The 230,686-nt window shown below is 58.9% G+C and carries 192 protein-coding genes, 5 pseudogenes and 1 riboswitch (2 of these 198 running past the window's edge); of the genes and pseudogenes, 104 read left to right on the forward strand and 93 right to left on the reverse strand.

Annotated elements, in window-relative coordinates:
- The 5 genes from JQ848_RS11055 to JQ848_RS11075 all read left to right on the forward strand — a co-directional run.
- A protein-coding gene (locus tag JQ848_RS11055) for a response regulator (protein WP_160627498.1) crosses the window boundary here: on the forward strand, positions 1-1,283 show its final stretch. Its footprint begins 2,215 nt before the window's first position; 1,283 of the gene's 3,498 nt are visible here — the last part of the coding sequence; its start codon lies beyond the left edge, outside the window; it ends in the stop codon at positions 1,281-1,283.
- Positions 1,284-2,108, forward strand: a complete 825-nt coding sequence (locus JQ848_RS11060) for a CheR family methyltransferase (RefSeq protein WP_003445169.1) — start codon at positions 1,284-1,286, stop codon at positions 2,106-2,108.
- Complete coding sequence (locus JQ848_RS11065) at positions 2,105-2,710, forward strand: chemotaxis protein CheB (RefSeq protein WP_029612660.1); 606 nt, start codon at positions 2,105-2,107, stop codon at positions 2,708-2,710. The genes JQ848_RS11060 and JQ848_RS11065 overlap by 4 nt, the downstream gene beginning before the upstream one ends.
- A complete protein-coding gene (locus JQ848_RS11070) occupies positions 2,707-3,888 on the forward strand; it encodes a hybrid sensor histidine kinase/response regulator (RefSeq protein WP_029612658.1) in 1,182 nt (393 codons plus the stop codon). The genes JQ848_RS11065 and JQ848_RS11070 overlap by 4 nt, the downstream gene beginning before the upstream one ends.
- Positions 3,889-3,966: 78 nt before the next feature.
- Positions 3,967-4,344, forward strand: coding sequence for a response regulator (locus tag JQ848_RS11075; protein ID WP_003445176.1), 378 nt, complete (start codon positions 3,967-3,969; stop codon positions 4,342-4,344).
- An 81-nt stretch (positions 4,345-4,425) separates the two neighbouring features.
- Here JQ848_RS11075 and JQ848_RS11080 read toward each other — a convergent pair whose 3' ends face one another.
- The 5 genes from JQ848_RS11080 to JQ848_RS11100 all read right to left on the reverse strand — a co-directional run bounded on the left by JQ848_RS11080 (position 4,426) and on the right by JQ848_RS11100 (position 14,014).
- A complete protein-coding gene (locus JQ848_RS11080) occupies positions 4,426-5,481 on the reverse strand; it encodes a tetratricopeptide repeat protein (RefSeq protein ID WP_010656613.1) in 1,056 nt (351 codons plus the stop codon).
- Positions 5,482-5,720: 239 nt separating this feature from the next.
- Complete coding sequence (locus tag JQ848_RS11085; protein WP_202210682.1) at positions 5,721-7,130, reverse strand: efflux transporter outer membrane subunit; 1,410 nt, start codon at positions 7,128-7,130, stop codon at positions 5,721-5,723.
- Positions 7,127-10,306 carry an efflux RND transporter permease subunit gene (locus JQ848_RS11090; protein WP_003445180.1) on the reverse strand — a complete coding sequence of 1,060 codons (3,180 nt, stop codon included), beginning with the start codon at positions 10,304-10,306 and terminating at the stop codon, positions 7,127-7,129. Before JQ848_RS11090 ends, JQ848_RS11085 begins: the two co-directional genes overlap by 4 nt.
- Before the next feature lie 15 nt (positions 10,307-10,321).
- A complete protein-coding gene (gene mexE / locus JQ848_RS11095) occupies positions 10,322-11,566 on the reverse strand; it encodes a multidrug efflux RND transporter periplasmic adaptor subunit MexE (protein WP_202210683.1) in 1,245 nt (414 codons plus the stop codon).
- A gap of 255 nt (positions 11,567-11,821) precedes the next feature.
- Positions 11,822-14,014 (reverse strand): TonB-dependent siderophore receptor, encoded by a 2,193-nt coding sequence (locus JQ848_RS11100; RefSeq protein ID WP_202210684.1) that lies wholly within the window; start codon positions 14,012-14,014, stop codon positions 11,822-11,824.
- A gap of 127 nt (positions 14,015-14,141) precedes the next feature.
- Between JQ848_RS11100 and JQ848_RS11105 the strand changes: the two genes are divergently transcribed.
- The 3 genes from JQ848_RS11105 to JQ848_RS11115 all read left to right on the forward strand — a co-directional run bounded on the left by JQ848_RS11105 (position 14,142) and on the right by JQ848_RS11115 (position 18,941).
- Positions 14,142-15,161, forward strand: a complete 1,020-nt coding sequence (locus JQ848_RS11105) for an alpha/beta fold hydrolase (protein WP_161718575.1) — start codon at positions 14,142-14,144, stop codon at positions 15,159-15,161.
- 568 nt (positions 15,162-15,729) lie between these two features.
- Positions 15,730-17,871: a bifunctional mannitol-1-phosphate dehydrogenase/phosphatase gene (gene mtlD / locus JQ848_RS11110; RefSeq protein ID WP_127195604.1), complete on the forward strand. Its 2,142-nt coding sequence runs from the start codon at positions 15,730-15,732 to the stop codon at positions 17,869-17,871.
- Between the two features lie 62 nt (positions 17,872-17,933).
- Entirely contained in the window at positions 17,934-18,941 is a 1,008-nt protein-coding gene (locus tag JQ848_RS11115; protein WP_010656608.1) for an Ldh family oxidoreductase, read from the forward strand.
- Positions 18,942-19,385: 444 nt separating this feature from the next.
- On the opposite strand, the gene abaF is transcribed toward JQ848_RS11115, so the two are convergent.
- The 13 genes from abaF to JQ848_RS11180 form a co-directional block, all read right to left on the reverse strand.
- Positions 19,386-20,780 (reverse strand): fosfomycin efflux MFS transporter AbaF, encoded by a 1,395-nt coding sequence (abaF, locus tag JQ848_RS11120; RefSeq protein ID WP_003445191.1) that lies wholly within the window; start codon positions 20,778-20,780, stop codon positions 19,386-19,388.
- A 68-nt stretch (positions 20,781-20,848) separates the two neighbouring features.
- Positions 20,849-21,766, reverse strand: coding sequence for a dihydrodipicolinate synthase family protein (locus JQ848_RS11125; protein WP_003445196.1), 918 nt, complete (start codon positions 21,764-21,766; stop codon positions 20,849-20,851).
- Between the two features lie 133 nt (positions 21,767-21,899).
- Complete coding sequence (locus tag JQ848_RS11130; protein ID WP_010656606.1) at positions 21,900-22,928, reverse strand: trans-3-hydroxy-L-proline dehydratase; 1,029 nt, start codon at positions 22,926-22,928, stop codon at positions 21,900-21,902.
- Positions 22,929-22,937: 9 nt separating this feature from the next.
- A complete protein-coding gene (locus tag JQ848_RS11135; RefSeq protein WP_003445202.1) occupies positions 22,938-23,660 on the reverse strand; it encodes an amino acid ABC transporter ATP-binding protein in 723 nt (240 codons plus the stop codon).
- Positions 23,653-24,303, reverse strand: coding sequence for an amino acid ABC transporter permease (locus JQ848_RS11140; protein ID WP_202210685.1), 651 nt, complete (start codon positions 24,301-24,303; stop codon positions 23,653-23,655). The genes JQ848_RS11135 and JQ848_RS11140 overlap by 8 nt, the downstream gene beginning before the upstream one ends.
- A 10-nt stretch (positions 24,304-24,313) precedes the next feature.
- Entirely contained in the window at positions 24,314-24,979 is a 666-nt protein-coding gene (locus JQ848_RS11145; protein ID WP_003445208.1) for an amino acid ABC transporter permease, read from the reverse strand.
- Positions 24,972-26,744, reverse strand: a complete 1,773-nt coding sequence (gene lhpI / locus JQ848_RS11150) for a cis-3-hydroxy-L-proline dehydratase (protein ID WP_202210686.1) — start codon at positions 26,742-26,744, stop codon at positions 24,972-24,974. Before lhpI ends, JQ848_RS11145 begins: the two co-directional genes overlap by 8 nt.
- An 11-nt stretch (positions 26,745-26,755) precedes the next feature.
- On the reverse strand, positions 26,756-27,574 hold the full coding sequence (locus tag JQ848_RS11155) for an ABC transporter substrate-binding protein (protein ID WP_003445213.1): 819 nt from the start codon (positions 27,572-27,574) through the stop codon (positions 26,756-26,758).
- Between the two features lie 418 nt (positions 27,575-27,992).
- A complete protein-coding gene (locus JQ848_RS11160; RefSeq protein WP_202210687.1) occupies positions 27,993-33,062 on the reverse strand; it encodes an RHS repeat-associated core domain-containing protein in 5,070 nt (1,689 codons plus the stop codon).
- Between the two features lie 83 nt (positions 33,063-33,145).
- Complete coding sequence (locus JQ848_RS11165; protein ID WP_127195600.1) at positions 33,146-34,129, reverse strand: hypothetical protein; 984 nt, start codon at positions 34,127-34,129, stop codon at positions 33,146-33,148.
- A 694-nt stretch (positions 34,130-34,823) separates the two neighbouring features.
- Positions 34,824-35,495: a GntR family transcriptional regulator gene (locus JQ848_RS11170; RefSeq protein WP_235972458.1), complete on the reverse strand. Its 672-nt coding sequence runs from the start codon at positions 35,493-35,495 to the stop codon at positions 34,824-34,826.
- 159 nt (positions 35,496-35,654) lie between these two features.
- Complete coding sequence (locus tag JQ848_RS11175; RefSeq protein ID WP_010656600.1) at positions 35,655-36,074, reverse strand: hypothetical protein; 420 nt, start codon at positions 36,072-36,074, stop codon at positions 35,655-35,657.
- Positions 36,075-36,265: 191 nt separating this feature from the next.
- Positions 36,266-37,531 (reverse strand): MFS transporter, encoded by a 1,266-nt coding sequence (locus JQ848_RS11180; RefSeq protein WP_202210688.1) that lies wholly within the window; start codon positions 37,529-37,531, stop codon positions 36,266-36,268.
- A gap of 116 nt (positions 37,532-37,647) precedes the next feature.
- Between JQ848_RS11180 and JQ848_RS11185 the strand changes: the two genes are divergently transcribed.
- The gene (locus tag JQ848_RS11185; RefSeq protein WP_202210689.1) at positions 37,648-38,094 is read left to right on the forward strand and encodes a winged helix-turn-helix transcriptional regulator; all 447 of its coding nucleotides are present in this window, start codon (positions 37,648-37,650) and stop codon (positions 38,092-38,094) included.
- 33 nt (positions 38,095-38,127) lie between these two features.
- On the opposite strand, the gene JQ848_RS11190 is transcribed toward JQ848_RS11185, so the two are convergent.
- The gene (locus tag JQ848_RS11190; protein WP_160627517.1) at positions 38,128-38,628 is read right to left on the reverse strand and encodes a GNAT family N-acetyltransferase; all 501 of its coding nucleotides are present in this window, start codon (positions 38,626-38,628) and stop codon (positions 38,128-38,130) included.
- A gap of 94 nt (positions 38,629-38,722) precedes the next feature.
- A complete protein-coding gene (locus tag JQ848_RS11195; protein WP_003445237.1) occupies positions 38,723-39,364 on the reverse strand; it encodes a TetR/AcrR family transcriptional regulator in 642 nt (213 codons plus the stop codon).
- Between the two features lie 190 nt (positions 39,365-39,554).
- Here JQ848_RS11195 and JQ848_RS11200 point away from each other — a divergent pair, with 190 nt between their 5' ends.
- The 7 genes from JQ848_RS11200 (at position 39,555) to JQ848_RS11230 (ending at position 49,075) form a co-directional block, all read left to right on the forward strand.
- Positions 39,555-41,342 carry an ABC transporter ATP-binding protein gene (locus JQ848_RS11200; protein WP_202210690.1) on the forward strand — a complete coding sequence of 596 codons (1,788 nt, stop codon included), beginning with the start codon at positions 39,555-39,557 and terminating at the stop codon, positions 41,340-41,342.
- Entirely contained in the window at positions 41,336-43,102 is a 1,767-nt protein-coding gene (locus JQ848_RS11205) for an ABC transporter ATP-binding protein (RefSeq protein ID WP_127195592.1), read from the forward strand. The genes JQ848_RS11200 and JQ848_RS11205 overlap by 7 nt, the downstream gene beginning before the upstream one ends.
- Positions 43,102-44,043, forward strand: a complete 942-nt coding sequence (locus tag JQ848_RS11210) for an ABC transporter permease (protein WP_003445243.1) — start codon at positions 43,102-43,104, stop codon at positions 44,041-44,043. The genes JQ848_RS11205 and JQ848_RS11210 overlap by 1 nt, the downstream gene beginning before the upstream one ends.
- Positions 44,043-44,990: an iron chelate uptake ABC transporter family permease subunit gene (locus tag JQ848_RS11215; protein ID WP_003445246.1), complete on the forward strand. Its 948-nt coding sequence runs from the start codon at positions 44,043-44,045 to the stop codon at positions 44,988-44,990. Before JQ848_RS11210 ends, JQ848_RS11215 begins: the two co-directional genes overlap by 1 nt.
- Positions 44,987-45,748: an iron ABC transporter ATP-binding protein gene (locus JQ848_RS11220; protein WP_010656592.1), complete on the forward strand. Its 762-nt coding sequence runs from the start codon at positions 44,987-44,989 to the stop codon at positions 45,746-45,748. Before JQ848_RS11215 ends, JQ848_RS11220 begins: the two co-directional genes overlap by 4 nt.
- Before the next feature lie 11 nt (positions 45,749-45,759).
- Positions 45,760-46,743: a siderophore ABC transporter substrate-binding protein gene (locus tag JQ848_RS11225; RefSeq protein ID WP_003445250.1), complete on the forward strand. Its 984-nt coding sequence runs from the start codon at positions 45,760-45,762 to the stop codon at positions 46,741-46,743.
- 115 nt (positions 46,744-46,858) lie between these two features.
- Positions 46,859-49,075 (forward strand): TonB-dependent receptor, encoded by a 2,217-nt coding sequence (locus JQ848_RS11230; protein WP_202210691.1) that lies wholly within the window; start codon positions 46,859-46,861, stop codon positions 49,073-49,075.
- A gap of 109 nt (positions 49,076-49,184) precedes the next feature.
- Here the strand turns inward: JQ848_RS11230 and JQ848_RS11235 are convergent, their stop codons facing one another.
- Positions 49,185-50,063, reverse strand: coding sequence for a LysR family transcriptional regulator (locus JQ848_RS11235; protein ID WP_003445252.1), 879 nt, complete (start codon positions 50,061-50,063; stop codon positions 49,185-49,187).
- Between the two features lie 131 nt (positions 50,064-50,194).
- Between JQ848_RS11235 and JQ848_RS11240 the strand changes: the two genes are divergently transcribed.
- From JQ848_RS11240 to JQ848_RS11280, 9 genes are all read left to right on the forward strand, one after another.
- A complete protein-coding gene (locus JQ848_RS11240; protein ID WP_202210692.1) occupies positions 50,195-51,061 on the forward strand; it encodes an alpha/beta hydrolase family protein in 867 nt (288 codons plus the stop codon).
- A gap of 126 nt (positions 51,062-51,187) precedes the next feature.
- Positions 51,188-52,756, forward strand: a complete 1,569-nt coding sequence (locus JQ848_RS11245) for an ABC transporter substrate-binding protein (protein WP_003445254.1) — start codon at positions 51,188-51,190, stop codon at positions 52,754-52,756.
- A gap of 11 nt (positions 52,757-52,767) precedes the next feature.
- Positions 52,768-53,709 (forward strand): ABC transporter permease, encoded by a 942-nt coding sequence (locus tag JQ848_RS11250; protein ID WP_003445255.1) that lies wholly within the window; start codon positions 52,768-52,770, stop codon positions 53,707-53,709.
- Positions 53,706-54,575, forward strand: a complete 870-nt coding sequence (locus JQ848_RS11255) for an ABC transporter permease (protein WP_003445257.1) — start codon at positions 53,706-53,708, stop codon at positions 54,573-54,575. The genes JQ848_RS11250 and JQ848_RS11255 overlap by 4 nt, the downstream gene beginning before the upstream one ends.
- A 2-nt stretch (positions 54,576-54,577) precedes the next feature.
- Positions 54,578-56,209 (forward strand): ABC transporter ATP-binding protein, encoded by a 1,632-nt coding sequence (locus JQ848_RS11260; RefSeq protein WP_202210693.1) that lies wholly within the window; start codon positions 54,578-54,580, stop codon positions 56,207-56,209.
- Between the two features lie 130 nt (positions 56,210-56,339).
- Positions 56,340-57,620 (forward strand): OprD family porin, encoded by a 1,281-nt coding sequence (locus tag JQ848_RS11265; RefSeq protein ID WP_010656587.1) that lies wholly within the window; start codon positions 56,340-56,342, stop codon positions 57,618-57,620.
- Positions 57,621-57,686: 66 nt separating this feature from the next.
- A complete protein-coding gene (locus JQ848_RS11270) occupies positions 57,687-59,204 on the forward strand; it encodes a serine hydrolase domain-containing protein (protein WP_160627539.1) in 1,518 nt (505 codons plus the stop codon).
- Complete coding sequence (aptA, locus tag JQ848_RS11275; RefSeq protein WP_010656585.1) at positions 59,201-60,526, forward strand: omega-aminotransferase AptA; 1,326 nt, start codon at positions 59,201-59,203, stop codon at positions 60,524-60,526. The genes JQ848_RS11270 and aptA overlap by 4 nt, the downstream gene beginning before the upstream one ends.
- Positions 60,527-60,540: 14 nt before the next feature.
- On the forward strand, positions 60,541-61,959 hold the full coding sequence (locus JQ848_RS11280; protein WP_202210694.1) for an aldehyde dehydrogenase family protein: 1,419 nt from the start codon (positions 60,541-60,543) through the stop codon (positions 61,957-61,959).
- A gap of 12 nt (positions 61,960-61,971) precedes the next feature.
- Here the strand turns inward: JQ848_RS11280 and JQ848_RS11285 are convergent, their stop codons facing one another.
- From JQ848_RS11285 to JQ848_RS11295, 3 genes are all read right to left on the reverse strand, one after another.
- Positions 61,972-63,156 (reverse strand): MFS transporter, encoded by a 1,185-nt coding sequence (locus JQ848_RS11285; RefSeq protein WP_202210695.1) that lies wholly within the window; start codon positions 63,154-63,156, stop codon positions 61,972-61,974.
- Positions 63,157-63,612: 456 nt separating this feature from the next.
- Positions 63,613-64,551, reverse strand: a complete 939-nt coding sequence (locus JQ848_RS11290) for a LysR family transcriptional regulator (protein ID WP_202210696.1) — start codon at positions 64,549-64,551, stop codon at positions 63,613-63,615.
- A 439-nt stretch (positions 64,552-64,990) separates the two neighbouring features.
- Positions 64,991-65,905: a LysR family transcriptional regulator gene (locus JQ848_RS11295; protein ID WP_003445313.1), complete on the reverse strand. Its 915-nt coding sequence runs from the start codon at positions 65,903-65,905 to the stop codon at positions 64,991-64,993.
- A gap of 242 nt (positions 65,906-66,147) precedes the next feature.
- On the opposite strand from JQ848_RS11295, the gene JQ848_RS11300 reads away from it, so the two are divergent.
- From JQ848_RS11300 to JQ848_RS11320, 5 genes are all read left to right on the forward strand, one after another.
- Positions 66,148-67,170 carry a zinc-dependent alcohol dehydrogenase family protein gene (locus JQ848_RS11300; protein ID WP_127195441.1) on the forward strand — a complete coding sequence of 341 codons (1,023 nt, stop codon included), beginning with the start codon at positions 66,148-66,150 and terminating at the stop codon, positions 67,168-67,170.
- 984 nt (positions 67,171-68,154) lie between these two features.
- Positions 68,155-69,804 carry a VRR-NUC domain-containing protein gene (locus tag JQ848_RS11305; RefSeq protein WP_127195440.1) on the forward strand — a complete coding sequence of 550 codons (1,650 nt, stop codon included), beginning with the start codon at positions 68,155-68,157 and terminating at the stop codon, positions 69,802-69,804.
- Positions 69,801-72,053: an ATP-dependent DNA helicase gene (locus JQ848_RS11310; protein ID WP_202211284.1), complete on the forward strand. Its 2,253-nt coding sequence runs from the start codon at positions 69,801-69,803 to the stop codon at positions 72,051-72,053. The genes JQ848_RS11305 and JQ848_RS11310 overlap by 4 nt, the downstream gene beginning before the upstream one ends.
- 73 nt (positions 72,054-72,126) lie before the next feature.
- On the forward strand, positions 72,127-72,516 hold the full coding sequence (locus tag JQ848_RS11315) for a RidA family protein (RefSeq protein WP_003445324.1): 390 nt from the start codon (positions 72,127-72,129) through the stop codon (positions 72,514-72,516).
- Between the two features lie 46 nt (positions 72,517-72,562).
- Positions 72,563-73,774, forward strand: coding sequence for an amino acid deaminase (locus JQ848_RS11320; RefSeq protein WP_003445325.1), 1,212 nt, complete (start codon positions 72,563-72,565; stop codon positions 73,772-73,774).
- 101 nt (positions 73,775-73,875) lie between these two features.
- Here the strand turns inward: JQ848_RS11320 and JQ848_RS11325 are convergent, their stop codons facing one another.
- Both JQ848_RS11325 and JQ848_RS11330 read right to left on the reverse strand, forming a co-directional pair.
- The gene (locus JQ848_RS11325) at positions 73,876-74,151 is read right to left on the reverse strand and encodes a peptidylprolyl isomerase (protein WP_003445327.1); all 276 of its coding nucleotides are present in this window, start codon (positions 74,149-74,151) and stop codon (positions 73,876-73,878) included.
- A 69-nt stretch (positions 74,152-74,220) separates the two neighbouring features.
- Positions 74,221-75,519: pseudogene (locus JQ848_RS11330) on the reverse strand (ATP-binding protein); the annotation flags it as partial.
- Positions 75,520-75,761: 242 nt separating this feature from the next.
- Here JQ848_RS11330 and JQ848_RS11335 point away from each other — a divergent pair.
- On the forward strand, positions 75,762-77,063 hold the full coding sequence (locus JQ848_RS11335) for an OprD family porin (protein WP_202210698.1): 1,302 nt from the start codon (positions 75,762-75,764) through the stop codon (positions 77,061-77,063).
- A gap of 574 nt (positions 77,064-77,637) precedes the next feature.
- Here the strand turns inward: JQ848_RS11335 and JQ848_RS11340 are convergent.
- The 8 genes from JQ848_RS11340 to JQ848_RS11375 form a co-directional block, all read right to left on the reverse strand.
- Positions 77,638-78,573, reverse strand: a complete 936-nt coding sequence (locus JQ848_RS11340; protein WP_127195635.1) for a carbohydrate kinase family protein — start codon at positions 78,571-78,573, stop codon at positions 77,638-77,640.
- Between the two features lie 5 nt (positions 78,574-78,578).
- Positions 78,579-80,060 carry a xylulokinase gene (gene xylB / locus JQ848_RS11345; protein WP_202210699.1) on the reverse strand — a complete coding sequence of 494 codons (1,482 nt, stop codon included), beginning with the start codon at positions 80,058-80,060 and terminating at the stop codon, positions 78,579-78,581.
- A gap of 197 nt (positions 80,061-80,257) precedes the next feature.
- Complete coding sequence (locus JQ848_RS11350; RefSeq protein ID WP_127195437.1) at positions 80,258-81,733, reverse strand: mannitol dehydrogenase family protein; 1,476 nt, start codon at positions 81,731-81,733, stop codon at positions 80,258-80,260.
- Positions 81,734-81,753: 20 nt separating this feature from the next.
- A complete protein-coding gene (locus JQ848_RS11355) occupies positions 81,754-82,857 on the reverse strand; it encodes an ABC transporter ATP-binding protein (RefSeq protein WP_010656545.1) in 1,104 nt (367 codons plus the stop codon).
- A gap of 22 nt (positions 82,858-82,879) precedes the next feature.
- Positions 82,880-83,713, reverse strand: coding sequence for a carbohydrate ABC transporter permease (locus JQ848_RS11360; protein WP_202210700.1), 834 nt, complete (start codon positions 83,711-83,713; stop codon positions 82,880-82,882).
- Positions 83,714-83,720: 7 nt separating this feature from the next.
- Complete coding sequence (locus tag JQ848_RS11365; RefSeq protein WP_003445367.1) at positions 83,721-84,647, reverse strand: carbohydrate ABC transporter permease; 927 nt, start codon at positions 84,645-84,647, stop codon at positions 83,721-83,723.
- A 130-nt stretch (positions 84,648-84,777) separates the two neighbouring features.
- Entirely contained in the window at positions 84,778-86,088 is a 1,311-nt protein-coding gene (locus JQ848_RS11370; RefSeq protein ID WP_003445369.1) for an ABC transporter substrate-binding protein, read from the reverse strand.
- A gap of 140 nt (positions 86,089-86,228) precedes the next feature.
- A complete protein-coding gene (locus JQ848_RS11375) occupies positions 86,229-87,164 on the reverse strand; it encodes an AraC family transcriptional regulator (protein WP_050949476.1) in 936 nt (311 codons plus the stop codon).
- Positions 87,165-87,266: 102 nt separating this feature from the next.
- On the opposite strand from JQ848_RS11375, the gene cobF reads away from it, so the two are divergent.
- A complete protein-coding gene (gene cobF, locus JQ848_RS11380) occupies positions 87,267-88,025 on the forward strand; it encodes a precorrin-6A synthase (deacetylating) (RefSeq protein WP_202210701.1) in 759 nt (252 codons plus the stop codon).
- A 243-nt stretch (positions 88,026-88,268) separates the two neighbouring features.
- Here the strand turns inward: cobF and JQ848_RS11385 are convergent, their stop codons facing one another.
- Positions 88,269-89,567, reverse strand: coding sequence for a glycosyltransferase (locus JQ848_RS11385; RefSeq protein ID WP_202210702.1), 1,299 nt, complete (start codon positions 89,565-89,567; stop codon positions 88,269-88,271).
- Between the two features lie 184 nt (positions 89,568-89,751).
- A riboswitch (cobalamin riboswitch) is annotated at positions 89,752-89,950 on the forward strand.
- A gap of 93 nt (positions 89,951-90,043) precedes the next feature.
- Between JQ848_RS11385 and cobW the strand changes: the two genes are divergently transcribed.
- The 4 genes from cobW (at position 90,044) to JQ848_RS11405 (ending at position 96,654) form a co-directional block, all read left to right on the forward strand.
- Positions 90,044-91,114 carry a cobalamin biosynthesis protein CobW gene (cobW, locus tag JQ848_RS11390; protein WP_003445375.1) on the forward strand — a complete coding sequence of 357 codons (1,071 nt, stop codon included), beginning with the start codon at positions 90,044-90,046 and terminating at the stop codon, positions 91,112-91,114.
- Positions 91,115-91,117: 3 nt separating this feature from the next.
- A complete protein-coding gene (gene cobN / locus JQ848_RS11395) occupies positions 91,118-94,888 on the forward strand; it encodes a cobaltochelatase subunit CobN (protein WP_202210703.1) in 3,771 nt (1,256 codons plus the stop codon).
- 93 nt (positions 94,889-94,981) lie between these two features.
- A complete protein-coding gene (locus tag JQ848_RS11400) occupies positions 94,982-95,989 on the forward strand; it encodes an ATP-binding protein (protein ID WP_003445379.1) in 1,008 nt (335 codons plus the stop codon).
- On the forward strand, positions 95,914-96,654 hold the full coding sequence (locus JQ848_RS11405) for a vWA domain-containing protein (protein ID WP_235972460.1): 741 nt from the start codon (positions 95,914-95,916) through the stop codon (positions 96,652-96,654). The genes JQ848_RS11400 and JQ848_RS11405 overlap by 76 nt, the downstream gene beginning before the upstream one ends.
- A gap of 62 nt (positions 96,655-96,716) precedes the next feature.
- Here the strand turns inward: JQ848_RS11405 and JQ848_RS11410 are convergent, their stop codons facing one another.
- Positions 96,717-96,983, reverse strand: a complete 267-nt coding sequence (locus JQ848_RS11410; RefSeq protein WP_003445381.1) for a hypothetical protein — start codon at positions 96,981-96,983, stop codon at positions 96,717-96,719.
- Between the two features lie 347 nt (positions 96,984-97,330).
- On the opposite strand from JQ848_RS11410, the gene JQ848_RS11415 reads away from it, so the two are divergent.
- Positions 97,331-98,656: a sigma-54 dependent transcriptional regulator gene (locus JQ848_RS11415; RefSeq protein ID WP_202210704.1), complete on the forward strand. Its 1,326-nt coding sequence runs from the start codon at positions 97,331-97,333 to the stop codon at positions 98,654-98,656.
- 72 nt (positions 98,657-98,728) lie between these two features.
- Here the strand turns inward: JQ848_RS11415 and JQ848_RS11420 are convergent, their stop codons facing one another.
- The 22 genes from JQ848_RS11420 to JQ848_RS11525 form a co-directional block, all read right to left on the reverse strand.
- Complete coding sequence (locus tag JQ848_RS11420; protein WP_003445383.1) at positions 98,729-100,012, reverse strand: transporter; 1,284 nt, start codon at positions 100,010-100,012, stop codon at positions 98,729-98,731.
- A 45-nt stretch (positions 100,013-100,057) separates the two neighbouring features.
- Entirely contained in the window at positions 100,058-100,798 is a 741-nt protein-coding gene (locus JQ848_RS11425; RefSeq protein ID WP_202210705.1) for a hypothetical protein, read from the reverse strand.
- Between the two features lie 45 nt (positions 100,799-100,843).
- Positions 100,844-101,524 carry a C39 family peptidase gene (locus tag JQ848_RS11430; RefSeq protein ID WP_003445386.1) on the reverse strand — a complete coding sequence of 227 codons (681 nt, stop codon included), beginning with the start codon at positions 101,522-101,524 and terminating at the stop codon, positions 100,844-100,846.
- Between the two features lie 63 nt (positions 101,525-101,587).
- Complete coding sequence (locus JQ848_RS11435; RefSeq protein WP_202210706.1) at positions 101,588-102,574, reverse strand: heme utilization protein; 987 nt, start codon at positions 102,572-102,574, stop codon at positions 101,588-101,590.
- A gap of 70 nt (positions 102,575-102,644) precedes the next feature.
- Positions 102,645-103,217, reverse strand: coding sequence for an adhesin (locus JQ848_RS11440; RefSeq protein WP_202210707.1), 573 nt, complete (start codon positions 103,215-103,217; stop codon positions 102,645-102,647).
- A 4-nt stretch (positions 103,218-103,221) separates the two neighbouring features.
- The gene (locus JQ848_RS11445) at positions 103,222-103,662 is read right to left on the reverse strand and encodes a hypothetical protein (RefSeq protein WP_003445389.1); all 441 of its coding nucleotides are present in this window, start codon (positions 103,660-103,662) and stop codon (positions 103,222-103,224) included.
- Between the two features lie 594 nt (positions 103,663-104,256).
- A complete protein-coding gene (locus JQ848_RS11450; protein ID WP_003445392.1) occupies positions 104,257-104,724 on the reverse strand; it encodes a tail fiber domain-containing protein in 468 nt (155 codons plus the stop codon).
- Between the two features lie 123 nt (positions 104,725-104,847).
- Positions 104,848-105,372: an AAA family ATPase gene (locus tag JQ848_RS11455; protein WP_003445394.1), complete on the reverse strand. Its 525-nt coding sequence runs from the start codon at positions 105,370-105,372 to the stop codon at positions 104,848-104,850.
- Positions 105,369-105,932, reverse strand: coding sequence for a nicotinamide riboside transporter PnuC (pnuC, locus tag JQ848_RS11460; RefSeq protein WP_003445396.1), 564 nt, complete (start codon positions 105,930-105,932; stop codon positions 105,369-105,371). Before pnuC ends, JQ848_RS11455 begins: the two co-directional genes overlap by 4 nt.
- 144 nt (positions 105,933-106,076) lie before the next feature.
- Positions 106,077-107,684, reverse strand: coding sequence for an ArnT family glycosyltransferase (locus JQ848_RS11465; protein WP_202210708.1), 1,608 nt, complete (start codon positions 107,682-107,684; stop codon positions 106,077-106,079).
- Positions 107,685-107,759: 75 nt separating this feature from the next.
- On the reverse strand, positions 107,760-109,124 hold the full coding sequence (locus JQ848_RS11470) for a UDP-glucose dehydrogenase family protein (RefSeq protein ID WP_003445400.1): 1,365 nt from the start codon (positions 109,122-109,124) through the stop codon (positions 107,760-107,762).
- Positions 109,121-109,528, reverse strand: coding sequence for a 4-amino-4-deoxy-L-arabinose-phosphoundecaprenol flippase subunit ArnF (gene arnF, locus JQ848_RS11475; RefSeq protein ID WP_003445402.1), 408 nt, complete (start codon positions 109,526-109,528; stop codon positions 109,121-109,123). Before arnF ends, JQ848_RS11470 begins: the two co-directional genes overlap by 4 nt.
- Positions 109,525-109,869: a 4-amino-4-deoxy-L-arabinose-phosphoundecaprenol flippase subunit ArnE gene (gene arnE, locus JQ848_RS11480; RefSeq protein ID WP_003445404.1), complete on the reverse strand. Its 345-nt coding sequence runs from the start codon at positions 109,867-109,869 to the stop codon at positions 109,525-109,527. The genes arnF and arnE overlap by 4 nt, the downstream gene beginning before the upstream one ends.
- Positions 109,866-111,515 carry a lipid IV(A) 4-amino-4-deoxy-L-arabinosyltransferase gene (gene arnT, locus JQ848_RS11485; RefSeq protein WP_010656535.1) on the reverse strand — a complete coding sequence of 550 codons (1,650 nt, stop codon included), beginning with the start codon at positions 111,513-111,515 and terminating at the stop codon, positions 109,866-109,868. The genes arnE and arnT overlap by 4 nt, the downstream gene beginning before the upstream one ends.
- Positions 111,512-112,396 (reverse strand): 4-deoxy-4-formamido-L-arabinose-phosphoundecaprenol deformylase, encoded by an 885-nt coding sequence (gene arnD, locus JQ848_RS11490; RefSeq protein WP_003445409.1) that lies wholly within the window; start codon positions 112,394-112,396, stop codon positions 111,512-111,514. The genes arnT and arnD overlap by 4 nt, the downstream gene beginning before the upstream one ends.
- Positions 112,396-114,387 carry a bifunctional UDP-4-amino-4-deoxy-L-arabinose formyltransferase/UDP-glucuronic acid oxidase ArnA gene (arnA, locus tag JQ848_RS11495; protein WP_029612633.1) on the reverse strand — a complete coding sequence of 664 codons (1,992 nt, stop codon included), beginning with the start codon at positions 114,385-114,387 and terminating at the stop codon, positions 112,396-112,398. Before arnA ends, arnD begins: the two co-directional genes overlap by 1 nt.
- On the reverse strand, positions 114,384-115,397 hold the full coding sequence (gene arnC / locus JQ848_RS11500) for an undecaprenyl-phosphate 4-deoxy-4-formamido-L-arabinose transferase (protein WP_003445413.1): 1,014 nt from the start codon (positions 115,395-115,397) through the stop codon (positions 114,384-114,386). The genes arnA and arnC overlap by 4 nt, the downstream gene beginning before the upstream one ends.
- A gap of 460 nt (positions 115,398-115,857) precedes the next feature.
- Positions 115,858-116,682 carry an iron uptake system protein EfeO gene (gene efeO, locus JQ848_RS11505; RefSeq protein WP_202210709.1) on the reverse strand — a complete coding sequence of 275 codons (825 nt, stop codon included), beginning with the start codon at positions 116,680-116,682 and terminating at the stop codon, positions 115,858-115,860.
- Positions 116,683-116,714: 32 nt separating this feature from the next.
- On the reverse strand, positions 116,715-118,034 hold the full coding sequence (gene efeB, locus JQ848_RS11510; RefSeq protein ID WP_202210710.1) for an iron uptake transporter deferrochelatase/peroxidase subunit: 1,320 nt from the start codon (positions 118,032-118,034) through the stop codon (positions 116,715-116,717).
- A gap of 26 nt (positions 118,035-118,060) precedes the next feature.
- Positions 118,061-119,245, reverse strand: a complete 1,185-nt coding sequence (gene efeO / locus JQ848_RS11515; protein WP_202210711.1) for an iron uptake system protein EfeO — start codon at positions 119,243-119,245, stop codon at positions 118,061-118,063.
- 8 nt (positions 119,246-119,253) lie between these two features.
- Complete coding sequence (efeU, locus tag JQ848_RS11520; protein ID WP_003445418.1) at positions 119,254-120,096, reverse strand: iron uptake transporter permease EfeU; 843 nt, start codon at positions 120,094-120,096, stop codon at positions 119,254-119,256.
- Between the two features lie 231 nt (positions 120,097-120,327).
- The gene (locus tag JQ848_RS11525) at positions 120,328-121,326 is read right to left on the reverse strand and encodes a DNA-binding protein (RefSeq protein ID WP_127195420.1); all 999 of its coding nucleotides are present in this window, start codon (positions 121,324-121,326) and stop codon (positions 120,328-120,330) included.
- 178 nt (positions 121,327-121,504) lie between these two features.
- Here JQ848_RS11525 and JQ848_RS11530 point away from each other — a divergent pair, with 178 nt between their 5' ends.
- The 3 genes from JQ848_RS11530 to ahpF all read left to right on the forward strand — a co-directional run bounded on the left by JQ848_RS11530 (position 121,505) and on the right by ahpF (position 124,856).
- Positions 121,505-122,443, forward strand: a complete 939-nt coding sequence (locus JQ848_RS11530) for a site-specific integrase (RefSeq protein ID WP_003445420.1) — start codon at positions 121,505-121,507, stop codon at positions 122,441-122,443.
- Between the two features lie 167 nt (positions 122,444-122,610).
- Positions 122,611-123,174 (forward strand): alkyl hydroperoxide reductase subunit C, encoded by a 564-nt coding sequence (gene ahpC, locus JQ848_RS11535; protein ID WP_003445433.1) that lies wholly within the window; start codon positions 122,611-122,613, stop codon positions 123,172-123,174.
- A 128-nt stretch (positions 123,175-123,302) separates the two neighbouring features.
- Entirely contained in the window at positions 123,303-124,856 is a 1,554-nt protein-coding gene (gene ahpF, locus JQ848_RS11540; RefSeq protein WP_003445435.1) for an alkyl hydroperoxide reductase subunit F, read from the forward strand.
- Between the two features lie 54 nt (positions 124,857-124,910).
- Here ahpF and gloA read toward each other — a convergent pair whose 3' ends face one another.
- From gloA to JQ848_RS11555, 3 genes are all read right to left on the reverse strand, one after another.
- Positions 124,911-125,432, reverse strand: a complete 522-nt coding sequence (gene gloA, locus JQ848_RS11545) for a lactoylglutathione lyase (protein ID WP_003445437.1) — start codon at positions 125,430-125,432, stop codon at positions 124,911-124,913.
- 425 nt (positions 125,433-125,857) lie between these two features.
- Complete coding sequence (locus JQ848_RS11550) at positions 125,858-126,217, reverse strand: histone-like nucleoid-structuring protein, MvaT/MvaU family (protein ID WP_003445439.1); 360 nt, start codon at positions 126,215-126,217, stop codon at positions 125,858-125,860.
- A gap of 251 nt (positions 126,218-126,468) precedes the next feature.
- Positions 126,469-128,019, reverse strand: coding sequence for an EAL domain-containing protein (locus tag JQ848_RS11555; protein ID WP_003445441.1), 1,551 nt, complete (start codon positions 128,017-128,019; stop codon positions 126,469-126,471).
- Between the two features lie 298 nt (positions 128,020-128,317).
- On the opposite strand from JQ848_RS11555, the gene hppD reads away from it, so the two are divergent.
- Complete coding sequence (hppD, locus tag JQ848_RS11560; RefSeq protein WP_003445442.1) at positions 128,318-129,394, forward strand: 4-hydroxyphenylpyruvate dioxygenase; 1,077 nt, start codon at positions 128,318-128,320, stop codon at positions 129,392-129,394.
- A 102-nt stretch (positions 129,395-129,496) separates the two neighbouring features.
- Here hppD and JQ848_RS11565 read toward each other — a convergent pair whose 3' ends face one another.
- Genes JQ848_RS11565 through JQ848_RS11575 form a run of 3 tightly spaced genes read right to left on the reverse strand, consistent with a single transcriptional unit; the run spans position 129,497 to position 134,450 of the window.
- On the reverse strand, positions 129,497-130,135 hold the full coding sequence (locus JQ848_RS11565) for a DUF1345 domain-containing protein (protein ID WP_003445443.1): 639 nt from the start codon (positions 130,133-130,135) through the stop codon (positions 129,497-129,499).
- A gap of 56 nt (positions 130,136-130,191) precedes the next feature.
- Complete coding sequence (locus JQ848_RS11570; protein WP_202210712.1) at positions 130,192-133,293, reverse strand: efflux RND transporter permease subunit; 3,102 nt, start codon at positions 133,291-133,293, stop codon at positions 130,192-130,194.
- A gap of 2 nt (positions 133,294-133,295) precedes the next feature.
- Entirely contained in the window at positions 133,296-134,450 is a 1,155-nt protein-coding gene (locus JQ848_RS11575) for an efflux RND transporter periplasmic adaptor subunit (protein WP_202210713.1), read from the reverse strand.
- Between the two features lie 178 nt (positions 134,451-134,628).
- On the opposite strand from JQ848_RS11575, the gene JQ848_RS11580 reads away from it, so the two are divergent.
- Both JQ848_RS11580 and JQ848_RS11585 read left to right on the forward strand, forming a co-directional pair.
- Positions 134,629-135,330: a response regulator transcription factor gene (locus JQ848_RS11580; RefSeq protein ID WP_003445448.1), complete on the forward strand. Its 702-nt coding sequence runs from the start codon at positions 134,629-134,631 to the stop codon at positions 135,328-135,330.
- Between the two features lie 4 nt (positions 135,331-135,334).
- Positions 135,335-136,630 carry an ATP-binding protein gene (locus JQ848_RS11585; RefSeq protein ID WP_003445451.1) on the forward strand — a complete coding sequence of 432 codons (1,296 nt, stop codon included), beginning with the start codon at positions 135,335-135,337 and terminating at the stop codon, positions 136,628-136,630.
- Between the two features lie 6 nt (positions 136,631-136,636).
- Here the strand turns inward: JQ848_RS11585 and rarD (JQ848_RS11590) are convergent, their stop codons facing one another.
- The 3 genes from rarD (JQ848_RS11590) to JQ848_RS11600 form a co-directional block, all read right to left on the reverse strand.
- Positions 136,637-137,518: an EamA family transporter RarD gene (gene rarD, locus JQ848_RS11590; protein WP_003445453.1), complete on the reverse strand. Its 882-nt coding sequence runs from the start codon at positions 137,516-137,518 to the stop codon at positions 136,637-136,639.
- 281 nt (positions 137,519-137,799) lie between these two features.
- Complete coding sequence (gene rarD, locus JQ848_RS11595) at positions 137,800-138,684, reverse strand: EamA family transporter RarD (protein ID WP_127195417.1); 885 nt, start codon at positions 138,682-138,684, stop codon at positions 137,800-137,802.
- A gap of 132 nt (positions 138,685-138,816) precedes the next feature.
- Entirely contained in the window at positions 138,817-140,130 is a 1,314-nt protein-coding gene (locus tag JQ848_RS11600) for an MFS transporter (protein WP_202210714.1), read from the reverse strand.
- 158 nt (positions 140,131-140,288) lie between these two features.
- Here JQ848_RS11600 and JQ848_RS11605 point away from each other — a divergent pair, with 158 nt between their 5' ends.
- The 5 genes from JQ848_RS11605 to JQ848_RS11625 all read left to right on the forward strand — a co-directional run bounded on the left by JQ848_RS11605 (position 140,289) and on the right by JQ848_RS11625 (position 145,992).
- On the forward strand, positions 140,289-141,389 hold the full coding sequence (locus tag JQ848_RS11605; RefSeq protein ID WP_003445464.1) for a sugar diacid recognition domain-containing protein: 1,101 nt from the start codon (positions 140,289-140,291) through the stop codon (positions 141,387-141,389).
- Between the two features lie 118 nt (positions 141,390-141,507).
- Positions 141,508-142,650 carry a glycerate kinase gene (locus tag JQ848_RS11610; RefSeq protein ID WP_202210715.1) on the forward strand — a complete coding sequence of 381 codons (1,143 nt, stop codon included), beginning with the start codon at positions 141,508-141,510 and terminating at the stop codon, positions 142,648-142,650.
- 266 nt (positions 142,651-142,916) lie between these two features.
- Positions 142,917-144,260 (forward strand): CDP-diacylglycerol--serine O-phosphatidyltransferase, encoded by a 1,344-nt coding sequence (gene pssA, locus JQ848_RS11615; RefSeq protein ID WP_127195415.1) that lies wholly within the window; start codon positions 142,917-142,919, stop codon positions 144,258-144,260.
- A 626-nt stretch (positions 144,261-144,886) separates the two neighbouring features.
- Complete coding sequence (locus tag JQ848_RS11620; protein WP_003445473.1) at positions 144,887-145,492, forward strand: SCO family protein; 606 nt, start codon at positions 144,887-144,889, stop codon at positions 145,490-145,492.
- 29 nt (positions 145,493-145,521) lie between these two features.
- The gene (locus JQ848_RS11625; RefSeq protein ID WP_202210716.1) at positions 145,522-145,992 is read left to right on the forward strand and encodes a copper chaperone PCu(A)C; all 471 of its coding nucleotides are present in this window, start codon (positions 145,522-145,524) and stop codon (positions 145,990-145,992) included.
- A gap of 171 nt (positions 145,993-146,163) precedes the next feature.
- Here the strand turns inward: JQ848_RS11625 and JQ848_RS11630 are convergent, their stop codons facing one another.
- The 4 genes from JQ848_RS11630 to JQ848_RS11645 all read right to left on the reverse strand — a co-directional run bounded on the left by JQ848_RS11630 (position 146,164) and on the right by JQ848_RS11645 (position 150,099).
- Entirely contained in the window at positions 146,164-147,483 is a 1,320-nt protein-coding gene (locus tag JQ848_RS11630) for an OprD family porin (protein ID WP_202211286.1), read from the reverse strand.
- A gap of 23 nt (positions 147,484-147,506) precedes the next feature.
- A complete protein-coding gene (locus tag JQ848_RS11635) occupies positions 147,507-147,947 on the reverse strand; it encodes a pseudoazurin (RefSeq protein WP_003445478.1) in 441 nt (146 codons plus the stop codon).
- A gap of 99 nt (positions 147,948-148,046) precedes the next feature.
- A complete protein-coding gene (locus JQ848_RS11640) occupies positions 148,047-149,210 on the reverse strand; it encodes an acetyltransferase domain-containing protein (RefSeq protein ID WP_202210717.1) in 1,164 nt (387 codons plus the stop codon).
- A gap of 115 nt (positions 149,211-149,325) precedes the next feature.
- A complete protein-coding gene (locus JQ848_RS11645; RefSeq protein ID WP_010656522.1) occupies positions 149,326-150,099 on the reverse strand; it encodes an SDR family NAD(P)-dependent oxidoreductase in 774 nt (257 codons plus the stop codon).
- A 146-nt stretch (positions 150,100-150,245) separates the two neighbouring features.
- Here JQ848_RS11645 and JQ848_RS11650 point away from each other — a divergent pair, with 146 nt between their 5' ends.
- The 5 genes and pseudogenes from JQ848_RS11650 to JQ848_RS11670 all read left to right on the forward strand — a co-directional run bounded on the left by JQ848_RS11650 (position 150,246) and on the right by JQ848_RS11670 (position 154,726).
- On the forward strand, positions 150,246-151,121 hold the full coding sequence (locus JQ848_RS11650; RefSeq protein WP_161718651.1) for a LysR substrate-binding domain-containing protein: 876 nt from the start codon (positions 150,246-150,248) through the stop codon (positions 151,119-151,121).
- A 116-nt stretch (positions 151,122-151,237) separates the two neighbouring features.
- Positions 151,238-152,263, forward strand: coding sequence for a DNA topoisomerase IB (locus JQ848_RS11655; protein ID WP_202210718.1), 1,026 nt, complete (start codon positions 151,238-151,240; stop codon positions 152,261-152,263).
- A gap of 76 nt (positions 152,264-152,339) precedes the next feature.
- Positions 152,340-152,918: pseudogene (locus JQ848_RS11660) on the forward strand (DNA polymerase ligase N-terminal domain-containing protein); the annotation flags it as partial.
- Positions 152,919-153,013: 95 nt separating this feature from the next.
- Complete coding sequence (locus JQ848_RS11665; protein ID WP_003445489.1) at positions 153,014-153,349, forward strand: RcnB family protein; 336 nt, start codon at positions 153,014-153,016, stop codon at positions 153,347-153,349.
- Between the two features lie 141 nt (positions 153,350-153,490).
- On the forward strand, positions 153,491-154,726 hold the full coding sequence (locus JQ848_RS11670; RefSeq protein ID WP_010656518.1) for a M20/M25/M40 family metallo-hydrolase: 1,236 nt from the start codon (positions 153,491-153,493) through the stop codon (positions 154,724-154,726).
- A gap of 94 nt (positions 154,727-154,820) precedes the next feature.
- Here JQ848_RS11670 and JQ848_RS11675 read toward each other — a convergent pair whose 3' ends face one another.
- The 4 genes from JQ848_RS11675 to JQ848_RS11690 all read right to left on the reverse strand — a co-directional run bounded on the left by JQ848_RS11675 (position 154,821) and on the right by JQ848_RS11690 (position 158,128).
- Positions 154,821-155,321: a PaaI family thioesterase gene (locus JQ848_RS11675; RefSeq protein ID WP_010656517.1), complete on the reverse strand. Its 501-nt coding sequence runs from the start codon at positions 155,319-155,321 to the stop codon at positions 154,821-154,823.
- 204 nt (positions 155,322-155,525) lie between these two features.
- Positions 155,526-156,707: an acetyl-CoA C-acetyltransferase gene (locus tag JQ848_RS11680; protein WP_127195408.1), complete on the reverse strand. Its 1,182-nt coding sequence runs from the start codon at positions 156,705-156,707 to the stop codon at positions 155,526-155,528.
- A gap of 25 nt (positions 156,708-156,732) precedes the next feature.
- The gene (locus JQ848_RS11685) at positions 156,733-157,392 is read right to left on the reverse strand and encodes a CoA transferase subunit B (RefSeq protein WP_202210720.1); all 660 of its coding nucleotides are present in this window, start codon (positions 157,390-157,392) and stop codon (positions 156,733-156,735) included.
- A 37-nt stretch (positions 157,393-157,429) separates the two neighbouring features.
- Complete coding sequence (locus JQ848_RS11690; protein WP_003445501.1) at positions 157,430-158,128, reverse strand: CoA transferase subunit A; 699 nt, start codon at positions 158,126-158,128, stop codon at positions 157,430-157,432.
- Between the two features lie 134 nt (positions 158,129-158,262).
- On the opposite strand from JQ848_RS11690, the gene JQ848_RS11695 reads away from it, so the two are divergent.
- The 9 genes from JQ848_RS11695 to JQ848_RS11735 all read left to right on the forward strand — a co-directional run bounded on the left by JQ848_RS11695 (position 158,263) and on the right by JQ848_RS11735 (position 166,982).
- Positions 158,263-159,162 carry a LysR family transcriptional regulator gene (locus JQ848_RS11695; RefSeq protein ID WP_003445503.1) on the forward strand — a complete coding sequence of 300 codons (900 nt, stop codon included), beginning with the start codon at positions 158,263-158,265 and terminating at the stop codon, positions 159,160-159,162.
- 383 nt (positions 159,163-159,545) lie between these two features.
- Positions 159,546-160,205: a DUF1120 domain-containing protein gene (locus tag JQ848_RS11700; protein ID WP_161718658.1), complete on the forward strand. Its 660-nt coding sequence runs from the start codon at positions 159,546-159,548 to the stop codon at positions 160,203-160,205.
- Positions 160,206-160,673: 468 nt separating this feature from the next.
- Positions 160,674-161,327 carry a DUF1120 domain-containing protein gene (locus tag JQ848_RS11705; RefSeq protein ID WP_161718660.1) on the forward strand — a complete coding sequence of 218 codons (654 nt, stop codon included), beginning with the start codon at positions 160,674-160,676 and terminating at the stop codon, positions 161,325-161,327.
- Between the two features lie 163 nt (positions 161,328-161,490).
- Positions 161,491-162,147 carry a DUF1120 domain-containing protein gene (locus JQ848_RS11710; RefSeq protein ID WP_161718662.1) on the forward strand — a complete coding sequence of 219 codons (657 nt, stop codon included), beginning with the start codon at positions 161,491-161,493 and terminating at the stop codon, positions 162,145-162,147.
- A 301-nt stretch (positions 162,148-162,448) separates the two neighbouring features.
- On the forward strand, positions 162,449-163,129 hold the full coding sequence (locus JQ848_RS11715; RefSeq protein WP_160627623.1) for a fimbria/pilus chaperone family protein: 681 nt from the start codon (positions 162,449-162,451) through the stop codon (positions 163,127-163,129).
- A gap of 33 nt (positions 163,130-163,162) precedes the next feature.
- On the forward strand, positions 163,163-165,733 hold the full coding sequence (locus JQ848_RS11720; protein WP_202210721.1) for a fimbria/pilus outer membrane usher protein: 2,571 nt from the start codon (positions 163,163-163,165) through the stop codon (positions 165,731-165,733).
- Positions 165,734-166,024, forward strand: coding sequence for a DUF1120 domain-containing protein (locus tag JQ848_RS11725; RefSeq protein ID WP_202210722.1), 291 nt, complete (start codon positions 165,734-165,736; stop codon positions 166,022-166,024).
- 12 nt (positions 166,025-166,036) lie between these two features.
- The gene (locus tag JQ848_RS11730) at positions 166,037-166,294 is read left to right on the forward strand and encodes a hypothetical protein (protein ID WP_202210723.1); all 258 of its coding nucleotides are present in this window, start codon (positions 166,037-166,039) and stop codon (positions 166,292-166,294) included.
- Positions 166,295-166,346: 52 nt separating this feature from the next.
- Entirely contained in the window at positions 166,347-166,982 is a 636-nt protein-coding gene (locus JQ848_RS11735) for a DUF1120 domain-containing protein (protein WP_161718664.1), read from the forward strand.
- Positions 166,983-167,062: 80 nt separating this feature from the next.
- Here JQ848_RS11735 and JQ848_RS11740 read toward each other — a convergent pair whose 3' ends face one another.
- The 4 genes from JQ848_RS11740 to JQ848_RS11755 all read right to left on the reverse strand — a co-directional run bounded on the left by JQ848_RS11740 (position 167,063) and on the right by JQ848_RS11755 (position 171,730).
- A complete protein-coding gene (locus JQ848_RS11740; RefSeq protein ID WP_003445517.1) occupies positions 167,063-167,932 on the reverse strand; it encodes an isocitrate lyase/PEP mutase family protein in 870 nt (289 codons plus the stop codon).
- A 293-nt stretch (positions 167,933-168,225) separates the two neighbouring features.
- Entirely contained in the window at positions 168,226-168,681 is a 456-nt protein-coding gene (locus tag JQ848_RS11745) for a MaoC family dehydratase (protein WP_003445520.1), read from the reverse strand.
- Positions 168,678-170,315: an AMP-binding protein gene (locus tag JQ848_RS11750; protein ID WP_160627630.1), complete on the reverse strand. Its 1,638-nt coding sequence runs from the start codon at positions 170,313-170,315 to the stop codon at positions 168,678-168,680. Before JQ848_RS11750 ends, JQ848_RS11745 begins: the two co-directional genes overlap by 4 nt.
- A gap of 29 nt (positions 170,316-170,344) precedes the next feature.
- A complete protein-coding gene (locus tag JQ848_RS11755) occupies positions 170,345-171,730 on the reverse strand; it encodes a GntP family permease (protein ID WP_003445524.1) in 1,386 nt (461 codons plus the stop codon).
- Between the two features lie 384 nt (positions 171,731-172,114).
- Here JQ848_RS11755 and JQ848_RS11760 point away from each other — a divergent pair, with 384 nt between their 5' ends.
- The 3 genes from JQ848_RS11760 (at position 172,115) to JQ848_RS11770 (ending at position 174,148) form a co-directional block, all read left to right on the forward strand.
- Positions 172,115-172,780 carry a c-type cytochrome gene (locus JQ848_RS11760; RefSeq protein WP_003445527.1) on the forward strand — a complete coding sequence of 222 codons (666 nt, stop codon included), beginning with the start codon at positions 172,115-172,117 and terminating at the stop codon, positions 172,778-172,780.
- Positions 172,777-173,760: a c-type cytochrome gene (locus JQ848_RS11765; RefSeq protein WP_161718668.1), complete on the forward strand. Its 984-nt coding sequence runs from the start codon at positions 172,777-172,779 to the stop codon at positions 173,758-173,760. Before JQ848_RS11760 ends, JQ848_RS11765 begins: the two co-directional genes overlap by 4 nt.
- Positions 173,761-173,929: 169 nt before the next feature.
- Positions 173,930-174,148: a hypothetical protein gene (locus JQ848_RS11770; RefSeq protein ID WP_161718670.1), complete on the forward strand. Its 219-nt coding sequence runs from the start codon at positions 173,930-173,932 to the stop codon at positions 174,146-174,148.
- Between the two features lie 97 nt (positions 174,149-174,245).
- Here JQ848_RS11770 and JQ848_RS11775 read toward each other — a convergent pair whose 3' ends face one another.
- The gene (locus tag JQ848_RS11775) at positions 174,246-174,806 is read right to left on the reverse strand and encodes a hypothetical protein (protein ID WP_202210724.1); all 561 of its coding nucleotides are present in this window, start codon (positions 174,804-174,806) and stop codon (positions 174,246-174,248) included.
- Positions 174,807-175,402: 596 nt separating this feature from the next.
- On the opposite strand from JQ848_RS11775, the gene JQ848_RS11780 reads away from it, so the two are divergent.
- Genes JQ848_RS11780 through JQ848_RS11790 form a run of 3 tightly spaced genes read left to right on the forward strand, consistent with a single transcriptional unit; the run spans position 175,403 to position 178,484 of the window.
- Positions 175,403-176,224, forward strand: coding sequence for an ABC transporter substrate-binding protein (locus JQ848_RS11780; protein ID WP_161718675.1), 822 nt, complete (start codon positions 175,403-175,405; stop codon positions 176,222-176,224).
- Positions 176,221-177,066 (forward strand): amino acid ABC transporter permease, encoded by an 846-nt coding sequence (locus JQ848_RS11785; protein WP_127195398.1) that lies wholly within the window; start codon positions 176,221-176,223, stop codon positions 177,064-177,066. The genes JQ848_RS11780 and JQ848_RS11785 overlap by 4 nt, the downstream gene beginning before the upstream one ends.
- A gap of 38 nt (positions 177,067-177,104) precedes the next feature.
- Positions 177,105-178,484, forward strand: a complete 1,380-nt coding sequence (locus JQ848_RS11790; RefSeq protein WP_202210725.1) for an LLM class flavin-dependent oxidoreductase — start codon at positions 177,105-177,107, stop codon at positions 178,482-178,484.
- Between the two features lie 176 nt (positions 178,485-178,660).
- Here JQ848_RS11790 and JQ848_RS11795 read toward each other — a convergent pair whose 3' ends face one another.
- Positions 178,661-179,356 (reverse strand): DUF3313 domain-containing protein, encoded by a 696-nt coding sequence (locus JQ848_RS11795; protein WP_050949475.1) that lies wholly within the window; start codon positions 179,354-179,356, stop codon positions 178,661-178,663.
- 50 nt (positions 179,357-179,406) lie between these two features.
- Positions 179,407-179,691, reverse strand: a complete 285-nt coding sequence (locus JQ848_RS11800; protein WP_010656504.1) for a hypothetical protein — start codon at positions 179,689-179,691, stop codon at positions 179,407-179,409.
- Positions 179,692-179,855: 164 nt separating this feature from the next.
- On the opposite strand from JQ848_RS11800, the gene JQ848_RS11805 reads away from it, so the two are divergent.
- From JQ848_RS11805 to JQ848_RS11845, 9 genes are all read left to right on the forward strand, one after another.
- Positions 179,856-180,566 carry a response regulator gene (locus tag JQ848_RS11805; RefSeq protein ID WP_202210726.1) on the forward strand — a complete coding sequence of 237 codons (711 nt, stop codon included), beginning with the start codon at positions 179,856-179,858 and terminating at the stop codon, positions 180,564-180,566.
- Positions 180,566-181,930: an ATP-binding protein gene (locus JQ848_RS11810; RefSeq protein ID WP_003445543.1), complete on the forward strand. Its 1,365-nt coding sequence runs from the start codon at positions 180,566-180,568 to the stop codon at positions 181,928-181,930. Before JQ848_RS11805 ends, JQ848_RS11810 begins: the two co-directional genes overlap by 1 nt.
- A gap of 181 nt (positions 181,931-182,111) precedes the next feature.
- Positions 182,112-183,092 (forward strand): quinone oxidoreductase family protein, encoded by a 981-nt coding sequence (locus tag JQ848_RS11815; RefSeq protein WP_161718681.1) that lies wholly within the window; start codon positions 182,112-182,114, stop codon positions 183,090-183,092.
- Between the two features lie 14 nt (positions 183,093-183,106).
- Positions 183,107-183,955 (forward strand): TauD/TfdA dioxygenase family protein, encoded by an 849-nt coding sequence (locus JQ848_RS11820; RefSeq protein WP_003445545.1) that lies wholly within the window; start codon positions 183,107-183,109, stop codon positions 183,953-183,955.
- A gap of 77 nt (positions 183,956-184,032) precedes the next feature.
- Positions 184,033-185,085, forward strand: coding sequence for a beta-keto acid cleavage family enzyme (locus JQ848_RS11825; RefSeq protein WP_202210727.1), 1,053 nt, complete (start codon positions 184,033-184,035; stop codon positions 185,083-185,085).
- 113 nt (positions 185,086-185,198) lie between these two features.
- A complete protein-coding gene (locus JQ848_RS11830) occupies positions 185,199-186,530 on the forward strand; it encodes an MFS transporter (protein ID WP_003445548.1) in 1,332 nt (443 codons plus the stop codon).
- Entirely contained in the window at positions 186,527-187,189 is a 663-nt protein-coding gene (locus JQ848_RS11835; RefSeq protein WP_202210728.1) for a DsbA family oxidoreductase, read from the forward strand. The genes JQ848_RS11830 and JQ848_RS11835 overlap by 4 nt, the downstream gene beginning before the upstream one ends.
- Entirely contained in the window at positions 187,186-187,509 is a 324-nt protein-coding gene (locus JQ848_RS11840; RefSeq protein WP_202210729.1) for a Rieske (2Fe-2S) protein, read from the forward strand. The genes JQ848_RS11835 and JQ848_RS11840 overlap by 4 nt, the downstream gene beginning before the upstream one ends.
- Positions 187,506-188,516: a YeiH family protein gene (locus JQ848_RS11845; RefSeq protein ID WP_003445553.1), complete on the forward strand. Its 1,011-nt coding sequence runs from the start codon at positions 187,506-187,508 to the stop codon at positions 188,514-188,516. The genes JQ848_RS11840 and JQ848_RS11845 overlap by 4 nt, the downstream gene beginning before the upstream one ends.
- Before the next feature lie 100 nt (positions 188,517-188,616).
- Here JQ848_RS11845 and JQ848_RS11850 read toward each other — a convergent pair whose 3' ends face one another.
- A complete protein-coding gene (locus tag JQ848_RS11850; RefSeq protein WP_003445555.1) occupies positions 188,617-189,636 on the reverse strand; it encodes an AraC family transcriptional regulator in 1,020 nt (339 codons plus the stop codon).
- Positions 189,637-189,890: 254 nt separating this feature from the next.
- Between JQ848_RS11850 and JQ848_RS11855 the strand changes: the two genes are divergently transcribed.
- From JQ848_RS11855 to JQ848_RS11885, 7 genes are all read left to right on the forward strand, one after another.
- The gene (locus JQ848_RS11855; RefSeq protein ID WP_010656499.1) at positions 189,891-190,445 is read left to right on the forward strand and encodes an RBBP9/YdeN family alpha/beta hydrolase; all 555 of its coding nucleotides are present in this window, start codon (positions 189,891-189,893) and stop codon (positions 190,443-190,445) included.
- A gap of 108 nt (positions 190,446-190,553) precedes the next feature.
- Positions 190,554-192,431, forward strand: coding sequence for a DUF1302 domain-containing protein (locus JQ848_RS11860; RefSeq protein ID WP_003445558.1), 1,878 nt, complete (start codon positions 190,554-190,556; stop codon positions 192,429-192,431).
- 39 nt (positions 192,432-192,470) lie between these two features.
- Positions 192,471-193,829: a DUF1329 domain-containing protein gene (locus tag JQ848_RS11865; RefSeq protein ID WP_003445560.1), complete on the forward strand. Its 1,359-nt coding sequence runs from the start codon at positions 192,471-192,473 to the stop codon at positions 193,827-193,829.
- A 141-nt stretch (positions 193,830-193,970) separates the two neighbouring features.
- Positions 193,971-195,044 (forward strand): WD40/YVTN/BNR-like repeat-containing protein, encoded by a 1,074-nt coding sequence (locus tag JQ848_RS11870; protein ID WP_161718689.1) that lies wholly within the window; start codon positions 193,971-193,973, stop codon positions 195,042-195,044.
- Positions 195,045-195,075: 31 nt separating this feature from the next.
- The gene (locus JQ848_RS11875) at positions 195,076-197,610 is read left to right on the forward strand and encodes an efflux RND transporter permease subunit (protein ID WP_202210730.1); all 2,535 of its coding nucleotides are present in this window, start codon (positions 195,076-195,078) and stop codon (positions 197,608-197,610) included.
- 7 nt (positions 197,611-197,617) lie between these two features.
- Complete coding sequence (locus JQ848_RS11880) at positions 197,618-199,396, forward strand: acyl-CoA dehydrogenase C-terminal domain-containing protein (protein WP_161718691.1); 1,779 nt, start codon at positions 197,618-197,620, stop codon at positions 199,394-199,396.
- Positions 199,397-199,430: 34 nt separating this feature from the next.
- Entirely contained in the window at positions 199,431-201,074 is a 1,644-nt protein-coding gene (locus JQ848_RS11885; protein WP_010656494.1) for a fatty acid--CoA ligase, read from the forward strand.
- Between the two features lie 104 nt (positions 201,075-201,178).
- Here the strand turns inward: JQ848_RS11885 and JQ848_RS11890 are convergent, their stop codons facing one another.
- From JQ848_RS11890 to JQ848_RS11905, 4 genes are read right to left on the reverse strand one after another with little or no spacing between them, the layout of a single operon-like run.
- Complete coding sequence (locus tag JQ848_RS11890; RefSeq protein WP_202210731.1) at positions 201,179-203,290, reverse strand: 3-hydroxyacyl-CoA dehydrogenase NAD-binding domain-containing protein; 2,112 nt, start codon at positions 203,288-203,290, stop codon at positions 201,179-201,181.
- Complete coding sequence (locus tag JQ848_RS11895) at positions 203,287-204,366, reverse strand: NAD(P)-dependent alcohol dehydrogenase (RefSeq protein WP_003445571.1); 1,080 nt, start codon at positions 204,364-204,366, stop codon at positions 203,287-203,289. Before JQ848_RS11895 ends, JQ848_RS11890 begins: the two co-directional genes overlap by 4 nt.
- A 59-nt stretch (positions 204,367-204,425) precedes the next feature.
- Complete coding sequence (locus JQ848_RS11900) at positions 204,426-205,883, reverse strand: acyl-CoA reductase (RefSeq protein ID WP_161718695.1); 1,458 nt, start codon at positions 205,881-205,883, stop codon at positions 204,426-204,428.
- Between the two features lie 4 nt (positions 205,884-205,887).
- On the reverse strand, positions 205,888-207,327 hold the full coding sequence (locus JQ848_RS11905; protein ID WP_161718697.1) for a phenylacetate--CoA ligase family protein: 1,440 nt from the start codon (positions 207,325-207,327) through the stop codon (positions 205,888-205,890).
- A gap of 331 nt (positions 207,328-207,658) precedes the next feature.
- Between JQ848_RS11905 and JQ848_RS11910 the strand changes: the two genes are divergently transcribed.
- The 5 genes from JQ848_RS11910 to JQ848_RS11930 all read left to right on the forward strand — a co-directional run bounded on the left by JQ848_RS11910 (position 207,659) and on the right by JQ848_RS11930 (position 211,954).
- Positions 207,659-208,810, forward strand: coding sequence for an iron-containing alcohol dehydrogenase (locus JQ848_RS11910; protein ID WP_202210732.1), 1,152 nt, complete (start codon positions 207,659-207,661; stop codon positions 208,808-208,810).
- Positions 208,807-209,244 carry an acyl-CoA thioesterase gene (locus JQ848_RS11915; protein WP_202210733.1) on the forward strand — a complete coding sequence of 146 codons (438 nt, stop codon included), beginning with the start codon at positions 208,807-208,809 and terminating at the stop codon, positions 209,242-209,244. The genes JQ848_RS11910 and JQ848_RS11915 overlap by 4 nt, the downstream gene beginning before the upstream one ends.
- 77 nt (positions 209,245-209,321) lie before the next feature.
- On the forward strand, positions 209,322-209,990 hold the full coding sequence (locus tag JQ848_RS11920; protein ID WP_202210734.1) for a TetR/AcrR family transcriptional regulator: 669 nt from the start codon (positions 209,322-209,324) through the stop codon (positions 209,988-209,990).
- A 166-nt stretch (positions 209,991-210,156) separates the two neighbouring features.
- On the forward strand, positions 210,157-211,167 hold the full coding sequence (locus tag JQ848_RS11925) for an aldo/keto reductase (RefSeq protein ID WP_202210735.1): 1,011 nt from the start codon (positions 210,157-210,159) through the stop codon (positions 211,165-211,167).
- 160 nt (positions 211,168-211,327) lie between these two features.
- On the forward strand, positions 211,328-211,954 hold the full coding sequence (locus tag JQ848_RS11930; protein WP_202210736.1) for a dTMP kinase: 627 nt from the start codon (positions 211,328-211,330) through the stop codon (positions 211,952-211,954).
- A 27-nt stretch (positions 211,955-211,981) separates the two neighbouring features.
- On the opposite strand, the gene cuyB is transcribed toward JQ848_RS11930, so the two are convergent.
- Together cuyB and JQ848_RS11940 are read right to left on the reverse strand one after the other, a co-directional pair.
- Positions 211,982-213,481 carry a cysteate racemase gene (cuyB, locus tag JQ848_RS11935; RefSeq protein WP_127195385.1) on the reverse strand — a complete coding sequence of 500 codons (1,500 nt, stop codon included), beginning with the start codon at positions 213,479-213,481 and terminating at the stop codon, positions 211,982-211,984.
- On the reverse strand, positions 213,478-214,797 hold the full coding sequence (locus JQ848_RS11940) for a dicarboxylate/amino acid:cation symporter (RefSeq protein WP_202210737.1): 1,320 nt from the start codon (positions 214,795-214,797) through the stop codon (positions 213,478-213,480). The genes cuyB and JQ848_RS11940 overlap by 4 nt, the downstream gene beginning before the upstream one ends.
- Positions 214,798-215,026: 229 nt before the next feature.
- Here JQ848_RS11940 and JQ848_RS11945 point away from each other — a divergent pair, with 229 nt between their 5' ends.
- From JQ848_RS11945 to JQ848_RS22740, 7 genes and pseudogenes are all read left to right on the forward strand, one after another.
- Entirely contained in the window at positions 215,027-215,947 is a 921-nt protein-coding gene (locus tag JQ848_RS11945) for a LysR substrate-binding domain-containing protein (protein ID WP_010656484.1), read from the forward strand.
- Positions 215,948-216,062: 115 nt separating this feature from the next.
- Positions 216,063-216,662: an MliC family protein gene (locus tag JQ848_RS11950; RefSeq protein WP_202210738.1), complete on the forward strand. Its 600-nt coding sequence runs from the start codon at positions 216,063-216,065 to the stop codon at positions 216,660-216,662.
- Between the two features lie 308 nt (positions 216,663-216,970).
- A complete protein-coding gene (locus JQ848_RS11955) occupies positions 216,971-217,339 on the forward strand; it encodes a hypothetical protein (protein WP_003445609.1) in 369 nt (122 codons plus the stop codon).
- A 122-nt stretch (positions 217,340-217,461) separates the two neighbouring features.
- Complete coding sequence (locus JQ848_RS11960; protein WP_003445611.1) at positions 217,462-218,409, forward strand: 5'-nucleotidase; 948 nt, start codon at positions 217,462-217,464, stop codon at positions 218,407-218,409.
- A 467-nt stretch (positions 218,410-218,876) separates the two neighbouring features.
- A pseudogene (locus JQ848_RS22975) lies at positions 218,877-218,989 on the forward strand (IS3 family transposase); the annotation flags it as partial.
- 184 nt (positions 218,990-219,173) lie between these two features.
- Entirely contained in the window at positions 219,174-221,081 is a 1,908-nt protein-coding gene (locus tag JQ848_RS11965) for a nuclease-related domain-containing DEAD/DEAH box helicase (RefSeq protein WP_202210739.1), read from the forward strand.
- Between the two features lie 283 nt (positions 221,082-221,364).
- Positions 221,365-221,532 (forward strand): annotated as a pseudogene (locus JQ848_RS22740) (LysR substrate-binding domain-containing protein); the annotation flags it as partial.
- A gap of 65 nt (positions 221,533-221,597) precedes the next feature.
- On the opposite strand, the gene JQ848_RS11970 reads toward JQ848_RS22740, so the two are convergent.
- A complete protein-coding gene (locus JQ848_RS11970) occupies positions 221,598-222,476 on the reverse strand; it encodes a LysR family transcriptional regulator (protein ID WP_202210740.1) in 879 nt (292 codons plus the stop codon).
- Positions 222,477-222,630: 154 nt separating this feature from the next.
- On the opposite strand from JQ848_RS11970, the gene JQ848_RS11975 reads away from it, so the two are divergent.
- From JQ848_RS11975 to JQ848_RS12000, 6 genes are all read left to right on the forward strand, one after another.
- Complete coding sequence (locus tag JQ848_RS11975; RefSeq protein WP_202211288.1) at positions 222,631-223,056, forward strand: VOC family protein; 426 nt, start codon at positions 222,631-222,633, stop codon at positions 223,054-223,056.
- Between the two features lie 261 nt (positions 223,057-223,317).
- Entirely contained in the window at positions 223,318-223,899 is a 582-nt protein-coding gene (locus JQ848_RS11980) for a TetR/AcrR family transcriptional regulator (protein ID WP_003445622.1), read from the forward strand.
- 55 nt (positions 223,900-223,954) lie between these two features.
- Entirely contained in the window at positions 223,955-225,061 is a 1,107-nt protein-coding gene (locus JQ848_RS11985; protein WP_202210741.1) for an alkene reductase, read from the forward strand.
- A gap of 79 nt (positions 225,062-225,140) precedes the next feature.
- A complete protein-coding gene (locus JQ848_RS11990; protein WP_202210742.1) occupies positions 225,141-225,884 on the forward strand; it encodes an SDR family oxidoreductase in 744 nt (247 codons plus the stop codon).
- Between the two features lie 68 nt (positions 225,885-225,952).
- A complete protein-coding gene (locus tag JQ848_RS11995; protein ID WP_202210743.1) occupies positions 225,953-226,333 on the forward strand; it encodes a nuclear transport factor 2 family protein in 381 nt (126 codons plus the stop codon).
- Between the two features lie 58 nt (positions 226,334-226,391).
- On the forward strand, positions 226,392-226,778 hold the full coding sequence (locus JQ848_RS12000; protein WP_003445627.1) for a nuclear transport factor 2 family protein: 387 nt from the start codon (positions 226,392-226,394) through the stop codon (positions 226,776-226,778).
- Positions 226,779-227,151: 373 nt separating this feature from the next.
- On the opposite strand, the gene JQ848_RS12005 is transcribed toward JQ848_RS12000, so the two are convergent.
- From JQ848_RS12005 to JQ848_RS23075, 3 genes and pseudogenes are all read right to left on the reverse strand, one after another.
- Positions 227,152-228,302 (reverse strand): IS3 family transposase gene (locus JQ848_RS12005; RefSeq protein ID WP_088500423.1). Its coding sequence is split into 2 segments (ribosomal slippage): positions 227,152-228,068 and positions 228,068-228,302, totalling 1,152 coding nucleotides; the frame shifts between segments, so codons are not numbered across the junction.
- Positions 228,303-228,361: 59 nt separating this feature from the next.
- Positions 228,362-228,583, reverse strand: coding sequence for a hypothetical protein (locus JQ848_RS22745; RefSeq protein ID WP_235972463.1), 222 nt, complete (start codon positions 228,581-228,583; stop codon positions 228,362-228,364).
- 75 nt (positions 228,584-228,658) lie between these two features.
- Positions 228,659-228,712 (reverse strand): annotated as a pseudogene (locus JQ848_RS23075) (hypothetical protein); the annotation flags it as partial.
- A gap of 620 nt (positions 228,713-229,332) precedes the next feature.
- Between JQ848_RS23075 and JQ848_RS12015 the strand changes: the two are divergent.
- On the forward strand, positions 229,333-229,716 hold the full coding sequence (locus tag JQ848_RS12015) for a hypothetical protein (protein WP_010657010.1): 384 nt from the start codon (positions 229,333-229,335) through the stop codon (positions 229,714-229,716).
- Between the two features lie 265 nt (positions 229,717-229,981).
- A protein-coding gene (locus JQ848_RS12020; RefSeq protein ID WP_010657011.1) for a hypothetical protein crosses the window boundary here: on the forward strand, positions 229,982-230,686 show its 5' portion. 69 nt of this gene lie beyond the right edge of the window; only the first 705 of its 774 coding nucleotides appear in the window; it begins with the start codon at positions 229,982-229,984; its stop codon lies beyond the right edge, outside the window.

The following is a 230,686-nucleotide window of genomic DNA, read 5'->3' on the forward strand; positions in this document are numbered from 1 at the left end:
TGGTTGCTGTCGTACCCAAGCCAGCAGCGCCCGCGGCTATTGTTGCGCCCCTGCACATCCCGCGGTTCATGGATGACCGGGAAAAAGGTCCCTTTACCGGACGTTGTATCCTGGTGATCGAAGATGAGCCTAACTTTGCCGGTATCCTCTTCGATCTGGCGCATGAATTGGGGTATCACTGCCTGGTGGCCCACGGCGCAGATGAAGGCTTCAGCCTGGCGACACAATTTATTCCTGATGCGATTCTGCTGGATATGCGCCTGCCTGATCATTCCGGGCTGACGGTGCTGCAGCGCCTGAAGGCGCTGGCGCCGACCCGGCATATCCCGGTTCACGTCATATCCGTGGAAGATCGGGTCGAAGCTGCGATGCACATGGGCGCCGTGGGCTATGCGGTCAAGCCGACCAGCCGCGAAGAGCTCAAAAACGTATTCGCGCGCCTGGAAGCCAAGCTTACGCAGAAGGTGAAAAAGGTTCTGCTGGTGGAAGATGATGATTTGCAGCGCCACAGCATTGCCCGCCTGATCGGCGACGATGACATCGAAATCACCGCCGTAGGCTTCGCCCATGAGGCGCTTGAACTGCTGCGCAGCAACATCTATGACTGCATGATCATCGACCTCAAATTACCGGACATGCTGGGCAACGACCTGCTCAAGCGCATGTCTACCGAGGACATCTGCTCGTTCCCGCCGGTCATCGTCTATACCGGGCGCAACCTGACCCGGGATGAAGAGGCAGAGCTGCGCAAGTATTCCCGCTCGATCATCATCAAGGGCGCGCGTTCGCCGGAGCGTTTGCTCGATGAAGTGACATTGTTTTTGCACAAAGTTGAATCGCAGTTGTCCCATGAGCGGCAAAGCATGCTCAAGACCGCCCGTAGCCGCGACAGGGTGTTCGAAGGGCGCAAGATTTTGCTGGTGGATGACGATGTGCGCAACATCTTCGCCCTGACCAGTGCCCTTGAGCATAAGGGCGCTATCGTGGTCATTGGCCGTAATGGCCGTGAAGCCATCGAGCGTCTTAACGAGACCGATGATATCGATCTGGTATTGATGGACGTGATGATGCCGGAGATGGACGGCTACGAAGCCACCGTAGAAATTCGCAAGGACCCGCGCTGGCGCAAGCTGCCGATCATTGCAGTGACGGCCAAGGCAATGAAAGACGATCAGGATCGGTGCCTGCAGGCAGGCTCCAATGATTACCTGGCCAAACCTATTGATCTGGACCGACTCTTTTCGTTGATCCGTGTCTGGCTACCGAAAATGGAACGACTCTAAGTGCCACAAACGCAACGAAACGACGACATAGAGTTACGCCTTCTGATCGAAGCGATCTATCTCAAATACAGCTATGACTTCCGCGACTACTCCGGCGCGTCCATCAAGCGCCGGGTACATCATGCGTTGCGTCAGTTCGAATGCAAGACCATATCGGCCCTGCAGGAACGGGTACTGCATGACCCGACGGCCTTTATGCAGTTGCTGCAGTTCCTGACCATTCCGGTGAGCGAGATGTTTCGCGACCCGGAGCACTTTCTGGCCATTCGCCAGGAAGTGGTGCCGGTGCTCAAGACCTACCCCTCACTGAAAATCTGGATTGCAGGTTGCAGTACCGGAGAAGAGGTTTACTCGATGGCCATCTTGCTGCGTGAAGAGGGCCTGCTGGATCGCACCATCATCTACGCCACCGATATCAATCCGCGCTCCCTGGAAAAGGCCCGACAAGGGATTTTCTCGTTGGAGAACGTTCGCGCCTATACCCAGAATTACCAAAAATCCGGGGGGCAGCGTTCGTTTGCCGAGTACTACACTGCCGCCTACGACTATGCGATTTTTGACAAGACACTGCGTGAAAACGTGACATTTGCCGATCACAGCCTGGCGACCGACAGCGTATTTTCCGAAACCCATTTGATTTCGTGTCGCAACGTACTGATCTACTTTAATAAGAATCTTCAAAACAGAGCATTCGGATTGTTTCATGAGTCGCTGTGCCACCGTGGTTTCCTGATGTTGGGCAGCAAGGAAACCCTGGATTTTTCGGACTACAGCAAACAGTTTGCGCCCCTGCTCAAACAAGAACGGATCTACCGCAAGCTATGAATGACATAACCGTAGCGTCTTCGCCCTTGAGACCTGTGGATGCCGTGGTAGTCGGGGCATCGGCCGGGGGTGTTGAAGCCTTGTTGGCTATTTTTGAAGGCTTGGGCCCCGACTTCGGCCTGCCCATCATTGTGGTCCTGCACTTGCCCGATGCCCACCGTAGCCAGCTGGCCGAGGTGTTTGCCCGGCGTCTGGCGCTCAGGGTCAAGGAAGCGACCGACAAGGAACCGATCAGCCCGGGAACCGTGTATTTCGCGGCTCCCGGCTATCACCTGTCGGTGGAGGGCGACTATAGCTTCTCGTTCAGCCAGGAGGCGCGGGTGCATTACTCGCGGCCGGCGATCGATTACCTGTTTGAGTCGGCGGCCGATGCGTATCAACACCGGCTGGCCGCCATCTTACTGACGGGTGCCAATCAGGACGGCGCTCAGGGGCTGTACACCGTCAAACAGCGCGGCGGCGTGACCATTGTCCAGGACCCGCAAGAGGCCCTGGTTGCGACCATGCCCCAAGCGGCACTGGACCGGATAAAACCTGACTACATCCTCCCTTTGCGCGGCATCGGCCGTTTGCTATGCGAGCTGGAACGAATCGAATGCTGAAAAGTGATATTCAAGCCAAGTTGCTGATCGTTGATGATCTGCCGGAAAATTTGCTGGCGCTGGAAGCGTTGATCAAAGGCGAGGATCGCACCGTCTACAAAGCGTTGTCTGCGGACGAAGCATTGTCATTGTTGCTGCAGCATGAATTCGCCATCGCCATTCTGGATGTGCAAATGCCCGGCATGAACGGTTTTGAACTGGCCGAGTTGATGCGCGGTACGGAGAAAACCAAAAGTATCCCGATCGTCTTTGTCAGTGCCGCCGGGCGCGAGATGAACTACGCCTTCAAGGGCTATGAAAGCGGGGCCGTGGACTTTTTGCACAAACCGCTGGATATCCATGCGGTGAAGAGCAAGGTCAATGTGTTTGTCGACCTTTATCGCCAGCGCAAGGCGGTCAAGCAGCAGGTCGAAGCCCTTGAGCAAAGCCGCCGCGAGCAGGAAGTATTGCTGGCACAGTTGCAACTGACCCAGGTCGAGCTCGAACATGCAGTGCGCATGCGCGACGACTTCATGTCGATTGTCTCCCATGAGGTACGCACGCCGCTTAACGGGCTGATCCTGGAAACCCAGCTGCGCAAGATGCACCTGGCCCGCGACAACGCGTCAGCCTTTACGCTGGACAAGATGAAGGCCATGGTCGAGCGCGATGAGCGTCAGATCCAGAGCCTGATCCGGCTCATCGAGGACATGCTTGATGTGTCGCGCATCCGCACCGGAAAACTGTCGATCCGGCCGTCAGAATTTGATTTGTCAGCCGCGGTGGGCAATTTGCTGGAGAGCTTTGCTGCGCAAATCAGCGCGGCGGGTTCGAGCGTCAACTACAGGTCAGAGCAGCCGGTGGTCGGGCAGTGGGACGAATTCAGAATTGAACAGGTGGTCTCCAATTTACTGACCAATGCCCTGCGTTATGGGGCCAAAAAACCGATTGATGTATCTGTGTATACCCGCAGTGCCTGGGCCGTGATCGAAGTCAGTGACCAGGGCATTGGCATCAGCGAAGAAAACCAGCAGCGGATTTTCCACCAGTTTGAGCGCATAGCCGGCAGTCACGTGGTTACCGGCCTTGGCTTGGGGCTGTACATCTCGGAGCAGATCGTTGCCGCCCACGACGGGCAAATCTCGGTTCACAGTGCATTGGGTGAAGGTGCCACGTTCAGGGTTTGTCTGCCTCTGTAACAAAAGACTTGAATTAGCCGCAACCTATGGCGTGGCCTGCGGTCGAAATTGCAGCAATTGCCCGGAATAAGGTTTCCCATGAGTGAAGATGCGCAAGATGTAGTTCTGATTGTCGAAGACGATCCCTCGATCCTGATGGTTCTCAGCGCCTACCTGTCCGGTGAAGGTTATAGAGTGCTGCAGGCTGAAAACGGCGAGCAGGCGTTCGAGATTCTGGCGAGCAAACCGCATCTGGACCTGATGGTGACTGATTTTCGTCTGCCCGGTGGTATATCGGGGGTTCAGATTGCCGAGCCAGCCCTCAAGCTGCGGCCGGACCTCAAGGTCATTTTTATCAGTGGTTACCCGGCAGAAATCCGCGACACCGGTAGCCCGATCACCCTGACGGCGCCGATCCTGGCCAAGCCGTTCGACCTCGACACCCTGCAGGAACAGATCCAGAAACTGCTGGCCTGACTGTAGGAGCGAGCTTGCCTGGCGAGCGGTTAAAAGCTCGCGAGCAAGCTCGTTCCTACAGGTACAGACAGGCAAAGGGGGTCAAAGCCCCTGCTGCAGCGCCGGGTCATCCGGGTTCAACTGTTCCATCTGCGCCAGCAGTACCTGAACGTTCTGGATTTGCCCGGACTCTTTCCAGTAGCGAATCAACAGCACGCGCGCCTTGCGATTGGCCGGCTGGCGTTGCAACAGCTCCTCAAGCTGGCGTTGCGCGGCTTCCAGTTGATCAAGATCGTGCAGGGCAATCGCCAGTTTGTAACGGTAATCACTGTTATCAGGCTCCAGCTCTACGGCTTTGGCCAGACCCAGCAGGGCGTATTCAGTCTGCCCGTGGTTAAGCAGCCAGATACCCAGCGCATGCTGCAAATAAGCAGACTCGGGATGCTCCTCCAGCTGCCTGGCCAGCAATTCACGCGCCCGGTCGGTTTGCCCGCGCTTATCCAGCAACTCCACCTGAGCAACCACGGCCTTGAGATTTTCCGGGTCCAGGGCGGTGACTTTTTCCAGAGCGGCCTGGGCTTCATCCAGCTGACCTTCATGCAGATACAGACGGGCGAGCTGGCCCTGGGCCTGGGGATCGTCGGGGCGGGTTTTGAGATCGCGTTCGTATTCGTCGATTACCTGCTGCAAGGGGGCGAAATACAGGCCTTGCTCATCAGGAGACAAGCCCAGCAGTGCACTGGCGGCGGTAAAGCGTACGCTTTGTTCGGGATCATCCAGCAACGGCCCCAGCAATAGCGTGCGCTGGGCGTTGGGCACCAGCCCGGCAATGCTCTGGATCGCCGCCTGACGGACCAGCGGTGAAGGGTGCAGCAAGTCGGCGTCCGCCAGTTTCAGTGCCTGGGGGCTGGGGTAGTTGGGTAATTCTGCATGCAGGCTGGCACGGCGGATGTCCGACAGGTCGGTGCGGGCCAATTGCTGATAGAGCACCCGGGCCGCACCGGGTTGACCGTTGTGCGCCTGGGCAAGGGCAACCGAATAACTGCTGCTTGTAGAAGGCGCTTTTGTGGCTGGCGCGGGGCGCATCCAATACCAGAGACCGGCTGCGATAAGCGCTGACAGAAGACTGATAGCGAGGTAACGGCGAGGCTGGGTCATGCAATATCCAGAAACAGGCGTGCGGTTGAGGGACAAGATTGGGACAGTAGCCGGTTGGAGTCAAACCCTGATCCGGCAAGCCGCGCTGGCGCTACGCTGCAGATCGCAGCCCCGGGCAGCGACTACGAAGTCGCGAACAGTAAAAACCAGAACCAAAAAAAGCCCCGTGACCGAATGACCACGGGGCTAAAAATGGCTGGATGCGACCAACCAAAGGAGCTCTTGAAACTGCTGTTAAATCAATCGGCGCTGGCGACGGTCTCTGCTTGCCAGCCGCCGCCCAGGGCTTTGTAAATGGCCACTACACCGCGATACAACTCAACCTCGGCCTGGGCCTGGCTGTCTTCGGCCGCCAGACGCTCGCGCTGGGCATCGAGCAACACCAGAAAGTCCACCGTCCCTTCGCGATAACGTATCGCCGCCAGGTCGGCCGCCGCGCGGCTGGACTCGCTTTGGCGAATCAGCGAAACCAGGCGCTGCTGACGTTTGCCATAGTCGCTGAAGGCATTCTCTGACTCTTCCAGCGCCAGCAGCACTTGCTGCTCGTAACTGGCCAGTGCGCCATCGGCCTCAGCGTCGGCCCCGCGCAGACGTGCCCGCACGCTGCCCAGATCAAACGCCGGCCAGGTGATGCGCGGGCCCAGTGCCCAGGCATTGGCTGCCGCCGAACCGATCTGCGAACCACGCCCGGCGGTGAAACCGAGGAAACCGCTGAGGCTGACCCGAGGGAACAAATCAGCCTTGGCCACGCCGATCCGGGCAGTGGCCGCCGCCAGCTTGCGCTCGGCACTCATGATGTCGGGCCGACGCTGCAGCAGGTCGCCGGGGTTGCCGATATTCAGCGCCTTGGCAATGGCCGGCAGCTGCTTGGGCCCCAGGTCCACACTCAATTGCTCAGGCCGCTGGCCCAGCAAGGTGGCGATACGGTTGCGCTCGCGCACCTGCTCGGCCTGCAGTTGCGGCACGCTGGCCTCAACTGCGGCCAGACGCGCATCAGCCCGCATCACGTCCAGTTCATCACCGACCCCGGCATCACGCAGGCTTTGGGTGATGGCTTTGGAGTCTTGCTGGTTTTTCAGGTTGTCCAGGGCGATCCGCTCACGCAGTTGCGCGCCGCGCAGTTCACCGTAGGCATCCACCAGCTCGGCAATCATGGTCACTTGCAGTTGATACAAGTCCGCCGCTGCGGCCTGTTCGTCGGCGTCACTGGCTTCCAGTTCGCGTTGGATACGGCCAAACAGGTCGATCTCCCAGGCCATGTCCAGCCCCAGGTCATACCGCTCACTGTTGACCCGTTTTTCGGTCTGGCCAGGTATCTGGCCTTTGCCCACATCGCTGCTGGCGCGGCTGGTAATGGTCGGCATGGCGTCATTGCTGACGTCATCGCGAATGGCCCGGGCCGCGCGCAGGCGGGCAAAAGCCACGCGCAGCTCGCGGTTACCGTTGAGCGACTGCGTCACCAACTGGTTGAGGGTCGGATCGTCGAATTGCTGCCACCAGATGCCTTCATAATGGGCCCGGTCAAACCCCTTGAGGTTGTCGGCACTGATCTGTGCCGGCTCAGTGACCGGGGTTTTGTAGTCCGGGCCTACGGCGCAGGCACTCAAGGCCAGCACCAGCAGACTTGGCATAAAGACTTTCAGGCTCATTGTTGCGACTCCAGCTTGAGGTGCCTGGCCGCCTTGCGCGCTTCACTGCGCTCCACATAGCGGCGGATCAATACATAAAACACCGGCGTCAGCAGCAGGCCGAAGAAGGTCACACCCAACATCCCGGAGAACACCGCGACACCCATGGCGTGGCGCATTTCAGCACCGGCACCGCTGGAGAACACCAGTGGCACCACACCCATGATGAAGGCGAAGGAGGTCATCAGGATCGGCCGCAACCGCAGACGGCAGGCTTCCAGTACCGCATCCAGCGGGCTCATGCCTTCTTCCTGCTTGTCCTTGGCAAACTCGACAATCAGAATCGCGTTCTTGCACGCCAGACCCACCAGTACGATCAATCCGATCTGGGTGAAGATGTTGTTGTCACCCCCCGAAGCAATCACCCCGGTAATGGCCGACAACAGGGTCATGGGCACGATCAGGATCACCGCCAGCGGCAGGCTCCAGCTTTCGTACTGGGCCGCGAGTACCAGGAACGCCAGCAATACGCAGAGCGGGAACACGAACAGCGCTGTGTTACCGGACAGAATCTGCTGGTAGGTCAGGTCGGTCCATTCGTAGGTCATGCCGTTGGGCAGTTCTTCCTTGAGCAGTTTCTCGATGGCTTTTTCGGCCTGGCCGGAGCTGTAGCCGGGTGCCGCGGCACCGTTGATTTCAGCGGTGATAAAGCCGTTGTAGTGCATCACCCGATCCGGGCCCGAGGTGTCGCTGACCTTGATAAAGGTGGCCAGCGGGATCATCTCGCCCTTGTTGTTACGCACTTTCAACTGACCGATCTGATCCGGCTCCAGGCGGAACTGCTGCTCGGCCTGAACGTTGACCTGATAAGTACGACCGAAACGGTTGAAGTCGTTGGCATACAGCGAGCCCAGGTAGATCTGCAGGGTATCGAAGATGTCGCTGACGGCCACGCCGTGGGTCTTGGCTTTTTCCCGGTCGATGGCGGCATCGACCTGTGGCACGTTCACCGTGTAGCTGGTGAACAGCCCGGCCAGTTCCGGCACGTTGTGGCTTTTGTTGATGATGTTCATGGTTTCTTTGTACAGCTCGTCATAGCCCAGGTTGCCCCGGTCTTCGATTTGCAGGCGGAAACCACCGATGGTGCCCAGGCCCTGTACCGGCGGCGGCGGGAAGATCGCCATATAGGCTTCTTCAATGCCGCTGAACTTGCCGTTCAGTGCACCGGCAATGGCACCGGCAGACATGCTCGGGTCTTTGCGTTCGTTGAACGGTTTAAGGGTTACGAAGACGATGCCGGCATTGGGGCTGTTGGTGAAACCGTTGATCGACAGGCCCGGGAACGCCACTGCGCTTTCTACCCCGGGCTGTTTCAGGGCCAGGTCGGACATGCGTTTGATCACGTCTTCGGTGCGGTCCAGGCTCGCCGCATCCGGCAGTTGGGCGAAGGCCACCAGGTATTGCTTGTCCTGGCCGGGGACGAACCCGGTCGGGGTGTTGGAGAAACCGAAGAAGGTCAGCACCATCAACCCGGCGTACAGGATCAGGGCAATGCCACTGCTGCGGATCACCCGTGCCACGGTACCGACATAGGTATGGCTGGCACGGTCAAAGAAGCGGTTGAACGGGCGGAACAGCCAGCCGCCGAACAGCGTGTCGAGCACTCTGGAGAAGCGGTCTTTCGGCGCGTCGTGGCTCTTGAGCAATACCGCGGCAAGGGCTGGCGACAGGGTCAACGAGTTGAAGGCCGAGATCACCGTCGAAATCGCGATGGTCAGGGCGAACTGCTTGTAGAACTGCCCGGTCAGCCCGGAGATAAAGGCGGCCGGGATAAACACCGCACACAGCACCAGTGCAGTGGCGATGATGGGCCCGGTCACTTCACGCATGGCGCGCTTGGTGGCTTCCACCGGGGTCAGCCCCAGGCCGATATTTCGCTCGACGTTCTCCACCACCACAATCGCATCGTCGACCACGATCCCGATCGCCAGCACCAGTCCGAACAGCGACAGGGCGTTGAGTGAGAAGCCGAACATGTGCATCACGGCAAAGGTACCGATCAGCGATACCGGCACCGCTACCAGCGGAATGATCGACGCCCGCCAGGTCTGCAGGAACAGGATCACCACCAGCACCACCAGAATCAGCGCTTCGAACAGGGTGTGAACCACCGCCTCGATGGAGCCGCGAACAAAGATCGTCGGGTCATAAACGATGCTGAAGTCCATGCCTTGCGGGAAGTTCTTCTTCAGCTCGGCCATCTTGGCCCGAACTTCATTGGAAATATCGATGGCGTTGGAACCCGGACGCTGGAAAATCGGGATCGCCACCGCCGGTTGATTGTTCAGCAGGGAGCGCAGGGCGTATTGGCTTGAGCCCAGTTCAACCCGGGCAATGTCCTTGAGACGAGTGATTTCACCGTCATCGCCAGCGCGAATGATGATGTTCTCGAACTCTTCTTCGGACACCAGACGGCCTTGGGTATTGACCGACAGCTGGAAGCTGGTGGCATTCGGGGCAGGGGGGGCACCCAGGGCGCCGGCAGCCACCTGACGGTTTTGCTCGCGGATCGCGTTGACCACATCGGTGGCCGTCAGATTGCGCGAAGCGGTCTTGTTCGGATCGAGCCACACCCGCAACGAGTAATCGCCCATGCCGAACAACTGCACGTCGCCAACCCCGCCGAGGCGGGCCAGTTCATCCTTGATGTTGAGGATGGCGTAGTTGGACAGGTACAGCATGTCGTAGCGCTGGTCCGGCGAGGTCAAGTGCACAACCATGGTCAGGTCGGGCGAAGCCTTGTCCACCGTGATCCCGATGCGTGTCACTTCTTCGGGAAGCTTGGGCTCGGTACGGGTCACACGGTTCTGCACCTGCACCTGAGCGTTGTCCAGGTCGGTACCCAGGGCAAAGGTGATGGTCAGGGTGATCTTGCCGTCAGCGGTGGACTGAGACGACATGTAGAGCATGTTCTCGACACCGGTAATCGCCTGTTCCAGCGGCGCGGCGACGGTTTCACCTATCACTTTGGGGTTGGCCCCGGGGAAGTTGGCCCGTACCACAACGGTCGGCGGCACCACTTCGGGGTATTCACTGATGGGCAACTGGAACAGCGAAATGCTGCCCGCAATCAGGATCAGCAAGGAAAGCACGGCGGCGAAAATCGGCCGCTGTATGAAGAACTGGGAAAAATTCATCGGAGTTATCGTCCCTTAACCGCGAGGAGTCGCGACGCTGGCCAGCTTCGGCGCGCCATTGGCGGGCTTGGCTGGGGGCAGGTTGCTGGCTTCCAGGGCTTGTCGTTGTTGTGCCAGTGCGGCGAGGGTCTGTTCGCTGGCCATCGGAATCACTTCAGGGGTGACCGGTGAACCCGGGCGCACCCGTTGCAGGCCCTTGACGATGATGGTGTCGCCCTTGTTCAGGCCGCTGCGAACAATGCGCAGGCCTTCGATTTTCGGTCCCAGGTCAACGGAGCGGTACGTAGTGTTATTGGCGCCGTCCATGACCAGCACGAATTTCTTGCCCAGGTCGGTACCGACGGCTTCGTCATTGATCAACACCGCTTCGTAGGTGCCGCTGCCCACCAGTTTGAGGCGCGCATACAGGCCCGGGGTGAAGCTGCCGTCGGCGTTATCGAACACGGCACGGCCGCGGATGGTGCCGGTCTTCGGGTTGACCTGGTTGTCGACGAAGTTCATCTGGCCCAGGTGCGGGTTGCCGTCTTCGTTGGACAGGCCCAGGTAAACCGGGGTGCTCTGACCGCGCTGGCCCTGGCGGGCAAGTTGCGCGTATTTGAGGAATACCCGTTCGTCAGCGTCGAAGTAGGCATACACCTTGTCGGTGGAGACCACACTGGTCAGCGGCGTGACATCAGCGGTGACGATGTTGCCCGCAGTGATTTCGGCACGGCTGACCCGGCCACTGATTGGCGAAGTCACACGGGTGAAGCTGAGGTTGAGTTTGGCCAGGTCCAGTTGTGCCTGAATGGCCGAGACCCCGGCGCGGGCGGCCTGGGAGGCGGTGGTGCGCGAGTCGGCCAGTTCTGCGGAAATCGCATTGCTCTGGCGCAGGCGTTCGCCGCGCTGGGCTTCGTTGTCGGTACGGGTGGCGTTGGCGCGGGCCTGTTGCACCTCGGCTTCAAGACGACGCACTTCGGCCTGGAACGGACGCGGATCGATCTGGAACAACAGGTCGCCCTTTTTCACCAGGGCGCCCTCAGTGAAGGCGACCTGATCAATCTGGCCCGACACCCGTGGACGAATTTCAACGGTCTGCGGAGCTTCAAGGCGCCCGGTGAACTCGTCCCATTCATTGACCGGCTGTTCCAGCACTTTGGCCACACTGACTTTGGCAGCGGGAGCAGGAGCAGTCGCTTGTGGAGTTTTGCCGCATGCGCTCATCACCACGATGGCCAGGGCCGCGAGTGGGAAGCGCAAATGTTTAAGTGACTGTTCCATGGGGGGAGTCCGCCAATCTATTGAGATGGGCGGATAATGCTGGCGCGAGGGCCGGGGAACGAATCGAACCCAGCGAAGATCAATATCATTCAGAATGATACAAAGCCCGGCCAAGCCCTCTAGCTTGCGCCTTTTGTTAGGGAGCTATCAATTAAATTCTTCGTCATGGGCCTGAACCATCTGTAGGAGCGAGCTCTCAAAAATGCCAGCGAAGAGCTCGCGAGCAGGCTCGCTCCTACAGGTGCGGTCAATGCTTCAGAAGTTGATCGAAGCACTCAGGCGGGCGGTCAGCGGCGCGCCCTGGAATACATAGTTGTCGCCCATGTACTCACCCACATCGCGCCAGTAGCGCTTGTCGAACAGGTTGTCGACGGTGAGCCGGAACACGGTGTCATAACCCTCGATACGGGTGCTGTAGCGGCTGCCGATATTGAAGATGGCGTAACTGCCAGCCTGCACACCGCCCTGTTGGCTGGCGTATTTTTTGCCGCTGTATTGCATCCCGCCGAGCAGGGCCAGGCCATCGACCCAGGGCAGGGCGTAATCACCATAAAGACTGGCGCGCAGGGTCGGCACGTTGATGGTTTGATGGCCTTCATACTCGGGCGTACCGCTGCCTGTCACCCGGGCGCGGATCGCCGTCACACTGGCCGATACCTGCAAGCGCTCACTGGCCCAACCGTTGGCCGCCAGCTCCAGGCCGGTATTTTTCTGTTCGCCCGGCTGCACATAGGTGAATGCACCCGCAGTGGCGTCGGGGCGGGCATATTGGTAGTCCTGACGGATCTGGAACAGCGTCGCGCTCAGGCTGATACGCCGCCAGTCGTACTTGACCCCTGCTTCAATCTGTCGTGACAGGGTGGGGGCGAGGGTTTCAAAAGCATTGCTGGCAAACCAGGGCGCCGTGCCACCCAGGGCCAGGCCCTTGCTGTAACGGGTATACAGCGACAGGTTCGGCACGGGTTTGTAGATCAGTGCGGCCTGGGGCAGGAATTCATAGCGCCGGGTATGGCGGCTGGTGTCGCCCTGGTCGTCGAAGGTGCGTTCGTCCAGCAGCACTTCACGGCCACCGAGCACGGTCTGCCATTGCTGGTTAAAACTGATCCGGTCGTTGAAGAACAGCCCGTACTGGCGGCTGTCCAGACGTCGATAGCTGTCCTCGACCGGCCCGTCATAGCGCGCAAAGTTCTCGGGTTCACTGTCGATATTGCCGCTGCCGATCATCTCGTTGATCAGCTCGCGCTGATCCACCACACGGCGGAACGCGCTGCTGCCCACTGTCAGTTCATGGCCGATGCCGCCGGTATCAAACACACCGCTGAGTGCTGCCTGCACTTCATCATTGCGCCGGGTGTCGTCGGGGCTGCGGAAGTCATAGATATCGTAATTGCCTTCTGGGCTGAAGTAGTTGGGTACTGCGCTGCCGGCACAACTGGCGGCGCCATAACAACCCCAGGCAAATGAACTGTAATCATCGATCACCACTTTGCTGCGTGAGGCGCTCAGGCTGCCTTTCCAGTTATCGGTGAAGCGGTACTCAAAGTTGCCGTTGATGTTCAGCGAATCAATGGTTACAGGTTTGGAGCCGCTCTGGTGAGCCAGCAGCTTTTTCGGTGAAGCGTGGTGCGGCAGTTCGGTGCCGCCGAGCAATTGATAGCCCGGCACCGAGCGCTGCTCCTTGTTTTGGTACTCCACATCCAGTTGCAGCAGGGCGTCGGGACTGATGTTCCAGTCGAAAGCCACAGCGGCGAAATCACGCTGGCCATTGGCATGTTCGACGTAGGAGTGGATGTCCTCATGGGCGAAATTGGCACGCAGTCCGAACTGCTGCTCGCTGCCGAACCAGCCCCCCACATCGGTGGCCAGATAACCACTGCCGCGATCATCGGTGGAGACCGTGACGGAGCGTACATCCGCGGCACGCTTGGTCACGTAATTGACTACGCCACCTGGCTCGGACACGCCGCTTTGCAGGCCGGACAGACCCTTGAGCAATTCCACCTGCTGCTTGTTTTCCAGGCCGACGTTTTGCTCGCCGGTGATGGTGCGGCCATTGATCTTGTAGCTGCTGGCCGAATTCAACGAGAAGCCGCGGACCACGAAATTCTGGTAATAACCAATGGGCGCATAGCTTTCACCCACCGAAGCGTCGTTGCTCAATACATCGCTGAGCAGGCGGGCTTGTTGATCCTTGATCAGCGCGTCGGTAAAGACTGAAATCGCCGCCGGGGTATCCAGCAGGGGTGCCGCTTCGAAACCGCCGACCCAGGCGCTGTCGGCCTGATAGCCGGCGTTGTCTTCAGCGGTCACGGCGGTCGCCGGCAACTCGGTATTGGCGCCGTGGGCCACCGGCACTGCGCTGGACAGTAACAGGCCAAGGGTCAGCAGGTTGAGCGTGAACCGCGGGGCGGACTCTCCCTGGTTGAAAGTCCGGTGAAGCCTGTTCATGCAAAACTCCTGAATGATGGGCGGCCTTGAGTGCAGGGCCTGTTCACAGGCGCGCCATCATACAGACGCTACTTAACCTTGGGTTAATGGTGCAATGTGAGGCTCCGGTCTTTTTGAGGAATTGCGCATGCCATTTTTTCTACGCTCATGCCTGGTACTGGCCTGCAGCTTGCCCTTGCAGGCGCTGGCGGCGCCTTCCGCTTCCGCCCCGGTTTATGGCGAGCAACTGCAAGGCTTCGAGTACCCGTACCCGCTGCATCACTTCAACTTTGATTCCCAGGGCCAGACCCTGCAGATGGGCTACATGGACGTTGCCCCCACGGGGCCTGCCAATGGCCATACGGCGGTGCTGCTGCACGGCAAAAACTTCTGCGCAGCCACCTGGGGCGACAGCATCAAGGCCCTGAGCGCGGCGGGTTACCGGGTCGTGGCGCCGGACCAGATCGGTTTTTGCACCTCGAGCAAACCGGCCAGTTATCAATACAGCTTTCAGCAATTGTCGGCTAATACCCATGCCTTGCTCGACAGCCTCGGGGTGGACAAGGCCAGCATCATCGGCCACTCCACCGGCGGCATGCTGGGTACCCGCTATGCACTGCAGTACGCCCCGCAAACCGAGCAGCTGGTGCTGGTCAATCCGATCGGTCTGGAGGACTGGAAAGCCCTCGGCGTGCCATGGCGCAGTGTTGACCAGTGGTACGCACGGGAACTGAAACTCAGTGCCGAAGGTATTCGCCAGTACGAGCAAAGTACCTATTACGCCGGGCACTGGAAGCCCGAGTACGACCGTTGGGTGGACATGCTGGCGGGTCTGAACAAGGGGCCGGGGCACAAACGGGTGGCGTGGAACTCGGCGTTGATCTACGACATGATTTTCACCCAGCCGGTGTTTTACGAACTGCCGGACCTCAAGGTGCCAACCCTGTTATTGATCGGCGATGCTGACACCACCGCCATCGGCAGTGATATTGCTTCAGCGCAAGTGAAGGCCAGAATCGGTGACTACAAAGTGCTGGGCAAACAGGCGGCCAAACTGATTCCCGGGGCCAGGCTGATTGAATTCCCGGGCATGGGCCACGCCCCGCAAATGGAAGACCCGGCGGCCTTCAACAAGGTGCTGGTGGAGCAGTTGAACCTCCAGGGTTGACCCCAAACCCGGAGCTGTGCCAAAGGCTCGCAGCCTTAGTGCCTGGTTAGCGACTGCCCATGATCAAACGAGGATCAAATCAGGATCAAGCGAGTGATCAATCCAGGATCACTCCTTGATTTAGAGCCTCCAAGTGCGTTATAGCTAAAAGGGTATCCAATCGTATTACAGGAAATTACAGCTCCCTATGGATGGAATCACACGTATCAATCGCCAGTCCGGCTCACATTACGCATCCCTGATTGCGCAGTGTGGGCCTCACGTCAAAGGCTGCATTCTTGCAGCGACAGGGTTTGTCTCCCGCCTCTATGCACTCTTGATTCCACCCCGTTGTTTGCCCGCCAGCTGTGCTGACTGGCGCCACTGCTACGTCCCCCCTCCAGATTTTTTCTGATCGCCAGCCGACCCGGCGTGTTTGCATCCGTTTTTAACGGTATGCGCTGTTGCCCGGCATTTTTATCTGATCCCCTCACTTTCTGACCCGACATCCCTGGCACCAGCCAGCTGCAGGTCACGACAGCGTTTGGTTACCCATGACCAGGCGCCGCGCTACAAGGACTCACGAGCCATGATTTATTTCCAGGGTAAAAGAATTTTCAGTGCCATCTTCGATATGGACGGCACCATGTTTGACACCGAACGCCTGCGCTTCAAGACCCTCAAACAGGCCGCGCTCGAGATTTACGGCACGCCATTGAGCGAAGAAACCCTGATCGGTTCTCTGGGCCTGAGTGCCCGCAAGGCCGAAGCGCTGGCCAAGGCCAATCATGGTGAAGATTTCCCTTACGCTGCGGTCCGCCAGCGCGCCGATGAACTTGAACTGGCCCATGTGCGTAACCATGGCGTGCCGATCAAGGACGGTTTGCTCGAAGTGCTCGAGCGCTTGCGCAAGTATGGCCTGACCATGGCAGTGGCTACCTCGAGCCGCCGCGCCATCGCCGAGGAATACCTGATCAATGCCAACGTACTGAAGTACTTCGACGTCACCGTTTGCGGCGATGAAGTGGAGCAGGGCAAGCCCCACCCCGAGATTTTCCTCAAGGCCGCCAGTGCCCTCAATTGCCTGCCGGGCCACTGCCTGATGCTCGAAGACTCCGAGAACGGCCTGTTGTCGGCGATTCGTGCCGAAGGGCAGCCGATCCTGATCGAAGACATCAAGCCTCCGGCAGCCGAAGTGAAGGCCGGTGCGCTGAAGGCGTACCAGAACATGCACGGTTTTCTGGGCGACCTCAACCAATGCATGCCGGATCTGGGCACCCCCGAACTGAACGAGAGTTTCCCCCAGGCCCTCAATCAATTCAGTGTCGGCATCCACGGTTTCGGGGCCATGGGCGGTGGCTACCTGACGCAGATTTTCTCCCACTGGGATGGCTACACCCGGCCTTGCGAGATTATCGCGGCCACCCGTTCGCGGATGCTGCGCGACACCATCCAGGCCTTTGGCCGCTTCAGCGTGCGCTATGGTGCGACCTCGTTCGACCAGACCATTGAAAACCTCAGAATGATCGACATGGATGACGCCCAAGAGGTGATCCGCATGTACGACGAAGCTGAAATAGTCGGGCTGAGCCTGCCGGAAACCGCGATCCGCAAACAGGCGGACGTCATTGCCAGGGGTTTGATCCGGCGCTTTGAGCGACGCGGGCGTGAGTTGACGATTCTGATTGTGTTGAACAAGGTCGGCGGCGCGGACTTTGTCCGCCGCCATGTGCGAGCCCAGCTCGAACTGCTGGTTGCACCGCACCTGTGCCAGAAAATTCTGGATAACACCCACTTTGCAGAAACCGTGGTCAGTCGCATTGTCTCCAAGCTGTCCAACGAGTCGCTGGTGCGCCAGTTGCGTATCAAGTCGAAAATCTTCCAGAACAGCCTGACTGACGACACCGTCGTACCCACGGCAAGCCCGAAAACCCCGGTGCCGGAATACGAACGCCTGATCAGCCGCTTTCGGCCATTTGCCCAGTCCAGCAATGCACTGAGCCAGTTGCATTTGATCCTGTTCAACAGCGAGTCGGACATGCCGTTGTATGCCGAACGCTGCAGTAACCTGCTGGAGCGTCTGCGCCAGGTCAGGACAGTTGACGACATCACCCAGACCCAGGTGATGAAAAACCTGTTGTGGAACGGGCCCCACGCCATCATTGCCTGGTACGCCAGCCGCCTGGGCTATTCGTGGTTGGGGCAGGCCATGGGCGACCCGCGGGTCAGTGCTCTGGCCGAGCGCTTGATTCGTCAGGAAGTGGGCCCGGCCCTGGTGGCCGAATACCCGCACATGGCGCAAGCTGTCGAGAGTTTCTCGAACACATTTCTCGCGCGCTGCAACACCTCGTTCAAGGACCCCTGTACCCGCGTCGGCCGTGATCCGCTGCGTAAACTGCAGCGCAACGAGCGGATTTTCCGCAGCATCGATCTGGCCAAGAAACATGGCATCGACTGCAGCGCCCTGGAGTTTGGCAGCGCCCTGGCGCTTCATTACGCGCTGCGTTCCACAGACAGCAAGGATCAGGAAAGCCAGTTGATGCGCACCCTGTATCAAGACAGCGGCAGTGTCGAGACGGTGCTGACCTACAGTGCAAATTACAACGGCCGACCGTATCCGGGGCTGGATCCGGTCAAGGACGCTGAACTGATCGAGGCCATCTCCGGGCATTTCCGGAGCCTGGCGGCCATGGAACCGGACTGTGCTGAATTCGTCATGGCCCGGGCCTAAAGCAATCAAGCGCGCAACGCCTTGAATGGGCCAGTCTGGTGGGTCTGTTCAAGGAGATGATCATGATCCGACTGTCCCTGGTCCAAGCCAAAGAGCTGGCCGAATCCATCCTGTTGCATAACGGTTTCAATCCGGCCCATGCCCGCGCAGTGAGTGACACGGTACTTGCCGGGGAGCGCGATGGTTGCGCTTCCCACGGCCTGTATCGGGTGCTGGGCTGTGTCAATTCACTGCGTGCGGGCAAGGTCTCGGCCGATGCCGAACCCCGGGTGATCGACCAGGCACCTTCCATTGTTCGGGTGGATGCAGCGGGCGGTTTTTCCCAGCTGGCGTTTCAGGCGGGTTTGCCGTTACTGCAAGAGAAGACCCGGGCCAACGGGATTGCCGCACTGGCGATCAATCGTTGTGTGCATTTTTCCGCATTGTGGGTGGAGATCGAACAATTGACCGCTGCCGGTCTGGTGGCGCTGGCCTGTAACCCGAGCCATGCCTGGGTTGCGCCGGCGGGCGGGAGCCAGCCGGTATTCGGCACCAACCCGATTGCCTTCGGCTGGCCACGTGCGGGCAAGGATCCGTTTGTATTCGACTTCGCCACCAGCGCCATCGCCCGTGGCGATATCGAGTTGCACCGGCGGGCAGGCAAGGCAATTCCCGAGGGCTGGGGGGTTGATGCCCATGGCCAGTCCAGCACTGATGCCAATGTGGTACTGGACTCGGGAGCGATGCTCACGTTTGGCGGGCACAAGGGCTCGGCGCTGGCGGCGATGGTGGAACTGATCGCCGGGCCCTTGATCGGTGACCTGACCAGTGCCGAGTCACTGGCCTGGGACGCGGGGAGCAAGTCGTCGCCGTACCATGGTGAATTGATCATCGCATTCGATCCGCAGCGTTTTCTGGGGGCCGCCACCGAGCAGCATCTGGCCCGGGCCGAGGTGTTGTTCGAAAGTATCGAAGGGCAGGGAGCACGATTGCCGTCGCAGCGCCGTTATGAAGCCCGGGCGCGCAGCCTGGTGGAAGGGGTACAGATTCCCGAAGCCCTGTACCACGACCTGCTGGCGCTGAAATCCTGAGCCATCACTCCTAACGAGCTCGTCTTCTGCAGGAACGAGCTTGTCTGCAGGAGCGAGCTTGTCTGTAGGAGCGAGCTTGCCTCGCGAGCTTTTTGTCATTGCGATGAAAAGCTCGCGAGACAAGCTCGCTCCTACAGTTCAACGGTTCAACGGTTCAACGGTTTCAACGCTGTACTTCAGGCCAGTGAGTCTCCACGACGGGCTGTGGTCTGTGCATTGCCATCCAGCGCGGATATGCGCGCCGCCGATTCCGCATCCACCTGATGCAGCGACTTGCCCAATCAACCCAAACGAGCTCGTCTTCTGCAGGAGCGAGCTTGTCTGTAGGAGCGAGCTTGCCTCGCGAGCTTTTTGTCATTGCGATGAAAAGCTCGCGAGACAAGCTCGCTCCTACAGTTCAGGGTTTCAAATGTTTCAGGATTTCAAAGGTTTCACCGCCGTACTTCAGGCCAGTGAGTCTCCACGACGGGCTGTGGTCTGTGCATTGCCATCCAGCGCGGATATGCGCGCGGCCGATTCCGCATCCACTTGATGCAGCGACTTGCCCCGGGTTTCACGGGTCAGGCCCACAGCCACAATCGAGATCAGCGCCGCTCCCACCAGGTACCAGGCGATCGGCGTCGAGCTGTGGTACTTGTTGAGCAGGGTAATCGCGATCAGCGGTGCCAGTGAACCGGCGAAAATCGGCGCCACCTGATAGCACAGCGAAAGCGCGGTATAGCGCACATGGGTCGGGAACATCTCGGCCATCAACGCCGAATAGGGGGCATAGGTCATCGACTCTATCGCCAGGCCCAATGTGATGGCCGCCATGATCAGCCAGTTATTGCCGGTGTCCATCATCGGAAATCCGACAAAGCCCCAGAACCCGGTGAGCACCGCTCCGACCAGATACACCGGTTTACGTCCCACCAAGTCAGACAGGTAACCCATCAGCGGGATCATGAAAAAGTGCAGCAGGTGCGCGCCGAACATCAAAAACAGAATCTCGGAGGTGTCCTTGTGCACCACCAGCTTGAGGTAGGTGATCGAGAAGGTCACGACGGTGTAGTACAGAATGTTTTCTGCAAACCGCGCACCGATACCCACCAGCACGGAGCGCCAGTGGTGACGCAGCACTTCAATCACTCCGAGTTCCTGCTGTTTGTTTTGGGCCTGACGGGCCTGGGCTTCCTTGAAGATGGGCGCATCGTCGACGCTGGTACGAATCCAGTAGCCGATCAGCACCACCACCGCCGAGAACCAGAAGGCTACACGCCAGCCCCAGGAGAGGAATTGCTCCTCCGAAAGCGTGGTCGACAACAGCAGCAACGCCACGGTAGCCACCAGGTTGCCGGCGGGAACTCCGGCTTGCGGCCAACTGGCCCAAAAGCCCCGGCGGTTATCCGGGCAGTGCTCTGAAACCAGCAGAATGGCGCCGCCCCATTCCCCGCCAAAGGCGAAGCCCTGGATCAGCCGCAGCAACACCAGCAGCACCGGTGCGGCGTAGCCAATGGTATCGAAGCCGGGCAGGCAGCCCATCAGGAAGGTGGTGATGCCGACCACCACCAGGCTCAGTTGCAACAGGCGTTTGCGGCCGAACTTGTCACCATAGTGACCGAATACCAGGCCGCCGATCGGCCGGGCGAGAAAGCCCACTGCATACAGGGCAAAGGCCGCGATGATACCGTCGATCGGGCTGTCGGTCTGGCGGAAAAACAACTGGCCGAAGACCAGTGCCGAGGCGGTGCCATACAGAAAAAATTCATACCATTCGGCGACGGTACCGGCCATGGCTGCGGCCACGACACGTTTGAGTCCCGCAGGGCTGGTGGTTGCGTGAGAGGATTGAGTGGACATGCTGGCACTTCCTGTAGGTGCGCTAAAACGGGCAGCCGGGCGGGCAGTCAGAGCCCCCCGGCAATCACTTAAAGACCGACGTCCGGCAGATGCGGACGGTTGGCCAGGGCCTTGGCCATAATCTGTTCCACATACTCGCGATCAGCCTGTGGCAGGGCCAGACGCGGCGGGCGGGTCAGCGCACTGCCGCGCCCGGCAATCGCTTCGCACAGCTTGATGCACTGCACCAGATCGGCACGGGCATCCAGGTGCAGAATCGGCATCAGCCACTCATAGATCGGCATGGCTTCGGCAAAGCGTCCGGCCTTGGCCAGGCGGAAAATCGTCTCGCCTTCCTTGGGGAACACGTTGGACATCCCCGAGACCCAGCCTTCAGCCCCCACGGCAAGGCTTTCCAGTACCACGTCATCAAGACCGGCGAACAACACAAAGCGGTCGCCCACCTGATTGCGGATGTCGATAAAACGACGGGTGTCGCCGGACGAGTCCTTGAAGCACACCACGTTGTCGCAGTCGGACAGGGAGATAAGAATTTCCGGGGTCACGTCGTTTTTGTAGATGGGCGGGTTGTTGTACACCATCAGCGGAATGTCGGCGTTTTTGGCCACGTAGCGATAATGCTCGGCGGTTTCGAACGGCTTGGAACCGTAGACCAGGGCCGGCATCAACATCACACCGTCAACGCCGACCTTGCGCACCGCGTTGGCCACTTTGGCGGCTTGCACGCTTGTGAACTCGGCAACGCCACAGATAACCGGCACCCGACCGCCGGAGGCGGCCACTGCAACCTCGGTCACGGCGATTTTTTCTTCGGCGCTCAGCGAGGTGTTTTCCCCCACCGAGCCGCACACCACCAGACCAGATACGCCGTCACGGATGACGTTGGAAATCACCTGGTGGGTCTTGTCCAGGTTGATTGTGAAGTCATCGTTGAATTGAGTGGTTACCGCTGGAAAGACACCACTCCAGTTTATGGGTTTGCTCATTGTCTGTTGCCTCTGCTGTTGTAATTGTATTTCGTATACGATTTAAAGCGTCGGTACTTTTCTCTCTGCAGGCGCTCGCTCGGGAGCTGTGCTGTGAAAAGCTTGCGCCTACAGAAGGGTTACCGGGGGAGGGTCAGGCGCCTGGCCAGGTATCGGACAGACGATAGCCCTGTGGCCAAGGGTCGCTCGGGTCCAGCAGATGCTGGTGGGTGCCGGTAATCCAGGCCCGCCCGGAAATGCACGGATAGATCGCTGCACGCCCGGCGACTTCGGTCATGGAGTCGATACGGCAATGAAATTCGGAACCTATGAGCGAGCGCCCGATAAAACGCTCCCCGACCTGCAACAGTCCTTTGGCCTGCAATACCGCCATGCGTGCAGAGCACCCGGTGCCGCAGGGCGAACGGTCGATCTTGCCGGGACGGATGACCACGGCGTTGGCGCCAGTGGCGATGCCTTGCTCGTACACCACAGGTGCGGCGATCTGGCAAAAAGAAATATGCGACCAGTCAGGGTTCAGCGGGTGCACGAAGCCCAATTGCTCATTGGCCGCATGGGTGATTTTCAGCCCCACCGCCACCAGCTCTGCCGCTTCGTCCGGGGTGATGGAGAAGCCCAGCTCCCGGGCATCGGCGATGACAAAACTGTCGCCACCATAGGCGGTGTCGACCTTGATCGAACCCAGCCCCGGAACTTCGATCCAGGCATCCAGCCGGTCGGCGAAGGAGGGCACGTTTTTGATTTCGACCCGCTCAACCTTGCCGTCGCGGCAATCGGCCACGGCTTCGATCAGCCCGCCCGGGGCTTCGAGTATCAGCCTGGTCTGGGGTTCGGTCATGGGCAAAATGCCGCTGTCGAGCAACACCGTGGACACGCAGATCGAGTTGGAGCCCGACATCGGCGGGGTGTCGGCAGGCTCCATGATAATCCAGGCCATTTGCGCCCGCGGGTCTTTGGCCGGGACCAGCAGATTGACGTGGCGGAACACCCCGCCGCGGGGCTCATTGAGGACAAAATTGCGCAGTGTCTGATCCTGGGCGATCCAGCGTGACTGTTCCCACACCGTGGCACCGGGTGGCGGCGCGACGCCGCCGACAATCACGTCCCCGACCTCGCCCTCGGCGTGACAGCTGACCACATGAATGACTTTGGATGAGCGCATGGTTTTCTCCTATTTCACAGATTTGAGGAATGCTGCAGTTTCAGGATGCAGGGGGTTGCCGATGACTTGATCGGGGGAGCCGATCTCGTGCACCAGGCCATTGCGAAAGAACGCCACTCGGTCGGAGACATCACGGGCAAAGCGGATTTCGTGAGTCACCAGGACCATGGTCATGCCGTCTTCGGCCAGCATGCGCATGGTGTCCAGCACCTCGCCCACCAGTTGCGGATCGAGGGCCGAGGTCGCTTCGTCGAACAACATATAGTCCGGCGACATGGCCAGGGCGCGGGCGATGGCCATGCGCTGCTGCTGGCCGCCGGACAGTTTGCCGGGGAAGGTCTTGAGCTTGTCGCCAAGGCCGACATGGGTCAGTTGTTGCACCGCCAGGGCTTCGGCTTCAGCCTTGCTTTTACCCAGTACCTTGCGCGGGGCCAGCATCACATTCTCCAGCACGGTCAGATGCGGGAAGGCGTTCCATTGCTGGAACACGATGCCGATTTTTTGCCGCAGCCGGTTGAGGTCGGTGGCCTTGTCGTGCACCTCGATCCCGTCTACGCGAATATGGCCTTTCTGGATCGGTTCCAGGCCGTTGATGCACATCAACAGGGTCGACTTGCCGGAGCCGGAGCCGCCGATTATCGAAACCACTTCGCCCTTGTTGACCGTCAGGCTGACGCCCTTGACCACTTCCAGATCGCCGAAGGATTTGTAGACGTTGTCGATCTCAATCATTTTCTTGCCACCTTCTTTCCACACGAGCGCCAAGGCGGGCGACCACCAGGCTCATGACGTAATAGATAAGCCCCGCGATGCACAACACCAGCATCGGTTCCTGGATACGGGTAACGATGGTTTGCGAGGCGCGCAGCAGTTCAACGATGCCGATCCACATCACCAGCGCGGTGTCTTTCATCACGCTGAGTACCAGATTGAGCCAGCCGGGAAACGCTACCCGCATGGCGATCGGCAGCACGATGTAGCGCAGGTCCTGCAGGTAACTCAGCCCCAGCGAGCGGCTGGCCCGGCGCGTGGTGAAGGGCACCGCCAGGACGCCGCTGCGCACGATTTCGGTGAAGTACGCAGCGGCGTATACCCCCAGCACAATGCAGCCGACGCTGAAGGCACTGATGTTCAGGCCGATGATGCTCTTGAGCGAGTTGAACAATACGAACTGGATCAGCAATGGCACGCTGCGAAACACGTCCAGGACCCAGGCCAGCGGCAGGCTGGCCCTTGGCAACATGGCCCGCAACAGGCCGAAGAGCAGCCCGGCGAGGGTGCCCAGCAGGATCGCCCAGGCGGTCAGTTGCAAGGTGACCCAGGCGCCCTCCAGCAAAAATAAAAAGTCATTCCAGGTAAAGCTGGTGGAAAACATGCTCACGTCCTCAGTAACGGAACAGACGCCAGGCCATCAGCCGGGCTACCGCAACGATCGCCTTGGCAATCAGGTAATACAGCACCGCAGCAATGGCGAAGTATTCGAAGGTGCGAAAGGTTTTGACGTTGTAGTCCTGGGTGACGCCGGTGAGGTCGTTGTTCAATCCGACGATGACCCCCAGCGAGGTCATCAGCACCGCCCACACCATCTGGTTGGTCAGCGGGTAGAACACGATGCGCAACAGCTGCGGGACCACGATCATGCGGTAGGTCTGGAAGGCACTCATGCCCAGCGAGCGCGCAGCCCGCACCTGGGTTTCGGGCACGGCCTTGAGACCGCCGCGAAAGTTTTCGGCCAGGTAACCGGCATTGTTGAAAGTGATCCCGGCCAGCAGCGCGATCCATGAGCTGACATGCAGGCCGAGGGAGCCGAGCCCGAAGTACAGGACATAGATCTGGAACAGCGACGGAGTGTTGCGGGCGATGGAGACCCAGCCGTTGCCGATGCCGCGCAACAGCGGGTTTTTGGTTTCGCGCATGACCGTCAGCGCGAGGGCGATCAACACCCCGAAGATCATCGACAGTGCTGCGGTCTCAAAGGTCACCAGGGCCCCGGCCAGCATGTCCGGCAAGGCGCGCAGGGCTGAGCGCCATTGAAAGGTGTAATCAAACATGGGCGGGTATCTCCTGTGAGGCCGCCGCTGGCAGCCATTGCGGCAGACCGCCGTCGGCCCTGGCGCTGCAGGCGGCATTCACGCATTCGGCGAGGCTGGCGAAGTGCACCTTGCGCCCCACCAGTCCCGGTGCGTAGTGGGCGTACTTGGCTGAATTGGTCATCAGGGTGGTGGCCGCGCAGGGAATCACCGGTTCACCCAGCATGCACCAGCAGGTATCGCTGATCAGGGTCGCGCCGAAGCCTTCGATCACCGCGATATGCCCGGCTGCGCGGGCCTGCTCCAGCACCGCGCGGCCACAGGTGATGACCACGGCTACCTCGGGGTGTTTGTGCCGCCCCTGGCACAGGCCGGCCAGACGCGCGAACTCGCTGAGGGAGAAGTGCGGATTGCCCAGGGACACCACGTCCACCCCGGGGTCACTGGCACTGTTGAGTTCGTGCCAGCTGTGCAACAGGTCCGTCAGGCTGATGGTGACCACCGGCACCGGGCCATCCAGTACCTGTGCCGGGTCGAGGGCCTCGGGTGTGACCCCGGCGATATGGAACAGCGGGGCGGCGCTGGTGGTGGCAAAGGCCGCACCGAACGCCTTGAGATCGTCCAGATCCGGCTGCCTGTCTTCCAGCCCGAGGATCAAGGGAATACGGCTGCCGGCCAGGGCGCCGATGTGGTAGCCCAGCAGCGGGTAGAAGGCATCGTCCAGCTCGCCCAGGGCGGGCAGCTCGACTTGCAGCCGGGCTTTGCGCTGATCCTCCAAGTGGCAGCCAATCAAGGGCGCGCGGCCGGTGAGGGCGATGCAAATGTCCAGATAATCGGGGTATTTAAGGGTGCGCGCGCCTAGCACGCTGTTGGCGTAGACCACTGCGTTGGATTCGGCCCAGACGATCTGTTCGCCGACCTTGGGTGCGCTGTCCAGCAGATAGGGGGCGCAGGTAAAACTCAATTGTGCGCCCATGGCCATATAGGCATCGCCCAGGGCACTGGCGGGCACACCCAGAGCCGGGTCGACCCCCAGTTCGCGCCAGCGGCGCTGGTCGACAGAGATTGAGTTGAGGGTAGTGGGCACCCGTACTTTGGCGCCCCATTCCACCAGTTGTCGGGCAAAGCGCAGACTGGCAGGCCCGGTATAAATGCAGCCGTCGATATGCGCCTGGCTAATGTCCAGCAGCTGTTCAGCGCCCTGTAGCTGTGCCATGCGCAGCACAATCTGCATGGCCACCTGAGCGGCCTTGCCATGCTCACCGTCGAGCAGGGCGCGGTCGTGTCGGGTCAGCTCGATCGAGCAGACCGGTTCCTGGTGTTGTGCCTCGTTGAGCGGTGGCGACCAGCCATCGTCCGGCGGAGCATCGAACAGGCTGACCCGGTCTCCCTCGACCCGGGCAAATGCCCCGGCGCGCAAGCGGGCGAAGGCCTCGTTGCCGATGCACAGCACCGGCAGGGAGCGTTCGAACAGGGTCTGCGCCACCAGCACGCCAAGGGTCAGAATCTCATCGGCCTCGGCCAGCACCAGTGCCGCGGGGGCGTGGCCATTGCTGATCAGCTCCATCAGCACACTGCTGCCGGTACAGGAGCCGCGACCACTGGGAATCGCCAGTATCTGCCCGCCCAGGTGCTCGCCGCTGAGGGGGTGGTGACGGTCAATCACCTCCCCGGTGAACGGCTCGACCCCGCCCCAGAAGCTCAGCCCCACATCAGCGAACAACAATGGGCCCTGGGCCGCGCCGCTGATCAGACTGCGGCCGTTGAGAGAAGTGATCCTCGACATGCTGGCCGACCTCAGTAGTACACGTCAGGTACGGTCAGGTTCGCCGGCGGGATCTCGGTGCCGACCCATTTCACCCACAGCTCCTTGTAACGCCCGGTGCGCACTTGCTGGTTGACGAACAGGTTGAGGTAGTTGAGCAGGCCGTACTCGTTGCGCTTGGCCCCCAGGGACACGTAATCGACCACGTAGGGTGCGTTACCCGCGACTTTCAGATTTTTGTATTTGCCTGACTTGAGGGTGGCGGCGGCCACAGTGTTAGTGACCACAGTGGCTTCGATATGGCCCTGGGCAACGGCCAGCAGGGTGTCGTTCTGCGACTGGTAGGCCCGGAACGAGCCGCTGCCCCAGCTTTTCACGTCTTTTTCCAGGGCAATGGCTTCATAGGTGCCACTGGTATTGCCCAGGGCCTTGCCCTTGAGGTCGGCGAAACTGTTGATCCCGGTGTCGTCGCGGGTCAGCACCACCATCTGGAAGGCAAAGTAAGGAATGCTCAGGCCGACGGTTTTAGCCCGCTCCAGGGTGTCGGAGGTAGAGGCCACGATGATGTCGGCGCGCCCGGAGACCAGCGCCGGAATCCGGTCCGGAAACGGGGTTTCGACAATTTCGGCATCCACGCCCAGCACTTTCGCCAGATCGTTGCAGTAGTCCACGTCAAAGCCCACCGGCTTGTTGGCTTCATCCCGGGAGCCCATGGGCGGGAAGTCCAGGGTTACGGCGCAGCGCAGTTTGCCCGAGCCAATAATGTCGTCGAGTTTGTCGGCCTGGGCGGTGGCGATGAAGGAACTACTGATAACAGCGCTGAGAGCTACGGCAAATACGGGGTTTTTCATGGACGCCTCGCAAGTGTAGGAATGCTGTTGAATAATGGATTATGGATTTCGTATACGATATTTATTTAGCAATTCGTGTGCCGATTTTTCCTGGGTGCCACAATTAAGTGCCGCGTCCGGTTTTTGATGGCGTGCGTGATTGCACTGGGCAGTGGTGCAGGGCGTGTGGGGTGGGAGGGGTGTTACAGAAGGGAGCAACAGTGGGGGGATTGCCCCATAAAGGAACACCTGCCGCCTGATGGCACGGGCTTTTGCCTTGTATCCGGCAAAAGCCCGTGGATGTCCGTCAGACGAAGTGCTGCAAACCATCTGTGGGAGCCTGGCTAGCCGGCAAGGTTTCGCTCGGGCTTTTTCTGTGGGAGCTGGCTAGCCAGCGATTGCTTGTGTCTGACCTGTTCAATGTGCACTGCACATGGGGTTATTCCAGTCGGATCGAGCGCAGCGCCGCCTCCCATTCCCGCTGTTGTGCCTGGGCATTTCTGACCCGCAGCAGATTCTTGTATTGAATGCTGCTCTGGATGTCAGGAACTGCGGCGTATCCATTATTTGAGATATGACTGATATGAGTGGTTGCGAAAGGTGAAATACCTGCCTCGGGGATTTGCTCCGGCAACACACCATTAGTCCTGCCCAGCCATGTCTCTTGTACGTAGTTGACGTAGGCTCGATTGGCTTCCTGGGGGGCGCTGTGGAGAGTGGGTAGCTGCCCCTGGATTGCGTGCGTATTTCTTTGCACCGATGCGCGCATAGTGCTGGATGTCTGTGACAACGAGACCAGGTCCGAGCCAGGCAAGCGGCCGATGATATTTTGCATCACCAGGTCCGGCATTTCGTTCAGACGTACGCCTGTCAACTCCTGGGGCATATCAAAGTGCTGTCGGACATATCGCAAGTCATCCGCAGTTAACGCATGACGAGCCTCTTGACCCAGTCGTGGACTTGCACTGGCTCCTCCTTGAAATGCTCGGTTACCCCCGGGAACGCCCCCTGCATGCTGCAATTTATGCTGCCAGCTGCCCACGAACTTGCCGGCACTTTTAACCCCCTTGGCCGCAGCCCCGGCCATCGACGGAGCCGCCGAAGCCAGGCCCGTTGCCATGCCCACCCAGCCCAGAATCCGCCCGGCGTTTTCATTGCCGCTGGCCAGCAAGGCTATCGAGGCCACGTCCGCCGCCAGCGACACCACGCTCAGGGTCGCGGTGGTGACTGCTGTTACATAGCTGGCGGTCAGCGCCGCAGTGGGCGCTGCCAACGCACCCAGGGAGGCCACGGTGCCGATCACGGCCAGGGCGATGCCGGCCGCCGGCAACAGCCAGTCCAGCCACGAATGGCCCGATGGATCGATGCGGTTGACCGGATCCCCGGCGCAATAGGCATAGCCATTGAGCCCGCCTTCGCCGAAGGGGCTGAGGCTGTCACGGCTGTGGAAACGCATCAGCACCGGGTTATAGATGCGGTAATCACCCAGGAAGTACCAGCCGCTGTCCTGTTCGCGCAAGGCGCCGGCGTAGCCGAGGCTGCCAATGCCCGGTGCGCTCGCGCCGTAGGCACTGTAGACGGGGGTGTGGATAGCGTCCTGGGCTTCTGTGGTCACTGAACCTTGGGCGTCGGTGCCCAGCAGCATGACTTCGCGCACTGCCGATGCCAGTCGACTTTCTGCCACGGGAACAGCGCCGGCCCGTACCCAGCGGGTTTGAGTGTCTTCACCCAGCTCGCAGCTGAGCTGGCCGCCGGTGTGGTAGCGCCAGCGCGGGCCGCGCAGATCCTCGGTTTTGATGATGTTGCCCGCCGGGCCGTAGTGCCAGCGGCGTTCGCCGGTAGGCAGAGTTACCCCGATCAGTCGGCCCAGGGCATCGTAGTGCAGCGGATTGCCCCGTTCATCCTTCAGTAGATTGCCCAGCGCGTCGTACTCCAGGGTTACCGGTGCCGGGTAATCGGCGCGACTGTGGTTGACGCTGAGTAACTGGGTAAGGTCGGCGGGGTTATAGGTAAATGTACTGATATTGCTGGCGCTGGCGTCGGCAAACACCGTTTCCAGACGCAGGACGTTGTCGAGGGCGTCGTACTGAAAATGCTGCTCGCGGTAAGGGTGGCCGTGGGCATCCTTCGGTAAGTCATGACCGCTCAGACGATGGGTAATCATCCGTGCGCGGTTGTCGTAGTCGAAGCTTTCACCGCGCACCAGTGTGCCGTCACGGGTCAGTTCGCGCCGGGTCAGCTTGCCGTCTTTGCGCCATTGCTGGGTTTGCACTTCTACATGCTGTGCATTCGGCGTTCGGGTAGAGGTTTCTCGACGGGCCGGACGGCCCAGGCTGTCGTAGCCCAGGGTTACGGTCATGTCCCGCGAGCCATCGTTTGATAGGGTTCGCTGCTGGTGAATCCGCGAGGCCGCATCGTAGGTCACGCTGACCGTGACGTCAGGGCCTTGCTGTTGAATCAAGCGACCCAATTCGTCGTACTGGCAGCGCTGTTCTGCACCGTCGGCATCGGTCAGACGCGTCACTGTGCCCGCCGGGGTGGTGCTTTGTTGTTGCGAGCGCGGCTGATCGCCTTGCCAGGCGTAGTCGGCTTTGTTCAGTTGGCCGGACGGTGACCAGTGATCTTTTTGCAGACCCAGATTGCCTTGGGCTTCCAGCAAACGGCCACTTAACGGATCGTATTTATTGAATACGCTGATCCCGGGCGCTTGCAGCGACAGCAACGCGCCGCCCAGTTCCGGTTGGTGTTCACTCTGCACCCGGGTACCGTCGGGCAGAACCTGGGTATGGGCGTGGATTTCTCCTTCGGCATATTCCCATTCAGAGACACTCTGCCCGACCTTTTCCCATACCAGTCGGCCCAGGCCATCGTATTTACGCTCGCCCAGCAGGACTTCATTAGTGCCCAAAGACGGATGAGTGATCGAGACCGTGGCCGGCAATTCACCATCGTGCCCTTCGGCATAGGTGCGCTTGATGACACTGCCGTCGGGCAGGGTGGTGGACAGCAGTCGGTCAAGGACATCCCACTGCTGTCGGGTCTCCAGGCCCATGGCATCGGACTGGCTGATGCAGCGGCCAAGGCCGTCATAGCTCCAGCTCAGTTCGTGCTGAAGTACGCCATCGGCGCAATAGAGTTGTTCTTTAAGGGGGCGTCCATCGAGGCTATGGCTGGTCACGGTTTTGGCCCCGGCCACGCCCTTGGCGTCGGTCTGCCAGCGGGTTCCGGTCAGGGCTACCGGGTCGGCCAGGGTGTGCTGGGTGATACCGTCTGCGCCGGTTTCAGTCAGCACATTGCCCCAGTCATCAAAGGTGCGTTCAGTGGTCAGGATCAGGGCAGGAACGTCTTCGTTACCCGGGTCGTAGCTGGTTTCACGGAACACCCGGCCCAGCACGTCATATTCGGCGGTCCAGGCGGTATAGGTCTCACCGCTGTCGGTCTGTTTTTCCCGGCGGATTTCCCTGGCCATACCATCGAGCCAGACAGTTTCCTTACGTCCGGAAGCGCCGATTCGGGTCTGGCAGCGCTGGTTCGCTGACAACGAATAGACCCAGTTGACCTTGGCCTCGAAGGCTGAATCCGGAGCCGCGACTTCCTGAGTTACACGGCCCAGGGGATCGTGGGCAAAGGCCAGGCGCGTCAGCTCATCGGTCTGCTCGGTGACCATCAGGCCGGAGTACAGATCCTGCGACGATTGCGCAACAGTTGACTGGCCATCGTGACCTGTAATGGTGACCTTTTCCTGCAGGACTGCGCGCTCAAGTGCGCGGGCGTTTGGGGCTTGGGTCAGGCTGTAGCTGTAAACCCGGGTAGTGCTTTTACCCTCTACCGTCTGGGTTTCGCTGAGCATGCGAGCGTGATGGGGCGAGGTCGGATCGTTAATGAAATTTTGCGTCGAGCGGCCCAGTTCGGTGGACTGATTGCCCTCAACCAGCAACAAACGTTCTTCACTGCTCTGGACAAAAGTCGGCAATGCAAACCCGGGAGCATCCCCACGCACGGGCAGGGATTGATAGCGATATCGGGTCTGCTTGACCGACCCTTCAGTGCCGGGTGGCGGGCTGACCGTACGACTTTTCAGACGGGTGATGCGGCCCAGTGGGTCGGCCGGGCAGTTGTCGGTCTCGCCGCTCACCGGGTAGTACTCGGACTCTTCAACGGCCCCCAATGCATTGCGGTGCCACACCGGGTTGCCCAGCTCGTCGTAGCGGGTTTCTTCTTCGGTAACAAGTTCTCGCAGCACCCGTTGGCCATCCAGCTGCGCCTTGCGGGTAATGACCTTGTGCGGGAACTGGAAGTAAGGCAGTTGCCGGGCAATGGGCAGCCAGGGCTCGTCGTAATAGGTGGTCTCGGTTTCCTGCAGGGTCTGGCCCTGCAAGGTGCGTTCACGGGTCAGCAGGTGGAAACGGTTAAAGGTGCGGCTGATGGTTTGCAGGGGGGTGCCCCTGGCATCCATCAGGGTTTCGGTGGAGCCATAAAGGAAATCCCCGGCACCGGTCAGGTGGTAGAGGTTGTCTTCGCGATTACGCCACTGACGCACTGCCGGCCAGCCAAAATAGTTGTTGCTGCCATACAGTCCATAGTCATAGCGAACCAGTTGCACCGGCTGGCCGTCCCCCGGGTCCTTGCGGGTCTGACTGACCACCGGCATCCGCGCAAACGGCGCCCCTGCAGGCAGGTTGAGGCCGTTGGCCTCGCTGTAAGTCACTTCCTCGGTGCTGCCGGTGGGCTGGGTGCATTTGTTCAGCAGCAACAGACCTGAATCACTGCGGGTGTATTCAAACTGCCAGCCATTATCGGGCAGGCCGTCCACCGTCACCCGGCGCAACTGCCCGGAGACCCGGTGAAAAGACATCACCACCTGTGCGGGGGTATCCGGCTGTAAGGTCAGATGGGTTGTCACGCCCTCGTAGGCCAGAGCCAGCACAGTGCGGCCTTGGGCATCACTGACTTTTTGCAGGTACGCCGCGTTGCCAACTGAACGCCAGTCAAAATTCAGGGCGCTGCCGTCGGCACCCACCAGGGTGCTGACCACCCACAGGCTGGCATGCCCCGGCAACGGCGCGAGTCGTTCACAAGTGCCGTCGTTATGCCGGACCCACATTTCCTGACGCTGAACGGTCACTGCGATTACCGGCAAACGCACATCCGGGAAACGCATGCTCTGGCCGACAATCTCACCGCGAAAGCGCTCGCCGGAATTGAGTTGCAGTTGCTGGCTGGCTCCATCCCAGGAAGTGGTGCCGAGCATCCAGCCCAGACCAAAGCCCTGATCGGCAGTCATCAACGGGCTATGGCTCAGGCGCAACTGGCTGATGGGCCCGCGCAAATCGTTGGCGGCGCCGGTGGGCAGGGTTATCGAGGCAGAGAACGCACCGGTGCGCGGATCGACGCCTGCACTAATGCTGCTCATAAAGTTGTAGGCACCGGAATACAGGTCACCGGCGTTGAGCAGGCTGACGGCGGATTTGATCTGGGGGGTGGAAATTTTGTTAGAAGGGTCGATCACTATGGCTATCTCTTGTTATTGGCAACTTACAAGAAGGAGCTGAAAAAGCCCCATCCAGAAAGGTGGGGCCTTTTCAGTGCTTATCAGGCCAGCGTCAATTCCAGACGCTCACGGTCCTTGGGGTCGAAACGCAGGGTCAAGTGGTGCTCATTGCCATAAACATCCACCAGACTCATATCGCACGGGCCGCGAAAGCCGCCCTGGGATTGTTTGATGTCAACCCGGCCACAGAGCACCAGGCTGCCCTTGTCCCGAACGGCAGCCGGTAGGGTCGGCAACGGGATCACACTTTGCGGGAGCGCGGAGTTCCACTGAACCTGGGTCTTGCCTGGCTCGACATAGCCGACAAAGCTGCTCATCTGGTCATCGGGCAGATTGCTCTCCCACATGATCATGCCCTTGGGCAGCATGCTCATACTCTTGAGTGCAATGGTCTGGCTCGGGGCCGTTTGCAGGGTCAATGTGCAACGGCGATTGAAAATCCCGGCTTTCAAATGCATGGAGGGCAGGTCAAAAAACTCGGAGAGGATGAAGTTATCCTGTGAATAGCGGGGCGGACGATGAACCGTGATATTGGCATCCGGTTTATCGTGGCTGGTCCCACGATCCGGCGTGCCGTCCTCGTACCAGCTCGAGCCATTGGAGCAGAAACGCCGACCATTATCGCCCGTCACCATAAAGGCCAGTCCGATGGTCTGCCCGGCAGCGGCCAAAGACTGACACGACACATAAAACTCAAAGTATTCAAAGCCGGCCTTTGGCCCGATCGAAGCCTTGATCTGGGTGTTGGGAAAGTACTCATAACCTTTGTACCGAGAGGAGGCAGACCAGCCCAGGGAATCGAATTCATCAAAGGGAAGTACCTGGTTGGCATTGCGGTACATAACAATCCGCAGATTGTCTTTTTCACTCTGGGTCAGGCCAACTTCAGCACCACGACCATCCAGTGCCTTGACGCCCAAAGTTACCTTTACCTGTTGCAGGCCATTGGCGTAGATATGTGGCGTGGTGTCGGTGTGCACCTCCATATCATTGATATACCAGTACGGGTCCATATAAGTAGTCATGCTTTATATTCCTGATAAGTGCACCTGACGCGCAGGCGCTATTGAATAAAGCAGCGTCCTCGAAAGAGGGCGCGCTCCAGGGGGCAAGTTATGGCGGTTAAAGCCTGTGTGTTTGTAAATGGGTAGAACCGTCAGAACGCTGTACGGACAGTGTTTACAGTGAGTAGTCCGGGCGTTTGACAGACGGTGCCAGCCATTAAAACCCCTCTTTAACTGGAGATAAGCAAGGGGGTAAACGGCGTTAAAACAAACCAGTAAGCCTCGTCATCTATTGCTGTTAGATGCGGTCTAAAAAATAAGCGCTATTGTTCGATGGAACAATCTGCGGGGGATGTAAGTCGGGGCTTTACAATAAAGTCACTGGAATGGCGAGTTGCCTGTACACCCCCACACCTTGTTCGCACTCGGTACGTGCGCTCTTGATAACAAGAGTTGAAGTGGACGGTAGGGCAGAGACTGCCGAAATCACCGATAGCGACGATGACTTGTATGAAACAGGTTGCTGCACCCGGGTTTATGCCAGTCAGGCGTGCCGTTGGGTCATGCAGTCGTGATGCTTGCCGGGGCGCAGATTGCGCAGGGCGCGCAATTGCCGGTCATGGAGGGGCCAGGCCGGTTCAGCCGGGTGAATCCGGGGGAGGTCTTAAGCGGGCACCCTGCGCCAATGAGCAGGTCGGTACAGGGCTGTTGCCGGTCAGTGGCTTTGCGGCAGGTGCTCGAACAGGGTCTTGCAGACCCCGGCAATGTGCTCGTCCAGCAGTTTGACCGCCAGTTCCACGTCACCGCCGCGGCAGGCCTCGATGATTTCCCGGTGCTCATGATCGGCGCGGTCCTTGCCCGCCGACAGGCTCATCTGCATGCGCAGGTAACGCTCCAGCTTGTCGTTGACCGAGCGCACCATGCTGATCAGGAAGGGCCGTTGCGCCGGTTCGTAGAGGCAGGCATGCAACTCCCAGTTGAGCTCGGCCCAGCGGCCAACATCGTCCTCGCCAACAAACTCCTGACAAATCAGCTCGGCGCGGGCGAAGGTGGCTTCGGTCATGTTGGGGATGGCCAGGCGCAGCAACTTGTCTTCCAGAAGCATGCGCACCTCGAACATCTGTGCCAGTTCTGCATCGGAAATACGCGTGACCATGGCCCCGCGATTGCGCTGGAACATCACCAGGCCTTCGGCTTCGAGACGCTTGAGGGCTTCGCGTACCGGGATTTTGCTGACGTTGAACTGGCGGGCAATATCGTCCTGGCGAATCGGTTCATCTTCAGCGAAATGCCCGGCGACAATAGCGTCACGCAGATGCAGGGTGATGATTTCCGAAGTGGAAGGCGAATTGCCCAGGTCGGGGACATTGAGTTTAGGGTGGGCCACGGTGGTCATCGTTTTCTGGAGAAGCAGATATGGTATACGAATTTGCCTGAGCACTCGCTGTGCCGATGGTCGGCTCAGGGGCTTTTAGCCGATTGCAGGGAGCTCTGCGGCACGGGTGCCAGCCGGGCAGGGCGCCCGATGGCGCAACCTTGCTGCCTTTCATTCGTCCACCGGGTACAGGGTGATGGACAGGTCAATCCCCCAAACCTGCATTCGGGCCAGGGTCTGCAGGGATAGCTGATGAGAAAGACTGCCGGGTGCAATCGCGCTGCGATAACCGATATCCAGGGTCTTTCTGGAACATGCCTGCCACAGGGCGTGGCATTGCGGGTCAAGCTGCTCGATGGCGCTGAGCAAGGCATCGATACTTTGTTCCGGAGTTCCGTAGCTCCCCTCAGGGGCAAAGGCTTCAAACCTGGCGTGATAGCCAAGCGGATCCATGTAGCCCACATGTAAACAGCAGATTGGCGCAGTCGTAATGTGCGCAGGGGCCAGGGCTTGTGCGAGTAAAGTCAGGTCGATCGGGGCAATGAGTTCCAGATCGGTATTGAGGTATTGCACGGTTTGTTGATTATCCATATACCCAGGGCTCACTGGTTGGTAAGTGACAGGCAGCGAACCGAAGATACGCGGATTGGTCGAGCGCAATCCGGCAAGAATATTTCAAGAAACAACAGTGGCATGTTTAACCGCTGGTAACCCCTGGACCAGCACAGGCGCCTTTTAGCCATGGATATTCTGAGTCTGTCAGCAGCGCCTGATCGCTGCGATCAGTTGGAGGGTGCCGCCGATGTACCCTCAGCACATGCCCGCGAACCTGGCATTTGTCGCAGTGTGCCGGCCCAGAACCCCAGGGCCAGCACACTGACGGCGGCGCCCAGCAGGCACACGCCCGACCAGCCGGACGTGGCATAAACCGAGGTTGATGCGAGCGCTCCCAGGCCGCTGCCTGTTGCGTAAAACAGCATGTAGCAGCCCACCACCCGGCTATGGGAGTCGGGGTGCGCACTGAAGATCATGCTTTGATTGGTGACATGAATGGCCTGGGCGCCAAGATCCAGAAGCACGACGCCGACTATCAGCCACAGCATCGAACTGCTGGTGAACCACAGTGCCAGCCAGGCCATGATTAACAGCCCCAGAGCCAGGCCGGTGGTCCACTGGCCCAGCCCTTTATCGGCCCAGGCCCCGGCTCTCGCGGCAGCGAGTGCGCCCACCACGCCGACCAGGCCGAAGGTGCCGATAGTGGTGTGCGAAAAGGAATAAGGCGGGCTGATCAGGAGAAACACCAGCGCACTCCAGAAAATGCTCAGCACGGCAAACATCAGCAAGGCGAGCATGCCGCGCACTTGCAGCACCCGGTCCTGCCTGAGCAGGGTAAACATCGACAGCACCAGCCTTGGATAGGGTATGGGCGCCGCAGCCGGTTGCTGTGGTGGAAGGACACGCCACAGAATCAACCCCAGGGCCAGCATCACCAGCGACGAGCCCAGGTACACCCAGCGCCAGCCACCCAGGTCCGAGATCAGTCCGGCGGCCAGACGTGACAGCAACAGGCCGATGACAACCCCGCCCTGCACGGTACCCACCACCCGGCCACGCTCTTGCGGCAAACAGGCGGTGGCTGCATAGGCGATCAGGCCCTGGGTCATGGCGGTACCCAGCAGACCGATGGCCAGCATGCCGGAGAGCATCATTGCCGGGGAGCGGGTGAGGCCGACGCAGACCAGACCGGCGATCAGTACCGCCAGTTGGGCGAGCATCAAGCGGCGGCGATCCAGTTGATCGCCCAGTGGCACGATCAGCAGCAATGCCAGCACGCTGCCGATCTGCGTCGCAGTGATCACGGCACCGACCCTGGCATGACTGATCGCAAAGTCGGTGGCCAGTTGATCCAGCAGCGGTTGGGCATAATAAACATTGGCCACGCTCAGCCCGCTGGCACAGGCGAATAACCCGACCAGCGCCCGCGGCATGCGCCTGCCGGTGGTCGCTGGCGCTGCTGGATCGGGCCGGGAAACTTGATCAATGGCCATGGACGGATCTCCGCTGAATGTAGTTTCAAATTAAGACTGGTTTGATTCTAGGGTAACGAGTCTTAAAATGAAACTTGTTGCACGGAGAAAACCCGAAACTGTACGGAGCAGCCTGTATGACCAAGCATCAAATGAGCCAGGCCACCACGTGCCCGGTTGCCCGCTCTGTGGAGGTAATCGCAGATCGCTGGGCGTTGTTGATTGTGCGTGACGCCTTTGACGGCGTAAGGCGCTTTGGCGATTTCCAGCAGGGTCTGGGGGTGGCGCGCAGCGTCTTGGCCAACCGCCTCAAGAGCCTGGTCGAGGCCGGTATTTTTCAAGTGCAACCGGCTTCTGACGGCACCTCGTATCAGGAATACGTGCTTACCCCGCAAGGTCAAAGCCTGTTCCCGGTGGTGGTGGCGTTAAGGCAATGGGGCGAGCGCTACCTGTTCGGGCCGCACGAAGCGCATTCGCAACTGGTGGACACGGCCACCGGGCAGCCCTTGCCTTTGATGCAGCCCGTAGCAGTCGATGGACGGGCGATCGCGCCTGAACAAGCCCGGGTCAATAACGTTGTGTGAGTCATGGCGGCTGGCGGGTGACCTGCACCGCGCCTAGCCGATATAAGAAAAAACCGCGTACTCAAAACCGTTGAACTCGAATGAGGCGACTTTTTTCATGCCCATTTTCAAATGCGCCCGCAGCGACGGCTGGTTGTCATTGCGGATGAAAAGAATCCCCTCGCGCCCGGGTTCAAGGCGCCGCAGTTCAGCGAACATTATTTGCGCCAGGCCCTTGCCGCGTTCCTCTTCCCCGACACAGACCGGACCATATACATAGGCATCGGGCGTGCCGTGATAGGCGCTGAACATAGCCTTTACAACGGGGATGTCCGCGTTCACTTCCCGGGAGGAGGTTAACAGGAAGCCGGTGACGCGCCCGTCACGGCGGGCAACGATCAGTGGCATGTCCTGCATCATTTTTGCCAGGCGCTCCGCTGACAGACTTGCCGCCAGTGCTCCGCCCCGTGCTGTCTGATTGGCAGCCTGAAGTTCGAGAATGCCGTGCATATCGGCGATGTCGGCTCTGCTTACACCGGTGTCATGTCCGCTCATACCGATATCCCTGTGGGTTGAAGTGGCGGGGCGCTGTGTAGTGTTGCGCATCAGGCTAGCAGGTCAGGAAACCGTGCAAGCCCTGGAACCCGGCCTATGACCGGGGCTGGACGATCAGGCAATCACCGTGAGCGTCTTGTTCAAGCAAAACCAGCGCTCCGACGATGAGTGCGTGCATGCCCTGGGCCAGCTCGGCCTCCATCTCGGCTTCTTCCGCTGCACGTTCAGCCTCTTCGGCCCCCCGGCCGGTAACCGAGTACACGGTGTCGGCCACGGCAATACCGTGGAAGGCCACCGTCGCCAGCAACCAGCGCGCGTGTTGCTTTGAAATGCCATAGACCTGAGCGATATGGCTCTGATGCTCTTCGATCTTGGCGAGCATCGGTTGTGTCGCGGCCAGCCTGCGGATGACGTAAGGCGTCAGCCCGGGGTGGGCCTTGACGAACACCCGCACCGAGGTGGCAAACACAATCATGTATTCCTTCAAGCCGCTACGCCGCTCAGCGTCGGCCCGGGGGATCTGCCAGCGGGTGAAGATCTCCTCGGCGACCATGCTTTTGAGTGCATCCAGGTTGGCAACGTGCTTGTAGAGCGCCATATGGCTGATCCCCAATGCGGCAGCAACGCCGACAAAGGTAATGCTCGGCAAGCCGATCTCAATGCCTGCTTCGACAATACGTTCCCGGGTGATGGTGCGGGGACGCCCGCGGGTAGCAGGTGGTTGTGGCGCTGTCATGACGGATCCTTGAACGGTGGTGACAGTCTTGTAGCTGTCTTGCCAGCATTTCGCAAATTAGTTTATAGTCATGCAACTAATTAAGTTTCTGATTCAGGAGGCCGTTTCATGTGATCAAGCGCTCCTTACATTCCCCCCAAGGCAGGCGTGAACCATCCCTCTCTTCTGAATTTCCGGACATTTGAACTCTATGGACACTCATGACACGGCCCCGGCCAAAACCAGGGTGCGCGGCCCGATCAGCCAGATACTGCATCCTGTGCGTGGACGCCTGATCGTTGCCGGCCTGCTCGCGGCAGCGGGCGCGATGCTCACGCTGGTGCCGCTGGCCGGTATCGCCCATATCGGCAAAATGGCGTTGTCTGATAACGGGCTTGAGCCGGCACAGGTGTGGTGGGCGCTGATTGCAGGAGTGGCCAGCCTGTGCGCCGGGATGCTGCTGATATCCGGCGCAGAATTGCTCGCCCACCTGGCGGACAACCGCATTACCCATCACCTGCGCCGGGCGCTTGTGCAGCGACTCAGCAGCGTGCCCCTGGGCTGGTTCACCAGTCGGGCGTCGGGCGAGGTCAAGCAGGCGATGCAGGACGACATCAGCACATTGCACAGCCTTACCGCGCATTTCTTCACGACATCGGGGCGTGCGGCCGGCGCGGTTCTGATCTCGCTGATCTACCTGTTCACCATGGACTGGCGCATGGCCATTGTCTCGATCCTGCCGTTCCCCGGATTCTTCCTGTTTTTTGCCCGGGCGATGAAGGCCAGCCAGACCAACATGCAGGCGTTCACCGCCGGTATGGGGCGCATCGATAACTCGGTGGTCGAGTTCGTCAACGGCATCGCGGTGGTCAAGTCATTCAGTACCGGTACCAGGGCACACAGCAGCTACCGCGAAGCAATTGATGCCTTCGCCCTGGCCTTTATCGGATTCACCCGGCCTCTGGTGGCTCCGATGGCCAATGCCAACGCAATGATTGCCCCGGTTACGGTTCTCGGCGTAGTGCTGGTGTCCGGTACGGTGTTCGTGGGCCTGGGCTGGATCGCGGCGCCGGATGTGCTGCCGTTTGCCTTGGTGACGCCGGGGCTGTGCGGGCCGCTGCTGTTGCTGCACTACATCACCCATGACCTTAACCACGCAGCCGGTGCTGCCCGGCGTGTTCAGGCCCTGCTGGATACCCCCGTGCTGGAGCAACCGGCCCCCGGCCTGCAGCAGTCGCCAAAGGGAAACGAGATCCGCTTCGAAGGTGTCAGCTACGGCTATGACAGCGCACGCCAGGTCCTGGCCGATGTCAGCTTCACGCTCAAGCCCGGCACCACCACAGCCATCGTCGGGCGCTCGGGCTCCGGCAAGTCGACCCTGGCGCGGCTGCTGCTGCGCTTCTTCGACCCCACGCAAGGGCGCATCACTCTGGGCGGGGTGGATCTGCGCGAGATTGAAACCTGCAACCTCTACCGGCATATCGGTTTTGTCTTGCAGGAGGTGCGCCTGATCCATGCCAGCGTGCGCGACAACATTGCGCTGGGCAGACCATCGGCCAGCCAGCAACAGATCGAGGACGCCGCGCGCATCGCCAACATCCACCAGCGCATTCTGGATTTACCCCGCGGCTATGACTCGGTGATCGGTGAGGATGCACAGTTTTCCGGCGGCGAGCAGCAGCGTGTGAGCATCGCCCGCGCCGTGCTGCTCGATCCCCCCGTTCTGGTGCTCGACGAACCCACGGCAGCAGCCGACGCTGAAAGCGAAGTCGCAATCCAGGAAGCGTTGTCGCGCTTTGCCCGCGGCCGAACCCTGCTGGTCATTGCCCACCGGCTCGACAGCATCATGCTTGCCGACCAGATCATCGTGCTCGACAACGGCATTGTTCATGAACAGGGCCGCCATGAAGAACTGCTCGCAGGCAAGGGGCTCTATGCCCACTTGTGGGCGCAGGGTGGCTATTCACAATCTGCAGATCTGGCGGTGTCGTCATGCTGAATCCCCTTGTTCAACTACTGGATAAAGATGCGCCGGTCTTGCACCGCTACGTCTGGATGGCAGTGTTATATGGCCTGCTAAGCGGCTTGACCCTCACCACGCTGGTGCCGGTGCTGGATCACTTGCTGGCCGGGGATGTGCGAGGGGCTGCGCTGTGGCTCGGCCTGATGCTGGCCGGCGTGGCCATTTGCTGGGCGTGGCGGCTCCAGCTGGACAGGGCGGGGGTGGCAGTCGGCGTGGCCATACTGCAGGGGGCGCGGCAGCGCATCGGCGAGCATGTCGCGCGCCTGCCCGTGGGCTGGTTTACTGCGCAAAACACCAGTCGCCTCGGGCATGTGATTACCCAGGGCATGATGGCGGTAGCTCAGTTGCCGGCGCATGTATTAACCCCAGTGATCAGCGGCGCCGTGACGCCGCTGGTGGTTGTGGTCGCACTATTTTTACTGCACTGGTCGCTGGGCCTGATTGCGTTGCTCGGCCTGCCGGTTCTGTGCGTGGCATTGTGGTTGACCGCTCGCCTGGGACAACGCGCCGACCGTACCTACCAGCACCATTTTGCCGACGCCAGCCAGCGCATGGTCGAGTTTGCCCAGGCCCAGTCGGTACTGCGCGCCTTCAATGGCGAGGGCGCCAGTACGCAACTTCTGGAACAGGCCCTTGACCAGCAGCGCCGCTCCGGCATGCGCCTGATCTATCAGTCCACTCTTTCGGTGGTGCTCAACGCCTGGGTGGTGCAGGCCGTTTTCGCGGCCCTGCTGATCGCCGCAGCCCTGTGGCTCAACGCGAATCAGGACATCGCACAGCAAAGCGGTACGGTGATTGCGGTGGTTGTCGCGTTGTTATTGACCAGCCGCTTCATCGATCCGCTGCTGGAGGTGGCCAGCTATGCCGAGATCCTGCGGGGGGCGTACGGCCAGCTTGCAGAGGTGCAAAGCATTTTCGCGGTCGAGCCCTTGCCGGAGCCGGATCAGCCATTGGCCCCGGCGGACAATTCTGTCGAGTTTCGCCAGGTGAGCCTGCGTTATGCCCATGATCAGCCGGATGTGCTGAGTGGCATCAGCCTGCGCATCGAGCCCGGCAGCATGACCGCATTGGTGGGCGCTTCGGGCTCTGGCAAGACTACCCTGGTACGTTTGATCGCGCGGTTCTTCGATGCAACCCAGGGCAGCGTACTGATCGGTGGCGTGGACGTGCGACAGATGTCCAGTTCACAACTGTCCGCCCGGATCAGTCAGATTTTCCAGGACACCTATCTGTTTCAGGGCAGCATTGCCGACAACATCCGCATCGGCAGTCCGGCTGCCAGTTTTGGTGAAATCCTCGACGCTGCACAGCAGGCCGGTCTGGGTGACCTTATCGAACGTTTGCCCCTGGGCATCGACACACCGGTCGGCGAGGGCGGTGCAAGGCTGTCGGGTGGCGAACGCCAGCGCATCACCATTGCCCGTGCGCTGATCAAGAATGCGCCCATTCTGCTGGTGGACGAGGCCACCGCCGCCCTGGATGCGCAGAATCAGTCAGTAATTGCCCGGACGCTCTCCAGTCTGCGCGGTCGACACACGGTGGTGGTGATTGCCCACCAGCTATCTACGGTGTCGATGGCAGACCAGATTGTGGTGCTCGACAAAGGCCAACTGGTTGAGCAGGGCACGCCTGCGGCATTGCGCGCCAGTGGCGGGCGTTATGCGCATTTTCTGGAACAGCGTCGGGCTGCCAGAGGCTGGCGGATCGCCGTGCCGTCCAACAGCGAGCAAGCCTGATGACCGCACGCTGGCTATGGTGGTTTGCCATCTTGTGCGGGGCGTCACTGCTGGTCGGGGCTCGACAGCTGGAGTGGGGGCAGTTGTTGTCGTTGTCGGGCGATGCCTGGCTGACACTGACGGCCAGCCGCCTGCCACGCCTGGCGGCGCTGGTGCTGACGGGGGTTGGCCTGGCTGTGTGCGGGGTGATCCTGCAGCACATTGTGCGTAACAAGTTCGTCGAACCCGGTACCACGGGCGGGCTGGACGCGGCCAGGCTCGGTATCCTGATGTCGCTGGTGCTCGCCCCTGGCGCGGGTGCCCCGGCCCGAATGCTGTTCGCGTTGCTGTTGAGCTTCGCCGCGGGTCTGATTTTTGTCCTGATCATACGGCGCATCCAGTTCAAGGGCTCGGTACTGGTTCCGGTCATCGGCCTGATGTATGGCGGCGTGCTGAGCGCCATTGCCGAGTTCTACGCCTATCGCAACAACATCATGCAAAGCATGCAGGGCTGGCTGCTGGGGGACTTTTCCCGGGTCGTGCAGGGCAGTTACGAAATCATCTACCTGATCTTGCCGATTGTCGGGTTGACCTACCTGTATGCCCGGCGTTTCACCCTGTTGGGCATGGGGGAGGGCATGGCCACGAGTCTGGGTCTCAACTATCTGGCCTGGGTGGCGCTGGGCTTGCTGCTGGTGGCCGTCACCGTATCGGCCACTGTCATCACTGTCGGTTCGATCCCCTTTGTCGGGCTGGTCATTCCCAATCTGGTGGCGCTGCGTTATGGCGACAACCTCAGGCGCACGCTGCCCATCGTTGCGCTGGGCGGCGCGTGCCTGCTGCTGGTCTGCGACATCCTCGGGCGGCTGCTGATCTACCCGTTCGAGGTGCCTATCGGCCTGACCGCGGGCAGCGTGGGCGGGGTGCTGTTCCTCGCGTTGATCATCCGGAGGTACAGATGATGCGCCTGCAACCCCGGCACGCGGTATGGATTGTGGTGGTGACGCTGGCACTCATCTTCGTGTTCCTGCACTCGGGCCTGGACTTTGACTACGTGATCCCCAAGCGGATCGCGCGGCTGACGGCCATGCTGATCGGCGGAGCAGCTATTGCCTGGTCGTCGATCACATTCCAGACCCTTACCGGCAACCGGATACTGACGCCGGCGATCATGGGCTATGAGGCTGTCTACTTGCTGTGGCAGGCCTTGCTGATTCTATTTATGGGCAGCGCCAGCCTGGTGCTGCTCGGGGTCAACGGCAACTTTGTGCTCTCGGTGCTGCTGATGCTCGGCTATTCGTGGGGCATCCATCGCTGGTTGTTCCGCGATGGCAAGAGCAACGTGTATTTCCTGCTGCTGGTGGGGTTTGTACTGACCCTGTTGATCAGCACCTTTACCCAGTTTGTCCAGCTCAAGGTCAGCCCTGGCGAGTTCTCGATCCTGCAGGGCTTCAGCCAGGCCTCTTTCAACCGGGCCCAACCCTTGCAGTTGCTCTTTTCGGGACTGCTGGTGGGGGCGGTTTGCCTGCTGGGACGCAAGACCTTGCCGACCCTCGATGTGCTTTCTCTGGGACGCGACCAGGCCGTTTCTCTGGGGGTCGACTATCGGCGCAATGTACGCCTGCATCTCGCGCTGATCGCGATCCTGGTCGCTGTGTCCACCAGCCTGCTCGGGCCCACGGCTTTTATGGGGGTGTTCGTGGCGAACATCACCTACGCCCTGGCACGCACCTTCAGGCACCGCGTCACGCTGCCCCTGGGGGGCGCGATAGCCACCGGCATGTTCATCACCGCGCAACTGCTGGTCGAGCATGTTTTCAACTACAAAACCACCGTCGGCATTCTGGTCAATCTGGTCTGCGGCGGCTATTTCCTGGTGCTGATGGTTCGTACCCGAGGAGCCCCATGATCACTGTCCACGACATCCACAAGGCCTATGGCGCCAAGGCCGTACTGAAGGGCGTAGATGCCTGTTTTCCGGCCCGGAGCCTGACTTCGCTTATTGGCCCGAATGGCGCTGGCAAGACCACGCTGCTGCTGATGATCGCGCGGCTGACGGCGCCTGGCCGTGGTGAAGTGCGCATCGAGGGCCGCCCGGTTGCAGGCATTGATATAGGTGAATACGCCAGGCGGGTTGCGACCCTGCGTCAGGCGCCGGACTTCAATCTGCGCCTGACGGTGGAGGAGCTGGTCGCGTTCGGGCGCTTTCCCTACAGCCGTGGTGCGTTGACCCGCGAAGACCAGCGGGTGATCGACGAGGCCATTGCGTTCCTGTCCCTGGAACCCCTGCGCCATGCCTACCTCGACGAACTCAGCGGCGGGCAACGGCAAATGGCCTTTCTGGCGATGACCATCGCCCAGCAGACGGACTATCTGTTGCTGGATGAGCCGCTGAACAACCTCGATATCAAGCACGCCGTGCAGATCATGCGTGCGCTGCGCCGCCTGTGCGATGAGCAAGGGCGCACCGTCATTCTGGTGGTGCATGACATCAATTTTGCCGCCAGCTATTCCGACCACATCGTTGCGATGAAGGAGGGTGCGGTGTATTGCGCCGGCAGCGTTGCCGAGGTGATTACCGAGGCGCGTCTGGGTGAACTCTACGGTCTGGCTTTCGATATCACACAGGGTCAGCGCGGGCGCCTGTGCAACTACTTCAACCCATAAAGAGATCCCCCATGTCCAGCCATCACACACACCGCAGGTGGGCGTCGGCCTTGCTGATCGCCGTGACTGCCGCACTCTGTGCATGTAATGAAAAGTCCGCCCAAGCGCCATCCCCACAATCATCAGCGGCGGCTTACACCCCTGTCACAGTGCAACACCAACTGGGCACGACCCGGATCGACCATGCGCCACAACGGGTGGTCGCCCTGGACATGAACGAGGTCGATTTTCTCGACCAGTTGGGGGTACCTGTGGCGGCGATGCCGAAGGATTTCGTCCCGCATTTTCTTGCCCGCTACAAGGATGCAGCGAGCGTCGAGGACGTGGGCTCGATCGTGCAGCCCAATTTGGAACGCGTTCATGGCGCCCGGCCTGATCTGATACTGATTACATCGCTGCAGGCCAATCGCTTTGAGGAATTGAGCGAGATGGCCCCGACCCTTCATTTCGATGTCGACTATCGCGATAGCCAGGCGCGCCACATCGACGTCATCAGGGAGCACCTGATGACGTTGGGAGACGTCTTCGCCCGGCAGGCGCTCGCCCGCCAGAAGGTCAACGAACTGGACACCCGGGTCGAGGAGGTCAGGCGTATCACTGCGGGGCGCCCCGACAAAGCATTGGTGGTTTTGCACAACAATGGCGCCTTCAACTCCTTCGGCGTGCAGTCGCGCTACGGCTTCATCTTCAGTGCCCTGGGGGTGAAGCCGGCCGGCCCGAATGCGGAAACCGGCCTGCATGGCCAGCCGATTTCCAGCGAATTCATCCTGCAGGCCAACCCCGACATCATCTTCGTCGTCGACCGCACGGCAGTGATGGAGCGTCGACCGGTGATGGATGCCCGAAGCATGGATAACCCGCTGCTGCGCCAGACCAAGGCCTGGAAAAACGGGCGGGTGATCTTTGTCGATGCCCAGGCCTGGTACGTGACCGGGGCCAGTCCGACCTCACTGAAATTGATTATCGACGACGTCGAAAAGGGCTATCAGCGCTAAAGGGTGCCAGGCCGTAGCCGCTTGCGTCTTTGATAGTTATCGATTCTCATTAAAACCATTCTTTAGATTCGGATTCAACACAGCAAATACCTTCTCAATTGAACGGAGTCATAGCGTGCGTAAACGCCACTTTCAAACCCGCATTGCGCCACCACGCGCAGTCTTTGCCTTGAATCGCACTGCCGCCGCCGTACAGGGTGTACTACTGGGCCTGACCCTGGCCGCAACCGGCTTGCCGGCTTATGCCCAGAGCACGACCAGTGAAGAAGAGGGTGTCTCCACGCTGCCCGCCACCCTGGTGGAGGGCGAAATGCTATTGCCTTCCGGGCTGCCGCCCACCTATGCCGGCGGGCAGGTGGCGTACGGCAGCCGTGTCGGCCTGCTGGGTAACAAGGACTTCATGGAAACGCCGTTCAGCACCGTCAGCTACACGGAGAAGTACATCGCCGACCGTCAGGCGCAAAACATCACTCAGGTGATTGCTGCCACTGATCCTTCAGTGTTCAGCAACGGCCTGACCGGCACCTTCAGTGAGAACTACTCCATCCGTGGCTTCGCCAGTGACATCAGCGACGTGACCATCGGTGGTTTGTATGGCGTCGCGCCGTACTACCGGATTTCGCCGGAAATGTACGAGCGCATCGAGGTGCTCAAAGGCCCGTCTGCACTGCTTAATGGCATGCCGCCCGGCGGCTCGGTAGGCGGCAGCGTCAACCTGGTACCCAAGCGTGCTGGCGATGAACCGTTGACGCGGCTGACCGGCACCTACATGTCGGATGCCCAGTTTGGCGGGCATCTGGATGTGGGCCGGCGGTTTGGCGAGGACCAGCAGTTCGGCATCCGTTTCAACGGTGTTTACCGTGATGGCGACGGAGCGATCAATCACCAGGAGCAGAAGGCCGAACTGACGTCGCTGGGCCTGGACTGGCGCGGCGAGCGTGCTCGCCTCTCCGCCGACCTGTATGAAAGTGAAGACCGTATTCGCGGGCAGAACCGGGGGATCAACCTGGCCTCCGGCGTGGCAGTGCCCAAACCGCCCAAGGCCGACACTCTGCTGAACCCCGACTGGGCGTATGTGCAGACTAAAGACCGGGGGGCGATAGTGCGCGGTGAGTACGACCTGACTGACAGCCTGATGGCTTATGCGGCCTACGGCGCCAGCAGGACCCGCTACACCTACAGCGGCACGATGCTGGCCACTGTGTTTAACGATGCGGGCGACTTCAGGACCAGCATGGGCCAGTTGAAAATGGAACTCGAGAAGACCTCGGGGGAGGTTGGCTTGAAGGGCCACTTCCAGACGGCGGCCATCAAGCATCAATGGTCCTTGAATGCCACGCATTACGGCGATACCCAAAAGGACTTCGGGCGCCGCACGGTGCCGGGTGCAGACTGGGTGACCAATATCTACAACCCGGTCTGGGGCCCGGCTGCGCCCACCGATTTTCCCTACATTGCCCATAACGAAAGCCGTCTGACCAGCTACGGCGTGGCGGATACGCTGTCGGTTCTGGAGGAACAGGTGCAACTGACCCTTGGCGTGCGCCGTCAGCAAGTGCTCACCGACAGTTTCAGTGTGACTACCGGGGCGCGCACAGACCGTTATGACGAAGAGGCCACCACGCCTGCGGCGGCGTTGCTGGTCAAACTCAGCGAGCATGTGTCTTTGTATGCCAACTACATCGAAGGCCTGAGCCAGGGGGCGACCGCACCGATGACGGCCGCGAATGCGGGAGATGTATTCGCGCCCTACAAGTCCAAGCAAAAAGAGGTCGGGCTCAAGGTCGATCTCGGTGACTTCACCCACACCCTCAGCCTGTATGAAATCAAGCGTCCCGGCAGCTATCTGGACCCGAACAGCAATATCTTTTCGTTTGGTGGCGAACAGCGTAACCGGGGTGTCGAGTGGGGATTCTTCGGCTCACCGCTGGACAATGTGCGCCTGATGGGGGGCGTGGCTCATGTGGACCCGAAAATCACCAAGACCGAGGGCGGCGTCAACCAGGGCAAGACGGCCACCGGCTTGCCCAAGCTGCAAGGAAAGCTGGGCGTGGAATGGGACACACCGGTACTCGACGGTTTAACCCTGACCGCCAATGCGACATCAGTGTCAAAGCAGTACATCAGCGATGACAACACGCAATCGATACCTGGCTATACGATCTTTGACCTGGGCACACACTATGCCACCCGCGTAGCCAGTCGCCCGGTGACGTTGCGCGCCAGTGTCACCAACCTGACCGACAAGGCCTACTGGGGCACGCCGTTGTTGTCCAGCCTGGGCCTGGGGGCGCCACGTACCTTTGAGCTCTCCGCGTCGGTGGACTTCTAACTGACAGGCGGAGCAAAACCTCTGGCGGCATCCGCCGCCAGAGTCCGCTTCAACAGCGATCGGACTCGAGCCCGATACGCCTGACGCTACCGGCAAAGCTGCAAAAAGCTCACTTCGCCACCGCCTGCATCAGCAACTTGCGAATCTCCCCGGTAATCGCACTTTTGGTGCCTTGCTCCAATATCCCCACCCGGCGTACCGCCAGGTCCCCCGGCAACGGCAGCACCCGCAGGCAAGGGTCTTTGTCCCAGTCAAAGTTCTTCAGCAACGGCACGATTGCCACACCGACTTGCTGGCGAACCAGGTCAGCGATGCCAATGATCGAGTTGAGTTCCAGAATCTCCAACGGCTCGATGGATTCGCTCTTGATGATCGACTGCACTTTGCGGCCCACTGCCGTGGACCTGTCGTAGCGAATAAACGGCTGGGTTCTGAGCAGTTCCACGGCGTCGTTGATGCCGGCGGTTTGTGTAGCGTTGGCAAGCATGACGATGGGTTCGTTGTAGAGCAGGGTCCAGCTCAAGCCATCGAAATTCTGCCGCGCGGTTTCGATCAGCAAGGCGGCGTCGAGCTTGGCGGCATGCACCAGGTTGACCACTTCATCGGAGCGGGCGGTCATCAGGTTGACCGATATCCGCGGGTGCAGCTTTTTCAGTTGCACCAGGCAATTGGCGAGCAGGCCCATACCGGAGGTAATGCCGCCAATGGACACTTCGCCCTCCATGGCCAGACCGTCAGGGGCTTCGGCGATCATCTGCTCGTAGTCCTCCAGCAAGCGCTTGGCTTTGGGCAGCAGCAACACGCCATCGCGGCTCAACTTGATCTGTCGCTGGCTGCGGTCGAACAACGGCCGGCGCATCTCTTCTTCGAGGGCACGCATTTGCTGGCCAACGGCGGCGTTGGTGAGGGCCACGCGGTCGGCGGCGGCAGCGAAGCTGCCGTACTCGGCGACGGCGATAAACGTCTTGAAAAAACGCATGTTGCTCATGGGCAGACCTGTAGCGAGGGCAGGGGGTTGATAGTAAAGATAATGTTTACTATTGATAAAGTTAAATTAGTTTTTCTTTTTATAGCCGCCGAACAATACTCAAGTCCGAACTGATTCGGCGAACTTTCCCCATGAGCAATCCTGATAACAACACCCTCGACGCGGCCTTGCGCGCTGCCAAAAACGTCTATCACCTCGGTGCAACCACGGTTTACTCGCACCAGCAGGACAGCCGTTTTGCCTACACCCTGTATGTGCCCGAGGCCATCGAAGACCGCACCCGGCCGGTTGACCTGGTGGTCTCGCTGCACGGTTCTACCCGGGCGATGGAAATCTACCGCAATGGCTTCGCGGAATTTGGTCGCTGGAACGATTGCGTGATTCTGTCGCCGCTGTTCCCGGTCGGCGTGTTGGGTGACGACAATGGGGACGGTTACAAGCAGATGGTCGAAGGCGATATTCGCTACGACAAGGTCTTGCTCGACATGATCGCCAGCGTCGGCAAACGTTACGGTCGCCGCTTTGAGACCTTCGCCCTGTTCGGTTATTCCGGCGGCGGGCAATTCAGCCATCGCTTCTGCTATCTGCACCCCGAAAAACTCTGGGCGGCATCTATTGGCGCGCCGGGTTCTGTCACCTTGCTGGATGCCGACCAGGACTGGTGGGTCGGGGTGCGGGACTTCGCCGCGCGCTTCGGTAAACCGCTGAACCTGCAAGCCTTGCAGCAACTGCCGGTGCACATGGTGGTGGGCGATTCCGACCTTGAAACCTGGGAGATCACCCACCGCGAAGGCGGCAAACACTACATGGCCGGCGCCAACTCCGCCGGACGTACTCGTCCGGAACGCCTGGCGGCCTTGAAGCAAAGTTTTGAAGCCGCCGGGGTGCAGGTGCATTTCGACCTGCTACCCAATGTGGCCCACCAGGGCATCAAGGCCATGCCGGCTGCCCAGGATTTTTTCGCCAGGGTCTTGCGCCACAAGCGCAGCCTTGGCTGATACAACGCTGGTAGCTGCACTCAGAACAGACCGTATAACAATAATCAAGGATTCACTCATTCTGATGCCGGTCCTGCCTTGGCCCTCGCCACCGACCGGAATATTTCTTCAAGGAGTCTTTCTCCCGTGAACAGTTACGTAAAGACGGCGCTGGCCGTCGCAATGTCGGCGTGCACAGTGTCCATGGCCGTCGCGCAAGACAAGGTCATCAGTGTTGGCCTCAATGGTGATATCCGCAGCACCGACCCGGGCGTCAACCGCGACGACAATACCGACGCGGTGATGATGCATATCGTCGAAGGGCTGGTGGCGTATCGTGAAGACACCAGCATCGCGCCACTGCTTGCCAGTGCGGTGGACATATCGCCGGACGGCCTGCGCTACACCTTTACCCTGCGTGACGGGGTGCACTTTCAAAATGGCCAGTTGTTGACGGCCCGGGATGTGCAATGGACCTGGCAACGCTATCTGGACCCCAAGACCCAGTGGCGCTGCCTGGCGGAGTTCGATGGCCGCGGGGCGGCGAAAATTGTCGATGTGGCCACTCCCGACCCGAAAACCGTGGTGTTCCAACTGGACCAGGCCAACGGCTTGTTCCTAGCGGCAATGGCCCGCCCGGATTGCGCCGGCAGCGGCATTGTGCACCCGGACTCCCTGGCCGCAGATGGCAGTTGGCGCGCACCCATTGGCACCGGGCCGTTCAGTCTGGGCAAATGGCAGAAAGGCCAGTACGTCGAGCTGGATCGCTTCAAGGACTACAGCCCCCGTGCCGAGGCCGAGGCGGACGGTTACACCGGCAACAAGCAGGCGTTTGTCGACAAGGTGCGTTTCGAGGTGATCCCCGATTCGGCGTCGGCCAAGGCCGCGTTACTGTCGGGTGGCGTGGACCTGCTGCCGGATGTAACGGCAATGGACGCAGCACAGCTCAAGCAGGTCAAGAACCTGCAGATACAGGTCAGCCCGATCATGACCATCAGCGGCCTGCTGTTCCAGACCAATGACCCGCTGCTCAAGGACGTGCGTATTCGTCGAGCGGTGGCGCTGTCCCTGGATTACGCGCAGATGGTTGCGGCGTTGTCCGATGGTTTGTCGGTGGTCAACAACTCGGTAATCCCCACCGCCAGTCCCTATTACGACGCCACCGCCCACCAGGGTTACACCTACAACCTCGACGAGGCCCGGCGCCTGTTGAAAGAGGCGGGTTATGGCGGTGAAAAAATCCGCATGCTGGTCAATAAACGCTACCCGCAGATGTTCGACATGGGCTTGCTCAGCCAGGCCATGGCCCAGGCGGCGGGGCTGAATATCGAGATGGAGACGCTGGAGTGGGGCACGCAACTGGAGCGCTACCAGACCGGCAGCTACCAGATGATGTCGTTTTCATATTCCGGGCGCTTTGATGCTGCGCAAAGCTATGAGTCTGTCATCGGCGACAAGCAAAAGGAGCCGCGCAAAGTGTGGGACAACCCCCAGGCCCTGGCGATATTGCGCGACGCCCAGCGTGAGGTCGACCCCGCCAAACGCCAGCCACTGTTCGACAAGCTGCACAGCATGATGCTCACGGATGTGCCGCTGGTGGTCATCTACAACGGTACAGCCATCGGCGCCATGGGCAAGCGCGTTGAAGGTTACCGCTCCTGGCCCGTTGCCAAGCCGCGCCTGTGGGGCGTGAAGCTGGCCGACACTTCCAAGTAAGGCGTAGAGCTATGTTTCGATTCATATTGCACAGGCTCGGCATGGCAGTGCCGACCCTGTTGCTGATCTCGGTGATTGTATTTGCCTTGATCCGCCTGATTCCCGGCGACCCGGCATTGCTGATGCTCGGCGACATGGCCGACCCGCAAAGCCTGGCCGACATGCGCAGCAGCCTGGGTCTGGATCACTCGGTGGTGAGCCAGTACCTGATCTGGATCAAGTCGGTGCTCAGTGGTGATCTCGGGGTGTCCATCAGCAGCCGCCAGCCAGTGCTGGAGTTGCTGGTCGAGCGTTTCAGTGTCAGCGCCACGGTGGTGCTGGTTTCGGTGTTACTGGCAACCTTGCTCGCGGTGCCGGTGGGCTTGCTCGCGGCCTGGAAGCAAAACAGCGTGATGGACCTGGGCCTGGTGGCAACTGCGACCCTGCTGCTGTCGGTGCCCAGTTTCTGGCTGGGATTGCTGCTGCTGTATGTCTTCGGCATTCAGTTGGGCTGGCTGCCGGTGATCGGTTACGTCGGCTTCGCCAGCGACCCGCTGAAGGCTGTGACCTATGTGGTGCTGCCGATCATCACCCTGACCCTGGTGGAGTTCGGTGCCATTGCGCGGATGGCACGGGCCAGCACCATTGAAGTGCTACGCCTGGAGTATATCGCCCATGCCCGGGCCAAGGGCTTGTCCGAGAGTGCGGTGTTGTGGAGGCACGCCTTGCGTAATGCCTTTGCGCCGACCTGGACGCTGATCGGTCTGATTCTCGGCAATCTGCTGGGCGGCATTGCGGTACTGGAGACGGTGTTCACCTTGCCGGGGATCGGCCGGCTGATGGTGGATGCGATCTTCTCCCGCGACTATCCGGTGCTGCAGGGCTGCCTGCTGCTGATCACTTGCATCTACGTGTTGGTCAACCTGTTGGTGGATCTGCTGTATCCGTTGTTCGATCCAAGGGTGAAGCTATGAACCTCAAGACTCTTTCCTTGCCGGCAGAACCGGCTTGCCAGCCCCGGCGGCCCTGGCGTTACCCGCCGCTGAATGCATTGATCGGCGGCACCTTGCTCGCGGCATTGGTGGCACTGGCTCTGCTGGGTGTGGTGTGGACCCCGTACGACCCGCTGAAACTGGATCTGTTGTCGCGCCTGCAGCCGCCGAGCGCAGCGCATTGGCTGGGCACCGACGAATTCGGCCGTGATGTGTTCAGCCGCTTGATCATTGGTGCGCGTACCAGCCTGTGGATCAGCCTGCTTTCGGTAGCTGTAGCGGTTATCTGCGGCACGCTGATCGGCATGCTCGCCGGTTACCTGCGGGGCTGGACAGACCGCGTGCTGATGATGCTCAACGATGCGTTGCTGGCATTTCCCGGCATTCTCATGGCCCTGGGCATCATGGCGATCGTCGGTGCCAGCCAGTACGGCATCGTGCTTGCCTTGGGCATCGCCTACACCCCCTCAGTGGTGCGCGTGGTGCGTGGCAGCGTGCTGTCGTTACGTGAACTGGAATTTATCGAGGCCTCGCGGGTGATCGGCAACTCGGAGCTGTACACCATGTTCCGGCACATCACCCCCAATTGTCTGGCGCCATTGTGTGTGCTGGCCACCAGCATGTTCGGCTGGGCCTTGCTCTCGGAGAGTGCGCTGAGCTTCCTTGGCCTCGGGGTGCCACCACCCGCTGCCACCTGGGGCAGCATGCTGTCGGCAAGCCGCACCTATATTTCCAGTGCGCCATGGCTGGGGATCTTCCCGGGCATCTTTATCAGCCTGACCTTGTTGGCTATCAATCTGTTCGGCGATGCCTTGCGTGATCGTCTCGACCCGCGCATGAGGACATGAGCATGAGCGCTCCAGTTACGTTACTGGCTGTTGAAAATCTACAGATTCGGGTCGGTGCAGACGGTCCGCTGGCCGTCGATGACTTCAGCTTCAACATGGCTCCCGGCGAGATCGTTGCGCTGGTGGGCGAGTCGGGCAGCGGCAAGACCATGGCCGCCCGCGCGGTCATTGGCTTGCTGCCGACGCCGATGCAGGTGTGCGGCGGGCGCATCACCTTTCAGGGCGAAGCGCTCAATACCGCTGATCCCAAGGGCATGCGCCAGGTACGGGGGGCACGGATCGGCATGGTATTCCAGGAACCCATGGTGTCGCTCAACCCGGCTCTGACCATAGGCCGGCAGATGAGTGAGGCGCTCAAGTTGCACACCACCCTGGACGCAGCCGCGATCCGCGAGCGCTGTATCGCGATGCTGCAACGTATCGGCATCAAGGACGCCGAGAAATGCCTGGCGTCCTACCCGCACCAGTTTTCCGGCGGCATGCGCCAACGCATCATGCTCGCGTCGGTGATGTTGTTGCGCCCGGCACTGCTGATCGCCGACGAGCCCACCACCGCGCTGGATTGCCTGGCACAGCTGGACGTGATCGAGCTGATGCTGGAACTGACCCGCGAGCAAGGCACCGCGATTCTGTTTATCAGCCACGACCTGTCCCTGGTGGCACGTTATGCCCACAAGGTGGTGGTGATGCGCTCGGGCAAAGCCGTGGAGCAGGGCCGTATCGAAGACATCCTGTTTGCGCCCCGGGCCGACTACACCCGCCAGTTACTGGAGGCGTTGCCGCGCCGTGGCAAGCTGGTACCACTACCGGCCTCAGACAGCGCGCTGTTGCAGGTTCGCGATGTGTGTATCGAACATCCCGGCCCCCGCAGTTTCTGGGGCCGTAGCGTGCCAAAGCGCGTGGTGCATTCGGTGAACCTGAGCATCGCCCCGGGGGAGACCCTGGCGCTGGTCGGTGGCAGCGGTTCGGGCAAGACCACCCTGGGACGTGCGGTGGTCGGGCTGGTCACGCCCTGCGCCGGGGCGATCATGTTTCAAGGCGTGGATATCCTCAAGGCCGCCAACCGCGCGCATCGTCTGCAATGCCAGATGATTTTCCAGGACCCGTATTCATCCCTTGACCCGCGCATGACCGTCGGCCAGATCATCGCCGAGCCGCTGCGCCATGAGCCGGGGCTGAACTCTGCGCAAAAACGTCAGCGGGTCACCGATACCCTGGTGGACGTGGGCTTGCCCGAGCAGTTCCGTGAGCGCTTTGCCCATCAACTCTCCGGTGGGCAACGTCAGCGCGTGGCGATTGGCCGGGCGCTGGTCAGGCGGCCAAAACTGGTCATTGCCGATGAGCCGATTTCGGCGCTGGACATGACCATCCAGAAGCAGATCCTCGAACTGTTCGAGCGCTTGCAGCGCCAATATGGATTTGCCTGCCTGTTTATCTCCCACGACCTCTCGGCGGTGGAGCGCATCGCCCATCGCGTGGCGGTGATGAACCAGGGCGAGGTGGTTGAAATTGGCTCGCGGGACAGTATTTTCGACACCCCGCAACACCCCTATACCCGTCGGCTCCTCGCGGCGGCCAGCCCCCTGGAGAAACGTGCGGATGGCAGTTATCGCCTTCGCGCCAGTGTGATTTAGCGACTGCAGCACCCCAGGCCATGGCGTAGAACCCCAACCCTTCGCAAATCGATGATTTGCGAAGCGGGCGAAGCCATGGCCGAAGAAAACAAAAATAACCTTACTCAACCTGTCTGCCAGGAACCTACACATGAAGAACCGCATCAACCAAGTCGTTACCAGTGCCGGGGTCGTGGGCGCCAGTTTCATGCCCGTGTTTGCTCAGGCCGACTTCGTTTCCGACAGCAAAGCTGCACTTGAACTGAAGAACTATTACTTCAACCGCGACTACCGCGAATCCAGCGGGCAGAACAAGCGCGAGGAGTGGGCACAGGGATTTATCCTGAACCTTGAGTCGGGCTTCACCGAGGGCACCGTCGGTTTTGGTCTGGATGCAGTCGGCATGCTGGGCGTAAAGCTTGATTCCAGCCCGGACAATTCAGGCACAGGGCTGCTGGCGCGCTCGAGCGTGGCCGAGCCGGGCTCCCCCAGCTATGCCCGCCGCGCCCATGACAACTACTCCAAGCTCGGTATCACCGGCAAGGCGCGCCTGGCCCAAAGCGAGCTGCGGGTGGGCTACATGGTGCCCGACCTGCCGACCCTGCAGCCGAACCTCAGCCGTCTGTTCCCGCAGAGTTTCAGTGGTACGGCGCTGACCTCCAAAGACATCGACAACCTGACGTTGAGCGTGGGCCAGCTGGATCAGGTCAAGCAACGGGACTCGACTCACTACGAGGACATGGGGCTTACCAGCCAGTACGGCGCCTACAAAAGCAGCGCCAGGAGCGACGAGTTTCGCTACGCCGGCGGCGACTACAAGCTGACGCCGACCACCCTGGTCACCTACCAGTTTGCGCAACTGGAGAGCCTGTACCGACAGCATTACCTGGGTTTGAAAAACAGCTTCAAGTGGGGCCCCGGTACCTTCAAGACCGACATCCGTTACTTCAGTGCCAGTGAAGACGGCTCGGCGCTTGCCGGCAAAGTGGATAACCGTGCGTTGAGTACCCGGGTGGGCTACGGCCTCAATGGCCACAACCTCAGCGGCGGCTACCAGCAGCAGTACGGTGCGACACCCTTCACCTATGTTGACGGCAGCAACACCTACCTGTTCACCGAGTACCAACTGGCCAACTTCTCCCAGACCAACGAACGGGTGTGGCATGCCCGCTATGACTATGACTTTGCCGTACTGGGCGTACCGGGCCTGTTGTTCTCCACACGTTATGCCAAGGGCTTTGACGCCAAGGTCATCGGCTTCAACGGCGAAGGGCGCGAATGGGAGCGTGATTTAAGCCTGGGCTATGTGGTGCAGAGCGGCACCTTCAAGAACGTGTCGCTGCGTTGGCAGAACGCCAGCGCCACCAGCAACTTTGCCCGCGACACCAATGAGAATCGAGTGATCCTGGGTTACAGCCTGGCGCTCTGGTAGCGGTATCGGCGTGCGCCAGGGTGAGCCTGGCGCACGCCCAAGCAGTGGAATGAGGGGATAGATCAGATGACGAGTTTGCCGTTGCGGCGGGCATTGCCCGGCCAACAACGCGTGTCGGCGCGTGGCGTGAGTGATTTCATCGATGCGGTGAACGCTGCGGGCCTGGAGTTGCACAGTTTCATGCTGTATCGCGACGGCGCAGTGGTGGCCGAAGCGTTTTGGGCGCCTTACCGTGCAGACCGGCTGCACGTTCAACATTCGGCAACCAAGAGCTGGGTGTCCATGGCCATCGGGCTGTTGGTGGATGACGGCGTGCTGTCGCTGGACGCCAAAGTAGTGGATTTTTTTCCCGGCCAATGCCCGACCCCCATCAGCCAACACCTGGCGGCCATGACCGTGCGCGATTTGCTGACCATGCGCACCGGCCATCGTCAGGGGATTTCCGGCGGGGCCTGGCGCGGGCGCAGTGAAAGCTGGGTCAGATTGTTCCTCAATGAGCCGGTCGAAGACCCGCCAGGACAGCGCTTCATCTACAGCAGCGCGTCGAGTTTCATGCTCTCGGCCATTGTCAGTGTCGTTAGCGGCCAGACCGCCTTTGAACTGTGCAACGCACGTATCTTCGAGCCCATGGGCATGGGTCGTATCGAGTGGGATCTGGCGCCTGGCGGTTACAACACCGGCGGTAACGGCTTGAGTTGCAGTACCGAGGATTTGCTCAAGTTCGGTGTACTGCACTTGCAGCAAGGAAGCTGGGAAGGGCAGCAACTGCTGTCCCGCGAGTGGGTGGCCGAGGCCACGCGCGGGCATGTCGAGGATGTGTGGATGGGCGCCTTCGATGGCAAGCGCTACCTGGGCCGCGACGAGTCCGGCGCCGCCGGTATCACTCGTCGCGAGGGGTACGGCTATCAGTGGTGGATGACCCTGCACGGTGGCTATTACGCCTCCGGGGTATTTGGCCAGCAGTGCATTGTGTTGCCACAGCAGAACGCGGTGATTGCATTTACTGCCGGGCTGCCATTGGGCGAACGGCGTTTGCACAGCCTGCTCTGGGAGCATCTGTTGCCTGCGCTGGACGGGCCGGCCGACAGCGCGGCTGACCCGCAGCTGGCGGCACTCTTGGCCCGCCAGCAGCGGCCGTCTCTGTCCGGTGCATCGACTTCGTCGCGCCAGGCCGGGTTCAGCGGCACATTCGAGATGCAGGCCAATGAAGATCAGGTCAGCCAGGTGCGCCTGGTGTTCGGTGATGGCTACTGCGACTTCTACCTCACCGACCCCCGCGGCAGCCACTGCATCCGCGCCGGGTTTACCGACGCCATCGAAAGCCGGACCAGCATGACCGGCCACTATCTGCATCACCAATACCAGCCGGACATGACCCCGGTGGTGGCGCAAGCGGTCTGGACCGCAGACGGGGCGCTGAGCATGAGCTGGCAATTTGTCGAAACGGCATTTTGTGACCGCGTCACCTGCCGGCTTGAGCACGGCACCTTGTCTGTGGACCGCAGCGTCAATGTTAACGCAGGTCCGTTACAGCGCCCGACGCTGACTGGCCATCCCGCAACAGTATTTCAGGAGTCACCATGAACGATTTTTGCAAACAGCCAGAGACTGCCAGCGGCGCGTTCTGGGCGCCGTTTACCCCGATGCGCCAGTTCCAGCAACAACCGATGATGTTCACCAGCGCCGAGGGTATGTACTACACCACCAGCGATGGCCGCCGTGTGCTGGATGCAATGGCCGGGCTGTGGTGTGTGAATGCCGGGCATGGCCAGGCAAAAATTGTCGAAGCCATTCGCGAGGCCGCGGGGCGCCTGGACTTTGTCTCGTCATTCAAGATGAGTCACCCCCACGCCCTGGAGATGGCCGAGCGCCTGATCGAAATCAGCCCCGCAGGTATGGAGCACGTGTTCTTCACCAACTCGGGTTCCGAAGCCGTAGACACCGCGTTGAAGATCGCCCGTGGCTATCACCAGGCCCGGGGCGAAAGCCGCCGCACCAAGTTTATCGGGCGTGCCAAGGGCTACCACGGTATGGGTTTCGGTGGTCTTTCGGTGTCGGGTATCGGCCGCCAGAAGCGTGACTTTGGGCCTTTGCTGGGGGAGGTGTCACACCTACCGCTGCCCTACGACGCGGGCATGCGTTTCAGCGCGGGGCTCGCGCAACAGGGCGAGAGTTACGCTGATGCACTGACTCAGTTGCTGGATATCCAGGATCCGAGCACCGTGGCCGCTGTCATCGTCGAACCGGTAACAGGCTCGGGCGGCGTCTATCCACCGCCCCAGGGCTATTTGCAGCGCTTGCGCGAGATCTGCACCCGCCACGGTGTGCTGCTGATATTCGATGAAGTGATTACCGGCTTCGGCCGCGTAGGTGCCAGCTTTGCCGCCCAGGCTTTCGGCGTGACGCCGGACCTGATCACCACGGCCAAAGGTCTGACCAACGGCGCCGTACCTATGGGGGGCGTGCTGGTCAGCGGTGCGGTGTACGAAGCATTCATGGCCGGGCCGGCGAACGTCATCGAGCTGATGCACGGCTACACCTATTCGGCGCATCCGCTGGCGTGTGCGGCCGGGCTGGCGACCATCGAGGTGCACCGCGAATTGGGCATCAACGAGCACGTTAACGCGGTCAGCGGCCTCTGGCAGTCTGCTGCGCTGGCGCTGCAGGGCGTTGGCCCGGTACTGGATGTACGCGCCATCGGCTTGCTCTGCGCCGTCGAACTTGAGCCACGCCCCGGTGCCGCCGGCGCACGCGGCAGCGAGGTTGCGCAGTGGTGCTTTGAACAGGGCGTGCTGGTACGCGGCTCGGGCGACACCATCGTGATCTCGCCGCCGCTGGTGATCAGCCCGCAGGAGATTGCCCAGGTGTTTGACACCTTGGCGGGTGCTTTGAATCAGGTGGCCTGAGGGGCGTCGACAACATGTCCGATCTGTTTGAGTTCTATATTGACGGCGCCTGGGTCAAACCCCACGGCGAAAGCGTCGAAACGGTGGTGAACCCGTCCACCGAACAGGTGATCGCGCGCATCATCCTGGGTAACGGGCAGGATGTGGACCGTGCAGTCCGCGCGGCCCGCCAGGCGTTTCCTGGATTCGCCGGCAGTTCCCTTGAAGCGCGCATGGAACTGCTGCACAGCATCATCGAAGCCTACAAGCGCCACAGCGAGGCTTTAATCGAAGCGGTGCACCTGGAGATGGGCGCGCCGCTGTCCCTGGCGCGCAATGCCCATGTGCCGGCGGGCCTGGGCCATCTGGTGCAGGCGCTGGAGGTGTTGCGCGGATACCGTTTCGAACGTCGCCTGGGCACTTCACTGGTGGTGCGAGAGCCAATCGGCGTGTGTGCACTGATCACGCCCTGGAACTGGCCGCTCAACCAGCTCACCTGCAAGCTCGCGCCTGCTCTGGCGGTGGGCTGCACCCTGGTACTCAAACCGAGTGAGCGCGCGCCGTTGTCGGCGCATATCCTCGCTCAGGTACTGCATGAGGCTGGCGTGCCCAAAGGCGTATTCAACCTGGTCCACGGCGACGGCCCTGGGGTGGGAGCCGCACTGGCCCGCCATGTTGACGTGGATATGGTGTCCTTTACCGGCTCGACCCGCGCCGGTATCGCTGTGGCCAAAATGGCCGCCGATACGGTCAAACGTGTGTCCCAGGAGCTGGGCGGCAAATCCGCGAATATCCTGCTCGACGATGCCGACCTGCCGAGTGCGGTGCGCCACGGCGTGCTGGGCTGTATCCGCAACAGCGGCCAGTCGTGCAATGCACCGACGCGCTTGCTGGTGCCTCGTGTGCAGCAACAGGCGGTGATTGATATCGCCCGGCAAGTGCTGGCGCAGGTGTGCTTTGACGACAGTAACCCGGCCACGGCCATAGGCCCGGTGGCCAACGTCATGCAGTTTGAGCGGGTACAGGCCATGATTGCGCAGGCCATTGGCGAGGGGTCGCGGTTAATTGCCGGGGGGGCGGGGCGACCGCCAGGGATTGAGCGCGGCTACTATGTGCAGCCGACGATATTTGCCGACGTCACCCCGGACATGCTGGTGGCCCGTGAAGAAATCTTCGGCCCGGTGCTGGCGATCATGCCGTACGACAGCGAAGCCGAGGCCATCGCCATCGCAAACGACAGCCCCTATGGATTGTCGGGTTACGTCACTTCGGCAAGCCTGGAGCGCAGTCGCAAGGTTGCCCGCCAACTGCGCACCGGCATGGTCCACCTCAACGGTGCACGGGCCGACCAGGCCGCGCCTTTTGGTGGCTACAAACAGTCGGGTAACGGCCGTGAGTGGGGTGAGTCGGGGTTTGACGAATACCTGGAGAGCAAGTCGCTGTTCGGGTATTAGCTGCAGGTCAGGTCAGACCGCGTGTCCATCGGCAGTTGGAGGCCTGCTTTTCATTTGCAGGGCAAGTGCGCCGATGGCCACACCTGCTGCAGCGGCGCCCGCAATGGGGATATAGGCGAGCCCGAAATGGGTAATCACCCAGCCTGCACCTATGCCTCCCAACGCCGTTCCGAGGTTGAAGGACGCAATATTAAGCCCTGAAGCCACTGCACTGGACTGCGGAGTGTAGTGGTGTGCCAGGCGCAGCATGCGCAGGGTCGACATGGTCACTATGGCAAAGAACACCACTCCCAATAGCCCCACCAGCGTTAACGTGGCGATCATCGAATCGCCCCAGAGGTACAACCCCGACAGATTAAGCATCAATGCCGTCAACCCGCCGAGCAAACATCGATCGGCGTCGAAGGTATCCACGAGATAGCCCCCCAGCAAATTGCCGAGAATGGAGCAGATACCGAACACCAGCATCGCCAGGCTCAGAACCTGCGGCGGGACACGGGTGATGTCCAGCAGGAACGGCGATACGAAGGTAAAGAATGAAAAAGTCGCCACGCTCACCAGCATCGCGATCGTGGCAGCCCCCAACAGTTCAGGGTGCAACAGGGCCGCGAGGCTTTGTTTCAGGTCTGTGGTGCGGGGACTTGCGCAACGGGGTTGCTGGCGCATCAGCAGCACCAGGCCCAGGGTGCTGATCAGGCCCAGGCCGCCGATGGCCAGGAACACCATGCGCCATGACCAGTAGCTGCCGAAGAAGGTGCCCAGAGGCACGCCAAAGGCGATTGAAAGGGTCAGGCCCATCCATACCAGTGATAGCGCTCGCCCTGCGCGCACCGGGTCGACCAGTTTGACCGCCGCGTTGGAGGCCACGGCCATGAATACCCCATGCGCGAGGCCGATGATGAAACGCACGCCATGCAAGGTCAGTACATCGGGCGCCAGACTGATGGCCACGCTGCCGGCGGCAAGCACGCCGAGGGTCAGCAACAAGACGGTTTTGTCGCGCCAGTTGGCCAACAGGGCCGTGATGATCGGTGCGCCGATGGCGGCGCCCAAGGCATAGGCGGCGATGGCAGAGCCAACTTGGGAGATGGACTCATGCAAGTCCATCGAGATCGCCGACACCAGGCCGGCAACAACGAATTCGGACAGGCCGAAGGTAAAAGTACAGAGCGAAAAAATGTAGATGACGGCTGGCATAAAAACTCGGTTGTGGGGGAGGGGCGCAACCCGTTGTTGCAAAAGTGGGGGGGATAGTGCGGCGCCAAGAGTGAGATGAGAAATACTTTAAAAGTCTCTGTTTAATACTATTGGCGGGGCTTGGTTGCTTTTTGATGGCGCGAGTATTGATCCGCGGTGAATGGCTGGTTTAGTTGTGATGTTCGGCGGGTTGGCGTATCACGGGGCGGCACGATCCTGAATAACAGGTCGATTACTCAAGTATCGGTTTTTCTCGCTGACAGCTGCAGGCGCTTGCCAATAGACGTGAAAGTAATTTGCTTTATCGGTCGGCTCGCCAATGTTCGCTGGAGCTTTTTAACGGGGGGCAAGTGAATCTCGGTTCATAACCATTATCTGCACCGTTGATGACGGCCGGGCCGCCAGGTTATTGATCCCGCGCACTGGCGTCGCGAGCTTGAACAGCCTGCTGGCACTCTAACTGACCCGGGCGGCCAGCATCCCCTCGACCCGGGGACCGGCGTTGAAGTCGAGCATGGAAATGAAGCTGTCCATCAACGGTGATTGGTTGTCGGTGTTCCAGCTCATATACAGGCCGATGGCCGGGTTGGGGGAGGCGGTCACGGAGTTGATCCGGCGGAACAGGACCTTGTCGCGCATGATTGAGCCGGCAATCGACTCAGGCACCAGGGCAACCCCGAAACCGCAGGCCACCAAGCCGATCAAGGTCTGGATCTGCGCAGCCTCCTGCACCACCCTGGGGTAAAAACCGGCGGCTTCACACAAGGCGATCAACTGACTGTGATAGCCGATGCCCAGGGCTTGGGGGGTGAATACGAAGTCTTCCCCGGCGAAATCCCTCAAGTCGATCCGACCTTCCTTCGCCTTCGGGTGATCGGCGGGCAGCGCCATCACGATCTCTTCGTCCAGCAGCAGGCGTGACTCGACGTTTTGCGCCGAGATCGGCAACTTGCGCATGAAGGCAATATCCGCTTCTCCCGACACAATGGCCCTGGCCTGGCTGGAAGAAGGCATCTCCTTGATGATCAACTGGACTTTGGGGTAGGACTCGCGGAACTGGCGCAAGGTACTGAGCAGTGACTCGTAGTAGGCGATCGACAACGCAGTCACCGTGAGTTTGCCGGCAATGCCCTGGGACACCTGGCGGGCGTGCTCGATGCCCAGCTCCAGCTCCTTCAACGTGCTGTAGGCAGTGTTCAGGAATGCATCGCCAGCCGGGGTCAGCTTGACCCCGCGTTTATTGCGCGTGAACAGACTGAACCCCAGTTTGTCTTCCAGCCGGTTGATGGCCTGGCTCAACGGGGGCTGGGCCATATGCAGGCGAATGGCCGCCTTGTTGAAATTCAGCTCTTCAGCCACGGCGATGAATTGGCGTAGCAGGCGGGTTTCGATCATTTCTTCTGTTCCTTCATTGAACTGATCTGTGGGCTGGGTGCGGCAATGGTAGCGGTAAACAGGCGCTCGACTAAGGCATAAACATCGCCAAGTTGTAGGTTTGATCCAAAAACGTGCAAGCGCTGTCGAGCAGGCCTGAATGCCGTGGGCACGTTTGCGTATGGGCCTTGGGATAAATAATCGTCAGGGGATCATTTGGATTGAACATCAGCTTGATAGGCCGCATGTATCAACTTGCGTCGCCGTTAGTATTAAACAATGTGCATATACATTGTCAGGCTGAGGCAGCACTCAAGAGCAAACCGATATCTTGATTAACAACGCCGGTCGGGTCGGTTATCAAGCAATTGAAGAGGCCGACCCAACAACTGGAAGTGAATGGAGCTCCATGGTTGGTGGAAAGGCATAAATGATCAGATAACAGTCTGTCCGACGACACCTACAGACTCTCGGGGTCGCCAAAGAACATCTGAATTCGCGAGCGCAACCAGCGCTCCCCGGGGTCGTTGTCCTGGGCGCCGCGCCATGCCATGTGCAGTTCAAAGGCCGGGGTGTCCAGCGGCGGGTCTTCGGCGCGAACGCCGCCGGCGGCGGTCAGGGCTTCGGCGGTGTAATCCGGCACGGTGGCGATGATGTCGGTGCCGGCGAGCAGGGTACTCAGGCCGTTGAACTGCGGTACGGCCAGCACGACGTGGCGCTTGCGGCCCATTTTTTCCAGCTCGGTGTCCATAAAGCCGCTGAGGTCGCCGGCAAATGAAACCAGGGCATGGGGCCGGGCACAGAAGTCATCCAGGCTTAACGGGCCGGGCACTGTGTCGGCGCGCAACAGTTTGGGCTTGCTGCGGCGCAATACCTTGCGCTTGGCATTGGCCGGCAGGTCGCTGGTATAGCTGACACCCACGGAAATTTCACCGGAGGCCAGCAGCGGCGGCATCAGGATGTAGTTGACCCGGCGCACCACCAGCACGATCCCCGGCGCTTCTGCCCGCAAGCGCTTGAGCAGCATAGGCAGCAGCGCAAATTCCACATCATCTGACAGGCCAATCCGGAATACCGAGGTGCTGGTGGCCGGGTTGAACTCCGAGGCGCGGCTCACGGCCGTGGATATTGAATCCAGGGCCGGAGACAGCAGGGCAAAAATCTCGATCGCCCGGGCCGTAGGCTCCATGCTGCGCCCGGTGCGCACAAACAAAGGGTCGTCGAACAGGTTGCGCAGGCGTGAAAGTGCCGCACTGATTGCCGGTTGCCCCAGAAACAGTTTCTCGGCGGCGCGGGTCACACTGCGCTCATGCATCAGGGTTTCGAAGACGATCAGCAAATTCAGATCGACGCGACGCAAGTCGTTACGGTTCATCTGGCAGGCTTCACAGGCGGTTCAACGGTGAGGTAGGTAACGGATCTTACTGGCAAAACTCGTAAATCGACACACGGTAGATTGGCTTTCTGCGTTTTTACTGGCCGCAGTGCTGTTTGCCAGCGGACAAAATGCCTGCGGATCAATGTCAGGCATGTCGACTATTAATGCTGTCTGTTAGTCTTGCGCACAAAGCCCGGATAAAGTCCGTGGCATTAGCGATTAATTAGGCGAGGTTTGTAATGTCGCGCACGATCCGTTTTCACAAGTTTGGCCCGGCCGAGGTACTCACGTGCGAAGAGCACGAGGTCGCTGCGCCTGCGGCCGGGGAAGTGCAGGTGCGTGTCCAGGCTATTGGTATCAGCTGGTATGACGTGCTCTGGCGGCAGAACCTGGCCCCGAGCCAGGCCCGCTTGCCTGCAGGTATCGGCCATGAGATGGCCGGTATTGTCACTGCCGTAGGTGCCGGTGTGGAGGATCTGGCGGTGGGTGACAAGGTCGCCAGCTTTCCCGGCCAGAGTGCCAACGACTATCCCACCTATGGCGAGCTGATCGTGATGCCGCGTTCGGCCCTCACTCGCTACCCGGATGTCCTGACCCCGGTTGAGGCCAGTGTGCATTACACGCCTTTGCTGATCGCCTACTTTGCCTATGTCGATCTGGCGCGGGTCAAGCCCGGCCAGACCGTGCTGATCACCGATGCCAGCCACTGCGCAGGGCCTTCGTTCGTGCAACTGGGCAAGGCGTTGGGGGTCAAGGTCATTGCGGCGACCCGGGATGCTGCAGAGCGTGAAGGTTTGCTGGCTCTGGGTGCAGACAAGGTCATAGTCACCGAGGAGCAGGACTTGCTGATGCAAATCAACAAGATCACTGACAACAAAGGGGTCGACGTTGTACTTGACGGCCTTGGCGGCCCGCAGATGTCGGTGCTGGGTGATGTGCTGGCCCCCCGGGGCAGTCTGGTGCTGTATGGCCTGCAGGGCGGCAACAACACCCCGTTCCCGGCCTGTGCGGCGTTCCAGAAGAACATCCAGTTCTTTGTTCACTGTATCGGTAACTTCACCGGCAAGCCGGAGCTGGGCATTGCCCAGGATGAAGAAGCCATGCAACGGGCGCTGCGCGAGATCAACCAGTTGACCGCCGACCGGGTGCTGTTGCCACTGGAAGTGCGGGTGTTCCCCTTTGAAGAGTTCGTAGAGGCCCATCGCTACATGGACGATTGCCCGTGCCGTGGGCGGGTCGCCTTGCAACTGACCGACGCCTGAAACTGCCAACGCCCCCCAGTGCAAGGCTAAGGGGCGTTGATTTCACCCCGTGGTCTGCATCGCTGGCAAGCCAGACTCCCTCAAGGAGAATTGACCGGGTTGATTCTGTAGGAGCGGGCTTGCCCGCGATGCGGGGTCAGACGCAGCACCCCGTGGTCAGCATCGCTGGCAAGCCAGACTCCCACAAGGAGAATTGACCGGGTTGAGTCTGCAGGAGCGGGCTTGCCCGCGGTACGGGATCGGACGCAGCACCCGGTGGTCAGCATCGCTGGCAAGCCAGACTCCCACAGGGAGAATCGACCGGGTTGAGTCTGTAGGAGCGGGCTTGCCCGCGATGCGGGGTCAGACGCAGCACCCGGTGGTCAGCATCGCTGGCAAGCCAGACTCCCACAGGGAGAGTTGACCGGGTTGAGTCTGTAGGAGCGGGCTTGCCCGCGATGCGGGATCGGACGCAGCACCCGGTGATCGGCATCGCTGGCAAGCCAGACCCCCACAGGGAGAATCGACCGGGTTGAGTCTGCAGGAGCAGGCTTGCCCGCGGTGCGGGGTCGGACGCAGCACCCCGTGGTCTGCATCGCTGGCAAGCCAGACTCCCACAGGGAGAATTGACCGGGTTGAGTCTGCAGGAGCGGGCTTGCCCGCGATGGGGGGGCGGACGCAGCACCCCGTGATCGGCATCGCTGGCAAGTCAGACTCCCACAGGGAGAATTGACCGGGTTGACTCTGTAGGAGCGGGCTTGCCCGCGATGCGGGGTCAGACGCAGCACAAGGTGGTCAGCATCGCTGGCAAGTCAGACCCCCACTGGGAGAATCGACCAGGTTGAATCTGTAGGAGCGGGCTTGCCCGCGATGCGGGATCGGACGGCGCCCACTGATTTTTCATTAACAACCCGCACCACTCATCCAATAGGGTTTGCCAGAGCACCGGGCAAACTGATATCTGTACGCATATCCAGTATTCGACACCAGTGGTTTGTCCTGCCCGTGATTTCCGATCCTCTTGAAGATCCGCTTTATTACCTGAAGAATTTCCAGCACGTGCTCGGCTGGATCGCGACCCGCTACAGCGATGTCCTCAGTACCGAAGAGCAGCAATTCATCGCCGGTTTTGCCCTGTTGCCCAATGCCTCCCAGGCGCTCTGGGTGCGCATGATCATGCGCAAGGGGCAGCACTTTCGCGCAAGCAAGCTCGACTACCCGGAAATCGGTGATTGCGCGCAGGCGGCTGCGCCTCTGCTGGCTCTGGGCTGGCTGGATGACCAGGCGCCCCTGGCCCTGGCCGAGGTGTTTGAAGTGCTGACCAAGCCGGAAATCCAGGCACGGTTCAGCGCCCATCTCACCCGGCCCAAGGGTAAAAAAACCGATTGGCTGCAGGACCTGGCCGGCGACTTTCCGCAAATACAGAGCCTGTGCGCATGGCACCCCACGCTGCAAGAACCCCTTTACAGCCTCGGCAACCGGGCGCTGGGGGATCGCCTGCGGCTGATGTTCTTTGGCAATCTCAGTCAGGGCTGGTCAGATCTGGTGTTGGCCGATCTGGGTCTGTTCACCTACGAAAAGGTTGATATCAGCCCCGAGTCACGGGCCTTGCGCTGCCGGGCCGATATTGACGGTTATCTGCATCTTTATGCCTGTCGCGAACAGTTTGAAAGTGCTGGCGATGTGAGTGCCGTGCTGCCAGCGGTGCTGGACTACGTGGCAGATAACCCCTGGCTGCAACGACGCAGGGCGCGCTTGCTGTTCCAGTTCGGCCAGCACCACGAACGGGCAGGGGAGCTGGCCCGGGCACTGGAGGTTTACCAGCACTGCGGGCACCCCGAGGCGCGCCTGCGCATGATCCGGGTACTTGAATTGCTGGAGCAATACCCGCAGGCCATGACTCTGGCAGACGCTGCGCAAGGTGCGCCGTTCAACGACGCCGAGCATCAGCAATTGCAGCGCATGCTCCCGCGGCTGCGACGCAAGCTCGGACTGCCGGCGCTGGTGCGAACCAAACCCAGCCCCCCTGAACGGTTGGACCTGAGCCTGGAGCGCCTTGAGGCAACCTCGGTCGAGTTCATGGTGGTGGCACATCTGCACACGCCGGACGAGCCCGTGCATTACGTTGAAAACACCTTGATCAACGGACTTTTTGGCCTGTTGTGCTGGCCGGCCATTTTTGCACCGCTGCCCGGGGCATTTTTTCACCCGTACCAAAGCGGCCCGGCTGATTTGCTGGAGCAAGACTTCTACCTGCGCCGGGCCGAGCTGTTCGAAGCCTGTCTGGCGCAGCTGGACAGTGGCCAGTACCTGAAGACTGTCCGCGATGCATATAGCGCCAAGTTCGGTGTGCAATCACCCTTTGTGGCCTGGAACTATCTGAGCGAGGCGCTGCTGGAAGACGCACTGACCTGCCTGCCGCCCGCCCACTTGAAGGTCTGGTTCCTGCGCCTGCTGCAGGACATCAAGGCCAACCGCTCGGGCATGCCGGACTTGATCCAGTTTTGCCCGGCGCAAAAAACCTACCGCATGATCGAGGTCAAAGGCCCGGGTGACCGTTTGCAGGACAACCAGCTGCGCTGGCTGGACCTGTGCGAGCAACATCAAATGCCCGTCACCGTCTGTTACGTGCAATGGCAGGCCCCGGGCCCTTGAACTATCGGGTGGCAGTCCGTGCCCTGTGCGAGTTCACGGCCAAGGTCGGCGATCTGGACTTGCGCTTCACCCCGTCACCCACGGCCCAGCAGGGAATTGCCGGGCATCGCACCGTCGCTTCCCGACGCAGTGCCGGGTACCAGGCCGAGTTGAGCCTGGAGGGGCAGTTCGGCGCATTGACCGTACGCGGCAGGGCGGACGGCTATGACCCGTCGGGCAATGTGCTGGAGGAAGTCAAAACCTATCGCGGCGATTTCACGGCGATACCGGCCAATCACCGTCAATTGCACTGGGCCCAGTGCCGGGTTTACGGCTGGTTGCTCTGTCAGAGCCTGCAGTTGCCCGAGGTCAATCTGGCACTGGTGTATTTCGATATCGTCAGCGAGCAGGAAACCCGGCTCCAGGAAACCTGGAGCGCCGAGCGGCTGCAGGACTTTTTCAATCAGCAATGCAGGTTGTTTTTGACCTGGGCCGATCAGGAAATGGCCCATCGTGAAGCGCGGGATGCGGCGGCCCGCAGCCTGGCGTTCCCTCATCCACAGTTTCGTACCGGGCAAAGGGCTCTGGCCGAAGCGGTGTACAAGACCGCCAGCGGCGGGCGCTGCCTGATGGCCCAGGCGCCCACCGGCATTGGTAAAACCATCGGTACGCTATTCCCCTTGGTCAAGGCCATGCCGGCCCGGGAACTGGACAAATTGCTGTTTCTGACGGCCAAGACCCCCGGGCGCAAGCTGGCTCTGGATGCCGCTCAGGTGCTTTATCCGCGAGCTGCCAACCCGGCGCTACGGGTTTTGGAACTGGTGGCCCGGGACAAGGCCTGTGAATACCCGCAGAACGCCTGCAATGGTGAATCCTGCCCGTTGGCCAAGGGTTTTTATGACCGCTTGCCGGCAGCGCGGCTGGCGGCTGTCGCACAGTCGCCGCTGGACCAGCAGACCCTGCGCGAGGTGGCCCTGGCCCATCAGGTCTGCCCGTATTACCTGAGCCAGGAAATGGCACGCTGGGCCGACCTGATCATTGCCGATTACAACTACTACTTCGATTTCACGGCCTTGCTTTATGGCCTGGCCCAGGCCAACCAGTGGCGGGTCGCGACCCTGGTGGACGAGGCGCACAACCTGGTGGAGCGCGGGCGCCAGATGTACAGCGCCAGTCTGCACCAGCAAACCCTCAATAGCGTGCGCCAGGATGCCCCGCCAGCGCTGGACAAGGTATTCAAGCGCCTCAATCGGGAATGGAATGCCCTGCACAAAGACCAGCCAGGGCCTTATCAGGTGTACGGGCAATTGCCGGCTAAATGGCTCAATGCCTTGTCCGGCTGCATCACCGCCATTGGCGACTACCTTAACGATCACCCCCAGGGGCTGAGTGGAAAACTGCAAGGCTTCTACTTTGAAGCCCTGCAATTCAACCGGGTGGCGGAGTTGTTTGATGCACATTTCCTGTTCGACGTGAGCCTGGTTGAAGGCGGCAAAAAACGCCTGTCACAACTCAACCTGCGCAATATTGTGCCGGCGCTCTTTATCGGCCCGCGACTGGCCAGTGCGCAGAGCAATGTGCTGTTTTCCGCCACCCTCAGCCCGCGGACCTATTACACCCACTTGTTGGGGCTGCCCACTGATGCGGTGTGGATCGATGTGGAATCGCCGTTTCAGGCCCGGCAACTGGCGGTACAGGTAGTCAGCCGGATATCCACCCGCTTTGTGCATCGCCAGGCCTCGCTGGAGCCCATCGTGGAGCTGATCTGCGGGCAATTCACCCGGCGCCCCGGCAACTATCTGGCCTTTTTCAGCAGCTTTGATTACCTGCAACAGGTGGCCGGCTTGCTCGCCGAGCGCTATCCGCACATTGCCCAGTGGTCCCAGGCTCGGGGCATGGATGAAGCAGCGCGCCAGGGGTTTCTCGATCAATTCACGCTCTCGGGGCAGGGCATTGGCTTTGCGGTGCTGGGCGGGGCGTTTGGCGAAGGCATCGATTTACCCGGTGCACGGTTGATCGGTGCCTTTGTCGCGACCCTGGGGCTGGCGCAGTTGAACCCGGTCAACGAGCAGATCAAGCAGCGCATGGGTGCCCTGTTCGGTGCCGGGTATGACTACACCTACCTGTATCCGGGGGTGCAAAAAGTGGTGCAGGCGGCAGGGCGGGTGATTCGCACCCAGGATGATCAGGGCACGTTGTTTCTGATTGATGACCGGTTTGCCGAGCCCAAGGTGCAACAGCTGTTCCCGCGCTGGTGGCAGTTGGGTTGAGAGCGCAACCTTGTGGCACACTGCTGAGCCTGTGGTGCATGACGCGCCTTGTCCAAGCAGTGGAGTTTTATCGATGAGCATCAAACGTTTCGGTACCGGCGCAGTAGGCGCAGGTGGTCAGCCTTTACCTTTCGCCCGCGCTGTTGAAGCCGATGGCTGGCTGCATGTGTCGGGTCAGGTGGCCATGGAAAACGGTGAAATCATCAACGGCGGCATCGTTGAACAGACCCACAAGACCATGCAAAACCTGATCGCGATTCTTGAAGAAGCCGGCTATGGCCTTGAAGACGTGGTCCGCGCTGGCGTGTGGCTGCAGGACCCGCGGGACTTCTGGAGTTTCAACAAGGTGTTTGCCTCGTATTTCAAAAGCGAACACGCCCCGGCCCGCGCCTGTGTCCAGGCGATGATGATGGTGGATTGCCGGGTCGAAATCGACTGCATCGCCTACAAGGCCAAGCGCTAAACCCTGGCTCGCTAACAATATAAAATGTGAGGAGTCGAGTGTGTCGATGACGTTGAACAATGCCCAAGTACTCAAAGGTGCTGCCAACCCCGCCGACCATCTGGTGCGTGATGTCAGTTTGCCGGCGCTGGTGATTCACCGGGCTGCACTGGAACACAATATTCGCTGGATGCAGGACTTCGTCAGCCGCAGCGGCGCAGAGCTGGCGCCCCACGGCAAGACCAGCATGACCCCGGCATTGTTTCGCCGCCAGCTGGCGCAAGGCGCCTGGGGTATAACCCTGGCCAGTGCAGTGCAGACCTGCACGGCCTATGCCGGGGGTGTGCGCCGGGTACTGATGGCCAATCAATTGGTCGGCCGCGCCAATATGGCGTTGATCGCCGGTTTGCAACAAGACCCGGCCTTCGAATTTCATTGCATGGTTGATCACCCGGATAACGTCCAGGCGCTGGGGGCTTTTTTTGCCGAGCGTGGTCAGCGTCTGAACGTGATGATCGAATACGGTGTGGTGGGCGGCCGTTGTGGCTGTCGTACCGAGCAAGAAGTGCGGGCCCTGGCTGCTGCGATCAAGGCACAACCGGCCCTGGCGCTGACCGGCATCGAAGGCTACGAAGGGGTGATCCACGGCGAGCAGGCGGTCAGCGGGATTCGCGCGTTTGCCGCTTCCCTGGTACGCCTGGCCCTTGAACTGCAACGTGACGGCGCCTTTGCGCTGGACAAGCCGATCGTCACGGCCTCGGGCTCTGCCTGGTATGACCTGATTGCCGAAGGTTTCGCCGCCGAGGCGGCCAGCGGGCGTTTTCTGAGCATTCTGCGCCCCGGCAGTTATGTGGTGCACGATCACGGGATCTACAAAGACGCCCAGTGCTGCGTGCTGGACCGTCGCAGCGACTTGCACGAGGGCTTGCGCCCGGCGCTGGAAGTCTGGGCCCATGTGCAATCGTTGCCGGAACCGGGCTTTGCGGTGATTGCCCTGGGCAAGCGCGATGTGGCCTACGATGCGGGGCTGCCGATGCCGTTAAAGCGTTACCGCGAAGGGGTATTGCCGGCCGTGGGTGATGACGTCAGTGCCTGTACGGTCACGGCGGTCATGGATCAGCACGCGTTCATGACGATCGCTGCGGGCACTGAACTGAAGGTGGGCGACATCATCAGCTTCGGTACCTCGCACCCTTGTCTGACGTTCGACAAATGGCGCACGGGCTGCCTGGTGGACGAGCAACTGAATGTGGTCGAGAGCCTTGAAATAGTGTTCTGAAACCAGCGCACCAGGCTTGTGTAGGAGCGAGCTTGTCTCGCGAGCTTTTGTGCCGCTAACAGCTCGCGAGGCAAGCTCGCTCCTACAGGTTTGGTGGTGTTTCAGTCGCGGTAGAACACCTGTACCAGGTGATAGCCGAACTTGCTTTTGATCGGTCCGTGCACCACCCGCAACGGCTTTTTGAAGATGATCTGGTCGATAACGCCAACCATCTGCCCCGGACGAACCTCACCCAAATCCCCCCCACGCTTGCCTGACGGGCAGGTGGAGAATTTTTTCGCCAGCACATCGAAGGCTTCGCCCTTGGCGATGCGTTGCTTGAGCGATTCGGCTTCTTCGGCGGTTTTCACCAGGATATGGCGGGCTTGAGCTTTCATGGGGCGTATACCTTGAAACTGTGGGGCAGATTGCGCGGCCGCGGATTATGCCTGAGTTTTGCTGTTGTAGCGCGGCAGGTACAGGCGCACGCAGGTACCACTGTCGAGTTCGCTGCTGATGGTCACATGACCGCCGGACTGCTGGGCAAAGCCGTAAATCATCGATAACCCCAGGCCGGTGCCCTGGCCTACAGGCTTGGTGGTGAAAAAGGGGTCGAAAGCCCTGGCCAGAATCTGCGGGGACATGCCGGTGCCGTTATCACAAACCTCCAGCAGTACATACTCGCCGGATTTGACCGGTTCCAGACTTTGCAGGTCACTGGTATCCAGGTGGCTGTTGGCGGTCTTGACCACCAGTTTGCCGCCGTCGGGCATGGCATCGCAGGCGTTGATAATCAGGTTGAGCAGGGCGCTTTCAAGCTGGCCGGTATCGGTATTGACGGCCCAGATGTCCTGGCCCAGATCGACCTGCAGGTCGATGTGGGCACCCTTGGTACGACTGAACAGCTCCTGCAGTGAGCTCACCAGGGCATTAGGGTCCAGAGGTTTGCGATCCAGCGACTGGCGGCGGGAAAACGCCAGCAGACGATGGGTCAGGGCGGCTGCCCGTTGCGCTGAAGCGACGGCGGCATCGGTGAAGCGGACTATTTCGTCACTGCGCCCGGCCGCGATATAGCGCTTGGCCAGGTCCAGGCTGGCGATGATACCGGTCAGCATGTTGTTGAAATCATGGGCTATACCGCCGGTCAGCTGGCCAACGGCTTCCATTTTTTGCGCATGCCGCAGGGTGTCTTCAATCCTTTCGCGCTCGATCATCTCGCGCTGCAGTTGATCGTTGGCCTCGGCCAGGGCCTGGGTGCGTTCCGTGACACGCTCTTCAAGGGTGTCATTGAGCTCGCGCAAGGCCTGCGCCGTACGCTTGATAGACGTGCGGCGCCTGGAGGTCTGAACCGCAACCATCAAAATCCCGGCCACCTTGTGCGTCTCATCGAAAACGGGACTGAAGGTCAGGTCAAGCCACAGCTCGGTTGCCAGATACTGGTCCGGAAGCACGTAGTACTGATCAAGATAGGAGCGGTTTTCACCGGCCAGTACGGCCTCGATAATCGGCTGGCTGTATTCACGGAACTCCGGCCAGCAGCGCTGCATGGGCTGACCAAAGGCGCCCGGGTGCTTGTTACCCGCCAGCGCTGCAAAACTGTCGTTGTAGATCTGGGTCAATTGCTCGCCCCAAAACAGCAACATCGGCAGCGGGGAGTTGAGTACAAGCTGTGCGCTGGTGCGCAAGCTCTGAGGCCATTTTGCGACTTCACCCAAGGGGCTGCGGGCTAATGCCCCACGTTGGCTGACAGAAAATACGGCGCTCATGGATAAGTCCCGAGATTGAATCTGAAAATGTACCTATTAAAGGCTGAGTGAAGGCTAAATGCTATCATTGGTACTAACAAGTCCGGCTTAGACAGTACGACTAAGGTCGAGTGAGGCTCAGGCTTGGCCTTTCGTACAATTGCGCTCTCATTTTTGATCGAAGAATCCCGTTTGGGTCGTTAACCCCAGGCGCGTCTTCGATTGTTTCTGTTTTGCGCGTCATTCGCTGCTGGAGCTTGTCCATGGTTGTCCCTTTTTCATTGTTGACGCATTGCCGGGTTGCACGTGTCGGCGCACTGGCGGTGTGTACCGGTATTGCAACACAGACCCAGGCTGGCGGGTTCATTGAAGACAGCAGCGCCAGGCTGGAAGCGCGAACGGTGTATTTCAACCGTGATTTCCGTGATGGCAGCACTTCAAACCCCCAGGGCGCCTCCAAGCGTGACGAGACGGCTCAAGGCTTTATTCTCAATCTGCAATCGGGCTACACAGAAGGCACGGTGGGCTTCGGGCTCGATGCCTTGGGCATGTTGGGGCTGAAAATCGACTCCAGCCCCGCTGACAGCAACAGTGGCTTGCTACCTTCGACCGGCAGTGATCCCCGTCGTTCCAAGGATCAGTACGCCAAATTCGGCCTGACCGGAAAAATGCGGGTATCGCACAGCGTTCTGAAGTACGGGGCGTTGCTGCCGGACCTGCCATTGCTCAAGTACAACGACGGCCGTCTGCTGCCAACCATGTTCAATGGCGCGATGCTGGAGTCCCGGGAATTGCGCGACCTGAAGTTCACGGCCATGCGCCTTGATCGCTATACCGCACGGGACTCCACCGACGCTCAGGACCTGCGCCTGAACTGCAAGAACAAGCGTTATGCCTGCAATATCACTGCCGATCATTTCAATATGTACGGCCTGGACTACAAGGTGAACGAGCGGCTGACAGCGCAATACCACTATGCCGAGCTGGAGGACATCTACCGCCAGCAATTTATCGGGATAGTGGCCAGTCAGCCTGTGGGTTCGGGCGTCGTGTCGGCCGATGTGCGTTTGCTCAAGAGTGATGACGCCGGTTCGGCCAAGGCCTCGACCATTGATAACCGGGCGCTTGGTGCCCTGTTCAGCTACGCATTGGCCGGTCATAAATTCAGCGCCGGCTGGCAGCGCATGAACGGCGACACCTCGATGCCGTACCTGGATGGCAGCAACCCGTATCTGGTCAACTACCTTCAGGTCAACGACTTCGCTAACGCCCAGGAGCGTTCGTGGCAGCTGCGTTATGACTATGACTTCAAGGCGGTGGGCATTAACGGCTTGTCGTTCCTGACCCGTTACGTCAATGGTGACCACATCAAAGTGGTTGGCCGTAGCGAAGAAGGCAAAGAGTGGGAACGCGACAGCGAGCTCAAGTACATAGTGCAAAGCGGCAGGTTCAAGGACGTCAGCCTGCGTTTGCGCAATGCCACCTATCGCACCAACTACGCGCAGTTCGCCCGCGATGTTGATGAGACCCGCCTGATCGTCAGCTATAACCTGTCGATCTGGTGATACCACGCCCCTAAACCCTGTAGGAGCGAGCTTGCTCGCGAGCTTTTCAACCAAACCGCGAAGAGCTCGCGAGACAAGCTCGCTCCTACAGAGGTCGGGGTGTGATCAGTCCAGCTGGTGGCGGTAGGGCAGTTCCGGCCCGGTTTTGCTGCAGGTCCCCGATCTCCCCCAACCTGTAGGAGCGAGCTTGCCTCGCGAGCTTTTCAACCAAACCGCGAAGAGCTCGCGAGACAAGCTCGCTCCTACAGAGGTCGGGGTGTGATCAGTCCAGTTGGTGGCGGTAGGGCAGGTCCGGCCCGGTTTTGCTGCAGGGCGCCGATCTCCCCCAACCTGTAGGAGCGAGCTTGCTCGCGAGCTTTTCAACCAAACCGCGTAGAGCTCGCGAGACAAGCTCGCTCCTACAGAGGTCGGGGTGTGATCAGTCCAGTTGATGGCGATAGGGCAGATCCGGCCCGGTTTTGCTGCAGGTCCCCGATCTCCCCCAACCTGTAGGAGCGAGCTTGTCTCGCGAGCTTCTCAACCAAACCGCGAAGAGCTCGCGAGACAAGCTCGCTCCTACAGAGCCGGGGTGTGATCAGTCCAGCTGGTGGCGGTAGGGCAGGTCCGGCCCGGTTTTGCTGCAGGTCAGCGCCGCCGCGCGGCTGGCGAAGTCCAGCAGGGCGCCGATCTGGTTTTTGCTCAACTGTTGCAAACCTTCAATCGAGTCCAGTCCATGCTCGGTCAGCCAGGCAATCACTGCCGCCTGAAAGGTATCGCCCGCACCCACGGTGTCGGCAACCTTTACTGCACTGGCCGCAACCCTCTGATGGCCATGCTCGCTGAATACGCTGGCGCCCTGGCCGCCACGGGTCAAAAACACCAGTTGGCAGCGCTGGCCCAGCCATGACCGGGCTATCTGTTGCGGGTCTTGCCCCGGGTACAGCAGTTCGAGATCTTCATCGCTGACTTTGATCAGGTCGGCATAGGGGATCAGTTGCTTGATCCGCTGACGCCAGATCTCTATATCCGGCTCCGGGTTGAGTCGCACGTTCGGGTCGAGGCTGATCAGGCGCCGTCCGCTTTCGCGTCTGACCAGTGCCAGCAGGGTGTCGGCAACGGGTTGCACCACCAGAGAGAACGACCCGACATGGATGCCCCGTATCTGCGTGCTTAGCTGCGGCAGATGATGGAGTTGCAGTTGCCGGTCGGCGCAGCCTTCGCCGCGAAAGCTGTAGGCGGGCGAACCCTTGGCGTCCAGCGCGACCATGGCCAGGGTGGTGGGAGCCTCCATATCCAGTAAAAACGCCTGGCTGACGCCTTCCTCGGTCAGTACCTGCTTTAACCGACGGCCAAGGTAATCGGTGGACAACCCGGCAAACATGCCGGCTTCGACGCCCAGGCGTCGCAGGCCCACGGCGACGTTGAACGGCGAACCTCCGGCAAGCGCCTTGAAGTCCACTTTGCCCGCCTGTTGGCTGCTGTCTGCCTGGGCAAAAAAATCAAACAGCGCTTCACCACACACCAGATACATAGCATTCACTCGGATAAGGCCGCGACCTGTAGACGGTAGCGCACATAGGATTGTTCATAGGCCGCGACGTTTTTGGCGTCGGGCCTGGTTTCGCTGGCGTGGTCAAGGCGCACGCAGCGTTGGCACAGTTGCTCAAGGCTGTCGGCACCTGTACACCATGCCGCCTGAATGGCTGCGCCCAGTGCCGCGGCTTCACTTTGTTCGGCACAGATGACCCGGGTGTCCATGATATCGGCCACGATCTGACGCCACAGCGGGCTTTTCGAGCCACCGCCGACCAGCAGGATGGTGTGGCTTTGCAAGCCGTTGCGGCGCAGCAGGTCAAGACCATAACGCAAACCGAAGGTGGTGCCCTCGATTGCTGCCCGGCAAAAATTGGCCTGGTTCAGATTGGTCAGGGTCAGGCCGTGGAAACTGCCGGTGGCGTCGGGTAGGGCGGGCACCCGTTCACCGTTGAGAAACGGCAGCAGGCTGACGCCTTCGGCGCCTATCGGTGCCTGGCCGGCCAATTGATTGAAGGCATCCAGGGACAGGCCAAACAGTTCGCGTATGGCGCTGGTGACATTGGTCAGGTTGAGGGTGCAAATCAGCGGCAGCCAGCCACCACTGGACGAGCAAAAATTGGCAACCGCTGGCTCCGGGCTGGCCTGGGGCTGCGGGTCAAAGGCGTAGACGGTGCCGGATGAGCCGAGGCTCATGGTGATGATCCCGGGTTGGATATTGCCGGTGCCTATGGCCCCCAGCATATTGTCGCCGCCGCCGCTGCAGACCACTGCCTCGGGGTTGAGGTCCAGCAAGCGGGCAATTTCAGGCCGCAGCGTGCCTGCAGCGGCACGGGATTCGATCAGCTCGGGCAATGCTCGTTCCAGGCGCCCCTCGGGGTCGATATAACGCAGGATGTCGAGGTCCCACTGCCGGGTGCGCACGTTGAAATAACCGGTGCCGGAGGCATCGCCGTATTCACTGCAGTATCGGCCGGTCAGCCAGAAATTCAGATAGTCATGGGGCAACAGGATATGGGCGATGCGCTCAAACACTTGCCGATGGTGGTGGCGGGTCCAGAGCAGCTTGGACACCGTATAGCCGGGAGCTATTACCAGCCCCAGGCGTTGCAGTGAGCCGGCCTCACCGCCTAGCCACTCGAGCAGTTGGCGGTTTTCAGGGGTGGACTCGGTGTCGCACCAGAGTTTGGCCGGGCGCAGCACAGTGCCATGTTCATCCAGCAGCACCAGCCCGTGTTGCTGACCGCTGACCCCGATACCACTGATTTGCTGACCGCTGACTCCGGCGGCCGCCAGCGCCTGTTGCGTGGCTGTCGTCAGGGCCTGCAACCATTGGCCGGTGTCCTGCTCGCGGCGACCGTGCTCACCCTGCATCAGCGTGTGCGGCGCCGAGCCCTGACCCAGAACCTGACCGCTCTGGCTGTCCAGGATCAGCGCCTTGGTACCCTGGGTGCCGCAATCGATACCGAGAAATAAGTGATTCATGGGGCGTTGACCTAATCAGAATCCGGAGAAATACCGCAAACCCTAAAACCACTGCTATCTCAATTGTAGGAGCGAGCTTGTCTCGCGATGGCCTCGAGCGCGTCGTGTTCAACTTGTAAAAACGCGTTATCGATAACAATCATCGCGAGACAAGCTCGCTCCTGCAGGAGGGCAGTACGGCATTGCGGCAGAACAGTTCAGAGCTGTACCAGCTGTTCCAGAGTGGCGGTTACCCCCACCTCTCGCAAACTGTTGAGGCACCACTCAAACGCCGCTACAAACTCGGCAGACTGGGCAATGGCTCCGCCAAATATCTCCTCTGCGCCCAGCAAGCGCTGCACGATCAGCGGGTCATCCTTGACCAGCGCCTGACAATAGTCAGCCCTGGGGTCGGGTATGGCATAGGTCTGGCCATTCTCGTCAACCCCCTTGAGATACAGGGCCCAGGCCGCCACCACCAGCGCCGCACGCTTGAGCTCGCGACCATCGGCAATCAAGCGGTTAATGGTCGGTACGGTGAATTTGGGGAATTTTGACGAACCATCGGAGCACACGCGCTCCAGCTGGTCGGCGATGGCCTGATTGGAGAACCGTTGCACCAGGGTGTCTTTGTACGCCGTGAGGTCAATCCCGGGCACCGGCGCCAGTTGCGGGGTCACGTCCAGATCCATGTAGGCGCGCATATAGGCCACGAACAGCGGGTCATTCATGGTCTCGTGGACGAAACGATAGCCCTTGAGAAACCCCAGGTAGGTCAGCGCCAGGTGACTGCCATTGAGCAGTTTGATTTTCATCTCTTCGTAGGGCGTGACGTCATCGGTCATTTGCACGCCAACGGTTTCCCAGGCCGGGCGGCCGGTGCTGAACTTGTCTTCAAGTACCCACTGGATAAACGGCTCGCAGACCACCGGCCAGGCGTCGTCGATGCCCAGTTGATCGTGCAGTTGCAGGCGATGGGCGTTGCTGGTCATGGGGGTGATGCGGTCAACCATGGCGTTGGGAAAGCTGACATGGGTCGCGATCCAGTCGTGCAGGTCGGCATCGCTCAGGGCTGCATAGGCCAGCAGGGCTTTGCGCGCCACGCCGCCGTTGTGGGGCAGGTTATCGCAAGACATCAGGGTAAAGGCGTCCGTACCCGCTGCCCGGCGTCGGGCCAGGGCGGCAAACAGCACGCCAAATACGGTTCGCGGTTGTTTCGGGTGGGCCAGATCCCGCTGAATCCGGGGCAGGGTGGCCATGAATTCGCCGCTGCTGTCGTCAATGCAATAACCGCCTTCGGTAATGGTCAGCGAGACAATCCGGATGTCCGGGCTCGCGAGCTTGTCGAGCACAGCCTCGATACTGTCTTCGGCCAGCAGCATGTCACTGATGGAGCCGATGATGCGGCTTTGGGTGTCGTCGCTGTCGCCCAGTTCGAACAGGGTGTAGAGATAGTCCTGCCCGGCCAGGTCATCGCGCATTTTGCGGTCTTCGGACCGCAGGCCGATGCCGCAGATGCTCCAGTCCAGGTCGCGGCCCTGATTCATCAGCGCATCGGTATAAAAGGCCTGGTGCGCGCGGTGAAATCCACCGACCCCGATATGGGCTATGCCGTGCCGTCTGTCGCTCGCGAGGTAAGCTGGCTTTTCAACTTTACTGGTCAGGTTATCGAGGTTGCGGCGATTGAGTTTCATGGGTGCGATCTCAAAAAACGTTAGGCAGCAGCGCGCAGCGGGCGGGTGATCGCCAGCCCCTGTGCGTCGAATAGGTGGCAATGTTCACTGTCCAGGTGCAAGTGCAACTGCTCGCCGTACTGGCTCGCCATGTCCCCGCGAATGCGCATGGTCAGCGGTTCGCCGCAGGCAGTAATCACATGGCAATAGGTGTCGCTGCCCAGGCGCTCGCCGACATCGGCGGTGACGGTCAGGGTGCAATCACCGGGTCTGGCCAGGTTCAGGTGTTCCGGGCGGATCCCCAGGGTAACCTCGCCGCCAATGCTCAGTGACGCGCCGCTCAGGGGCAACTGGATACGGGTACCGGCGTCCAGTTCAACTTCGCAGCCTTGGCCATCGACCCGACTGACCTTGCCTTTGAGGAAGCCCATTTTCGGGGTGCCGAGAAAACCGGCGACAAACAGGTTGACCGGCTGGTGGTACAGATCCAGCGGCGAGCCGACCTGCTCGACCTTGCCGGCGTTGAGTACCACCACCTTGTCGGCGAGGGTCATGGCCTCGACCTGATCGTGGGTCACGTAAATCATGGTCGCCTGCAGTTCCTGATGCAGACGCGCCAGTTCCAGGCGCATCTGTACCCGCAGGGCGGCATCGAGGTTGGACAGCGGTTCGTCAAACAGGAATATCTTCGGGTTGCGCACGATTGCCCGGCCGATTGCCACCCGCTGGCGTTGCCCGCCGGACAGGTGCTTGGGCTTGCGCTCGAGCAAAGGCGCAAGCTCGAGAATACGCGCCGCTTCGTTGACCTTTTTTTCGACTTCGGCTTTGGCCACACCGGCCAGGTCGAGGGCGAACGACATGTTTTTACGCACGGTCATGTGCGGGTACAGGGCGTAAGTCTGGAACACCATCGCCAGATCACGCTTGGCCGGGCTGACTTCGGTGATGTCGCGTCCGTCCAGCTCGATGGTACCGTCAGTCACTTCTTCGAGCCCGGCAATCAGGCGCAGCAGAGTGGACTTGCCGCACCCCGACGGGCCGACGAAGACCACGAACTCACGGTCGTTCACTTCAAGGTCGATGCCCTTGATGATCGAAAAACCTTCAAAGCCTTTTTGCAAATTCTTGATTTTCAGGTTGGCCATGATGGGCCTCCAAAGGTGATTTTTATTTGACTGCGCCAAAGGACAAGCCGCGAACCAGCTGTTTCTGGTTGATCCAGCCAAAAATCAGGATAGGGGCACAGGCCAGGGTCGAAACGGCAGACAATTTGGCCCAGAACAAGCCTTCGGGGCTGGAGTAGGAAGCGATCAGCGCGGTCAGTGGCGCGGCGCTGGATGACGTCAGGTTGAGTGACCAGAAGGCCTCGTTCCAGCACAGGATCAGCGACAGCAGCAGGGTCGAGGCCAGCCCGCCCTTGCTGATGGGCAGCAGTACGCGAAGCATTTCCTGCCACAGAGTGGCGCCATCAAGGCGGGCCGCTTCCAGGATGTCCTTGGGGATGTCCTTGAAGTAGGTGTAAATCATCCAGACCACGATCGGCAGATTGATCAGGGTGTAGATGATGATCAGAGCGGTCCGGGTGTCCAGCAGGCCGAAGGATTTGGCCAGCAGGTAAATCGGCATCAGCACCCCCACCGGCGGCAGCATTTTGGTGGAGAGCATCCACAGCAACGTGCCTTTGGTCCGTTTGGTCTCGTAAAAGGCCATGGAGTACGCGGCCGGGATGGCAATCAACATGCTCAGGGCAGTTGCGGTGAACGAGATCACCACCGAGTTCCAGGCGAAGTGGAAATACCCGCTGCGCTCTTCAATGTGCAGGTAGTTCTCCAGGGTCGGAGTGAAAATGAACTGCGGCGGCGTGGCGAATGCGTCGATCTCGGTTTTGAAGCTGGTAAGCACCATCCAGAAGATCGGGAAGAAAATCAGGATGGCGATGGCCCAGGCCAGGGTGCCCAGCAGCAGGCTTTGCAGGCGACGCGATTGTTGCAGTGTCATCACTTGGCCCTCACGGCTTGTCAGTCAGGTTTTTACCCAGCATGCGCACCAGGATGATGGCTGCGATGTTGGCAATCACGACCGCGATAAGACCACCGGCCGAGGCCATGCCCACATCGAACTGCACCAGCGCCTGGTTGTAGATCAGGTAGGCCAGGTTGGTCGACGCATAGCCGGGGCCGCCATTGGTGGTGGTGAAGATTTCGGCAAACACCGAAAGTAAAAAGATGGTTTCGATCATCACCACCACGGCGATGGGGCGCGCCAGGTGTGGCAGGGTCAGGTGCCAGAAAATCGCGATGGGGCCGGCGCCATCCAGGCGAGCGGCTTCTTTTTGATCCTGGTCGAGGGACTGCATGGCGGTCATCAGGATCAGAATGGCGAAGGGCAGCCATTGCCACGACACAATGATGATGATCGACAGCAGCGGGTAGTGCGCCAGCCAGTCAACCGGCTGGGCGCCAAACAATTTCCAGACCGCGGCGAGCACGCCGGACACCGGGTGAAAGATCAGGTTTTTCCAGATCAGCGCGCCCACGGTGGGCATGATGAAAAACGGCGAAATCAGCAACACCCGCACGATGCCGCGGCCCATGAACTCACTGGCCTCCAGCAGGGCGCTGATCAACACCCCGAGGACCACACTGATCAGCAATACACTGCCCACCAGCAGCAAGGTATTGGTGGCGCCGGGCAAGAACCCCGAGTCGGTCAGGAAGTAGGTGAAGTTTTCCAGCCCTACAAACTGGTTTTCGCCCGGGTACAGCAGGTTGTAGCGAATCAGCGAAAAGTACAGGGTCATGCCCAGCGGTACGATCATCCACAGCAGCAATAGCGCCACCGAAGGCGTGACCAGGAACCAGCCGGGGTTGAACAGCCGTGATTTACGCACCGGCAACGGGGCGTCAATCGCCGGGGTAACAGTCGAAGTGGTCATGGTGAATGGCACCTGTGCTTTTGCGGGCGCTGGCTTGCCTGCGATGGCGTCTACTCAATCTGAAAATCAGATCGGGTTGTTAGCATCGCTGGCAAGCCAGCTCCCACAAATTCGGGAGGCTATCCCGCTTTTATTTTGGGTAACCCGCGCGTTTCATTTCGCGCTCGGTGGTCTGTTGTGCTGCGGCCAGGGCCTGGTCAACCGTCATCTGGCCAATCAGCGCGGCGGAGAACAACTTGCCGACCTGGGTACCCACGGCCTGGAACTCCGGGATGGTGACCAGCTGTATGCCGACGTAAGGCACAGGTTTGAGGGTAGGGTCATTGGGCTTGGCGGCCTTGAGCGATTCCAGGGTCACCTTGGCAAAGGGTGCAGCCTTGAGGTAGGCGTCACTGTAGGTCGAGGCGCGGGTGCCCGGCGGCACATTGGCAATGCCGTCTTTCTCGGCCACCAGTGCCCCGTACTCCCTGGAGGTGGCCCAGGTGCTGAAGGTTTTGGCGGCGTCCTTGGCCTTGGACGTAGTGGGGATGGCCAGCGCCCAGGAATACAACCAGGCGCTGCCTTTGTCGGTCACTGCATGGGGGGCGAAGGTGAAACCGACCTTGTCGGCCACTTTGCTCTGGGTCGGGTCGGTAACGAATGAACCGGCGACGCTGGCATCGACCCAGATCGCGCATTTGCCGCTGTTGAACAGCGCCAGGTTTTCGTTGAAGCCGTTGCTGGTGGCACCCGGAGGGCCCGAGGCTTTCATGGTGTTGACGTAAAAGTTGAGGGCGTTCTTCCACTCGGGGCCGGTAAATTCAGGCTGCCACTTCTCATCGAACCAGCGCGCGCCGTAGGCATTGGCGACCGTGCTGATCAGCGCCATGTTTTCACCCCAGCCCGCTTTGCCCCGCAGGCAAATCCCGTATTGCTCTTTTTCGGGTTTGTTCAGGGTTTTGGCGAATTCTGCAATCTGCTCCCAGGTCGGGTGCTCGGGCATGGTCAGCCCGGCTTCCTTGAACAGGTCGGTGCGGTAGTAGGTCATCGAGCTTTCGGCATAAAACGGCAGGGCGTAAAGCGTGCCCTTGACTGACAAGCCATCGCGTACCGAGGGAAATACATCTTCAATGGCGTAGGACGCAGGCAGCTCGTTCATCGGTTCCAGCCAGCCCTTGGCTCCCCAGAGTGCAGCTTCGTACATGCCGATGGTCAGTACATCGAACTGGCCACCCTGGGTGGCAATGTCTGTGGTGAGGCGTTGGCGCAGTACGTTTTCTTCCAGCACCACCCAGTTCAGCTTGATATCCGGGTGTTCGCTCTCGAAGGTTTTGGCGAGCTTCTGCATGCGGATCATGTCGCTGTTGTTGACCGTCGCAATGGTCAGCGTTTGTGCGCCCAGGCTGATACCGCTGAGGGTCATGCACATGGCTACACATAACGCTTTGACAGGAATATTCATTGAGCACTCCACTTCTTCGGCCAAGGCGGCCTTGAAGGACGGTTATTGTTTTTATGGCTGCCCGCTGACACGAGCGCATAGGGCCGATTACAGCCCTCAATCACCGGCGTGACAAATCACTGGTAGCACTGCAACCGATACTATTTTGCACTGCGCAGACGTTCGCTCAGCACCGGCAGGTTTTGCTCGGTCAAACGCTGTACGGCCAGACGGCGGTAGTGTGACGGGGTCATGCCTTTAAGTTGCTGAAAGCGCCGGTTGAAGTTGGAAATATTGCTGAAACCCGACTCGAAGCACACGTCCGTTACCGCTTTGCGGCCATCGGCGAGTAATTCGCAGGACTTGCTGATGCGCAGGCGATTGACGAATTCGATAAAGCAGCGCCCCGTGGCTTGCTTGAATACCCGGGAAAAGTAGGTAGGTTTCATGCCCATGTAGTCGGCGACTTCTTCGAGGGTCAGCTCCCGGGCATAGTGACTGAAGATGTAATCCACGGCGCGGTTGGTCCGCTCTATGGTGTGCTCGTCGGCCAGGTTGCCTGAGGTGACGCCGGACAGCAGTTGATAGTTGTCGCAGTCGGCCAGCAGCTCCATCAGGATCAGAAAGTGCCCGAGGCGGGTCACTCCGGTGGCATTGGCAATGGTCTGCATCAAGGCCATGGCTTTGCGGATGGTGGGCTTGCAGTGAAACTCGATGCCGTACTGGGCCCGCTCCAGCATCGGCGTGAGACCTTTGAGCTCGGTAAACACCGAGGCGGCGCTGCCCAGCAGCTCATCGGTAAAATTGACCAGCATGTCGCGCTTGGGCACCACTTCATCTGCGGCCACCTGGCTGATCCAGTTGTGGGGCAGGTTGGGGCCGGTGAGGAACAGCGTCTCGGGGTAGAAGTTACCGATATAGTCGCCTACGAACACTTTGCCGCTGCTGGCCACAATCAGGTGCAGCTCGTATTCCTTGTGGAAATGCCAGCGTACCAGCGGGCAAGGGAAGCCATGCTGGCGATAAATGATCGACAGGCCATTATGGTCATCCATCAATTCGTATGAAGGGTCTGTAGCTCGGGCGAGACGAGTCATGGGCTTGGCCGTTGGTGGTCTTGTTATGGGGCTGATCATGCTGTCTTTTGAAAATTCCTGCCAGCCACGGCTCAATTTCCTGCCTGTTCAAGGATAGACACTATGAAAACACTGTTATTGATTGGCATGGGCTCGGGCAATCCGCAGCAGATCACCGTGCAGGCAATTGAGGCACTGAACCGCACCTCGGTGTTCTTTGTGCTGGACAAGGGCCAAACCACTGACGATCTGGTGCGGCTGCGGCTGGAAATCTGCGAGCGTTACATCCGTGAGCCGGGTTATCGGGTGGTTCAGGTCAGTGATCCGCAGCGTGACAGTGCTGCCCCGTCCTATATACAGGGGGTTGAGGACTGGCATGAGCTGCGGGCCGAGGTGTTTGCGCGGCTGATCGAGGACGAGCTGGGGGAGGGGGAGTGCGGGGCATTTCTGCTCTGGGGCGAGCCGGCTTTGTATGACAGCACCTTGCGCATTCTGCAGCGGGTGCGGGTCAATGGCTGCAGCGGGTTCGACTATGAGGTGATCCCCGGTATCAGCAGCGTGCAGGCCCTGGCGGCCCGGCATCGGGTGGCACTCAATGACATCGGTCAGCCGATCCGTATCACCACGGGGCGGCGACTGGTGGCCGAAGACCTGGACAATGTGGTGGTGATGCTCGATGCCCACTGCGCGTTCCAGGCTTTTGTCCATGAAGACCTGGATATTTACTGGGGCGCCTATATCGGCACAGCGGACGAGATCCTGATTGCCGGCAAGCTGGCGGATGTCAGCCAGCAGATCAGGCATGCCCGAGAGGCGGCCAGGTTGCGCAAGGGCTGGATCATGGACACGTATTTGCTGCGCCGGTCAGCGAAATCGGACTGACCCCATCGCGAGGCAAGCTCGCTCCTACAGGCGACCGGGGGGATCTGTGGGGGTGACCTGTGGGAGCTGGCTTGCCAGCGATGGAGGCAACCGGGTGGTGGTCGGGTGCTGCCATCGCGAGGCAAGCTCGCTCCTACAGGCGACCGGGGTGATCTGTGGGAGTGACCTGTGGGAGCTGGCTTGCCAGCGATGGAGGCAACCGGGTGGTGGCCGGGGTGCTGCCATCGCGAGGCAAGCTCGCTCCTACAGGGAGTGGCTACGGTTCTTGGCTTCGATCCACTGCGACATGTATTGGGTGCTCTTGTGCTGGTGATGACGCAACATGGCTCCGGTGAAGTTGTTGCGCCGGTGCTGTTCAAGCTCCGCGCGGCAGGCTTCGATGCGTTGCACCAGCGCCGGGCCATGGCTGGCTTTGAGGTACCGCGCCTGCAGTAACGCCTGGCCGTTGTGTTGCGCCTGCTGCCACGCCTGGGGGTTGCGGTACAGCTCGACGGCCGCCTGCGCAATGGCGCTGGCACTCTGTTCTACGGCTCCGGCCCACGGCATGTCACCGTGCATGCCTTCCGCACCCACCGGGGTTGTGACGTTCGGGGTGCCGCAAAGCATGGCGTCGGCGATTTTGCCTTTGATGCCGGCGCCAAAGCGTAAAGGGGCCAGGCAGATCCGTGCGTTGCTCATCACGGCCAGGGCATCCTCGGCCCAGTTGAGTACATGAAAACCCTGGGCCGGGTTATGCAGGGCCGTGGCTTTGGGCGGCGTGTAGGCACCGTAGACATGCAGTTGGGCGTCGGGCAGTTGCTGGCGGATCAGCGGCCAGATATGGGTTTTCATCCATAACACGGCGTCCCAGTTCGGCCCATGGCGGAAGTTGCCGATGCTCAAGAAATGCTGGCGCTGCTCGTAAGGCACGAATTGCTCAGGGACGCTGTCAACCATCAGCGGACACCAGTGCAACAGTGCCTCGGGAACCTGAAACTGCTCCACCAGAAGATCGATTTCGTATTCGGAAATCATCAGGTTCAGGTCGCTGCGGTAGATCGCGGCGATTTCGCGTTGCGCAAGGTCGGCATCGGCCATGTGTTCAAAGGTGGTACGTTGCCCCGGGGCGAACAGGCTGCTGAAGTCATCCTGCTCCGGGTTGTGCTTGAGCCGCGCCTTGAGTTGCAGGTGACGGGCGTCGCGCAGGCTTTGCAAGTCGGAGGTTTCCAGGACACGCAAGGCATTCGGGCAGTGCTTCTCAACGCGCCAGCCGAACTGCTCCTCCATCATGAAACGGTCGAACAGGACGATGTCCGGGGCCAGTTCACTGATAAAGGTGTCGAAGCTGCTGTTATTGAGCTCGATCCCCACTTCATTGATGCCCAGCGCTGCCAGGTCGGCCTTGTGCTCGCCAACCCCGGCCGGGCTACTGAAGGTGATCTGCCAGCCGTGCTGCAAGAAACTGTCGATGATTTGCATCATGTGCCCGCCCGCCGCAGAAGAGCGAGGCTCGGGCCACACGTAGCCAATGATCAGGACGTGGGTTGGGCGAGGGGACGACATGGGCGGTTCCTTGAAGCCTGAGGCTGAAAAAAGGCGGCAATTAGAACACAACACTGCATTGATCATGTGTGGGAGCTGGCTTGCCAGCGATGAGGTCGCCATGATCGGTCCTGCAAGCCGGGTTGAATCCATCGCTGGCAAGCCAGCTGCCACAGGATGACATTGACCTGTTACAAAGCACTGCGTAGCCTTGCACGTTCGAGGTTCTTCGCCACGCGAAGCTAAGAAGGGAACGCGGTATGCCGCGGCTGCCCCCGCAACTGTAAACGGTCGATGACCTTGCAATGCCACTGCTGAACAAGCGGGAAGGCGCAAGGTCGGTGTCAGCCCCCGGCTGATACCCCGCCGTAAGCCAGGAGACCTGCCTCGTCACAGATTCTTACTTCAACCGGGCGGGGTGATCCGGTGGCGAAGACTGACCGCACACAGCCTGCGGTCGTCGTCCCGTATGCCCGCCGCTTGCCAAAGGGCATCCGATGAAAACACTGGCCAAAATCCCTGTCACTATCGTTACCGGCTTTCTCGGTTCGGGCAAAACCACACTGCTGCGGCACATGCTGGATAACGCCCAGGGCCGCCGTATTGCGGTGATCGTCAATGAGTTCGGTGAGCTGGGTATCGACGGTGAAATCCTCAAGCAGTGCACCATCGGCTGCACCGAAGAAGAAGCCAACGGCCGCGTTTATGAACTGGCCAATGGTTGCCTGTGCTGCACCGTGCAGGAAGAGTTCTTCCCGGTGATGCGCGAACTGGTGGCCCGTCGCGGCGATATCGACCATATCCTGATCGAAACCTCGGGCCTGGCCCTGCCCAAACCTCTGGTGCAAGCCTTCCAGTGGCCGGAAATCCGCAGCGCCTGCACGGTTGACGCGGTTATTACCGTCGTCGACAGCCCGGCTGTGGCTGCCGGCACTTTTGCCGCGTTCCCGGATCAGGTCGACGCCCAGCGCAAACTCGACCCGAATCTGGACCACGAGTCGCCTCTGCACGAGCTGTTTGCTGATCAGCTGGCCAGCGCCGATCTGGTGATCCTCAATAAAGCCGACCTGATCAGCCCTGAAGATCTGGCCCGGGTGCGCGCCGAAGTCGCCGAAGAGCTGCCACCTGCGGTGAAGGTGATCGAGGCCAGCAGCGGCCGCTTGCCTCTGGATGTGCTGTTGGGGCTGGGTGCCGGCTCCGAGGATCATATCGATGACCGCCACAGCCACCACGATCACCACCACGACGGTGATGATGACCACGACGATCATGACCACGATGCCTTCGATTCCATTTCCATCGAGCTGCCTGAAGGCGAAGAAAGCGTATTGATGCAAGCCCTGACGCAACTGGTGGTCCAGCACGGCATTCTGCGGGTCAAAGGCTTTGCCGCCATCCCGGGCAAGCCGATGCGCTTGTTGATCCAGGGCGTGGGTACCCGCTTTGACAAGCACTTCGACCGTGCCTGGGGCCGCGATGAAGCACGCAGCACCCGGCTCGTGCTGATCGGTCAGGATCTGGACGCGGCACTGCTCGAGTCCACCCTGCGCACAGCGTTGAGCGCTTAAACCATGCATTTGCTCAGGACCCAGCCTGGTGGCTTTGTATCGGACGACAACATTGCCGACCTCGGACAGACCCCCGCCGAGCTGGTGATCCTGTGCAGCGGTGATTCAAGCCTGGCACTGCTGGCGCAAGCCGCGCAGCAGTTGCCTGAAAATTATCCTGGCCTGCGTCTGGCAAACCCGATGCAGGTACAGAATCACGGCTCGGTCGACCTGTATTTCGATCAGGTGCTGCAACACGCCAAAGTGATCCTGCTGTCATTGCACGGCGGCATAGGTTACTGGCGCTACGGCATCGAGCGCTTGATGCAGCTGGCCGAACGTGGCGTCACCCTGATTCTGGTGCCGGGCGATGACCGTCCCGACCCGGAGCTCAGCGCACTGAGCACGGTGGCGGCCGGCGAGGGTGAGCGTCTGTGGCATTTTCTGCGCCAGGGCGGGTTGCACAATGCCTTGCAACTCTATCGTTGCCTGGCCACCCAGTGGCTGGGCCGCGACTATGGGTGGGATGAGCCGCAAACCTTGCCCCGTACCGCGATTTATCATCCGGCGCATTCCAGCCCGCAACTCAGTCACTGGCAGGCTGACTGGCAACCCGGGTATCCGGTAGCGGCGCTGCTGTTCTATCGCTCGCATTTGCAGGCGGCCAATACCGCGTTTGTCGATGTGTTCTGCCAGCGCATGCAGGCCGCAGGTCTCAATCCCTTGCCGGTTGCCGTGGCCAGTCTCAAGGAGCCGGGTTGCCTGGCAATGGTGGAGGACTGGCTGGATGAGGTTCAGGCCGCAGTCATTCTCAATACCACCGGTTTCGCTCAGTCGAGCCCCGAAGCCCCGCACCTGCGGCCGTTTCGGCGCAATATCCCGGTAATTCAGGCCATCTGCGCCCAGGACAACGAGCCCGGCTGGCGCGACAGCGAACAAGGCCTTGGCCCGCGAGACCTGGCGATGCACATTGCCTTGCCGGAACTGGACGGGCGAATCATCAGTCGCCCGATCAGTTTTAAAGACCTGGCCTGGCGCAGTGAGCGCAGCCAGTCGGATGTGGTGTGTTATCGCGCGCAACCGGAACGCATGGACTTTGTCGCGGAGCTGGCGCGGCGCTGGGTCGAATTGGCACGGGTGCCGAACCCGCAAAAGCGCATTGCGCTGATTCTGGCCAACTACCCGACCCGCGACGGTCGCATCGGCAATGGCGTGGGGCTGGACACACCGGCCGCCGCGCTGAATATCCTGCGAGCTTTGCAGCTCGAGGGGTATCCGCTGGATTGCCGGTTGCCCGAGACTGGCACTGCGCTGATTCAGGAGCTGCTCGGCGGGGTCAGTAATGACCCTGACAGCCTGGACCTGCGGCCCTGCATGCAAAGCCTGGCCCTGGAAAAGTACTGGACCATGTTCAATCGCTTGCCCGAGGCCAATCGCCAGGCAGTGATTGAGCGCTGGGGCATGCCGCAGACCGATCCAATGTTCCGTAGCGGACGGCTGATGGTCGCGGGTCTGCGTTTTGGCCTGACGTTTGTCGGGATTCAACCGGCCCGGGGCTATCAGGTGGATGCCAGCGCGGTGTATCACGACCCCGATCTGGTGCCGCCCCATGGCTATCTGGCGTTCTACTTCTGGTTGCGTAACACCTACGGCGCCCATGCCGTGGTCCATGTGGGCAAGCATGGCAACCTGGAGTGGCTACCGGGCAAAGGCGTCGGGCTGTCGGAACAGTGCTGGCCGGACGCAATTCTCGGCCCCATGCCCAACGTCTATCCGTTTATCGTCAATGATCCCGGGGAAGGCGCCCAGGCCAAGCGCCGGACCCAGGCGGTGATCATCGATCACTTGATGCCACCGCTGACCCGGGCTGAAACCTATGGTCCGTTGCGCGACCTGGAACTGCTGGCCGACGAATACTACGAAGCGCAGCTGCTTGATCCGCGCCGGGCCCGTGAATTGCAGCGTGACATCCTCAAGCTGGTGCGCGAAACCCGGATCGACCGCGAGTTGCAGCTGGACGAGAAACTCGACAGTGATGCCGATGCCGCGATCTGGTTGCCACGGCTGGATACCTATCTGTGCGACCTGAAGGAGTCACAGATCCGCGACGGCTTGCATATATTCGGCGAATCGCCGGCCGGGCGTTTACGTATCGACACGCTGCTGGCGCTGTTGCGCATCCCCCGTGGCGATGGCCGCGGGGCGCAATCCAGTGTGCTGCGGGCGTTGGCCAAAGCCTTTGAACTGGCGTTTGATCCGCTGGACTGTGCGCTGGCCGAACCCTGGACAGCACGCCAGCCTGCGGCGCTGGTGGCGGTCAGTGATGCGCTGTGGCGCACTGCCGGGGATACCCGCGAGCGTCTGGAACTGTATGCCGGGCAGCTGATTGAACAGGCATTGGCCGGCACTCTGCAATTGCCCGAAACCCCGCAATGGCTGGAAGTGCGGGGGATTTTCCAGGCCTTGCTGGAGATCGTGGCGCCGCGTCTGGATGCTTGCGGCCCGGCCGAGATGCAAGGCTTGCTGGATGCCCTGCATGGCCGCTTTGTGCCGGCGGGGCCCAGTGGTGCGCCGAGTCGCGGACGGCTGGATGTATTGCCCACCGGGCGTAATTTCTTTTCGGTGGATGTGCGCAACCTGCCAACCACCACCGCCTGGCGCATAGGTTTTCAGTCGGCCAATCTGATTCTGGAGCGTCACTTGCAGGACCACGGCGATCACTTGCGCCAGTTGGGCCTGTCCGTGTGGGGCACCGCAACCATGCGTACCGGCGGTGATGATATCGCCCAGGCCATGGCCCTGATGGGCGTGCGCCCGGTGTGGGCCACCGGCAGTCAGCGGGTGGATGATTTCGAAATCCTGCCGGTCAGCTTGCTGGACCGGCCGCGGGTCGACGTGACCTTGCGTGTGTCGGGCTTCTTCCGCGATGCCTTTGCCAATCTGATCCGCCTGTTCGATGCGGCGGTGCAAGCCGTGGCCGCACTGGACGAGCCGGATGATCTGAACCCGCTGGCTGCCAAAGTCCGCAGTGAACGTGAGCAACTGGTGCAGCAAGGGCTGGCACCCGAGCTGGCGGCGCGGCAAGCAGGCTGGCGCATATTCGGCGCCAAGCCCGGGGCCTATGGCGCCGGTGTACAAAACGCCATTGACGGTCGTTTGTGGCAGAGCCGCGATGATTTGGCGCAGGTGTATCTGAACTGGGGCGGTTACGCCTATGGTGCCGGTGATGAAGGCACCGGTGCCCGTGACCAGTTCGCCCGGCGCTTGAGTCAGGTGCAGGCAGTGGTACAAAACCAGGACAACCGTGAGCACGATGTGCTCGACTCCAACGACTACTACCAGTTCCAGGGCGGCATGCTCGCGGCGGTGGAGACCTTGAGCGGTGAAAAAGCCGCCAGTTATCACGGCGACCACAGTCAGCCGGACCTGCCGAAAATCCGCACCCTCAAGGAAGAGCTGAACCGGGTGATCCGGTCCCGTGCCGCCAATCCGAAGTGGATCGACGGGGTCAAGCGTCATGGCTACAAAGGCGCGTTCGAAATGGCCGCGACCCTGGATAACCTGTTTGCCTTTGACGCGACCACGCATCTTATCGATGACCATCAGTACGCGTTGCTGGCAGATGCCTATTTGCTCGACCCGGATACCCGTGAATTTGTTCAGCAGCACAACCCCCATGCCTTGCGCGATATGACCGAGCGCCTGCTCGAAGCCCAGCAGCGCGGGTTGTGGGAGGCGCCCGGGGACTACCGCGAGGCGCTGGAAAACCTGTTGCTGGATATCGAAGAAGATTGAGCTTGGCTCTACTGCAGTGCTCTTGGCACGGCCCCCGTTGCCGGCATCGCGAGCAAGCTTGCTCCTACAGACTTTACGCAAGGATTTGGATACATGACTGACACCCCGCATTTCCCGTTGTCGGCGGTGGTCGGCGCGGACTCACTCAAGCTTGCGCTGTGCTTGACGGCTATCGACCCGAAAATTGGCGGGGTGCTGATCGAGGGCCCCCGCGGCATGGCCAAATCCACCCTGGCCCGGGGCCTTGCCGACTTACTGGCAAGCGGTCAGTTCGTCACCTTGCCATTGGGCGCCACCGAGGAACGGCTGGTGGGCACGCTCGATCTGGACGCCGCGCTGGGGCAGGGCAAGGCGCAATTCTCCCCAGGAGTGCTGGCCAGGGCCGATGGCGGAGTGCTGTATGTCGATGAAGTGAACCTGCTGGCCGATCATCTGGTGGACGTACTGCTGGATGTGGCAGCCAGTGGCACCAATGTGGTCGAACGCGACGGTATTTCCCATCGGCACGCTGCGCGCTTTGTCTTGATTGGCACCATGAATCCGGAAGAGGGTGAGTTGCGCCCGCAATTGCTTGACCGCTTTGGCCTTAATGTGGCCATGAACAGTCAGCCGCAGCCTGCCGAGCGCGGCGAAATCATTAGGCGGCGCTTGAGTTTTGACCTGGATCCCCAAGGGTTTTGTGAGCAGTGGGCGGCTGCACAGGATGCGTTGCGTGAGCGTTGCCAGCAGGCTCGTGAACGGCTGCAGGGCATTGAGCTGGATGACCAGTCGCTGGCAGTGATCACCGCGCGCTGTTATGCGGCGGCGGTTGATGGCATGCGCGCGGATCTTGTCTGGCTGCGCGCGGCGCGGGCCCATGCCGCTTGGCGTGGGGCCGGGGTGATCAGTCTGGAGGATATTGATGCGGTGGCCGAGTTTGCCTTGCGCCATCGACGTCGCCAGCAGCCTGCTGAGGCGCCGACGCCACAACAGTCGCAACCGCAAGCGCAATCCGGCAGTGCCTCGTCCAGTACCGGCCAGGGCCAATGGGGCGAATTGCCTGCGCAGCCTCAGGCCATGGGTGGCCGGCGCGAAGTGCCGAGCTGGCCAAAAAAGCCTTAGGCATTCGCCCCCGATCCAGTGCGGGGGCGGATGCCAGACCCCGGGCAGGCAAACTGGGTGAGGGCAAACTGGGTGCCAGTCGCAGTGCAGCCGGCGGTACCGTGGACTGGGTGCAAACCCTGCTGCGCGGCCGCCCGCAACAGCGTACAGATCTGGCCTACAAGACCCGTCAGAGTGCAGCCCAAGAGCTGTGGCTGGTGGTGGTGGATGCTTCGTCTTCCACCCGTCGGCATCAGGCGCTGGGGGATGCCAAAGGGTTACTGGCCCAGGTGTTTGAGGATGCTTATCGGCAGCGGGTGCGGGTGGCGGTGATGACTGCCAGTGGCAGTGCGCCGCAATGGCAGGTCTGCGGCGCCAAAGCATCTGCGGCCTTGAACCAGTGGTTGCTGACGCTGGGGGCGGGGGGTGGAACGCCGTTGCTGGAAGCCCTGGCGGATGTTGCACAGTGGCTGAAAACCCGTCGCAAGCAGTTTGCAGAAGAACAACAACGTTTTTTATTGCTCACCGACGGTCGTCTCAAAGACGGTCCGGCTCTGCCCGCCATTGAATGTCCGGGGTTGTTGATCGATATGGAACGGGGGCCGATTCGACTTGGCAAGTCACGGCGGATGGCGGCTGATCTGGCTCTTGAATACACACATATCGATGAGTTGAAACAACTGTAGGAGCGAGCTTGCTCGCGAGCTTTCAAGCGCTCGCGAGCAAGCTCGCTCCTACCGGTTCGGGATCAGGCCGGCATTACCCAGGGTTGCAAGGTGTAGCCTTCGCTGCTCAGTTCGGCACGGGCTTGTGCCAGCAGGCTTGCAAGTTGGGCGGCGTCAGCACAGGCGCTGCGCGGGATTTGTTTGCGACCGATACGGGTGTTGGTGCGGTCAATGACCGTCAGGCTCAATTCGCCATGACCGTCTTGTGCAGCCCAGGCAACACATTGAAAAGGTTCAAAGGCGTGGCCGGCAATCAAAAGTGCTTCGTTGAAACGGAGCGGGGCGTTCATAGGGTTGTCTCTCTGGTGTGCCCATCAAGTGATTAACCGTCGGCTGGGCTTACCGTTCGGTTGGTTACTTGTACTGATGACCTCAGACCCGCCTCAGGTCACACACTTTCATGACTTTTTTAAAAGTATTTTTAAAAGCCTGATGCAGATCAATTTTTAACCCCCTGAAAACCTCTGCCGCCGCTTTTCGATGGCCCCGTACGCCTTTGTGCTCAAGTGCGTATTTGGCGATGAGGGTTATAGGGAATTGATCCAAGTGGCGGGCACAGTTTTGTCATACGTTACACCTACCTTAAAACCCTGCCTGTTCTCATCCCATTTATGCTTTTTGGCGTCAAGGAACAGTCATGCTTGTGATGTCCTCCCCGCGACGCCTTTTAGTTGTAGATCCCTGTGACGATTGCCACGCACTGCTGCCGGGGTTGCGTACCATTGGTTGGGCAGTGGACAGCTGTAGCCTTGAGTCGGTCAGCAGCCATTCATGTGATGTCGGATTGTTCCGGCTCCAGCCATTTCATCTAGAGCACCCCGAAGCCGTCAAAGACATGATCAGTCGCAGCGGTACCGAGTGGATCGCCGTACTCAGTGCTGACGTATTGAAGCTGAAAAACGCAGGCGATTTTGTTTGCGAATGGTTTTTTGACTTCCATACGCTTCCCTTCGATGTTTCGCGGGTCCAGGTCACCATTGGCCGTGCATTCGGTATGGCCCGTTTACGTGGTCACGCCACCACTCACGCCAATAATCCAGGGCACGAGTTACTGGGCCAAAGCCGGGTCATTCATGACTTGCGAAAACTGCTGGGCAAATTGGCACCTACCGAATCGCCCATATTGATCCGTGGCGAAAGCGGCACGGGAAAGGAACTGGTCGCCCGTACTCTGCATCGAGAGTCCCAGCGCAACGGCAAGCCCTTTGTGGCGATAAATTGTGGCGCCATCCCTGAGCACTTGATTCAGTCAGAGCTGTTCGGCCACGAGAAGGGCTCCTTTACCGGTGCGCATCAGCGCAAGATCGGGCGCATTGAAACAGCCAATGGAGGCACCCTGTTTCTGGATGAAATCGGTGACCTGCCGCTGGAGTTGCAAGCCAACTTGTTGCGTTTTTTGCAGGAGAAGCACATTGAGCGGGTAGGGGGCAGCCAAGCGATTCCTGTTGATGTGCGGGTACTGGCGGCAACCCACGTCGATCTTGAGACTGCCATTGTCGAGGGCCGGTTTCGTGAAGATCTGTACTACAGGCTTAACGTATTACAGGTTGTCACCGCCCCTTTACGGGACCGTACGGGTGATCTGGCGTTGCTGGCCAATCATTTTGCGCATCTCTACAGCCTGGAGACCGGGCGTCGCCCGCGTACCTTCAGTGATGATGCATTGTTTGCCATGGGGATTCATTTCTGGCCCGGCAATATTCGCGAGTTGGCCAACCGTGTGCGACGTGGTCTGGTATTGGCTGAAGGTCGTCAGATCGAGGCCACTGATCTGGGCCTGGAATCGTATCTACCAGTGATAGAGGTATCGGGCACGCTGGAGGATTACAAAAGCCGTGCCGAACGTCAGGCGCTGCACGATGTGTTGCATCGACACAGTAATAACTTGAGTGTTGCGGCCAAAGTGCTGGGTGTGTCGCGCCCTACGTTTTACCGGTTACTGCACAAGCATCAAATCCGCTAGGGCAGTATCAAAAGAAAAGACCCGCAGCCTGTATCTGCTGCGGGTCTTTTTTCGTGCGGGCCCGGGGGCAGCCTAGAAGTAGTACGGGAATTTCAGACTGAAGGTGAAGTCAGGAGCATCCTCTGTCAGGCCTATGGACAGATTGGGCACGATGGTCAGCTTGTCGGTTGCAGCAATGGTCATACCGACGTTGAAGTAGCCTGCGTTGGCATCGCTGGTGGCGACGGTTTGCCAATCACCACCATCCTGTTTGAGCTTGCTCTTTTTCTGAATCAGGTCTGACACGGAGAACGACATGCTCATTTTTTCGTTCAGGGCAAATGCCACACCGGCACCCAGCTGGAAGCTGTCGCCCAGTTTGACCTTGCCAGGCTGAGACAGGCCGACTGTCGAACTGATGTCGTCGAATGAGCCTTCAAGGTTATGGGTGTAAGACAGCGTTCCGAACAGCACGGCGGGATCGAAGGTTTTGACCAGAGAGATGCCGGGGCTGATCGACCACACGCCATTGCCGGTGGGCAAGTCTTCCGGAGTGAAAATGTTGGTGTTGGCCCCGGACTGGATCAGTTTGATGCCGAACGGATCTTTGCCGGTCGGCGCTTTCACCCGCACGGTAAAGACGGCATCCGGGGTGTTGGCCGACTCGTCGAGGAACTTGTAGGCCACACCAACGTTGACGTCGCCAATGGTCGGGTCGCGGGTGACGGTCTGCTCGGAGGTCGCTTGAGCATCACCGCCATTGGCCCCCCCTGACTGATAAGCCGATTCGCGATAAACCACGGGGACGTTAATGTCGAACTGCCAGCGGTTGTCGAAGTTGTATCGACCGGTAAGGTCCAGAGTCCAGGTGTCAGCCTTGATGCGATCCAGGTTGAGATTGCCCAGGAATATTGAGTCCAGGGCCAAAAAACCATTGAGAATCAACTGCCGGGTATCGTAATGGGAGTAAGTGAGTCCGGATTCAAAACTGAACTTGCCACCGCCAAAAAAGCCACTGGCTTCGTCGTAAAGGTTGACCACACTTTTGGCGGGTGCGGAATCATCTTTCAGTGACTCTCCGTAAGAACTTCCGCCTGCTGCACTGCTACCGGTCGTGGCCACTTTCTGGTTGCCGGTCAAGTCTGCAGGCGACTTGGCCAATCGTTTAGGAACCGGTGTTGTCGGTTGATCTTCTACTTGTCGTACACGCTGTTCGAGTACGGCCAAGGCCTTTTGTTGTAGATCGTAACGCTGACGGAGCTCCAATAATTCTTGTTTTAATTGCTCTACATCAACATCAGGGGCTGCATAAAGCAGGGCTGATGGAAACAGAGTGCTTATGCATACAACTGCGCGAAAGGTAAACAATCGGTGCATGAAATAAGCCGTCCAGTGGTTCTAATTGTAAGGGGGGAGCCTAGTTCAATATCCCAAGTTGCGCAGGCCTATTAATTGATTAATATTACAATTTGAAGCGGCGGTGGTCTGACTATTAGCGCCCATGACGACATTAAGTTGCGTCATATTCGTAATCGCATTACCAGCGCCTAATAGAGTTGTGCTCTGTAACACACCACCTTGAGCGATTTGTTGCAATGAGGCGCCTTGATTATTATTGGCCTCAATTGCCATTTGAATACCGCCCCCCGAGGCCGATACCGTCAAATTACCTGCACCGCTGGCGACTGAGACGGAATTATTTGCCGTTAATAATGTGCCTTGCTGATTAACCGCCGGTGCTTGACCGGCATGGGAGATAGTGATGTCAACATTGTTGTAGGCGCTGTTATTGTCGCCGGCGGCCCTTACGCTTTGTGTGACCCCCTGTCCCGTACTCAGCCCTGCGCCCCCCGTGACGATGCCGGTACCCTTGGCCGCTGGCGTACCGTTCCCTGCAGCGCTGTAGGTCGATACATAAAACTGTGGCTTGACCGTATTTTGCAGTTGCATTGACGTGGTTGCACCGACCACATCCCCTTTGCTGCTGACCCAGGTACTGCTCATGACGATCCCGAAGCTGATGATCCGGCCGGGCATGACAAAACGCCCACGCAATTCAGCCATTTCATTGTCTTTGAGCTCCACAGGTTTGAATATCGAGGCTGCGTGGGCTGGCAGGCTGAGGGCAAGACAGGCGGCTATCAGCCAATAGGGCGTTTTCATGTGCTGCTCCAGGAGCGGGCGGCTCCATAGTCATCTTTGGCGCACTTAAAAAAAGTCGCTCTGGATAAACCCGAAATCCATTAGCTCTGCATCCTTGACCGGACTGAACATATCGAGCTTGTTCTTGACGGTCAGTGGGGCAGGGGGACTCAGCAAAGCGTTGGTCTTGTCGTAACCGGGGCCAATAATGGCGAATACAATGCCATTCCAGCCTTTGGCGAAGTCTTCATGTGAGAAGCGTTTATGTCCCAGCACCGGGTCGGCGATATACACCCAATCTTTTTGTGCACGCTGCATGACTACAAAATGCTTGTAACCTCGAATTTCCAGCAGGACGACGACAGGAATATTGACGCTTTCCAGGCTTTGCGCCGGGATCCGGTAACCCCTTGCCCGCATGCCGATACTTTCGAGATAACGCTTCATGTCGAGCATTGAGAACCCCTGGGTACGTACCAGTTTTTGATCCGCATTGATCAACATGCCTTTAATGATTTCGTCTTCATTGACGTCCATCCAGTAGGCCTGCCGCAGCACAGTTGCCAGAGCTGCTGCGCCACAACTGAAGTCGGTTTTTTGCTCAACAATGTCTGCAAAGCGACGCTCGCGAATACTCTGTACATGCTTGAAAACCAGATTGCCGCCGGGCATGGCCGCAACCGGCATCTGCGCGGCCTGTGTGATGCCGGCCATACAGAGCAACAGCAAGAGAGAGGTCGTGCGCATGATGGATACGCCTTGAAAATTGAAACAAGGGCCTCGGGATCGAGGCCCTTGTGAAGGCCCCGGTTACATGCAGGCGCGGCAGCCTGCTGCGATTGACAGCGAGTTGCTTTGTTGGTTACCCACACCCGAGGACACGTTGGCGCCACCGTTACCCGAGAAGTTGTTCATCGAATTGGTCATCGATGCGTGATTGATTGTCGGGCTGGTCCAGCCGCTTGGAGTCAGCACTTGATAAGTCGCCACGCCACTGAGGCTGAAAGTGCCTTCTTCATGAAACCTGAGCGGTTGTGGACCGTTGTTGCCGCCCCCGTTACCGCCCTGAACACTACTGTTGTGATTACCGCCACCACCGCCACTGTTGCCCCCGACAGTACCTTGACCCTGGCCATGATAAGCGCCGTGCAGATTGATACTGGCCGTCAGGTTTTTGGTGTCGTATGTCTGAACGGCCTTATTAGACACGTTCAGGCTGGTAGAGGTTTGATCTGCCGAGGCTGCCGCAACCGCAACCCGACCGCCTGAAACGGCAATTGCCAGGTTGTTTTTCTGCTGGTTGAAACTGCCTGTGGTGACGTTGACACCGACATTGCCGGAGCCATTGTTGGCCGAATTGTTAAGGTTTGAGACATTCACCGCGGAGTAGTTTCTAACGGTGTTGCCATAGTTGCCCTGATCAGCCGTCGTCGCGGCCACTGCACTGCCAAAAATGAAGCTTTGATCAGCAGTTGCCAGCGCCGCCGCATTATCCTGCTGGTTGCCATCGCCTGCCGCGACGTTGGCGCCCATGTTACCGCTGGAGTTGTTGATCGAGCCGTTCACATTGGCGAGGTTGTGTGTGCCCTGGTTGAGTGCCTTGTTGTTTGCACTGGTTTGACCATCCTGGACCATGGCCGCTGCACCTGCGCTTAATTGCAGCTGGGTCAGCAACTGATCATTGTTGTTATTGTTTCCACCGCCATTGCCATTTCCGCCTCCGCCCGCCTGGGCAGCAACAGCCATAAGTGCAGCAATAGCGAAAACCAGCGGTTTAAGAGCCATTACAGGTTTCATGGTGATTCTCCGTGCTTTATTAGTTGAGTTACGTGTTGGCACTTTCTAATTGCACTGCGTTGTAATCGGGTCAGTCGGCAACCCGGACGTTCAGGGTGTTAGCCATGCGGTTCCCCACCCCTGCACTCTGGTTTAACTGCACGACCCCGCGGCTGCCGGTGAAGGCCTGGTCGCTGGTAACGACCTGGCGGCTGCCACTTACGGGGAGTACGGTTCCGGAGCCTGGTAACAGCGCCACGTTTTGCTGTGACAAAGCGCTGTCATCGATGCCTTGTGGCTGGGCACTAATGCCGATCCGCACTGCATTGATCATTTGATTGTTGGCACCGGAGGTTTGGTTGACCCCCAGCACACCGCTGCCATTACTGAATGAGTTGCCCTGTATCGCGGCCTTGGCATTGAGCGAAGGGTCGGCCGCAGTGTTGAGTTTCTGACTGATCCGGGTTGAGGCAAGGCCCTGGGTGCCGATGGCAATTGCCCGGCTATTTACCTGCTGCTGTTGATCGCCCGCAGCCTGGTTTACCGTAATGTTGCCGCGGTAGCTGAGGCCGGAATTGTTGATTTCGGCGTTGTTATCGGAGGCTGCGTGAACCTGAGCACTGGCAAGCAGCACAGCAACCAGCAAGGGCAGGGGAATGTTCATGATGTTATTTCCCCTGACTCAGAGCGGTGAGCGGGCTCATGCCCTGCTCGATGCTTCGATTGATGGTGTTGCTGATCGAACCGCCGCTGCCACCACCATGACCGCTGGCCATACCTGGCAGGCCATTGGCTGTATTCAAACCTGGCAGAGCGTTGCCGTTGGGCATCATCGAGTGGGTAATTGAGGCACCGCTGCTGACACTGGCGAAATCACCATCACTGAGCTCACTGGAAGCACTGGTGATACGCACTGCGGGGTTCGCGTTTACAGTCGTGGGGTTAGGGTCCGGATGCATGGCCGGGTTGCCGACTGCAAAAGGTTGAACATCGCGGGTAAGTACAATCACGCCATTACCACCTGCTTGAGCAGTGCTGTAGATACCGAACAGAACAGTCAGGCTGCACGCTGTCAGCAGGCGGTGTTTGCCACGATATATATTCCCCATGATTGTGTTCCTTCTTTATTGGAGCTGGCCCTGGTCGGCGCTACGGAGGGAAGAGCAGTAGTTGTGCCACTTTAAATTAAGTGATTAAAAACAAGCGCTCACAGAGCGTGATGAATCCGTGCATGGCGTCGATGTTTCAAACATGAGACAGCGCGAGGCTATTATTGCGGAGGGAAACAAGGGATTTACGTTGAACTTGATACGAGAGGGGGTGTTTCAGAAACGTTACATTTATTCAGGATATTTTAGGGTGCCGCCAATAATCGGCTTGCAGGCTAACTCGGTGTTTCATGAATGGACATATTGGCGGCTCGAAGCGCTAACTTTTCCAGTGCCCATTGCAAACTCCCGGTGTCCTGATTAACAGACTGGAGATTGCTGAATAAGTTGCCTTGGCTTGGAGGATTTATTAATTGAGCACTACCCAGGCTGGCAATCAGTCGCTGTTCAAACAAGCCAATATCGTCTGCTGCGCATTTTTAATTCGATTCACAAACAGGGTGGCTTTTTATGAGCTTTCGTACATATGTAAGCCATGCTGGGTGCAGACCACCGACCAGAAGGGGGGGAGGCAGCGGTCATGCACCCGGCTATTTACTTGGCTTGGGCTTTTTCCAGGGTTTCAATGCGCTGGTTCAGTTCGCGGATCGATTCGATCAGTGGAGCCACCAGTTTGTCGTAGTCGACCTGCATCAAACCATCCTTGGTGCGTGTCAGCTGTGGATACACCTTGGCCACTTCCTGGGCGATAACCCCGATGTCCTTGCGCCCGCCATCTTTCCATTCGAAGGTGACGCCCTGAATCTTCAGCAGATTCTCGGTAGCCGATGTCAGCGGCACGACTTTGGTTTTCAGGCTTTCATCGCTGAACGGGCAGCACTCGGCGCCAATGTCGCCGGGGCCGCCAAACGGAGGGCAGCCAGGGCCGGTCGGGTTGCTTGGTGAGCATTGGCTGCTATTGGCCAACGGTGCAGGACGGCTGTCAGCTTGAGCCAGGGCGTTGGCCGCAAAGGCCAGGGACATGGCGCCAAAGACACCCGAGACAAAGAATATTGATTTCATTATTTTCCTTGAGGTTGAGATAGCCCGTCGTCAAATGTTTGACGACTGGCCTCAAGGTAAAACTTCCAGTTGTTACTGGATCTAGGAATGCTCTGAATTTGTTAAGAGTTTTCCTAAAAATTCTTATTGCGCCAGCAAGTGTTCAACCGCGGCACAAGCTTGTTGCTGACGGGCCTGCCAGTCACCTCTGATGATTTGCAGGGGTTGATGGTGGTGCTCCAGCCACTGAAGGCTGGCAGCGAAAAACCTTTGGCGTTCAGCCAGAGATGGTTGGCAACGCTGGCCGTCGGGTATCCATTCCACATCGTCGGGTGACAGCAGCAAGTGCAGGTCGTAATGCCGGCTGAGAAGTTCGGGTTCAAGCCATGCCGGGCAGTCGCCAAACAGGGTCTGGCTCCACAGGATGTTGCTCAACAAATGGGTGTCCAGAATCAGCAGTTCTGGCTGTTGGGCACGGGCTTGATCCTCCCATTGCAGTTGACCTGCAGCAATCGCCGGAATATCGGCCAGGCAGGTGTCCCGGGGGTTTTGCTCGATAAAATAACGAACGTATTCGCCCACCAGTACGCCGCCAAATCGCTGCTGCAAGAGCGCCGCCAGCCAGCTTTTGCCACTCGACTCCGGCCCCGCCAGTACGACCACCTTCATGTGCGCAGCGCCGGATCGCGGCGCCAGTCACGCCAGCCCTGAATGGCAATAACCGTGAACAGTGCATACAGGCCTGCTGTCAGGTACAGCTCTTGCCAGGCAAAGAACAGGATGTAGAGCACGTCGATGACAAACCACAGGGCCCAGCATTGCAGGCGCTTTTGTGCCATCCACAATTGCGCGACCAGGCTGAATGCGGTCAGCGCTGCATCTTGCCAAGGGACGCCGGAGTCAGTCCAGCGGGCCATTGCCGCGCCCAGAACCAGACTGCCAACAGCGCCGGCGCTGAGGCCCGCGAGGACTTGCAAAGGGCTTAACCGGGTAACCACACGGCCCTCGTGCTGTGTCCCGGCGCGGGTCCACTGCCACCAGCCATAAACTTGCAGCAGGGCGAAGAAGACTTGCAGGAGCATGCCCGAGTACAGCTTCATGCCGAAGAATATCCAGCTATACAGCAGCACCATCACCAGGCCGATGGGCCAGCACCAGGGGTTTTGTTTGACTGTTAACCAGACGGCGATGACGCCAAGCGCGGCGGCAAACAGTTCGAGCCCTGACATTGGCATTTCCGGGATGAGTGAAGAAGGGCGGGGATTGTACCTGCAGGCAGGTGGCAGCTCTAGCAGGATTCACATCGTCGCTGATGAGGACCGAAGGCTGCGCAAAGCGATCGCAGCCTTGGTGCCTCGTCAGCGACTACAGGTTCAAGGGATGTGCAGCAACACGTAGTCATTCTTGTCGAAGCGACCACTCAACGCCGGTACTACATTGCCCAAGGCTGTGCCTTGCAGCCCCTGATAATCCTTGCGGTCCATAACGATCCATACCGGGGCTGGCAGGGCCTCCAGCTCGGCGTCGGCCTGGGTGAACAGCGGCAGCAGGTCGCGATTGACATTGACCATGAACTTGATGGCCTTGGCGTCTTTGCCCATGCCGTGCAGTACTAGCGGGGCAGGCTCGCGGTCGATCATGCGCATGGCGTTTTCGGTAAAGTTACGGGTGTCATACTGTTCGCGCTCCACCGGTTCGAACACCATGATGAAGCAGGCCCACAACGCCAGAACGGCGCATGCCGCCAAACCGCCCGTTCGCCATTGCGCCTTGAACAGCAGGGCCAGCGCCGCCACTTGCAGCACGCCCAGCACCATAAAGATCGCAGTCAATGAAGGCAGCTGGTCGTCAAAGCGTTTGCGCACAATGCTCAGGCCCACCATCAACAACGCGGGCAATAGCAGGAAAAGCCCCTGAATCAAACCGCGCAGCCCGGCATAGACCCGTCCCTGCAAACCTTGAAACGGATACGCCGCAATGATCGCCGCCATCGGCAACATGGGCAGCAAGTAACGGGCTTTTTTCGCCTGCGGGATCGACAGCCCGATCATTACGATCAAGCCGGCGCCCACGCAGTATTTGACCAGTTGCAGCCCCGGGCCCGATTGCTTGCGCCCGACGATCAGGGTCGCCACCAGTACCAGCACCGCCAGCGGGTACGCCAGTGCGTAGTTGCCCATGGAACTGGTGAAGTAATACAGGGTGCTGCTCGCACCTTCCGTACCGTCCATGCGGCCAGTCACTTGCATGCGGATCACTTCATGGACGAAGGCCTCACCGCCGCTGATCCAGGCCAGCAACAACAGGGTACCTATGCACGCAGCCAGCAGAACCAGCGCTTGCAGGCCAACGCTGATCAGCCGGCGCCATTGACCGCTGAGCAGGTAGTAACTGCAGAGCATGCCGGTGGGAATGACCAGGCCAATCGGGCCGCGTATGGCAAACCCCAGTACCAGCAGAAGCAGTAGCCAGTGATGCCGGCGCGGTGCAGAAAAATGGTCGTGTGCATAGGCCAGATAAAACGCTGCCAGGCTGACGGCTGCAAGCATTTGATCCAGGGAGACGGCACGGGTTTCGGTGACAAAGGTCATGCTCAGCAGCAACAGCGCCACACTGACCAGCGCCCAGGTCCTGGACTGCGGCGCGACCAGGCGATACATCAAAGTAACAATCAGCGCACCGGCAATGGCTGTGGGCAGCCATGCGGTGAGGCTGGTCACCTGTCCAGACGGCAAGGACAATAACCAGGTGAACAGAGTCGAAGTGGCGCTGTAGTCAGCATATGGCTGGCCGTAGGTGGTCGGGAAAAAGCCCGGGCCGTGACGCAGCATTTCCTTGGCAAACATTACAAAGCGCGAATCAAAACCGATCGCCGCCAGTTGCGGTTCACCCAAGATGAACAGCACCAGTGCCAGTGCGCCTAAAATCAATGACTGACGGTGCAGTGCACGTAAACTGCTGGAAGAATAATTGGCCTGCATCTCGAGTTTCCCTGCCTCAAAACAGTACAAAAAAAAAGCGCCGCCATTGTTGCCAATGGCGGCGCTGTCATTTCATCAAACGGTCGTTGAACCTTGGGACACTGGCAAGTTGCAGGACTCGCCACGCCCCATCGGGTAGTACTGCAACCCTGCACGCGCCAGACGCTCGCCGTCATACAGGTTGCGTCCGTCGAAGATCACCGGGGTTTTGAGGCGGGCCTTGATCAGATCAAAGTCCGGCGCCTTGAATTGTTGCCACTCGGTACACACGATCAGTGCGTCGGCTCCGTTGAGGGTCGATTCCGGAGTCCCCATCAGGCTCAGGCGCGGTTCGTCACCGTACAAACGCTGGGTTTCCTGCATGGCTTCAGGGTCGAATGCGCGAACGTCGGCGCCGGCATCCCACAGTGCCTGCATCAATACGCGGCTCGGTGCATCGCGCATGTCGTCGGTATTGGGTTTGAACGCCAGGCCCCACAGGGCGAAGGTTTTACCTTTCAGATCACCTTTGAAGAACCCATTGATGCGATCGAACAGCTTGTGCTTCTGGCGTTCGTTGATGGCTTCAACCGCCTGCAGCAGGTCGCTGGAGCAATTGACTTGCTGGGCGCTGTGGATCAGCGCGCGCATGTCTTTGGGGAAGCACGAGCCGCCATAGCCGCAGCCAGGGTAAATAAAGTGGTAGCCGATGCGGGTATCGGCACCGATGCCCAGGCGTACTGCTTCAATGTCGGCCCCCAGGTGCTCTGCCAGTTCGGCAATCTGGTTGATAAAGCTGATCTTGGTGGCGAGCATGCAGTTGGCGGCGTATTTGGTCAGCTCGGCGCTGCGCAGGTCCATGAAAATAATACGGTCATGGTTGCGGTTGAACGGGGCGTAAAGGTCGCGCATCACTTCGCGCACTTCTTCTCGGGCGCAGCCGATGATGATGCGATCCGGACGGCGGCAGTCAGTCACTGCCGAGCCTTCCTTGAGGAATTCGGGGTTGGACACGACGTCGAATTGCAACGAGCGCCCGGTCTGGCTCAGCGCTTTATTGATATGGATCGTCAGGGCGTCGCCGGTGCCTACTGGAACGGTGGATTTTTCTACCAGGATCAACGGTTCAACGCGATGGCGGGCGACTGCGTCTCCGACCGAGAATACTGCGCCCAGGTCTGCCGAACCGTCTTCGCTGGGCGGGGTGCCCACGGCGATAAACAGCACCTGGCCGTGCTCAACCGCGAGTTTCTCATCGCTGGTAAATCGCAGGCGCTTGCTTTCAAGGTTATCCCGCACGAGGCTGGAGAGTCCCGGTTCAAAAATACTGACATGACCTTGTTGCAGCAGTTCGACCTTCTTCTGGTCGATGTCCATGCAGATCACATCGTGGCCGACTTCCGCCAATACCGTCGCCTGCACCAGGCCTACATAACCACTACCAAATACACTGATTTTCATGCGCAGTTCCTGGAACTTGGGGTACGTCGAGAGTTGATCGTTAGTACCCCCAGAATGACCAAGGTCACACCAAGGGTTTTCGAAAGGGTGAAGCTTTCATGGAACACCGGCAGGCTGGCGGCCAGCAGGTACACCAGGGCGTAACTGATGCTTAGCAGCGAATAGGCGCGGCCCAGGGGCAAGTCCCGCAGGGCCAGCAGCCAGCAGAGCATCGATAGCGCGTAGGCCATGATGGCCGCAAAAACCACACCCAGCGCCGGCACTGATACCTCCCCCTGACTGATCGCGCTCAGCCATTGAGCAGGTTCCGGCAGGCGGGTCATGCTCCAGCGCATGCCCAGCTGGGCCGTACTGACCAGCAATACGCTGGCCGAGGCAAAGACAAATCCACGGCGCAGGCTCATGTGTGCTGTCCTAACAGGACCACACCGGCAATTACCAGCCCTACACCTATCCAGTGACGCCGATCGATGTGTTCTTTGAACAGATAGCGGGCTACCAGGGTGATCAGCACAAAATTCAGGCTGAGCATCGGGTAGGCAACCCCGACTTCAAGCCGTTGCAGTACCAGCAGCCATACCAGCAAACCGAAGCCCAGGCACAGCAGTGCCAGCCACAGCCAGGGCGATTGCAGCTTTTGCGCAACCCCGGACTCGGGGCCGCGCCAGCTTTCGACTGCGTATTTTTGGGCAATCTGGCCTGCGCAGGTCAGCAGGCAGGCCAGCAACAGAAGTGCAAATGTCATTGGGCGCTCTGCGGGAAGATCAGAATCACCATGTTGCCGTCGTCATAACGCTGGCCATCTTCAGGCAGCATGTCCATTTCATGGCTTTCATCGCTGTCCTTGACCCGCATTACCACGCCCACCGGACCCTGGCGTCGCGCTTCAGTCATCCACGGGCCAATGTCGGCCAACGCAATGCTTTTGCCTTTGGCATCGTCATAGGTCAGGCCGTATTTGACTTCACCCTGGGTGTTGTACAGCGTCACATCGGGGCGGCGCAGGCGCCAGGACAAGGCAGAGGCTGCCCCCAGATCGTTGCTGAGCAAGGTTTTGGCCTGGGACAGCTCCTGGACATGCTCAAGAATGAACTGATCGGGCATTTTGTTGTGCACAACGCTGCTGGGCATGCTGGCTGGTAACGCAAGCACCAGAACCCCCATAGCCAGGGCAGGCGCCGCCCACATCTTCAGCGGCCGGGAAAGTGTCAGCAGGCCGGTGACGATCCACGTCAGCAGCACGCCGACCAGCAACGCCATGTGTTGCGGCTCGTTGTCATAGAACGGTTTCTTGATCTGGAAGTAGATCAGGGCCGCCAGTCCCGCACTGCCCACCAGCAAGTTGACCAGGCCGTTAAAGCGCAAGGCACCGGTTTTGGCCTGTTCTACCCGCTGGATCATCCCGTGGCCAAGCAACAGAGCCAGCGGCAACATGCAGGGCATGATGTAGGTCGGTAACTTGCCTTTGCTCAGACTGAACAAGGCCAGCGGCAGCAGAAACCATAGCGACACGAAAACTACGCTGGCATGGCGCTTGTTCTGCCACGCATCCTTGAACGTAACGGGCAACAGGGCTGCCCAGGGCAGGCTGGAAACCACCAGCAGCGGCAGATAGAACCACCACGGGCGCCCGTGCTGGGCATCGTCACCGGCAAAACGGCGAATATGCTCGTGCCAAAAGAAGAAGCGCCAGTAGTCAGGCTCCTGGGCGTGAACGGCGAGGACCCAGGGCAGCGATACAAGGGCCGCAACCAGCATGGCCACCAGACCGTATTTGACCAGCTCGACAAAGCGCTTTTGCCAGATCATGTAGGGCAGGGCAATCAACACCGGCAACAGCAGGGCCAGAAAGCCTTTGGTCATAAAGCCCATGCCACAGGCAAAACCCAGTACAGCCCAACTGATCAGGCGATCGCGCCGGGTGCTGCTGTCAACCGCAAACCACAACGCGACCAGACTCAAGTTAACCCACAGAGTGAACTGCGGGTCGAGGTTCGAGTAACCCGCCTGGCCGGCGATCAGGCCGAATGTCATGTAGACCAGGGCGCAGGCAAAGCTCTTGCGCGGGTCATTCCACAAACGGCGGGCCACGACATAGGCCAGAAACACACTGAGGCCGGTGGCAACGGCGGAGGCTATGCGCACGCCGAACAGGTTTTCGCCAAAAATGGCCTGGCCTATGGCGATCATCCAGTAGCCGGCAATCGGCTTCTCGAAGTAACGCAAGTCCATGAAGTGCGGGGTGATCCAGTTGCCGTCGACCAGAATTTGCTGGCCGATTTGCGCGTAGCGTGTTTCGTCCGGGATCCACAAACCGTGGGTGCCCAGCGGCAACAGATAAAACGCGATAAAAGCCAGAACCAGAAGCGGTATCGTCCAGCGCTGAGTCATGGTTTCTGCACTCCCAGCCAGCCTTCACGCCCGTCCAGTACGCCCCGGCTCAATTGTCCGGCTGCAATACTGTCGGGATCGGCGGGCAGCAAATCCCGCAAGGGCTGGAAATGAATGTCACGGGTACGGGCCTGCGCCAGTAATTGACGGAAGTCGTTAGCCATCAGAATCCCTTCTACTTCAGCGTGGATAGTGTACGCATTCAGCTTTTGTGGGCTGAAGCGATCAAGAATGTATGAATTGAAGTCGGCGGCACTCAGCTCTGGCCCGACCACTTCATCGAAAGTGGGTAGATCCACAGGGATTTGCGGCGCGCCCAGGCTGCCGTCGGCCAACCTTGGCCGAAACAGACTGTGCCCGCGGCAATCACTGTTGTAACGAAAGCCAAAGGTTTCCTTGGCCTGGACTACGCGCTCGTCTGCACGCCAGCCGGCGGCGGCCGAACATTCGACCGCCTGGCCGGTAATGTCGCTCAAGGTGTCGACGCCGCGCCGGATCTGCTCGATCAGTTGCGCCTCGCTCCAGCGCCCGGTGTTGGCTTGCCAGCCATGGTGATCCCAGGCATGCAAGCCGACCTCATGGCCCGCAGCCAGGGTCTGGCGCATTAAATGCCCCAGATCCTTGCCGATGGGCTTTCCTGGCCAGGCAGTGCCGGCCAGCAAAATATCCCAGCCATAGAGGCTGGCGGCCTTGGAACGCATCATCTTCCAGAAAAACTGGGGCTTGATCAGCCGCCATAAATGGCGGCCCATATTGTCAGGCCCCACGCTGAAAAAAAACGTGGCCTTGATCTGGGCTTCATCGAGCAGTTCGAGCAACCGCGGAACCCCTTCTCGGGTTCCACGGTAGGTATCGACATCTATGCGCAGTCCAGCTTGCATTAGCGTTTTTCCGCGATTTCAACCATGGCTTCACGCAGGAAGAAATCCAGGGTCTTGCCAATGGTTTCGCTGAGTTCGGTCGTCGGGGTCCAGTCGATCAGGCGACGGGCGTTCTCGACGCTTGGCTTGCGGTGGCTCACGTCCTGATAGCCGGTGCCGTAGAACGACTGGCTTTCAACATCGCGGAAACCGGCAAATGGCGGGAAGTTGTCACGCAGCGGATGCGCTTCGAACTGACGCAGCAACTCTTCACCCAGTTCACGGATACTGGCTTCGTTTTCCGGGTTGCCAATGTTGATGATCTGGCCGTCGCACTTGCCGCCTTTGTTGTCGATGATGCGCGCCAGAGCTTCGATACCATCGGCCACGTCGGTGAAGCAGCGTTTTTGTTCGCCGCCGTCTACCAGACGAATCGGGGTGCCTTCCACGAGGTGCAGGATCAGCTGAGTGATAGCGCGCGAGCTGCCAACCCGTGCCGAGTCCAGACGGTCGAGACGCGGGCCCATCCAGTTAAATGGACGGAACAGGGTGAACTTCAGGCCTTTCTGGCCGTAGGCCCAGATCACGCGGTCCAGCAGTTGCTTGGAGACCGAGTAGATCCAGCGCTGTTTGTTGATCGGGCCAACAATCAGGTTGGACGTGTCTTCGTCGAAGTTCTTGTCCTGGCACATGCCATACACTTCGGACGTGGACGGGAAGATCACACGCTTGTTGTATTTGACGCAGTAGCGCACCAGCTTGAGGTTTTCCTCGAAGTCCAGTTCGAATACACGCAACGGGTTGCGGGTGTATTCGATTGGCGTGGCGATGGCCACCAGCGGCAGAACCACGTCGCATTTTTTGATGTGGTACTCGATCCACTCAGTGTGGATGCTGATATCACCTTCCACAAAGTGGAAGTTCGGGTGGCTGCGCAGACGCTCAATGGCGTCAGAACCGATATCCAGACCGTAAACTTCGTACTGGTCGTCCTGCAGCAGGCGCTCGGACAGGTGGTTACCGATAAAGCCGTTAACCCCCAGGATCAGGACGCGGGTACGGCGGGCCTTGCGACCCGACTCGCTACCGCGCAGACGCGAACCTTCTACCAGACCCAGTTCCCGGGCCAGTTGCGGGCCGCTCAGGTACAGGCCGTTTTCATTGCGCTGACCGGCAGTCACTACCAGAGAGTCCTGACCACATGCGATGCGCAGCGGATCGCAACTGATGACCTGGCCCGGTGCGTGGCCCTGGTTACCGGCAACCACTTCGGCGCCCCAGACGATCAGTTTGTGCTCGCCCACTGCACAGAAGGCCCCCGGATAAGGTTGAGTAACAGCCCGAACCAGATTGAACAGCTCTTCTGCAGGGCGTGCCCACTGCAGCAGGCCATCAGCTGGTGTGCGACGACCAAAGTAGGTGGCTTTGGATTCGTCTTGCGGGGTTTCCTTGAGCTTGCCCTGGGGCAGCAGCGGCAGGGCTTCGGCCAGCAACTGGGCAGCGGTTTCGCGCAATTTTCCGTGCAGGGTCAGTGCGGTGTCGGTGCGTTCGATGCTGATCCGTTGTTGCGCCAGAATGTCGCCTGCGTCGGCTCGTTTGACCATACGGTGCAGGGTCACGCCGGTTTCGGTTTCGCCCTTGACCAGTACCCAGTTCGCCGGAGCGCGGCCGCGGTAGCGCGGGAGCAACGAGCCGTGCAGGTTGAAAGCACCCTGGCTGACGCTGGCCAGCAACTCTTCGCCCAACAGGTTGCGGTAGTAAAACGAGAAAATGTAGTCGGCGTTCAGCTTGCGGATACGTTCGATCCACAGCGGATGGTTGGCGTCTTCCGGTGCATGTACCGGAATGCCTTTGCGGGCACACAGCTGAGCGACCGAACCATAAAAGTTATTTTCTTTCGGGTCATCGGCATGGGTAAACACAGCAGCAATTTCGTAGCCTGCATTGAGCAAGGCTTCAATGCCTGTGCAGCCAATATCGTGATAGGCGAAAACAACGGCTTTCAAACTCATGATTGAACCTGTGTCGAAGTTGAAGAAGTCGGGGTGCAAGTTGAAACGGTAGAAGTTGCAGGTTCGGCGCGAACGATTTTTTCAATGAAAAACCGTGGCCGGGCCCGCACATCGCTGTACATGCGGCCCAGGTATTCGCCCAGTAGCCCCATGCCGATAAATTGGCCGCCGGTAAACACGAACAGCACCGCAAACAGTACGAAGGTGCCGTGTCCGGCCCATGAGGCGCCGAAGATCAGACGCAGCATGATCAAGGCAATGGCGAAGAGCACGCCCAGTACCGCCATGCTGAAACCGATGATGCTCAGCAGACGCAAAGGTGTGGTGGTCATGCAGGTGATCAGGTCGAACATCAGGTTGATCAGGCGCATGGGGCTGTACTTGGAATCACCGTGTTCGCGCTCGGCATGTTCGACCAGCACTTCAGTGGTGTGCCGGGCAAAACTGTTGGCGAGAATCGGGATAAACGTACTGCGTTCGCGACAGGCGAGCATGGCCTCAACGATGGAGCGGCGATAGCAGCGCAGCATGCAGCCGTAATCGCTCATGGCAACACCTGTCGAGCGTTGCACGGCCAGGTTGATCAGCCGTGACGGCCAGCGGCGCCAGGCGGAGTCCTGCCGATTGTTGCGCACTGTGCCGACCACGTCGTAGCCCAGGGCTGCCTGGGCGACCAGGCGCGGGATTTCTTCCGGCGGATTTTGCAGGTCGGCGTCCAGAGTGATGACAACATCGCCTTTGGAATGCTCGAAGCCCGCCATGATCGCAGCATGTTGCCCATAGTTACGATTGAGAATTACCGCAACTACCGGGCTGCCTTCGCGTGCAGCCGCGTCCTCGAGGATTTGCGCCGATTGATCCCGGCTGCCGTCATCGACCAGAACGATTTCATAGGCCTGCGTCAACTGTGCACAGGCTGCTTCAGTACGGCGCAATAGCTCAGGAAGACTCTGCTCTTCGTTGTAGACCGGTATGACGATCGACACGCACTGGATAGGGTAGGGTTTCAAATTATTCGTTCCAGTCAGTTTCAATGGCACAAGACGACTCGGTAAAAGTCGATCTACTTGCGCGCAGGCCAAGGCTCGCGTGCACGTGGAGTAAAGACTATTACGTCTAAAGGTAAAGTCATCGGACTACGATATCTGCATGATTTTGTTGCAGACTTTTGCGTACTTCCGTCGCAGGAATGAGCATACGTTAAACGCAGAGTTGTGAAAAACCTATGAAAGTTCGATCAAGGTCCCATGCTTTTAAGGGCTAGACAGCTGTTATTCAGGAAAGCATTTCTCGCGTCCAAACATCCAGCGTTTAGAGGCTTTTCAGTAACGCATTATCTTTTAGCGCTTGTTGCGCTAATAAAACAGTGATGCAGGTCGGGATAGGGCACATTTAAATATTCAGTAATTAATGCGCCAACCTGCGGGCATGTGATGCGAGTCACATCGGTTGGCGCATACAAACAGCCTATTAGTTCAGGCCGAGCTTGCCACGCAAGGTCGACAAGTCTTCGGCCAGGGTGTTGACGGGGCCAATCAACGCCTTGCGGTCGTTGTCCTTGACCTTGTCATAGGTTTCAAAGCCGCCGTCCTGGGTACGGTATTTGGCCAGAATCCTGTCAACAGTGGCGAAGTTCTTGTCCACCTTGGCTGCAAACGCCTGGTCGCTCTGCTGGATCTGGCTGCGAAACAGGTCGAAGATTTTTTTCGCACCGTCAACGTTCCCCTGGAAGTCGTACAGATCGGTGTGGCTGTAGCGGTCTTCTTCGCCGGAAATCTTGGTAGCAGCCACTTCTTCCATCAGCGAAGCGGCACCGCCGACAACTTTCTCAGGCGGGAACGTCAGCCCGGCGACACGCTTTTGCAGGTCCTGGACGTCTTTGTTCAGCCCGTCTGCCAGTACATTCAGGCCCTGGGTGCTGTTCTCGGAAAACAGGCTGTATTCGATGCGGTGAAAACCGGTGAAGTCCGGGGCTTTTACCCCTTGTTCATGATCGTCGACCCGGGAGTCGATCGACGCGTCCAGGTCGCTGAACAGTTCGGCAATAGGCTCAATGGACTCGTAATGGACGCGAGTCGGAGCGTAGAGCTTTTTGGCTGCGGCCAAATCACCCTTTTTTACCGCATCGGTAAATTGCTGCGTATTGTCGGCCAGTAGATCCAGCTGCTCGGTGACGTAAATCTTGTAGTCCGAGACCGGGCCCACCAGATCCAGCGGTGCAGTCGCTGCCAGGGCCGAGAGCGGGGTATGGAGCAAGCCAAGTGTGATGAGCAGTGCGAATGGCGTCTTCTTCATGGGACTTTTCCGGTTGGGTTCAGATGATTGGGTCAGGCGTTGGCAACAGGTGCGGCGGCATTGAGCAAGGAACGCCCAATGAAATCCTGCTCGTCGCGCACCCCGGGCAGCGTGAAGAAGTAACCGCCGCCGACCGGCTTGAGGTATTCCTCCAGGGGTTCGCCATTGAGTCTGGTTTGCACCGCGATAAAGCCTTGTTCCAGATCGCTCTGGTAGCAGATGAACAGCAGTCCCATGTCCAGCTGGCCGTTTTTGTTAACCCCGTTGGAGTAGTTGAACGGTCGACGCAGTATCAGGCTGTTGCGGGTTTGTGCCGTGCGCGGGTTGGCCAGGCGGATGTGTGCATCAAGCCTGGTCACTTTGCCATCGGGATCGTTGCTGTAGTCCGGGACATCGGTTTCATGGGCGCCATCCATGGGGGCGCCACTGGCTTTGTTGCGACCGAAAATACTTTGCTGCTCTTGCAGCGGTGTGCGGTCCCAGCGCTCCACGAAGTTGCGGATGATGCGTACCGCCTGGTAACTGCCGTTGACCGCCCAGTGCGGTTCGTCAGTTTCGGGCCCGACCCAGACAATGCTGTTCATCAGGCTGTTGTCGGTGGAGTCCGGGTTGGCCGAGCCATCGCGAAAGCCCAGAAAGTTGCGCGCGCTTTGCGCCGGCTCGCCGGGCTTGGTCGGCGCTTGTGGCGGCACTGTACCTTCCTGCTTCCAGCGCACCAGCAACAAATCCGGCAGGTTTTTCACAATGTCGCGCAGGGCGTGAATATTGGTGTCCGCAGTGTTGGCGCAAAACTGCAGGCTCAAATCGCCATGGCACTGTGCAGGCTCGAGCGCATCGTTGGGGAAACCTTGCATGCGGCTCAAGCGCTTGGGCTTGGCGGTCGCCAGGCCAAAGCGCTCATCGAACAGCGACGCCCCCACCGAGACCGTCACCGTCAGGTTGTCCGGTGTCACCTGCGGGCCGAGAATCCCTGAGTCAGGAGGCGGCAGCCTTGGGTCGGCATGAGGGGCCGGGCCGCCCTTGACCAGGAACGCAATGCGTTGATTGAGGGTGCGAAACAGGCGTTCCAGGTCTTGCCGGTCGCTGGCCAGCACATCAAAAGCCACCAGCATGCCCGCTGCGGGGCGCGGGGTGAGAATACCGTTTTGATGCTGGCCGTAATAATCATGCCGGTCCCGGGTTTTATCGCTGCTCGGGGCCTGGGTCACCTGAACGTTTTGCCCGCCACTGGCGGCCATGGCCGGGCAGCTCAAAGCGCCGCCTGCCAGTGCCGCCCCGGCGACTCCCATGCCCAGCAGCACACGACGGCGCTGCAGATTGAATGGATCAAGACTGTTTTCTGAGTCGCTCATGTGCATCTCGTCTGCAATTACAGGCCTCAAAGGCCAAGGGCGGGATCGATTCCATCGAGTGCATCGGCCAGAGCCTTGGCCTTGTTACTGATAGCTTGACGCCGCAGGTCGCTCACGGTGTCGTAAGTGATGTAACCCTGGGGTGTTTTGAGGCTGTTGAGCTCAGCCTCGAGCGCGGTACTGGCAGTATCGATACGCTGCAGGAGCTCGGCATTGTTCTTGGCCAGTAAAGGACGCAACAGATCAACGACCTTGCGTGTGGTCTGCAGGTTGGCGGCAAAACCACTGAGGTCGATATGACTGTAACGCTCTTCTTCGCCGCTACCGGCGCGGGTATCGGCCAGGTTATGCAGGGTCCGGGCGACAATGCTGACTAATTGCCCGGGAGGCAGTGACTGGGCCAGCAACTGCTGCTTGAGCAACACCGCATTGGCATGCAGTTGCTGGGCAAAGACACCCAGGCCCTGGGTGCTGCTCTGGGAAAACAGCCCGTACTCGATGCGGTGGAAGCCGCCGAAGCCGGGGTCCTGTTCACGTTTTTCGAAGTAGTCCGCGCGGGCGTTGATGGCGTTGTCCAGTTCGGCCAGGCGTTGCGCTGCCGGGGCCAGTCGCTGATAAGCCTCGCGGGCGGGCAGGTAAAGCGCCCGGGCCTGTGCGAGGTCGCCCGTGGCAATGGCTTGCGACAAGGCATCCACCGCCGCGATCAAAGCGTTGCCCTGGCTGTTCAGATAGACCCGGAACTCAGACAGCGGACCGATAAATGCCACCAGGGACGGTCGCGCTTTGGCGCTGGCTTGGGATTGGGCAGTAGGCGTGACGTGCAAGGTGCCGCGCGGGTTGCTGAGCAAGCCGCAGGTGATGGCGTAATCCCCGGGTGCCAGTGTGGCATTGATCACCTGACTAAGGCCGGGAGCGATGTTTTCACGCTCCTCGACCACCAGTACGCCATCCAGAATTTCCCACTCCACAGCCCGCTCGGAGGCGTTGACTATGCGAAAGCTATTGACGCCTGCGGGTACCGACAGCGAGTCGGGCTCGCAACTGTGGGGGTGAATGGTCACGGTGATTTCAGAGCTGTGAGCCTTGCGTTTGGCCGCAGCCAGCTGCGAGGCGTAATAGAACAAAGCGCCGGCCGCGATCATCACGATCACCGAGCCGGCCACCGCCCAGCGCATGGCGCGAGGGGGTGTAACGCTTGCAGGGGTAGGCATGCAGGACCTTATGGGTTTGTCACTGAAGAAACGGGGGCGTTTTTGGGGCTGGCGGCAGGGCGAAAGAACATCGCCAGCGTCAGCAGCAGGTAAATCACATAGGCGCCAAGCACGCTCACTGTGGGCGCATCCTGATACCCGAACATGCCGGCCAGCACAGAACCCGCCGGTCCATCCATTGGCAGTGCGGCGCTGATATCAAACACCACGCCTTGCAGGTGGTTCCACAAGCCGGCTTCGTGCAGGGCCTGTACCGAGTTGGCCAGAATGCCTGCGGCAACCAGCAGAATGAACAGTCCGGTCCAGCGGAAGAACAGGCCCAGATTCAAGCGCATGCTGCCGCTATAAATGGCGAAACCGACGAAAATGGCGAGGACCAGACCGAGCAGGGCGCCCAGCGGTGCTGCGGGGCCTTCGCTCTGCTGAAACACGGCGAGCAGAAAGAACACGGTTTCGAGTCCTTCGCGGGCAACCGCAAAGAACACCATGGCAATCAGTGCCGTGACTTGATGTTTTGACCCCGCGAGGGCGTGATCCAGGGAGGTGTGAAGAGAGTGCTTGATGGAGCGCGCCACTTTGCGCATCCAGAACACCATCGAACTGAGAATGCCGACGGCGATCAGACCGACAATCCCTTCGAAGAGCTCCTGCTGTTTCTGCGGGAACTCTGCACTCATCAGCTCCAGGCCGCCGCCCACCAGCAGGGACAGAGCGACAGCAAGGAAGACTCCGGTCCACACGGCGGGCATCCACTGTCCGCGCCCCGTTTGTTTGAGGTAACTGGCAATGATGCCGACTATAAGAGCGGCCTCGATTCCTTCGCGCAGCATGATCAGAAATGGAACCAGCATGGGATGAGTACCGCGTCACGAATTGGCCAGGGTGGCAATTTGTAACATTTTGATACTCATTTACAAACAGGAATCGATTGCATTTGCTGAACGCTAGCTGAACAAAGACTTGACCCGGGTAATCGCTGGCGAGGCCCAAGGCCGAGAAGGCCTTGTGCACGGCTCTCGGGCGTCGTGCACGGTCCTTCGCACCTTATCGCAGCTTCGTCCCTCGTCAGCGAGTACGGGTTTCTAGTCGGCTGTTTGTTCGGGTGTGTCGTCTTTCTGCGCTTTCAGGCTTTCAAGTGCTGCTTCGGCTTTTAGTGCCCGCAGGGTCAATGCCGTGCTGGCTTCCTGCGCCTTGCTTTGCGCTTGTTGCAAGCCTTCGCTGTCCTCAAGTGCAACCCGCAAGCGTTCCTGGAGCAGGGTGCGCTCGTTTTCCAGCTGAGTTAACTGGCTGCTGAGCTGGCCATTGAGGTTGCTCAATTTGTGTTGCTGGTCGTTGGACTGATTCAGTTCCTTGCCCAGTGCGCGGCTTTCGCTCAATACGCGCTCGTTGTCGCGATGCAGCTGGGTGATCTCATCCTGGCGTACCAGTGCACTTTGTTGTGCCTGGCGCAGTTCCATCTGAATCTGCTGAACCTGTCCTTCGTGGCGGCGCTGATCCTGCTCGCGCTGCTCTTTGACGGCGCTGCGGTAGTGCTCAAGTGCTTCGCGGGCATGCAGGTGTTTGTCTTCCAGCGAGCGAATTTGCTCATCGCGATCTTTGAGGCGCAGCTCAAAGTCGCTGCAAGCCTGATTCAGCGCAGCGTTGCGGGTTTGCTCGGTCTGCAGCATGGAGCGTGTGGACTCAAGATTTGCCGTTTCCTGGCTCAGTGCATTGCCCTGGATCTCAAGTTGCTGCTGGAGCCGGGTTTGCGTCTGTTGTGCCTGGTCGAGCTGCTCTTGCAGCGTTGCCTGGAGTTGTTCGTAGTGTGCCCGGGCCCGATCGATCGGCTCCTGGGCTTGCTCTTGCAGGCGCTGGGCGAGGCGGGCGACCAGCTCCGCCAGTTCGTCTCCGAGCTGTTCCTGTGGCGCGCCCCGGCGTGAATCGACCTCCTCCAGCTCTTTCAGATAGCGGTGGATAGTGGTTTTCGACCCGGTATTTCCCATCTCGATACGTACTGCATCAATGCTCGGGTGTTCGCCACGGGCCAGGATTGCCGTGCGTGCAATTTGCACCACCGCCTTGTTTACGCCGCCACGGGCCATGGTCTTCTCCTACGATTATGTACTGTGGTATGTATCATGTAATTACATACTATATTATCGATTAAATTTTGTCTTTATTTAAGATTCAAGAGGCGGGATATACTGGTATTATCCCGTGTTAGAGCCTTGGAACTGCTTTTAAGGCCCGTTTTCAGTACGCCAATCAAGAGAACTGCCCATGAGCGAGCTGGATCGCTACTTAAACGCCGCGACCCGCGATAACACCCGCCGCAGTTATCGGGCAGCCATCGAACACTTCGAAGTCACCTGGGGCGGGTTCCTGCCTGCCACCAGTGACAGCGTGGCCCGCTACCTGGTGGCTCACGCCGGCCAGCTCTCAATCAACACGCTCAAGTTGCGCCTGTCGGCCATTGCCCAGTGGCATAACAGCCAGGGGTTTGCCGACCCGACCAAGGCGCCGGTGGTGCGCAAAGTGTTCAAGGGCATCAGGGCCTTGCACCCGGTACAGGAGAAGCAGGCTGAGCCGTTGCAATTGCAGCACCTGGAGCAGGTGGTCGACTGGCTCGAAAGTGAGGCCCGGGCGGCGCAAGCCAATGCCGATCAGCCTGCACTGCTGCGAGCACGACGGGATGCGGCCCTGATTCTGCTGGGGTTCTGGCGCGGGTTTCGCAGTGACGAGCTGTGCCGCTTGCAGATCGAGCATGTGCAAGCGGTGCCAGGTTCCGGTATCACCCTGTACCTGCCGCGCAGCAAAAGTGACCGCGACAATCTGGGCAAGACCTTTCAGACCCCGGCCTTGCTGCGGTTATGCCCGGTGCGGGCCTACATTGAGTGGCTCAATACCTCGGCGCTGGTCCGCGGCCCGGTGTTTCGTGGCATAGACCGCTGGGGCAACCTGGGGGAGGAGGGGTTGCACGCCAACAGCGTAATTGCGCTGCTGCGCCAGGCCCTGGAACGCGCGGGTATTGCTGCAGAGCAATACACCAGCCACTCGCTGCGTCGCGGTTTTGCAACATGGGCCCATCAAAGTGGCTGGGATTTGAAGTCGCTGATGAATTACGTCGGCTGGAAGGACGTAAAGTCTGCCATGCGCTATGTTGAAGCGACCCCGTTTACGGGGATGAGCATTACCGCGCAAAAAGTTATCGATGTGTGACGAGGGTTGAAATGGCGCAAGGTGGCCCCTATTTGGTTTTCTACTATCTATAGGCTCACCTGATAGCTAAAACCAATCGTCAGCATCAGCTTTGCCAATGAGCCAGATACGAAATGAGTTGTTAGGATTCACCCCATCAACTTTTCAACCCTGACGGAGAGACAACGATGCCTATCATCAACAGCCATGTAAAACCGTTCAAAGCTACTGCATACAAAAACGGCAGCTTCGTGGAAGTGTCGGACGCTGACCTGAAAGGCAAGTGGTCTGTCGTTTTCTTCTACCCGGCCGACTTCACTTTTGTTTGCCCGACCGAACTGGAAGACCTGGCTGACAACTACGAAGAGTTCAAAAAACTCGGCGTGGAAATCTACAGCGTGTCCACTGACACCCACTTTGCTCACGCTGCCTGGCACAACACTTCGCCAGCCATCGGCAAAATCCAGTACACCATGATCGGCGACCCTACGCTGACCATCTCCCGCAACTTCGACGTACTGATCGAAGAAGCAGGCCTGGCTGACCGCGGTACTTTCGTGATCAACCCTGAAGGTCAGATCAAAATCGTCGAGCTGAACGATGGCGGCGTTGGTCGTGACGCTTCCGAGCTGCTGCGCAAAATCAAGGCAGCCCAGTACGTTGCTGCTCACCCGGGTGAAGTTTGCCCGGCTAAATGGAAAGAAGGTGAATCCACCCTCGCTCCATCGCTCGACCTGGTCGGCAAGATCTAAGCCTGTGAGCCAGCCAAGGGCGGTGACCCGCACCTGAGTTGCACGCAGCATCGCCCTCAAAACGCCCGGGCGACATTCGCTCGGGCGTTTTTTTTACACAGCATTAAAGGTCAAAGGAGATCGCCCGTATGTTGGACGCCAATCTAAAAGCACAGTTGAAGTCATACCTGGAGCGGGTTACCCAGCCGATCGAGATCGTTGCTTCCCTCGACGACGGTGCGAAATCCCGTGAAATGCATGACTTGTTGAAAGAAATCGCCAGCCTTTCCAGCATGATTACCTTGCTGGACAACGGTACCGATGCGCGCAAGCCTTCGTTTTCGTTGAACCGCCCGGGCGGCGATATCAGCCTGCGTTTCGCAGGCATCCCAATGGGCCACGAATTTACTTCGCTGGTGCTGGCCTTGCTGCAAGTCGGCGGCCACCCATCGAAAGCCAGTCCTGAAGTGATTGAACAGATCCGCGCCCTCAAGGGCGAGTTCAACTTCGAGACTTATTTCTCGCTGTCATGCCAGAACTGTCCGGATGTGGTGCAGGCGCTGAACCTGATGGCTGTATTGAACCCGAACATTCGCCACGTGGCGATTGACGGCGCGCTGTTCCAGGACGAAGTCACCGAACGTCAGGTGATGGCCGTTCCCAGTGTTTACTTGAACGGCGTGAACTTCGGCCAGGGCCGTATGGGTCTGGAAGAAATTCTCGGCAAGCTGGACACCGGCGCCATCGAGCGTCAGGCCGAAAAAATCAGCGCCAAAGAGGCGTTTGATGTGCTGGTCATAGGTGGTGGTCCGGCCGGCGCAGCGGCTGCCATTTATGCGGCACGTAAAGGCATTCGTACCGGCGTCGCCGCTGAACGCTTTGGCGGCCAGGTGCTGGATACCATGGCCATCGAGAACTTTATCTCGGTGCAGGAAACTGAAGGGCCAAAACTGGCCACCGCCCTTGAAGAGCACGTCAAGCAATACGACGTCGACATCATGAACCTGCAGCGTGCCGACAAGCTGCTGCCGGGCAAGGCGGGCGAGTTGCATGAGGTGAAATTTGCCAGTGGTGCCTCGCTGAAAGCCAAGACCGTGATTCTGGCAACCGGTGCCCGCTGGAGAGAGATGAATGTACCCGGCGAGCAGGAATACCGCAGCCGTGGCGTCGCTTACTGCCCGCACTGTGACGGCCCGCTGTTCAAAGGCAAGCGCGTTGCAGTTATCGGCGGTGGCAACTCGGGTGTTGAAGCGGCAATCGACCTGGCGGGTATCGTTTCTCACGTCACCCTGCTTGAGTTCGATACCAAACTGCGGGCCGATGCGGTGTTGCAGCGCAAGCTCAACAGCTTGCCGAACGTAACCGTGATTACCAATGCCCTGACCACCGAAGTCACAGGCGACGGTCAGAAGGTCAATGGTCTGCGTTACAAGGATCGGGCCACAGACGAGTTGCACCACGTCGAGCTGGAAGGGATTTTTGTCCAGATCGGCTTGCTGCCGAACACTGACTGGCTTAAAGGTACGATCGAGCTTTCACCTCGCGGCGAGATCGTGGTTGATGCCCGTGGTGAAACCAGCATCCCCGGCATCTTTGCCGCCGGCGACGTCACTACCGTGCCATACAAGCAGATCGTGATTGCGGTGGGCGAGGGCGCCAAAGCTTCGCTGAGTGCTTTTGATCACCTGATCCGCTCGGAATAACCGGCTGAAACAAAAAAACCCATGAGCGATCATGGGTTTTTTTTTGCATCCGGTTTACATCGGTTGCGGCTGGATAATCTCGACCCAGTAGCCGTCCGGGTCTTTGATAAATGCCAGCGACTTCATGCGCCCGTCAGTCAGGCGCTTCTGGAAGTCCACACCCAGCGCCTCGAAGCGTTCGCAGGCGGCAACGATGTCCGGCACCGAGATGCAAATGTGGCCAAAGCCGCGCGGGTCAGTGTTGCCGTTGTGGTAGACAACGCTGTCGTCGGTTTCCGAGCCGTGGTTGTGGGTCAGTTCCAGAATGCCGGGAATCGACTTCATCCACAGGGTACGGGCGGCATCGTCAGCCGGGATCTGTGCCTTATCAACCAGCGCCAGGAAATACAGGCTGAATTCGGCTTCCGGGAAGTCGCGCTTTTCAACCAGCGAGAAGCCCAGCACCCGGGTATAGAAATCCAGGGACTTATGGATGTCCTTGACGCGGAGCATGGTGTGGTTGAAGACAAAGTTCTGGGTAGCGCTGTCTGGTTCGCCAGTGACGCCAGGGATGTTGTTCAGGTCTTGCAGGCTCATGAACCCTCCGAAAGTGATACGTGGTGATCGGTCGCTACGGTGAGCGTGATGGGCGAATGATACGGAATCCGGTGGCTTGCGCCAAACCCGTTTTCAGCCAGGGCAGGCATCAGCGCGGCGGGTCTTGGCAAATTCCGGGCAAAAAGAAGCCCGCCGAAGCGGGCATGGGGCGCTAGTCCTTTAGCAGCCCCCATCCTGTGACCATTGGTGTGAAAAATCTGTGAAAGGACCTGTTATTTGAAGACTGTCTGTCCGCCCCGGAGCTTTCATGGCTGCCATGCCTGGTAAAGCGGCGGTCGGCGCCAGAGATGGGCACGGGACTGTCTTGAATTATTGACTTGTATCATTCTGTACATCTGGCTCCCGTGATATTGCCGCCCAATAAAAAGCCCTGCATGGGCAGGGCTTTTTATTGGGCGCAGACTTTAATGACGCAACCATGAATCCACGGTGCTGGCACCGTATTGTTCTTTCCATGCCTTCAAGCCATGGTGGTTGCCGCCTTTAGTTTCGATAAGTTCACCGGTATGCGGGTTTTGATAAACCTTAAGTACGCGGGCCTTGCGTTGTTTGGGGGCGGCACCGGACCTGGGGGCAACCGTGCCGGGGTCAAGAATGGCAATAATGTCCCGAAGGTTCTTGCCATAGAACTTCATCAAGTCTTTGAGTTTTTGCTCGAACTCAATTTCTCTTTTAAGTCCGGCGTTATTTTTCAATGCTTCGAGCTGGGCGATCTGCTCTTTAAGTGCTTTCTCAGCAGCGCGAAATTCAGCGAGTCTGGACAAAGTCATTACTCCATTCACTGGTCCGGCCTTGGAGAGCCGGAGTGTTTTAATGATGATTGAAGTGCATGGGGCAGGGGCCGGGTCCAGTACCTTGAACACCTGAACACCGTCCATGACCTTTTTAAATAACGTGACAACCTTTAAACAATCGAAAAAATTGTAGTTGTTAATTGTCACACTGCCAAGCCATGAACCTGCACAATTAACAAAAGACTTTGCCCCGAAGGGGGCAGGTTCATAGAGGCAAGTATTTATTGCGTCGGTGCAGGGCGCGCCACTAAAGATTTGATGAAGTCAGGGGCGGGCAAGGGGCGGGCGAACAGATAACCTTGTAAAAACACCACCCCTTTAGACGCCAGATAGTCGCTTTGTTCTTGTGTTTCAATCCCTTCGGCGACTATTCCCAGGTCCAGTTTTGCACTGAGCTCGATAATACTGTCGAGAATGTGTCTGGACAGGGCGTCCACGCCGATCATTGCGACAAAACTTTGATCGATTTTCAAGTAATCAATGTTGAACTCATGCAAGTAACTCAGGCTCGAATGGCCGGTGCCAAAATCATCAAGGGCAATCATCACGCCCAGGCTATGGAGTGCCGAGAATAATTGATGGGTGATTGCAGTGGGCACAATCAACTCGCGTTCGGTCAGTTCCAGAACCAGGGTGATTTGCCCTGCCGGGAAAGCGTCCAGGAACTCGCGGCAATCATCAATTAGTTCAAGGTTTTGACAATGGCTGGCCGCGATATTGAAGCCTATATGGAAGCCGGGCTCCATGCTGGAGGCATGGGGCGCCAGTAGCCGGGCAGTTTGCTGCATCAGCGAGCGGGTCATTGGCACTATGAGGCTCGAGTGTTCGGCAAACGGAATAAACAAGTCAGGACGTACCAGTCCTTCTCTGGGATGCTGCCAGCGCATCAACACTTCGGCTCCGGCCCATTGCTTAGTATCGCTGCGTACGACCGGCTGGAAGTAAGGAATAAACTCTGCCGCGTCCAGACCCCGCTGCAATTCATGGGTGGGTGAAGACGAGCGCTTATTTAACCAGTGCACCGTTAAAGCAGACACCAGCCCCAAAAATACAAACAAGCCCATCAGTCCGGTGTATCGCGCCCATACAAAACGCCCGACCGTTCCGGGGCCGAATCCCGCAACAACCTGGTAGGGGTACTGGGTGGAGGCGACACTGACTTGTGCCACCGGAAAAGGCTCGGCCGGAGCATCACGCACCTGGCCATACTTATCGATCGAATCACTGCCCACTTGAATCAGTAATTGCGTGTACTGATTGATCAAGCCCAAAACATTGACCAGATGTGCGCCATACAGGCTGACCAGCACCCCTGCTTTGCCTTCCTCGCGCCTGTAGACCAGCAACGGGTCGTTGGGCGTTACCGGATTGCCGGCCATCAGCTTGAGCTCGCCTTTGGCATATTCATCCGGGTTTACGATTTCTTTGAAGGGGCCGAACAGGGAGGTGCAATAAATCAGGTTGTCCCACACCATGTTCACCGCGCGCACGAAAGGCCGGCGCGTCACCTGGTCACGCAACGCCAGCTCCACCTGGGCGCAATCGCGCCCCGCCATCGGCAGCATCACATCGGCTGCCTGTGCGGCATTGTCGAGCATCAAGTCAAACTGGCGAATGGCTTCTTGCGCGGTGTGGGTGGCCTCAAACTCCAGGGCTCGATTGGCCTGCCAAAAAATAATACACATGCCGAGTACCACGGGCAGCAATCCACTGAGCAGAACCAACGCATAGCGATCAGTCCATTTGCGGGTCGACTTCAGCGTTAATGGCATTGCATATCCTGGGCTATGGGTAAAGGCTGATTAAAGACAGCTGGTTAACATGATGTAAGACAAACCGGATTACGCCATGTAGAATCGGCTTACGCATACAAGAATAATGACTTCTGCCAGCAGAAGCCCCTCCGCGTAAGAGATGGGTCGAAATGAAGATATTCGGGTTCCAATTGATCTACGGCGATTTCCTGGCTCGCAGTGTACGCGGGATCTCGTGCGCGCCTCCCGTCAGCCTCAGCATTCTTAGCAAATAACCTTCTGTTAATTCTAAAAATGACCATGATGAGGCGCCAAAATGGCCGATCTATACGAAAACCCAATGGGCCTGATGGGCTTTGAATTCATCGAATTCGCGTCCCCGGTACCCAACACCCTCGAACCCATTTTTCAAATTATGGGCTTCACCAAGGTGGCCAGCCACCGTTCCAAAGACGTGCACCTGTATCGCCAGGGCGAGATCAATCTGATCCTCAACAATGAGCCCCATAGCGTAGCTTCTTATTTTGCCGCAGAGCACGGTCCTTCGGTGTGCGGTATGGCCTTCCGCGTGCGCAATGCGCAACAGGCATTTTCCCGGGCGCTGGAACTGGGTGCGCAACCCATCGAAATTCCCACCGGCCCCATGGAGCTGAACCTGCCGGCAATCAAGGGTATCGGTGGCGCGCCACTGTACTTGATTGATCGCTACGGCGAAGGCAGCTCGATCTACGACATCGATTTCGTGTTCATTGAAGGTGTTGATCGTCATCCGGTGGGAGCCGGCCTGAAAATCATCGACCACCTGACCCACAACGTTTATCGCGGGCGCATGGCCTATTGGGCCAACTTCTACGAGAAGCTGTTCAATTTCCGTGAAATCCGCTACTTCGATATCAAGGGTGAATACACCGGCCTGACCTCCAAGGCAATGACCGCACCGGACGGCATGATCCGCATTCCTTTGAATGAAGAATCATCCAAAGGCGCAGGGCAGATCGAAGAGTTCCTGATGCAGTTCAACGGTGAAGGCATCCAGCATGTGGCCTTCCTGTGTGACGACCTGATCAAGACCTGGGACGCACTGAAGGGCATAGGCATGCGCTTCATGACCGCGCCGCCCGACACCTACTATGAAATGCTCGAAGGCCGTCTGCCTGATCACGGCGAACCGGTAGATCAGCTGCAGTCGCGGGGCATTTTGCTGGATGGCTCTTCCGAGCCGGGTGACAAGCGCTTGTTGCTGCAAATCTTCTCGGAAACCCTGATGGGGCCGGTGTTCTTCGAGTTCATCCAGCGCAAGGGTGATGACGGATTCGGCGAAGGCAACTTCAAGGCGTTGTTTGAGTCCATCGAACGCGACCAGGTGCGCCGTGGCGTGTTGAGCACCGATTAAACATCCATCCTGTAGGGGCTGGCTTGCCAGCGATGGCAGTCTGCGGTTCACCAGTAACACCGCATGGACTGCATCGCAGGCCGGCTCCAACAGTTCGGTTACTTAAAACAATCCCGCCGCAATATTGATCGAGAAGCCCAGTACCGCAGTGTTGAACAAAAAGCCTAACAGCGAATGCACCAGCACGGCTTTGCGCATCTCACGGGTAGCGATGCACACGTCGGACGTCTGTACCGCAACGCTGAGGGTGAAAGAGAAGTACAGAAAATCCCAGTAATCCGGGTTCAGCTCCCCCTCCGGAAAACGCAAGGCCGGCTCCGGCCCCTCATTGTTATAAAACAGCCGCGCATAGTGCAGGCTGAAAATCACCCCGATCATCAGCCACGACCCCACCACCGTCAGCCCGGTAAACCCGTAGTGCATCAGTTGCTCGGATTGATCGAGTTTGCTGTTGCCTGACAGCTCGAGGGTGATGGCCGCCAGACTGGCAATGGCGGCGATGCAAACGGTGAACAACACCATGCTGGCATTTTCATCTTCGACTTCGGCGGTGCTTTTCACGTCGCTGGCTGCGGAGCGAATCACCAGCCACAGGGTCAATCCCAGATACAACCAGACACAGACATTCCAGCCCAGCAAGAACTTGGTCGTCAGGGTTGCAGCGGGAGCAAAGATGCCGACCGCGACCCCAAGCAAGGTGGCAACGGTCAGGCGAGGGTGAGTGCGGGCAAGGTGCGACATCGACAAGACAATCCCTGTTACTAATTGATGCAGCACCTTACCACGGGCAGAACCTGTTACAGCTGGCGCGGCTTGCTTCTCACCAGTTTCATCACCACCACAAAGAACACCGGTACAAACACCACGGCCAGGGTGGCGACGATCATGCCGCCAATTACCCCGGTACCGATGGCCTGTTGACTGGCCGAACTGGCCCCGGTGGCAATCGCCAGAGGCACCACCCCGAGAACGAAGGCCAGTGAGGTCATCACAATCGGCCGCAAGCGCAGGCGTGCGGCTTGCACCGTGGCATCTACCAGATCATGCCCTTCGTCATACAGGGTCTTGGCAAACTCGATGATCAGAATGGCGTTTTTCGCCGACAGGCCAATGATGGTGATCAAGCCAACCTTGAAGAACACGTCATTGGGCATCCCGCGCAACGTCACGGCCAATACGGCCCCGAGTACACCCAGGGGTACGACCAGCAAGACCACAGTCGGAATCGACCAGCTTTCATACAAGGCGGCCAGGCACAGGAACACGAACAGCAACGACAAGCCCAGCAAAATCGGGGCCTGGGCTCCGGACAGCTTTTCCTGCAGGGACAAACCGGTCCACTCCAGGCCCAGCCCGGCAGGCAACTGATCCACCAGACGCTGAACCTCGATCATTGCCTCGCCGGTACTGCGCCCGGGGGCTGACTCACCGGAAATACTGATGGCCGGGTAGCCGTTATAGCGCGTCAGTTGCGCCGGCCCCTGAATCCAGCGGGCTTCGACAAAGGCCGAGAGCGGCACCATTTTCCCCAGGTTGTTGCGCACATTGATCTTCAGCAAGTCTTCAACCTGACTGCGCTGATCACCCTCTGCCTGCACCACAACCCGCTGCATGCGCCCCTGGTTCGGGAAATCATTGACGTAGGCCGAGCCCACGGCTGTCGACAGTACGTCGCCAATGTCAGCGAACGAGACCCCCAGGGCATTGGCGCGTTTGCGGTCGACTTCAAGTTGCACTTGCGGGCTTTCAGCCAGCGCGCTTTCGCGCACGTTGGCCAGTACCGGACTCTTCTCGGCCAGAGCCAGAAATTCGCTACGGGCCTGCATCAGTGCGTCATAGCCGACGCTGCCACGGTCCTGCAGGCGGAACTCAAAACCGCTGGAGGTCCCCAGACCACTGACTGGCGGCGGCAGGATAGCGAAGGCTATTGCATCCTTGAGTTCGCCAAACACGGCGTTGGCCCGTTCGGCGATGGCCGAAGCCGAGTCCTTGGCGCCGCGTTCAGACCAGTCTTCAAGGGTGGTAAAGGCCAGCGCCGCGTTCTGCCCGTTACCGGAAAAGCTGAAGCCCAGAATCATCGTGGTGTTGCCTATGCCGGGCTCGTTGGCGTTGTGCGCCTCGATCTGCTCGGCCACCTTGATTGTGCGGTTCTGGCTGGCACCCGGCGGCAACTGGATATCAGTGATGATGTAGCCCTGGTCTTCAACCGGCAAAAACGAGGAGGGCAGGCGGGCAAAAAGCACCACCAGCACCACCAGCAGCGCGCCGTACAGCAACAGATAGCGGCCACTGCGCTTGATCAGGTGCACAACCCAGTGCTCGTATCCCTGTGACAGGTGTTCGAACTTGCGGTTGAACCAGCCAAAGAACCCGCCCTTGGCATGGTGCTCGCCCTTGGCGATCGGCTTGAGCAGGGTCGCGCACAGGGCCGGGGTCAGTGACAGGGCCAAAAATGCCGAGAACAGAATCGAAGTGGCCATCGACACCGAGAACTGCTGGTAAATGATGCCCACCGAGCCCGGCATGAACGCCATGGGGATAAACACCGCCACCAGCACCAGGGTGATGCCGATAATGGCACCGCTGATCTGGGTCATGGCCTTGCGGGTGGCGTCGCGCGGCGACAGCCCCTCGCTGACCATGATCCGCTCGACGTTTTCCACCACGACAATCGCATCGTCCACCAGAATGCCGATGGCCAGCACCATGCCGAACATGGTCAGCACGTTGATCGAGAACCCCATCACCAGCATGGTGGCAAAGGTGCCCATCAAGGCCACCGGCACCACCAGGGTCGGGATCAGGGTGTAGCGCATGTTCTGCAGGAACAGATACATCACCGCAAACACCAGGATCATGGCCTCGACCAGGGTGTAGATCACTTTGGTGATCGAGACCTTGACGAAGGGTGTGGTGTCATAGGGAATGGAGTATTCAACGCCTGCCGGGAAATAGCGGCTCAGTTCATCCATCTTGGCGCGGATCAGGTTACCGGTACTCAAGGCGTTGGCCTCGGGCGCCAGTTTCACGCTGAAAGCACTGGCCGACTTGCCGTTGAGGCGGGTGCCGTATTGATACTCCTGGCTACCGATCTCGACCCGTGCAACATCGCCAATACGCACGGTAGAGCCGTCCGGGTTGGCGCGCAGGACAATATCGGCAAACTCCTGCGGGCTTGACAGCTGACCCTTGACCAGCACCGTGGCAGTGATTTCCTGGGTCTTGCTGCCTGGCAAGTCGCCGATGCTGCCGGCGGCAACCTGGGCATTCTGACTGGCAATGGCGTTGTTCACGTCAGTGGTCGTGAGGTTGAAACCGATCAGCTTCTGCGGGTTGATCCAGATCCGCATCGCCCGTTCGGCGCCATATAGCTGGGCCTTGCCGACACCCTCCACGCGCTTGATTTCGTTCATCACGTTGCGCGCCAGATAATCGCTGAGCGCAACTTCGTCGAGGTTGCTGTCCTTGCTGGCTGTCAGGGTTACCAGCATCAGGAAGCCCGAGGAAATCTTCTCCACCTGCAAGCCTTGTTGAATCACGGCCTGGGGCAGGCGCGACTCAACGGTCTTGAGACGGTTCTGGACATCGACCTGCGCCATCTCCGGATCGGTACCGGGCTTGAACGTCGCGGTGATACTGGCGCTGCCCAGGCTGCTCTGGGATTCGAAATACAGCAGGCCGTCAGTACCGTTGAGCTCCTGCTCGATCAGGCTGACCACGCTTTCGTCCAGGGTTTGTGCCGATGCGCCGGGGTACACCGCATAGACCTCAACCTGTGGCGGGGCGACCACCGGGTATTTGGCAACCGGCAATTGCGGAATGGCCAAAGCCCCGGCCAGCACGATAAACAACGCAACGACCCAGGCAAAGACCGGGCGGTCGATAAAGAACTGCGGCATGCTCACTGATCCGTGGAGTGTGCGAGAGGGAGTTTCGGATCGTCGATCTGCACTTGCTCACCCGCACGGGCATGCTGCAAACCTTCAATCACAATACGGTCACCAGCCTTGAGGCCGGCATTGACGATCCAGCGATCGTTCTGAACGCTGCCCAGTTGTACCGGCTGCTGTTTGACGCGGTTATCCGCATCCAGCAACAACACTTGGGCAACTCCGGCACTGTCTCGCAAAATCGCCCGCTGGGGCACGCTGATGGCTTCTTTATTGACCGCCTGCTCCAGGCGCACACGGACAAAGCTGCCGGGCAGCAAATCGTAATCCGGATTCGGGAACTCGCTGCGCAAAATGATCTGTCCGGTACTTGGATCAACACTCACGTCGGTGAACAGCAACTTGCCGGGCAGCGGATAAAGGTTGCCGTTATCACGGATCAGCGTGGCCCGGGCCTGGTTCTTGCCCACCTGCTGCAACTCGCCGGCGCGGAATGACTCGCGCAGATTGTCGAGGTCGCGGGTGGACTGAGTAAGGTCGACATGGATCGGGTTCAGTTGCTGAATACGGGCCAGCGGGGTGACTTCGCCCTGGCCCACCAGGGCGCCTTCAGTCACCAGTGCCCGGCCAATGCGCCCGGAGATCGGCGCCGTAACAGTGGCATACCCCAGGTTCAACTGGGCGCGGCGCACGGCGGCCTGATTGGCAGCCACATCGGCATCGGCCTGCTGGGCCTGGGCCCGGGCATTGTCATAGTCCTGACGACTGATGGCGTTACTTTCAACCAGCTCGCTGTAACGCTGATCCTGAAGTTTGGCCTGCATGGCAAGTGCTCTGGATTTGCTCAGGGCTGCCTGGGCGCTGTCCAGATCTGCCTTGAACGGAGCGGGATCAATCAGGAACAGCACCTCACCCTGTTTGACTTCACTGCCTTCGGTATACATCCGCTTCAATACCACTCCGGCGACCCGGGCACTGACTTGCGCCACGCGCGGGGCAACCACCCGGCCACTGAGTTCGTTATTGATCGACAGGGGCGCGGTGGCAATGACTTCGGTGCGAACTTTGGCCAAAGGAGCCTTGGTCTCGGCGACCGGGCTTTTATCACAGGCACTGAGGGTCAGAGCCAGTGCCGAGAGGCAGAGGGGGGCGAAGAGCTTTTTCAACGATCGTGCCTTCTTATATATGCGGGATATTTCTGTAAGTGCTCCTGCATGCTAAGGGCAGCACGCAAGGGGCGTTGTGAAGCTGTGTAGGTGGTATGTGAAAAAGTGTGAAGGTTGTGCGCCTATCCATGTGAGGTTGTATATCCTTCGGGTTTTCCCCTGGTTGTAAGCATTTATTATGCCCACTATTTTGCTGGTCGAAGACGACGCTGCCCTCTCGGAGCTGATTGCCAGCTATCTGGAGCGCAACGGTTACCAGGTCAGCGTGATTGCCCGAGGCGATCAAGTCCGTGAGCGCGCAAAAAGCAACCCACCTGATCTGGTTATTCTTGACCTGATGTTACCGGGTCTGGATGGCCTGCAAGTCTGCCGTTTGTTGCGAGCCGACTCGGCAAGTTTGCCGATCCTGATGTTGACAGCGCGCGACGATAGCCATGATCAGGTGCTGGGGCTAGAGATGGGCGCCGACGATTATGTGACAAAACCTTGCGACCCCCGTGTGCTGCTGGCCCGGGTTCGTACTTTGTTGCGTCGCAGCAGCCTGGTCGAACCCCATGTGGCCAGTGACCGGATCATTATCGGCAACCTCTGCATCGACCTGTCGGAACGTACCGTGACCTGGCGCGAACAGGGCATTGAATTGTCCAGCGGCGAATACAACCTGCTGGTGGTACTGGCCCGGCATGCGGGAGAAGTGTTGAGTCGCGATCAAATCCTCCAGCGTTTGCGCGGTATCGAGTTCAATGGCACCGACCGCTCGGTGGACGTGGCCATCTCCAAGTTGCGGCGCAAGTTCGACGACTGCGCCGGCGAAGCGCGCAAGATCAAGACCGTATGGGGCAAGGGCTACCTGTTCAGCCGCTCCGAGTGGGAATGTTGAGCCCATGTTCAAGCTCCTGCTTCGTTTGTATCTGGTGACGACGGTTACCTTTGCTGCTGCCATCTATGCCGTGCCTGAACTGGTGGTGACGCTGTTCCATGAGCGTTTCGTCAGCTACAACGCCGATATGTCGCGGGGCATGCAGACCCTGCTGGTCAAACAGTTTCAGCAACTCCCCGTCGGGCAGTGGCCGGACCTTGCCCGGGATCTGGACGCCCAGTTCAAACCCATACGCGTCAACTTGCTGCCCATCAACGACCCCAAGTTCACCCCCAAGGAGCAACACCAGCTGCAGCAAGGGCAGGGCGTGATACGCATCGGCGACTGGGGCTGGCGCACCCTGGTGGTCTCGCCACTGAACCGGGAGCAGGCCATCGAGTGGGTGATGCCCCCTGATCCGCTGGAAATGAATCTGTTGTACTGGGGTATCAATGTCTTGATCGGCGCTGCCTTGCTCGGCGGCTTGCTGCTCTGGATGCGTCCGCACTGGCGCGACCTGGAGCGTCTGAAACACACCGCGGCGCGCATTGGCCAGGGACAGTTGAGCGAGCGCACGCAAATTTCACCGCGTTCAAACATTTATGCCCTGGCCACGGTGTTTGACACCATGGCCCAGGACGTTGAAAGCCTGCTCAATCAGCAGCGCGACCTGCTGAACGCTGTTTCCCATGAGTTGCGTACACCCCTGACGCGACTGGACTTCGGTCTGGCCTTGGTGCTGTGCGACGACCTGCCCGAGGCCAGCCGCGAACGCCTGCAATTACTGGTCGGACACATTCGTGAACTGGATGAGCTGGTACTGGAGCTGTTGTCTTTCAGTCGCCTGCAGAATCCCCGGCTGGCTCCGGAGCGGGTCGAGGTATCGCTGGACGAATTTATCGACAGCATCCTCGGCAGTTTTGATGAAGAGCTGGAGACCCCCGACATAGTGCTGGATGTGCGCCTGCACGGGACTCAACAGCGCTTTGCCCTTGACCCGCGCCTCACGGCCCGGGCCCTGCAAAACCTGTTGCGCAATGCCATGCGCTACTGTGATCGCCGAATTCAGGTGGGCGTAAACGTAACGCCACAGGGCTGCGAACTATGGGTCGACGACGATGGCATCGGCATACCGGAGCCCGAACGCGAACGGATTTTCGAGCCGTTCTATCGTCTGGACCGCAGTCGGGATCGGGCAACGGGAGGTTTTGGTCTGGGGCTGGCAATCAGTCGACGCGCCCTGGAAGCCCAGGGCGGCAGTTTGAGCGTGGAGCAATCACCCTTGGGTGGTGCCCGCTTCAAATTATGGTTGCCCGGTTAGCGCGGCTCAGATAGAGCGGCGCTGGCGGCTCACATGCTTGAGGCCTTCGATGATCAGCACCACCACCGCGAGCCAGATCGGACCATAGGTCAGCCACTGACCCTCTTCAAGACTGTCACCGAGCAACAGGGCCACGGCTACCAGCAGCACCGGCTCGACATAGCTGAGCAGGCCAAACAGGCTGAACGGCAACAGGCGACTGGCCAGAATGTAAGCAAAGCCTGCGGCGGCACTGATAATCCCCATCAGCGGCACCAGTGCATACAGGGCCTCGCGCTGGGCGCCCAGATCTACATGGGGGCCTGCCATCACGAACCATAGCGAAACCGGGACCATCAACAGCATGTCCAGCCACAGACCGCCGAGGTTGTCGATACCGATTTTTTTGCGCAGTACGAAGTACATCGGGTAACCGATGGCGACCACAAGGGTCGTCCAGGAGAAACCGCCGGTGCGGTACAACTCGTTGGCAACGCCGATAACAGCCAGGGCCGTGGCTATTTTCTGCAGGTGCGACAGGTGTTCACCGTAGACGATGCGACCGGTGAGGATCATCGTCAGGGGCAGCAGGAAATATCCCAGTGACACATCCAGACCGTGCCCGTTCAGCGGCCCCCACATGAACATCCACAGCTGTAGGCCGACCAGGAAGCTGGTGAGCAATACGCAAGGAATCAGTAGAGGTTTATCGCTTAAGCGCTTGAAAATGATGGGAACCCATTTCCAGTCGCCGGAGAGGCAGATAAAGAGTGTCATGAATGGCAGCGATATGAGTATTCGCCAGCCGAAGATTTCCTGACCATCAAGGGGCCAAAGAAGAGAAGTGAAGTAGTACAGGACGCCGAACAAGCAGGAAGCCAAAATCGATAGAAAAATGCCTTTAGACACAACAACCTCAATGGATCTACAACGTTACTCGTTTGAGTGGGAACATAGCTTGAGGCTGTTCAGGGTCGTTGGCAAATGTCTTTTAAACCAACTACTTGGGACTGATTCTTGTTGAGTGCGCTCAAGAGACAAAACGCCAAGCAAATACTGGGCCAAAGTCGTTTTAAACGAGCGTTCGTGCTTCTGAAAAAAAAGATAAACGGTCTGCCGCCACCGGGCAGTAGCTGCCGGGGCACGAGGCTGCGAGCTCTTTCAGGCCCCGCATGCCTGGCCCCCGGACCTCACACCGAGCGACGTTGGCGCACCAGATGCTTGAAGCCTTCAAACATCAGAACCACAACCGCCAGCCAGATTGGCAAATAGGTCAGCCATTGTCCGGCGCTGATACTTTCCCCCAGCAGCAGCGCGACAATCACCAGCAATACCGGCTCTACATAGCTGAGCAAGCCAAACAAGCTGAATGCCAGCATGCGACTGGCCAGAATGTAGCTGATCAATGCCAGGGCGCTGATGCCCCCCAGCAGCGGAATAAGCGCATACAGCGCCGGGCGATGGCTGGCCACAGCGAATCCTTGCTCACCGCTCTGCACAAACCACCAGGCCACCGGCACCAACAACAGCATATCGACCCACAGGCCACCGAGGTTGTCCGTGGCTGCGCGTTTGCGCAATACGAAGTACAGCGGGTAACCGATAGCAACCACCAGGGTGGTCCAGGAAAATCCGCCGACCCGGTACACCTCGTTGGCGACCCCGAGGGTGGCCAGAGCCGCAGCGATTTTCTGCAAATGCGATAACTGCTCGCCATAGACCAGGCGCCCGGTAAGAAGCATGGTTAGAGGCAACAGGAAGTAGCCCAGCGAGACGTCGAGGCTATGGCCGTTAAGCGGTGCCCACAGAAACAGCCACAACTGCACCCCCACCAGTGCGCTGGACGCCACCAGCACTGCCCACAGCCGGGGTTGCTGACGCAGCCGCGAGACGATCACCGGAACCAGCCGCCAGTCACCGGAAAAGCACATGAACAGAGTCATGCAGGGCAGGGTCAGGAGCATTCGCCAGCCGAAGATTTCGGCGCCGCTCAAGGGCCAGAGCAGGGACGTGAAGTAATACATGACACCGAACAGGCTCGATGCCAGAACTGATAAGACAATACCTTTGGACACAACAGCCTCGTTGAAACGCACATTCTGATTATTGGAGGTGCATAGCTTGAGGCTCAGCGGGCCGAAGGGCAAATGGCTTGCTCACATTGGCCTCTGCAGGAGCGAACTCGCTCCTGCAGAGGCCAAGGGGGTTTATGCCTGAGTCATGCCGCGGGTCATGCGCAGTGCCAAAAGGCTGCCGCCCACAATGACTGCCGCCAACAGGTACAGGGCTACGTCGGTGGAGCCCGTGGCGTCTTTGACAAAGCCCACCAGGTACGGGCTGAGAAACCCGGCCATCTGCCCCATCGAGTTGATCAGCGCCAGGCCGCCCGCTGCCGCACCGACACTGAGCATGGCGGTCGGCACCGGCCAGAACATTGGCAAACCGGTCAGGGCACCCATGGTGGCGATGGTCAGCCCCAGAATGGCGATCACCGGCTGGGCTGCAAAATTGACGGCAATCACCAGGCCCAGTGCACCCATCAACATAGGCACCACCAGATGCCAGCGGCGCTCTTTGCGCAAGTCCGCAGAACGGCCCACCAGCAACATGAACACAGCCGCCAGCAAGTAGGGGATAGCGCTGATCCAGCCGATCACCAGGGTATCGCTGAAGCCCATGTTCTTGATGATCGACGGCAGCCAGAAGTTGATCGCGTATACGCCGCTCTGGATGCAGAAGTAAATCAGACCGAACGCCCAGATGGCCGGGTTCTTGAATACTGCGAGCAATGAGTCGGAGGTGGTTGCAGGTTTGTTCAGGGCGTCCAGGGCATGGTCCGCTTCCAGCACTGCGCGCTCTTTTGCACCGAGCCATCTGGCGTTGGCAAAACTGTCACTGAGCAAGAAAATCGCCAGTGCGCCCAGCACAACCGTCGGCACCCCTTGCAGCAGGAACATCCACTGCCAGCCGGCGAGACCGCCCTGGCCCGCGGCAAAGTGGCTAAGGATCCAGCCGGAGAAAGGGCCGCCAATCAGGCCCGAAACCGGAATGGCACACATGAACAACGCCATGATCCGGCCGCGGCGGAAGGTCGGGAACCACTGCGAGAGATACAGCACCACCCCGGGAAAGAACCCCGCTTCAGCCGCGCCGGTGAAAAAACGCAGGGTATAAAACCCGGCAGGGGTGGTGACAAACATCAGGCAGGTCGACAGCAGGCCCCAACCGATCATCATTACGGCGATCCAGCGCCGTGGCCCGAATCTGCTGAGGGCCAGGTTGCTCGGCACGCCGCACAGCACGTAGCCGATAAAGAAAATCCCGGCGCCAAGGCCGTATACCGTCTCGCTGAACTTCAGCGCGTCGAGCATCTGTAATTTGGCGAAGCCAACGTTTACCCGGTCCAGGTAGTTAAACAGGTAGCAAATGAAGATGAAGGGGATCAAACGCAGGGTGATGCGTTTGTAGATGGCGTTTTTATCGTCATCGCTGATCAGCGATGCGGCGGCGCTCTGTGACATCTTATGTCTCTCTTTATTATGATTTTTCACGATCCGAGGTTAACGTTGATCGCGTATTGAGTCTCGGCCACCCCAACGCTGCTGTCTTTGTGCCCCTGCACAGGTTTTATCCGCGCCACCTGTGCCCGTGAACAAATGCCTACAAGGATTTTCACCCTATGTTCGAACTGGATCATGATTTGGCACAGGACATCGTGGATCGTGCGATGGCCATCTTGCCGTACAACGTAAATGTCATGGACAGCCAGGGCCTGATCCTTGGCAGTGGCGAGCCTGAGCGTATCAATACCCGGCACGAAGGGGCGCAGTTGGTGCTGGCCAATGGACGGGTGGTGGAGATCGACGAACAAACCGCCAAGTGCCTCAAGGGGGTACAACCGGGGATCAACCTGCCGCTGTTGCTCGATCAGCGCCTGATCGGCGTTCTGGGCCTCACCGGCGATCCGCAATTGCTGCGCACCTACGCCGAACTGGTGCGCATGACCGCCGAGATGCTGGTGGGCCAGCGCTTTCAGCAAGCCGAACAACAATGGCGACGCCAGCGCTGTGATGATCTGGTGGCCTTGCTGCTCAGTGAAGGCGGCGATTCCGCGCGCTTGATCGATGAGGCCCGGCAATTGGGGCTAAAGCCACAGTTATCGCGCATTCCGTACCTGTTTGAACTGGGCAGCGGGCAAAGCGCCGAGGCCTTGAGTGCCTGGTTGCAATCGCGCTTCCCCGACAGCTGGTGCGTGAGCCCGGCCACCGGCTCACTGCTGTGGTGCCGCCCGGCAACGGCGGCGCTGGATGACCTGCGCCTGCTGGAAAAGCTCGACGCACAGGGCTGGAAGGTTTTGCGCATAGCCGCAGGAGGGCAGGCCGATGCTCTCAATGGCTTGCGCCGTTGTTATCGTCGGGTCGGCGACCTGTTGGCCTACGGTCGCGATGTATTGCCGCAGACGCGACTGCTTAGCCTCAATCGCTATCGCCTGCCGGTCATGCTGTGGCGTCACCGCAATGACGATGCCCTTGAAGAATTGCTTGGCCCGCTGCACAAAGTGGTGGCCAAAGACGGCAACGGCCAGTTGATCGCGACCTTGCGCAGCTGGTGTGAGCACGATGGCCAGAGCCAGGCGTGCGCCGATGCCCTTGGCATTCACCGCAACAGCCTGCGCTATCGCATGGAGCGCATCGCCGAACTGAGCGGTGTCGACCCGTTGAGTCTGAACGGCATGCTGGCCCTGTACCTGGGCGTGCAACTGCTGCCCCAGAATCTGTAGGGTCAGCCGCGTCTTGTAAAAATGAACAACAAAGGCCGTTATTGCTTGTGCACCAGACTGGCGTGTTTGCAGTCAGTTGCTGGCAGCATGGATGCCATAAGAACTGGAGATGCGCCCCATGAAAATCGTGATTGCCCCCGACTCGTTCAAAGACAGCCTGAGCGCTGAAAAAGTCGCTGCTGCCATTGCTGCCGGTTTCGCCCAGGTATTGCCACAGGCACAGTTGATCCAGTGTCCCATGGCCGATGGCGGAGAAGGCACCGTGGAGGCGATCGTGGCCGCAGGCAATGGCCAGTTGCGCCGCAACCAGGTGCAAGGCCCGTTGGGCGCAGCGGTCGAGGCCCACTGGGGCTGGCTGCCGGACAGCCACACGGCAATCATTGAAATGGCCGAAGCCAGCGGCTTGCAACTGCTGACACCGGGACAGCGCGATGCGTGCATCAGCAGCACCTTCGGCACCGGCCAACTGATCGGGGCGGCCCTGGATGCGGGCGCCCGGCGCATCATCCTCGCCATCGGCGGCAGCGCCACCAACGATGCCGGCGCCGGTGCGTTGCAAGCCTTGGGCCTGGGGCTGTTCGACGAGCAGGGCCAGCCCCTGGCACACGGCGGCCTGGCCCTGGCCGGACTCGCCCGTATCAACCTTGCAGGCCTTGATCCGCGCCTGGCCCAGGTGCGCTTCGAGATTGCCGCAGACGTCAATAACCCCCTGTGTGGCGAACACGGGGCATCGGCCGTATTCGGCCCGCAAAAAGGCGCGTCCCCTGAGCAGGTCCAGCTACTGGACAAGGCCCTGGGGCATTTCGCCGATCACTGCGCCCGGGTCTTGCCAAGGGATGTTCGCCAGGAGCCCGGTTCGGGGGCTGCAGGCGGTCTCGGCTTTGCCGCCAAGGCTTTTTTCGCCGCGCAGTTTCGCGCCGGAGTTGAAGTGGTGGCCGAACTGGTGGGCCTGGCCGAAGCGGTGCAGGGCGCTGATCTGGTGATCACCGGAGAAGGCCGTTTTGATGCGCAAACCCTGCGCGGCAAAACCCCTTTCGGGGTAGCGCGCATCGCCCGGGCTCAGGGTGTACCGGTGGTGGTACTGGCCGGCACTCTGGGCGAGGGCTACCAGGCCATGTACGAGCACGGGGTCAATGCCGCATTTGCCATCACCAGCGGCCCGATGAGCCTGGAAGACGCCTGTGCCCGGGCCGAGCAATTGCTCACCGACCGGGCGCGGGACATTGCCCGCCTGTTGAGCCTGAAACCGGGCCCGTATTAACCCGCACCCGTCTTGATTGACCGACCTGTGTAGTCGCTGACGAGATTCGAAGGCTGCGAGCTTTCTGGTTGTGACACCGCAGGTGCTTTTTGATACCGCCACAGGTTTTCTGTGTGGCCGTCAAGCAAGGTCCTGCGAACCTAATCGCAGCCTTCGAGCCTCGTCAGCGACTACCGGCAACCAGGCGGTTTGCCATGGCCGGTATGGCTTCGGGGCACGATCGTGTAAGCTTCGTGGCTCTTCGCATTCGACCCTTAGCGAGCCCTATGCCGTCGCTCTTCAAACGCTCTTTGCTGCCCAAGCTACGCAGCTTCCCGATATCCGCCGATGCCTTGAGCATCTTGCCCGGCGCGGCTGACTTTCGTCGGTGCCTGCTGGAGCAGATCGCGGGTGCACGCCAGCGCATCACGCTGGTGGCTTTGTACCTGCAACAGGACGAGGCCGGACAGGAAATTCTCGATGCCCTGCACGCAGCCAAAGCCGCCCGTCCCGAGCTTGAAATCGTGGTACTGGTGGACTGGCTGCGCGCCCAGCGCGGACTGATCGGCGCCGGCAAGCAGCCCGGCAATGCCGCCTGGTATCAGGCGCAAACCGCTGCCCATGCCAGCCACGTGCCGATTTACGGGGTGCCGGTGCAAACCCGGGAGCTGTTCGGGGTACTGCACCTCAAGGGCTTTATCGTTGACGACTGTGTGATTTACAGCGGCGCCAGTCTGAACAATGTCTACCTGCACAAGTTCGACAAGTACCGGTTCGACCGCTATCACCTGCTGCACAACAAGCAGCTGGCAGACTCCATGCAGCACTTCATTGAACAGGACCTGATTCAGACCAGGGCCGTGCATCGCCTGGACCTGCCATCATTGCCTTCAACCCGCAGCCTGCGCAGTGCCATTGGCGATTTTCGCAGCCACCTGAAAAAAGCCAGCTACGACACCAGCGCCGGGGTCAGCGGTCACTTTGGCCTGTCGGTCAGTCCGCTGCTGGGGGTCGGCAAGAACAATCCCCTGAGCCGGGTGATCTGTGAGCTGATTGCCAGCAGTCAGCAGCAACTGACTATTTGCACGCCCTATTTCAACCTGCCGCTACCCGTGACCCGGGAGATCAATCGGGCCCTCGAACGAGGGGTGAAAATTGATATCGTGGTCGGTGACAAGACCGCCAACGACTTCTACATCCCGCCGAGCGAGCCGTTCAAGGTCATCGCGGCATTGCCTTATTTATATGAGATGAGCCTGCGCCGGTTTGCCAAAAAACATCAGTCCATGATCGATAGCGGCTTGCTCAACCTGCACCTGTGGCGTGATGGCGACAACAGCTTTCACCTCAAGGGGCTGTGGGTTGATGACCGCTACACCTTGCTCACCGGCAACAATCTGAACCCCCGAGCCTTCCGTCTGGACCTGGAAAACGGCCTGTTGATCGATGACCCGCGCCGCGAACTGCTGGAGCCGCGAAGCAAGGAGCTGGCGGCGATTTTTGCCAACACCCGACGCATAGAGAGCTACAAGATCCTGGAATCCATGGCCGAGTACCCGCCGGCCGTGGCCAAGTTTCTGCGCCGGGTCAGCCGGGTCCGGATTGAACGTTTGCTCTACAGGATCCTGTAGATCGTCAATTGCTGGCGGAGCATTGCTGCCCGCCAGTCGCCCTCAAGGCAGGCCCGGGATATAGGCGATGCTGCCTTCGGCGCGCCGATGCAGCAAACGCTCACCGTTATCAGGCTGACTGATAACCGCCTGATAATAGCTGCCTGACGCGCAGTTCAACCGGCTGATTCAAACCGGAACAGGCTAAGGGCTGGCGGGTGGCGGCGGGGTGAAGCCAATGTGAAAAAAATGCCGTACCTGCTGTTTGAGGGCGGCAATTTGCTTACACGCTGAAACCTATTCGCTACCAATTACGGTTGACCTCTGCGGTTAATCGCAATCACGTATTTAATCAAGCGCAAATGTGCTCCAGGGCCCGACAAATCGGGCCTGAGGCGATTTGTCGCAGGCCTGCGCCGTTACCGCCCGGTTTGGCTGCCTGCAAGCAGACAGGGCCACTACCGGGGGGCTGTCCGGCCGTGCGGGCAGCAGGTGAGAGTGTTAAATTGCGCACCCATGAAACGCGTCTACCCCACAGCAATCGTGCGTACTTGAGCCAATGGCCCGGGCGACGTACACCCCTGTTGCGTACTGCGCAGGGTGAAGGCTTTTGTTTGTAGTAAAAGCCGCTTAAAGGAACCTCATACATGAACGAATTACTGACTCGCCGCCATGTCGTTGCAGGACTTGGCGTGCTCAGTCTCGGTTTGCTTGCCGGCTGCGACATGGGCAGCGGTTTGTCATACAAGTACGCAAAAGACCTGAGCAATGAAATCATGGGGCGCAAGTTCAAGTTGCGTGATGCCGAAGGCAACGAAATGATGCTGGGCAGTTTCCGCGGCATGATGCCGATGATTTTCTTCGGTTTCACCCAGTGCCCGGCCGTGTGCCCGACCGCGCTGGCCCGTGCTGCCCAGGCCAAGAAGCTGATGGGCCCGGACGGTGACCGGTTGCAGGTGGTGTTTATCACCCTCGATCCGGAGCGCGACAAGCCCGCCATGCTCGATGCCTATGTCAAAGCCTTCGATCCGACGTTTATCGCGCTGTCCGGGACGCTGGAAGAAACAGCGGCCACGGCTAAGGAATTCAAGGTTTTTTACGAGAAAATCCCTACCGGCGACTCCTATACCATTTCGCACACCGGCACCAGTTTCGTCTTCGACTCCCGTGGCGTGCTGCGCATGGGCCTGTCACCTTCGCTGTCGGCCAAGCAGTGCACCGAAGACCTGCTCACCGTCATGTCAGTCTGCTGATTTCACGCACCTTTGAACGAGCCACTTATATGAAACCCGTCAAGTATCTGTTGCTGTCCCTGCTGGGCATGAGCCTGCATGTTTCCGCGCAAACCGTGGTCGATGATGCCTGGGTCCGCGCGACCGTTGCCGGCCAGCCCTCGAGCGGTGCCTTCATGCACATCACCGCGAGTACCGACAGCAAGCTGGTCGAAGTCAAATCCCCGGTTGCCAAAACGGTGCAGATCCATGAGTCGACGATGAAAAATGACGTGATGAGCATGCAGCAAGTGCCATCGGTGGCATTGCCGGCCGGCAAGACCGTCGCCATTGATCCAGAGGGCTATCACGTGATGCTGATGGACCTGAAGGGCCAGATCAAAGAAGGCGACAACGTGCCGCTGACCCTGATCGTCGAAGACAGCAAAGGGGTCAAGGAAGCCATTGAAATCACGGCCAAGGCCCGCGCCCTGAACAGCATGCAGATGGACATGCATGACCACGGCGCCATGCAACACTAACCCCCTGTAGGAGCGAGCTTGTCTCGCGATGGCGCCCACAGGATCTGCAAGCAACACCCCATATTCTGTAGGAGCGAGCTTGCCTCGCGAGCTCTTCATTGCTGCGTTGAAGGGCTCGCGAGACAAGCTCGCTCCTACATCCAGTCGCCCGGCGTCAGTGCCGCCCGGCGGTTAAAAACGCCCGGTCAGGGGGTATTCAACGGCCAGCCGGACTTGATCGGTATCCAGTTCGGCCTGGGCCGTATTGCCCCGATGCACGTTATGGCGCAGTGACAGGATGGTGCCCTTGGCGGTACCGCTCTGGATCACATAACGCGCTTCCAGATCCCGCTCCCAGTGCTTGCCGCCCTTGCCGTAACCCAGATACGCATAACCGCCGCGGGGGTCGGCATGACTGCCGTCGATCTGGCTGCCACGCACATACGCCGCGCTGAACACCAGGCCGGGCATGCCCCACGGCGTCATCCCCAGGTCGTAGCGGGCCTGCCACGATTGTTCATTCGGCGCGTTGAAGTCAGACAGTTGTACGGCGTTGGTGAGAAAAATCGCACCCCGCGTCACATAGTCGAACGGCGTATCGCCATGCACCTTCTGATAACCCAGGCTGAAACTGTGGGGGCCTTGAGCGTAGGTGCCCATCAGGCTCCAGGTGGTGTTGTCGATATTGCCCGACAGTGCCTTGCCTTCATCGGTGGTGCGATACAGGTTGAAGTTGTAGGTCAGCGAGCGGTTGTCATCAATCGCCTGGCTGTACAGGGCGCCCAGGTACTGTTGGTTCCAGGTGTCCTCGTAGCGCGAGCTGTAAATGCTGGCACTGAGATTTTTACTCGGCGTATAGACCACCCCGGCCAGGTCGAAGGCATCGCCTTTGGGCCCGTTGGAGTAATTGACCACAAAGCCTTGATCGTGACTGCTGGCGTTACGGTCGGTGCTCCCGGTGAAATGCCCGCCGACCATCTTCAGGGCAGTGAATTCATTGCTGGTGAGAAACACCCCGGTGGCGGTTTCCGGCAGCAGGCGGCTGTCGGAGGAACTGAACACCGGGGTTTTGACCCGTTGTTCGCCCCAGGACAGCACGGTGTCCGACATGCGCAGCTTTATCGCCGCGCCGCCCCGGCCGAAGTTGTCCTTGGGGTAGCCGTCGTTATCCAGCCCCAACAGGCGCGCCTTGCCAGCGCGGCCACCACCGCTGTCCAGTTTGACCCCCAGATAGGCGTGGGCATCCACCCCGACCCCGATCAGGCCCTGGGTGAACCCTGATTGCAACGTGCCCATCAATCCGTAGGCCCATTCCTCGGCATAACCATTGCGTTCGGCGCGCGGTTTATAGGCATTGCGCGCTCCGCTGTTGCGTGCGCCGTGGCGATACTCGCGGCTGTCGTAAACCGTGCGGTTGACCAGGCTCCAGGTGCTGTCTTCGACCAGGCCCGCGGACCGATCCTGGGCGCCCGGGTCGGCGAGGGCCATGGGGCTGGCGAGGGCCAGCAGCATCGCAGATCGCGAGCGGACTTTGCTCACTGCCCGGCCTGCAGTTTTTGCAGGGCCACATGTAAACGCTCAAGGGCCCTGGCCGGTAGCGTTGCAGGCAGTACCGCAGGCTGCGGCCCGGCCTCACCGACCTGAATCAGCATCACCATGCCCATGGCCAGGTGGGGAACGCATTGAATACCGTAGAGCCCAGGCACAGTGAAGGTTTGCTCGATTTGCTGATTGATCTTGCCAGCGAAGGGTTGCGCGCCTTCGGGCAACAGTCCGGGCAAAGTGGCGGCGTTATGACCGGTTTGGGTGGCAACGAATTTAACCGTATCGCCGGGAGCTATGTGCAAATAATCCGGCTCGAACACCATGCCCGCAGTAGCACTGCGGGTAAGCATCTTCACTTCATGGGTTTGCGCCAGTGCCGATGAGCAGAGCAGGGCCGCACTGAGCAACAGGCTCAGGGATGAAATACGCATGTCGGGCTATCCATATAGGCTTTGAGGAGTAACGCAGTCGCAGGGTCAGAAGCCCGCTAAAGTAGCCTGCGGGCGCTGCGCTGTCTGCTCGAAAAGGATTCAGAAATACTTCAGCAGGCTAATGTCGCGACGACGGGCCTTTAACCCGGCAAACCAGCGCACCGGCAGGTAAAGCGCAATTGCCAGCAACATCGCCGTCAGCCACACCGAGCCCATGCCGTCGAAACCGAAGTAGTTGCCCTGATTCAGGCCGAGCAGGCCAGCACTGAGCAGATAGAGCACTTTGAGCACATACAGATGCAGCAGATAGAAAAACATCGGCGCCGCGCCAAACACCGCCAGCATGGCGATCCATTTGCTCTGTTGAACCCGCTCGAAGGCCAGTAACAGCAACAGTCCGACGCCCAGGGTCAGGGTCAGGAACAGCAGCGAAGGCGGGTACTTGGTGATGTTGAAAAAGCTCATCAGAGTCTGCAGGTGAGTGCCATGGGCCACCCAGTGCGCCTCGCCGTAACCGTTGAACAGGCGCAGTGCGACAAAACCCAGCAGTGCCCCTGCACCTGCCAGCAACAGGTAGCGCTGGCGCTCGGCAGCCGAAGCAGTGCGGGCGAACCAGGGCCCCACGCAGTAGCCCAGGGCAATCACCCCGATCCATGGCAACACCGGATAGGAAGTGCGCAGGCGCAAGGTGTCGGAAAACTCTATCCAGCCGCGGTCATGCAAAATCGCCCAAGGCACATGCAGCGTCGAATCGGCAGCGAAGTGCAGGCTGTCCAGCAGGTTGTGCCCACCGATGATGCCAAGGGCCAGCAATAGCAGGACGGGCCGCGGCAACCACACCAGCGCCGCCAGAGCGAGCATGCTCAGGCCGATGGCCCAGATCACCTGCAGGTATATCACCGAAGGCGGGAACTGGAAGGTCCAGGCGAAGTTCACCAGGGTCAACTCCAGTAGCACCAGAAACAGCCCGCGTTTAAACAGAAAGACCGAAACGTCGCGCTTGCCCTGATATTTCTCGCCATACAGATACGCCGAAAGGCCGGTGAGCAAGACAAACACCGGGGCACACAGGTGGGCAAGGGTACGGCTGAGAAACAGCACCGGCTCGGTACTGTCGATGTTCATCGGGTCGGCTACCTGGCGGTGCAAGAAAAACGTTTCGCGCACGTGGTCCAGCAGCATCAACAGAATCACCAGACCCCTGAGGGCATCGATGGACAACAGGCGCTGACTTGAGGGTGGAGCTTGGACTGGGGTGGTCATCAAGGGATCACAGACAAGGGGAGGGTATAAGGAGTGGTTACCTTATAACATTTCTAGTTGTGATGTCATCCCTATGGGAAAGATTCCCAATAACCCCGGCTGCGACGGTATTGGTTTACACGACGCTGGTCAGGCCACCATCCACAAACAGGGTTTGTCCGTTGATGAAATCCGAAGCCGGCGAAGCCAGAAATACCGCGGCACCGCACAACTCCTCGACCTGGCCCCAGCGCCCTGCGGGCGTGCGTTTGCACAGCCACTCGGAGAATTGCTGGTCATCCACCAGCGCCCGGTTCATCTCGGTGGCAAAGTACCCGGGGGCCAGGCCATTGGCCTGAATCCCGTGGCGCGCCCACTCGGCGCACATGCCTTTGGTGAGCATTTTCACGGCACCTTTGGACGCGGCATAGGGCGCGATAGTCGGCCGGGCCAGTTCGCTTTGCACCGAACAGATGTTGATGATCTTGCCGCGACCACGGCCAATCATGTGCCGTGCAACCGCCTGGGACACATGGAACACACCGTCCAGATTGACCCGCATCAGCTCATGCCAGTCCTGGGCAGTAAAGTCTTCCAGTGGCGCACGGCGCTGGACGCCGGCGTTGTTGAGCAGAATATCGATGGGCCCGGTCTCGGCCTCAAAGGTGTTGATTGCCTCGAACAGTTGCGCCCGATCGGTGACGTCGAATACCGCGAACTCGGCGTTGAGACCTTCGTCGATTAATTGACTGGCAACCCGGCGGGCTTTGTCCATATTGCGATCATTGATCACCACCGTTGCCCCGGCAGCGCCCAGGCCCCGGGCCAGCGCCAGGCCGATGCCTTTGCCGGAACCGGTGATCAGGGCCCTGCGGCCATTGAGCCCAAAGCTCGCGAGATTGAATGACATGCTGTTCTCCCGGGCCGTTTATTATGTTCGAGGGCCCGGTTGCTACTTCACCCCAGGCCGGGGGTAGCGTCCAATCGTCATTGATGATCTGGTGATCAGCTATTTTGATCAGTGCCCCCAGAAACCCTTTTCAGCGGAGCACCCAATTGGAAATCAAACATCTCAGATCATTTGTGACCCTGGCCGAAGAGCTGCATTTCGGCCGTGCGGCGCAGCGTCTATCCATCGTGCAACCGGCCCTGAGCATGCAAATCAAGATGCTTGAAGAGGAACTGGGTGTGCGCCTGTTCGAGCGCAACCGGCATTCGGTCATGCTCACCCAGGTGGGGGCGGTGTTTTTGCCCGAGGCCCGGGCCACGCTGCATCAGGCCGCCCATGCGGCGGATGTGGCCAGGGCTTCGGGGCGCGGCGAGATCGGCCGGGTGCGCTTTGGTTTTGTGTCCTCGGTGCTGCCGCAACTGTTGCCGGCACTGGTGCGGGCACTGCATGCACGGTTGCCGCGGGTTGAACTTGAACTCAAGGATATGCCGGGGCCGGATCAGGCCACTGCATTGAAAAACGGCCAGCTGGATTTCGGGCTGATGCGCTTGCCCGCCGCGATCCCCGGGATCCACACCCGCGAGGTGCTGCAGGAGAGCTTTATCCTGGCACTGCCCGCCGATCACCCGCTGGCCGCGTACGACAAGGTGCCGGCGGCCGCACTTGCCGGGGTATCGGTATTGGTCCTGGCCAGACGCTACGCGCCGGGGTTCTACGATGAACTGATGCAATCGCTCAACAGTCATGGCCTGCAGTTGCAAATAGCTTCGGAACTCGGGGAGTTCACCACCATGCTGGCACTGGTCTGCGCCGGGCTCGGCATTGGCCTGCTCCCGGCCAATGCCGGACGAGCATTACCGGCCAATGTCATCGCCAGGCCACTGGAGCTGGGCAGCTATCGGGCAACCACCGGCCTGGCCTGGGTGGACCTGGACAGTGCGGTAAAACTCACGGTGTTCAACCTGCTGAACGAGATCCTGTAAGGCCGGGTGCGTCCACCACCCCCTGAAAAAAACTCCGGGCAAATCCTCGGCACGTACGTCAACCGCTGCGGTCAATGGTTTGAAGGGGCCATGAATCCCCGTACAGGATGAGCGCCATGTCCGACCTGTTGCCCCCAGACCTGCACTATGTCGATGACACGCAGCCAGGTATCACGCGCAAGAAACTGCGCGGCAAGTTTGCCTACTTTGACCCGCACGGGCAGCGCATCAGCGATCCCGGGGAAGTTCAGCGGATTAACGCCCTGGCCGTTCCGCCGGCCTATACCGATGTCTGGATCTGCGCTGACCCGCGCGGCCATATGCAGGCCACCGGCCGTGATGCCCGGGGCCGCAAACAATACCGCTATCACGTTCGCTGGCGGGAAGTGCGCGATGCCGATAAATACTCCCGGCTGCGGGACTTTGGCCTGGCCTTGCCGAAACTGCGCCGGCATCTGGACAGCCTGCTGGCGGCCCCCGGTTTCAGCCGCGAAAAAGTCATGGCCACGGTACTGACTTTGCTCGATGCGACCCTGATCCGGGTCGGCAACAGCCAATATGCCAGGGACAACCGTTCCTACGGCCTGACCACCTTGCGCAGCCGGCATGTGGAGGTGAGCGGCAGTACCATCAATTTCCGTTTCCGCGGCAAAAGCGGGGTAGAGCACAACATCTCCGTGAAGGACCGGCGTGTGGCGCGGATCATCAAGCGTTGTCTGGAGATTCCGGGGCAAAACCTGTTCCAGTACCTGGACGAAAATGGCGAGCGCCACACTGTCAGTTCTTCCGACATCAATGCCTGCCTGCACAGCCTCACCGGCGCGGACTTCACGGCCAAGGACTACCGCACCTGGGCCGGCAGCGCCATGGCGTTATCGGTGTTGCGCGAACTGCAATGGCAACCGCAGGCCGATGCCAGGCGGCATGTGGTGGACATGGTCAAGAGCGTTGCCAGGCATTTGGGCAACACTCCGGCAGTCTGCCGCAAGTGCTACATCCATCCGGCCGTACTTGAAGGCTATGTAGCGGGCGCCCTGGCCGAACTGCCCCGTCCCCGAGTGCGCAAGGGCCTCAAGGCAGAAGAAGTCGGTCTGGCGATGTTCCTTGAAAAGATGCTCGAAACGGCCCCGGCCGGGCAATAGAAGGAGCCCGTGCGGGGCCGTGGCTCGACCACCGATTACGCACCAGGATTTTGGCAGCGAAAAAAGAGGATCCGTCATGAACAACAGGCTGGATGAGTACCAGAAAAAACGCGATTTTGCAGCCACGCCGGAGCCCGGCGGTGCAGATCAAAAGGCTTCGCAACGCCATGGGTTCTGCATCCAGAAGCATGACGCAAGCCACCTGCACTACGATTTTCGCCTTGAGCTGGAAGGCACGCTCAAGAGCTGGGCCGTGCCTAAAGGACCAAGCCTGGACCCCCGGATCAAGCGTCTGGCGGTGCAAGTGGAGGACCATCCACTGGATTACGCCACGTTCGAGGGGCATATCCCTGAAGGCAACTATGGGGCAGGGGATGTGATTGTCTGGGATAACGGGGTGTGGAAGCCCATAGGCGACCCGGTCGAGTCATTCAAAAAAGGCAAGCTGCAGTTCCAGCTCGAAGGCCACAAGCTGCAAGGCATCTGGAACCTGGTGCGTTCACAGCAAGAGGGCAAGAAAAAGCTCTGGTTTTTGATCAAGCACAAGGACGATGCCGCCAGAGCGCAGGCCGATTTTGATGTGCTCACCCAACGCCCGGAATCCGTAATCAGCGGTCGCACCCTCGGGCCCGGGCCGGCAAAGCACAAGCCACGGCAGGCCTGATAAAGGGAACGTTAGCGGTCCTGCACTTGTCCACCGTTGCTATAACCCCAAACCGGCGTCTGGCCGGTAACCACAACGAGGTGAACATGCGCAGCATCATTTCTGCATCAATACTGGCCGGTCTTATGTGCGCAGTACCCTTCGCAGCCCAGGCTGGCGATGAAAAGCCCAGTGACTGCAAACCGGGGCAAATCCTGGCGCAGTCCATGGATCTGAGCAGTTGCTATGGCAACGGCGACAAGGCACCGGACCAATACACCCGCGACACGGCCGCGATAAAAAACTGGAAAGCCAAGGGGCTGCCGCAACCCTCGGATACCGAGCAGTGGGTTGAAATCAGCGGGCATTACGTCCTGGTCAATCGGGTCAATTCGGTGATCAAGGAGATACGCAGCAAGGACGCCAAAGTCCTGGCGCAGTAGCTTCCCCACGCGCAAGGTGCTCCCGATGACCCACCCGACCCCACTGGAAAAGTCGGCGAGCACCTGACATCTGTAGCGTCATATGGGTTACAAAGTGCACTTGATAAAAATAATTACCCATGATGGATCGAGGCCTTACCTATGCAGTTGTCCCGCTTTTCCTTCACCGCAGCCACCGTTCTGGCGCTGCTTGTCAGTGCCGCCGTCAACGCCGCCGAGACGGATCCGCAAGCCTTGCTGGCCAAAGCCCGGGCCGAACAGCCTGCTTATCTGGACACCTTGAAAACCCTGGTCGCAGTGGATACCGGGACCGGGACCAAGCCGGGTCTGGACCAGGTCAGCGCGCTGCTGGTCAAGCGCCTGGAGGCTCTGGGGGCCAAGGTCGAGACCAGTCCGGCCAGTCCTTCGGCAGGTGACAATATCGTCGGCACCTTCAAGGGCACAGGTAATAAAGACTTCCTGCTGATGGTGCATTACGACACCGTATTCGGCCCCGGAACCGTGGCCAAAAGGCCGTTTCGCACCGAAGGTGAGCGTGCCTATGGCCCGGGTGTCGCCGATGCCAAGGGCGGAGTGGCAATGATCCTACACGCGGTCAAGTTGTTGCAGGATCAACAGTTCAAGGACTACGGCACCCTGACCATACTGTTTAACCCCGACGAAGAAATGGGCTCTGCCGGGTCGAAAAAAATCATTGCCGAACTTGCCCGTAAACATGACTACGTATTCTCCTACGAGCCACCGGACACAGATGCCGTGACCGTGGCCACCAATGGCATCAACCAGCTCAGTATGGAGGTCAAGGGCAAGTCCTCCCATGCGGGCTCCGCGCCGGAAAAGGGTCGCAATGCCCTGACCGAACTGGCGCATCAGATCGTGCAGCTCAAGGACCTGGGCGACCCGGCCAAAGGCACCACGGTTAACTGGACCATGGCCCGGGCCGGCGACAAGGCCAATATCATCCCCGACCTGGCGAGCGCCCAGGCCGACATGCGCTACTCGGATGTGGGCGAGAGCGACCGGGTTCTGGCCGATGCCAAGCGCATTGCGCAGAACACATTGATCCCGGACACCGAAACTGCGATCACCCTGCACCAGGGCCGGCCGCCGTTGGCGAAGAATGCCGGCTCCGAATCCCTGGCCAGAACGGCGCAACAGCTCTATGGCGAAATTGGTCTGAAGGTTGAACCTATCGCCATGCGTTTCGGCACGGATGCGGGTTATGCCTATGTGCCGGGCAGTGCCAAGCCGGCAGTGCTGGAAACCATGGGCGTGGTCGGTGCAGGTTTACACGCAGAGGACGAATACATCGAACTGAGCAGCATTGCGCCGCGGCTGTACCTGACCGTGGCAATGATCAGGGAGCTCTCCAGATAAACCCGCCCCCCGTCCAACTGCAGGAGCGAGCTTGTTGTAGGAGCTCGCTTGTTGTAGGAGCGAGCTTGCTCGCGAGCCTTTCAGCGAAGAGCTTCTACACGCGGCCATGGGCCTGGGAAGCCAGTTCTGCGGTATCCACGCGCACAAAGATTGAATCACCGACCGCCGTCAGCACATCCCCCGCATAGACCTCGCAGATCACACGGCTTTTGCGTCCCACCTCACCTTCGACTCTCGCCCGCAAGGTCAGGGGCACACCCATCGGGGTCGGTTTGATGAACTTGATCCCCAGATTGCCGGTGACGCAATTGATACGCGGCAGGCTGTCGACCTCACGCTGCTGCGCACGGTAGTGAAAAGCCATCGCGGTCCAGTTCGAATGGCAATCAACCAGCATCGCAATCAAGCCGCCATAGACCAGGTCCGGCCAGCCGCAATATTTGGCATCCGGCAGGTGCTCGGCGATTACATGCACCCCGTCCTCATGCCAGAAACTCTTTACGTGCAGGCCGTGGACATTGCTGGTGCCGCAGCCGAAACAAACCCCTTCAGGGGCCGCGCTGTCTTGCAGGGAACAACCGAGCTGAGTAGTCATTGGGCATTGCTCCTTGATATGTGTCTGCCAGATGCCCTTACGTTAACGTAACCCCCCCGTAGGAGCGAGCTTGCCTCGCGATAGCCTCGAGAGCACCCGACATCCAGACAAAAAAAACGGCGTGACCGAAGTCACGCCGGGGTGTTGCCAGTCAGTGCGCGGATATCGTGGGTCCTTGCCCTGACTGTTTGAACCTGAAGCGCTTCAGCCGCGCTCGATGGCCACGGCCACTCCCTGACCACCACCGATGCACAGGGTAGCGAGGCCTTTTTTGGCGTCGCGCCTGATCATCTCGTGCAACAAGGTCACCAGCACCCGGCAGCCCGAGGCGCCGATCGGATGGCCCAGAGCAATGGCTCCGCCGTTGACATTGACCTTGTCCATGTCCCATTCCAGCTCTTTACCCACCGCCAATGCCTGGGCTGCGAAGGCTTCGTTGGCTTCGATCAGATCCAGCTGGTCGAGGCTCCAGCCAGCCTTGGCCAGACAGCGCCGGGTGGCCGCTACCGGGCCGATGCCCATGATGGCCGGATCAACCCCGGCACCGGCGTAGCCCGAGATCCGCGCCAGTACCGGCAGGCCCAGCGCCCTGGCTTTGTCGGCACTCATCAACATCACGGCGGCGGCCCCGTCATTGATGGTCGAAGAGTTGCCGGCGGTGACGCTGCCGTCTTTCTTGAACGCCGGCTTGAGCAGGCCAAGGGACTGCAGAGTGATGCCTTGACGGGGTTGCTCGTCCACCGCAAACGACAGCGGGTCGCCCTTGCGCTGGGGGATCAGGATCGGCGTGATCTCGTCGGCGAAACGGCCGCACTCGATGGCCGCACAAGCCTTTTGCTGGGACGCGACAGCAAAGGCATCCTGCTGTTCACGGCCGAGCTGGTACTTGTCCACCAGATTCTCGGCAGTTATGCCCATGTGGTAGTCGTTAAAAGCGTCCATCAAGCCGTCGTGGAGCAGGCTGTCGATCATCCTGGCATGACCCATGCGCAAGCCGGTGCGGGCAGCAGGCAGCACGTAGGGGGCCAGGCTCATGTTCTCCATGCCACCGGCAATAATGACCTCTGCATCGCCGCAGCGGATCGCCTGGGCCGCCAGCTGGACCGCCTTGAGACCGGAGCCGCAGAGCTTGTTCAGGGTCATGGCGGGAACGCTGTGGGGCAGGCCGGCGAATATCGACGCCTGGCGCGCGGGGTTTTGCCCGCAACCGGCGCTCAGCACCTGGCCGAGAATCACTTCATCCACCTGATCAGCGTCCAGACCGGTTTTGACCAGCAACTGGCGAATTACCGCGGCGCCCAGTTCGACTGCCGGAATAGTGGCCAGGGCCCCCTGAAAACTGCCTATGGCTGTGCGCGTGGCCGCGACAATGACGACTTCTTGCATCACATTGCTCCTTGAAAAAGCCAGGTCAGGCGAACTGCATTTCTGGTACATGCTCGGGCACGATCAACTTGCCGGCGGTCTTGCGCACAATTTCTTCCACGCTGACCCCGGGGGCACGCTCCTTGAGGATGAACGCACCGTCAGCGATTTCCAGGTAGGCGAGGTCGGTCAGAACCCGCTTGATGCAGCCGGCACCGGTCAACGGCAGGCTGCAACGGGACAGCAGTTTCGACTCGCCGTCCTTGGACGCATGGGTCATTGTGACAATGATATTGTCGGCCCCTGCCACCAGGTCCATCGCGCCGCCCATGCCCTTGACCAGTTTGCCGGGGATCATCCAGGAGGCGATATTGCCCTGCACGTCCACTTCAAAGGCGCCGAGCACGGTCAGGTCGATGTGACCGCCGCGAATCATGGCGAAGGATTCTGCCGAAGAGAAAATCGAAGCCCCGGTGCGGGCAGTAACTGTCTGTTTGCCGGCATTGATCATGTCGGCGTCAGCTTGCCCTTTTTGCGGGAATGCACCCATGCCGAGCAGGCCGTTTTCTGATTGCAGCATGACTTCCATGCCTTCGGGGATGTAGTTGGCCACCAGGGTCGGAATGCCGATGCCGAGGTTCACATAGAAGCCGTCCTGCATTTCGCGGGCGACGCGCTGGGCCATTTGTTCGCGGGTAAGAGCCATTATTGTTCTCCGTGGAGCCAGGGCTGAGGGCAGGGGATCAGGAACGTTCGGTGAGTTGCTCGATGCGTTTCTCGAACGTGCCGCAAATGATCCGGTCGACGTAGATGCCAGGGGTATGGATCTGTGTCGGGTCCAGCTCGCCGGGCTCGACGATCTCTTCAACTTCGACCACGGTGATCTTGCCCGCGGTGGCGGCCAGCGGATTGAAGTTTTGCGCGGTGTGGCGGTAGATCACGTTGCCAAAATGGTCAGCCTTCCAGCCTTTGACAATGGCGAAGTCGCCGGTGATCGACTCTTCCATCAGGTAGGCGCGGCCCTTGAATTCGCGGATTTCCTTGCCGTCGGCCACAGGCGTGCCTACACCGGTAGCGGTAAAGAACGCAGGAATACCGGCGCCACCGGCACGCATCTTCTCGGCAAGAGTGCCCTGGGGGGTCAGTACCACTTCGATTTCGCCATCCAGCAACTGCTTCTCAAACAGGGCGTTTTCACCCACGTAGGAGGCGATCACTTTGCTGACCTGGCGGTCTTGCAGTAATACCCCCAGACCAAACCCGTCAACCCCGCAGTTGTTCGAGACCACCGTCAGGTCGCGAGTGCCCTTGCGCTTGATCTCGTTGATCAGGTTTTCCGGAATACCGCACAGGCCAAAGCCCCCGGCGATCACGGTCATGCCATCTTCGAGTCCGGCCAGGGCCTCCTCGTAGGACGCCACACGTTTGTCGAAACCTGCCATAGACACCTCTTTTATTGTTAGTGGTGGGTGGTTAGCCAATGGCAGCGAGTGTCACTCCGGGCAATTGATTTGTTAAATTGTTTTTTAAGGTTTATTAATTGGCAAAGTAAATCAATGACTCCAGGGTGCAGCCCATGACCGTAAAACAGATGCGTGCCTTCCTCGCCGTGGCCCAGAGCCTGAGCTTCGCCGTGGCCTGCGAACGCCTGCATTTGTCGCAGTCGGCGCTGAGCCTGACTATCAAGGCGCTGGAGGAGGGGCTGGGAGGGCGCCTGTTCAGCCGTACCACACGGCATGTGGCCCTGACCCCCGAAGGTGAGTCGCTGTTGCCGCTGGCCCGACGGCTGATTGCCGAGTGGGACAATGCCGAGGACGAGATGCGCCAGCGCTTCACCCTGCAGCGGGGGCGGGTAACCCTGGCAGCGATACCTTCGTTTTCGGGCAATCTGCTGCCGCGTATCCTCAAGAACTTTCGTACCCGCCACCCCCGGCTCAACGTCACGGTCAACGACGTGATCAACGAACAGGTGCTGGAGATGGTGCGTGACCGCCAGGTGGAGCTGGGGGTGGCTTTCAAGCCGGGCCCGGGGTCAGCGCTGACCTTTACCCCGCTGTATATGGACCGGTTTGTCGCAATAGTGCCCAGTGATTCGCAGTGGGCCGGGCGTTTGCTGATTGATTGGCAAACCCTGCTGGAACAGCCCTTCATCACACTGCAGCGACCCTCTGCCGTACGGGTGATGCTCGAAGAGCATTTGCAGGCCCGGCAGATGAAATTGCCGGTGGAATTTGAAAGTCATCAACTGGCTACGGTCGGACGCATGGTCGCCAGCGGGCTGGGAGTCAGTGCAGTTCCGGCACTGTGCGCCGAACAGATGCGCGAGCTCGGCGCCCGTTGCATCACCTTGCATGAACCCGTGATAGAACGGGCCATGGGCATCCTGACCAAACCCGGCCATGAGTTGTCGGCAGCGGCCCAGGCGATGTTTGACAGTTTGCTCGGCGAGAAACTTGGCGAACGGTTTTGCGACTAAGGTTCGGGTAGACCCTGGCAGCGGCTGTGTAATCTTTGGTTACATCATTAAGATGTTCTTAGTCATTGCCAGCTATTCCTAAACATCTTGCAGCACTGATTCAGTGCATGAACTTGAATGCCTCAGTGATAGTGGCAAAAAACTTAACCTGTCGCATCTGACAACTAACGCACTGCGCGCAACTTGACCCTAGGACTCCTACAGATACCTCGGGCCATTATTAAGAACAGTCCTATCTTGTGATGCATCAAATACCCATATGCCTTGTTTGAGTCGGCTGCCGAACGTACCGCCTGTATTATTTAATAAAGTGATTGAGTAAGATGCCGCCGCTGCACTCAATAAACTGCGCTCCCGCGGCGCTTACTATGGAAGTTACTTATATGTTGTCTTTGAAAAAAACCTTGCTCGTTACTTGCCTGTTGGCAGTTTCTGGAAGTGCACTGGCCGCCAACAAGGCCGACCTGCTTGTGATCGGCAAGATCGTTCCCGCCGGCTGTGACGTAACCATCGGCACGGGTGCACCTCTGGACCTGGGCGATATCCATGTCGCCGATCTGAACCCCGATCCTGATAAACCAACTTCACTGGCCAACCGCAGCGTTCCTTATAGCCTCACCTGCACCGGCCCCGTGGCCATCAGCACTAGCTGGATCGACAACAATGAAGCCCACGGCACCGCCCCCGCGGGGAGCCATAACCTCTTCAGCCTGGGCAAAGATGCGGCTGACGCCCCAATTGGCCACTTGTGGATCCAGCACGGTGCTGGCGCAAGCGTAGCGGTAACCGGCAATGGCGCTGAAACCCATGCCAATGTCATCACCAGTGTCGACGGTATTGTCTGGGTTGATGCGGGCTACGGTCAGGCCAGTAAGCGTCTGGTGAACTCCTTTGCCCCAGTGGGGGAAATGACACCCACTGCCTACAGCACCTATAGCGGAAGATTCACACTCAAGCCGCAAATTGCGCCGACCAGTACCCTGGACCTTAACAATGCGCTGACCATTGATGCCAGTGCCACCATGGAAGTGACTTACCTGTAACTGTAGTTTTGCCCCTGTCACGCCGAATATTATTCGGCGTGACAGTACGATTGTACTACGGGCAATATGCAAGAGCGCTGGGGAACAGTAGCGACCAAACTCAGGGTGGTACTTTTTAGAAAGGGGTGGGCCTATTCATAACTGCCGAACCCATGATTGACTTATAACGCCGCAAGTATGCGCTACATAAAAAATCCACTATCTAAAGGCTGGCACTGTCGTGAACGATGTATTGCTTCGACCCCCGATTTTTTTGCCAGAGAAAACGCCAGTAAACAAGGTGGGTTTAAATCCACACCTATAACTGAATATGAGCCGAAAATAGGAATACTCCTAATTGCTTGCGCCCTAGGAGTATTCCTATTTTAAGTTTTGCAACAGGTCGTCAGAGTGCTGGCCGCCGTAACTGGCCTGCTCTGAAAGCATTGAATCGAGCAGTTTTATTCATCAAGACATAGACGAACCATTATGAATATTAAAAAAACTTTGCTTGCAACCTGTCTTCTGGCTGCTTCGGCCAATGCATTGGCCGCGACCACTGCCGACCTGAAAGTTACCGGTAAGGTGGTACCTGCCAGCTGCGACGTGACCATCGGCACCGGAGCCCCCCTGGATCTGGGTGACATTCTGATCAGCGCACTCAATCCAGACCCCGATAAGCCAACCGCACTGACCGTTCCTACGGTTCCTTACAACATCACCTGTACCGGACCGGTCGCCATCAGCACCAGCTGGGTTGATAACCAGGAAGCCGACGGTACCTCAGCACCTAGTCCCAACTATTTCAGCCTGGGCAAAGATGCGTCTGACACCCCTATTGGCCACCTTTGGATCCAGCACGGTGCTGGCGGAAGCGTTGCAGTGACGGGTAATGGCACAGAGACCCATGCCAATGTCATTACCAGTGCCGACGGCATTACCTGGGCTAACTCATCCTACGGTCAGGCCAGCAAAACCCACATCAACTCCTTTGCTCCAGTGGGGGCATCAACGCCGGCTGCCTACACCACCTATAGCGGCCGCTTCACACTCAAACCGTCGATAGCCCCCGTGAACGATCTGGACCTGAGTACCTCGCTGAACATCAATGCCAACGCCACCATGGAACTCAGCTACCTGTAATGGTTGACCGTGCACCGGATCCACTCCGGCGCATGCAGACGCAATGCTCGTTCGGTTACTTGTGGCTACAGCACGGCGGTGGCGCAAGCGTAGCGGTAACCGGCAGTGGTGCTGAAACCATTGAATCGAGCAGTTTTACCCATCAAGACATAGAGGAACTATTATGAATATTAAACAAACTTTGCTTGCAACCTGTCTTCTGGCTGCTTCGGCCAATGCATTGGCCGCGACCACTGCCGACCTGAAAATTACCGGTAAGGTGGTGCCTGCCAGCTGCGACGTGACCATCGGCACCGGAGCCCCCCTGAATCTGGGTGACATTCAGGTCAGCGCACTCGAAAGCGACCCTACCAAGCCAACCCCAATGCCCAACGCTACTCTTCCATACAACATCACCTGTACCGGACCGGTCGCCATCAGCACCAGCTGGGTTGATAACCAGGAAGCCGACGGTACCTACCCTGCGGCTGGCCACAACCTGTTCAGCCTGGGCAAAGATGCGGCTGACGCCCCTATTGGCCACCTTTGGATCCAGCACGGTGGTGGCGCAAGCGTTGTAGTGACGGGTAATGGTACGGAAACCCATGCCAATGTCCTTGCCAGTAACGACGGTATTACCTGGGTTGACGCACAGTACGGTCAGATCAGCAAAATCGCGATGAACTCCTTTGCTCCAGTGGGGGCAACAACGCCGGCTGCCTACACCACCTATAGCGGCACCTTCACACTCAAGCCGCAAATTGCCCCTGTGGACACGCTGGACCTGAGTACTTCGCTGAACATCAATGCCAACGCCACCATGGAGCTGAACTACCTGTAACTGTTGCCCCGCACCGGATTCGCACCGGTGCAGGCAGACGCAATGCGCGTTCGGCGTGGGCCATTCAGGCCACCTGAACACATTGCCGTGTAACAGCGCTCAACAAGGTGCCTCCGGGCGGGGCACCTTTTCATTGTTGCCGAATCGCCAATAGTCGTCCTCACGCTTTTCTGCGGATCTTTATCCCGGGCCCAACGGCGCAAGAGCGCGAGTGACTGAACCCTTAAACATTTCCCGGACTCCTTGAAGTTCGCCAAAGGTCGTGCCCATGTTTTTATTTCGCCTACAGAGCCCCAGATGCTTGCTCAGCTTTTTTATCCTGGCCCTGGCCAGTTGGTTGCCGCCAGTCCAGGCCGCCGGCATGGTCCCCGACACCACCGTCGTGATTGTCCAGGTGGCTGACGGCGAAGGCCGGATCAATGTCACCAATACCGATGCCCAGGCCGCACTGCTGCATAGCTCTCTGCAAAACATTGCCGAAGACAAGGAAACCCTGCTGGTGGTAACGCCGCCCCTGACCCGCGTCGAACCGGGGCAAAAACAGCTGGTGCGTTTTATCCTGCAGGCGCGCACGCCGGTCACCACCCAGCGTCTGAAGCGCGTGATATTCGAAGGCATCCCGCAAAAGAAAACCGACGCCAAATCCACGGTCACCATGAACGTACGCCAGAACCTGCCGGTGATTATCCATCCCGAAGGTTTGCCCATGAAAAACGATCCCTGGGTACTGCTCAAGTGGACCCGCTCCGGCAATACCCTGACGGTGAATAACGACAGCCCGTATGTGGTGCGCCTGACCAAGCAACTGACCCTGCTGCCAGGCAAGACCGCGGCTGAACTGCCCAATAACTACATTTTGCCGGGCCAGACCCTCAGCGTGAAACTCCCCGAGCAGAGCCCTGAATCGCTGACTTCGGTGCAATTCACCCCGGCCAGTATTTACGGATTTGCCGTCAACGCATTTACCGCCCCCCTGAACTGATCCTCTGTTTTTAGTATGTCAAGGATGTCCTGGATGATTTTGAAGCCCATGGCAGCGCGTGTCTGTGGCGCGCTGTTTCGCCACCTGAGACCTTCGAGCCTGCTGGCCCCTTTGGCCTTGCTGAGTGTTGAGGCACTTGCCAAGCAAACCGACAGTGCCCATACCCGTCTTGAGCGTGCCGAGCTGCTGGCGCAATTTGATGTGCAAATGCTCAAGCACCGGGGCATCGACCCGGCTGTGGCACAGTATTTTGCCGCCGCACCGCGATTCGGCTCTGGCAATCGACGGGTAGAGTTATGGGTCAACGGTAACCCCCGCGGCCAGGTCGAAGCCCGCTTCGATGATGAAGGCCAGTTGTGCTTCAACCGTGGGTTGCTGGATCAGGCGGGATTGAAAATCCCCAAGGCGCAATGGCAGATAAACCCGGGGCAAAGTCCGGATATCCAGGCTATTTGCTACGACTTTGCCGGCGCCTGGCCGCAAACCGAAGTCGAATTGTTACCCAACAGCCAGCAAGTGCGGCTGGTGGTGAGTCACGATGCCCTGCGCCCGGAGGCGGTGGACCGTGGCATCTACCAGAGCGGCGGTGCCGGGGCGCTGATCAATTATGAACTGCAGACCTTTACCTCGCAGTCCGGCAGTTACTCCAGCAATTATCATTCGGCCAATACCGAGCTGGGTTTTAACCTGGGTGACTGGATAGTGCGCAGCAGCCAGTCGTTTACCGCCAATGATAACGGCAATGACTTCCAGACCCTCTACACCTACGGCCAGACCACCTTTGTCGAACAGGCCCGCACCCTGCAAGTGGGCGAGATCAATATCAGTGATTCGGTGGTGGCCGGTGCGCCCATCACCGGCTTGCAACTGGTGCCCGAGTCGGCCCTGAAAAGCGGTAGCCAGGGCGCCACGGTTGACGGCATCGCGCAAAGCCAGGCCCGGGTCGAAGTGCGCCAGGCCGGTGCATTGCTCTACACCACGGTAGTGCCGGCCGGGCCGTTCAGACTGTCGGATATCCGTTTGCTCAACAGCAACACGGATCTTGATGTGCGGGTGATCGAAGCCGATGGTCAGGAGCAGCGCTTTACGGTGGCCGCCGCATCGCTGATTCGCACCTCGTTGTCGACCCCGGGAATGTCCCTTGCCGTGGGCAAGCTGCGTACCTTCGACAGCAGCAGTGGCGGGGCCAAACCCCTGATTGCCACGGCCAGCGACGGCTGGCTGCTGGGTTCCAGCAACAAAATTTCTGCCGGCGCCATGTTGGCCGACAACAATTATCAGGCCCTGGCACTGGAGCTGGATTCAGTGCTCAGCCCCACCACGGCACTGACGGTGCGCACCGTGGCGTCCAAGGCGCCGAAGGTCAAGGGCGCAGGCGGGCAGGTCAGTGCCAGCCTCAGTACCCGTGTCAGCGAAAAAATCAGCGTCAACCTCAACACCACCCAGCAAAGCCAGGGCTACCGTGACCTGCTGGACACCACTAACCGGTATAACGAGTACGACTCCAGCGGGCTGGCCCGCTCCCAGTACGGCGTATCGGCCGCCTGGAGCGATCCGGTGCTGGGCAGTTTCAGCAGCACCTGGTCGACCTCCCGCACGTTTGCCGGGCACAGCTCCGAGTACCTGAGCGCCAGCTGGAGCAAGTCATTCCCGCGTTTCAGCGTTAACGCCAGTGTGGAAAAGACCACCCGCAACCTGAACCGCAAGGAGCAGACCCGGCGCTCACGCAATGAAGGGCCACAAACGGCACTCTACTTGTCGGTCAGCGTGCCCCTGGGCAGCGGCCGCAGCACCCGGGCCTACGCCAGCCAGCGTTCGGATCGCACCCGCTACGGTGCCAGCTTCAATGACAGCAGTTTTGAACGGTTCAATTACAACCTGGCAGTGGAGCGCGAAGTGGAAAACGTCAGCCAGCAGTTATCTGCCAACGCCAGCCTGCTGACCCCTTATGCCCAGACCTCAGCCGGGGTTTCCACCAGCGACGACAGCCGCAGCTATAACCTGCGGGCCAGCGGCGGGGTAGTGGTGCATGAGCAGGGTGTGACGCTGTCGCCGTATCCGGTGCGCGACAGCTTTGCCATTGCCTCGGTAGGGGATGTTGCGGGGATCAAGTTGCAGACCCCGAGCGGTCCGGTGTGGACCGATGGCGCGGGGCGTGCGGTGATCGCCAGCCTTAACCCGTACAGCTCGACCAGGGTGGAAGTGGAAACCAAGGATCTGCCACGCAACATCGATATCCGCAATGGCCACCAGATGCTCTCTGCGGCCCGTGGTTCGGTACACCGGATGGATTTTGAAGTGCTCAAGAGCCGGCGGGTACTGTTGACGGTAATGGATGCCAAGGGCGGTGTTCCGGCCAAGGGCGCCAGTGTCGTGGATGCCAATGGCGGCTTTGTCACCAGCGTCATCGATGACGGCCAGGTGTACCTGAACCACCTGGAACATGCCACACCGCTGCGCATTGAGCACAGCGACGATCAGTCCTGCGAGTTGAGCTTCGAGGTCCCCGAGGAGCAAGACCTGGAAAGCTATTTCGAAACCCTCAATGCCAGCTGTACCTCTGAGCCACAAGCCATGCTGGCCGCCAATGGGAGAACCCTGTAAATGACTATTCCAGACCCTCGCCGCAAGCTGCTCCCGGTCTCATTACTGTTGCTCCTGTTGGGGTGCAGCCCGCACTTGCTGGCCAGCGATTGCGAAATCACCTTGAGCAGCCAGCATCTCGATTACGGCCCTCAGCAACACCCGTCCGGTGCCGTAACGCCGCAGGCCAGGCACCTTCTGGACCGGCGCGAGGTGCGCCTGAACGCCAATTGCCTGGCAGATTCGGCCATCGAGTTGAGCCTGCACGGGCCCGTGCAATCGAACCGGATGAAGTTCAGTGATCAAGGCTAGGTCAGCATTCAAATGAGCCGGGCGCAACTGGATGGCCGCCCGGTCGGCCTGGCCAGGCTGAGTGATCTGGGGGCTACGGGGGTCGGTCTGGAGAGTCTGGCGAGCGCACCGGGCGATATCATCGTTCCGGTCGAAGGCGGCCTTCCGGCACGCGGCAAGAGCCTGGTGCTGAGCCTGGAAATTGTGCCGGAGCTGCCGTTGAGTGACATGCGCTCGCGGGATGCCAAAACCCACGAGGGGCAGTTGCGCATCGACGTCAGCGCAACATGAGCCGCCATGCTTATGCCCCTTGGCCTCATCAAATTTTGCAACAGGTGATTTTATGCGTCCCTTAACTAGCTTGCTCCTGCTGTTGTTGGTTGTTGCGGGCACTGCACAGAGTGCCTCCAGCGTAGACCTGAGTATTAGCGCCACCACTCACCCGGCGGCCTGTGATATCCGTCTGGAGAATGGCGGTCACGTTGACTACGGGGTGCTGCAGCGCAGTGACCTGAACGCCGATAGCAGCCGTGAAACCCTGTTGCCGGCCAGGAACCTGGGCTGGTCGATCAGTTGCGGGTATGCGGTGCCGGTTGGCCTGCAATGGACCGACAACCACGCCGCCTATGGCAGCCTGCCTGTGGGCACGCAGTATTTCAGCATGGGCAAGGATGGCCGGGGTGCGCCGATTGGCAGCCTGGAGATCCTCTACGGTGATGCCACTGTGGCTGACGGGCAAACCGTATCAGCCATCTCCAGGCAGACAGGAGGTACCACCTGGATACCCAACCTCACTGGTATCGTCGACAACCGTTTCGTACTGGCATTTGCCGCTCCCGGAACCGGCACCCTCGGGGCATTTGCCAGTTACTCCGGACAGTTGCTGCTGAGCACGCGCATTGCGCCGCTCGATACTCTGGACCAGACCCGGGTGATCCAGCTGGACGCCAGCGCAACGGTGGAGATCATCTACCTGTAGGCCATTGGCCGGTCAGCAGTACAAGACCGGCCGAAGCGTGAGCGGGTGGTTACTGGTTGGCGTAGCGAGGCGAGCACTGATCACTCTTGTACATCCATGAACTCCTTGGCCCAGGCCACATAGTTTTCCGGCAGCGTATAGGTGTGGGTCAATTCTGTGGCGCTCAGATTGGAGGTGCTGTGGGTCAGCTGGCGCTGGGCCCGCAGGCTGTCGTAGGTGGCCTTGATGGCGGCAAAGTAGGCTGCATGTCCGGCCACCACCACGCGTACGCCCAGACTTGCCAGGCGCTGGCTGTCATTGAGCTCGGGGTTGCCGTAAGTCACCAGCATCAAGGGCACGCTGAGTTTTTCCGATATCTGCTCAAGGTGCTCGAAGTCCTTGATGCCGACGATGCAGATACCATCGGCACCGGCTTTCTCGTAGGCCAGGGTGCGTTCGATGATGGCACTGGTTGGCAACACCCCGGCATTGGTCCGGGCAATGATTGAGAGACCGGGATCGACACGGGCTTCCAGGGCGGCCTTGACCTTGCCAATGCCTTCCTCGATGGAAATCAGGTCAGTGGATTTGCGCGCGAACTGGGCGGGCAGCAGGGTGTCTTCAATGGTCAGCGCCGCAACCCCGGCGCGCTCCAGTTCTTCGACGGTGCGCATCACATTCAGGGCATTGCCATAGCCATGGTCGGCATCGGCTATGAAGGGCAGCTGGGCCACGCGGCCGATGCGGGTGGCCTGTTCAACGAACTCACTCAGGGTGATCAACGCAAAATCGGGGGCTGCCAGTACCTGCAGCGACGCTACCGAGCCGCCCAGGATGCCGACCTCAAAACCAAGATCGGCAGCGATGCGGGCGGACATGGGGTCGAAAACAGAAGCAGTTTCGACGCACATTGGCGTGGCCAGCAGTTCACGAAAATTGCGACGAAGATCTGAGTGGGAAATTTTGGACATGTTCTTTCCTGGTTCTGGCCATCGTCAAAATACGATCAATGCCCGCTGTTCATAGTGCGGCAAGACTATCACGCAAGAAAACCGGGGATCATGACGTTTAAGCATGGGGTATGCGCCAGGCGCAGGCTTTGCTCCTGGCAAGTGTAGGAGCGAGCTTGCCTCGCGATGGCGCAATGTCCTTGCCGGATGAAATAACTGACACACCGCTATCGCTGGCAAGCCAGCTCCCACAGGGTTTAAGCGGCATATCGGCATGCAACAAGCGCAGCGAGCCTGACCATTGATCTGTAGTGTCAGCGTGCATCCATCACTGCCCGGTTACTGAGCAGGATCTTGCCGCTGGCCTCGGCGATCTGCTCGCCGCGCTGGTTGCTGCACAGGCCGGTGAGTACGGCAATGCCGCCGTTGCTCCTGGGTTTGTTCAGGGTTTCGGTGATGGTCCATTGCACCCTCAGAGTGTCCCCGGCAAACACCGGGGCGACGAACCGGCAATTATGTTCAAGGTAAGCCACGGCTGTGCCGTAGAAGTACATGCCGATGGAGGCCGACATAAAGGCGCCGGTCATGGGCCCGTGCAGGATTGGCCGGCCGAAACGGCTGGCGGCGCAGAATTCGGCATCGCTGTGCAACGGGTTGAAGTCGCCAAACATGCCGCAGGCACGACTGATATGGGAGGCGTCGATGGTCAGCGACTGGCCAAAGGTCTCACCCTCGGTGATTTCGTCGAATGCTTTTCCTACAAAGTTCATACATCAAGCTCCATGGCTGTTCGGTGCTCTTCGCGTTCGCGCAGGGCCTTGCGAATGATTTTGCCGGTGGTGGTCATCGGCAGTTCGTCGAGGAACTCGATTTCCCGGGGGTATTCGTGGGCCGCCAGCTGGGCCCGGACATGGGCCTGCAGTTGCCCTATGGTCTCGGCGCTGGCGGCATAGCCGGCATTGAGGACCACAAATGCCTTCACCACTTCAGTGCGAATCGGGTCTTTCTTGCCGATAGCCGCAGCCATTTTTACCGCCGGATGCTTGATCAGGCAGTCTTCGATCGGCGTCGGGCCGATGCGATAGCCGGCGCTGGTGATGACGTCATCGTTGCGCCCGAGAAAGAAGATATAGCCGTCTTCATCCATCGAGCCTTTGTCGCCGGTCACCAGCCAGCCGTTGAGGTATTTCTCTTCAGTGGCCGCAGTGTTCTGCCAATAGCGCAGCATCTGGCTGCCGTTGGGCGTCGCCACGGCAATATGCCCCGAGTCCCCGGTCGGTACGACCACCCCGTAGTCGTCGATGATGGCAACGTTGAAACCTTCGACGGCCCGACCTATTGCATGTGGCCGGCAGACACCCAGGGAGGCGCAGGAGGACACCACCAGGTTGCATTCGGTCTGGCCATAGAATTCGTTGATCCGCACCCCCAGTGCCTGATCGCCCCAGGCCAGCAATTCGTCGCCCAGCGACTCGCCGCCGCTGGCAACCGAGCGCAGTGCCAGCTGCCAGCGTTGCTGCGGGTTTTCTACAGGACGCAATAGCTTGAGTGCGGTCGGCGGGAAAAAGACATTTTTGATCTGCAGTTCTTCAATCAGCTCGAACACCTCTTCAGCGACGAACTTTTCGGCACGGTAGGCCACCACCGGTACGCCGTGGTACCAGGCAGGCAACAGTACGTCCAGCAGGCCGCCAATCCATGCCCAGTCAGCCGGGGTCCACATCCGGTCGCCGGGCTGGGGGAAGTCGTCGTGGGAGCTGCGTACCCCCGGCAAGTGGCCGAGCAATACGCGATGGGCATGCAGTGCACCTTTGGGGTGACCGGTAGTGCCGGAGGTATAGATGATCAGGGCCGGGTCTTCAGCGCCGGTGTCGAGGGTCTCGAACTGGTCACTCTGGTCCTTGAGCCGGGCATGATAATCCAGCACCCCGGCCCGCTGCGTGACCGGGTCGATGACATAGCACAGCTTCAAATCGGGGAGACGGGCCCATACCTTTTCAATCTTTTGCAGGCCGCTGTTATCGGTGATAAGCACACCCATTGAACAGTTCGAGGCGCGATGCTCGATGGCATCGCTGCCGAATAGCTTGAACAGCGGAACCGCAATTGCCCCCAGCTTGTACAGGGCAATGTGTGCGGTTCCGGCCTCCAGCCCCTGGGGCAGCATGATCCCGACCCGGTCGCCGGGCTGCACACCTTGTTCGCGCAAGCTGTTGGCCAGGCGGTTGGCTTGCTGTTGCAAGGTCAGGAAACTGTGCTGCTGTACCGAGCCATCGGCGTTTTTCTGAATAATCGCAATGCGCCCGGGTTCGGCGGCCCAGCGGTCGCAACAGGCCCGGGCGATGTTGAAACGCGGGGCCGTCTCCCACTGCGGGTGTCTGACAGCGGCGTGCGGGGTAGTCATGGTCAAATCCTTCTGGTGGTAGGCCTGGATCAGAAACTGCCGAACGTCGAGCCCAGTACCAGCACCACCAGCAAGGCAGTGAGTGGTACCACGGTCGTCATCATGAAAATTTGCGGGTATGACTGGCGGTGGCTGAGGCCGCAGATTGCCAGCAGGGTGATTACTGCTCCCGAGTGGGGCAGGGTATCCAGGCCGCCGGCAGCAATGGTGGCCACCCGGTGAAACAGTTCCGGGCTGATACCGGCGGCCTCGATCATGCGCAGATAATCACTGCCCAGGGTGCGGAAGGCGATGCTCAGGCCGCCGGATGAGGAACCGGTGATTCCCGCCAGCACGTTCATGCTGAGGACGGTGGATATCAGCGGGTGCTCCGGCGAAAAATTGAGAATGGCAGCCTTGATCACCGCAAAACCGGCCAGGCCGGCGATCACCGCGCCATAGGCCACTTCCGAGGCAGTGTTGAAGATGGGCAGCATTGCGCCAAGGCTGCCCTTGTTGATGGTGGTCGTCAGGTTGTCCCAGCGCTTCCAGTTGAGCACGATCACGAACACGATCGCGCACATCAGTGCCAACAATACCGACCAGAGCCCCACCACGCTGGCAGGATCGATGCTGCCAAAGCGCTCCTCGCGCAGAACACTGAGGTCCAGCGAAGGCAGAATCCAGTAGCTGAAGGCCGCATTCAGGCCGATCACCACAATGATGGGCAGCAGCGCTACCAGCAGTCCGGGCCTGGGTACTGCGTCGTTCGACGGGATTTCAATGTCATGGTCACCGTAGCCTTCACCGTTGGCCATCGCCTTGCGCGCCCGTGACTGCAAGATCCAGGTGCCCAGCCACAACATCACTACCGAAGCGATGATGCCCAGGCCCGGTGCGGCAAAGGTGGTGGTGCCGAGGTAGGCCGTGGGAATGGCGTTCTGGATCGACGGCGCGCCGGGCAGGGCGGTCATGGTGAAAGTGAAGGCACCCAGGGCGATGGCGGCAGGCATGTAGCGTTTGGGAGTGCCGGACTCGCGAAAAATCACCGCTCCGATCGGATACACGGCGAAAGCAACCACAAACAGCGACACGCCTCCGTATGTCAGCAGAGCGCAGGCCAGCACTACCGTGAGAATCACATGGCGCCGGCCCAGGCGCCGCATGAACCAGTCGGCAATGGTATGCGCGGCCCCTGAGTCAGCCACCAGCTTGCCAAACAGCGAGCCGAGGATGAACAGAGGGAAGAACTTGATCAGGTACAGGCCCAGCTCCTTCATGAACAGCTGGGTGTAAGTGGGCATGATGTGCGTCGCGCCACCGCTGAGCAGTACCGCCAGGGCTGCCATCAGCGGTGCCAGGATCAGTACGGTCACGCCCCGGTAGGCGAGAAACATCAACAACAGAAGGGATATCAGTATCGCCATCGTGCTCATGGGTGGCTCTCTTATAATTATTGTTTTGGCGTGCGTTGCTGCCTGACGTTTACGTTTGCGTCAACCTAGTGCAGGGGCAATGGCCTGTCAACCGGCCCGGGCCCCCGGGTCGTGTTCACTCATAAACGACGACTGCAAATGTGCGGCGCCCAGAGTCGTATATACCTACTCAGTAGGGGTTTATTTGACCCATGGGCGGCAGGTTCTGTGGAGTGAGAGCAGCTGAACACGTGGTCTGGAGAGCAGGGCAAATTGACAGTATTACTTTTAGGTATAAAGATATTCCTAAAAAATATTACGGCGCAATCAGTCGCTTTCAATTCACACACCTTGCACGAGGTGGGTTGACGCCGTGAATTAGCCAATAAGAAGGAGTCCAGAACCATGAGTCTTGCAACGAGAGTCCGCCTCAAGACCAGCGTAAGCGCCTGTGTTTTTATGCTGGCGACCGCGGCAAATGCCGATCCACAAGGACAAAAAATCTACACCCAGGGGGGCGAGTCCCCGCTAGCCATGGCCTGCACCACCTGTCATGGCGCCAATGGCCTGGGTACCGATAGCGCAGGTTTCCCGCGTCTGGCGGGGCTGCCCCAGGGTTATCTGGTCAAGCAGCTTGAGGACTTTGGCTCCGGCAAACGGGCCAACGCGGTGATGCAACCCATCGCATCAGCCCTCAGCGAAAGCGAAGAACAGGCAGTTGCCAGCTACCTGAGCACCATGGCTGTCCCGGCCCCGGCGGTTGATTTAGCCGCCACCGGCAGTGTTGGCGGGGCAGCGGAAAAACTGGTCAAGCAGGGCGACTGGAGTCGCAATATTCCGGCCTGTGTCGCGTGTCACGGCGTGAGTGACACTGGCGTTGGCCAGAGTTTCCCTCCGCTGCTGGGGCAGTCCGCGACTTACATCGCAGCCCAGTTGAATGCGTGGCGCAGTGGTACCCGCAAGAATGACCCCAATGACCTGATGGGCCATATCGCGCGCTCCCTGACCGATGCCGAAATCAAAGATCTGTCCACCTATTTCGCCAGCCTGAGCGGGGGAGCCAAACAATGAACTTTCCTGCCAAAGTACTGATCGCCGTGGTCGTCGCCGTACCGCTTCTGGCTGCCAAAACCTGGTACGAAGAGCGCGGCATGACACCCGTGGCCAAGGCCCCGAGCGCCGCTGCCGGGGTGGCTGATGCGCACCCTGACGCTGGCGTGGCGGCTGCGCCGTCCAGGCCTTCCGGCCCACTGGTATTTACCCCGCCCCAGGAGTCGGAGTTGCCGGATAACGCCTTTGGCGTGCTGGTGCGCGAAGGGCGAGATATTTTCGTCAATACCCAGAAAAATGCCGCTGACTATGTCGGCAACGGCCTCAACTGCACCAATTGCCACCTGGATCAAGGCCGCAAGGCAGGGTCCGCTCCGCTTTGGGGAGCTTATGGCATGTACCCGGCGTATCGAAAAAAGAACAACAAGGTCAATACCTTTGCCGAGCGCATGCAGGGTTGCTTTGAATTCAGCATGAATGGCAAGGCACCCGCCAGTGACAGTCATGTGATCAAGGCCTTGAGCACCTATGCCTACTGGCTGGCGACCACGGCGCCTGTGGGCGTGGATCTGCCCGGGCGCCTGTACCCGGTCATTCCTGCACCGGAAAAAGGCTATGACCTGGTCAAAGGTAAACAGATTTATGCCGATCAATGTTCTATCTGCCATGGCGCAGAAGGGCAGGGGCAAAAGTCTGCTGATACCTACGTGTTTCCACCACTGTGGGGTAAGGATTCTTACAACTGGGGTGCGGGGATGCACCGTATCAATACGGCCGCCGGGTTTATCAAACAAAACATGCCGCTGGGCAAGGGCGGTTCGCTGACCGATGCTCAAGCCTGGGATGTAGCCGCCTACATCAATAGCCAGGAGCGGCCTCAGGATCCGCGTCTGGTGGACAACTCGGTTGAAAAAACCCGCAAGAAATATCATGAGGGCGACGGCGTTAACCTGTACGGCGAGTCGGTCAATGGCGTGATCCTGGGCCAGGGTATCAAGTAAGCGGCTCAATCCCCCTAGCGACGCCAAGCATCAGCGCGGCGTCGCGCATCAAACAGGTGTTGCCCGGCTATCCGGGAATAAAAATTGTTGAGCCGCAGACCGGTTATTGGCTGCGGGACTCGGCGGTGCGCCCTGGACAGTCGACGCACCCAGCGCAATGAAACGGCAAATGATCTCGGTCACGGTGTTCCAGAACGCCCGGGCGCAGGCGGAAAAGTCACCAGAGGTGGCCCTCAAGATGATCGGCAAGCAACCTGCCGGCAACATCATGATTTCGTATCGACTGGTCACGCCAGAGAACTACACACTGTTTAGGGCGGGCATACGAAAGGCCGCAGTTACGACGCTCCAGGATCAGGTAAAACCAGGCGCACAATTTTTGCAATAAAGAGGTTCGTGCGCCTGGCACTTTAGAGCTTCGGCAAAATAGCGTAGGGCCGCACATATCCCGATAACGGGTAACGAGTTGGGTCAATGCGTGATATTTAGATGTCCAGGATCTTGGAGGGCATACCTGGATTCAAGGTCACGTCATGGGTCAGCATGTTGAAAGTTTGCGGTTGCACGGCATATTTCCACCTGCCTTCTTTATAAAGTAAAAAGTTGAACGCATTAGGTGCCGGAATCTTCTGGTCGCGGTGGCAATAGTCATTGGCATTAATGCTGGAAATAATAGTCTGTCCCTGAGCCTTGATAAGGTTATTGATATGGGGGCTGTCTGGATGTTGGTGGTGGTAGACCCTGAGCATGTTGCTGCCCAGCGGAGAGGTGGTAGTGACCAGAGCACAGCCATTCATTGCCGCTGTAAATACAAATTGATGCTCAGGATTATGCATGGGTATATCGACAAAGCCAGGCAATACATTACCTTGAACGAAGGGGCACCAGTAGGCCGTAATCAGTGGATCACTATGCTGCGGGTTGCCGGTCGGGGCCAGCGCGACTTGTTTCGCCTGCCCTTCACCCAGCAGGTCAAACGCGCCGATTTTGGAGCCGTTAAGGATTCTGTTTCGCTGTTGGTTGATGTTGTTTGCCTGATCTTTCATGAACCACGACACATTGTTTATTGCGCGCTGAGTGATATACCATATCGGATCACTCCTAAAAGTCAGATTGTGGCCATTCATAATAATTTCCAAATGTTAAACAAATGCCTGACAGCAAGAAAAATGCTGCCAATACAGGACATTTATTTGTCAGGGACAATGTTACTTTTTGTCGCGCAAAACGAACAAGTTATGAAAGATAATAAAATGTTTCTGCTGCACAATTACAACTTTTTAAGGCGGGCCGGCTATCTTTGCTGGACTCGAAAGCACGGGTAAGTCTGTGGGCAACAGGTGCTTGATCCGGTGAAGACTAAATATCGGCACCCACTTAACAAGGAGGCAGCGGTTTAAGCGGTTGTGAAGTTTCAACTAATTCGCCAGGCATTGCGTTGTGTGGAGATGTGCCCGAAGTTGCAGTGACTGGCCGCTGCCTTTGAGCGAGAGTTTAGTCGTATGGCCGGTCAAAGCCTGCTTCGAGCCGTCACGCGATATAGCTGGAAGCGAGCTTTTTATTCCATAAAACAAGTACAAGCGCGATTTATAGTGCGTTTTAATCTATCCAGGTCATTCTGAACAGATTGGAGTATTTGTCTTTGAAAACCGCAGCGCTCTTACCTTTTAGCCTCGCTTTGCTCGCAACCTGCACCAACGCTTTTGCCGGCTCCACTCTGGATCGCGTCACCGAAAAAGGTGAGCTCAGAGGGGTACTGATGGAGAGCTATCCGCCGTTCTCTTTTCTCAACGAGCAGAACCAGCTGGACGGCTTTGATGTTGATGTCGCCAAGGCCGTAGCGCAACGGCTCGGGGTGAAACTCAAGCTGCAAACGCCTTCCTGGGATGTGATCGCAGCCGGCCGCTGGAGCGGGCGCTACGACATCTGCGTGTGCTCCATGACGCCGAGCAAGGCTCGCGCCGAAGTGTTCGATTTTCCGGTGGAGTACTACCAGTCGCCCGCGGTGATCGTGGTCAATGCCCAGGACACCACTATCGCTTCAGGCAAGGATTTGTCCGCAAAGAAGGTCGGCGTGGGCAGCGCGTCCACCTATGAAGCCTATTTGAACAAGGACCTGGTGATCGAGGGGGCAACGGACAAACCGCTGCAATACCCGTTCGAGAATGTGCAGATCGCCCCGTACGATAATGAAACAGTGGCATTCCAGGACCTGGCACTGGGCAGCGGAGTACGCCTGGATGCGATGGTCACCAACCTCATCACCGCCCGTGAACGCATTGCCCATGACCCTCGCTTCAAAATTGCCGGCGACCCGCTGTATGCAGAGCCCAATGTGGTGGCGATTGAAAAGGGCGATCCTCAGTGGAGTGCCAAGGTCACTGAAGTCATTGGTGAACTGAAAGCCGACGGCACACTGAGCAAAATTTCGCAGAAGTGGATCGGTGCCGATATCAGCCAATGACAGCCCACAACCCACACCCCGCCAAGACCGGGGTACTACCCGAAACCGCAGCGTCGCGCCTGAGCCAGCTGTTTGGCTTTCGCACCCGGCTGTATCTGACCTGGGCGGCCTTGCTCGGTTTGTGCGTGATGTTCTTCATGAGCTTCGATCTGAAGTTCTCGATCATTGTTGATAAATTGCCCAACCTGTTGGGCCTGCATCTGGGGCCCAACGGTTTCCTGCAAGGCGCCGCGCTCACCTTGTTTCTGTGTTTGTGTTCGATCTGGCTGTCGTTGCTGCTGGGTTTTGTCACCGCCCTCGCGCGCCTGTCCCGCAGCGCTGTGGCCTTCGGTATCGCCAGCTTCTATGCCTCTTTTTTCCGCGGCACGCCGCTGCTGATCCAGATCCTGCTGATCTATCTGGGCTTGCCCCAGATCGGCGTGGTTCCAGGTGCAATCAGCGCCGGGATCATTGCCCTGTCGCTCAACTACGGGGCCTACCTGAGCGAGATCTTTCGCGCCGGCATCATGACTGTGGCGCCCGGCCAGCGCGAAGCGGCCATGGCCCTGGGGCTTTCGCCGACGGCGACATTCGTGCACATCATCCTGCCCCAGGCCATGCGCACGATTATCCCGCCGACCACCAGCCAGTTCATTTCCATGCTCAAGGATTCATCGCTGATTTCGGTGATGGGGGTCTGGGAAGTGATGTTCCTGGCGCAGTCCTACGGCCGCTCCACTTATCGCTATATCGAAATGCTCACCACCGCAGCCGTTATCTACTGGCTGCTGTCGATCGGACTCGAACTGCTCCAGCACCGCCTGGAGCGCCACTACGGCAAAGGTTTCAAAAATCAGCGCTGAGGCAGTCCCTTGTTTAATCCATTTTTTCAGGAATCATGATGTCCGATCCCAAACCTCTGTTGTTTGCCCTCTACGAGCAAGCGAGTGTCGGCTGTGGTGGTGCGCCAAGCCTGTGGACCCACCCGGCAGACGAGCGACTGAGCATCAACTCTCTGGGCTATTGGTCGAACCTGGCCCGGATCGCCGATCAGGCTCACCTGGACATGCTGTTTTTCGGCGATGTGCTGGGCTTCTACGATGTGTTTGCCGGCAATGCCGATGCCGCCATGAAATGGGCCGTGGAAGCCCCGGCCAATGATCCGCTGATGATCATTCCGGCACTGGCAGCAATCACCGAAAATCTGGCTTTCGGTGTGACCGTGACCACCAGTTACGAGCATCCGTTTACCCATGCCCGGCGCTTCAGCACCCTGGATCACATGACCAATGGCCGGATCGGCTGGAACATCGTGACCTCGTACCTGTCCAGTGCCGCACGCAATTTCGGTCTGGAGCAGATGATCAAACACGATGATCGCTATGAGCGTGCCGAAGAATTCATGGACGTGGCCTACAAGCTTTGGGAAGGCAGCTGGGCCGATGATGCCGTGGTTGCCGACAAGGCACGCCAACTGTATGCCCGGGGTGATCGCGTGCGCCCTATCAACCATGCCGGCGAACACTATCGGGTAGCCGGGCCGCATCTGACCTCGCCATCGCCGCAACGTACACCGCTGCTGATCCAGGCCGGCTGGTCAGGGCGGGGCAGGGCCTTCGCGGCCAAGCACGCCGAACTGATCTTCGTGGCCAAGTCCAACCCCCACGAGATCCGCCAGGGGCTGGAAGAAATCCGGGCCCAGGCCCTGGCCCTCGGCCGCCCGGCACAGGACGTCAAGTCACTGACCGTGTTGCGCATTGTCACCGCCAAAACTGAAATTGAAGCCCGGCGCAAATACGACCATCTGCAGAGCAATTACCACTTGCAGGCACAACTGGTCAGTTATGCCGGTGATACCGGTATCGACATCAGTCGCTACGCCGACAGTGATGCGCTGTCCACCCACACCGAAGGCATGACCTCCTATGTGATGCGAGCGGATGGCAGCGCCAAGCCCTTGACTGCGGGTGACGTCAAACAGCGCTTTGCCAACGTCACCCGGGGCAGTGACTTGATTCTGGTGGGTACACCGCAACAGGTTGTAGAGCAGATTGAAGAGCACGCACGGATAAGCGGGACCACGGGCTACATGCTCAACCCGCTGATCAGCCCCGGCAGCCTTGAAGACTTTGTCGAGCTGATTATTCCCGAGTTGCAAAAGCGCGGCCTGTATCGCACCGAACCCCAGCGGGGTACCTTGCGTTCGCGACTGCGGGCAGACGGCGCCAGTCATTTGCCGGCCAGTGCATATGGCGCGTCGTTTCGTTTCGACCGGGGTTAGGCAACGGATCCATTGTCATCCACGCCCCCTGCAGGAGCGAGCTGGCTTGCGATGCACGCACCGCGGTGTATCAGGTAAAACCTGGAGCGGCCATCGCAGGCAAGCCAGCTCCCACAGGAGCTCCACACGACTCCCGGCGCAGCAACACCTGTGGGAGCCTGGCTTCAATGGTTCATCTACTTCGATAAAGGCGAGGGCTCAAGATCGGGCGCGTGGGCTAAATAGGCCTGGCGCATATCCAGGGCCGATCCATCGAGTGCCGGTTTGAAATCATCGACGCTCATTGCCTGCTTGTCATTCTTCAGCGTCAGCCCGGCCCCTTTGCTGACCACCTGCGCCACAACCTCATGATCCCAGGCATCCAGAACTGCGACTTCAGTGGTGATTTGTGTGTCCTGGTCACGGATGCCCATAGCCGTACTCACGCCGGCGGCAAGCAGCGTCACGGGGAGCCACTCATAAAAGCGCAAACCCTGGGTTGAGGCCGACACGGTGATGATGGCGGGCCTGACGATCAGTGTGTCCGGGCCCGGAGTCGTGACAACGGTCATGACCTTGCCCAGCTCCTGTTTCAGAGCAGCATCGTAGTAATGGCTCAGGTCCGAGAGCATTGCCTGTGAACGTCGGTCGGTCGGCACCAGCGGTAGGTAGTACTGGCTAGGCTCGATATACACCCGGGTGTAATGTTTGAGATCACGCTGCGGGTTTACCCAGGACAATACCCGTTGGCCAGAGGGCAATTTTTTTTCCGTGAGTTGGCTGTAGTCCTGTAAAAACCCAGAATATTCGTCAGGAGAGACGGTTTTGCCGGCGCAAGCGGCGAGTGACATGCACAGGGCTACCAGTAACGGCAGCGAGAGACTTCTTGGCATTGGATCGGTGTTCCCGGGGCGAGTGTTTTCATGAAGGATGTACGTCGTGCTCAAGCGTCTGTGCCGCTTTCGCAACCATTTATATGCAGTTCGCCATGGGCCATGACCCATTGGGTAAGCTCGGCAACAGGTATTGAGTGGCAGTACTCCACCCACTGGCTGCACTGCGGGCTGTAAGTCTCGATATAGCGGACCAGAACGATGGATTTCTGGTCGCTGGACAGCGTCAGGCGAGACTCCTGGAAAAGCACTGGATCGGTGCGCCAGACTTTGCTGGTGCGCTGGTTCAGAATCAAAGCGTTGGCGCTTTGGGCCTTGCTGCTCAAGGTCGGCATCGAGGGCATCCCGGAATGAATTGCCCGCAGTTTGCCTGAGGGGTTTTGCCGGGAGATGTCTGGTTTATGCGCATACAGGCGCAATGTTTCACGATTGAAATATATGACCCTGACGCCAGAATGGTTTTAGATAGCCCCCCCTTATTTACCCATGGATCGCTAATGTGAGCAGGCTGCTGATCGTCGACGACGATGTGGAAATCCTATTACTGCTGGAGAAGTTCTTTCTCTTGCATGCTTATGAAGTGGAACTGGTCACCCACGGAGAAGCCATGTGGGCGGCCATCGGGCGCCAGCGGCCGGACCTCATCATTCTCGATCTGATGCTTCCCGGTGAAGGCGGGCTCAGCCTCTGTCAAAAATTACGCCTGAACACCGGTATTCCAATTGTGATGCTGACTGCCATGGGCGAGCTGAGTGACCGCATTGTTGGCCTGGAACTGGGTGCCGATGATTACCTGACCAAGCCTTTTGATCCTCGCGAGTTGCTGGCCCGTCTGCGGGCAGTTCTACGTCGCGCCAGTGATCCGGTAAGAGCCCGTAATGAAGACACACGGCTGGTGATCAGCTTTGCGGGTTGGCACCTGGACGTAACACGCCGCGAATTGCGTTCGTCTGCCGATGTCATGATTCCGCTCTCGGGCGGTGAGTTCGATTTACTGGTGGTCTTTCTCGAACACCCTGAACGCATCCTCTGCCGCGAACAATTGATCGACCTGACGCGGGGCAATAATCACGAAGCCTTTGACCGCAGCATTGACGTGCAGGTAAGCCGCCTGAGACGCAAAATAGAACCGGACAGCAAGCGTCCGGACCTGATTCGTACCGTGCGTAACGGCGGCTACCTGTTCAACGCAAAGGTGACGCGCACGTGATGAGTCTGATTGCCCACGCTGACACCCTCAGACGCCGGATTGCCCTGACCATTGTCGCGGCGATGCTCGCTTCGCTGGTGCTCTATGCCCTGTTTGTGCAGGTCGCCGGGGTCTGGGCCAAACCGCCAGTGGATCAAATCGGCTTGCTGGATCAGGTCGCGACCACTACCCGCATCATCCAGGCGGCTCCGCCACAACTGCGGGAGCAGCTGTCGGCTGCGGCGAGCAATCCATCACTCGGGGTGCTATGGAGCGAACACCGGAGCAGCTTCGGACTTCCGGCAACCGGCACCGCCATCGACCAGAACCAGTCGCCGGTTCTGCATCGATTGCTGGACAATACCGAACACAGGATAGAAGTCTTCCAGCCCGCCAACTGGCCTAGCGAAAGCCCGCAAGCGCGTTATGCCATGCTGGTGCAATTGAACGACGGCAGCTGGTTGTCGTTTACCCCTCCGCAACGCAGTTGGGGAATGAGTGCAGCGTTGCGTTTTGCCGTGGTTATTGCCCTGGGGCTTCTTGCCGCCTGGCTGGTAGCGCGGTTCGCCACACGCCAGCTGGCTGACCCGCTGCAGCGTTTTACCAGTGCCGTACAACGCTTCGGTACCGACCTTGATGCCCCCGCCATTGACATCGAAGGCCCCCGTGAAATACGCCAGGCGATCATGGCCTACAACACCATGCAGGCGAAAATCCAGCAATTCATTGCCGAGCGCACCCTCATGCTGGCGTCAATTTCCCACGACTTGCGTGCGCCATTGACCCGCATACGACTGCGTTGTGAGTTCATTGAAGATATTGACCAGCAACGCAAATTGATCCGCGACACCGATGAAATGCAATCGATGATCAACTCCGCCCTGGGCTTTTTCCGCGACGAGACCCTGCGCGAGCAAGCCACCAGTTTTGACCTCTCCGAACTGCTGCAGACGGTCATCGATGACTACAGCGATCAGGGTATCGACGTGGTTTTTTCAGGGCCTGCCCACCTGGTGTATTTCGGCCGCCCGGTGGGCATCAAGCGAATGACCGCCAACTTGCTGGAAAACGCCGTGAAGTATGCCCGGCATCCACGCATCGAACTGATCAATGGCCAGACTTCGGTGTGTATCGAGGTAAGCGATGAAGGACCGGGGATTGCCGATTCGGAACTGGAGAACGTATTCGTTCCGTTCTTCCGGCTTGAGCCCTCGCGCAATCGCGACTCCGGTGGCGTAGGGCTTGGTCTGTCCTCGGCCCGGGCAATGGCGCGCCAGCACGGTGGCGAGCTACTGTTGCGAAACCGTATGGGCGGTGGACTCATCGCGCAGGTTGAGTTGCCCCATGGCGCCATCAAACGCACCGGTTCGGCTGAGGGAGCATGAAGCCAAATCACTGCAGGGCCGCTTAAAAGCCGGAGCACGACAGCTGACAGGTTTGGATCCCTGTCATGAAATGAAAAGAGGCTGTCGTCTGATGAGAAGCACGCCGACAACCCGCAGCTTACATTCCAATCAACGTAAATCGCCGTAGCGCATCCAGAACGTTGATTGGAGAAAAATAAGCATGGCCCAAGTAGTACGTTTTTATGAAACCGGAGGTCCCGAGGTTCTTCGCCTTGAAGAGGCCGAAGTGGGCGACCCGGGTCCGGGTGAAGTTCGGCTACGCCAGGTCGCTGTCGGCCTGAACTATGCCGACACCTATTTCCGCAACGGCACTTACCCGATCCCGATGCCCAATGGCATGGGCGTGGAAGCCGCCGGCATCGTAGTGGCAGTGGGTGAGGGCGTGAACAATGTAGCTGTAGGCGATCGTGTCACCTACACCGGCTTTCTCAACACCCTGGGTGCCTACAGTACAGAACGCCTGATCTCGGCAGCGCCCCTGATCAAACTGCCCGAAAGCATTTCATTTGAGACCGCCGCCGCAATGACCATGCGCGGGCTCACTTCTGCCTATTTGATGCGCCGTATCTATGACTTCAAGGCTGGCGACAGTATCTTGCTGCACGCCGCAGCCGGAGGCGTCGGCCTGATTGTTTCGCAGTGGGCAAAACTGCTGGGGCTCAAAGTCATAGGCACTGTGTCCAGCGATGCCAAAGGCGAGGTAGCCCGTGCCCATGGTTGCGACCATGTGATCAATTACAGCCACGAAGACGTCGCCAAACGGGTACGTGAGTTGACCGGCGGCGTTGGCGTAAACGTGGTGTTTGACAGTGTCGGCAAAAACACCTTCGCGGGCTCGCTGGACTCCCTCAAGCGCCGTGGCTTGATGGTCTGTGTTGGCACTGCATCCGGCCCGATCCCGCCTTTGGACCCGGTATTGCTGGCAATCAAAGGCTCGCTGCACCTGACTCGCCCGGCACTTGCCGATTACATAGCTGACCCGGCAGAAAAGGCCGATCTGGCCGGCGAACTGTTTGATCTGGTTGGAAGCGGTCAAATCAAGATCGAGATCAATCAGCATTACAGTTTGCAGGACGCGGTGCAGGCACACCGGGATCTGGAATCGCGCAAGACCACGGGCTCTTCAATCTTCGTGATCTAAGGGGGGCGTCAGTCATGCAAGTTGAGCAACTTAGCTGCAATATCGGCGCAGAACTCTTTGGTGTAAACCTGGCCGAGGCCATACATGACGCGGGTCTGTTCGCAGAGATCCGTGCCCAGCTGCTCAAGCATCGGGTGCTGTTCCTGAGGGACCAGGACATCAGCCGCGCCGAGCATGTGGCCTTTGCCCGACGCTTCGGCGAGCTGGAAGACCACCCCGTGATTGGCAGTCATCCGGACCACCCGGGGCTCGTGCAAGTCTACAAAAACCCCGACAGCCCGGTAGACCGTTACGAGAACTCCTGGCACACCGATGCCACCTGGCGCGAGGCGCCGCCGATGGGCTGCGTGCTGCGCTGTGTGGAGTGTCCTCCAGTAGGGGGCGACACCATGTGGGCCAACATGGTGGTGGCTTACGAGCGCCTGCCGGACGATGTCAAAGCCAAGCTTGAAGGCCTGCGTGCACGGCATAGCATCGAAGCGACCTTCGGCGCCGCCATGCCCATCGAAAAACGCCTGGCACTCAAGGCCCAGTACCCGGACGCAGAACATCCAGTGGTGCGTACACATCCAGAGACCGGTGAGAAGGTGTTGTTCGTCAATGGTTTCACGACCCACTTCAGCAACTATCACACCGCTGCGCGTGTGCGTTATGGCCAGGACTTCAGCCAGGGCGCGCCCGAACTCCTGCGCTACCTGATAAGCCAGGCCAGTATTCCCGAGTACCAGGTGCGCTGGCGCTGGAAGCCCAACAGCATCGCGATCTGGGATAACCGCAGTACCCAGCACTATGCAGTGATGGATTACCCCGCCTGCCATCGAAAAATGGAACGCGCCGGAATCATCGGCGAAAAGACCTACTGAGCCCCCCCTGTAATCAGGTAAACGCCCGTACCAGCACCGTCCGTTGGGCAGGCAAAAATAAAAACAAGGAGACGAACATGCAATTTTTCGACGATTCCCTGCATCCGGAAAACATGGAAAAGGTGGTCATTACCGTCGCCCCTTATGCCCCGGAATGGATGCCCGAAGACTTCCCCCAGGACATCCCGGTAACCATGGATGAGCAGGTACAAATAGCCGTGGACTGCTATGAAGCAGGCGCCACCGTGCTGCACTTGCATGTCCGTGAGCTGGACGGGAAAGGTTCCAAGCGCTTGTCCAAGTTCAATGAACTGATTGGCGGGGTGCGCGAAGCTGTTCCGGACATGATCATTCAGGTTGGGGGCTCGATTTCCTTTGCGCCGGAAAGCGATGGCGAGGCGGCCCTGTGGCTGTCCGACGATACCCGGCACATGCTCGCGGAGCTGTCGCCCAAGCCCGACCAGGTCACCGTGGCGATCAATACCATTCAGATGAATATCATGGAGTTGCTGTACCCCGAATATCGGGAAGGCACCTCACTGGCCGACCCCATCATCGAAGCGGCCTACAGTGAAATGACCGTGCCGGCAGGTCCGGCCTGGGTGACCGAGCACCTCAAGCGTCTACAAGCCAACAACATTCAACCGCACTTCCAGCTGACCGGTATTCACTCTTACGAAACCCTTGAGCGAATGGTGCGCAAAGGTCTGTATAAAGGCCCGCTGAACCTGACGTGGATCGGTATCGGTGGCGGCTTCGACGGTCCCAACCCGTTCAATATGTTCAACTTTATCAATCGCGTACCTGATGGCTGCACCTTGACGTCCGAGTCGCTGATGAAGAATATGCTGCCCCTCAACACCATGGCTCTGGCCATGGGTTTGCATGCGCGAGTGGGCACTGAAGACACCATCATTGACCAGCATGGAAAGCGCTTCACCTCGGTGCAGCAGATCCAGCAAACAGTGCGTATCGCCCACGAGCTGGGGCGTGAAATTGCCACCGGGAAGCAAGCGCGCGACATTTATCGCATCGGTGTGCAGTACGACAGCATTGAACAGACCCTGCTGGCCAACGGTATGGCACCGAACCGCAAGCCCGGGCAAAAGGGTGTACCTCAGCGCGGTTAATTGTCAGAAAACGGGGGGCAGGACCACTTTGGGTCTTGCCCCCGCTCAGTTTCAAGCGTTACGCAATACCAAAAAATAATAACAAAACAGGTGCAAGACACCGAGGAGGCAGCATGGCCTATCACCACAGTGCTGTGGGCGATGAAGAAGATACGTCCGCCGGTATTCCACGCCGGTACGCCTGGATAGTGTTTGCTCTGACGTTTGGCTTGTTGATTTCCGATTACATGTCACGCCAGGTACTCAACGCGGTATTCCCGACCTTGAAACAGGAGTGGGCATTGAGTGACGGGCAACTGGGTCTGCTCAGTGGCATTGTCGCCTTGATGGTCGGTCTGCTGACGTTCCCCCTGTCATTGATGGCCGACCGCTTCGGTCGCGTTAGAAGTCTGGCGCTGATGGCCTTGCTGTGGAGCCTCGCCACCCTGGGTTGCGCCCTGGCAGAAAACTATCAGCACATGCTGATTGCGCGCTTCATGGTGGGTGTCGGGGAGGCGGCCTACGGCAGCGTCGGTATCGCCGTGGTGGTATCGGTGTTTCCCAAAACCATGCGTGCAACCCTGGCCAGCGCCTTTATGGCAGGCGGGCTGTTTGGATCCGTACTGGGCATTGCCCTGGGCGGGGCGATTGCCGCGAAACTGGGCTGGCGCTGGTCATTCGCCAGCATGGCGTTATTTGGCCTGATACTGGCGGCGCTATATCCGCTCATCGTCAAGGAGTCGCGGATTTCCCCGCAACGTCTGAACCGCACACGCAGCAAGACCCCGACGGCGCTCAAAAATTCGTTACGCACCTTGTACAGCACCCGCTCTGTGATTGGCGCTTACATTGGCAGTGGCTTGCAGATTTTTGTTTCCGGCACCCTGATCGTGTGGATGCCCAGCTACCTCAACCGTTATTACGCAATGGGCGAGGCCCGGGCAGGCAGTGTGGCAGCGATCATGGTGCTGTGTTGCGGAGCCGGAGCCGTCATGTGCGGGATGCTCAGTGATCGCCTGTGCCGTCAGTCACCGCTGCGCAAAATCGAAATATCCATTGTTTACTGCCTGAGCAGTTGTCTGTTGCTCTCGGTGGCATTGTTGCTACCTCCAGGCCCCGTGCAATTACTGTTGATCGGTATGGGCATGCTGGTGGTTGCGGGTACCAACGGTACAGCCGCAGCCATGGTGGCGAACCTGACCCATTACTCGGTACACGGCACCGCATTCGCCACTCTGACGCTGGTCAACAACCTGCTGGGCCTGGCCCCGGGGCCACTGATCACAGGCCGGGTCTCGGACATTATCGGCCTGCATGCAGCCTTGCAGTGGGTACCACTGATGAGTGTTGCGGCAGCGGCAGTCTTCTTCTACACCCGCCATCACTATCTCAATGATGTCGCCCGTTCAAAGGAGGAGCAGGTCGCTCAAGCGCCCGGCAAATCCCCGTGTGAGGTCTTATCGTGAGCGCCACTTTGCGTATCGATGTGTTCTTCGACTTTATTTGCCCCTGGTGCCTGATTGGCAAGCGTCATCTGGAGCGCGCCCTTGACCTGCTGCGAATCAGGCGTCCGGATGTAAAGCAGGAGCTTGCCTGGCATGGCGTGCAGTTATTGCCGTACCTGCCGCCACAGGGCGTTCCATTTGCCGAGTTTTACCGCCAGCGCCTGGGCAGCGCCGAAGCTGTACGCATGCGTCAGGCACAGGTACAACAGGCTGCGGCCGATGCCGGGCTGAGCCTTGATCTGAGCGGCATCGACGTCATGCCCAATACAGCCACTGCCCATCGCCTGTTGCAGCACGCCTCGGCACTGGGCGGAGCTGCCCGGCGCAATGCCTTGCTGGAAAAACTCTTCGATGCCTATTTCCATGACGGCAAAAACCTCGCAGATCCGGCCGCCCTGCTGGCCATGGCGCAGGAGTGTGGCTATCCGCAAGACGCTTTGGCCGACTGCCTGAGCGCTGATGCGACGCCCCTGGGCGATAACGGCATGCCTGCCAGAGGTGTGCCGTACTTCATCTTCAACCGGCGCATCGAGGTCAGTGGTGCGCAGCCGCCGCAGCTATTGTTGCAGGCCATGGAGCAAGCCCTTGAGCAGGACACAAACAGGAGCTCAAGCCTATGAGCCGGCGCATAGCGGTACCTGCGCAAAAGGTCCCGGCACTTGATAAGCGGGCGCTGTTCGAGGCCGAAGGCAACAGCCTGGCGTTGTTCAATGTCGCGGGCCAGCTCTATGCCATAGACGACAGTTGTCCGCACCAGGGGGCATCTCTGTGTGCCGGCCGCCTGGAGGGCCGAGTCATTCAGTGTTGTGCCCATGGCCTGCGCTTTGATCTGAGCAGCGGCTACCTGCTCAATACCACCGGCCTGAAAGTCCCCAACTACCCGGTGGAAGTGGTTAACGGCCAGGTATATGTGGTGATGGCCGGGGAGGGCGCAGCATGAGTGTGGTTGCCCTCACTGCGGCGCACAGCCGCGTGCGTGAACTGGCCCCCGGTTTTATCGTCAGCCTGATTGTGGCTGCAGCAGCAAGTTTTCTCTCCGAACACTACGGTGCCCCGGTGATGCTGTTCGCACTGTTGCTGGGTATGGCGTTGAATTTTCTAGCGGCGGACAGCATCTGCAAGCCTGGTATCGAGTTCACCGCGCGGACGGTGTTGCGCATAGGCGTAGCGCTGTTAGGGATGCGCATTACGCTGGAGCAGATCGTCGCCATGGGCTGGAAACCGGTGGCGCTGGTGGTGACCCTGGTGGTGGTGACCATCCTGGTGTCGGTAGTCGCCGCCAAAGCCATGGGCTTTCAACGCTTGTTCGGCATGCTCACCGGCGGGGCCACTGCGATTTGCGGGGCTTCGGCAGCACTGGCGCTGGCCGCGGCTTTGCCTAACCATCCGCAGAAGGAGCGGGCAACGCTGTTCACTGTAATTGGTGTGTCAGCCCTGTCGACCATGGCCATGATCGTCTATCCGATGATTGCCAACTGGCTTGAACTGTCGCCCCAGATGGCCGGTGTTTTCCTTGGCGCCACCATTCACGATGTGGCTCAAGTGGTGGGTGCCGGCTACAGCATGTCGACCGAGACCGGCGATACCGCCACCGTGGTCAAGCTGATGCGCGTAGCCATGCTGCTGCCGGTGATTGTGTGCGCAGCCATGATTACCCGCATGCAGGGAGCCGATCCCACCGGCAAACGGCCGCCACTGCTGCCCTGGTTTGCCGTGGGCTTCCTGATACTGGCCTGTATCAACAGTACCGGCTGGGTGGTCCCCGCAGTGCAGAACTTCACCAACGAGTTGTCCCGTTGGAGTCTGGTGGTGGCCATCAGTGCCCTGGGTATGAAAACTCAACTCAAGGAACTGGCCGCAGTGGGGATCAAACCCATTTTACTTATGCTGGGGGAAACCATATTCCTCGTCATCCTGGTGCTGGTACTGATGCACTGGGGCATGTAAACCGTTACGCAATTGCTCCTTTTACGGTCGCGGCTAATTACCGGCGGCCGTTTTTTTATTGCATGGCGGTGTTGGCAGCAAACCCGTCGCTGGCGGGCCCTCAGTGATCTTTGCGCGGCGCAATCATGCGTTCACTGCGCCAGACGGCCGGCGGCTGGCCGAACTGCGAAATGAACCAGCGGGTGAATGAACTGGGCATGGAGTAACCGAGCATGTCGGTAATGCGTCCCAGGGAATAGCCGGGGTTCTCCAGGTAGCGAATCACCAGGTCGCGACGCACGATATTGATCAGCTCGCTGAAACTGGCGCCGTCTTCTTCCAGGCGGCGTTGCAGGGTGCGTACGTTCATACCCTGGCTTTGAGCAATTTGCTCAATGGTGGCGCGGCCCATGGGCAGCAGCAGGTAGATGGATTTGCGGACGTCAAATGCCAGCGAGTGATTGCTTTTGCCCTGTAGCGAGTCCAGGTAGCGCTGCGCGTGGCGAGCCATGGCCTCATTGGCCAGAGGGTTGGCAGTGTCAAGGTCGGTGGCGGGGCAAATGATGCCGTTGAACTCACAACCGAACTCCACTTTGCAGCCGAAGATACGCCGGTGCACGGTCAGATCTTCGGGGGCTTCATGGGTGAAGCAGACATTTATCGGGTGCCAGTGCGCGCCAAGCAGGGCCGCGCAAAAACGATACATCACAGCGATGGCCAGTTCGATGGACTGACGGTTACCGGCAGCCACCTCGGTGATCAGTTCCTCGCGAATGATCACCGTCTTGCCGCTTTCCTCAATGAAAATTGCCAGTGAGTCATTGAGCAGGTGCCGGTACTGCACGATCACTTTCAAGGCGTCGCGCAGACTGTTCTGAAGATTGAGCAGCAGGCTCACTTCACCAAAATCCGACAGCTGCCGTAACTCGGCCATGCGCAGGCCAAGGGTTTGGCAACCACTCATTTGCGCTGAGTGCTCCAGCAGACTGACCACCGAACTTGCCGGGATGCGTTGCTTGGGATCGTTGAGAATCGAAGGGCTCAATCCGGCTTGGGCCAGCAGCGCATTGACGTTCAAGCGCAGATGACGGGTCACTTCCAGATAGTTGGTCAGTGCTGCGGATCGGGCTAGAACGGTCATGGGGTGTCTGGCTTCCATTTGCTGACAAATGAGGTCTCGCTACAACGACTGGCTGCCATTTATAGAGGTTTGGTCGTGGAATGAAAAGCGCCTGCGGGTAAAACTCCGGGTTTGATTCCGGGCCCTGTCATCAAAAGAGAAGTGACTGACGCCAAATGTGAAGCGTTGGCAGAAGGCGAAATTTACTGTGCTTCTGGCAAGGGTTCGACGCGTTGGCGAACTGTCCGATGGCTTGTTCAAGGGTGAAAAGAACCATGAGTGAAACCACGATTCTGATTGTTCCGGGCTTGCGTGATCACGTGCCCCAGCACTGGCAGACGTTACTGGCTGCGCGACTGGACAAGGTCCGTTCAGTACCGCCTCTGGAAGACAACAAGCTCAGTCTGGCGGCTCGTGTAGATGCGATTGAGCGTGAGCTTGAGGCGATCAGCGGCCCGGTGATCCTGGTCGCCCACAGCGCCGGTGTACTGATGGTCGCGCATTGGGCGGCCCTCAGTAAGCGCCCGATCAAGGGCGCATTGCTGGCCGCACCGCCAGACCTTGAGGCCGTCTGGCCACTGGGCTATCCAACCTCGCAAAGCCTGCGGGCCAATGGCTGGGACCCTCTGCCAAAAGGCCGGTTGGGGTTCCCCTCGATTGTTGTTGGCAGCACCAATGATCACCTTGCAAGTCTGCCGGCCGTGACCCGCATGGCCCGACAGTGGGGCAGCGAGCTGGTCAATCTCGGGGCTGTCGGCCATCTCAATCCAGCTTCCGGTTACGGCCTGTGGCCACAGGCCGAAGAGTTTATCCGCACGCTGGACCGCTGATCGAGTTACCGCAAAACCGCCTGAAGTCTGCTCCCATCACCGCCAGGACCGGGGTGTGAGCCGTTGTTAAAACCAAAAACAAAAACAAAAAAAAACGGAGACAACGTAATGCACAACACCACAGGTCAAAGCCGCCCGAGTCGCAGCGTACTGACCACTGCCATCCTGCTTGCCTCAATGCCTTGTGCCTATGCTTTCGAACTCACCGATGGTAGCGAAGACTGGGCCGTGCGCTTCGACAACACCCTCAAAGCCAGCTATGGCCAGCGCGTCGAAGGTCAGAACTCGAAGATTGCCGGCACCTCCAACCTCAACGACGGCGACAAGAACTTTGGCGTCGGCAGTGCGGTGAGTCAGCGAGTCGATCTGCTAAGTGAACTGGATGTGGTCTACCAGGGAAAAATGGGCTTTAGGGTCAGCGCCGCAAGCTGGTATGACCATGCTTACGACCATGTCGGTTCAAACTCCAACCCTTTCCCGGGACAAGCGGGCAACGCAGGCAATCTGGTAGCGGCCCGCGCTGCAAACGGTGGCCTGATTCAGCCGGGTGACTCGCTCAATGGACATTCGGCCAGCAGACACGGGCTAAGCAACTATACCGATCGTTATTACAACGGCCCCTCGGGGGAAATCCTCGATGCCTTTGTGTTCTACAGCACTGAAATCGGCGACGAATCGATGCTCAGCGCCAAGCTTGGCAAACACAACGTGTACTGGGGCGAGACCCTGTTCAACGCGGCCAACGGCATCAACTACGGCCAGTCGGCACTGGACATCGCCAAGCTGTATAACGTGCCGGGCACTGAAACCAAAGAATTGTTCCTGCCGCGCAACCAGTTGTCAGTGTCGTTTACGGTCAACCCGGAGCTGACCCTGGGCGCCCAATACTTCCTCGAATTCCAGAACTCCCGCCTGCCCGAAGGCGGCACCTACATGGGCGGCTACGACATGCTGGGGGAGGGCGCGGATGTATTCTGGCTGCCCTTGCCGACCCTGCTGGACGGCTCCGGGGCCTATTACGCGGCGCCACGCGGGCATGATGTAAAACCGCGAAATTCCGGCGACTTCGGCCTGATGGCCAAGTGGAGCCCGCAATGGCTGGACGGCACCCTGGGCTTTTACTACCGCAACACCTCGGACCCGATGCCGGCGGTGCTGATCAATGCACCCAACCTGCACCAGCCGGGTTTGGCGGGCCTGCAAGGCGTCGAGTACATGACAGCCTATGCCGATGACATTGATATCTACGGCATCAGCCTGTCGAAAAGTGTAGGGCCGGTCAGCGTCGGCCTTGACTTGAACTACCGCGAAAACATGCCTCTGGTGAGTAACTTCAGCACGGTCAACTCAACCCTGGATACCCAGGCAGGTGAGGGCCTGATCAACGGCGCCAACATTATCGGCGCCATGCCGGGCAATGGCGAAACCGGGCTGGCCCGAGGCAAGACCTTCCACGTGGTACTCAATGGCCTGGTGACTTTTGGCAAGACAGCGCTCTGGGATGCCTCCTCACTGGCAGTTGAAGGTTCCTTGACCCACCTGGTCAGCGTCGACAAAGGCAAGCAGACATTCAAGGGCGACTCCAGCTACAGGGGCGTCGACAAGGTTGACACCAACGCTTACACCATCGCGGCCAACTTCGCCCCGACCTGGTTCCAGGTCTTCCCGGGTGTCGATATGTCCATGCCGGTTTCCTACAACGTGGGCCTCAAAGGCAACTCTGCGGTGCAGTTGGGTGGCAACGAAGATGCCGGCAGCTACTCGATCGGCGTCGCGGCAGACATCTACCAGAAGTACAAACTCGACCTGAAATACGTCGACTCCTTTGGCCCTTTCGATACCTGCGAAAGCGGGTTTGATAACAACACCCCGGGGGCCAACGGTCTGTACCAGTGCATCCCCGGACAGATCACCTCTCAAGCTGGCCTGTCGCCTTTGCTCAAGGATCGCGGGATGGTCACTGCCTCGTTCAAAGCCACATTCTGACTGACGCTCGAATTATAAAAACAAGTGGAGAGAATTCAGATGAAATTTCTAAGTACTGTGCTCGCAGCTTCTCTGGCCGCCATCATTGCCGGCCAGGCTCAAGCCGGCGTATCGGCGCAAGAGGCCGCAAAACTGGGCACCAGCCTGACGGGAGTGGGCGGCGAAATGGCAGGCAATGCCGATGGTTCGATCCCGGCCTACAAGGGCGGTCTGACCGTCCCCCCTGCCAGCTTCAAAGCCGGTGACAGCATGCGCCCGGACCCCTTTGCCGATGAGAAACCGCTGCTGGTCATCGATGGCAAAAACGTGGATCAGTACAAGGGAATGCTGACCGCTACCACTGTGGAGCTGGCCAGGCGCTACCCGACGTACCGGATCGATGTGTATCCGACCCACCGTACCGTATCGCTGCCTGCGCCGGTGCTGGCCAATACCCTGAAAAACGCCACCGATGCCAAGAGCCTCAACGACGGCCTGGCCATTGATAACGTGCTGCCCGGGGTACCGTTCCCGATTCCGCATTCGGGCAGCGAGGCCATGTGGAACCACCTGTTGCGCTACCTGGGTACCAATCTGAACACCAAGTATGACTCCTGGAACGTTGACGCTGCGGGGGTGCCGACACTGTCCACCACGGCGCTGGCATTCATGAACTATCCGATCTACGAAAACATGTCAAAGCCGGTTGCCAGTACCGACATTTTTTACCAGATGAAGCTGTATTACACCGGCCCTGCGCGTCGTGCGGGTGAAGCCATCATGCTCAGGGATTCTGCCGACCCGTTGACCCAGCCACGCAAGGCCTGGCAGTACCTGCCGGGTCAGCGGCGGGTAAAGCTGGCCCCTGACCTTGCCTATGACACACCGAACCCCGGCACCGCCGGCGCCAACACCTACGACGATACCTTCGTCTTTATGGGCGCCCTGGACCGTTACGACTGGAAGCTGGTGGGCAAGCAGGAACTGATCGTGCCCTATAACACCTACAAGCTGACCTATGCCAAGGAAGCCGGGCCGCTCACGACCGCCAACCACATTGCCCCGGACTATGTGCGCTGGGAGAAACACCGGGTCTGGGTGGTGGAAGCCACGCTCAAGCCCGGCGCCCGCCACATCTATCACAAACGCCGCTTTTACCTGGATGAAGACAGCTGGATCGCTTTGGCCTCCGACCAATATGACTCCAGCGGCAAGCTCTACCGGGGTGCCTTCACCTTCCTCAGCCAGAGCTACGACAAGCAGACCCCGGATACCTCGCCTTTCATGATTTATGACCTGGTCGGGGGCAACTACAACATCAACGGCATCGTCGGCCCGTACGGCGGCATCAAGTACACCAACCCGCTCTCGAAAGTGCAGTGGGCGCCGGACGCCCTGGCCGGGGCCGGGATTCGCTAGGCAGCCGCTCAAAGAAATCCGGGGCCCAAGGCTGTAGTGCCCCGCCAGAGTGACTTCAAGAACGCTGTGTATCTTGAGTTTCCGGCTCCGACAGCGCAGGCACCCAGGTGCTCGCGCTGTTGTTTTCATGGAAGGTGCGGTATGGGTTTGCTTAAAAAGTTCGAACTGGCGCTGCTGTTGCCACTGCTGGCGCTGGTGCCCGGTGGCGCGCATGCCGCCAGTTATGTGGATGTTCTGGACCTGCCATCGGCACCCAGCGCGTTATCCGTACGCAGCCCGCTGGTGGGTATCACCCGTGCAGGTGAGCGTCTGGTGAGCGTGGGACAGCGTGGCCATATTCTTTATTCCGATGATGCTGGCAAGCAATGGACCCAGGCCAGCGTGCCCCTGAGCAGTGATCTGAGTGCGGTGTATTTTCCATCTGCGACACAGGGCTGGGCGGTGGGTAACGATGGTGTCGTGCTGCACAGCAGTGACGCTGGGGTCACCTGGCGCAAGCAATTGGACGGGCGCCAGATCGGTGACTTGCTGATCAAGCATTACACCGCTCTGGCCATAGCCGAGCCCGGCAATGAGCAATGGCCATTACTGGTTGCAGAAGGTCAGCGTCTGGCGGCAGAAGGCGCCGACAAACCGCTGCTCGATGTGTGGTTCGCCAACGACAGGCTGGGTTATGTGGTCGGCGTGTTCAACCTGATCCTGCGTACCGAAGACGGAGGCCACAGCTGGACCCCTTTTCAGGACCGCACCGACAACCCCCAGGGCTTTCACCTCAACGCCATAGCGTCCACCGGCGACGCGCTGTACATCGCCGGTGAGCAGGGGCTGGTGCTGAAATGGGATGAAACCGCGCAGCGTTTCGCGGCCATCCACACACCCTATCAGGGCAGTTTTTTCGGGGTTATCGGCAAACCCGGCGAGGTCATCGTCTACGGCCTGCGGGGCAATGTGTTGCGCAGCAGCGATGGCGGCGCGCACTGGAGTCCGCTCAGCAGTGACCTGCAAGTCAGCATTACAGCCGCCGTCGTCAATCCCCAGGGGCAGTACGAACTGTTCACCCAGGCCGGGCACGCGTTGCTCAGTCAGGCCGACAGCCCGCGATTACACCTGTTGGCGCAGCAGGACATAGCCCCCGTGGCCGGAGCCACCCTGGCTGCCAATGGCTCGCTGGTGGTAGTGGGTAGCCGTGGTGCACAGGCACTGGCCGGCGAATAAGCCATAGAACAATTAGAGCGAGTACCCAGACATGGGCAATATCAAGCAAGACACCATGCCGGTGATCCGCGATCTGCGGGACTTCGACCGCCACTCCGGCAACCTGTTGGAGCGGCTGGTGTTCAACTACCGCCCACTGTTCATGCTACTGATGGCACTGGTCACCGTGCTCCTGGGTTATATGGCGTTGACGCGCCTGGAACTGCGACCCAGCTTCGAAAAAATGATTCCTCAGAGCCAGCCGTACATCCAGAACTACCTGGCAAACCGCCAGTCGTTACGCGGGCTGGGGAACTCGGTACGGGTGGTGGTGGAGAACACCCGGGGCGACATTTTCGATCCCGGTTACCTTGAAGTCCTCAAACAGGTCAACGACCAGCTGTTCATCACTGAAGGGGTTGACCGGGCCTGGATGAAGTCGTTATGGAGCCCCGGTGTACGCTGGACCGAAGTCACCGAGGAAGGCTTTCAGGGCGGCCCGGTGATGCCCGGCACTTATCAAGGCTCGCCCGCAGACATCGCACAACTGCGCCAGAACATCAGCCGGGCCGGGATCGTCGGCAGTCTGGTGGCCAGTGACTACAAATCCAGCATGTTGATCGTACCGCTGCTGGACAAGACCTCCGCCACGGGCAAGGGCGTCAACTATCAGCAATTCTCGCGTTTGCTTGAAGAACAACTGCGGGACAAGATCGAATTCGCCGGTGACAGCGCTGCACGCAAGGCCGGGGAGGAGGGCAAAGGCCAGTACAAGGTGCGGGTCATAGGGTTCGCCAAGCTGATGGGCGATCTGATCGACGGCTTGATTCAGGTCATGATGTTTTTCGGGCTGGCGGTGGTCACTTCCCTGATCATCATCTACCTCTACACCCGCTGTATTCGCAGCACCTTGCTGGTGGTGGGCTGCTCGCTGATTGCAGTGGTCTGGCAGCTGGGCATTATTGCCTGGCTGGGCTATGCCATTGATCCCTACTCGGTGCTGGTGCCTTTCCTGATCTTCGCCATCGGCGTGTCCCATGCGGCACAGAAAATGAACGGCATCATGCAGGACATCGCCCGCGGCACACACAAATTGATTGCCGCCCGCTATACCTTTCGCCGTCTGTTCATTGCCGGTGTTACAGCCCTGCTGGCCGATGCAGTGGGCTTCGCCGTGCTGATGCTGATCGATATTCCGGTGATACAGGACCTGGCAATCACTGCCAGCATCGGGGTCGCAGTCCTGATATTTACTTCTTTGCTGTTAATGCCCGTCGCGCTGTCTTATATCGGTGTGGGCCGTAAAGCCGCCGAGCGGGCCCTTGAAATCGAAACCCGGGCCACCGGCCATAAAGGCTTCGGCAAAATGTGGGACCTGCTGGACCGCTTCACCACTGGCAAGTGGGCAACCGGTGCGGTGCTGGTGGCGCTGCTTATGGGGGGCATTGGTTTTGTGGTCAGCCTGCAACTGAAAATAGGCGACCTTGACAGCGGTGCCCCGGAGCTGCGCGCAGACTCGCGCTACAACCTCGACAACGCCTACATCACCCGCCATTACGCGCTGTCCAGCGATCTGTTTGCGGTCATGATAAAAACCGCCCCGGAAGGTTGCCTGAACTACCAGACACTGATTCTTGCCGATCGTCTGGCATGGGAGCTGCAGCAGTCCCCTGGGGTGCAGGCCACTTCTTCGCTGGTAAACGCGGTACGCCAGATCACTGCCGGTTCCTATGAAGGCAATCCCAAGCTCAACAGCATCCAGCGCAACCAGGACGTGCTCAACTATGCCGCCCAGCAGGCTTCGGTGAATTCCCCGGAGTTGTTCAACACCGATTGTTCGCTGATGCCCGTGATCGCTTTTCTCAAAGACCACAAGGCCGAGACCCTGGACGCCGTCGTGGCCATTGCCGACAAATTCGCCAGGGAAAACAGCACCCCGCAGCGTCAGTTCCTGCTGGCAGCCGGTACTGCCGGCATAGAAGCGGCGACCAATATCGTGGTGCGCGAAGCCAACCGCACCATGCTGCTTTATGTCTACGCCGCGGTGACCCTGTTCTGCCTGATTACCTTCCGCAGTTGGCGGGCCACGCTGGTGGCCTTGCTGCCGCTGGTGCTGACCTCAATCCTCTGCGAAGCGTTGATGGTGGTCATGGGCATCGGGGTGAAGGTTGCCACCTTGCCGGTGATTGCCTTGGGTGTGGGGATCGGCGTGGATTACGCGCTGTACTTGCTCAGCGTGCAGCTGCATCACCAGCGTCAGGGCCTGTCACTGTCCGATGCCTACCGTAAAGCGGTGTCATTCACCGGCCGGGTCGTGGGGCTGGTGGGCATCACCCTGGCGGCAGGGGTGGTGAGCTGGGTCTGGTCACCGATCAAATTCCAGGCAGACATGGGCATCCTGCTGACCTTCATGTTCCTGTGGAACATGCTTGGCGCGCTGATTCTCATTCCTGCCCTGTCGTACTTCCTGTTGCGCGGTCCTGCGCTGAGTCGTCGTACTGCCCCCGACGAGCCGGCGGTACACCTCAGCGAGACCGACAACCCCAAAAAACAGGGCATGCGTCGTGCCCTGTCACTGACTGAGTAAGCCAACCATGTCTGACTACAAAGCTCCCCTGCGCGACATGCGCTTCGTGCTCAATGAGGTTTTCCAGGTGTCCCGGTTGTGGGACCGACTGCCCGGCATGTCCGGGGTCGTGGATGAAGAGACCGCTGCCGCCATCCTGGAAGAGGCGGGTAAGATCAGCGCCGGGATCATCGCCCCGCTGCGCCAGAAAGGGGATGAGCAAGGCTGCGCCTGGAACAATGGCGCAGTGCAGGCGCCCGAGGGGTTTCAGGCGGCCTATCAGACTTTCGCTGAAGGTGGCTGGGTCGGTCTGGGCGGCGACCCGCGTTACGGCGGCATGGGCATGCCCAAGGCCATCAGTGCCCAGGTTGAAGAAATGGTCAACGCGGCCAACCTGTCGTTCGGTCTCTACCCGATGCTCACCGCCGGCGCCTGCCTGTCGCTCAATGCCCATGCCAGCGAAGCGCTGAAAGAAAAGTACCTGCCCAACATGTATGCCGGCCTCTGGAGCGGCTCCATGTGCTTGACCGAGGCCCATGCCGGCACCGATCTGGGCCTGTTGCGTACCAGAGCCGAGCCCCGGGACGATGGCAGTTATGCCATCAGCGGCAGCAAGATTTTCATCACCGGCGGTGAGCATGACCTGACCGAGAACATCATTCACCTGGTACTGGCCAGACTGGCGGATGCACCCGCCGGGCCAAAAGGCATTTCACTGTTTCTGGTGCCCAAGATACTGGTCAATGCCGACGGGACGCTGGGCGAGCGCAATTCACTGTCTTGCGGCTCCATCGAACACAAGATGGGCATCAAGGCGTCCGCGACCTGCGTGATGAACTTCGACCAGGCGACCGGCTGGCTGGTCGATGCGCCCAACAAAGGGCTGGCGGCGATGTTCACCATGATGAATTACGAGCGGCTGGGTGTCGGCATTCAAGGCCTGGCGCAGGGCGAACGCTCTTATCAAAGTGCCATCGACTATGCCCGTGAGCGCCTGCAAAGCCGCGCCCCGACGGGCGCACAGAATAGCGAAAAGGTCGCCGATCCAATTATCGTGCACCCGGATGTGCGACGCATGCTGCTGACCATGAAGGCCCTGAACGAAGGCGGACGAGCCTTCTCCAGTTATGTGGCCCTGCAACTGGACACCGCCAAATACAGTCAGGACCCGCCCGCCCGGCTGCGAGCAGAACAACTGGTGTCGTTGCTGACTCCGGTTGCCAAGGCGTTTCTCACCGACATGGGCCTGGAAGCCACTCTGCACGGGCAGATGATTTTCGGCGGCCATGGCTATATCCGCGAGTGGGGCCAGGAACAACTTGTACGTGACGTGCGGATCACCCAGATCTACGAAGGCACCAATGGCATTCAGGCGCTGGACCTGACAGGGCGCAAGATTGTCGGCAGTGGCGGGGCACTGTACCGGCTGTTTGCCGATGAAATTCGCCAGTTCAGCGCAACCGCCAGTGCTGACCTGGCCGAGTTCACCAAGCCGCTCAACGCGGCCGTGGACAACCTCGACGAGCTGACCGCCTGGTTACTGGACCGGGCCCGGAACAACCCGAATGAAGTGGGCGCGGCCTCAGTCGAATACCTGCAAGTGTTCGGCTACACCGCCTACGCCTACCTGTGGGCGCGTATGGCCCAGGTGGCCCTGGAAAAACACACCGAAGATGATTTTTACGCCAGCAAGCTGGGCACCGCACGTTTTTACTTTGCCCGCCTGCTGCCACGCATTGAATCACTGAGTTCATCGGTCAAGTCGGGCAGCGAAAGTCTCTATCTGCTGGATGCCGTGCAGTTCTGAGGCACGTCTAAATAAAGAATCAGGAATTTCCATAATGCTTAAAACAAAAATAATTCCACCAGCAGATGGCGCCTATACCTACCCGCTATTGATCAAGCGCCTGCTACTGTCGGGCGCTCGCTATGAGCCGGGCAATGAAATCGTCTACGCCGACAAACTGCGTTACAGCTACAAGACCCTGAACCAGCGTATCCACCGACTGGCCAACGCCCTGACCGCTGCCGGAGTCAAGGCCGGGGATACGGTCGCCATGCTTGACTGGGATAGCCACCGCTACCTGGAATGTTTTTTTGCGGTGCCCATGATTGGCGCAGTGCTGCACACGGTCAACATTCGCCTTTCTCCGGATCAGGTGCTCTACACCATGAATCACGCCGAGGACGACCTGGTGCTGGTGCATGATGATTTCTTGCCCTTGATTGAGCAGATCCAACCCGCTCTGACCAGGGTCAAAGGCTTTATCCGCCTCACTGACGACCAGCCTCGGCGCACCGACCTGCCGCTGTTGGGCGAATATGAAAGCCTGCTGGCGCAGGCGGCTACCGATTACGATTTCCCCGACTTTGACGAAAATTCGGTGGCGACGATTTTCTACACCACGGGCACCACAGGTGCCCCTAAAGGTGTGTATTTCACCCATCGTCAGTTGGTGCTGCATACCTTGAATGCCGTGGGAGCCATGGGCAGTTACCAGAGCTTGCCGCTGGTACGTTCCGATGACGTTTATATGCCGATCACGCCGATGTTCCACGTGCATGCCTGGGGGGTGCCTTATGTGGCGACGCTGATGGGGATCAAGCAGGTGTACCCCGGCCGTTACGAACCCAACAGTCTGGTCAGGCTGTTCCGGGAAGAAAAGGTCACGTTCTCCCATTGCGTGCCCACAGTTCTACAAATGATCCTGAGTTGCGAGGAGGCGGTTAATACCCGCTTTGACAGCTGGAAAATGCTTCTGGGTGGCAGCGCCCTGACCCTGGCAATCGCCAGCCAGGCGAGCGCCAAAGGCATTCAGGTACACAGCGGGTACGGTATGTCAGAAACCTGCCCGATGCTCTGCACCAGCTACCTGAACGCAGCAGAAATTGAGCACTCCACGCAAACCCGACTCAGCCAGCGCATTAAAACCGGAATGCCGATACCGATGGTCGACCTGAAGATCATCGATGGCAGCGGCCATGCCGTTGCCCACAATGGAGAGTCTTTGGGCGAAATCGTGGTGCGTGCACCCTGGCTGACCCAGGGCTATTTGAAGGAACCTGAAAAAGGCGCCGAACTGTGGCAGGACGGCTGGCTGCACACCGGCGACCTGGCCTCCATCGACCCCCAGGGCCGGGTGGAAATCAAAGACCGGATCAAGGATGTGATTAAAACCGGCGGCGAGTGGATCAGTTCCCTGGATCTGGAGAACCTGATCAGTGAACACGCGTCGGTGATAGCGGTGGCCGTGGTGGGTGTAGCGGATGAGCAGTGGGGCGAACGGCCGATGGCCCTGGTGGTATGCGAGCCCGGGCAGTACGTCGATCAACCCATGCTTGAGGTCCACCTGCAGCAGTTCGTGGCCTGTGGCCGCATCAACAAATGGGCGATACCCAAACAGTTCGACTTTGTGGTTGAAATTCCCAAGACCAGTGTGGGCAAGATCAACAAAAAGCTGATCCGCGAAAGCCTGTTGACCTGACGCAAAAAGCCCCTGTGCCACGGCGCAGGGGCGTTACCTTGGCGGGGGGCAGATGCTCGCCATCTACGGCAATCACCGCCCCCGGCTCCTTGTTGCAGTTTGGCTCAGATCACTTCAATCCGGGTTTTACCCGCGGCAACCAGACGCTCCAACAGCGGCGCCGGCTGGAACCACATCTGCCCATAAGCGCCCAGGCTCTGGCGATAGTGGCGGATTCCCTCAAGCACCACATCCAGGCCAAGGGTCCGGGCATAGTGCAAGGGGCCGCCTCGCCAGGCCGGGAAGCCATAGCCGTTGATCCATACCAGATCGATATCACCGCTGCGTTGCGCGATACCTTCATCCAGCAGCGCAATCCCTTCGTTGATAAGCATGAACATGCAGCGATCATGGATTTCCTGATTGCTGATGACACGCCGGGTGATCCCCAGGCCCCAGGCGATATTTTCAGCCAGAGCAGTCAACTCCGGATTCTCCACGGGTTCTCGGCCCTGATAGAGGTAGAAGCCACAGGCGGTTTTTTGCCCGTAGTGCCCCAGGTCATACAGCGCGTCGGCGATTTTGCAGTAGCCCGGGTCCTGCCGGATCTGCTCGCGCCGCGCCTCGCGGATCAGGTAGCTGACGTCGATCCCGGCCAGGTCATGCATGGCCAGCACCCCCATGGCCAGCCCCAGATCAGTCAGCACCTTGTCTATCTGGGCTACGGTTGCGCCTTCCAGCAGCAGGCGATGGGCTTCCCGGGAGTAGGGCTCGAGCATGCGGTTGCCAATAAAGCCAAAGCACACCCCGGACACCACCGGGATTTTGCCGATACGGGCGGCGATGCTCAGCGTGGTTGCCAGGGTATCGGCTGCGGTGGCTTGCCCGCGAACCACTTCAAGCAGACGCATGACATTCGCCGGGCTGAAGAAGTGCAGGCCAATCACGTCTTGCGGGCGTCGAGTGACCGCAGCGATGGCATCCACGTCCAGGGTCGAGGTGTTACTGGCCAGGATTGCCCCCGGTTTGCACACTTCGTCCAGGGTGCGGAAGACCTGCTGCTTGATGGCCAGGCTTTCGAATACCGCTTCGATGACCAGGTCAGCATCACTGATCTCGGCATAGTCGAGGGTGCCGTGCAGCAGTTCCATGCGCTGTTCCAGTTGCGCCTCGGTCAGTTTTCCGCGTTTGACGCCAGTCTGATAATTAGTGCGAATCTGCCTCAAGCCGTGGTCCAGCGCCTCAGCCTTGAGCTCCAGCAAAGCGACCGGAATTCCGGCGTTGGCAAAACACATGGCAATCCCGCCGCCCATGGTACCTGCGCCAATGATCGCTACCCGGTGAACGGGACGAATCGGCGTCTGCAGGTTTACCCCGGGCTGTGTGCCGAGGTCGCCCTCGGCAGCATGAACGTGGCGCAAAGCCTCGGACTGGCTTGATCCCTCGAGCTGCCGGAACAGCCCGGCCTCGAACGCCAACCCTTCGGCCAGCGGTAAATTGCAGGCGGCTTCAAGGGCCGCCAGCGCCTGTTGCGGGGCTGGCTGACCTTGCCAGCGATGCTTATTGGCGCTGCGGTATTGCTGGAAATAATGCGCAGGCAGTTCGCTGGCCGGGTCGGGCCATGGCGGTGACGGTTGGGCAGGTGCCTGGGCCGCAAGCAGTTCATGGGCCCATTCACTGGCCTCAGCGAGCAAGGTCTCGGGGCTTTGGGCCAGGCGATCGAGCAGACCGGCTTGCAGTGCATGCCGAGCATTGACGGGCCGCCCGTAGAGGATCATTTCCAGAGCTTGCACAGCGCCTACCAGGCGCGGCAAACGCTGAGTACCACCGGCACCGGGAATCAACCCCAGGTTGATTTGCGGCAGGGCGAAACGGGCACCCGGCTCACTGATGCGATAGCCACAGGCAAGTGCCAGTTCCAGGCTGCCCCCCAGCGCCATGCCACTGATTGCGGCAATCAGCGGCTTGTTCAATTGCGTCATGCGCAGCAGTACATCGCCCAGGGAGGGGCTGGCGAATGGCGCCAGAGTACCGGACTCATTGATATCCGCCCCCGCACCAAAGGGCACGCCGTGACCGTAGACAATGATTGCCCGTACCTCCCCGTCGGCCACTGCACGCTCGATGGCCTGCAGCAGTTCGCTGCGCAGCCTCTGGCCTAGGGCATTGACGGGGGCATGGGCCAGGCCGATCAGGGCCAGTTGCCGGTCTACCTGAAAGTGGATCAGGGCACTCATGGCGCCTCCTTTGAAGACAAAGAGGCAACGTCATGCAAGGTGCTCATATCGATCACGAAACGGTATTTCACATCGTTGCTCTGCAAGCGCTCAAAAGCGCTGTTGATGTCCTGCATGGCAATCATTTCGCAGTCGGGCAGGACCTGATGTTCGGCGCAGAAATCCAGCAATTCCTGAATCGCCTGAATTCCGCCGATCAGCGAGCCCACCAGACTGCGGTTATTGCGTATCAGCAAGCCGCCATGAATGGGCTCCAGCGGTTCTATGGCGCCCACCAGCACCAGCACTCCGTTGCGTCCCAGCAGCATCAGGTAGGGGTTGACGTCGTGCCGGCGAGGAATGGTGTCGATGATGAATTCAAATGAATTGGCCGCTTTGGCCATCCCTGGCGTATCACTGGAGAGCAGCACCTGCCTGGCGCCCAGGGCGCGGGCGTCATCCGCCTTGCCGGCCGAGGTGGTAATCACGGTGACATCGGCGCCCAGGGCTGTGGCCAGTTTTACGGCCATATGCCCCAGCCCGCCAAGCCCGACCACCGCAACCTTCGACCCTTTGCCCACGCCGTAGCGGCGCATAGGGTTCCAGACGGTGATGCCCGCGCACAACAAAGGGGCTGCGTAGCGCGGATCAAGATTTTCCGGCATGCGCAGCACAAACGGCTCACGAACCACAATATGTTCGGCATAGCCGCCATAGGTGATCTCGCCGGTCTGCCGGTCTTTGCCGTTATAGGTGGTCGTAGGGCCGTGGACACAGAGTTGTTCTTGATGCTCGGCGCAGGGTGCGCACTGCAGGCAACTGTCAACCTGACAACCGACAGCCACCCGGTCACCGACTTTGAAGCGGCTCACCTTGGGGCCTGTGTCTGTGACATAGCCCACAATTTCGTGGCCCGGCACGCAGGGATAAACCGTGTTGTTCCAGTCGTTGTGAACCTGATGAGCATCGGAGTGGCACACACCGCAAAAAGCGATCGCGATGGCAATGTCATCATCGCGCAAGGCCCGCCGCTGGAAGCGAAACGGGGTAAGAGCGCAATGTGCATCCAGAGCAGCAAAACCCAGGCAAGTAGTCATGGCAATGTCCTGTGAAAATCGACAGGCCCCCACAGCCTTGACTGTGGAGGCTGTGGTGGTTAGATCGAGGGGCGTAGCCAGGGAGCCGGGCTGGTTTGCGGTGAAGCAATCTGGTTGACGATCCACTTGCCCATTCGCCGCAGCGGCTCGATGGCATCCTGGGGACCGGCCCATTTGAGCCCTGCGGCGTAGCCCAGCGAGACAATTCGCTGGGCACCATACAAGGGCAATATGTCCTTGAGCTCGTCCTTGATACTTTCCGGGTAGACGCCAACTGTCTGGGTATAGGCATCCACCGCTTCGAGCATTTCGCTCAGCTCGTCAACGGGCACCAGGTTGGCTGTGCGATCGTCCAGACGTGCAGCAAAGGACACCGGCTCCGCCAGCTGGGAACAGATCACCGAACCTTCGCCGTCCTTTCCGCCAATCACTTGATACCAGTCATCACTCAGGCGCAGTGCATCGACTTCGGCCTTGAGGCCCGGGTCGTAACTTTTGGGCGCGGTACTGATGGTATTGGGCAGGGTCTGCATGGCGTCGTAAACATAGCGGCCGAAGGTGTTCAACTGCGCCAGGCCGGCCTCATCGGTACCGCTCTGTACATAGACCACGCGGGCGCACACACAGGCCTTCTGGTTTAGCGCGCCAATGTCGCAGGCCAGGCGCACGGCGGCCTCACGCATGCTTTGCTCACTGTCGAAAGTGGCCTTGCCGATGATGCTGGCGCTGCGTTTGGGATCCAGGGAAATCAGTTCAAGACCCGGCTGGATATAGCGCGTGACATGCTTCATTGAGGCAAAACCGCCCCACGCGACGATTTTTTCCAGGTTCTGAGGCTGGTAAAGACGCTCCTCAAAAGCCTGATCGCCACCTTTCCAGTACGCGACACTCAAGTGCCTGGTCAGCGGATGGTCAGGCGCCATGTCGACCATGGTGCGAGCGATGGCCAATGCCGTGAACGGATCATTGGAAGGCGCTTTGATGATCGCATCGCTGCGCAACACCATATTGCGGATGATGGTCAGCAGCGATAGCCCGGTCGCATTGCCCGCGACGATATGCAGGGTGCGGGCGCCGAAGCAGCGTACTTCCAGCTCGGTGCCGTCGATCAAGCGCTGCCTGACCCAGCCTTCAAGGTATTTGATGCCCACGGACAGCTCTACCTGCTCGGTGATCGCTTCTCGAGTGAGCATATGGCGCAGTCCCATATAGCTGCTTTTGACCATTGTCGGGGTCACCGGGGCGGTCAGGTAAGACAGCTCGCAGGCTTCCTGCAGGTAGGGATTGGTGTCGAACTCCAGGCGTTCACCGAGGGCCTGGGCGTACTCCAGGATATCTTCGAATGTGAGGCTGTACAGGTCGGCCAGTCTGGCCGGATTGCCCAGCGGCAACTGGTCGATGTAGCAGTGTGCATCAGGGGTGCGAAAGATCAGATCACCGCCCCGGCCACCCACGTCGATCAGGTTGTCGGTGATGATCTGACCGCGAATGATCATTGGCGCAACAGGCTTGTTCATGGGGTTAGCCCTCCAGGGTATTGAGAAAGTCCATCGCCTGGCGATGAGAGTCTTCTGTGGCGGCACAGGTGATCTTGTCGTCGCCGCCAGTCAGTTCGCTGTAACGCTGAATGGCCCCGACCACGTAGTAGCTGGGTCGGCCGCACGCGCAGGGTTGGTCCCACTCGATGGTGATCTCGTCGCCGGTGATAAAACCGCCCCAGCGGATCTCCGCGCCGAGGTCAAAGAACGCCGCGCGGCCGGTTACGCGGCCATGGCGGGGCAGTGGCCGGCTGGTTTGCGGGTCAAGCAGGTAAGGGATGACCGTGGGGGCAAAGTGGAAGTGCCCGGCTTCACAGCGCGGGTGGGCGCCGCCGACGACTTCGGACATTGCATAGGACTCATTGATCCGCCGGGCCCCGGTGAACCGCAGCACGTCATCGCGCCACCCTTCGGGTTGCACCACGCCCTTGCCACCCCCCGAGGTATGGATAAATGAATCAGGGTCGAACACAGCTTCAAGGCCACGCTCCAGGCCTGCTTTGGCCATGCTGTGCAACAGGTTCCAGGTTGCAGCGATGTATACCCGCTTGCCCCGGAGTTCAGTGGACATCTGATCAAAAAAAGCCGCCAGGTGCTGCGGCATTTCGGCCTGCAACTGGTCAAAGGCCTGCTTCTTGGCCTGCAGTTGCGGGCTGATTTCCAGACGATCAAGGGTGCCCTTGGACTGTGCTGCACGCAGCCTGGCGCCAAGATGAAGCACATCGCTACTGAGGGTGGCCGGGTATGCCGCATGAAACCTTGATTCGTGCCCCAGCAACGCTGGAATCATCGCTTCGTGGACCCGCACATGGCTCAGGTAGCCCTTGCGGTAGTACGGGTAAATGGTGTGCAGGTCGGGCAGGGGCGTATCCGACCCCTGCATGTTGTGCACATTCATTTTGCGTAGCTGGGCAAATTTCTCCCATTCACGCACGGCGTGGGGCAGGAACGAGAGGGTCCCGGACGTACCGGAAGTGTGGCTGATGCGCAGTTGCGGCACGGCCTCGTCCATGACTTCGAACCAGTCGTCCAGCCCCTCACAGCCACTGACGTTGACCGCCGCAATGGCCTGGGCAAGCTCTGAGGTGACGAGCTTGCCCAGCCACTTGTTGATTTGGCCAAAGTTACGTTTTTCCAGGAGCGACGGCGGGTACGACTTGTACACGGTGTGCTCGAACAACAGAGGAACCACGTCATTGATGTGCAAGACATGATTCACGCCTTCGCCATCGGCGAGCTTCTTGAGGACCGGTATCCGGTCGCGAAGCATTGCAAAGCGCTGCTTTAACCCGCACAGCTGAATCGCGTCGATTTCGGCGCGGGGGAGCATGTCCCAGGCCTGTTGGGAATAGGCGGTCAACTCTGCCGGACTGTTAAGCAATAGCCGGGTTTTTTGTTCTATCGACAGCTGTGAAGTAGGCATGGTCTGGCTCGCTACTCGACTCGTAAACCGGCAATGCCGGAGGAGGATGTGGCTCAAGTATGGGCAGACTGGATGGGCTTTTGTTCCGTATACAGGCGATCGATATATCGACCTAACTAGCTGATATAAAACATGAAAAAACTATTCATCGAGGTGCTTTCCAGGACTGATTCCGGATTCCCGGCGAAGACTGTTTTTGCCCGCTGTGCAGTGGCCCGGCTGCAATACACTGGGTTTTCCCCACGCTCGGGTGAGGGCATTTGCCCCTGAGTGATGTGCTTTGCAAGCAACAACAAAAACTGGACGCAACACACCAATTTGTGAGGCCTTTATGTTGAAAATGGTATTTCAGACCACCGCTTCAATGATCATCGAGCGGGGCGCCGCAACTCGGCTCGCCGAGCATGTACAGGCCATGGGCTGCACATCGGTACTGGTGGTGACCGATGCCGGGGTTATCGCGGCACGCTTGCTGGATGCCGTGCTCGCCAGCTTCGAGAACAGCCCCGTCGCCGTCAGGGTATTTTCCCAGGTACAGGCCGACCCGCCGGAGTCGGTGATTCAGATTGCTGTAGACGTGGCCAAAGCCTGTACTGCTGATTGTGTGCTGGGGCTGGGGGGAGGGAGTTCGCTGGATGTCGCCAAACTGGTGGCACTTCTGGCCTGCAGCGGTGAGAGCCTGGCTGAGGTCTATGGCATTAACCTGGCCAAAGGCCCGCGCTTGCCGTTGATTCTGGTGCCCACCACGGCAGGGACGGGCTCGGAGGTGACCCCGGTATCGGTGGTGACCACCGGCGAAGGTCAGAAAAACGTGGTGTATTCGCCGCTGCTGCTGCCTGACCTGGCGATACTGGACGCCGAACTGACCCTTGGCCTGCCGCCCCATGTCACTGCCGCCACCGGCATTGATGCCATGGTCCACGCCGTCGAGGCCTACACCAGCAAGGATCTGAAAAACCCGATCTCCGACTGCCTGGCTCGCGAAGCCCTGCGTTTGTTGTCCACCAGCCTGTTCAAGGCCTGCCAGGACGGCAGCAATCTGCAAGCGCGGGAAAATATGCTGCTCGGCGCATGCCTGGCAGGCATGGCGTTCGCCAACTCACCGGTGGCGGCAGTGCACGCCCTGGCCTATCCCCTTGGCGCACATTTTCATGTGCCCCACGGGCTTTCCAATGCGCTGGTGCTGGGGCCGGTGATGCGCTTCAACCTTGAGGCGGTCGCACCTTTGTATGCGCAACTGGCCGATATTGTGCTGCCCGGCCTCAATGGCAGTGACAGGGAAAAAGCCATGGCACTGGCCGACTACCTGGGGGCGTTGGCCGGCGAGTTGGGGCTGGCGACCCGCCTGCGCGACCTGGGCATTACCGAGTCTGATATCGAGTTGCTGGTGACTGATGCCATGAAGCAGACCCGCCTGCTGGGCAATAATCCCCGGCCCGTCCGTGAGCAAGACGTACGCGCGATTTACAGGAGCATTCTGTGAGCAACAAGATCGAACGTGCGCACCGCGAAGAGTTTCGCCGGTTTACCCAGATGCCTACACGCTGGGGCGACCATGACTCCTATGGGCATGTAAACAATGTGGTCTATTACTCTTACTGTGAGTCGGCAATCACGGCCTATCTGGTGGAGCAAGGCACTCTGGACATCGCCCACAGTCCCGTCGTCGGGCTGATTGTCAATTCAGGCTGCACGTACTTCTCATCCCTGTGTTTTCCCGACCGGATCAGTGTCGGAATGAAAATATCGCGGCTGGGCAACAGCAGTGCGCGATACGAACTGGGTCTGTTTCGCAACGACGAACCGCTGGCCTGCGCAGCAGCCCATATCGTCTATGTCTACGTCGATCGGGCCAGCAATACCCCTGTAACCATTCCACCGACGGTACGTGCAGTACTCGCACGACTCACTGACTAAAGGAGCCTGCTCGTACATACTCCAGCTTGCTGCCTGGCGGGACTGACCCGCCAGGCAGCATTCCGGAGAAACAGCGCATGATCAAACCAAGCCGAAACGGTCAGGGCATACAGGTAGAAATACCGGCGCAGCCACGCAAGGAGCCGCGCCAGCCCCGTTCTATTGCACTGGTGAGTGCGGTAAAACAGACCGGGCGCCAGATTCTTGAAAACGAAGGCCGCGAAGCCTTGAGTGCCATGCGTCTCGCAGCGGATTCGGGCGTGGCAATCAGCTCTATCTATGAGTACTTCCCGACGATCGATGCACTGATCGCAGCGATTTTTGACGATTACCGGTCTGAGGCGCGCACTGCGCTGTTCAGCGACATCATGGCGCTGCCAGCGCAAAGCACATTGCGCGACGGCATTTTGCTGGCCTTGCGAGTCGTGATGGCCGCCCACGTCAAGAAAAACCAGTTCGACCCGGCGTTCAGCGTGCGCTCAACCCATTACGAAGAACTGGTGCGACTGGATGTGGTCAAGGACAAACCGCTGTGGACCAGCACCGCGAGTTCGGCGTTGATGCAACGGTTCGCCAGCGAGATCCGGGTCAAGGACCCGCAAAAGGCTGAGTTCCTGGTTTATCAGACGCTGTCTGCACTGCCCAGGGCCATGCTGCTGGAAAGACCGGGCTACCTGGTGGAGGAAGACTCCCCCGAATTGATTGCAAGCATGCTGCATGCTGTGTTGACCCATGGGCAGACCTGAATCGATGCGCCTGGCTCAGGGCTTTTGAGCCAGTGACCGGATGCGACCAGGTATCGATCCTCAGGGCTGTGCCACTGGCACAGCCGCATCCCTTTTTTGCACCTTAATCAGTAACAGGAACTGGTCTAGGATCAACTGCTCTTGCAAACGCCTTTGAGGATCGATGATGAATTACCGTTATCTGGGCCGCAGCGCCCTGAAAGTATCGCCTTTGTGCCTGGGCGCCATGATGTTCGGCGGCGAGACCGATGAGGCTACCAGCAAGCGCATCATCGACAAGGCGGGCGCCGCAGGCATCAACTTCATCGATACCGCAGATGCTTACCACGCCGGGCGTTCCGAAGAAGTGGTCGGCCGTTCCATTGCAGCGCAGCGCGACAACTGGGTAGTGGCCACCAAGTTCGGTTACCCGTCGTCGGCTGACGCGGGCCCGAATCAACAGGGGCAGTCGCGCAAATGGATCATGCAGAGTGTCGAGGCCAGCCTCAAACGCCTGGGCACCGACTATATCGACATTCTGTATTTCCACCGCACCTTGAGTGATGCGCCGATGGAAGAGGGATTGCGCGCAATCGACGATCTGATTCGCCAGGGCAAGATCCGCTATTACGGGGTTTCCAATTTCCACGGCTGGAAAATCGCCGAGATGGTTCGCCTCGCTGATTCGTTGGGCATCCAGCGGCCGAGCGTCAGCCAGCCGTTGTACAACATCGTCAATCGTATTGCCGAGGTTGAGCAACTGCCTGTTGCAGGCAATTACGGCATCGGGGTTGTGCCTTACAGCCCCCTTGCACGGGGCGTGCTCAGCGGTAAATACCCGGTGGACGTGCCGCCACCGGCGGATACCAGGGCAGGGCGCGGTGACAAGCGGATCCAGCAGACTGAATGGCGTCCCGAGTCGTTGAAAATTGCCCAGACCATTGCCCGGCATGCGGCCGATCGCGGCACTACTTCAGTCGCCTTTGCTATTGCCTGGGTGCTGAAAAACACATTGATCAGCGCAGCGATTGCAGGCCCCCGGACAGAGGCGCACTGGGACGGCTATATGCAGGCTTTAGGGCTGGAACTGGGGCCGGATGACGAGAAACTGGTGGATAGCCTGGTGGTGCCGGGTCATGCCTCGACCCACGGCTTTACCGATCCGGCCTACCCGGTTGAAGGGCGCAAAGTGAGCTGAGCTTGAACAACGCCGCAGGTTTAGCTTCGGGCACTGGCCACAAATCGGGTTAGAGTGTTCATCAATGCCTGTTTATCGGCCCCTCAACCCTGTTCGCAGCTGGCAGCTCCAGCTGCGCCCAGGGCGAAAAACAAACCGTCTTTCAATCGATATGTGAAGAATGAATCGTCCGCTGTTTGTTTCACTGGATGGCCCCAAGGGGGCCGGTAAAACCACACTGCTGGAGGCCATTACCAAAGTGTTGCGGGCCGACAAGCAGAAGGTGATCCGCCTTTGCGAGAAAAAAAGCGATCCCTTCAGGGCTGAAACGATGGCCCTGGTGAACACACTCGCCAGAAATCCGGGCCGGGATCTGGAGTGGCAGGTTTGTCAGCGCCTTGCTGACAGCCGGGCCTGGATTTCCCGGCACGTACTGACTAAACAGCCCGCGGACAGCATCATCCTGATCGATCGCTGGTACCCGTCCGATGCCGCGTTTCGCCGAATAGTCCCGTTTGCAGAAATTGTGCAGCTGAACCTTGATCGCAACGTGCGAGTGCCAGACCTGCATGTCGGGGTGGTGACCGCCCCTGAAATTTCATGGGCGAGGGCAGCGGCACGTTCCCGGGGGCTGGGCAGCACCGTGCTGCATGACCTGGAAGAACATGTCGCCTGCACCCTGGGATTCGAGCAAGGGGTTGCAGATCACGGCTGGGTGTTATGCCGTAATGAAGGAACCCTTGAAGAGGCAACGATGCAGGTGGTTTCCGAGATTTATAGAGGCTTTCCATGCCTCCTCATGAATTGAATCAACCCCTGCAAACTGTATGGGCCTCTAACCGGCAGGAACACTCTGCCGTTGGATCAGGTTTTCCCGGGAAAGCTGAATGCACTTGATTGCCAGGAGGGTTGTCGGGTCTATCAATGCCACTTGATGGCCGTTGATCATGTAAGCCTTGCTGTGCTCCAGCACCAGAGGCAGCTCCGTACAGCCGAGGATGAGCACTTCGGCACCCGATTCACACAAGTGTTCTGCAGCGAGCAATAGCTGATCTTTACAGATGCCTTCAGTGAACCCGGCTTTAATCCCGCGCGCGCCATAAATCGAATCCATGACCAGCGCCTGGTAGTCGACGCCGGGGACAATTATTTGCAGTCCGGTGCGCCGGGCAGCGTCCTGGTAGACCTGGCTTTTTATGGTGCCCGAGGTCGCCAGCAAGCCGACTGTTTTGCCAGCGCCGTACTGCCGGACAATGGCGTCCACTGTCTCAGTCAGCATGTTGACAATGGGGACCCGCAGGTATGCCTGAATACGTTCAACAAAGGCGTGGGCGGTATTGCAGGGAATCGCAATCGCATTGGCGCCTGCACTTTCCAGGCGCTTGCACGTTGCGTACATCGCCATGGTCGGATCCGTTGCGTCATGCAGCAGGTTGGCCGTGCGATCAGGAATCTGCGGGTTTTGCTCGACCACCATTTTGATATGTTCCTGATCACGGCCTGCCGGTGTATGTGTAACGACCTTGGCCATGAAGTCGACCGTCGCTGCCGGGCCCACCCCTCCCACTATCCCCAGTTTGAAGGGGGGGCGACTCGATTGACCTTTGTTCAGGGTCGCGAAACCGGCATAAAGCTCGTTGATATCCAGCACTGCAATACCCCGTCGCTGCAGATCACCACAGACCAGCGAGAGTTCGGTCATGCCAGGCAAGACAATGCTTGCCCCTTGTTCCTGTAGCGAAAGGCAAGCCTGATAAGCAGACTCCAGAGGTACCCCGTGCAGATAGCCATCCTTGATGCCATTGACGCCATACATCGCTGCCATCAGCCCTGACTGCACTTCATCGCTGGGATAAACCAGCTTGAAGTCAGTGCCAAAATAGCGCTCAAACAAACCGCAATGGCGCACGTAGTCAGAGGCGACGATACCCAGGGTGACGCCAGGTTTGGCGATATGGTCAATGTGACTGCGCAGGGCAGCCATCATGTCGAGTACGGGAATACTCAGTTCTTCCTGAATTTCAGCCCGGAATGTATGGCTGGCGAAGCACGGAAGCATCACCGCATCTACGCCACTTTCTTCAAAAGTTTTACAGACCTGGAACACGTAGAACTTGCGCGATGTCATATTCGCGCCCTTGTCCAGGGGCAGCAGCACGTCCTTGAACGGATGCTGCTCGAACAGGAAGTGATAGCGGCCCTGGTCCTCAAGCACGGCCCTGGACTTGACCAGCTTGTAGAACAGATCCCCCCCGGCCAGGGAGCCGAGGCCACCCACAATGCCAAGTTTTCGAACAGTGGCTGCGTCCCCGGATGGCGCTGATTTGCTCTTCATGACGCAACACCATAAGCCGCCGGGACAGGACATACGGATTGAGGATTTACCGGTGAGCGTTGTGCATCGTCAGCTTCCTCTGCCGATTCATCACAGGGTTCGGACTTCGCAACCACGGCGGTGGCAATGCTGTTGCCCACAACGTTGGTGGCGGTGCGAGCCATATCCAGAAACTGATCAATGCCAAGGATCAGCAAAATTCCGGCTTCGGGAAGATTGAACATGGGCAAGGTTGCCGCTACCACCACCACTGATGCCCGGGCTACACCCGCCATGCCCTTGCTGGTAACCATCAGCGTCAGCAAGATGAGAAGTTGCTGTGTGAAGCTCAAGTCAATGTTGTAGGCCTGAGCAATGAACATGATGGCGAACGCTTGATACATCATCGAACCATCGAGGTTGAATGAGTATCCCAATGGCAGTACGAAGCTGGATACGCGCTTCGGCGCGCCGAATTTCTCCAGTGCCTCCATGGTTTTCGGGTACGCGGATTCGCTGCTGGCGGTGGAAAACGCGAGGAGCACGGGTTCACGAATGAGCTTGCCCAGGGTAAATACCGAGCGGCCGAGAAAAAAGTAGCCGGCGCCGAACAACACTGCCCAGAGGATGAGGATTGCCAGATAAAACTCGGCAATCAGCTTGCCGTAATCGACCAGCAGCCCCACGCCCTGGGTAGTAATCGCCGACGCAATGGCTGCAAAAACCCCGATGGGTGCAAAGCCCATGACGAAGTCGGTGATCTTGAACATCACTTTGGCCAGCTCTTCAATGCTGTCGACGATCCTGGTGTAACCGGCGCGCTTGACTCCCGCCAGGGCAAAACCGAAGAACAGCGAGAACACCACAATTTGCAGGATCTCGTTATTGGCCATCGCCTCGGCAATGCTGCGAGGAAACACGTGGCTGATGAACACTTTGAGGCTGAAATCTCCGGTGTTGAGCATTGCCGGACTCGCGGCATGCTGGACCACCTCCATGTTCAGGCCGGCACCGGGTTGAAACAGGTTGACCAGGCCCATCCCGATAGCCAGGGATACCACCGAAGCCGTGACGAACCAGGTCATGGCTCTCAAGCCTATGCGCCCGACGGAACGAGAGTTGCCCATGCTGGCAATGCCGCCGACCAGGGTGGCGAACACCAGCGGGGCAATGATCATTTTGATCATGCGCAAGAAAATGTCGGTGACCAGCGAGAAGTAAGACGCTATCTCTTCGGCTCTCTGTTCGCTGCCTGCGAAATGGTGACATGCCCAACCAACAAGCACCCCCAAGGCAATGCCAATCGCAATTCGACGCCCAAGCTTATTTTTCTTCACAGCGCTTTCCTCAAGTTGTTTTTGTGCTTTTTCTACTTGGCTGCAGACAAGTGTGTTGCTGCCGTGACGCTATGGCGGCGACCTCAGGTTCGAGATTCTAGAGACAGGCCCCGCAGGTCTTGATGAGTAATCAGGATGGGCCTATGCGCTTTTGGAATAGTTTCTCCAGGAGCTGCCTGGGCACTGCCGGGGCGCTATACACTGGCTGTTCGCAGCATGGGGTGAGGCTATGCAAATCAAATGGCTGGATGATCTTCTGGCGGTCGCAGAGTGGAAGAACTTTTCTCGGGCGGCTGAGGTTCGCTGTGTGACCCAGTCGGCTTTGTCGCGGCGTATAAAGTCACTTGAAGAATGGGTGGGTGCAGAGCTGGTGGATCGCGGCACCTATCCGGTCCAGCTCACGCCTGCCGGGCGTGCATTCAGTGAAGAGAGCCGCGAGGCATTGGCGGGGCTGATGAGGTTGCGCTCCAGCCTGCGCGAGGTAGAGCGGATGCCGGGGCGATCCATCCAGGTCACTGCCGGCCACAGCCTGTCGATGACATTCCTGCCCAAATGGCTGAAGCAATTTCAGCAGCACAACGAGCAATTCAATGTGCGGGTCGTTGCCGCCAACATCCACGACGCCGTCATAGCTCTGGAGGAGGGGAGTTGCGACCTGATGCTCGTCTATCACCACCCCCTGGCGCCCATTGTTCTCGATTCGGAAAAATTCGGCAGTCTGACCCTGGGGCATGACGCGTTTATTCCGGTGTGCGCACCTGACCGCCGGGGAAATGCGCTGTATCCCTTGCCGGGCAGCTCCAGTAAACCCGTTCCTCATCTCGCCTACACGGCCACGACTTTTCTCGGGCGTGTGGCCGAGATCGTCATAAAGAATGGCCCCACAGCATGCAGGTTGGAGCGGTGCTACGAGGCGGATATGACGATGCTGCTGATGCGCATGGCCGTCGAGGGTTACGGAGTAGCGTGGCTGCCCCAAAGCGCGGTCATCGATCAACTGCAGCGAGGACAGTTGGTGAAAGCGGGGGGTGATGAATGGAGCACACGACTGGAAATACGTTCCTGCTGCTCAATCAGCAACCAGAACCCCACCATGCGTAACCTCTGGAAGACGCTTGAAGGTGCTTCACTCAATTTAGCGGACGAATAGGGCAAACTCCCATGGTTGCTCCCGCCAGTGCATTATCCGGTGAATGCCGGGCGCTGCCATTGGCCTGAAGAGCTGCATTGGTTTTATCAAGTTTTGAATCATCAGGAGCACCAAAATGTCTTTCAATCCCTCAGTAGCCTTCTTGCCCCTCGCATTGCTGGCTGCAGGGTTCGCCAGCGCCGCCCAGGCCAGGACTGAACCTTCGTTCAAGTGCAGCCCCGGGATGTCCAGCGCTGCCGAGACGCTGATTTGCCAGAGTGAACAGCTGTCGACCCTGGACCGCAAGCTGGCCGGTGTCTATGACACGGCCGTGAAGAAGGCCGCAAACGCGGCCAAAACCCTCAAAGCCGAGCAACGTGGCTGGATCAAGGGCCGTGACGAGTGCTGGAAAGCCGACGACAAGCAGACCTGCCTGCGCGACAGCTACACCCTGCGTATCGTCGAAATCCAGACAGCCTATGGCCTGATTCCCTCCACAGGCCCGGTGAAGTTTGATTGCGCCAGTGATGGCAGTGTCGTAGCGACTTTCTTCCAGACGGACCCGCCGTCCATCAACGCGACCTACAAGAATCAGCAATCATTGATGCTGGCCGTGCCTTCGGGCAGCGGCGCACATTACCAGGGCCGTAATGAGAGTTTTTGGGAACACCAGGGTGAAGCGCTTGTAACCTGGGGCTACGGCGCCAAGGAAATGACCTGCAAAAAAACTGGGTGAAGCATCAGGATGCCCGGTTAAGTCCGGTTCGTGAGTGTGCCGACATGAGCGGCGTCTAATTGCACGTTCGCTTGAACGTAGAGTGCCTGCGATGGAGCAACTTTCGAAAAAGTCTTGCAGACGCGCCTACTCTCTTGAGCCTTGCGGGTATCTATCCGTCAAGGCTTTCGGCCTTGGCGACTGCGTATGCCACTTGCACTTAACCAGCTCAGCGCGCATAGCCGCCACGTGGGCAAAGGCTGCAGCCGTGATGGCTTTTTGCCTTGCTTGCCTTTAAGCTTCCGGAACCTCTTTAATCAAGGATGACTATGAAACAGCTCATCGCTGTAATGGGTATGTGCTTTGTGCTAGGTGGTTGTGCCACGTCACACTACACCGCAGGCCGGGACTTTTCGTCAACCAATGTGGCCAGCATCACTAAGGGCATGACAACGACAGCCGAACTGAAGTCGCTCTTCGGTGAGCCCTACGCTAAGAGTGCTGTCAGTGAGACTGACGAGAAGTGGATCTACACCTACACCAACGGGTCAGCACACGCTCAGAGCTACATAGTGACAATGAAGGTGACGACTAGAGGCACCCAGAAGACGCTTGACGTGCTTATCCGTAACGACGTGGTGATTAACTATACATTTAGCGAAGGGCCAGCACCGGGCACCATGACAGCAACCAACTAAGATTATGTAATGTGTAGCAAATGCTGTCTCTCCCATGTGCCAATGACCCTAGACTCGCAGTCAGTCGATGGCTGCTGAGCGTTTCGTTTGCTGACGTCACTAAACAAACAAGAGAAAGTTAAATGGCCTATGAATTGGACAATCGTCTTGTAATCGGAGTCGCGTCCAGTGCCGTCTTTGATTTGCGTGAATCGGATGCAGTTTTCAAAAGTCAGGGAGAAGAGGAGTACCGAAAGTTTCAAGAGCAGAATCTCAAATGCCCCTTGCCCAAGGGCATCGCATATCCGTTCATCAAACGGCTATTATCCCTGAACGATCTTAGTGCAAATCCATCCGATCCATTAGTTGAGGTAGTGCTGCTGTCTCGAAACGACCCGGATACTGGGCTACGGGTGATGAAGACTATCGAGTATTACGGGCTTCCTATGACCCGGGCTATTTTCATGCAGGGCAAGTCGCCCTATGAATACATTCCCGCCTTAAACATCGCGCTCTTCCTGTCTGGAAATAAATCCGACGTCGAGGCAGCCATTATGGCTGGTCATCCAGCTGGCCAGGTTCTCGACTCACAATTCAATGACGACGAAGACGACAAAACTTTGCGAATCGCATTCGACTTTGATGGTGTCCTGGCCGACGATGAGTCCGAGACAGTCATGCAGTCAGATGGCTTGACCAAGTTCCATGCCCATGAAGTGAAAAACGTAATGGAGCCGCATCATCCCGGCCCGTTAAAAGAATTCATGGTGCGTATGTCGAAGATTCAGTCGGTGGAGGAAGAGCACAAGAAACTGAACCCTGACTATCAAAACAGGATTCGCGTATCGATCGTAACCGCTCGAAATGCTCCGTCACACGAACGCGCGATGAATACACTCAAGAGTTGGGGCGTAATGGCAAATGATGCTTTCTTCCTCGGAGGCATCGAAAAAGGCCGAGTTCTCGGAATACTAAAACCGCATATTTTTTTCGATGACCAGTCAGGACATCTGAAGGCTGCAAGTGCCGTCGCTCCATCCGTACATATTCCGTTCGGCATCACCAACCAACGGGCGAAGGATCCCCATTGAGGATTGATGTGCAGGAAGAGCCAGAAGCTGGAAATGTCTGATCCCCTTGGGTTACTGGACGCAGGACGATCTTATTTACGCTATTTAGTTGCTTTTTAATGGAGACTATCGATATGACTGTCAAACCAAACATCGGTGCTCATGCAGGTACAGTAAACAACCCGCTGACTTTTACGGACGCGTACAATCGTGTCAGCGCAGCACCAGCAACACCCTATATCACCACCGGAAACGGGACTGCGTTCACTGCGCGAGCACGCCTCACTCGACGGGGAGCCCGGACAGGGGAGCCAGTCATCGTTTTTTATTCTAATGGCGTCGAAAAAGCCCGAGCGTATGCCTGCTGTTGGGGGTTGCGGACCAACTGCAATAAAACCCACATCAATACTTATACGGCGGCGCTTTAATAACACTACCTTGATTGGGTAAGTTCGGTAGCTATGCTCTCTGCAGGCATACGGCTTACCTATGCGCGCAACGTAGTTGGCTGGTCAATGAAACCGACTTAGCCGAGGAGTTGGCGTTGTATGCCTTGCTGATTGCGGTTTGGCGCCGCAAACCCAAACACCGAGTGCTTATTCGGCGGCGTTAGCCTTGAGCCCTTTGAAAGCGCCACATTATCAGGCTGGAAATTGTCTATGGCGGCGGGGGTAGTCCATTTAATGTCATCGTAGACTTGGATTCTAATCGGATGGCGCATTCATTGTGTGAAATATGGCTTTGTGCTAGTGTTCGCATTGAGCATGTTCAAAGGAATTAAGGCTGTGGCGAATATAATCCCTAATATTGATCAGATTAAAAAGTCTAGACAATCACCTACGCCTGGAGAGTTGAACTTGCTCGAAGCTCTCAGTCTAATGTTCGACGGAAATACAAATATTTTTTTTCAACCTTGCTTCAATGGCGACAGGCCAGACATAGTATTGCTCAATAAGGAGTTGGGCGTTGTGGTGCTCGAGGTTAAAGATTGGGATCTTCAGCGATATAGAGTGTCTTCAGATAACGTTTGGAGTTTGAAGAGCAACGGACAAATAATTAAATCCCCTTTCGCACAGGCCTTTGCATACAAGAAAACATTTTTTGACGTTCACATTAACGGGCTTTTAGAAAAGCACATAAGGGATGAAAGATTTTTTAACATTGTCAAGGTGAGTGTTTATTTTCACTGTGTTGATAAAAAGGAGCTTGAGGGTTTTTATAGCCCGGCTATCGAAAACCTAAATCAACAGCTTAGAGAGAATGAGAGTAATTTCAAGTCAGAAAAAATATTACACGAAAGCTATGATAAGAAACGAGAGTACCTGGAGAACAAGAAGAAAAAGCTTGTTCGGGATTTGACGCTATTGTCAGTGACTAGAGATAATCTACAGAAAATTTCGTTTAGCAAAAATTTACGTGGCATAAGTTTTTACGAAACTGTGTATAAAGAATTTTATCGTTTGTTGTTCCCCCCTTATCACTATGCGAATGAGGGGAAAGAACTGCAATACAGCAAGCTACAATCAAGGCTATGTGAAAGCTCACTGGGAGCCAGAGCTAAAATTTGCGGTGTGGCTGGATCTGGAAAAACTACTGTATTGGCAAAACGTGCGGTGAACGCGCACAAACGCCATGAAGGTGCTGTTTTGATTTTGACCTTCAATATAACTTTGCGGATGTATATTAAAGGAAAAATCAGCGAAGTTCGTGACGATTTTTCTTGGGCCAATTTTGAGATTGCGCACTATCATGGATTTATGAGTTCTGCGTTTAACAATTATGGTGTTCAGATTGATTTTAAAGATTTGTCGTGGGATGAGCTAGAAAAGCGATATTTTTCAAATGAAAATATCTTTCAAAGTATCGAGAATATTTACCGATACGACACGATTTTGGTAGATGAAGTTCAAGACTATAAACCAGAATGGCTAAAAATAATAAGGGATAATTTTTTAAACCCAGATGGCGAAATGGTATTGTTCGGGGATGAAAAGCAAAACATTTACTCGAGGGCTATTGATTCCGAAAGACGATCTAAGTTGATCGATGGCTTTGGACGGTGGGAAAAGCTAACCAAAAGCTTCCGATTCAAACAAGATAGCCATGTCATGAAGGTTGCTGCTCTTTTTCAGGCGACCCACCTCCTGGAAAACTATAACTTGGATATGGACGAGTCTTACCAGCCGTCTCTGTCGATGCTAGGAGTTAACGCCTATTCTTCTTATCATGAGGATGAGTTGGATAAATGTGCAAAAATGATTGTAGATCTAACAAAAAAAGAAGGCTTACATCCAAATGACCTGACAATAGTGTGTTCAAGGGAAAGCGTGCTTCAAAATTTGGACTATCATCTCCGTAATGGGGAAGGGCATAGGCAGCGCACGCTCACGACATTCGCCACTCTAGAAATGATGCAGCATCCGAAATTTAATAAATCTGCAAAGGCTCTTGGTAACTCAAAAAAAGTCGGATTCAACCTCAATAGTGGCGTTACGAAGCTATCCACTATTCATAGCTTCAAGGGATATGAATCCCCGCTTATTGTTCTTCTTGTCTGTGACAAAGATTCTGCCGAGATAATATACACAGGGCTTACACGGGCAAAGGAAAGCATTATTGCTTTCATACCTACTGAAAGTGTTTACAAGGATTTTTTTGAAAAAAACTTTGACCAGCTGAATAGTATTCTTTAATAGTTTTGACAAGTGTAATTTAGATGCAATAAAGAGGAAGTATTCAGGCCTTGTTACGTCAAGAAGGTATAAAAGTTGAGCGATGGCAAACATGGTCACAGCTCGTTCAGCTCTGACGAGCGCGCGGGATGTATCGGGTGACACACCAGAACAGGTACTGCTTCAACAGCCGCTGGTGCTGGACACGGGTGCGCGGATCGATCTGCGGAAAAGATGCCGTTTAGCTATGCCGATTCGGGCTATCAGATTATCGGCCTGACGGCCGCTTTGGAGCCTGATGAGTCGCTCATATCTGGCCAGCGGTGCCTTGGTTGAAGTCGCGCCACAAGCATTGAGCTCTCCAGTAGCCGCCCACCATTTGGTGTTTCCAAAGGCGCACTCCAGCTTTCCTAGAGTCAGGCGATTTCTGGAGTGGATGGAAGGAGAGTTGGGGCACAGTTTTGTATTTTGATCACTCCAAATGATTTCGGTTTGGCTACAAAAGGGCCCCTAAGGGCCCTTTTTGCCTGGAGGCTGTTATGTAGAAACGGCTAATACCTGATCACTTATAAGCTGAGCCAAAATTCGCACAGGCTCGGTAAAACTCTGTCGAGACCGATGTACCAGCCCGATATCCCGGTGAAAGGTGTGTTGTCCCAAATCGATCGCTCGGACCCCTGCGGGCCATTCCTGATGGAGTTCTGTCTGCGGCACCAGCGCTATGCCTACACCTTTTTCAACCAGCTTGATGATGGCCTCCAGTTCATCCAGTTCGCAAACCTCCTGCAAGGTGAAATGCATCTGCCGCAGGAAACGATCCACCTGTCTGCCGCCGAAGGATGATCGGTCATAGCGAATGAATGGCTGGCTGGACAGCAGTTCCGACCAGTCTTCTCCCTCCAGGTCACGGGGCACGATCAGTCGGTAGGGCTCCAGCGCCAACGTTGTCCAGCGCAGGTCACTTTGAAGGGAGAAGGGCGGGCGAATGATCACGGCCATGTCGATCTCGCCGGCGTCGACGAGGTTCACCAGCTCCATTGAAAGGCCCGGGATGACACGTGTGCGGCACTGCGGACACTGTTGGTGAAACTTTGCCAGCGCATCTGGCAAATAGGAGCGCTGCACGGACGCGATAGCACCGATGTTGACCAGCACGCTGGGAGGCTTGCCCAGCGTTGTAGAGCCCAAATTGTCATAAAGCCTCAGCAGCTCTTGCGCCTGCAGAAGTATCTGGTGCCCCATTTTGTTGAGATGGGCCGAGCGTCCTTTCCTGTCGAAAATCTCGAACCCGAGCTCGGCTTCCAGGCGCTGGATCTGCGCGCTCACAGCGGCCTGAGTCAGGCCGATCTTGTTGCCGGCAGCGGCGAAAGTGCCTTCCCGCGCCACAGCAATGAGTGTCTTCAGTTCTTTGATCATTCACAAATATTAATTGTGTTTATAAGAAATATATATTGATTTTAATGTTTGGTTTGCCGTCCTACGATGTTTCCCATCCCCGGCAACGGCTGAATCCTGAGAGCCAATGACGGTGGAAATATTCGCCAACCAACAAAAAATATTTGGAGTTCTGATGAGCCTCTCACCATTCCACCTCGCAATCCCCGTTTACGACCTGGCTGCAGCTCGCACCTTTTACGGTGAGGTTTTTGGACTTGAAGAAGGGCGCTCAAGCGCGCAGTGGGTAGATTTCGATTTTTATGGCCACCAACTGGTGATTCACGAACATCCAAAAACCGCGACCCAGGAAAGCGTTCACAGCAACCCGGTCGACGGGCACGACGTTCCAGTTCCGCACTTCGGCATCATTTTAGGTTGGGAGCAGTGGGAGGCACTGGCCGAACGACTGAAGTCGTTCGGTACCGAGTTCGTGATCGAACCGTACATTCGTTTCAAAGGCCAGGTGGGCGAGCAAGCCACCATGTTTTTGTTTGATCCGTGCGGCAACGCTCTTGAGTTCAAGGCTTTCAAGGATATGAGCCAGCTCTTCGCCAAGTAACAACACCCATGGCACAACCGAGTTGTGCCATTTGATCTCAAGTGAGCTGGAAGCTCATGACTCTAGCAACTGCGAATAGACGCAGACCTTTCATTCCAACAAGAAGGCTAGACATGAAACGTATTCTTTGGTGATCGCCAAGTGGGAAATGGTCAAACTGGAACCCGAGCGGGCTCATCCAGTCGCTAGCGTCTAGTCGTTCGTCAGATACTCAACAGGGCGCTAGACGACCGGTCTAGTTTTGTTTAGGCTTTGCCCACTATGAAAAAACCTACTCAAGACATGCGACAACACATCATTGATGTAGCGAAGTCATTGATGACTCACAAGGGCTACACCGCTGTCGGTCTTATGGAAGTGCTGAAGGCGGCGGGTGTACCCAAAGGGTCGTTTTATCACTACTTCCGCTCCAAAGAGGAATTCGGCCAGGCACTGTTGGAAGAATACTTTCAGGAGTACATCGGGCGGGTAGACGTTGTTATGGCCGCGCAAGGGACGGGCGCCGAGCGGCTCCTTGGTTATTTGCGCTATTGGGCGAAGACGCAGGCGTTCGATCATCCCGAGGAGAAATGCCTGGTGGTGAAACTCGGCGCCGAAGTGTGCGACCTGTCGGAAGACATGCGCGGCGTATTGGAGGAGGGCACCGCGCTGATCATCCAGAGAATCAAGCGGTGTGTTGAGCAAGGAATGGCGGATGGCTCAATCACTTCGACCCAAGACGCAGAAACACTAGCTGAGTCGCTGTATCAATTGTGGTTGGGGGCATCACTGCTGGTGAAAGTGCGCAATACAACAGCTGCCTTTGACACGGCATTAATGACGAGTGAGCGCCTGCTGGCATAGGGGCGTTTTTTTTAAGATATTTACTAGACGACCGGTCTACTTAACTGGAATTTTCATGACTGATATTGCTGCAGACACCGACCTTTTTTCGCCCATGAATATGGGCGCGCTGCAACTGGCTAACCGAATTGTAATGGCCCCCGTGACGCGCAGCCGAATGGCCGACGACGGCGTGCCGAATGACATGCATGCGACTTACTACGCCCAGCGTGCCAGCGCAGGCCTGATCATCGCCGAGGCCACGAACATTTCAGCTCAGGGGCGTGGCTATGCCATGACGCCGGGTATCTGGTCGCAAGAGCAGGTGGCAGGCTGGAAAAAAGTCACCGACGCAGTACACGCGGCAGGGGGCAAGATCGTCAGTCAACTGTGGCACGTAGGTCGCTTCTCCAGCGTCGAGTTGCAGCCCAACGGCGAAGCGCCAGTCGCGCCCTCGGCAATCAAGGCCGAAGGTACCACCTATACCAACAATGGCATGGTCGAAGTGTCCATGCCTCGGGCGCTTGACACTTCAGAGATACCGGGAATCATCGAGCAGTACAGGCATGCGGCAGAAAATGCCAAGCGAGCCGGTTTCGACGGTGTGGAAGTCCATTCGGCCAACAGCTATCTGCTCGACCAGTTCCTGCGTGATTCCACCAACCAGCGGACTGACCAGTACGGCGGCTCCATCGAGAATCGGACACGACTGACACTTGAAGTCACCGAAGCCGTGGTGGCAATTTGGGGCAGTGAGCGGGTCGGCATCCGCCTTTCACCAGTCACGCCTGATGCCGGTAACACGCCTCCAGACAGCAACGTCATGGCGACCTACGGTCACCTCATTCAGCAGTTGAACAGATTCAACCTGGCCTATCTGCATTTCGTTGAAGGCGCCACCGCCACCTCTCGTACCGTGCCCGAGGGAGTGGATCTGGATGCTCTGAGTGCGCAGTTCGAGGGGTCGTACATTGGTAACAACAACTATGACCTGGAAATGGCCCTGAAGCGCAGGGCGCAAGGGCGGATTGATGCCGTGGCATTTGGTCGATTGTTCATTGCCAACCCCGACCTGGTAGAGCGCCTGCATCGAGGTGTCGAGCTGACCATAGCCCCGCGCGAGAGTTACTACGGCGGAGGCGCCAAGGGCTACATCGATTGGCCTGCGGCCAACTCCAACTAAATAGAGATTTCCTCTGCGCCAGTTCGGCGCGGGGAGGCTCGGTCGCGAAAATATTTCGCCGTACAAGAGGTCCTTGAATATGAGTTATCTGCAAAACAAGGTCGCCATCGTCACTGGCGCATCTTCCGGCATTGGTGCTGCCACCACCCGCGCATTGGCCGCACAGGGCGCTCGCGTCGTGGCAGCAGCAGTCGATCAGCACGGGTTGGAAGCGTTTGTTGCCGAGCTGCGTGAGGCCGGGAGCGAGGTGGTCGCTTTCACCACAGACGTTACCCATCTGGATCAAACCAGAGCACTCGCGAAGTTTGCACAAAACACCTATGGCGCAGTGGACATCCTGGTCAACAACGCCGGCCTGATGCTCTTTTCCAACTGGGTCGATCTGGCCGTGCAGGATTGGGAAAAAATGATCGATGTGAACATCAAGGGCTACCTCAACACTATTGCTGCTGTGTTGCCATTCATGCTTGAACAGAAATCCGGGCAGATTCTCAACATGGACTCCGTTGCAGGTCACCAGGTCGGCCTCGCGGCGGGTGTTTACAGCGCAACCAAGTTTTTCGTCCAGGCCATGACTGAATCCATGCGAAAGGAGTTGGGCGTGCAGCATGGCATTCGCGTCAACACCGTCAGCCCGGGCGTGATCAATACCGGCTGGGCGGACAAGCTCAGCGATCCTGAAGGGCGTAAGGCTGCCCAAGCGCTGAACAGGATTGCCATTGCGCCTGATGATATTGCCCGGGCTGTGATCTACGCCCTCGACCAACCGGAAAATGTCACCGTCAACGATCTGATCATCTCGCCGACACGCCAGGATTGGTAATTGTCGTTTGAGTTTTCCGTGTCCGATTGGCCAAAAGGGTCACCGGCACATGCAACCAGGAGTACATCATGAGCAATCCTACTTACGTCCAGGAATACAACGCGATCGTTGCTGTTCTGAGTCAGTACAACGAAGGTGGTGCCAAGGCTGACAGCGCTTTGATAAAGCCCGCGTTCAACGAGCAGGCCACCATGTTTGGCGTCGACGGCGACAAACTCGTCGGCGGTGCGATCCAGAATCTGTACGACGTCATCGACAACTCTTTCCGCCCATCTCCCGAAGCCAAAGCCGCGATCGTTCGTATCGACATTGTGGGCACTGCCGCCAGTGCCAGGGTCGATACCGACAACGTTTCGGGATTTCGTTTCACTGACTTCTTCAACCTGCTGAAGGTAGAAGGCAAGTGGACGATCGTCAGCAAGATTTACCACACCCATCCGAGCGCTTGAGCATTTGAGCGCTTTTGGCGAGGTGTGTTTTACGTCGCCCTGATGAAAGGAGAAAACCATGTCGAAGAACATCAAGGCAGTACCGACTTCCGAGTACGACGCTGTCATCGCTACTGCCAATCAGTATGTTGAAGGTCTGCGCGTGGGCAGTGCAGAAGGCGTTGCTCAGGCGTTCCATAAAGACGCCGTGATGTACGGTTATACAAATGGCGAGCTGCTTGGCGGCCCGATCAGAAATCTGTTTGATTTCGTCCAGAAGAACGGCAGCGCCCCGGAAATTACGACTCGGCTCGACATACTGGCAATCACGCCCACGACAGCCGTGGTGCGTGTCGATATGGAAAATGATGCGATCGGTGCCGACTACAACGACTACCTGACCCTGATCAAAATCGACGGCGCCTGGAAGGTCATCGCCAAGGTTTATCACCAGTTCGAAGGTTGAGCATTCACCGATCCCGGTTGAGTCAATGCCGGGATCGGGGCTTGTTCATCGCCAAACGGAGCAGCGATCATGCCGCTGGCAAAGTAGGGTGGTGATTGGTTAAGCAACTCGCAGGACGAGGCCACGAAGCGAACTCGCCATTGGGACGAACCCAGACCCAGATACGTGATTTAACAAGTGGGCGATGTCGGATGTTCATAAGTAGCTCACAGGCCCGAGATTGCTGAATAAATGTTCTCGTAATTAGCGCGATCGTTCATCGATTGTTGTTCATAGTGGATCAAAATACACGGGAGCTGAGTCAGGGGTGTGGGAGGTGAGCCGAGCTCTGAAGGGCGTGGAATGAAGGATGTAGTGAATCGCCCCAGGTTTCCTAGACACTCTCCAGGCTCGCTGCGTAACGCTTTTCAAACTCTACCGGTGACAGCTGATTGTTGAAACTGTGGCGTCGTTTTGGGTTGTAAAACATCTCGATGTAATCGAACACATCATCCCGAGCATCCTGGCGTGTAGTGTAGATTTTACGCTTGATCCGCTCCCGCTTTAGCAGCTGGAAAAAGCTCTCCGCCACAGCGTTGTCGTGGCAGTTACCTCGACGACTCATGCTGGCTACCAGGTTGTTAGCTTTCAAGAAGCTTCGCCAGTCTGAGCTGCTGTACTGACTGCCTTGATCCGAGTGGATCATCACCTCTTGCTTCGGCTTACGTCTCCAAACCGCCATCAGCAGTGCATCAATGGCTACGTCGCTGGTCATCTGCGACTTCATTGACCAACCAATGATCTGGCGTGAAAACAGATCGAGCACCACGGCCAAATACAGCCAGCCTTCATATGTTCGGATGTAGGTAATGTCTGTGACCCAGACTTTGTTGGGTTCTCTGACATCGAATTGGCGCTTCAGTAAGTTCGGTGAGGCAACGGCTGGTTTACCGCCATATTTTCCCGGCCTCCGTCGATACCCAGTCTGAGAACGTAAACCTTCAAGGCGCATCAACCTAGCTACCCGGTGACGGCCACAGCTCTCACCAACCTCTCGCAGGTCATCATGGATCTTGCGATAGCCATAAACACCACCGCTTTCCAACCAGGAGTGTTTGATCAGTCCAAGCAGTCGCTGATCGTCCTTGGCTCGCGCAGATTTTGGTTCTGATAGCCACGCGTAGTAGCCGCTGGGATGAACCTTGAGCGTCAGGCAAAGCCGTCGAATCGCGTAATGACCCGCTTGCTGCTTAATAAAGGCGTACTTCAGCCGCACTCCTTGGCAAAGTACGCGGCGGCCTTTTTTAAGATGTCTCGCTCCTCCGTCACCCGTTTCAGCTCGGCCCGTAGACGACGAACCTCAGCGCTCTGATCATCCTCCTCAACGCGCTGTTCCTGGGGCTTGGTGTAGCGCTTAACCCAGGCATAGAGGCTGTGCACGGACACACCCAATCGTGCAGCCACCTCCGAGACAGGAAGCTTCTTTTCGGTCACTTGTTTGACCGCCTGGATTTTGAATTCTTCGGGATATCGCTGGTTGCTCATGGCACCTCCTAATGGGCCTCATTTTAAGGCTTGGAGGTGTCTACGAAACTAGGGGCGATTCATAGTGCCCTGATCTCGTCCCTGTTTTTGAGGGCGAGCTGGATGACTTCGGGCTTCTGGCCGGCCTGATCGTCATTCAGGTTAAGCTGGAATAGCAGGTACAAAAGCAGAGCTCGACGGCATTCGACATGCATCTCACCCTGTTCCATCAGGAAGTCGGCCTCAATCAGTTGGCGCTGCGCCGAGCTAAGGCCAGGGTGTGGGACGAGAACGACATCCACGATGGTGTTCCACGCATAGTCCTCATCAGCTCGCTCCCGATCTTGCCCACCGTATTTGCAATACTTGATACGGGTCAGAGAGAAGTCCCGGAAGGCCTGACGTTTGTGGCAATAGGCCCGGACGTGCCAGCGGTTCCTTCGCCTTCCCCCTCCCGCCTCATAGAGAACCTATTACACATACTGTCCGTTCCCGGCATGGCCTGCCTGAAACTTCCTGACAGGACGATCACATGTCTGCAACAGACTCTTGCAAAAAGAGCAAGTCCGGTGCTCGGCAGTGAAACTCTGGAAGTCAATCCAGCCTCAGATCAAGGCCGGTAATTACACGGAAGGCCGTGGACGGCGAAACAGTGAACTGTATGCGGCGATCTGGTTTTCCAGAGGTGAGCCTGTTTGGCTATGTACCCTGATTCAGACCTTCGGCTCGGCGTTCAGGGGCCCGCTGCGATCGCCCCAGTGAATGGCCATTTCCCGACCACGCATTACTGATTCCCTCCTCATTGCAGGCCCGTCAAGAACGGAGATTTTCGGCCCCTGTGCCTGGCCCGGAAAAAGGTTCAATTAATTTTGTTTCCCCCCCCTTGTGGATTTTCAAACCGTGGCTAGGCTCAGCATTCGAGGATCACCCCTCGTAAGATAAGGATGTCGGCGAGGGCGGATTCTCCACCCATTTGCAAGTCGATCAGCGCGGTAAGCCTCGGGGGCATCCTTAACCCACCACTTGCCAATCGAACGCAAAGGTAACTGCAATGACTTTATTTAAGTTGGATGAAAACTATGCGCCCTCCAGCTTTGCTGCGGCACCTCTGGTCATCTCCTATGTCCTGTCTTCCACCGTTTCCATCGTCACCACGGTAAGTGGAGATGCCCGCCAGTACGCGACTGTCGCAATCTGGAACGGCAGCTGGATGGTGTGGAGTGCAACCCTGACACAAGCCGAACCGACTGCGACCCTGCCGTCCGACATCATCCTGGGAAGCTTGACCATCAAGAAAGGTGGCACATTCAACCTGCAGATTCCGACCACCATACAACCGGGCGGCATTACCGCAAGCCTGACGTTGGTAACCCCCAATAACCCAGCAGGCATACCTTTCAACGCGACTGTAGCCTCCTGGCCACTGAGCTCCTGATGCGCAGAACTGCCTAATCACCGCCTCGATGGCCCTGATTGGGCGGATGCATGCCGCCTGATCGCCCGCGGCACCGGCCTCATGGACCTGCGGAGCATCAGGTGCATGTGCTGCGCACAACTCGCTCCGGAGAGAGCACCTTGCGCAGCGGCATGAACATGATCCACGTCGTTCCTCGCGGCAAGCAGTGTTGGCCCCAGGGAATCAAGGATGACAGGGAGAAACACAATGCAGGATTCTGCTTCAAGGCCAGGGAGCCACGTGCATGCTCACCCCTCCGTCGTCGCCCGATACCCCCGGCCCTGGCGTTGCCAGAGCCTCGCCGTTGGCGCTGCCGCTGGTGGCCGTTGTGGGCAAGTCGCTGGGGGCCGAGGAAGTACTCGGGAAATTCGCCGATATCCCACCTGTGCCGATCGATATCGGCCCGTTGCGGCTCAGCGTCCAGGCCGATGCCTCCCGCGGGCAGGCAGTGGTAATCGCCTCATTGTCGGGTACGCAATTGGCCAGGCAGCTCTTGTGCCTCACCGAGCCGAAGCTGGCGTTGGATATCGCCTTGGCAGCGTGTACCGCCAAAGGCCTAATCACCCTGAACCTGCAAGACACCCGTGGCTACGCCTCGGTGAACGCGGACGTGGTGGCAACCGACGGCCAGGCCAGCTACCCGCTGAGGGGGATGCTGTACAGTTGGCCGGCAACGGCCGACCCGGTGGTTGGCGAGTATCGTGCGCAGCTGACCAGCGAGCTGAGCACGTTGACCACGGTTCGCAGCGCCGTGGCGAATATCGCGCAGTTTGGCTTCTACGCCGGCGACACCTTGCTGGCGTTTGCCGAAACCACGCAGTTTGCACCGATACAGGTGTTCCCCGAACTGATCAGCTCAGGCGATATCCGGATTCAGGCCGGGGCTCAGATCACCTTGTCCATCCCCACGCAGCTCAGCCCTGGCAGCCTGTTCCTGCAGGCGGATTTC

The sequence above is a fragment of the Pseudomonas paraversuta genome (genome assembly GCF_904067025.1).
Classification (GTDB): Bacteria; Pseudomonadota; Gammaproteobacteria; order Pseudomonadales; family Pseudomonadaceae; genus Aquipseudomonas; species Aquipseudomonas paraversuta.

Excerpts from the sequence above, each read along its gene's own strand:
- JQ848_RS11610 (WP_202210715.1), top strand. The coding sequence starts at position 141,508 with ATGAAAATCGTGATTGCCCCCGACTCGTTCAAAGACAGCCTGAGCGCT.
- JQ848_RS11975 (WP_202211288.1), top strand. The coding sequence starts at position 222,631 with ATGAGCCTCTCACCATTCCACCTCGCAATCCCCGTTTACGACCTGGCT.
- JQ848_RS11640 (WP_202210717.1), bottom strand. The coding sequence starts at position 149,210 with ATGACCACCCCAGTCCAAGCTCCACCCTCAAGTCAGCGCCTGTTGTCC.
- arnE (WP_003445404.1), bottom strand. The coding sequence starts at position 109,869 with ATGACATTTGCACTTCTGTTGCTGGCCTGCCTGCTGACCTGCGCAGGC.
- JQ848_RS11065 (WP_029612660.1), top strand. The coding sequence starts at position 2,105 with ATGAATGACATAACCGTAGCGTCTTCGCCCTTGAGACCTGTGGATGCC.
- JQ848_RS11950 (WP_202210738.1), top strand. The coding sequence starts at position 216,063 with ATGTCTTTCAATCCCTCAGTAGCCTTCTTGCCCCTCGCATTGCTGGCT.
- JQ848_RS11325 (WP_003445327.1), bottom strand. The coding sequence starts at position 74,151 with ATGAAAGCTCAAGCCCGCCATATCCTGGTGAAAACCGCCGAAGAAGCC.
- JQ848_RS11235 (WP_003445252.1), bottom strand. The coding sequence starts at position 50,063 with ATGAGCAACATGCGTTTTTTCAAGACGTTTATCGCCGTCGCCGAGTAC.
- JQ848_RS11770 (WP_161718670.1), top strand. The coding sequence starts at position 173,930 with ATGATCTCGGTCACGGTGTTCCAGAACGCCCGGGCGCAGGCGGAAAAG.
- JQ848_RS11820 (WP_003445545.1), top strand. The coding sequence starts at position 183,107 with ATGCAAGTTGAGCAACTTAGCTGCAATATCGGCGCAGAACTCTTTGGT.
- JQ848_RS11605 (WP_003445464.1), top strand. The coding sequence starts at position 140,289 with ATGTTCGAACTGGATCATGATTTGGCACAGGACATCGTGGATCGTGCG.
- JQ848_RS11565 (WP_003445443.1), bottom strand. The coding sequence starts at position 130,135 with ATGTCGCACCTTGCCCGCACTCACCCTCGCCTGACCGTTGCCACCTTG.
- JQ848_RS11665 (WP_003445489.1), top strand. The coding sequence starts at position 153,014 with ATGCGCAGCATCATTTCTGCATCAATACTGGCCGGTCTTATGTGCGCA.
- arnF (WP_003445402.1), bottom strand. The coding sequence starts at position 109,528 with ATGAGCCTGCGCCGTGGATTTGTCTTTGCCTCGGCCAGCGTATTGCTG.
- JQ848_RS11755 (WP_003445524.1), bottom strand. The coding sequence starts at position 171,730 with ATGAGCACGATGGCGATACTGATATCCCTTCTGTTGTTGATGTTTCTC.
- JQ848_RS11765 (WP_161718668.1), top strand. The coding sequence starts at position 172,777 with ATGAACTTTCCTGCCAAAGTACTGATCGCCGTGGTCGTCGCCGTACCG.
- JQ848_RS11140 (WP_202210685.1), bottom strand. The coding sequence starts at position 24,303 with ATGTTTTCCACCAGCTTTACCTGGAATGACTTTTTATTTTTGCTGGAG.
- abaF (WP_003445191.1), bottom strand. The coding sequence starts at position 20,780 with ATGTCCACTCAATCCTCTCACGCAACCACCAGCCCTGCGGGACTCAAA.
- xylB (WP_202210699.1), bottom strand. The coding sequence starts at position 80,060 with ATGAATCACTTATTTCTCGGTATCGATTGCGGCACCCAGGGTACCAAG.
- JQ848_RS11430 (WP_003445386.1), bottom strand. The coding sequence starts at position 101,524 with ATGCGCACGACCTCTCTCTTGCTGTTGCTCTGTATGGCCGGCATCACA.
- JQ848_RS12015 (WP_010657010.1), top strand. The coding sequence starts at position 229,333 with ATGACTTTATTTAAGTTGGATGAAAACTATGCGCCCTCCAGCTTTGCT.
- JQ848_RS11800 (WP_010656504.1), bottom strand. The coding sequence starts at position 179,691 with ATGCCGACCTTGAGCAGCAAGGCCCAAAGCGCCAACGCTTTGATTCTG.
- JQ848_RS11215 (WP_003445246.1), top strand. The coding sequence starts at position 44,043 with ATGCGCCTGCAACCCCGGCACGCGGTATGGATTGTGGTGGTGACGCTG.
- JQ848_RS11400 (WP_003445379.1), top strand. The coding sequence starts at position 94,982 with ATGACTGACACCCCGCATTTCCCGTTGTCGGCGGTGGTCGGCGCGGAC.
- JQ848_RS11600 (WP_202210714.1), bottom strand. The coding sequence starts at position 140,130 with ATGTCACAGAGCGCCGCCGCATCGCTGATCAGCGATGACGATAAAAAC.
- JQ848_RS11970 (WP_202210740.1), bottom strand. The coding sequence starts at position 222,476 with ATGATCAAAGAACTGAAGACACTCATTGCTGTGGCGCGGGAAGGCACT.
- JQ848_RS11105 (WP_161718575.1), top strand. The coding sequence starts at position 14,142 with ATGCCATTTTTTCTACGCTCATGCCTGGTACTGGCCTGCAGCTTGCCC.
- efeU (WP_003445418.1), bottom strand. The coding sequence starts at position 120,096 with ATGCTGGTTCCATTTCTGATCATGCTGCGCGAAGGAATCGAGGCCGCT.
- JQ848_RS11270 (WP_160627539.1), top strand. The coding sequence starts at position 57,687 with ATGACGAGTTTGCCGTTGCGGCGGGCATTGCCCGGCCAACAACGCGTG.
- JQ848_RS11255 (WP_003445257.1), top strand. The coding sequence starts at position 53,706 with ATGAACCTCAAGACTCTTTCCTTGCCGGCAGAACCGGCTTGCCAGCCC.
- JQ848_RS11180 (WP_202210688.1), bottom strand. The coding sequence starts at position 37,531 with ATGGCCATTGATCAAGTTTCCCGGCCCGATCCAGCAGCGCCAGCGACC.
- JQ848_RS11745 (WP_003445520.1), bottom strand. The coding sequence starts at position 168,681 with ATGAACTTTGTAGGAAAAGCATTCGACGAAATCACCGAGGGTGAGACC.
- JQ848_RS11790 (WP_202210725.1), top strand. The coding sequence starts at position 177,105 with ATGTCCGATCCCAAACCTCTGTTGTTTGCCCTCTACGAGCAAGCGAGT.
- JQ848_RS11825 (WP_202210727.1), top strand. The coding sequence starts at position 184,033 with ATGCAATTTTTCGACGATTCCCTGCATCCGGAAAACATGGAAAAGGTG.
- lhpI (WP_202210686.1), bottom strand. The coding sequence starts at position 26,744 with ATGTCGAGGATCACTTCTCTCAACGGCCGCAGTCTGATCAGCGGCGCG.
- JQ848_RS11375 (WP_050949476.1), bottom strand. The coding sequence starts at position 87,164 with ATGACTCGTCTCGCCCGAGCTACAGACCCTTCATACGAATTGATGGAT.
- JQ848_RS11850 (WP_003445555.1), bottom strand. The coding sequence starts at position 189,636 with ATGACCGTTCTAGCCCGATCCGCAGCACTGACCAACTATCTGGAAGTG.
- JQ848_RS11905 (WP_161718697.1), bottom strand. The coding sequence starts at position 207,327 with ATGCCTACTTCACAGCTGTCGATAGAACAAAAAACCCGGCTATTGCTT.
- JQ848_RS11955 (WP_003445609.1), top strand. The coding sequence starts at position 216,971 with ATGAAACAGCTCATCGCTGTAATGGGTATGTGCTTTGTGCTAGGTGGT.
- JQ848_RS11985 (WP_202210741.1), top strand. The coding sequence starts at position 223,955 with ATGACTGATATTGCTGCAGACACCGACCTTTTTTCGCCCATGAATATG.
- JQ848_RS11470 (WP_003445400.1), bottom strand. The coding sequence starts at position 109,124 with ATGAAAATCAGTGTATTTGGTAGTGGTTATGTAGGCCTGGTGCAGGCG.
- JQ848_RS11580 (WP_003445448.1), top strand. The coding sequence starts at position 134,629 with ATGCCCACTATTTTGCTGGTCGAAGACGACGCTGCCCTCTCGGAGCTG.
- cobW (WP_003445375.1), top strand. The coding sequence starts at position 90,044 with ATGAAAACACTGGCCAAAATCCCTGTCACTATCGTTACCGGCTTTCTC.
- JQ848_RS11425 (WP_202210705.1), bottom strand. The coding sequence starts at position 100,798 with ATGAAAACGCCCTATTGGCTGATAGCCGCCTGTCTTGCCCTCAGCCTG.
- arnT (WP_010656535.1), bottom strand. The coding sequence starts at position 111,515 with ATGACTCAGCGCTGGACGATACCGCTTCTGGTTCTGGCTTTTATCGCG.
- efeO (WP_202210709.1), bottom strand. The coding sequence starts at position 116,682 with ATGAAGAAGACGCCATTCGCACTGCTCATCACACTTGGCTTGCTCCAT.
- JQ848_RS11365 (WP_003445367.1), bottom strand. The coding sequence starts at position 84,647 with ATGACCACTTCGACTGTTACCCCGGCGATTGACGCCCCGTTGCCGGTG.
- JQ848_RS11570 (WP_202210712.1), bottom strand. The coding sequence starts at position 133,293 with ATGCCGCAGTTCTTTATCGACCGCCCGGTCTTTGCCTGGGTCGTTGCG.
- JQ848_RS11685 (WP_202210720.1), bottom strand. The coding sequence starts at position 157,392 with ATGGCTCTTACCCGCGAACAAATGGCCCAGCGCGTCGCCCGCGAAATG.
- JQ848_RS11190 (WP_160627517.1), bottom strand. The coding sequence starts at position 38,628 with ATGAGCGGACATGACACCGGTGTAAGCAGAGCCGACATCGCCGATATG.
- JQ848_RS11630 (WP_202211286.1), bottom strand. The coding sequence starts at position 147,483 with ATGCTGCTGGCCCTCGCCAGCCCCATGGCCCTCGCCGACCCGGGCGCC.
- JQ848_RS11890 (WP_202210731.1), bottom strand. The coding sequence starts at position 203,290 with ATGAGTGCCCTGATCCACTTTCAGGTAGACCGGCAACTGGCCCTGATC.
- JQ848_RS11700 (WP_161718658.1), top strand. The coding sequence starts at position 159,546 with ATGTTGTCTTTGAAAAAAACCTTGCTCGTTACTTGCCTGTTGGCAGTT.
- JQ848_RS11185 (WP_202210689.1), top strand. The coding sequence starts at position 37,648 with ATGACCAAGCATCAAATGAGCCAGGCCACCACGTGCCCGGTTGCCCGC.
- JQ848_RS11960 (WP_003445611.1), top strand. The coding sequence starts at position 217,462 with ATGGCCTATGAATTGGACAATCGTCTTGTAATCGGAGTCGCGTCCAGT.
- JQ848_RS11655 (WP_202210718.1), top strand. The coding sequence starts at position 151,238 with ATGTCCGACCTGTTGCCCCCAGACCTGCACTATGTCGATGACACGCAG.
- JQ848_RS11265 (WP_010656587.1), top strand. The coding sequence starts at position 56,340 with ATGAAGAACCGCATCAACCAAGTCGTTACCAGTGCCGGGGTCGTGGGC.
- JQ848_RS11420 (WP_003445383.1), bottom strand. The coding sequence starts at position 100,012 with ATGCACCGATTGTTTACCTTTCGCGCAGTTGTATGCATAAGCACTCTG.
- JQ848_RS11335 (WP_202210698.1), top strand. The coding sequence starts at position 75,762 with ATGGTTGTCCCTTTTTCATTGTTGACGCATTGCCGGGTTGCACGTGTC.
- JQ848_RS11250 (WP_003445255.1), top strand. The coding sequence starts at position 52,768 with ATGTTTCGATTCATATTGCACAGGCTCGGCATGGCAGTGCCGACCCTG.
- JQ848_RS11200 (WP_202210690.1), top strand. The coding sequence starts at position 39,555 with ATGGACACTCATGACACGGCCCCGGCCAAAACCAGGGTGCGCGGCCCG.
- JQ848_RS11445 (WP_003445389.1), bottom strand. The coding sequence starts at position 103,662 with ATGGGGAATATATATCGTGGCAAACACCGCCTGCTGACAGCGTGCAGC.
- cobN (WP_202210703.1), top strand. The coding sequence starts at position 91,118 with ATGCATTTGCTCAGGACCCAGCCTGGTGGCTTTGTATCGGACGACAAC.
- JQ848_RS11135 (WP_003445202.1), bottom strand. The coding sequence starts at position 23,660 with ATGATTGAGATCGACAACGTCTACAAATCCTTCGGCGATCTGGAAGTG.
- JQ848_RS11240 (WP_202210692.1), top strand. The coding sequence starts at position 50,195 with ATGAGCAATCCTGATAACAACACCCTCGACGCGGCCTTGCGCGCTGCC.
- JQ848_RS11455 (WP_003445394.1), bottom strand. The coding sequence starts at position 105,372 with ATGAAGGTGGTCGTACTGGCGGGGCCGGAGTCGAGTGGCAAAAGCTGG.
- JQ848_RS11695 (WP_003445503.1), top strand. The coding sequence starts at position 158,263 with ATGACCGTAAAACAGATGCGTGCCTTCCTCGCCGTGGCCCAGAGCCTG.
- JQ848_RS11730 (WP_202210723.1), top strand. The coding sequence starts at position 166,037 with ATGAGCCGGGCGCAACTGGATGGCCGCCCGGTCGGCCTGGCCAGGCTG.
- JQ848_RS11210 (WP_003445243.1), top strand. The coding sequence starts at position 43,102 with ATGACCGCACGCTGGCTATGGTGGTTTGCCATCTTGTGCGGGGCGTCA.
- JQ848_RS11740 (WP_003445517.1), bottom strand. The coding sequence starts at position 167,932 with ATGTCCAAAATTTCCCACTCAGATCTTCGTCGCAATTTTCGTGAACTG.
- JQ848_RS11810 (WP_003445543.1), top strand. The coding sequence starts at position 180,566 with ATGAGTCTGATTGCCCACGCTGACACCCTCAGACGCCGGATTGCCCTG.
- JQ848_RS11145 (WP_003445208.1), bottom strand. The coding sequence starts at position 24,979 with ATGTTTGATTACACCTTTCAATGGCGCTCAGCCCTGCGCGCCTTGCCG.
- JQ848_RS11895 (WP_003445571.1), bottom strand. The coding sequence starts at position 204,366 with ATGACTACTTGCCTGGGTTTTGCTGCTCTGGATGCACATTGCGCTCTT.
- JQ848_RS11690 (WP_003445501.1), bottom strand. The coding sequence starts at position 158,128 with ATGGCAGGTTTCGACAAACGTGTGGCGTCCTACGAGGAGGCCCTGGCC.
- JQ848_RS11900 (WP_161718695.1), bottom strand. The coding sequence starts at position 205,883 with ATGAACAAGCCTGTTGCGCCAATGATCATTCGCGGTCAGATCATCACC.
- JQ848_RS11165 (WP_127195600.1), bottom strand. The coding sequence starts at position 34,129 with ATGACTACTTATATGGACCCGTACTGGTATATCAATGATATGGAGGTG.
- JQ848_RS11870 (WP_161718689.1), top strand. The coding sequence starts at position 193,971 with ATGGGTTTGCTTAAAAAGTTCGAACTGGCGCTGCTGTTGCCACTGCTG.
- JQ848_RS11635 (WP_003445478.1), bottom strand. The coding sequence starts at position 147,947 with ATGCGTATTTCATCCCTGAGCCTGTTGCTCAGTGCGGCCCTGCTCTGC.
- JQ848_RS11680 (WP_127195408.1), bottom strand. The coding sequence starts at position 156,707 with ATGCAAGAAGTCGTCATTGTCGCGGCCACGCGCACAGCCATAGGCAGT.
- JQ848_RS12000 (WP_003445627.1), top strand. The coding sequence starts at position 226,392 with ATGTCGAAGAACATCAAGGCAGTACCGACTTCCGAGTACGACGCTGTC.
- JQ848_RS11830 (WP_003445548.1), top strand. The coding sequence starts at position 185,199 with ATGGCCTATCACCACAGTGCTGTGGGCGATGAAGAAGATACGTCCGCC.
- JQ848_RS11090 (WP_003445180.1), bottom strand. The coding sequence starts at position 10,306 with ATGAATTTTTCCCAGTTCTTCATACAGCGGCCGATTTTCGCCGCCGTG.
- JQ848_RS11750 (WP_160627630.1), bottom strand. The coding sequence starts at position 170,315 with ATGACTACCCCGCACGCCGCTGTCAGACACCCGCAGTGGGAGACGGCC.
- JQ848_RS11860 (WP_003445558.1), top strand. The coding sequence starts at position 190,554 with ATGCACAACACCACAGGTCAAAGCCGCCCGAGTCGCAGCGTACTGACC.
- JQ848_RS11100 (WP_202210684.1), bottom strand. The coding sequence starts at position 14,014 with ATGAACAGGCTTCACCGGACTTTCAACCAGGGAGAGTCCGCCCCGCGG.
- JQ848_RS11205 (WP_127195592.1), top strand. The coding sequence starts at position 41,336 with ATGCTGAATCCCCTTGTTCAACTACTGGATAAAGATGCGCCGGTCTTG.
- JQ848_RS11175 (WP_010656600.1), bottom strand. The coding sequence starts at position 36,074 with ATGGATAATCAACAAACCGTGCAATACCTCAATACCGATCTGGAACTC.
- JQ848_RS11625 (WP_202210716.1), top strand. The coding sequence starts at position 145,522 with ATGAAACCCGTCAAGTATCTGTTGCTGTCCCTGCTGGGCATGAGCCTG.
- JQ848_RS11910 (WP_202210732.1), top strand. The coding sequence starts at position 207,659 with ATGTTGAAAATGGTATTTCAGACCACCGCTTCAATGATCATCGAGCGG.
- JQ848_RS11370 (WP_003445369.1), bottom strand. The coding sequence starts at position 86,088 with ATGAATATTCCTGTCAAAGCGTTATGTGTAGCCATGTGCATGACCCTC.
- JQ848_RS11705 (WP_161718660.1), top strand. The coding sequence starts at position 160,674 with ATGAATATTAAAAAAACTTTGCTTGCAACCTGTCTTCTGGCTGCTTCG.
- JQ848_RS11855 (WP_010656499.1), top strand. The coding sequence starts at position 189,891 with ATGAGTGAAACCACGATTCTGATTGTTCCGGGCTTGCGTGATCACGTG.
- JQ848_RS11930 (WP_202210736.1), top strand. The coding sequence starts at position 211,328 with ATGAATCGTCCGCTGTTTGTTTCACTGGATGGCCCCAAGGGGGCCGGT.
- cuyB (WP_127195385.1), bottom strand. The coding sequence starts at position 213,481 with ATGAAGAGCAAATCAGCGCCATCCGGGGACGCAGCCACTGTTCGAAAA.
- JQ848_RS11225 (WP_003445250.1), top strand. The coding sequence starts at position 45,760 with ATGTCCAGCCATCACACACACCGCAGGTGGGCGTCGGCCTTGCTGATC.
- JQ848_RS11410 (WP_003445381.1), bottom strand. The coding sequence starts at position 96,983 with ATGAACGCCCCGCTCCGTTTCAACGAAGCACTTTTGATTGCCGGCCAC.
- JQ848_RS11340 (WP_127195635.1), bottom strand. The coding sequence starts at position 78,573 with ATGTATCTGGTGTGTGGTGAAGCGCTGTTTGATTTTTTTGCCCAGGCA.
- pnuC (WP_003445396.1), bottom strand. The coding sequence starts at position 105,932 with ATGTCAGGGCTCGAACTGTTTGCCGCCGCGCTTGGCGTCATCGCCGTC.
- JQ848_RS11085 (WP_202210682.1), bottom strand. The coding sequence starts at position 7,130 with ATGAGCCTGAAAGTCTTTATGCCAAGTCTGCTGGTGCTGGCCTTGAGT.
- JQ848_RS11645 (WP_010656522.1), bottom strand. The coding sequence starts at position 150,099 with ATGTCATTCAATCTCGCGAGCTTTGGGCTCAATGGCCGCAGGGCCCTG.
- JQ848_RS11880 (WP_161718691.1), top strand. The coding sequence starts at position 197,618 with ATGTCTGACTACAAAGCTCCCCTGCGCGACATGCGCTTCGTGCTCAAT.
- JQ848_RS11280 (WP_202210694.1), top strand. The coding sequence starts at position 60,541 with ATGTCCGATCTGTTTGAGTTCTATATTGACGGCGCCTGGGTCAAACCC.
- pssA (WP_127195415.1), top strand. The coding sequence starts at position 142,917 with ATGCCGTCGCTCTTCAAACGCTCTTTGCTGCCCAAGCTACGCAGCTTC.
- hppD (WP_003445442.1), top strand. The coding sequence starts at position 128,318 with ATGGCCGATCTATACGAAAACCCAATGGGCCTGATGGGCTTTGAATTC.
- JQ848_RS11130 (WP_010656606.1), bottom strand. The coding sequence starts at position 22,928 with ATGCGCTCATCCAAAGTCATTCATGTGGTCAGCTGTCACGCCGAGGGC.
- JQ848_RS11075 (WP_003445176.1), top strand. The coding sequence starts at position 3,967 with ATGAGTGAAGATGCGCAAGATGTAGTTCTGATTGTCGAAGACGATCCC.
- JQ848_RS11300 (WP_127195441.1), top strand. The coding sequence starts at position 66,148 with ATGTCGCGCACGATCCGTTTTCACAAGTTTGGCCCGGCCGAGGTACTC.
- JQ848_RS11115 (WP_010656608.1), top strand. The coding sequence starts at position 17,934 with ATGATCCGACTGTCCCTGGTCCAAGCCAAAGAGCTGGCCGAATCCATC.
- JQ848_RS11530 (WP_003445420.1), top strand. The coding sequence starts at position 121,505 with ATGAGCGAGCTGGATCGCTACTTAAACGCCGCGACCCGCGATAACACC.
- arnD (WP_003445409.1), bottom strand. The coding sequence starts at position 112,396 with ATGCAAGCTGGACTGCGCATAGATGTCGATACCTACCGTGGAACCCGA.
- JQ848_RS11465 (WP_202210708.1), bottom strand. The coding sequence starts at position 107,684 with ATGCAGGCCAATTATTCTTCCAGCAGTTTACGTGCACTGCACCGTCAG.
- JQ848_RS11945 (WP_010656484.1), top strand. The coding sequence starts at position 215,027 with ATGCAAATCAAATGGCTGGATGATCTTCTGGCGGTCGCAGAGTGGAAG.
- JQ848_RS11795 (WP_050949475.1), bottom strand. The coding sequence starts at position 179,356 with ATGCCAAGAAGTCTCTCGCTGCCGTTACTGGTAGCCCTGTGCATGTCA.
- JQ848_RS11450 (WP_003445392.1), bottom strand. The coding sequence starts at position 104,724 with ATGAAATCAATATTCTTTGTCTCGGGTGTCTTTGGCGCCATGTCCCTG.
- ahpF (WP_003445435.1), top strand. The coding sequence starts at position 123,303 with ATGTTGGACGCCAATCTAAAAGCACAGTTGAAGTCATACCTGGAGCGG.
- efeO (WP_202210711.1), bottom strand. The coding sequence starts at position 119,245 with ATGCCTACCCCTGCAAGCGTTACACCCCCTCGCGCCATGCGCTGGGCG.
- JQ848_RS11840 (WP_202210729.1), top strand. The coding sequence starts at position 187,186 with ATGAGCCGGCGCATAGCGGTACCTGCGCAAAAGGTCCCGGCACTTGAT.
- JQ848_RS11990 (WP_202210742.1), top strand. The coding sequence starts at position 225,141 with ATGAGTTATCTGCAAAACAAGGTCGCCATCGTCACTGGCGCATCTTCC.
- JQ848_RS11675 (WP_010656517.1), bottom strand. The coding sequence starts at position 155,321 with ATGACTACTCAGCTCGGTTGTTCCCTGCAAGACAGCGCGGCCCCTGAA.
- JQ848_RS11920 (WP_202210734.1), top strand. The coding sequence starts at position 209,322 with ATGATCAAACCAAGCCGAAACGGTCAGGGCATACAGGTAGAAATACCG.
- JQ848_RS11815 (WP_161718681.1), top strand. The coding sequence starts at position 182,112 with ATGGCCCAAGTAGTACGTTTTTATGAAACCGGAGGTCCCGAGGTTCTT.
- aptA (WP_010656585.1), top strand. The coding sequence starts at position 59,201 with ATGAACGATTTTTGCAAACAGCCAGAGACTGCCAGCGGCGCGTTCTGG.
- JQ848_RS11555 (WP_003445441.1), bottom strand. The coding sequence starts at position 128,019 with ATGCCATTAACGCTGAAGTCGACCCGCAAATGGACTGATCGCTATGCG.
- JQ848_RS11980 (WP_003445622.1), top strand. The coding sequence starts at position 223,318 with ATGAAAAAACCTACTCAAGACATGCGACAACACATCATTGATGTAGCG.
- JQ848_RS11670 (WP_010656518.1), top strand. The coding sequence starts at position 153,491 with ATGCAGTTGTCCCGCTTTTCCTTCACCGCAGCCACCGTTCTGGCGCTG.
- JQ848_RS11885 (WP_010656494.1), top strand. The coding sequence starts at position 199,431 with ATGCTTAAAACAAAAATAATTCCACCAGCAGATGGCGCCTATACCTAC.
- JQ848_RS11710 (WP_161718662.1), top strand. The coding sequence starts at position 161,491 with ATGAATATTAAACAAACTTTGCTTGCAACCTGTCTTCTGGCTGCTTCG.
- JQ848_RS11385 (WP_202210702.1), bottom strand. The coding sequence starts at position 89,567 with ATGTCGTCCCCTCGCCCAACCCACGTCCTGATCATTGGCTACGTGTGG.
- JQ848_RS11260 (WP_202210693.1), top strand. The coding sequence starts at position 54,578 with ATGAGCGCTCCAGTTACGTTACTGGCTGTTGAAAATCTACAGATTCGG.
- JQ848_RS11995 (WP_202210743.1), top strand. The coding sequence starts at position 225,953 with ATGAGCAATCCTACTTACGTCCAGGAATACAACGCGATCGTTGCTGTT.
- JQ848_RS11865 (WP_003445560.1), top strand. The coding sequence starts at position 192,471 with ATGAAATTTCTAAGTACTGTGCTCGCAGCTTCTCTGGCCGCCATCATT.
- JQ848_RS11320 (WP_003445325.1), top strand. The coding sequence starts at position 72,563 with ATGACGTTGAACAATGCCCAAGTACTCAAAGGTGCTGCCAACCCCGCC.
- JQ848_RS11080 (WP_010656613.1), bottom strand. The coding sequence starts at position 5,481 with ATGACCCAGCCTCGCCGTTACCTCGCTATCAGTCTTCTGTCAGCGCTT.
- ahpC (WP_003445433.1), top strand. The coding sequence starts at position 122,611 with ATGCCTATCATCAACAGCCATGTAAAACCGTTCAAAGCTACTGCATAC.
- JQ848_RS11355 (WP_010656545.1), bottom strand. The coding sequence starts at position 82,857 with ATGGCCAACCTGAAAATCAAGAATTTGCAAAAAGGCTTTGAAGGTTTT.
- JQ848_RS11775 (WP_202210724.1), bottom strand. The coding sequence starts at position 174,806 with ATGAAAGATCAGGCAAACAACATCAACCAACAGCGAAACAGAATCCTT.
- JQ848_RS11195 (WP_003445237.1), bottom strand. The coding sequence starts at position 39,364 with ATGACAGCGCCACAACCACCTGCTACCCGCGGGCGTCCCCGCACCATC.
- JQ848_RS11285 (WP_202210695.1), bottom strand. The coding sequence starts at position 63,156 with ATGCCAGCCGTCATCTACATTTTTTCGCTCTGTACTTTTACCTTCGGC.
- JQ848_RS11350 (WP_127195437.1), bottom strand. The coding sequence starts at position 81,733 with ATGAAACTCAATCGCCGCAACCTCGATAACCTGACCAGTAAAGTTGAA.
- JQ848_RS11875 (WP_202210730.1), top strand. The coding sequence starts at position 195,076 with ATGGGCAATATCAAGCAAGACACCATGCCGGTGATCCGCGATCTGCGG.
- JQ848_RS11620 (WP_003445473.1), top strand. The coding sequence starts at position 144,887 with ATGAACGAATTACTGACTCGCCGCCATGTCGTTGCAGGACTTGGCGTG.
- JQ848_RS11585 (WP_003445451.1), top strand. The coding sequence starts at position 135,335 with ATGTTCAAGCTCCTGCTTCGTTTGTATCTGGTGACGACGGTTACCTTT.
- JQ848_RS11405 (WP_235972460.1), top strand. The coding sequence starts at position 95,914 with ATGGGGCGAATTGCCTGCGCAGCCTCAGGCCATGGGTGGCCGGCGCGA.
- JQ848_RS11525 (WP_127195420.1), bottom strand. The coding sequence starts at position 121,326 with ATGGCCCGTGGCGGCGTAAACAAGGCGGTGGTGCAAATTGCACGCACG.
- mtlD (WP_127195604.1), top strand. The coding sequence starts at position 15,730 with ATGATTTATTTCCAGGGTAAAAGAATTTTCAGTGCCATCTTCGATATG.
- JQ848_RS11290 (WP_202210696.1), bottom strand. The coding sequence starts at position 64,551 with ATGATCGAAACCCGCCTGCTACGCCAATTCATCGCCGTGGCTGAAGAG.
- mexE (WP_202210683.1), bottom strand. The coding sequence starts at position 11,566 with ATGGAACAGTCACTTAAACATTTGCGCTTCCCACTCGCGGCCCTGGCC.
- JQ848_RS11125 (WP_003445196.1), bottom strand. The coding sequence starts at position 21,766 with ATGAGCAAACCCATAAACTGGAGTGGTGTCTTTCCAGCGGTAACCACT.
- JQ848_RS11785 (WP_127195398.1), top strand. The coding sequence starts at position 176,221 with ATGACAGCCCACAACCCACACCCCGCCAAGACCGGGGTACTACCCGAA.
- JQ848_RS11220 (WP_010656592.1), top strand. The coding sequence starts at position 44,987 with ATGATCACTGTCCACGACATCCACAAGGCCTATGGCGCCAAGGCCGTA.
- arnA (WP_029612633.1), bottom strand. The coding sequence starts at position 114,387 with ATGAGTTTGAAAGCCGTTGTTTTCGCCTATCACGATATTGGCTGCACA.
- cobF (WP_202210701.1), top strand. The coding sequence starts at position 87,267 with ATGAAAACACTGTTATTGATTGGCATGGGCTCGGGCAATCCGCAGCAG.
- JQ848_RS11735 (WP_161718664.1), top strand. The coding sequence starts at position 166,347 with ATGCGTCCCTTAACTAGCTTGCTCCTGCTGTTGTTGGTTGTTGCGGGC.
- JQ848_RS11925 (WP_202210735.1), top strand. The coding sequence starts at position 210,157 with ATGAATTACCGTTATCTGGGCCGCAGCGCCCTGAAAGTATCGCCTTTG.
- JQ848_RS11720 (WP_202210721.1), top strand. The coding sequence starts at position 163,163 with ATGATTTTGAAGCCCATGGCAGCGCGTGTCTGTGGCGCGCTGTTTCGC.
- JQ848_RS11415 (WP_202210704.1), top strand. The coding sequence starts at position 97,331 with ATGCTTGTGATGTCCTCCCCGCGACGCCTTTTAGTTGTAGATCCCTGT.
- JQ848_RS11760 (WP_003445527.1), top strand. The coding sequence starts at position 172,115 with ATGAGTCTTGCAACGAGAGTCCGCCTCAAGACCAGCGTAAGCGCCTGT.
- efeB (WP_202210710.1), bottom strand. The coding sequence starts at position 118,034 with ATGAGCGACTCAGAAAACAGTCTTGATCCATTCAATCTGCAGCGCCGT.
- JQ848_RS11725 (WP_202210722.1), top strand. The coding sequence starts at position 165,734 with ATGACTATTCCAGACCCTCGCCGCAAGCTGCTCCCGGTCTCATTACTG.
- gloA (WP_003445437.1), bottom strand. The coding sequence starts at position 125,432 with ATGAGCCTGCAAGACCTGAACAACATCCCTGGCGTCACTGGCGAACCA.
- JQ848_RS11845 (WP_003445553.1), top strand. The coding sequence starts at position 187,506 with ATGAGTGTGGTTGCCCTCACTGCGGCGCACAGCCGCGTGCGTGAACTG.
- JQ848_RS11295 (WP_003445313.1), bottom strand. The coding sequence starts at position 65,905 with ATGAACCGTAACGACTTGCGTCGCGTCGATCTGAATTTGCTGATCGTC.
- JQ848_RS11315 (WP_003445324.1), top strand. The coding sequence starts at position 72,127 with ATGAGCATCAAACGTTTCGGTACCGGCGCAGTAGGCGCAGGTGGTCAG.
- JQ848_RS11440 (WP_202210707.1), bottom strand. The coding sequence starts at position 103,217 with ATGAACATTCCCCTGCCCTTGCTGGTTGCTGTGCTGCTTGCCAGTGCT.
- JQ848_RS11155 (WP_003445213.1), bottom strand. The coding sequence starts at position 27,574 with ATGAAAAACCCCGTATTTGCCGTAGCTCTCAGCGCTGTTATCAGTAGT.
- JQ848_RS11435 (WP_202210706.1), bottom strand. The coding sequence starts at position 102,574 with ATGAAACCTGTAATGGCTCTTAAACCGCTGGTTTTCGCTATTGCTGCA.